This is a genomic window from Bradyrhizobium sp. Ai1a-2, from assembly GCF_000426245.1.
In the GTDB taxonomy this organism is placed as follows: Bacteria; Pseudomonadota; Alphaproteobacteria; order Rhizobiales; family Xanthobacteraceae; genus Bradyrhizobium.
The window spans coordinates 170,468-332,343 of the sequence record NZ_AUEZ01000001.1 but is presented as its reverse complement, the minus strand read 5'-3'; the positions used below and the strand labels follow the sequence as shown (position 1 = coordinate 332,343).

General features: G+C 60.9%; 137 protein-coding genes and 3 pseudogenes (1 of these 140 cut by a window edge). 78 read left to right on the top strand and 62 right to left on the bottom strand.

The window, feature by feature from the left end; all coding sequences use genetic code 11:
- A partial coding sequence (locus tag K288_RS0101515) for a transposase domain-containing protein (protein ID WP_027577984.1) occupies positions 1-248 on the top strand: 248 nt, incomplete at its 5' end.
- A gap of 79 nt (positions 249-327) precedes the next feature.
- Positions 328-960: pseudogene (locus tag K288_RS50305) on the top strand (transposase); the annotation flags it as partial.
- Between the two features lie 120 nt (positions 961-1,080).
- Here the strand turns inward: K288_RS50305 and K288_RS0101500 are convergent.
- From K288_RS0101500 to K288_RS54005, 5 genes are all read right to left on the bottom strand, one after another.
- A complete protein-coding gene (locus tag K288_RS0101500) occupies positions 1,081-1,386 on the bottom strand; it encodes a hypothetical protein (RefSeq protein WP_027577982.1) in 306 nt (101 codons plus the stop codon).
- A 165-nt stretch (positions 1,387-1,551) separates the two neighbouring features.
- A complete protein-coding gene (locus tag K288_RS0101495; protein WP_027577981.1) occupies positions 1,552-3,297 on the bottom strand; it encodes a molybdopterin-dependent oxidoreductase in 1,746 nt (581 codons plus the stop codon).
- A 91-nt stretch (positions 3,298-3,388) separates the two neighbouring features.
- Entirely contained in the window at positions 3,389-4,489 is a 1,101-nt protein-coding gene (locus tag K288_RS0101490) for a heme o synthase (RefSeq protein ID WP_244443015.1), read from the bottom strand.
- 178 nt (positions 4,490-4,667) lie between these two features.
- On the bottom strand, positions 4,668-4,799 hold the full coding sequence (locus tag K288_RS50300; RefSeq protein WP_244443014.1) for a helix-turn-helix domain-containing protein: 132 nt from the start codon (positions 4,797-4,799) through the stop codon (positions 4,668-4,670).
- Between the two features lie 7 nt (positions 4,800-4,806).
- Positions 4,807-5,112 (bottom strand): hypothetical protein, encoded by a 306-nt coding sequence (locus K288_RS54005; RefSeq protein ID WP_027577979.1) that lies wholly within the window; start codon positions 5,110-5,112, stop codon positions 4,807-4,809.
- A gap of 89 nt (positions 5,113-5,201) precedes the next feature.
- Here K288_RS54005 and K288_RS0101480 point away from each other — a divergent pair, with 89 nt between their 5' ends.
- Entirely contained in the window at positions 5,202-5,501 is a 300-nt protein-coding gene (locus K288_RS0101480; RefSeq protein ID WP_027577978.1) for a hypothetical protein, read from the top strand.
- A 391-nt stretch (positions 5,502-5,892) separates the two neighbouring features.
- Here K288_RS0101480 and K288_RS0101475 read toward each other — a convergent pair whose 3' ends face one another.
- From K288_RS0101475 to K288_RS0101455, 5 genes are all read right to left on the bottom strand, one after another.
- Positions 5,893-6,354 (bottom strand): YoaK family protein, encoded by a 462-nt coding sequence (locus K288_RS0101475; protein ID WP_160168909.1) that lies wholly within the window; start codon positions 6,352-6,354, stop codon positions 5,893-5,895.
- 829 nt (positions 6,355-7,183) lie between these two features.
- Positions 7,184-8,767 (bottom strand): efflux transporter outer membrane subunit, encoded by a 1,584-nt coding sequence (locus K288_RS44335; protein ID WP_244443013.1) that lies wholly within the window; start codon positions 8,765-8,767, stop codon positions 7,184-7,186.
- Between the two features lie 206 nt (positions 8,768-8,973).
- A complete protein-coding gene (locus tag K288_RS0101465) occupies positions 8,974-10,275 on the bottom strand; it encodes a biotin/lipoyl-binding protein (protein WP_027577976.1) in 1,302 nt (433 codons plus the stop codon).
- Positions 10,276-10,295: 20 nt separating this feature from the next.
- On the bottom strand, positions 10,296-10,616 hold the full coding sequence (locus K288_RS53445) for a DUF3302 domain-containing protein (RefSeq protein ID WP_160168908.1): 321 nt from the start codon (positions 10,614-10,616) through the stop codon (positions 10,296-10,298).
- Positions 10,617-11,107: 491 nt separating this feature from the next.
- Entirely contained in the window at positions 11,108-11,404 is a 297-nt protein-coding gene (locus tag K288_RS0101455; protein ID WP_027577975.1) for a hypothetical protein, read from the bottom strand.
- Between the two features lie 89 nt (positions 11,405-11,493).
- On the opposite strand from K288_RS0101455, the gene K288_RS0101450 reads away from it, so the two are divergent.
- The 6 genes from K288_RS0101450 (at position 11,494) to K288_RS0101425 (ending at position 21,158) form a co-directional block, all read left to right on the top strand.
- Entirely contained in the window at positions 11,494-12,516 is a 1,023-nt protein-coding gene (locus K288_RS0101450) for a helix-turn-helix domain-containing protein (protein ID WP_027577974.1), read from the top strand.
- A gap of 341 nt (positions 12,517-12,857) precedes the next feature.
- On the top strand, positions 12,858-14,522 hold the full coding sequence (locus tag K288_RS44325) for an arylsulfatase (protein WP_043159155.1): 1,665 nt from the start codon (positions 12,858-12,860) through the stop codon (positions 14,520-14,522).
- Between the two features lie 308 nt (positions 14,523-14,830).
- On the top strand, positions 14,831-16,429 hold the full coding sequence (locus K288_RS0101440) for an arylsulfatase (RefSeq protein WP_043159064.1): 1,599 nt from the start codon (positions 14,831-14,833) through the stop codon (positions 16,427-16,429).
- Positions 16,430-16,664: 235 nt separating this feature from the next.
- On the top strand, positions 16,665-17,264 hold the full coding sequence (locus tag K288_RS0101435) for a hypothetical protein (protein WP_152535337.1): 600 nt from the start codon (positions 16,665-16,667) through the stop codon (positions 17,262-17,264).
- A 222-nt stretch (positions 17,265-17,486) separates the two neighbouring features.
- Positions 17,487-19,286, top strand: a complete 1,800-nt coding sequence (locus tag K288_RS44320) for a PQQ-binding-like beta-propeller repeat protein (protein WP_084799430.1) — start codon at positions 17,487-17,489, stop codon at positions 19,284-19,286.
- Between the two features lie 600 nt (positions 19,287-19,886).
- Complete coding sequence (locus K288_RS0101425; protein ID WP_244443012.1) at positions 19,887-21,158, top strand: complex I NDUFA9 subunit family protein; 1,272 nt, start codon at positions 19,887-19,889, stop codon at positions 21,156-21,158.
- 1,073 nt (positions 21,159-22,231) lie between these two features.
- On the opposite strand, the gene K288_RS44315 is transcribed toward K288_RS0101425, so the two are convergent.
- Positions 22,232-22,468, bottom strand: a complete 237-nt coding sequence (locus K288_RS44315) for a helix-turn-helix domain-containing protein (protein WP_051334285.1) — start codon at positions 22,466-22,468, stop codon at positions 22,232-22,234.
- 263 nt (positions 22,469-22,731) lie between these two features.
- Entirely contained in the window at positions 22,732-23,277 is a 546-nt protein-coding gene (locus K288_RS44310; protein ID WP_051334269.1) for a site-specific integrase, read from the bottom strand.
- Positions 23,278-24,040: 763 nt separating this feature from the next.
- Here K288_RS44310 and K288_RS0101405 point away from each other — a divergent pair.
- Both K288_RS0101405 and K288_RS0101400 read left to right on the top strand, forming a co-directional pair.
- Positions 24,041-24,610, top strand: coding sequence for a GrpB family protein (locus K288_RS0101405; protein ID WP_027577970.1), 570 nt, complete (start codon positions 24,041-24,043; stop codon positions 24,608-24,610).
- A gap of 96 nt (positions 24,611-24,706) precedes the next feature.
- Positions 24,707-26,008 carry a sorbosone dehydrogenase family protein gene (locus tag K288_RS0101400; protein WP_027577969.1) on the top strand — a complete coding sequence of 434 codons (1,302 nt, stop codon included), beginning with the start codon at positions 24,707-24,709 and terminating at the stop codon, positions 26,006-26,008.
- Between the two features lie 7 nt (positions 26,009-26,015).
- Here K288_RS0101400 and K288_RS0101395 read toward each other — a convergent pair whose 3' ends face one another.
- The gene (locus K288_RS0101395; protein ID WP_027577968.1) at positions 26,016-27,302 is read right to left on the bottom strand and encodes an NAD(P)/FAD-dependent oxidoreductase; all 1,287 of its coding nucleotides are present in this window, start codon (positions 27,300-27,302) and stop codon (positions 26,016-26,018) included.
- Positions 27,303-27,312: 10 nt separating this feature from the next.
- Positions 27,313-28,011, bottom strand: coding sequence for a dihydrofolate reductase family protein (locus K288_RS0101390; RefSeq protein WP_027577967.1), 699 nt, complete (start codon positions 28,009-28,011; stop codon positions 27,313-27,315).
- A gap of 790 nt (positions 28,012-28,801) precedes the next feature.
- On the opposite strand from K288_RS0101390, the gene K288_RS0101385 reads away from it, so the two are divergent.
- The 4 genes and pseudogenes from K288_RS0101385 (at position 28,802) to K288_RS44295 (ending at position 34,386) form a co-directional block, all read left to right on the top strand.
- A complete protein-coding gene (locus tag K288_RS0101385) occupies positions 28,802-29,521 on the top strand; it encodes a response regulator (RefSeq protein WP_027577966.1) in 720 nt (239 codons plus the stop codon).
- A complete protein-coding gene (locus tag K288_RS44305) occupies positions 29,518-31,023 on the top strand; it encodes a HAMP domain-containing sensor histidine kinase (RefSeq protein ID WP_051334268.1) in 1,506 nt (501 codons plus the stop codon). The genes K288_RS0101385 and K288_RS44305 overlap by 4 nt, the downstream gene beginning before the upstream one ends.
- 252 nt (positions 31,024-31,275) lie before the next feature.
- Positions 31,276-32,499 (top strand): annotated as a pseudogene (locus K288_RS44300) (ABC transporter substrate-binding protein).
- Between the two features lie 555 nt (positions 32,500-33,054).
- A complete protein-coding gene (locus K288_RS44295; protein ID WP_152535336.1) occupies positions 33,055-34,386 on the top strand; it encodes a sigma 54-interacting transcriptional regulator in 1,332 nt (443 codons plus the stop codon).
- Here K288_RS44295 and K288_RS44290 read toward each other — a convergent pair.
- The 7 genes from K288_RS44290 to K288_RS44260 form a co-directional block, all read right to left on the bottom strand.
- Entirely contained in the window at positions 34,371-35,198 is an 828-nt protein-coding gene (locus K288_RS44290; protein WP_064737281.1) for an amidohydrolase family protein, read from the bottom strand. The genes K288_RS44295 and K288_RS44290 overlap by 16 nt on opposite strands.
- A gap of 71 nt (positions 35,199-35,269) precedes the next feature.
- Complete coding sequence (locus K288_RS54000) at positions 35,270-37,648, bottom strand: OmpA family protein (RefSeq protein WP_027577965.1); 2,379 nt, start codon at positions 37,646-37,648, stop codon at positions 35,270-35,272.
- The gene (locus K288_RS44275) at positions 37,645-38,709 is read right to left on the bottom strand and encodes an aminotransferase class I/II-fold pyridoxal phosphate-dependent enzyme (RefSeq protein WP_051334267.1); all 1,065 of its coding nucleotides are present in this window, start codon (positions 38,707-38,709) and stop codon (positions 37,645-37,647) included. Before K288_RS44275 ends, K288_RS54000 begins: the two co-directional genes overlap by 4 nt.
- A 12-nt stretch (positions 38,710-38,721) precedes the next feature.
- Positions 38,722-40,800: a carboxypeptidase-like regulatory domain-containing protein gene (locus K288_RS44270; protein WP_152535335.1), complete on the bottom strand. Its 2,079-nt coding sequence runs from the start codon at positions 40,798-40,800 to the stop codon at positions 38,722-38,724.
- Positions 40,801-40,821: 21 nt separating this feature from the next.
- Entirely contained in the window at positions 40,822-42,126 is a 1,305-nt protein-coding gene (locus K288_RS0101345; protein ID WP_043159058.1) for a hypothetical protein, read from the bottom strand.
- A gap of 2 nt (positions 42,127-42,128) precedes the next feature.
- A complete protein-coding gene (locus tag K288_RS44265) occupies positions 42,129-42,779 on the bottom strand; it encodes a hypothetical protein (RefSeq protein WP_064737287.1) in 651 nt (216 codons plus the stop codon).
- Positions 42,780-42,837: 58 nt separating this feature from the next.
- Positions 42,838-43,476, bottom strand: coding sequence for a hypothetical protein (locus K288_RS44260; RefSeq protein WP_043159130.1), 639 nt, complete (start codon positions 43,474-43,476; stop codon positions 42,838-42,840).
- Between the two features lie 378 nt (positions 43,477-43,854).
- Between K288_RS44260 and K288_RS0101325 the strand changes: the two genes are divergently transcribed.
- Entirely contained in the window at positions 43,855-44,847 is a 993-nt protein-coding gene (locus K288_RS0101325; protein WP_244443010.1) for a polyphosphate kinase 2 family protein, read from the top strand.
- Between the two features lie 70 nt (positions 44,848-44,917).
- Here the strand turns inward: K288_RS0101325 and K288_RS0101320 are convergent, their stop codons facing one another.
- Complete coding sequence (locus K288_RS0101320; protein ID WP_027577961.1) at positions 44,918-47,671, bottom strand: HAD-IC family P-type ATPase; 2,754 nt, start codon at positions 47,669-47,671, stop codon at positions 44,918-44,920.
- A 488-nt stretch (positions 47,672-48,159) separates the two neighbouring features.
- On the opposite strand from K288_RS0101320, the gene K288_RS0101310 reads away from it, so the two are divergent.
- The 9 genes from K288_RS0101310 to K288_RS0101270 are packed head-to-tail and all read left to right on the top strand — an operon-like array spanning position 48,160 to position 57,936.
- Positions 48,160-49,275 (top strand): efflux RND transporter periplasmic adaptor subunit, encoded by a 1,116-nt coding sequence (locus K288_RS0101310; protein ID WP_152535334.1) that lies wholly within the window; start codon positions 48,160-48,162, stop codon positions 49,273-49,275.
- Positions 49,272-52,355: an efflux RND transporter permease subunit gene (locus tag K288_RS0101305; RefSeq protein ID WP_027577959.1), complete on the top strand. Its 3,084-nt coding sequence runs from the start codon at positions 49,272-49,274 to the stop codon at positions 52,353-52,355. The genes K288_RS0101310 and K288_RS0101305 overlap by 4 nt, the downstream gene beginning before the upstream one ends.
- Positions 52,356-52,386: 31 nt before the next feature.
- A complete protein-coding gene (locus K288_RS0101300; protein WP_027577958.1) occupies positions 52,387-52,905 on the top strand; it encodes a Na+/H+ antiporter subunit E in 519 nt (172 codons plus the stop codon).
- On the top strand, positions 52,898-53,158 hold the full coding sequence (locus K288_RS0101295; RefSeq protein ID WP_027577957.1) for a monovalent cation/H+ antiporter complex subunit F: 261 nt from the start codon (positions 52,898-52,900) through the stop codon (positions 53,156-53,158). The genes K288_RS0101300 and K288_RS0101295 overlap by 8 nt, the downstream gene beginning before the upstream one ends.
- Positions 53,159-53,162: 4 nt before the next feature.
- Complete coding sequence (locus K288_RS0101290) at positions 53,163-53,405, top strand: hydrogenase subunit MbhD domain-containing protein (RefSeq protein ID WP_027577956.1); 243 nt, start codon at positions 53,163-53,165, stop codon at positions 53,403-53,405.
- Positions 53,402-53,740, top strand: coding sequence for a monovalent cation/H(+) antiporter subunit G (gene mnhG / locus K288_RS0101285; RefSeq protein ID WP_027577955.1), 339 nt, complete (start codon positions 53,402-53,404; stop codon positions 53,738-53,740). Before K288_RS0101290 ends, mnhG begins: the two co-directional genes overlap by 4 nt.
- Positions 53,737-54,438 (top strand): hydrogen gas-evolving membrane-bound hydrogenase subunit E, encoded by a 702-nt coding sequence (gene mbhE, locus K288_RS0101280; RefSeq protein ID WP_027577954.1) that lies wholly within the window; start codon positions 53,737-53,739, stop codon positions 54,436-54,438. Before mnhG ends, mbhE begins: the two co-directional genes overlap by 4 nt.
- 25 nt (positions 54,439-54,463) lie before the next feature.
- On the top strand, positions 54,464-54,823 hold the full coding sequence (locus tag K288_RS0101275) for a sodium:proton antiporter (RefSeq protein WP_027577953.1): 360 nt from the start codon (positions 54,464-54,466) through the stop codon (positions 54,821-54,823).
- Positions 54,817-57,936 (top strand): proton-conducting transporter membrane subunit, encoded by a 3,120-nt coding sequence (locus K288_RS0101270; protein WP_027577952.1) that lies wholly within the window; start codon positions 54,817-54,819, stop codon positions 57,934-57,936. Before K288_RS0101275 ends, K288_RS0101270 begins: the two co-directional genes overlap by 7 nt.
- Before the next feature lie 186 nt (positions 57,937-58,122).
- On the opposite strand, the gene K288_RS0101265 is transcribed toward K288_RS0101270, so the two are convergent.
- From K288_RS0101265 to K288_RS44255, 8 genes are all read right to left on the bottom strand, one after another.
- Positions 58,123-58,329 carry a cold-shock protein gene (locus K288_RS0101265; protein ID WP_027577951.1) on the bottom strand — a complete coding sequence of 69 codons (207 nt, stop codon included), beginning with the start codon at positions 58,327-58,329 and terminating at the stop codon, positions 58,123-58,125.
- 145 nt (positions 58,330-58,474) lie between these two features.
- The gene (locus K288_RS0101260; RefSeq protein ID WP_027577950.1) at positions 58,475-58,909 is read right to left on the bottom strand and encodes a hypothetical protein; all 435 of its coding nucleotides are present in this window, start codon (positions 58,907-58,909) and stop codon (positions 58,475-58,477) included.
- An 18-nt stretch (positions 58,910-58,927) separates the two neighbouring features.
- The gene (locus K288_RS0101255) at positions 58,928-59,863 is read right to left on the bottom strand and encodes a DUF2950 domain-containing protein (protein ID WP_027577949.1); all 936 of its coding nucleotides are present in this window, start codon (positions 59,861-59,863) and stop codon (positions 58,928-58,930) included.
- Positions 59,860-61,506, bottom strand: coding sequence for a DUF3300 domain-containing protein (locus tag K288_RS0101250; protein WP_043159128.1), 1,647 nt, complete (start codon positions 61,504-61,506; stop codon positions 59,860-59,862). Before K288_RS0101250 ends, K288_RS0101255 begins: the two co-directional genes overlap by 4 nt.
- A 181-nt stretch (positions 61,507-61,687) precedes the next feature.
- Positions 61,688-63,232: a HAMP domain-containing sensor histidine kinase gene (locus K288_RS0101245; RefSeq protein ID WP_343207711.1), complete on the bottom strand. Its 1,545-nt coding sequence runs from the start codon at positions 63,230-63,232 to the stop codon at positions 61,688-61,690.
- A gap of 612 nt (positions 63,233-63,844) precedes the next feature.
- Positions 63,845-64,237 carry a hypothetical protein gene (locus tag K288_RS0101240; protein ID WP_244443022.1) on the bottom strand — a complete coding sequence of 131 codons (393 nt, stop codon included), beginning with the start codon at positions 64,235-64,237 and terminating at the stop codon, positions 63,845-63,847.
- A 61-nt stretch (positions 64,238-64,298) separates the two neighbouring features.
- Positions 64,299-65,531: a biotin/lipoyl-binding protein gene (locus tag K288_RS0101235; RefSeq protein WP_027577945.1), complete on the bottom strand. Its 1,233-nt coding sequence runs from the start codon at positions 65,529-65,531 to the stop codon at positions 64,299-64,301.
- On the bottom strand, positions 65,524-65,964 hold the full coding sequence (locus tag K288_RS44255; RefSeq protein ID WP_244443021.1) for a hypothetical protein: 441 nt from the start codon (positions 65,962-65,964) through the stop codon (positions 65,524-65,526). The genes K288_RS0101235 and K288_RS44255 overlap by 8 nt, the downstream gene beginning before the upstream one ends.
- Before the next feature lie 169 nt (positions 65,965-66,133).
- Between K288_RS44255 and K288_RS0101225 the strand changes: the two genes are divergently transcribed.
- Positions 66,134-66,589, top strand: a complete 456-nt coding sequence (locus K288_RS0101225; protein WP_027577944.1) for a hypothetical protein — start codon at positions 66,134-66,136, stop codon at positions 66,587-66,589.
- 45 nt (positions 66,590-66,634) lie between these two features.
- The gene (gene ppk2, locus K288_RS0101220) at positions 66,635-67,432 is read left to right on the top strand and encodes a polyphosphate kinase 2 (protein WP_027577943.1); all 798 of its coding nucleotides are present in this window, start codon (positions 66,635-66,637) and stop codon (positions 67,430-67,432) included.
- Between the two features lie 44 nt (positions 67,433-67,476).
- On the opposite strand, the gene K288_RS0101215 is transcribed toward ppk2, so the two are convergent.
- Together K288_RS0101215 and K288_RS0101210 are read right to left on the bottom strand one after the other, a co-directional pair.
- Entirely contained in the window at positions 67,477-67,905 is a 429-nt protein-coding gene (locus K288_RS0101215; RefSeq protein WP_027577942.1) for a hypothetical protein, read from the bottom strand.
- Between the two features lie 142 nt (positions 67,906-68,047).
- On the bottom strand, positions 68,048-69,742 hold the full coding sequence (locus K288_RS0101210) for a SulP family inorganic anion transporter (protein ID WP_027577941.1): 1,695 nt from the start codon (positions 69,740-69,742) through the stop codon (positions 68,048-68,050).
- A gap of 179 nt (positions 69,743-69,921) precedes the next feature.
- Here K288_RS0101210 and K288_RS0101205 point away from each other — a divergent pair, with 179 nt between their 5' ends.
- Positions 69,922-70,776, top strand: coding sequence for a dienelactone hydrolase family protein (locus K288_RS0101205; protein WP_244443008.1), 855 nt, complete (start codon positions 69,922-69,924; stop codon positions 70,774-70,776).
- Between the two features lie 29 nt (positions 70,777-70,805).
- A complete protein-coding gene (locus K288_RS0101200; protein ID WP_201449630.1) occupies positions 70,806-71,411 on the top strand; it encodes an invasion associated locus B family protein in 606 nt (201 codons plus the stop codon).
- Between the two features lie 13 nt (positions 71,412-71,424).
- On the opposite strand, the gene K288_RS0101195 is transcribed toward K288_RS0101200, so the two are convergent.
- Both K288_RS0101195 and K288_RS0101190 read right to left on the bottom strand, forming a co-directional pair.
- Positions 71,425-71,829 carry a response regulator gene (locus K288_RS0101195; RefSeq protein ID WP_051334263.1) on the bottom strand — a complete coding sequence of 135 codons (405 nt, stop codon included), beginning with the start codon at positions 71,827-71,829 and terminating at the stop codon, positions 71,425-71,427.
- Positions 71,830-72,010: 181 nt separating this feature from the next.
- Positions 72,011-72,643, bottom strand: a complete 633-nt coding sequence (locus K288_RS0101190; RefSeq protein WP_043159124.1) for a response regulator — start codon at positions 72,641-72,643, stop codon at positions 72,011-72,013.
- A gap of 235 nt (positions 72,644-72,878) precedes the next feature.
- Between K288_RS0101190 and K288_RS0101185 the strand changes: the two genes are divergently transcribed.
- On the top strand, positions 72,879-73,565 hold the full coding sequence (locus K288_RS0101185; protein ID WP_027577936.1) for a helix-turn-helix domain-containing protein: 687 nt from the start codon (positions 72,879-72,881) through the stop codon (positions 73,563-73,565).
- A gap of 92 nt (positions 73,566-73,657) precedes the next feature.
- Here the strand turns inward: K288_RS0101185 and K288_RS0101180 are convergent, their stop codons facing one another.
- Positions 73,658-74,008: a phasin family protein gene (locus K288_RS0101180; protein ID WP_027577935.1), complete on the bottom strand. Its 351-nt coding sequence runs from the start codon at positions 74,006-74,008 to the stop codon at positions 73,658-73,660.
- A gap of 27 nt (positions 74,009-74,035) precedes the next feature.
- Positions 74,036-74,161 (bottom strand): hypothetical protein, encoded by a 126-nt coding sequence (locus K288_RS55485; protein WP_256378809.1) that lies wholly within the window; start codon positions 74,159-74,161, stop codon positions 74,036-74,038.
- 200 nt (positions 74,162-74,361) lie between these two features.
- On the opposite strand from K288_RS55485, the gene K288_RS53995 reads away from it, so the two are divergent.
- Genes K288_RS53995 through K288_RS0101160 form a run of 3 tightly spaced genes read left to right on the top strand, consistent with a single transcriptional unit; the run spans position 74,362 to position 76,135 of the window.
- Complete coding sequence (locus K288_RS53995) at positions 74,362-75,009, top strand: 3-oxoacid CoA-transferase subunit A (protein WP_027577934.1); 648 nt, start codon at positions 74,362-74,364, stop codon at positions 75,007-75,009.
- Between the two features lie 3 nt (positions 75,010-75,012).
- Complete coding sequence (locus tag K288_RS53990; RefSeq protein WP_027577933.1) at positions 75,013-75,663, top strand: 3-oxoacid CoA-transferase subunit B; 651 nt, start codon at positions 75,013-75,015, stop codon at positions 75,661-75,663.
- Positions 75,664-75,676: 13 nt separating this feature from the next.
- Positions 75,677-76,135: a MaoC family dehydratase gene (locus K288_RS0101160; RefSeq protein WP_027577932.1), complete on the top strand. Its 459-nt coding sequence runs from the start codon at positions 75,677-75,679 to the stop codon at positions 76,133-76,135.
- Positions 76,136-76,168: 33 nt separating this feature from the next.
- Here the strand turns inward: K288_RS0101160 and fabI are convergent, their stop codons facing one another.
- The 5 genes from fabI to K288_RS0101135 all read right to left on the bottom strand — a co-directional run bounded on the left by fabI (position 76,169) and on the right by K288_RS0101135 (position 82,592).
- Positions 76,169-76,960 (bottom strand): enoyl-ACP reductase FabI, encoded by a 792-nt coding sequence (gene fabI / locus K288_RS0101155; RefSeq protein WP_027577931.1) that lies wholly within the window; start codon positions 76,958-76,960, stop codon positions 76,169-76,171.
- The gene (locus tag K288_RS0101150; RefSeq protein ID WP_027577930.1) at positions 76,957-78,171 is read right to left on the bottom strand and encodes an acetate kinase; all 1,215 of its coding nucleotides are present in this window, start codon (positions 78,169-78,171) and stop codon (positions 76,957-76,959) included. The genes fabI and K288_RS0101150 overlap by 4 nt, the downstream gene beginning before the upstream one ends.
- A gap of 5 nt (positions 78,172-78,176) precedes the next feature.
- Positions 78,177-79,139, bottom strand: a complete 963-nt coding sequence (locus K288_RS0101145; protein ID WP_027577929.1) for a phosphate acetyltransferase — start codon at positions 79,137-79,139, stop codon at positions 78,177-78,179.
- Positions 79,140-79,176: 37 nt separating this feature from the next.
- Positions 79,177-81,396, bottom strand: a complete 2,220-nt coding sequence (locus K288_RS0101140; RefSeq protein WP_027577928.1) for a DUF3141 domain-containing protein — start codon at positions 81,394-81,396, stop codon at positions 79,177-79,179.
- A 110-nt stretch (positions 81,397-81,506) separates the two neighbouring features.
- Positions 81,507-82,592, bottom strand: coding sequence for an AI-2E family transporter (locus tag K288_RS0101135; RefSeq protein WP_027577927.1), 1,086 nt, complete (start codon positions 82,590-82,592; stop codon positions 81,507-81,509).
- 774 nt (positions 82,593-83,366) lie between these two features.
- Here K288_RS0101135 and K288_RS0101130 point away from each other — a divergent pair.
- Positions 83,367-83,888 carry a GNAT family N-acetyltransferase gene (locus tag K288_RS0101130; protein ID WP_027577926.1) on the top strand — a complete coding sequence of 174 codons (522 nt, stop codon included), beginning with the start codon at positions 83,367-83,369 and terminating at the stop codon, positions 83,886-83,888.
- Positions 83,889-84,005: 117 nt separating this feature from the next.
- On the opposite strand, the gene K288_RS0101125 is transcribed toward K288_RS0101130, so the two are convergent.
- Together K288_RS0101125 and K288_RS0101115 are read right to left on the bottom strand one after the other, a co-directional pair.
- Positions 84,006-85,628, bottom strand: coding sequence for a GMC family oxidoreductase N-terminal domain-containing protein (locus K288_RS0101125; RefSeq protein WP_084799437.1), 1,623 nt, complete (start codon positions 85,626-85,628; stop codon positions 84,006-84,008).
- A 349-nt stretch (positions 85,629-85,977) separates the two neighbouring features.
- The gene (locus tag K288_RS0101115; protein WP_244443006.1) at positions 85,978-88,743 is read right to left on the bottom strand and encodes a winged helix-turn-helix domain-containing protein; all 2,766 of its coding nucleotides are present in this window, start codon (positions 88,741-88,743) and stop codon (positions 85,978-85,980) included.
- A 361-nt stretch (positions 88,744-89,104) separates the two neighbouring features.
- Between K288_RS0101115 and K288_RS0101110 the strand changes: the two genes are divergently transcribed.
- Both K288_RS0101110 and K288_RS0101105 read left to right on the top strand, forming a co-directional pair.
- The gene (locus K288_RS0101110; RefSeq protein WP_027577923.1) at positions 89,105-90,502 is read left to right on the top strand and encodes a nodulation protein NfeD; all 1,398 of its coding nucleotides are present in this window, start codon (positions 89,105-89,107) and stop codon (positions 90,500-90,502) included.
- Positions 90,499-91,260 carry a slipin family protein gene (locus K288_RS0101105; RefSeq protein WP_027577922.1) on the top strand — a complete coding sequence of 254 codons (762 nt, stop codon included), beginning with the start codon at positions 90,499-90,501 and terminating at the stop codon, positions 91,258-91,260. The genes K288_RS0101110 and K288_RS0101105 overlap by 4 nt, the downstream gene beginning before the upstream one ends.
- 63 nt (positions 91,261-91,323) lie before the next feature.
- Here K288_RS0101105 and K288_RS0101100 read toward each other — a convergent pair whose 3' ends face one another.
- Positions 91,324-92,205, bottom strand: coding sequence for a ferritin family protein (locus K288_RS0101100; RefSeq protein ID WP_027577921.1), 882 nt, complete (start codon positions 92,203-92,205; stop codon positions 91,324-91,326).
- 228 nt (positions 92,206-92,433) lie between these two features.
- Between K288_RS0101100 and K288_RS0101095 the strand changes: the two genes are divergently transcribed.
- The 8 genes from K288_RS0101095 to K288_RS0101060 all read left to right on the top strand — a co-directional run bounded on the left by K288_RS0101095 (position 92,434) and on the right by K288_RS0101060 (position 101,801).
- Entirely contained in the window at positions 92,434-94,659 is a 2,226-nt protein-coding gene (locus K288_RS0101095) for a NosR/NirI family protein (protein ID WP_244443005.1), read from the top strand.
- Entirely contained in the window at positions 94,652-96,598 is a 1,947-nt protein-coding gene (gene nosZ / locus K288_RS0101090) for a TAT-dependent nitrous-oxide reductase (protein WP_027577919.1), read from the top strand. Before K288_RS0101095 ends, nosZ begins: the two co-directional genes overlap by 8 nt.
- A 2-nt stretch (positions 96,599-96,600) precedes the next feature.
- Positions 96,601-97,998, top strand: coding sequence for a nitrous oxide reductase family maturation protein NosD (locus tag K288_RS0101085; protein ID WP_027577918.1), 1,398 nt, complete (start codon positions 96,601-96,603; stop codon positions 97,996-97,998).
- On the top strand, positions 97,995-98,915 hold the full coding sequence (locus K288_RS0101080) for an ABC transporter ATP-binding protein (protein ID WP_027577917.1): 921 nt from the start codon (positions 97,995-97,997) through the stop codon (positions 98,913-98,915). The genes K288_RS0101085 and K288_RS0101080 overlap by 4 nt, the downstream gene beginning before the upstream one ends.
- A complete protein-coding gene (locus K288_RS0101075) occupies positions 98,912-99,745 on the top strand; it encodes an ABC transporter permease subunit (RefSeq protein WP_027577916.1) in 834 nt (277 codons plus the stop codon). The genes K288_RS0101080 and K288_RS0101075 overlap by 4 nt, the downstream gene beginning before the upstream one ends.
- Positions 99,742-100,293 carry a nitrous oxide reductase accessory protein NosL gene (locus K288_RS0101070; protein ID WP_027577915.1) on the top strand — a complete coding sequence of 184 codons (552 nt, stop codon included), beginning with the start codon at positions 99,742-99,744 and terminating at the stop codon, positions 100,291-100,293. The genes K288_RS0101075 and K288_RS0101070 overlap by 4 nt, the downstream gene beginning before the upstream one ends.
- Before the next feature lie 10 nt (positions 100,294-100,303).
- Positions 100,304-101,299, top strand: coding sequence for an FAD:protein FMN transferase (locus tag K288_RS0101065; RefSeq protein WP_027577914.1), 996 nt, complete (start codon positions 100,304-100,306; stop codon positions 101,297-101,299).
- 145 nt (positions 101,300-101,444) lie between these two features.
- Positions 101,445-101,801, top strand: a complete 357-nt coding sequence (locus K288_RS0101060) for a YbaN family protein (RefSeq protein WP_027577913.1) — start codon at positions 101,445-101,447, stop codon at positions 101,799-101,801.
- Positions 101,802-101,892: 91 nt separating this feature from the next.
- Here K288_RS0101060 and K288_RS0101055 read toward each other — a convergent pair whose 3' ends face one another.
- Both K288_RS0101055 and K288_RS0101050 read right to left on the bottom strand, forming a co-directional pair.
- The gene (locus tag K288_RS0101055; RefSeq protein ID WP_027577912.1) at positions 101,893-102,276 is read right to left on the bottom strand and encodes a carboxymuconolactone decarboxylase family protein; all 384 of its coding nucleotides are present in this window, start codon (positions 102,274-102,276) and stop codon (positions 101,893-101,895) included.
- Entirely contained in the window at positions 102,273-103,634 is a 1,362-nt protein-coding gene (locus K288_RS0101050; RefSeq protein WP_027577911.1) for an MmgE/PrpD family protein, read from the bottom strand. The genes K288_RS0101055 and K288_RS0101050 overlap by 4 nt, the downstream gene beginning before the upstream one ends.
- 196 nt (positions 103,635-103,830) lie before the next feature.
- Between K288_RS0101050 and K288_RS0101045 the strand changes: the two genes are divergently transcribed.
- The 10 genes from K288_RS0101045 to K288_RS0101000 all read left to right on the top strand — a co-directional run bounded on the left by K288_RS0101045 (position 103,831) and on the right by K288_RS0101000 (position 114,800).
- On the top strand, positions 103,831-104,724 hold the full coding sequence (locus K288_RS0101045) for an NAD(P)-dependent oxidoreductase (protein ID WP_027577910.1): 894 nt from the start codon (positions 103,831-103,833) through the stop codon (positions 104,722-104,724).
- Complete coding sequence (locus tag K288_RS0101040) at positions 104,697-106,151, top strand: MmgE/PrpD family protein (RefSeq protein WP_244443004.1); 1,455 nt, start codon at positions 104,697-104,699, stop codon at positions 106,149-106,151. Before K288_RS0101045 ends, K288_RS0101040 begins: the two co-directional genes overlap by 28 nt.
- Positions 106,152-106,263: 112 nt before the next feature.
- Positions 106,264-107,199 (top strand): branched-chain amino acid ABC transporter permease, encoded by a 936-nt coding sequence (locus tag K288_RS0101035; protein WP_027577908.1) that lies wholly within the window; start codon positions 106,264-106,266, stop codon positions 107,197-107,199.
- Positions 107,196-108,974, top strand: coding sequence for a branched-chain amino acid ABC transporter ATP-binding protein/permease (locus tag K288_RS0101030; protein WP_043159053.1), 1,779 nt, complete (start codon positions 107,196-107,198; stop codon positions 108,972-108,974). Before K288_RS0101035 ends, K288_RS0101030 begins: the two co-directional genes overlap by 4 nt.
- Complete coding sequence (locus K288_RS0101025; protein ID WP_027577906.1) at positions 108,961-109,668, top strand: ABC transporter ATP-binding protein; 708 nt, start codon at positions 108,961-108,963, stop codon at positions 109,666-109,668. The genes K288_RS0101030 and K288_RS0101025 overlap by 14 nt, the downstream gene beginning before the upstream one ends.
- A gap of 34 nt (positions 109,669-109,702) precedes the next feature.
- On the top strand, positions 109,703-110,938 hold the full coding sequence (locus K288_RS0101020; protein ID WP_027577905.1) for an ABC transporter substrate-binding protein: 1,236 nt from the start codon (positions 109,703-109,705) through the stop codon (positions 110,936-110,938).
- 36 nt (positions 110,939-110,974) lie between these two features.
- Entirely contained in the window at positions 110,975-112,210 is a 1,236-nt protein-coding gene (locus K288_RS0101015; protein WP_027577904.1) for an ABC transporter substrate-binding protein, read from the top strand.
- Between the two features lie 17 nt (positions 112,211-112,227).
- The gene (locus K288_RS0101010; RefSeq protein ID WP_027577903.1) at positions 112,228-112,998 is read left to right on the top strand and encodes an SDR family oxidoreductase; all 771 of its coding nucleotides are present in this window, start codon (positions 112,228-112,230) and stop codon (positions 112,996-112,998) included.
- An 86-nt stretch (positions 112,999-113,084) separates the two neighbouring features.
- A complete protein-coding gene (locus tag K288_RS0101005; RefSeq protein ID WP_027577902.1) occupies positions 113,085-113,798 on the top strand; it encodes a GntR family transcriptional regulator in 714 nt (237 codons plus the stop codon).
- A gap of 27 nt (positions 113,799-113,825) precedes the next feature.
- Positions 113,826-114,800, top strand: a complete 975-nt coding sequence (locus tag K288_RS0101000) for a tripartite tricarboxylate transporter substrate-binding protein (protein WP_027577901.1) — start codon at positions 113,826-113,828, stop codon at positions 114,798-114,800.
- Positions 114,801-114,811: 11 nt separating this feature from the next.
- Here the strand turns inward: K288_RS0101000 and K288_RS0100995 are convergent, their stop codons facing one another.
- On the bottom strand, positions 114,812-115,456 hold the full coding sequence (locus K288_RS0100995; RefSeq protein ID WP_201449629.1) for a GntR family transcriptional regulator: 645 nt from the start codon (positions 115,454-115,456) through the stop codon (positions 114,812-114,814).
- A gap of 121 nt (positions 115,457-115,577) precedes the next feature.
- Here K288_RS0100995 and bioB point away from each other — a divergent pair, with 121 nt between their 5' ends.
- The 4 genes from bioB to K288_RS0100975 are packed head-to-tail and all read left to right on the top strand — an operon-like array spanning position 115,578 to position 119,704.
- Positions 115,578-116,588: a biotin synthase BioB gene (bioB, locus tag K288_RS0100990; RefSeq protein WP_043159051.1), complete on the top strand. Its 1,011-nt coding sequence runs from the start codon at positions 115,578-115,580 to the stop codon at positions 116,586-116,588.
- A 46-nt stretch (positions 116,589-116,634) separates the two neighbouring features.
- Complete coding sequence (locus tag K288_RS0100985; RefSeq protein WP_027577898.1) at positions 116,635-117,789, top strand: 8-amino-7-oxononanoate synthase; 1,155 nt, start codon at positions 116,635-116,637, stop codon at positions 117,787-117,789.
- Positions 117,786-118,418, top strand: coding sequence for a dethiobiotin synthase (bioD, locus tag K288_RS0100980; protein ID WP_027577897.1), 633 nt, complete (start codon positions 117,786-117,788; stop codon positions 118,416-118,418). The genes K288_RS0100985 and bioD overlap by 4 nt, the downstream gene beginning before the upstream one ends.
- Positions 118,415-119,704: an adenosylmethionine--8-amino-7-oxononanoate transaminase gene (locus tag K288_RS0100975; RefSeq protein WP_152535333.1), complete on the top strand. Its 1,290-nt coding sequence runs from the start codon at positions 118,415-118,417 to the stop codon at positions 119,702-119,704. The genes bioD and K288_RS0100975 overlap by 4 nt, the downstream gene beginning before the upstream one ends.
- A 16-nt stretch (positions 119,705-119,720) precedes the next feature.
- Here the strand turns inward: K288_RS0100975 and K288_RS0100970 are convergent, their stop codons facing one another.
- Positions 119,721-121,223: a UbiD family decarboxylase gene (locus K288_RS0100970; RefSeq protein WP_027577895.1), complete on the bottom strand. Its 1,503-nt coding sequence runs from the start codon at positions 121,221-121,223 to the stop codon at positions 119,721-119,723.
- A gap of 100 nt (positions 121,224-121,323) precedes the next feature.
- Here K288_RS0100970 and K288_RS0100965 point away from each other — a divergent pair, with 100 nt between their 5' ends.
- From K288_RS0100965 to K288_RS0100950, 4 genes and pseudogenes are all read left to right on the top strand, one after another.
- Positions 121,324-121,875 (top strand): SCP2 sterol-binding domain-containing protein, encoded by a 552-nt coding sequence (locus tag K288_RS0100965; RefSeq protein WP_152535339.1) that lies wholly within the window; start codon positions 121,324-121,326, stop codon positions 121,873-121,875.
- A 2-nt stretch (positions 121,876-121,877) separates the two neighbouring features.
- On the top strand, positions 121,878-122,855 hold the full coding sequence (locus tag K288_RS0100960) for a peptidase U32 family protein (protein WP_027577893.1): 978 nt from the start codon (positions 121,878-121,880) through the stop codon (positions 122,853-122,855).
- A 56-nt stretch (positions 122,856-122,911) separates the two neighbouring features.
- Positions 122,912-123,859: pseudogene (locus K288_RS44250) on the top strand (U32 family peptidase).
- 18 nt (positions 123,860-123,877) lie between these two features.
- Positions 123,878-124,231 carry a hypothetical protein gene (locus tag K288_RS0100950; RefSeq protein WP_043159049.1) on the top strand — a complete coding sequence of 118 codons (354 nt, stop codon included), beginning with the start codon at positions 123,878-123,880 and terminating at the stop codon, positions 124,229-124,231.
- Between the two features lie 44 nt (positions 124,232-124,275).
- On the opposite strand, the gene K288_RS0100945 is transcribed toward K288_RS0100950, so the two are convergent.
- On the bottom strand, positions 124,276-124,974 hold the full coding sequence (locus K288_RS0100945; RefSeq protein WP_027577891.1) for a Crp/Fnr family transcriptional regulator: 699 nt from the start codon (positions 124,972-124,974) through the stop codon (positions 124,276-124,278).
- A gap of 216 nt (positions 124,975-125,190) precedes the next feature.
- Between K288_RS0100945 and K288_RS0100940 the strand changes: the two genes are divergently transcribed.
- From K288_RS0100940 to K288_RS44240, 6 genes are all read left to right on the top strand, one after another.
- On the top strand, positions 125,191-125,841 hold the full coding sequence (locus K288_RS0100940) for an alternative oxidase (protein WP_027577890.1): 651 nt from the start codon (positions 125,191-125,193) through the stop codon (positions 125,839-125,841).
- 226 nt (positions 125,842-126,067) lie between these two features.
- Positions 126,068-127,462 carry an FAD/NAD(P)-binding protein gene (locus K288_RS44245; RefSeq protein ID WP_043159047.1) on the top strand — a complete coding sequence of 465 codons (1,395 nt, stop codon included), beginning with the start codon at positions 126,068-126,070 and terminating at the stop codon, positions 127,460-127,462.
- Between the two features lie 169 nt (positions 127,463-127,631).
- A complete protein-coding gene (locus K288_RS0100930; protein WP_027577889.1) occupies positions 127,632-128,558 on the top strand; it encodes a lactate dehydrogenase in 927 nt (308 codons plus the stop codon).
- 220 nt (positions 128,559-128,778) lie between these two features.
- The gene (locus K288_RS0100925; protein WP_043159045.1) at positions 128,779-130,086 is read left to right on the top strand and encodes a cytochrome c peroxidase; all 1,308 of its coding nucleotides are present in this window, start codon (positions 128,779-128,781) and stop codon (positions 130,084-130,086) included.
- Between the two features lie 58 nt (positions 130,087-130,144).
- Entirely contained in the window at positions 130,145-130,897 is a 753-nt protein-coding gene (locus K288_RS0100920; RefSeq protein WP_201449628.1) for a phosphate ABC transporter ATP-binding protein, read from the top strand.
- A complete protein-coding gene (locus K288_RS44240; protein ID WP_051334261.1) occupies positions 130,887-131,723 on the top strand; it encodes an ABC transporter permease in 837 nt (278 codons plus the stop codon). The genes K288_RS0100920 and K288_RS44240 overlap by 11 nt, the downstream gene beginning before the upstream one ends.
- 82 nt (positions 131,724-131,805) lie before the next feature.
- Here the strand turns inward: K288_RS44240 and K288_RS0100910 are convergent, their stop codons facing one another.
- On the bottom strand, positions 131,806-132,189 hold the full coding sequence (locus tag K288_RS0100910; protein WP_244443003.1) for a hypothetical protein: 384 nt from the start codon (positions 132,187-132,189) through the stop codon (positions 131,806-131,808).
- Positions 132,190-132,791: 602 nt separating this feature from the next.
- Positions 132,792-134,147: a glycosyltransferase family 4 protein gene (locus tag K288_RS0100905; protein WP_027577885.1), complete on the bottom strand. Its 1,356-nt coding sequence runs from the start codon at positions 134,145-134,147 to the stop codon at positions 132,792-132,794.
- A gap of 900 nt (positions 134,148-135,047) precedes the next feature.
- Between K288_RS0100905 and K288_RS0100900 the strand changes: the two genes are divergently transcribed.
- Positions 135,048-135,920: a hypothetical protein gene (locus K288_RS0100900; protein WP_027577884.1), complete on the top strand. Its 873-nt coding sequence runs from the start codon at positions 135,048-135,050 to the stop codon at positions 135,918-135,920.
- Between the two features lie 113 nt (positions 135,921-136,033).
- Here K288_RS0100900 and K288_RS54600 read toward each other — a convergent pair whose 3' ends face one another.
- Entirely contained in the window at positions 136,034-136,384 is a 351-nt protein-coding gene (locus tag K288_RS54600; RefSeq protein WP_244443002.1) for a hypothetical protein, read from the bottom strand.
- A gap of 144 nt (positions 136,385-136,528) precedes the next feature.
- Here K288_RS54600 and K288_RS0100895 point away from each other — a divergent pair, with 144 nt between their 5' ends.
- Together K288_RS0100895 and K288_RS0100890 are read left to right on the top strand one after the other, a co-directional pair.
- Positions 136,529-138,442 carry a glycosyltransferase gene (locus K288_RS0100895; RefSeq protein WP_244443020.1) on the top strand — a complete coding sequence of 638 codons (1,914 nt, stop codon included), beginning with the start codon at positions 136,529-136,531 and terminating at the stop codon, positions 138,440-138,442.
- Positions 138,439-140,787, top strand: a complete 2,349-nt coding sequence (locus K288_RS0100890; protein WP_043159040.1) for a glycosyltransferase family 2 protein — start codon at positions 138,439-138,441, stop codon at positions 140,785-140,787. The genes K288_RS0100895 and K288_RS0100890 overlap by 4 nt, the downstream gene beginning before the upstream one ends.
- A 76-nt stretch (positions 140,788-140,863) precedes the next feature.
- On the opposite strand, the gene rfbD is transcribed toward K288_RS0100890, so the two are convergent.
- Both rfbD and rfbC read right to left on the bottom strand, forming a co-directional pair.
- On the bottom strand, positions 140,864-141,778 hold the full coding sequence (rfbD, locus tag K288_RS0100885) for a dTDP-4-dehydrorhamnose reductase (protein WP_027577881.1): 915 nt from the start codon (positions 141,776-141,778) through the stop codon (positions 140,864-140,866).
- A complete protein-coding gene (gene rfbC / locus K288_RS0100880) occupies positions 141,778-142,332 on the bottom strand; it encodes a dTDP-4-dehydrorhamnose 3,5-epimerase (protein WP_027577880.1) in 555 nt (184 codons plus the stop codon). Before rfbC ends, rfbD begins: the two co-directional genes overlap by 1 nt.
- 110 nt (positions 142,333-142,442) lie before the next feature.
- On the opposite strand from rfbC, the gene rfbA reads away from it, so the two are divergent.
- The 6 genes from rfbA (at position 142,443) to K288_RS0100850 (ending at position 147,328) form a co-directional block, all read left to right on the top strand.
- Positions 142,443-143,318: a glucose-1-phosphate thymidylyltransferase RfbA gene (rfbA, locus tag K288_RS0100875; protein WP_027577879.1), complete on the top strand. Its 876-nt coding sequence runs from the start codon at positions 142,443-142,445 to the stop codon at positions 143,316-143,318.
- A 25-nt stretch (positions 143,319-143,343) separates the two neighbouring features.
- A complete protein-coding gene (gene rfbB / locus K288_RS0100870; protein ID WP_027577878.1) occupies positions 143,344-144,411 on the top strand; it encodes a dTDP-glucose 4,6-dehydratase in 1,068 nt (355 codons plus the stop codon).
- A 68-nt stretch (positions 144,412-144,479) separates the two neighbouring features.
- Positions 144,480-144,635, top strand: a complete 156-nt coding sequence (locus K288_RS50280; protein ID WP_084799426.1) for a hypothetical protein — start codon at positions 144,480-144,482, stop codon at positions 144,633-144,635.
- A gap of 63 nt (positions 144,636-144,698) precedes the next feature.
- Positions 144,699-145,253, top strand: a complete 555-nt coding sequence (locus K288_RS0100860) for an FkbM family methyltransferase (protein ID WP_152535332.1) — start codon at positions 144,699-144,701, stop codon at positions 145,251-145,253.
- Between the two features lie 90 nt (positions 145,254-145,343).
- A complete protein-coding gene (locus K288_RS0100855; protein ID WP_027577876.1) occupies positions 145,344-146,510 on the top strand; it encodes a hypothetical protein in 1,167 nt (388 codons plus the stop codon).
- Positions 146,507-147,328, top strand: coding sequence for a glycosyltransferase family 2 protein (locus K288_RS0100850; RefSeq protein ID WP_027577875.1), 822 nt, complete (start codon positions 146,507-146,509; stop codon positions 147,326-147,328). Before K288_RS0100855 ends, K288_RS0100850 begins: the two co-directional genes overlap by 4 nt.
- A gap of 160 nt (positions 147,329-147,488) precedes the next feature.
- On the opposite strand, the gene K288_RS0100845 is transcribed toward K288_RS0100850, so the two are convergent.
- The 8 genes from K288_RS0100845 to K288_RS0100805 form a co-directional block, all read right to left on the bottom strand.
- On the bottom strand, positions 147,489-148,589 hold the full coding sequence (locus K288_RS0100845) for a polysaccharide pyruvyl transferase family protein (protein ID WP_152535331.1): 1,101 nt from the start codon (positions 148,587-148,589) through the stop codon (positions 147,489-147,491).
- Between the two features lie 113 nt (positions 148,590-148,702).
- A complete protein-coding gene (locus K288_RS0100835; RefSeq protein ID WP_027577873.1) occupies positions 148,703-149,152 on the bottom strand; it encodes a hypothetical protein in 450 nt (149 codons plus the stop codon).
- A gap of 37 nt (positions 149,153-149,189) precedes the next feature.
- Positions 149,190-153,083, bottom strand: coding sequence for a glycoside hydrolase family 99-like domain-containing protein (locus K288_RS44235; RefSeq protein WP_084799435.1), 3,894 nt, complete (start codon positions 153,081-153,083; stop codon positions 149,190-149,192).
- A gap of 216 nt (positions 153,084-153,299) precedes the next feature.
- Complete coding sequence (locus tag K288_RS0100825; RefSeq protein WP_343207706.1) at positions 153,300-155,240, bottom strand: hypothetical protein; 1,941 nt, start codon at positions 155,238-155,240, stop codon at positions 153,300-153,302.
- Positions 155,241-155,344: 104 nt separating this feature from the next.
- The gene (locus K288_RS0100820; protein ID WP_027577871.1) at positions 155,345-156,694 is read right to left on the bottom strand and encodes an HlyD family type I secretion periplasmic adaptor subunit; all 1,350 of its coding nucleotides are present in this window, start codon (positions 156,692-156,694) and stop codon (positions 155,345-155,347) included.
- On the bottom strand, positions 156,684-158,918 hold the full coding sequence (locus K288_RS0100815; protein WP_027577870.1) for a peptidase domain-containing ABC transporter: 2,235 nt from the start codon (positions 158,916-158,918) through the stop codon (positions 156,684-156,686). Before K288_RS0100815 ends, K288_RS0100820 begins: the two co-directional genes overlap by 11 nt.
- Positions 158,919-159,117: 199 nt before the next feature.
- Positions 159,118-159,723, bottom strand: a complete 606-nt coding sequence (locus K288_RS0100810) for a class I SAM-dependent methyltransferase (protein WP_027577869.1) — start codon at positions 159,721-159,723, stop codon at positions 159,118-159,120.
- A gap of 205 nt (positions 159,724-159,928) precedes the next feature.
- The gene (locus tag K288_RS0100805) at positions 159,929-160,888 is read right to left on the bottom strand and encodes a calcium-binding protein (RefSeq protein ID WP_027577868.1); all 960 of its coding nucleotides are present in this window, start codon (positions 160,886-160,888) and stop codon (positions 159,929-159,931) included.
- A 502-nt stretch (positions 160,889-161,390) separates the two neighbouring features.
- Here K288_RS0100805 and K288_RS0100800 point away from each other — a divergent pair.
- On the top strand, positions 161,391-161,876 hold the 5' portion of the coding sequence (locus tag K288_RS0100800; protein WP_043159032.1) for a ParA family protein. 174 nt of this gene lie beyond the right edge of the window; the window shows 486 of its 660 coding nt (coding positions 1-486); it begins with the start codon at positions 161,391-161,393; the stop codon falls past the right edge of the window.

The window sequence follows — 161,876 nt, the reverse complement described above, 5'->3', positions numbered from 1 at the left end:
ACAACAATCTTCTGGAGCGCGACATCAGGGTTTTTGCAACTGGCAGGAAGAGTTGGTTGTTCAGCGATACCGTGGACGGAGCCAAGGCCAGTGCCGTCGTCTACAGCCTGATGCTGACCTGCCGCGCCTCACGTGTCGAGCCGTTAGCGTGGTTGCGCCACGTCCTCACCGAATTGCCTCAGCGCGCCGGCGACGCCGATATTACCGACCTGCTGCCCTTCAACTTCCACAAAGCCGCCACTGCCTGAACGGACCGGTATCGCCCCGATACTAGGGCAATCCATCAAAACCGCCGGCGTCAACGTGCGGGGAAAATCGCGCTTACAGAAGAATGACTATCGCGATGCAGAAGCGATCGCCGAAGCGGTGCAGCGCCCGACGATGATATTTGTCGCGACCAAGACGGCCGACCAGCTTGATCTTCGAGCCCTGCATCGGGAGGGCAAGCGATTGGTCAGTCAGCGCACCGTCATTATCAATCAGATCCGCGCGTTCCTTCTGGAGCGCGGGATGCGGTGCTCCAAGGGCTGCCTTTCCTGCGGGTCGAGCTGCCAGGCATCCCGGCGAAGCGTACCGACGTGCTCTCGCCTCGCATGTTGCGGATCATCGAGGACTTTCCAGAGACTGGCGCCGGCTGGATGAGCGCATCGAGAACCTGTCCGATGAGATCGAGCCGCTAGGCTCGGACTGGTGCCAAACCAGATATCGGCTGGCGACCGAACGGTCCTCGGCAACATATCGAGGCACGGCAATCGTTATCTACGAACGCTGTTCTTTGAGGCAGCCTGGGTCGTATTGGTCAAAGTCGGGCCCAAGCAATGGGAGCGCTATGGCCTCAAGTCATCGATTGAGGCAGCCAAAAAGCGGCTGCACCACAACGTGCCCGTGATTGCGCTCGCCAACAAGCTCGCCCGCATCGCCTGGGCGGTTCTCCATAAAAAGGGCGTGCCCGCAGCGTGACGATCAGCACACCGAAAACGAGCGCCATAGCGCCGAGCATCTTCTTGCCGTTGCCTGTTCGCTTGCATTGATCCTCACACCAAGCGCGGCGACCCGCGGCGGGATCGCGGAGCTGAGGATTCAGATCAGACGAGAGGCAAAACAGGCTTCAGCGACCTTGTCGATCACCTCGGACTCCAGTTTGCAAGCATTCTGCAGGGTCTCGCGCACGACAGGGAATAGCAAGAAATAGTGCATTCTGTCCGAGATGCCAGTAGCGGTGCCGGCATGATCGGGCCAGCCCATCGCCCGCTGTGCAGTCGCCATATGGTCGATGACCTTGGGCAAACAGCGATCATTGACGGCACCGATCTCCTTGCTCCATTGCCGCAGCGCATCCAACGTGTCCAGCATCGACTTGCGTGCTTCATCGTTCAACGAGATCATGATTCGCTCCGCACTAATTGGCCCCTGTATCTCCCTGCCCGTCCCGCAAGACCGCGCTAGGATGTCGGGTGAACTACCCATTTGCCGGGTCGGAACGACGGTAACACGCGCGCCGGAAGTGGGAGTCGTGCCCGGCTGTGCGGCGGCCTTGTTACATAGCTCGTTTCAGATCGGCATGCGGTGTCCATAAAACTCGTGGTCATCATTGTAACCGCCCTGGCCCGCCCCAAGGTCGGCGTAGTCGTGCACGAACTCGATTGCGGCGAGCCACTTCACCATCCTGAAGCCCAACTCGTTCTCGCAGCGCAGGCGCAATGGCGCGCCGTGCATGACACGAAGCGGCTCGTCGTTCATCTCGTAGGCGAGCAGGGTCAGCTTGTGCCGCAGATTTTTCATCGGGTGGACCTCATAGTAGCGCCCGCCATCGTCGCCGAAGGCCATTGAGTAGAACACGGCGTAGCGAGCCTGCTTCGTCGGCCTCACCAGCTCCACGATGTGACGCATCGGAACGCCGCTCCATTTTGCCACCCCCGACCAGCCCTGGATGCAGAAATGGGTGGTGATCTGGCTCTGCTTCGGCATTGCCTTAAGGTCGGCAAACGAAAATTCCTGCGGATGCTCTACGAGCCCGCCGATGCGCAGGCGATAGTCGGCAAAGCCGCCAGCCAGCATCGCCTTGTATTCGGGAGAATCCGGCAGGAGGTGTTGGTTCGGCCAGTGATGCGGGGAGATGTCCTTTTCCGTGAGCTCGCTGGTGGGATCCCACCGTTCGGCGAGCCCCTTAAGCCCACCGATCACAAACCGACCGGTCTTCTGCACAAGGCGGGCGTGCTTGATGGTGAAGGGCGAGGCCCAGAGCCAAGCTACGATGATTATGGCCATCGCCACGATGAAGTACGGCAAGCCGACCCAATGGGCGCTCTCCACACCGGCAAACATGTGATTGGTGTTCTGCCTGAGCCCGGTGATGAACACAAAGACGCCGTGAACGGCGATGAAGAATACGAACCAGCAAAAGCCCAGAAAGTGGATCGACCGGGCGACCTGGCGGTTAAGCACCCTGCCCAGCCATCCCAACTTGTTGGAGAAAGCCGGCCCCTGCAGCAGCCCCATTGCGATTTGAACCGGAGCGGCGATGAAGAAGGTGAAGAAATAGGTGAGCTGTTGTAGGCCGTTAAAGCGCGACCACGGCTCCGGGGGCGGGAAGTTCAACGACGCGTATTGGATTGCCGTCGACAGCGCGTTAGGAAAGACCTCCCAGGTGAGTGGGACGAGACGCATCCATTGGTCGGTCACGAACAGCAGGACGAAAAAGGCGACGCCGTTGACGGTCCACAGGAAGTTGACCGAGAAGTGCCACCAGCGTGCGAGCCCGATGGAATGGCGCAGGCCCGGGATGCCAAGCCAGCCCGGGAGCGAGACAGCGTCGTCCTTGGCCGTCCACATGCGATACGCCGGTACGGGATGCGAGAACCGGAGCCACTCCGTTCCTGGGGTGCAGTCGCGATTCCAATAAAGCCGCGGGTGATCGGCCAGGATCTGGATGCCAGCGCGCATGATGAAGTACATAAAGAACATGTTCAAGAAGTGCTGCAGGCGCATCCACCCCGGAAAGCCGGGTACGGCGGGCTGCGCTTGGGCGACGCCGGGGTAGCGCCGGATGAAGTCTTCTATCGCAGGGATCTGACGCAGTTCTTGGGCGACGGCGATCAGGATGATGAGCGCCGCAGCTGCGATCGGCACGGCCCACAGGACGTTGATCCAACGATGGCCGATCCGGATATGCGGCACAATAGGCCGGCGCGGCGGTATATAACGGTTCCACTCATCTAATTGGATACGGGCCCCGGCTGGCGTGAGGTCTGCGGCGAGTGGATCGTGCGTCCGGACACTGGCAGGCGCTGTTGCCATACGCTACCTCCCATTCTCGGGCACTCACGGTCGGCGTTGAAGAACAAGCATCAAGGGCCGACATCGAGCGTGCGGGCCAGAAGGAAATGAGTTAACTACTGCGATTGCCGAGGTTGCCGGCTAAAAGCGCCGCGAACAACGCGAACAGGTCGAGAATGGAGAACGAGAAGAGGCGCTGGGCGGCGAGCCGATTCGTCCCCTTACTTCCGTGCAATTGGAAAGCGAGTGCGACGAGGATCGCTCCACAGGTAGCGGCGGCGGTGCCAAAGAGGAGGCCGGCAAAGCCTAGGGCGCACGGCAACAGCGAAATTGGCAGCAGCAGGACACTGTAGATCAGGATCTGCCGTGCTGTTGCAGTCACTCCCGCAACCACCGGCAGCATGGGGACGCCAGCGCGGCGATATTCGTCGGCACGATTGAGCGACAGCGCCCAGAAATGGGGCGGCGTCCACAGCAGTATGATCAGGAACAACATCACCGGCTCGAGCCCGATGCTTTCGGTCACTGCCGCCCAACCAATAACTGGAGGGAGGGCACCCGCAGCGCCGCCGATGACAATGTTTTGTGGCGTCCGCCGCTTCAGCCACATCGTGTAGACGATGACATAGAAGAAGATCGCAAAGGCGAGCAGCGCGGCGGCTTTGATATTGAGCGCAAGAGCAAGGATGGCCACGGCGCTGCAGGAAAGGATAAGTCCGAATACAAGCGCCTCGGCGCGCGAGATCTCCCCGCGGGGAATTGGACGCCTAGCGGTGCGGGCCATCACAGCGTCGATGTCAGCGTCATACCACATATTGAGAACACCGGCCGCGCCAGCTCCTGCGGCGATGGCACCAATTGCAATGGACGCAACCAGCGGGTCGAGGTGACCGGGCGCAATCGCCAGCCCAACAAACGCCGTGAATACCGCAAGCGCCATCACTCGCGGCTTCATGAGTGCAACGAAACCAGGTAGGCGCGCGGCGAAACGCCCCTGCAAGGGAGCCTTCGCGGCCTGAAAGAGACTTGAATGATGATTGAGCAAAAGCAACATCGTGTCCTCCAAGTTCGTCAAAGCCTTGGACGAACAGTCGTCTCGCCATCTCTGCATCCGCATGATCCGCTCCATCGGAATCATGTTTTGGTTGAGATGAGTCATGATCCACACCGATCCAACAATCAGCACGATCTCGTGACCGACCGGGACCTGCATCCACGAGTCTTGCAGGCGTGTCTCATCGGTGGCGGAAAGGCTATCGCGCGTCCATTTGGGGCAACATCAAAATCCCGCAAGGCTTGGAGCGCGCCCCCGCGCTTCCAAAATTTGCGCTAATTCAACGCTTTGGCGCATGCCGTCAGGCGCCAGGAATTATGACAGCCCGAGCCATTCGCTACAGCGCAGCTGTAGGGTGCCTTCGCTTGTAGGTCGCCGAAGGAAGTTCGCAAAACCAGCTTCGATAGTCCCGGGCAAATTGACCGAGGTGCCAGAACCCCCATTTGTTTGCGACATCAGCAATGCTCATTGACGGTTCATGCGCTCCCGACAAATCGTGTCGCGCGGTCATAAGCCGAAACGATCCATGAAAGCTTTATCCAGTGGATGAGGGATCGCCCGTACTGTGCCGCGGTTAGGAGCACGCCGGCTAGTTCAGTCTGCACGAGCTCCGCGGCGAACGGGCCTTTGTCGATCTGCGTAAACGCAATGCGATAGCCGCGTACCTTTTCGACGAGTTGGTCCACATCCTCGGCGTGCACGACCGAGACAAGAGAGGAGTGCCGCCGAGCATCTGTGGCGTTTGCGGAAATTTGATGTGCCAGGTTGGAGAAAAAGGACATCCTCCGCCCCCTACGTTATCGGGCCTGCCTTTTCAAGCTGGCCCGTGTCGGGCAGACCCCGAGCCTGTTGGTCCAATGCCGGCAGCACGATGAGCGACGAGACTCCCAAAACCAGGCTGGAAAAGCTCCGCCTCGAGCAAGACGCCAAATTCGACGCGATTGTCTCATGCTTGAGCCGCGAACTTTATTCGGGGTCGCCTGCCTCGGAAGCGGATCGCGAACACCTGATCGAAGAGGCAGAGCTGCTTACCGATAACTGGGCGGCAGCCGAAAACAACCATCGCCCGTTGGAGCTGAGCACGGCCCTTCAGATTCTTCTCAGCGAGCACCAGGAGATTTGCAAGCAGATAATCAAGATTATCGATTCCGAAGGATCAGAAGAATCGTAGCGACCCATTCGCCCGTGCATGGTGCGTACGGGCGAGACCGTCTGCCGAATCGCCTAGTCTATGCCGGGTCGCAAGGGTGACCCTGACATGGTAGCAGGGCCGGCGCCGGCAACCGTCCTACCGACTTACTCTCTCATCTGACGGCACGCAATCCCGGAAGACCCTGGCCGCTATCGCGACGACCCCGACAGTGATGACGAACGGGAGCACAGGAGCGTAGACCGGCGCATGAATATGGAAAAGCGCGCCGGCTGTGGCGCCAATGATCAGAGAGACAAGCACACCACGCAATCGGCTGTGCTCTTCACTGGTTAGGGGTCTATTGTTGGCCCAATCGCCGACCAGGAAGATGAATGTAGCGGTGGCGGCAGTCGTAAATATGCCCCCGACGTTAAGTCGCCAGCGCCCAGACGGCAAGGAGTACAGGAATAAGGTTGTCGCCGGGCCGACCGCTAGTCGCAAACCAGATAGCTAGGAAACAGAGTTGCGGCAGTAGTGAGATGCCGAGAGCGAATGTCGTCGGTCGCGGCCACACGGCGCCAGTCGCTTGCTCGCCCTCATCCGCCGCGGATTGGTTCGAATGCCTAATAATCCTCGTGGTGAGGTAGACACCGCCCGCGAAACCGGCCATCGACGCCAGGACCGATACGATCCGTGGCGCGTCGGGATGGCCCGCGATTCCCATCCCCAGAAAGGCGACGTTCCCGGTCATAAAAGCCGTGAAGACCTTTCCCAGGGCAAGGAAACTGATTGCGTCCACCGCGCCCGATGAAACCGAGAGTGCGGCGAGTAGCCAGTTACGGACGCTGACGTAGGTGACTTGGCGGTCAACTCTTTCCACTTGCGTGGTCACAGATTCCGTACTCATAAGATTAACCGGGATTCCCCGGATGAGCCCTGAATTTGAGGCGGATAGTAGCGATTTTCTGGGCTGTTCGGAAGTCCCGCCAGCGTTTGTGGCCGCTCGCCGACAATCGGGCGCTGCCGCGATACCGCAGGATGACCGGCTTGAGTATATCTGAATCGCGGCGACCGTTGCCAAGATCAGCGCGTCATCCGGCGAATGCGGGTTAGACTCAACGGTGGCCTTATCTCGGCCGGCGCATTTGACTACTTCCTATTTGCGCTCGCCATGAGCCTTTCAGCTCATGACCCCGGCTGATCTCTAATTCCGGGCCTGCGGTCAAGACTCTCCAAAAACGTCCTTGCCGGGTTCAAGGTTCTCTCCGCAGTAGGGGCATGCCCTCCGCATGATGGCGTAACGTGACGCTGGCGGATCAATGTGTGAAGTGCGCTTGCTTTGCATTGACGTTGCCGGTGAAGCTGGCCGTCAGATTCGCGGAAACTTGCGAATCTGGAATTCTCTCGCGCGCGCCACGTCACTGCCGGCGGAAACCCGGGTCATTGGCGGTGGGCAGATCGGCGGCAATTGTCATCGGCGGCGAATGGGACTTCGACTGGGCGGGCAACAACAACGGCGGTATTGGAGTCGTTATTCAGGGATGATGATCTGACCAAGTCGCCTCCCCGCCTGCCGAAGTCGGACAGGTCTCGGACCCAGCAATCACCCTCGAAATTCCGAAGCCGCATAGTCGAGCGTCGATTACTTACGCCAGACTTCGCTTGCGAAACCTGCCGAACTCGCATAGCGCCTCCTGGGCGCGTCAAGCGTGGAATAGACTTCACCACTCCGGCGGCCGAACTGTTGGCCCAATATCTCCGGGTGACGGAAGACCCGGAGCCGGCGGTTGGGGCGCGCCGGCCGGCGGCAGCAGCTCTCCCCAGTTGGTCCGCGCTCGCATTTGGTCGGCCGTCGCAGCGGTGACGAAGTAACTGTCTTCCCGTATCTGCCATCCGCCCCCCAGCGCGCGGTAGATCGCGGTCGCACCGAGCGCGACATTGGCCGTGGCGGTTGCCACATTGCTCTCCGCCTGAAACAGATTCTGCTCGGCGGTCAGTACCGTCGTGAAATCCGTGGCTCCTTGCTCGTACTGTTCCATCCCGATTCTCAAGGCGCCGCGCGCAGCTTCGGCGCTCTTGCGCAGGTATCCGACCTGAATCCTCGACTGCAGAAAGGTGGAAATGCCGTCGTCCACCTGCTGCTGTGCCTTGAGGACGATGTTTTGATAGTCGACCAGCAGCTGCTGCAGCTTCGCGTCCTGCAGCCGCACGTCGTTGGTGATCTGGCCGTAATTCAAGATGTTCCATTGAAACGACGGGCCGGCGGCATAGGTGATGCCTCGTGAGCTGACGATCTGGCCCAGATTATGACCGTTGGCGGTGCTGGCCGCGCCTCCGAACGTGCCGGTGATGCTGATGGCCGGATAGAGCTGCGCCTCGGCGACGCCGATCTGCGCATTCTGTGCCAGCGCAGCAAGCTCGGCGGCGCGAACGTCCGGCCGACGGCGAAGAAGGTCCGCCGGAATTCCCACCGCGATCGTACGGGGCGGCGCAGGAATCCGGCCACGCCATCGGGTGAGCAGCGCGTTCAAGGAGACAGGCGGGTTTCCGAGCAGCACGCAGAGCGCGTGCTCTCCTTGTTGCAACTGGATGGTCAACAGCGGAATCGCTGCTTGCGTCTGCTCCAGGACGTTGCTCGCCTGAAAGACGTCTCGTTCGGTCGTGCCGCCGCCTTTGTACTTGGCCTGCGCGATCTCTAGGGCTAGCCGCTGCTTATTGATGTTGGAGCGCGCGATCGCGATCAACTGCTCGGTGGTGCGAATGCCGATGTAGGTTGCCGCGACATCGCCCAAGAGCGTGACCAGAACGTCGTCATAGCTCGCGATCGAAGCGAGATAGGCGCCGTCAGCAAATTCAACACCACGCCGGAACTTACCCCAGAAATCCAGCTCCCATGCAGCCTGCGCAGCGAGCGCATCGGTCCAGAATTGAGTGGGGTTGGCATTTGGGAGGGCGGCCGGCGTGGCGGCGCTGGGCTGGCTGTAGATCAACGAACCCGTCCCCTGCTGTACCTGGGGATAGAATGAGCCGATGGCGATACCCAGCGAAGCCCGTGCCTGGAGCACGCGGGTCCCGGCACTCAGCAAAGTGAGATTCTGGTCATAGGCAATCTGGATCAGCTGATTGAGCGTAGGATTGCGGAAGGCCCTCCACCAATCGCGATAGTCCTGATGACCTGACTTGATCGAGCGGCTGTTCGCGGCAAGAAATTTGTCAGTGATCGGGGCCGCAGGCGGAATGAAGTTCGGGCCAACGGCACAGGCTGCCAACGGCACGACCAGCGCCGGCAACAGGACATGGCGCACGGCTCCGCGTCGGGCGAGGTGGAGAGTCCCCATTGGCGCAACCTCCCCGAGTTGCTCGCCAGCCCCGTTTCAAGTTATCAGCTTTGCCAATCGCCCGCGTCACAACCTGCGCAACTTCACGTGCAAAGAAGCGCCCTGCGTCAATTTTGCCACATGCAAATTCGGCAAAACCTGCGCGCAATCAACAGGCGCCGGCTAACTTTTGCTTAGCTCTTGGCCACAGACGGCACGACGTACAACAGCCACTTCTTCATCCGGATTGCGACCTTTGAGATGATGTGGGTCGGCTTGCCCACCTTGGTGTAGATGGCGGCACTACCCCCCGAGCCGATGGACAGATCGCGCGAAACGGCCGGGTCGTCGAAGAGGATCTTGACCGCGAAGGTGCCGGTCGATCCGACCCTCGCCGCTGTCGGGATATCTCCGCTGGTGGTGAACTGCCCGCCACCGGAGGCAGGAATTACGGTGTCCACCTTTCCGGTGAAAAGCCGGCCCGGATATGGATCGAGCACCAGCTCCACGTCGTTTCCGGGTTTCACATTCATCGTCCAGTTCTGAGGAAACACGGCCCCAACAAAGATGCTTGACGTGTCGACGAAGGTCCCGGCCGCGGCGATTGGCACGGACACCAGCATGGTTCCCACCTGCACCTGCCAGTTCACCACGTATCCGTCTGCCGGCGCCAACATCTTGCACTGCGCAAGGTTGAAGCGCGCATCGCCCAGTTGAGCCTCTACAGCTGGTACGCCGCTCTGGGCGACCACCACGGCGAAGGCCGCCTGTCGCGCGGCGGCTTCGGCCTGCTGCAGGCCGGACTGCGCGGCGGCCAATGCGGCCACCGCCTGTTGCTCGGCGGCCTGGGCCTGCGTAACGGCGGCGGCTGCCTGCTGAACGGCGGCATCCGCCTCCTGACGCTGCTGCTTGGTCTCGGCCACCTTGAGCTGACTGATCGCGGCGACGTTCGCTCGTTGAATGTTCAGGGCGATCTGTTCCTGCGTCCTGGCCAACTCGTCGGCCGCCTTCGCCTTGTTGAGATTGGCTTGCGCATTGGCCACGGCCGCCTTGGCTTCATCGACCGCAGCCTGGGCCTGGGCCACTCCATCCTTGGCCTTCGCCACATTTGCATCCGCCGCTTGCGCGCCGGCCTGCGCCTGATCGACATTCGCTTTCGATGCCTTGAGCTGGGCCTCGAGCTGATCCACCGTAAATTGATACGGCGCCGGGTCGATCTCCAGTAGCAAATCGCCTTTCTTCATCGGCTGGTTCGCCTTGGCATACACCGCTTTGACCTGTCCCTTCACATAGGGAACGAGCTGAACGACATACTGGGTCGTCACCAGCTGGCCCGTTAGCGGCGCCGACTGCGTCCACCACACCACCACGCCACCGATCATGAGAATGCCGGCGAGGATCATGCTTGCGATGAGATACGGCGTCGGTTTCAGGTGGAACACCTTGAAGAGCACAAGCACAACGGCAGTATAGACAATGATCAGGAATGCAATCATGGCCGCATTTCCTCGTGGACTCAGAGCTTGCGCATCGGAGGGTGTCGATTGGTGGGGGCCTCGGATTCACTTGCGCCCCACCCATGCTGATCATTTTCGATCCTCGAAGCTTGCGATCCGGATGGATTGACGAAGGCCCAGATCAAGGCCAGCGGCCACAACAAGCCGCCCGTCGCCATGCCGATCCAACTCGTGATGGCGGAGGCCTGTGGATGTTCCCATTTCCGCGCGAGGCGGCCCGGCAATTGCCCCAAACTCACAATAGCGATCACCGCGACCGTGATGAGAACGGCGAACACCACAAATGCGAACGCGTCTAAAATGCCAAACGTGGAATCCATGTCGATCTCCCTTCTCCCGCGACACCGCCCGTAGCGGCCAAACAGCCTTCGGCATGCAACCGAGTTGACTTCTTCCTGCACGTCCCGCGTGCTCGGAACGATGACAGACGCTCTTTGGAGTCCGCGAGCCGCGGCACATCGACTTGCGCAGAAAATCTCCATATCGGCGCGGTCAGCCTCCTCCATCTCAGGACGATGCAAATGAGCCGAAAACGCATAGTTTGGCGGCGCCAGGTCTAGTAAGCTGAAAAAGGGGAGCTGGAATGCGCTCGGACGCATTCGCTGCATGCAAGGGCCCGAGAGGGTTCCCGGTTCCCTGTTGCAAACTATCGATTGTCAAATTCGGACGAACAGTTGGGGGAAGCGGTTCAGTACCGGAAGGCGAATTTAGACATGGTTTGATCTTTGAGGCTATCGAAACTCCGGCGGCCAAGCGGGACGGGTGCGCGGCAACAGAATTCTGCGCACAATTTTCGCCCAGGTGGGCTCTGCTACTCTTCGGATATTCCAGCATCGATAATCTTGATTATCTGCTTGCAAATCTCCTGGTGCTCGCTGAGAAGAATCTGAAGGGCCGTGCTCAGCTCCAACGGGCGATGGTTGTTTTCGGCTGCTGCCCAGTTATCGGTAAGCAGCTCTGCCTCTTCGATCAGGTGTTCGCGATCCGCTTCCGAGGCAGGCGACCCCGAATAAAGTTCGCGGCTCAAGCATGAGACAATCGCGTCGAATTTGGCGTCTTGCTCGAGGCGGAGCTTTTCCAGCCTGGTTTTGGGAGTCTCGTCGCTCATCGTGCTGCCGGCATTGGACCAACAGGCTCGGGGTCTGCCCGACACGGGCCAGTTTGAAAGGGCAGGCCCGATAACGTAGGGGGCGGAGGATGTCCTTTTTCTCCAACCTGGCACATCAAATTTCCGCAAACGCCACAGATGCTCCGCGGCACTCCTCTCTTGTCTCGGTCGTGCACGCCGAGGATGTGGACCAACTGGTCGAAAAGGTCCGCGGCTATCGCATTGCGTTTACGCAGATCGACAAAGGCCCGTTCGCCGCGGAGCTCGTGCAGACTGAACTAGCCGGCGTGCTCCTAACCGCGGCACAGTACGGGCGATCCCTCATCCACACCGGTGAGCCGCCGTCGGGGAAGATAAGCTTCGCGGTGGGGATGTCCCGGCAGCCCGCCCTCTGGAAAGCAGGTGACTTCGGGCCTCATGACCTACTGGTGTGCCCCACATCGAGCGCTGAGATCGATCTTGTCACGCAGGCGGGCTACGGTGTTGCCACCGCCTCCTTCGCGCCGGATCTTGTCAAAGCAACCGCCGACGGTTTGGGATTGCCACCGTTCGCCCACGGAGCGAACAGCTTGGTGATTCCATTGGAGCGGAGTAAGGCCAACATGCTCCGAGCCCTATTCGATGCGGTATTTGGCGACGCGGTGGCGAGGCCACACGGTGATCGAGCTGCTAATTGGTCGGTTACAAAGCAGGAAGATCTCTTACGCATTTTGCTTAGCTGTTCAGGCGACGCCACGTCCAAGACGAAGTCGGTCGGCAATTGCGAGCGGGCCCGCGTCATGAAAGCCGCGATCGCAGCGATCAACGATTGTCCCGGGGAGGTTCTCAGCATTGGCGATCTTTGTCGGATCGCGAGAGCAAGTGAGCGGACGCTGGATAATGCTTTCATGGAGCGTTTCGGCTTATCACCGGCGCTCTACATGAAAGTTCAGCGATTGAACGGCGCGCGACACGATTTGTCGGGAGAGCATGAACCGTCAATGAGCATTGCTGATGTCGCAAACAAATGGGGGTTCTGGCACCTCGGTCAATTTGCCCGGGACTATCGAAGCTGGTTTTGCGAACTTCCTTCGACGACCTACAAGCGAAGGCACCCTACAGCTGCGCCGTAGCGAATGGCTCGGACTGTCATAATTCCTAGCGCCTGAGGCCATGCGCCAAGGTGTTGAATTAGCGCCACGTTTGGAAATGCGGGGGCGCGCTCCAAGCCTTGCGGGATTTTGATGTTGCCCCAAATGGACGCGCGATAGCCTTTCCGCCGCCGATGAGACACGTCTGCAAGTCTCGTCGGATTTCGCCGCATTACCCAGGAGAGCTTCGACACGACTAACCATTCCTGAAAAATGACACGACTAACCATTCCTGAAAAATGGAGGAAGCAGCGATGAAGATGAAACGAAAGTTCTGGCTTAGTCTGCCGGCCGGGGCACTGCTCGGGCTGCTTGCCGCTGCCATGGTGGCGAGCGTGCCGGCGGCCGCGCAGCAGCAGAAACCCAACATTCTCTTCATCATGGGCGACGACATCGGCTGGATGCAGCCGAGCATTTATCATCAGGGACTGATGGTCGGCGAAACGCCGAACATCGACCGCATCGGCCAGGAAGGCGCGAAGTTCATGGACTACGTCGCCATGCAGAGCTGCACCGCCGGGCGCAATGCCTTCTTCACTGGCATGTATCCGCTGCGTACCGGCATGATCCCGCCGCAGCTACCGGGCAGCCCGTCTTACCTGCGGCCCGGCACCCCGGCGATCGCCAAGTTTCTGCTCGATCTCGGCTACACCACCGGCGAGTTCGGCAAGAACCATCTGGGCGACCATGCCGAGGCCTTGCCGACGGCGCACGGCTTCCAGGAATTCTGGGGCTATCTCTATCACCTGGACGCCATGCAGGCGGTCAGCTTCCCTGACATCAACAAGAACCCGACGACCCAGGAAGTTGCTCCGCCCTGCAAGAACACGCCGGTGCCTGACCTGCCCGAGGTCCCCGGCGCGGTGGACCCGAAAACGACCGTCTGTGTGACCCCGCCGCGCCCGGTCATCTGGTGCAAATCCTCCGACGGCACAGGGCAGAACCAGAAATGCAGCGACGAAGGGCCGCTGACGCTCGATCGCTCGAAGACGGTGGATGAGGAAATCTCCGCCAAGGTCATCGACTTCCTCGACCGCAACGATCCCCGCAAGACCAACAAGCCATTCTTCGTCTGGTACAATCCGGCGCGCATGCACGTCACGACCGTATTGTCGGACAAGTATTTGGCCATGCTGGGCGTGGTGGGCGGCAAGGACTGGGGCATCAACGAAGCCGGCATGAAGCAGATGGACGACAACATCGGCTACGTGCTCAAAAAGATCGACGACATGGGGCAGGCTAACAACACCATTGTCGTGTTCACCACCGACAACGGCGCCGAGACGATGACCTTCCCCGATGGTGGCATCACGCCCTTCAAAGGCCAGAAAGGCGAAGCCTGGGAGGGCGGCTTCCGCGCCCCGGCGGTGATCCGCTGGCCCGGCATCATCAAGCCTGGCACGGTCAAGAAAGACCTGTTCGCGTCCCTCGACTGGCTGCCAACGTTTGTCGAGATCGCCGGCGGCCCGAAAGGTGACGGACTGAAGAAGCAGATCGAGGCCGGCCAGTACCCCGGCATCGTCAAGACCACGCTCGATGGCGTCAACCAGATCGACTATCTCTCCGGCAAGTCGGAGAAATCGGCGCGCAACTACTTTTTCTACTACTCGGGATCGACACCGTCGGCGGTCCGCTTCAACAACTGGAAGATGTATTACAAGATAGCGAAAGCCGGGGCTGCCGGCTGGCTCGAGCCGCTGACTGACTGGCACTTCCCCCTGATCCAGAACATCAAGCGTGATCCGTTCGAGCAGAACGTTTCCCCCGAGGACACGAAGTCGCTGCTGTACTTCGGCGGATCACTGGCCGCCCCGAGCACCGCCTTTATGTACGACGGAGGGATGATAATGCCTCTCGGCCAGCTGTTGTGGCTGAAGGAGCTGGAGTCCTACGTGACGTATCCGCCGATGCAGTCGGCTGAAACCTACAACCTGGGTCAGGTCTTGCAGGAGGTCAGGAAGATGCACGAGAGCCATCCGTCTGACTAACCCATCACGATGAACACGGACGTGACCAAGCGGGCGCCTCACGGGGCGTCCGCTCTCCGACAGGTCAGGCAATACATACGCTTGCCCTGTGATCTCTTCGAGAGACGACCAATCTGACTCATGCACTTGGGCAGCGAAAGAAAAGAAAGGAGTTGCTCATGACCATAAGAATCGAACTGGCTGGCCTGTGCTTGCTCGTTTGCTTCTGAGAGAGCGCGAATGATCCCAAGCTCTATTGGACCTGCGGTTCAGGTAGAGCCCGCGATCGGCGAGGCCGACACGTCGAGACTGGTTTGTGAGGACCGATCATGAACAATCTGAAACGCATGCTGCGCAGACTGTTCGTGTCTCTCGCGACAGCAACGGCAATCCTCGGACCAGCCTCTGCGCAGCAGCCGCAGAAGCCCAATATCCTCGCCATCATGGGCGACGACATCGGGTACTGGAACATCAGCGCCTACAACCGCGGCCAGATGGGCTATCGTACGCCAAACATCGATCGCATCGCCAACGAGGGCGCGATATTCACTGACTATTATGGTCAGCAATCCTGCACCGCAGGCCGTGCCGCATTCGTCACCGGCCAGTCGCCGCTGCGCACGGGTCTTTTGAAGGTCGGTCTGCCGGCAGCGAAGGAGGGACTGTCGGACAAGGACCCGACTATTGCCGAACTGCTGAAGCCGCAGGGATATGTGACGGGACAGTTCGGCAAGAATCATCTCGGTGACCGCAACGAATTCCTCCCGACCGTGCACGGCTTTGACGTGTTTTTTGGCAACCTCTATCACTTGAACGCGGAAGAAGAACCTGAAAACCCCGACTATCCGAAAAGCCCGAGCTTCCTGGCGCAATTCGGCCCGCGCGGCGTGCTCAAGTGCGTAGCAACCGCGACCGATACGCCGGGCGACGATCCCCGCTTCGGCCCCTGGGGCAAACAGAAGTGCGAGGACACCGGGCCGCTTACAAAGAAACGCATGGAGACGATCGACGAGGAGCTCGCCAAAGCCAGCACAGATTTCATTGAGGGCGCCAATCGCGACAAGAAGCCGTTCTTTGTCTGGTTCAATCCCACTCGCATGCACATATGGACACGGCTCAAGCCAGAGTCGCAGGGCAAGACGGGACTTGGCCTATATCCGGATGGCATGGTCGAGCATGACGGGCACGTCGGACAGTTGTTGAAGACGCTCGACGACCTTGGCGTCGCCAACGACACCATCGTGATCTACACGACCGACAACGGCGCCGAAACGTTCACTTGGCCCGACGGCGGCACAACCCCCTTCCGGGGTGAGAAGAACACGAATTGGGAGGGCGGCTATCGCGTGCCTGCGATGGTGCGTTGGCCCGGACTCGTCCCTCCGCGCAGCGAAATCAACGATCTTTTCTCCGCCGAGGATTGGGCTACGACGCTGGTCGCAGCTGCCGGCGAGCCCGACATCAAGAACAAGCTGTTGCAGGGCTATGACGCGGCAGGCAAGAACTTCAGGGTTCACCTCGACGGCTACGATCAGCGCGACCTGCTCGCCCGGAAGGGTCCGAACAAGCGCCGCGAGTTCTACTACTGGACCGACGACGGCAATCTCAACGGCCTGCGCTACGGCAATTGGAAGGCGGTGTTCATGGAACAGCGTGCGGAGGGCCTCAATGTCTGGGCCGAGCCGATGACACCACTGCGCCTGCGCAGGATATTCAACATTCGCTCCGATCCGTTCGAGCGGGCGCAGCACGAGTCCGGCGACTACGTGCGCTGGTTCATCGAACACGCTTTCCTGCTGGTGCCAGCGCAGGCGATCGTGGGGCAACACATCGCGAGCTTCCGGGAATTCCCGCCACGCCAGCGGCCCGGCAGCTTTTCGGTCGAGCAGGCCATGGAGAAATTGAGGCTGCCGCCGTCGACCAACTAGCTTTGTCAACCGTTGGGCGGGTGTTGTGCGTCGAGCGGAGGATTGGGAGGCGGACATGAAGACGGCAAGCATGGATGACTTTGGGCGCCAGTTTCAGATCCGCGGTTCGACGCCATTGGCTCTTTTTCCTGATCCCGGGCGTCGTGATGGTAAACGTCGGCCTACATCGCTTCGCATAAAAGAACCGCGCACGAACGCACGGTGCAGCCAGAAGTAAACGACAACGAGAGCAGCCATGCCCATGTCATTCGGAATTCTCAAGCGCTCTCGCATCCGGAAATTTGCACATTTGCGTTCTCTCATCGTGACTTTATGCGAGCGCGGCCGACAACGCATCGGATTCGTGTTCGCGCTCTCTTTGCTCCTTTCCTGCTCGGCCGGGCAAAGCTACAGCGCTGACACTCTCGAATGTCCGGAAATCGGTTCGATCTCCGTTCCCAATCTCATCGGCGACGCTACAGGCGGCGGGCTCTTCACCACCGACAATCGCGTCGATCTCGCCAACGAGATCAACGAGGCGATCAACAGTTTGCAAATCACCGATCCCAATATCTCGTGGCCCGACGTGCAGAACGTCCTGATCGCCGCCTATTGTCGCGTCGTGGCCCGCAAGGGGGGACTTGCCGGAGCCGAAAAATGGGACCGTATGCGACAGTTCGACAATGTCGTGGAACGGCAGATCGCAGCGAACAGGATGCCAGCAGGAACGCTGATCATCGCTAACGTCGCTCTTCCCCCCGACGTCTTTCGCGAGCTCAGGAGGCAGGCTTTTGTCTCCAATCAAACGCCGGCCCAACTGATGACAGCAATTTTGAGTCGGGCAGCAGGGAGGTAGCTGACATTGGACATCTTGCTTTCGCTGAACGCGTTTCAGGGCACGGTGACGACGGGAGAAGATGCGCCCTATAGAGGCGCCGAGTCGGCTGCGACGCGACAAGCGGACTGTCAGTTGAAGCGAAGGGAGAACTCAAAGTCTGGCGATGCTGGCCGCTGACATGGTCTCTGCCCGGGGGGAGGGGCGGATGTGAGGCAAACCGAAAGGCAAAAGGAGACAGAGATGAATCACAGACTCGGACTAGCTGGTATCTTGGTCTTTGCGCTAACCGCTGGCGTCCTGGGCGGAGGGGTCACTCCCTTGCGTGCGGACGAGGAAGGACTCGAGGCGCGTGCCGCCGAGTTGCGCGGCGCAATTCTCACGCTATTTGCGCCTGCGGGTGTCATCGCCACGGAAACGAACTCAAATTACAAGGGCGCTGCTGCGCCCGCGCCTGCGGCCCCTTCCTCGCCTGCCGCCGCGGACTGGCCGAGCTACAACAAAACGCTGACTTCCGAGCGCTTCTCCGACCTCAGCCAGATCAACACAAAGAGCGTCGCCGAGCTCAAGGTCTTATGTACCTATAACACCTGGCGAATAACGAGCTTCGAAACCGGCCTGATCATGGTGGAGGGCGCGCTCATCGGTACCACCGAATTCGATATTTTCTCGATCGACCCCGCGACCTGCGCCGAGAACTGGCGCACGCACGAGGAATATCCGGCCTACATTATTCCGACCAATCGGGGCGCGGCCTACCTCGACGGGAGGTTGTTCCGTGGGACAGACGACGGGCGCGTGCTGGCCTATGACTTCAAAACGGGCAAGCGGCTCTGGGAGACGACGATAGGAGACATTAAAAAGGCCGAAAGCGTGCCTGCGGCACCGATCGCTTGGCAGGGCCTCGTCTTCATTGGCAACGCCGGCGGAGACTTCAAGGGCGCCAAAGGGCATATGTATGCGCTCGACGCCAAGACCGGCAAGATTGTGTGGCAATTCTTCCTCGTGCCCAAGACCGAGGGCGACACGGTTCGCGGGCCTGAGGGCGCCTCGCCGCTCAACACTTCGACTTGGAAAAACGACGTGCCTGGCGTTCCGATCAGCGGTGGCGGAACCTGGACTTCGACGACCTTGGATCCAGCTACCGGGCTCTTGTATGTGCCGGTTGGCAACCCCGCGCCCGACTTCGACAACAGCGTCCGCCAGGGGGACAATCTCTTCACCGGCTCGGTCGTTGTCCTCGACGCCAAGACCGGCGCTTACAAGAACCATTTCCAAGTTACGCCCAGGGATTGGCACGACTGGGACGTCTCCAACCCGCCGATTTTGATCAAGACGAGGGGTGGCAAGAGGCTCATGGCGGTGTCGCCGAAGGACGGACACCTTTACGGCTTTGATCTTGCCGACAACAAGCTGTTGTACCGGATGCCGGTGACGAGAATCGAGAATGCGCAAGAGCCGTTCGCGGTCGACAAAGACGTCCATTTTTGTCCAGGCTCCGGGGGAGGGCAGGAATGGAACAGCCCGGGCTACGACCCGCTGACCAATTTCATCTTCACCGCCGACGTCGACTTCTGCACGACGGTAAGGCTGACGACCAGGGAAAAAATTGCGGCTGCCGCGCTCGCGGAGCCATGGACGGGAGAGAAGTCCTACAATCCGTTCAACGAGTTCGGAAAGTTCTCGCGCCCCGACGGCTACTGGGCGGGATGGCTTTACGCCACCGACGCCGACACAGGGGTGTGGAAGTGGAGGCTGAAGTCAAATTATCCGATCGTGAGCGGCGTGACGCCGACCGCCGGGGGCCTTGTGTTTTTTGGCGACATGGGCGGCAATTTCTATGCAGTTGACGCGGCGACCGGCCAGAAGCTGTGGGGCCAGAAGATTGGCGGCGCGATCGGCGGCGGGGTGATCACGTATTCGGTGAACGGCGCGCAGAAAGTCGCCGTGGCGACCGGCTACGTAGCTCCCGCCTTTCCTGCCGAAATCAGGAGAGCGAAGATCTCGATCCTCGGCATTGAGGGCGAAACCGGAAGCAAATGACGAACGGCGAGGAAGTCTGTTGGCGTTCGCGCTGCTTGCGGTCGTCGCCGGCGCGCGGGACTTTTCGGAGCGATCTTCCGACTCTGTCTCGCGCAGGCGGACCGCCTGCGCGACGTGCTGATTGCACGGATTCACGGCTGGCAGTGTCCGGTTTTTGCTCGTTCTTGTGCATCGTGCTCGCTCCGGAAATGACCGGGAGCGTCTCAATGCTGCTGCCGATGTTGTGCGCGTGCGCGATGGCAATGCTGGTGCCGACACTTGCAACGAGATCCGCCCATCTATGCGTCGCTCCGAGAGCGCGCCTTGCCGCTCGATACACCCGTTGCGAAATCTGGAGGCTCCTGAAGGATCATTTTTTTTGATTGACTCGGGGTTAGGATGGACGTGCCGAGTCACAAGGGACAATTTTCCCACACGGTGACGTCAATGGGCCGTGCTCTAATTGTTCCGCTCGCACGCTCTGTGACAACATGGGCGCGCTAAAAGCTCTTGGGCGTCACGACAACGGACCTTTGAACACCTTGGAGTCCGGAGAGTGCACATGCCCCATTTCGGGTTGGTGGCCCAGAGTCAGTGCACCGCTATCAACAAGGTTGCTCTATGCTGAAACACTTGCTCAATGAAGTCATTGGTCACGTTTCTGGTCTCAGCGATGCGCAACTAGAACAAATTGAGCAGTCGTTGCCGGCGACCAAGGCCCTGATCGACCTTCTCATAAGGGCCCATCCGATCATTGAACAGGGGCAAACGCTCTATGCTGAAGCGCAGCCGCTGATCGACCAAGCTCGGAAAGAGTGGCAAACGGTCGGCCCTGCAGCACAAGTTTTGCTCGATGTGATCTCACATCATCTCAACAAAGGCAGTTCACCGGCAGAGGCCGCTGAGGCTGTGCGCGTGGCGCTCGGCGGGACAACAAAGAACGTCGCACAGGATCGTGGGATGGACGGGGGAATGAACCGCGTGACCGTGTTTGGGGGGACTGGTTTTGTTGGTCGTCGCGTCGTGCGCAATTTGAGCGACTCCAACGCTAGGGTGCGCATAGCCTCACGGCATTCTGCGCGGGCCGAGGGCGACAACGTGGAACAGATCGTCGCCGATGCACATGACGAGCGCTCCGTAGAGGCTGCCGTCGAGGGTGCCGACGGCGTCGTCAACGCGATCAGCCTATACGTCGAGCATGGAGGTGACACATTTCATTCGGTGCACGTCGAAGCCGCGGCCAGAATCGCCAGAGTGGCGCGGCGGGCCGGGACCAAACGGTTTGTGCACCTATCAGGGATAGGCGCTGACCCAGCCTCGTCTTCGCCCTATATTCGCAGTCGCGGCGAAGGAGAAGCGGCCGTGCAAGCCGCATTCCCTGGCGCAGTTATTCTTCGCCCGGGGGTAATTTTCGCGGCGGGCGACGCCTTTCTGTCGACCATTCTTAAACCGCTTCGGACTTTGCCGGCTTATCCGCTATTCGGCGATGGCAGGACGAGGCTTCAGCCGGTGCACGTGGATGACGTCGCTGCGGCGATCGCACAAATCCTGCGGCAAACACAAAGACCTTATCCTCTCTACGAATTGGCCGGTCCGCGCATTTACTCATATGAGGAGCTGTTGCGAACCGTTGCGCGTTCCGCAGGAGTGCGGCCGGTGTTGGTTCGAATACCCTTTGCCTTCTGGGATGCCGTCGCCGGGTTCGCTGAGATCCTGCCGCGCCCGCCGCTCACGCGCAATCAGGTTGAGCTTATGCAGATCGACACCACGGCTTCGGACGGACGGCCGGGATTTGGCCTACTCGGAATTTCGCCGCGATCGCTCGAAGAAGAACTCAAAGCAATGCTCAAGCATACAAACGAGGAACCTCACAGCGCAAACGACGCCGGATAGGGGCTGAGGAGACTTCAAGGTTGACCGGCTGACTCGGTCCCTTGCCTTGGAGCCTCAGGAGCACTCGACGTATGAATGTCTAGTTGCGTGCGTGGGAGAAAACTAATGGTGAAGCTAACTGTTGCAGTGGTCACTGCCTGCGTGCTTCTGTGCCCAAATAATTCTAATGCCGCCGCCAAACGGTGTGTGCTTATTTTGAATGCGAGTTTCTTTAACACCGAAGTGCTACAATGCACTAGGAAAATGACGCGGAGTGTTCACCCTCAGTATTGCTGTCTCGGCTGCAATCGGAGGACTTACTGTGGTGAGGCAATTTGTGTCGGGTGCAATGGAACCACCCGGTGCTGCTGACCCTTAACGTGCTCTTCACACGTCATCGCCGGCCCCAGCCGTTGGCGGTAGCTCGGTCTGCGACCTTCAGGTTATGAGCCCGATAAGCGGGGCGCACACTCGGACGGTCATGGGTTCACTAACATGCTGTGATCTCACAACGGGGGCTCAGAGGGAATTGACGAGAATGGCTCCTGATCTCGCGAACTGAGCCCGAAGCGGATTCGAACCGAAATTGTGAAACGTCGACTTGGTATGCCTGATGGTATTCTCGGTTCTTAGTAACCACAAAACTGCGGTTTATCAGCTGCTTGGTGGTCTTCTAGGATTCCGGCCAGGGACAGCTTGCGGCGCTGGAAGTGCAAGACAATTCCAGCATCTGGTTGGCGGCAAGTGCAGTCGGAATCGAACCGCGGGCGTCGGAGGAATCGAATTGCAACGCAAGAGGCCGATGCCCTCTAGGCATGCGGATCCAGCCGCCTGAAATGGGTAAACCTCGCAAGCGATTTTGTAGGTGACTAGCTAGGGAGCCCCGACGCGATGGTCCATATCCTCCGAACGGAGAGTTGGGCAACCGCACCAGTTTCGCACCAGAAACGGCATGAACGAAGCGCAACGAACGCGATCGAAATCGAACGAAAACATAGGAAATTCAGCGAAGCTGATCGCTATTCTGCCGCTCATAACGATCCGGTAGCAGGTTCGGCTGTGGCCACCCCTTGGCCCTCTACCGACGAGATTGATCATCCATCGGGAGCCGCGCGGCCGCGCCGAACCGCTTCCGCTGCTAGCCGGCGCTCGATGTAGTCGTTGATCGATTTGACTATGATGCGTCGCGATTTGCCTTCGGTATAACTCTGCAACTCGCCCGTGTTGATAAGCTCGTATAGTTTTTTGCGTGAGACTTGGATAGCCCTCATTGCCTGCTTCGGCGACGCTACGAGCGGGGCGTCAAACGTGATAGACACAGCGCTGGACATATATGATGCATCCTGTTGTTCCCGGATGTCTCTGAGCATGCCAGACCGACTTTTCGAGTCAAAGCACTCACGGGACCGTGTGCATTATCGGATGCCGGCTCGCACGACTTCGTGCTCTGTTCGGTCCACAGCCTCGATTTCTTTGGGTAGAGGAGCACGCCTGCTCAGGTGGACGATCAACTACCTCGAAAATCATCTCCAACTCGAGACCGCCGGCAAGGCAGAGCCTTGGATCGGCATCGGCTGAACGCAGGCAGAGTTGTCTAAAATTGACTAACCGGCTTATCGAAGCGGACGACATTTGACCCTTCGAGAAATTGCGCCCAATCGTTCATGAGGATGCGTCGCTTCTCGAGCTTTCGCCCGCGCTGATAGGCTGCCGTGGTCTCTGATTTGTACTTGTGTGCGAGCGCTGCCTCGCGAACACCATCAGGATAGTCTGTGCATTCCTCGGCCCAAGTTGCGAAGGTTGAGCGGAATCCATGGACGGTAACGTGACCGTAGCCAAGGCGGTTCAGTACCGCGAGCATGGCATTCTCTGAAAACGGTCCATCGTCGAGGTTAGGGAAAATCAACGCACCCTCGGAGCTATCACGCATCTTATCGAGGATCGCGAGTGCTGGCTCTGAAAGCGGCACGACATGGTCCTGATGCATCTTCATGCGTTCGCCGGGAATCTTCCACGTCGATGAGGGCCGATCAATCTCGGGCCAGCATGCGTCTACCACCTCGTTGGTGCGGCACGCCGTTAAGATCAGGAAGTAGAGCATCGATGCCGCGATGCCGCCTGCTGACGAGAGATCAGCCATGACGCGCGGTGCCTCGGCGTAAGGTAGCGCCGGATGATGCCGCAGGAGTCGAACCTACGGTAAGGTTCGCAGCGTTCGCCGCCACTGAGAGTACGAAAGCGGCATCGATCGGCTCTCAGACAGTCCGTTTTGCGCGCCCTGATATCCAATTTTACGACGTGCATCGGATCGATATGGATCAGTTGATCTGCGCGCTGTATCTCGTGGCGTGAAGATAACGGACGGAAATAGCGCAGATTTTGGAGATGAACCCGAGGAGCAAACTCGAAAAACATTTTAGAATCAATAAGATATGGCAACTCTGGCGGAGAGAGTGGGAGTCTAACCCACGATTTCGATCATTCCGCGTCGAACAGCTGAGACTGCACGTAAGCACTCGCCCGCCTCCTGCCCTCGGAAATTCAGATCCTGCACATAGCGCCACAAGCCTGCTCACGTTGGCTGTGGTGAGATTTTTTTTGATCTCCCGGTGCACACGTCGTGCACACGCGGCCCTCTAACCATTTGAAAACCTTTAACGCTCGCTCCAATCCATCATGGGGACGACGGAGAGTTTGCATTTACTATCAATCACTTATTTGTCTCATTTGAGTTCAGTCCTAGATGCCGACTTTTGGGAGCTAAGCAGAATCTTCTGCTCGATCAGAGCATTGCCGGTTTTGCCCCGTTGCGGACTTCAGCATGGTCGCACGATAACCCGGTCGTGACGCCTCGGCCGCTACCTCCGTGATACAGCTTCACGTCGAGCAATCAGGGGGAGACGATGGAGAAATATGGAGCCGGTTCGATTGTTGTCGCCGACTATGATCCGAACTGGCCTACGTTGTTCGAGCAAGAAAGAAACAGGATTAGAAAGGCTCTTGGCTCATTCGTTTTGGCCATTGAGCATATGGGCAGCACAGCGGTTCCTGGTCTCCCCTCAAAGCCCATTATCGACCTGCTGGTTGGCGTGCCGAGCCTTGAAGAGGCGAAGGAACGATGCATCGAGCCTATCAAAGAGCTGGGGTATATTTACATACCAGACTACGCATCTTGGCTTCCCGGTGAATTGTTCTTCCGAAAGGGCCCGCCTGGGCCGTGGACTCACCATGTGCACTTGATGGAGCCGTCTCATCCGCGCTGGGAAACGCTTCTGGTCTTCCGCGATTATCTGCGCGCGCATCCTGAAGCCGCGCAAGCCTACGCCAACATCAAGCGCGCCCTCGCCACCTCGTCGATAGACGACATAGCAGCCTACCGGACCGGAAAAAATACGTTCGTCGAAGATACCACCGAAAAGGCGCGTGCATGGCGCGCGCGGATGCAGGATAGTGGAAGCTCCGGCCCCGACTAGGATGGACCACGACGTCTGCACTTCGCCCGACACAGACCTCCGGCGAGGTCCGCTTTCGCGCTGCTGTTCAGGCCATGGCAACAACAGGGAATCTCGATGAATTTTTCCAGCTTCTTTGCGCGCTTCGTCGCGCTGGTCGGCGCTGCTGCGCTTTTGTGGCGTCGGTCGCAAGGGGTGGCGCCCAAGCCGGCATGGGGCAATGATCCGCAGATTCCGTCAGCCAAGTCTCAAGGCGCGATCCCGACGCTCAAGATGCCGACGGCCAGGGGCTGGACCGGCGGGCAAAAGCCGGTGGCGGGACGGGGGCTGAAGGTCAACGCATTTGCGGCCGGCCTGGACCATCCGCGCTGGATCGACGTGCTGCCGAATGGCGACGTGCTCATTGCCGAGGCGACGCAGGTGGCGGGCCCTCCCAGGAGCGTATTCCATTATGCGATGCAGGCGACGATGAGACGAGCCAATGCACTTGGCGTCAGCGCGAACCGTATTACGCTGTTGCGCGATCGTGACGGCGATGGCGTCGCAGAAATACGAGAGACATTCATGGAGAGGCTGAACCAGCCATTCGGCATGGCGCTGGTAGGCAACATGTTCTATGTCGGCAACACCGACGGCGTCGTGGCGTTTCCCTATGCGACGGACGCGAGCCGCATCACCGCCGAGGGGCGCAAACTTGTCGAGTTCAAGCCTGCCGGGCATTGGACGCGAAGCCTGCTGGCGAGCCCCGACGGCAAGAAGCTCTATGTCGGGGTCGGCTCGCTCAGCAACATCGCCGAGAACGGCATGGAGGTCGAGCGAGGGCGCGCCTGCGTCTATGAGCTCGATCTTGCGAGCGGCAACAGCCGCATCTTTGCGAGCGGCCTGCGCAACCCCGTGGGCCTCGCATGGGAGCCGAAGACCGGCGCACTGTGGACGGTCGTCAATGAGCGCGATGGGATCGGCGACGAGACGCCTCCCGATTATCTGACCTCGGTCCGCGACGGCGGTTTCTACGGCTGGCCTTATTGCTATTGGGGGCAGACGGTTGACGATCGTGTCCCGCAGGATCCGGCGTTGGTGGCAACGGCCATCACGCCGGACTACGCGCTTGGCGGGCACACGGCATCGCTGGGTCTATGCTGGTTGCCGGCCGGCACGCTTCCGGGCTTTCCCGATGGCATGGCAATCGGCCAACATGGCTCGTGGAATCGCAGCACGCTGAGCGGCTACAAGGTCGTGTTCGTGCCCTTCGAGAACGGGCGCCCGTCCGGCCCGCCGCGGGACATCTTGAGCGGTTTCCTTGCACCGGATGAGCGGGAATCCTACGGACGACCGGTCGGAGTCACGCTCGGCCCCGACGGTTCTGTTTTGGTGGCGGACGATGTTGGTGATGTGATCTGGCGCGTGACGGGCGAGTGACGCGGCATCAGATCTGATCAGCGGCGATGATGGTCCGCGCCGTCTCCAGGCCGCTGGCCAGCGCCGCCTCCACAGTGCCCATGTCCCGTCCGCGATAGAGCGCCTCGCCGGAGAGGAGCACCGCAGCGCCATCTGAGCTCGTGAGCACCGACTGCGCCTCGCGCGTTCGGGGCGTGGCGTATGAATATGCTCCGCGCGCAAACGGATCGTGCCCCCAGTTGATTGCTCTCGCCGCGACGAGGTCCAGCGTCAGGTTCTTGGGAGAAAGTCCGAACATATCGGCAAGCGAGGCGAGCCCTGTTTCGATCAGTTTGTTTTCGTCGAGGTGAGCCAAGCCTGTCGTGTTCGGACCAGCGACCCAGCCGGTCAGCACGGGACGCTCAGTCGAACACTGCGTCCACCAGACCGGAACCGTCTGGTCGGATAGCAGAAATAACAGGTCGGCCAGGTTCCTCCCCTTGCCGCTTGTCCACCACTGCGTCTTGAAACGAAGCAGGATCTTTATGACACTGCCGAAGCCGATGTTCGCCGCGGCTGCAAACTTCTCACCTACCGCATGCGGAAGCACAATCTCCTGCAGAACAGGAAGAGGTACCGTGAGAATGACCCTGTCGCCGGCGTACTTTTCGCCGTTGGCGCAATGGACCAACGCGCGCCCATCAGCCGCTTCGATCGCCCTGACCGCGGAGTTCAGGTGAATAACGGCGGCTTGCCTCCGGCATTCAGCCGCCAGATAGGCGATCAAGGCACCATAGCCTCCGGCGATGCGGGCCTGCGGGCTCGGCTCTCTGTTCATCCATTCATCGCGAAGCGCCAAGGTGCTCGCCAAGGCCGGATCGGCCGCGTCATAGCCTTCGACCCTCCTCACAATGGAATGCCGCAATCGACTGTGCTCGGGGCCGGCAAAGTGTCGCTCCAGAAAATCGGCGACGGTGACGTCGGTCTTCAAGTCCGCCAGGGCCTGGCCAAGGCGATCAGCACCGAGATCCGGCGCCTCGTCTCGCGAAAACGCGCCGTGCTCCGCATTCCATCGCGTCCCATGAACTGGCACCAGCGAAAGCCCGGCCTCGCGCAACAATGCGTGCGTCACAGGTGCCTCGCCGTGGACGAATTCAGCGCCGCCTTCCGCCGGATATCCGAACTCCTCGGTCGAAAGCGAATAAATGCGCCCGCCACAGCGGTCGCGCGCTTCCAGTATCGTCACCTTCTTGCCCGCGCGTCCCAGCTCGCGGGCGGCCATAAGGCCCGCGGCGCCCGCACCAACGACGATGATATCTGATTGCGGAGTGTCCATGCTGGGAGCGTTAGCGATCCGCGTTCTGGATCCGGTAGCGGAGCCACATCGCGCCGCCTTCCAATTGCTGACTGCTCTCCAGCGTCATCGCCTCGACAGGGGCGCGCTGGTCGGCCTCTTCCTGGGCGGAATCGAACACGCTCGGCGCGCCCTTCGCGCCATCAACGGCCGGACAGAGAACCAGGCTCAACTCCTCAACCAAGCCCGCGCGGAGAAAGGCACCGTTGGTCCCTCCCCCTCCTTCGAGCAGCAGCCGCTTCACGCCGAGTTCACGATTGAGTATTTCCAGCGTGAGCGCCAGGTCGATCTGGGACTTTCCTGCGAAGATATAGGATACTCCCTCGCTGCGCAGACCGGCCAGGTGTGCATCGGACACCGTTTCTGATAGGACAACCACAATCGGATCACCGCCGATGTCCGCCCGGCCCCACGCGATCTTGCCGTGGGCGTCGAGGATCACACCAGGGACACCCGCGTCACGTCGGACGAACCAGGATGTACGCGGGAACGTCTCTTTCGTGGACGCAGGGTATGGCTTGCCCTTGGCGAATTCCTGGCCGGTAACGCGGCCGACGAGCCAGGCGTCGCCGGCAAGTTCGTCGTGCACGCGCTCGAAGAGGTTACCGGCTGCGCCCTTGGGCCGCCACCGGCTCGACAACGTCCGACCGTCCACACTGGAAGCCATGAGGCAGATAACATGCGGTTTCATGTGAACCTTTTCCGGGATTGCGATCGACGTTCAGCCGCCCTTCGGTATTACCAACATAGTCAGTAAACACGGCAGCGATAGGCCGCGAGTGCCCAAAAGCGTTCGCTTGGCCTCATCGAAACGGGCCGAAGTAAAGTCGGTCACCTCCGCACACGAACTTGAGATTCTGCTCGGACCTCAAACAGTCGCTCTCCGTCACAAGGCGCGAAACTGCCATGCTACCTGCGCCATAGGTCAGATCAAGGGGCGCGGCCGAGGTGGACGTATTCCGCAACATGAAGACAAGCAGGCAGCTTATCCGAAATGCGGCTCTCCAAAGGGATAGCCTCCTCCAACTGGCGTGATCTTCGTCGCCCTCGGCTGATGGGCCACTCGAGTTCTCCGGAACTGCCCTGCGAGAAACGGCATCCATCGCATCGCACATGTAGCGCTCCTGCTTCGTTGAACGGGCGCACGATGGGGTCCGGTTGTCGCAGAACTTTGCCGACCGCTACCGACAATTGTCGCGATCTGTCTCAGGAACACTGCATCGCAATGTTCGCGACAGGTTCAAGGCTCCTGCAACTGCTTGTGCCTGGAATGTCTCAACGGAGATGGGAACCCGCCATCGGGACGTTTCAGCTCAGAACAGGGCGGCACTTGTGATCGTGATCTGACGCCACGATGCCGTCGGGGACGCTATGCCGCACGCATCTGATTTCAGTCGATCCTATGCGACCAATACATTCTGTTACACTTTTCCGATGGGTTGGGCGCAGGACTTCGGTATGATGGGGAACGGAGCAACTAGATGGACTGCGCACCGCACATCGCCGTCGTGGATGATCATCGTGACATCCGCGATCTGGTCGGCAAATACTTGATGCAGCATGGCTACCGCATCAGCCTCGCGGAGAGTGCTGTCGCACTTCGCCATTTGCTCGAACGAAGTGCTTTTGACCTCGTGGTTCTTGACATCATGATGCCAGGCGAAGACGGATTGTCCCTCTGTCGCCATCTCCGCAGCACCACCGACCTTCCCGTCATCCTGTTGACTGCCATGGTGGAGCAGACCGATCGGATCGTCGGCCTCGAAATGGGCGCCGATGACTACGTGTGCAAGCCATTCAATCCGCGCGAACTCCTCGCCCGTATCAAGGCGGTGCTTCGCCGAGTCCAAAGCCTGCCGCCACAGAAAGGTCGGCTCGCGACCAAGATCGTACGTTTCGATCGGTGGACCTTTGACGTCAGCCGGCGTGAGCTGGTGGGACATGATGGCGTTGCTGTGCCGCTCAGCACGGCGGAGTTCCGCCTCCTGTGCGCCTTTGTCGATCATCCCGGTCTGGTGCTCAGCCGCAATCAGCTCCTCGACCTGACGGTCGGCCGAGATGCCGATCCGTTCGATCGGAGCATCGACAATCAGGTCAGTCGCTTGCGGAAGAAGATCGAGGCCGACCCGAAGGTACCAGCCTTGATCAAGACTCACTGGGGCGGTGGATACAGCCTCGTCGCAGAGGTCGAACGGCCATGATGGGCTTATGGAAGCGCAGCCTGGCGGCCCGCTTCATCTGTTTCACGCTGCTGTCCCTCGTGTTGTCACAAGCAGTCGTGTTCTTCATTTCCTGGGATGAGCACGGGCAGGCGATTCGGAAGGCCGCCAAGGGCGAGATATTCAGCCGGTGCGCCTCGCTCGCCCGGGTCCTGGAGGCGACGCCTCCGGCGCTTCAGACGGATATCCTGAACGCGAGCAACACCAGTTCAGCGAGATATTGGATATCGACCAGCGGTCTGAAGGATGCCCCCGCATGGCGGGAGGAGGCGTGGGAGCGTCTGGCACAGCCATTGCCGCGCGTATCCTTTCCCGGCCACAGCGCGCCCGAGGTGAAACTGGACTTCGCTCGAAATACTGCCAGCAGTAGCAGCGCCACCTCCTCGCAATGGATCGATCTAAAGCCCGAAGCTTGGCCGCTGTCGCGGCCGGCGAAGTTTCTTTATCTCGATGACGCCACCGGCATGGGTTTGGCCGTTCAGCTGGCGGACGGCGCATGGCTGAACACTGCATTTGCCAAACCCGCGCAAGACGGCTTCTGGACCTCCCAATCCACCGTCACGCTCGGCCTGTCGGCATTATTGCTGTCGATCATTGCAGTATTCGCCGCGCGCGGCATCGCGCAGCCATTGCGTCGTCTCGCCGAAGCGGCCGAAGCCCTTGGTCGCGGTCAGGAGATCGTACCGCTGCCGGAAACCGGCCCCGACGATATCCGACGCACGGCCGAGGCATTCAACCGCATGCAGGCGCGCTTGCATCGCTTCGTCGACGATCGAACCAGAATGCTGGCTGCCATCGGCCATGATCTGCGCACGCCCCTGACCTCGCTTCGTTTGCGCGCAGAATTCGTACCCGATCAGGAAGTGCGGGAGAAAATGCTCTCCACAATTTCAGAGATCCAGACAATGACGGAGGCAACCCTCGCATTCGCCCGCGAGGATGCCACCGCAGAAGCTACGCGTACGGTGGACCTCTCAGCGCTTGTGGAAAGTCTCTGCGACGATCTCGCCGAACTCGGTTACGATGTGTCGTTTTCCGAGGGGGCGAAGATCAGCTACAGCTGCCGACCAGATGCGCTGCGCCGCGCGTGCCGTAACCTCGTCGAAAATGCCGTCCGTTACGGCGAGCGGGCGCGGGTCGCTGTGGAGAGGCGAGCAGATGGCATCGAAATCATCGTCTCGGATGATGGACCCGGTATCCCCGACAGCGCCAAGGAGCAGGTTTTCACGCCTTTCTTTCGGATGGAGAATTCGCGGAACCGCGAAACTGGAGGCGTCGGTCTCGGTCTGTCTATTGCGCGAACGATAGTCCGCCACCACGGCGGAGATATCACATTGATCAATGAGCAGAAGGGGCTGCGCGCGGCCATTAGCCTGCCACCGCAGGATGGCGGACCTTGTCCCGTCAGCACCCGTGTCACGGTCGCAGGAGCAAAAGACAACATCAATGTTCTTGAACCGGCGACCCGCGGCGCTTCTGCTTGAGCAAACTGACCTGGCGAGATGATGCCTTTCGATGCGCTAACATATTAAATCGATGGGCTAACATATTGAACTATCTCGCTTTATCATCTCGCCGGCGAGCAGCAGGCGAACGGGAATTCCGAATGGATAACCATCAGCGCCTCAAAATGCACCAATTAGGATGATCGAATCCTCTTTGGCTCACCTCGCCGACAGATGACTTCCTTCGACCCGGGTCAAGCTCAACACGGTCGATAGATGGAGGCACTGCAGATGAACGTAGCAGGCCGGATGCTGCTCGTTCTCGCGATCGCACTGACATCGCTCAGTGCGATGTCTCTGCAACGTTCCGAAGATTCCTCGACGGACAGCGAAATCCGGATCGGCAACCTCATGCCCTATACCGGGCCGTTGGCGGAATTCGCGGCGATCGGAAAGGCTGAGGCGGCCTATTTCGACATGATCAACGAGCGCGGCGGGATCAACGGCCGCAAGGTGCGCTTCATTTCCCGCGATGACAATTCCGATCCGACAGTCGCACTTGATCTCACGCGCGGATTGGTCGAGCGGGAAAACGTCCTGTTGATGTTCGGCTCATTCGGAACGCCCGGCAACCTCGCGGTGCGGCGCTATCTGAACGAAAGGAAAATTCCCCAGCTGTTCGTGGCCTCCGGCGCCGAGGAATTGAGTGACCCCAAGACATTTCCGTGGACGATGGGCTGGCAGCCATCGTTCCGCGCCGAAGGTCGCGTCTACGCCAACTACATCCAGGCCTTCTATCCGCAGCGCAAAATCGTGGTTCTTTGGCAGAACGATCAGTTCGGCCGCGAGCTCTATAGGGGAATCCAGGACGGGCTCGGCGACTTGACGCGCCTGATCATCGTCGGCGTCGCCTTTGATATTGCGGATGCCCATATCGACGGGCATGTCTCGATCCTGAAGCGATCGGGCGGTGAAATTCTGGTTTTTGCAGGTGTGCCTACCACCGCCTCACAAGTGATCCGTTTGGCTGCGGATTTCAAATGACATCCGGTCTTCCTTCTCAACGATGAGGCTGCCGCAATAGGCACCGCGTTGAAGCCGGCGGGCGTGGAGAACTCCGTCGGCGCGATCTCAGCCTCTTTCCTGAAGGATCCGAGCGATCCGGCGTGGAAGGACGATCCGGCGATCAGGGACTGGCAATCCTTCATGGACAAATATTACCCGACCGGAGACAAGGACAGCAGTGCCGCCCTTTACGGCTACGCCGCGGCTGAGACGCTTGCGCAGGTGCTCAGACAATGTGGTGACGATCTCTCCCGCGAGAACGTGATGCGTCAGGCGGCATCCCTGAAGGATTTTGCATCTTCCGCGCTATTGCCTGGCATCAAGATCAACACCAGCGAGAGCAACTTTCGACCAATCAGGCAGATGCGCTTGATCCAGTTCGACGGCAAGACCTGGCAGCCGATCGGCGATGTGATCGAAACCGCGTTTTCGGATGCCCCGAACAATTAGATCCTGATCTTTTCGGAAAGCCGGCAGCCATTTTCCGGATCATGCTCCGGCACGGGCCGATTGGCCGATCGCATCCACCAGTGCGTTCGCCTTGATACCTGAAGCCCAGCCTTGCTGGCGACAAGACAACAAGACGGGATCCCGCAAAATCCACGCTGGTTGCATTCATCAAAGATACTAAATATAAGTTGCATGCGAATATATGTCGCTAGGGCCGTTGCGCCGTTGCGCCGTTTCGCTGGTTCGCTGGTTCGATTGTCTCGCGAAACTTTGATGTAACTAACTGTTAGATCGGGTGCTTTCTCGCCGTCCCCAGCAAAAGACACCTTCACCCTCACATTGTACGATATTTTGATTGTTAACTTTAGTTGCAGGACGCGGTAACTCCGTTAGTATCGCTGTCTGCATTGAGGCCGCCTCGCCGTCGGCGGACCAAGATTATTTGACGGGGCCATATCGATTATTTGTGCTGCGCGGTCATGTTGGGGAAGCCTCATGCACCGGGAGCCTTGGATATACTTTTGTGGTTCAAAGGACGCGCTCGCCAGGAAGGCCATGCTCGACTGGCTGTCCGATGGCGGGGTGGCAACCCAATCGCTGGATTTTGCTGCGCCGGCAGACGATGGGATCATCTGCTTCTCGCACATTGATGACGAACTCTACGAACTCGTGCGCGAAGTCAGCAGCAACAAGGCAAAGCGCGTGCTGGCGGTTCCCATCGCCGGAGTTCAAATAGACAGCGCGCAAGCCTGGCAGCTGCGGCTGGCGGGAGCGTCGGACGTGCTTCTCCGGTCGTCGGGGCCTGAAATGGCCCAAACGGTCAAAGCGCGTTTCGATCGGTGGCATGTTGTCGATGAATTGATCCAGGCTCCGTCCGTGAAGAAGCTCGTCGGAGAGAGCCCAGCCTGGCAGGCGACGTTGCGCCAGATCGTGGAGGTCGGGCGCTTCACCAATGCCGCGGTGCTGCTGATCGGCGAGAGCGGCACCGGGAAGGAGATGGTCGGCCGGCTCGTTCATGAGCTCGATCCGAGGGCTTCGCGCAACGATCTCGTGACCGTCGACTGCAGCACGCTCGTGCCGGAACTCTCAGGCAGCGAGTTCTTTGGGCACGAACGAGGTGCGTTTACCGGCGCTGTTGGCACCCGTGACGGCGCCTTCGAGGAGGCGAATGGCGGCACCTTGTTCCTTGACGAAGTGGGCGAGCTGTCTCCCGCCATGCAGGCACAGCTTTTGCGAGTCGTTCAGGAAGGGACCTACAAGCGGGTCGGCAGCAACACTTGGCGGCGCAGCGACTTCCGCCTGGTGTCGGCGACCAACAGGGACCTTTTGCAAAGCATTTCGAACGGTCAGTTCCGCCACGACCTGTATCACCGCATTGGCGGATGGATCTTCCGCCTCCCTCCGCTGCGGGAACGGCATGAAGACGTTCTGCCGCTAGCGTGCCATTTCCTGCGTGCCCTGCTGCCCGATCTCTCGGTGGCGGATTTCGACCCTCCGGTGCGGGAATATCTGCTCCAGCGTCCCTATCCCGGCAACGTCCGCGATCTACGCCAGCTGATCGTACGCATCTGCAGCCGGCACGTAGGGCCCGGCCCCATTACGATTGGCGATCTGCCTGACGACGAGCATCCGACGGAGATCCCTTCGAAGGACAACTGGCGGCTTCCGGAATTCGAGCGCTCCATTGCCCATGCCCTCTCGCTTGGAGTCGGCCTGAAGGAGATCAGCCAGGCTGCCGCCGATGCCGCAACGCGTATCGCGGTGGAAAAAGGCAATGGAAGCCTGCGCGATGCAGCACGCCGGCTCGGCGTCACGGACCGCGCATTGCAGATGCGCCGCGCAGCCAAGCGCCATCGGAACGGCGACGGTGGTCAGCTCTCGGAGTGATCGATGCCCCAAGGATCCCGGTACGCGACCTGCAACGGAGCAGCTTCGACGGTGGTCATCTCAGGCAGGGCGGGCCGCTGAGGTCGTCGTCCCGAGATTAGTCTCAGGAAATTGCCGCCGAGCACCAGTTTCAGGTCCGCCGGAGACAGACCGAGCAGCCGCACTTTCTCCAGTTCTACTCCGGGGTGAAGCCAAGGCCCGTCGGATCCGAACAGGATCTTGCGCGCGCCAGCCCTCTGCACCGCCTGCTCAAGCAGCTCGAAGCGCCGCACGCCGGATGTATCGGTGAAAATATTGGGATGCCGCGCCAGGTAATCGATCAGGCTGTGCTGCGCGCGCCAGTCGTCGGAGAAGCTTCCCATGTGCGGGATGATGAATGCGACATCCGGATATTCGGTGGCTACGAGTTCGACGATCGAAACCTCGCCGACCGGATCGTAGAGGATTGGAACCGAAAACGCGCGTGCCACGTCGCAGATTTCGCGTGACAGACGCGCATCGTATCGATGCACCTTGATGCCGACGAATCCGTACTGCTCGATCGCGACCTTGACCATCTGTCCGATGCGTCCGCGGTCGCGGGCGGCGTGAACGAAGGCCAATCCGTAGAACCGGTCTGGCCGGCTTGCCACGATTCGCGCGACCTCACGGTTTGCGATCGCATAGTCGGAGTGGAATGCGGCGAAGATCGCAGTGCGGATGATCCCTGCCCGCTGCGCCCAGCGCAGATACTTTCCGAGCGGCGCCGCCGTATCCCACGGACCGGTCAGCCCATCGCCCTTTCCTGCGTGACAATGGCAATCGATAATCACGGCACGATCCTCGTCGCACTGCAGTCGAGGCGGCCGCCGCGGTGAGCGCCATGCCCATCGCGGCGATCCGATCAAGGTCGCTGCGGCGTGAACGGCATGACGAAGAAGCCTCGAATGGGTCGCCGTGTGCTACCCACAAGCTCCGTTGGCGTCGTTTCGCGGCTGACCGTCTTCACCTCGATCCGGATGTCATTGCGCATCGGGAAGTTCGGATCGTAGATGTGGAGCTCAATCAGTCCCGGTGCTTTCAGGGTCGCGCAGTGGACGAGCACCTGGTGGTTCTCCGTCAGCGAACCCGTCCGGTCAACCAGCACCAGCCCGATCACCACGACCTGTCCGCGCCGAAGCCGCGCGATCACCCGGGCAAGCTCGAGCGTTGTCAGCGCCGCGGTGCTGTTGGGGGCGCCCGAAGTTGGACGCCCCATCCAATCGAAGAACTTCAGCACCGGAGCACCGAAACCTGGCCCGATCGAGGACAGGTTGAGGTTGAGCGAGTCAAGTTGACGCGAGACCAGCTTGGTATGCAGAGCACTTCCTGTTGCCGGAATGCTCGTCGTGGCCGGGATCGGGACGCCGAAGGTGAAATGATCGCCGACCAATGACGACATTCCCCCGCATAACCCGTAACCGCCCGAGCCGATCGGAATGCCGAGCCGGGAAAGCGGTGTTGTGATCGCAGATGGCAGGGCGAATGAGTTGACGAACTTGAGCCCGTGCACGGTCGAGCGGAACCTGCACTGTCGCGGAATGGTGGTCACCCTTGGCCGGGGCGGCGGCGGGGGTCGCACGGGGAATGGGATTTCGACGAAAATCTCGACGCGACGGCTCGCGGCGGCGTTCCCGGCAATCGGTTGCCCCTCCCCCGCGGTTTCGACGCGGATATCGATGCGCCCCGCGAGCACCGGACGTAAGCCTTCGATCGCCTTCTGCAGACCGAGCTTGACCTGCTCGGCGCGCCGACGCCCCAGCGCCAGATTGTAGGCGTCGTCTCCAACGGGATCGGTGTGGCCGACGACGCGCACCTGACGCACCGGCCGTCCCGTGCTCTGCGTCGCCACGATGCATTGGGCAATGCGCTGGAGCAACGCAAGGTGGGGCGGCAGGAGCCTGTCGCGATCAAACTCGAACTTGTCGATCACCTCGGGTAGTTTCAAACCTGGACAGGGGACAGCCCCCGGCGACGGCATCCGAACAGCCGTCTCAAACTCCATGGCGGCCGGAGCCTCGAACTCGAGCGTTTCAAATTCGCCGAAGGGCGATTCCGCTTCCAGTTCTTTCCTGACGGCCATCGCCGTGCAGCGTTGGTTGACGCGATCGGGTGCATTGCGTCCGTTGGCTTCGAAGACGAAGCGCACGATGCAATTAATGCCGCCGAACTTTCCGCGGTCCGCCACATGCTCGGTGACGTAGCGGCCGAAGTAGATGTGGAAAGGCTCATGCATCAGCGTGGCCAACAGCGAGGAGGTCCGGCCAGCTTTCATGTCCCGCCAAAACGCGTTTCCGAGGCAGATCACGTTGCTCCGGCCGGGCACCCGGCTCTCCTGCCCCCAGCTCGAGCAGGCAAAGTCGCTATTGTCGTTGCCGCAATCCGGACAATTCGTCGAATTGATCTGACAGAATAGCTTCAGTCTGCCGCTGGCCAATAGATCTGCCACGCGCTTGCAACGGACCGCGACAACGTCGCCGCGATCTTTGATCTCCGCGGTCTGTTTCAGCCATGTCGGTGTGAACTCAGGCGTCACCCTGAAGATCTTGAGGAACGTCTGTCGCGTCGCGGCCGACCGGCCGCCCTGCTTCAATTTGCTGGCCGCCGTGCGCAGCATCTTGATTGCCGTGTCAATCTGGGCATTGATGATGGCGAGCGCCTGGGCCTTGGTCTTCCCTGCTGTCCGCAACGCTGCCACGCATTCCGCGGCGGGTCCGGAAAAATCCCTCACATACCGGTTTGACGGCACCTCCCCGGTCAGTTCGAATTCGCCGAACTCCCATTCGTTGCCGGTCTCGAAGGCGCTCTCGTACTCGAAGGTCTCTGTGTCCGCGGCCGGCGCGTCGGCTTGCGCGTCGGCGGTGTCAGGTGCGCCGGAGGCGGGTTGATCCTGCGGCTCGTCCATCGCGGGAGCGGCCGGGGGCGGCTCGTCCTGCAGCACGACGGGCGGTTCAGCGTAGGCAATCGATCCGCGCCATGGAATGACAGGGAATGACGGCGGCACGTCCTCATAGGGCGGTCGGCGCCGCCGCCCGAATGGCGGTCTCGGCCAGGACCGCCTTGGCTTGATCGGTGGCCGCGAAGGCCGCCGCCCTCGCACATATCGCGACGGCGCTCTCCCTGCACCCCATCTGCGGCGAGCGTATTCCTGTTCGATTTCGCCTTCAGCAAGCTCCTCTTCGAACTCTTGCGCCGGAAATTCGCCGATCTCCGGGATGGCCTCGAACTCGAAATACGATGTCATGATACCCTCCCCGTCGGTTGATGGGTGGAATAAGCACGCGAGATAGCTCGCGCGATCTGGCTGACTGCGTAGTCGATGTCGGAATGTCGGTGCAGCGCCGTGATGAGAAACGCGACGCGTAGGCTGATGTCGCGGCAATGTCGCATCAGAACGGTCTGGATGCCGGCGTGACGCAAACGCTGGTGCAGGCTTTCCGCCGAAAGGCCCGACGGCCGCACCGTCTGCACCGGAAACAGACCGCCATCGGCGGCGAGGCCGATCGAAGCCAGCCCCGCCTGGAATCGCCGTATCAGTTGCGCCAGACGGTGTCGCAAACGATCGCCCTGCACGCGATTGATCGACAGTGCATGGTCCGCGGCATGCAGGGCCGCGAGCGACGGAGGGCTGCAGTGGATGCGGGTCTGGCTCTGCTCTTCGAATTGCCGGATGACGTCGGCGTTGCCTGCAAGCATCGCCATCGGTGCGCCAAACCCCTTTGCGAGCGAGCTGCCAACAATGACGTCAGGCGACCTGATACCATGCCATCGCAGCGAACCGCCACCCAGCGTTCCAAGCACGCCCAGCGCCTGGGTATCGTCGAGCACGACGTAGCCGCCGCGAGGTTCAACGCATTGCAAGAATTCGCCGATCGGCGCGGGCCGACCGCAGTTCGGACAGAAGCCGTCGGCGACAACGATGGCGCGGTCGTTTGCCCGGAGGTCGCCCTGCAGCAGCGCGCGCAATCCTGCAACGTCATGGTGGGCAAACGTGCGCACGGCCACTCCGCGCGCCGCGACCCGCTCGACGCCCCATTTTGCTACGGCATAAGTACCGCTATCCATGTAGATCCTCACTCGATCTCGTGCGAGCCATCCGAAAAGGTCCCAAAAGAGATGCAGCGTCGAGGCAAGCGGCGTCGCGCGTTCGCAGCCGACAAGCGCCGCGAAATTTCCAGCCGTCGCGACGCTGCCCGGTGGCGGTTCGAGGGCGGCGGGCTTGCCCGTCGTGAGCCCCATCCAGGGCAACAGCGACGGGCTTGGGTGGCGCAGCCCGAGATAGAGCGCCGAAGTGAAGTCGAACATGGCCGCCACATCTCATCGTGTCCGTTGCAGGGCCAGCCGCTTCTGCAGATGGACGGCAGGCATGGTGTAGTCGACGGTATCCGGATTGGTGAGATCAATGCCGGTGGCGGTGCGATAGGCGTGGATGTAGCCCTGGATTTCCGGCCGCCAGTACCGCGCCCAGTTCTTGGCGTGGTTCTCGTCGTTGAGGGCGATCCAGTCGCCGTAACGGACCGACAGCAGGATCTGCTCTCCGAACACCGCGAGATCGTGGAAATGTGTCACGGTGACGTCGGTCCATCCCTGCAGTGTCTTCATGGTGTCAACCTGCGGCATCCACGCCTCGGTATAGGGCACCATCGGCCGGCTCTGCAGGAAGTCGCGCATCTCCGGGCGCGCCAGCATCCATTGCTGCATCAGCATTTCGACGCGTGCGGTCCACGGCAAGTCGCCGAACTGGTTGTGCGCGCCCTGCGCCAGCAGGAGATGAACCTCCTTCAACGCATTGAGCAGCGGGAAGCCGTCGGCGATAACGGTCGTGTCGTTGTCTTCCTTGTAGAAGATGCTGCACAGGTGCAGGAGATTGTGGAATCCCTCCAGGAATTTCGAGCGGCTGTCTGCCGGACGCAGAGCCTGGATGGCCTTCCCCCGCAGCGCGATACCGTATTCATGGTCGTATTCCGCTCCGCGCCGGTTGACCGTCAGCCGGTTCTGCTCGTCCTGAACATAGCCCCAGAGCAGATTGTTCAACGGCCGGAGCGGATCGATCGTCACATGCGCGAGCGGATCACGGTCACCCATGCCGCGGACGTTCTGGAAACGGCGGCTGATGGCATTCATCGACTGCACGAGCATCGCTTCCTCGTGCCAGTATGACCAGATCAGCTCGATCAGGCAGACGCAATCGACGCGTTGCGACAAAACACTGGTGCAGAACACGCTGTTGCCGCTGACATAGCCAGGGAACGCCGTACGCACGATCCGCTCGATATAGGGCAGACGATTGCTGCCAAGGAAATTGGCGAGCATGGATATAACCTGCCCTACCGGAAGCCCGGTGCGCGCGCTTTCCTCCTCGGCCGTCGTCAGCGGATTTCCCCAGGAATCGGCCGTGCGTATTGCGACCCCGCAATTCCACAACAGGAAGATTTCCGTCGCCGTCTTGAGCAGCTCGTAGGCAGCCATGCCGTGCAGCGGGAGTTGCTTGGCGAGTGCCGATTTCTCCCCCAGCAGTTCGACGCCGGGATGGCGCTCGCAAGGATCGGTCGGCACCGCGAGCCCGTTCGGGCCACGGCAAAGGACCTGCTCGATGAAACCCTGATAGCCCTTCAGCCCGCCAACTCCGGTGCCGATGCCTCCGAACGAGATCGCCTTCTCGTGCGTGCGGATCGCCGCCCATAGTCCGAGGTCAGGAGTCGGTATCGAAGCCGAACGCTGCAGCGTGACACCGATCTGGCCACTGATTGGCTGGGTCTTTGCGGGAAGCACCATCACACTTGTTGCAACGGTGATGTTCGGGCTGTTGGCCTCGGCGATATTGGCCCAAAGATCGACCGCCCCGCTGACGCCCGATGTAATCAGCATCATCTCATCGGGAGAGTTCGGAATCGGAATCAGAGTTCCCTGGCTCGCCGCGAACTTAAGCAGGGTCTGTTTCATCAGATCGTGACTATAGTTCGCGCGAAGCTTGATCGGCGTGCCCGCCTCCACGAAGCTGGATGTGTCGAGCTCATTGTCGCGATCGCCGCTTGCTGCCTGGATCGTAGCGGAGAGCTGCAAGCCTACCTCGAGCTGGAGATCCTGCCGCGTTGAACCTCCCGGCTCGACCTGAAATGCATGTCCCTTTGGCTGACGTCCCGTTCGGGTGAACGCCTCACATATCGCCCAATAGTGTCCAGGATCGAGGTTTTCGATGGTGTAGCCCCCCGTCACGTCCGTCTGCGCCGACCTCGGCGGGGCATCCGGTGTTCTCCTGGGTGACGCCTCGAACGGCCCGTAGACATCGACGCGCGCATCGACCACCGGGCCAAGTGTTTTATTTCCGGGGCCGGTATCGGTCACGAAGCCCACCACTCGACCGCGTTCGCTGCTGCTGCTGGTCTCACTCGTCATCTGATCCTCCATCGGTAATCACTAGGCTGCGGCTTTGCGCATGGCAGGAACCGCTGCGCAGAGTTCGGTTGTGTTCACGGTGGCGCGGAGCGCCCAGTAGGTCAGCAATTTCGACAGCAGCGCGGATTCGTCTTCGGCGCTGATGTCGCCGTCGGCACGCGCCTGGCCGATGACGGCGAACACGATTGTCGGCGGTGCGCGATACATTTCCGACGGGTTGGCGCCCCATCGGCGATAGAGCGCTGCGAGCCGTGCCGGCTGCCGTGGCGCAATATCCATCACTTCGAGCAGCGACCGCCCGTACAATGACCTCGGGCGGTGGTGGAGCAGCACCGACACGAACGCCGGCATGCTCTCGACCAATTGCGCGAGCAGTGTCTGCGTCTCGAGCGCAAGCCCAACCGGCGGATAGTATGACTCCCACAGCGCGCCCAAGCGCTGCCACTGCGGATGCGGGTAGAGCGCCTCCCCCATCGCGGCACTGAGCTTGACGCGTATCCACGGCATCGGATGGGGATCGTCGACGTTGAGTCGGAAAACGAAAGGTCTGGGCAGGCTGACCACGCCCATGAGGCCGATGGTCGACGCGACGCCCACGCGAGCCACCGACCAGAAATCGGCGACGATTTCCGAGATCCACCGCTCCCACAATTGCCATGGCAACCGGCTTGCGACCGATCCGCGCTGCAACCCCTTGAGAATCGGCCGGAGCGAGCCGACGAGATCGAGTAGCGCCGCGGCCTGATGTCCGACCTCATGCACCAGCGACGAGGCAATGCCGGTGCCGACCATGCGCTCGCGCGGCACCCGGATGACGGCGACCGGGTTCATACCGCCGCCCGGCAGCCGCGTTCGCGCGCGGCGAATGGCAGCTCCAATGTCGCGATCGACGTAGCAGATCACCGGCGGCGCCGTGTAGTAAGGCGGCAGCTCAAGTGCGTCGGCGGAGACGACGTCGAGACCGCCCAGCCACACCCCGATCTCGTTCTCGCTCCGCTGCGTGATGACATCGGAGAACAGGTCAAACTGCGTCAGCACCACGTTGAACTTCAGCCGAAGCATGGTGAACCGCCGCTGCGCCTCTTCCGGCGTCGCCACGTCGCTGATGGGATGCTGCAGCCAGCCTAGATACTGGCGCAGATTCCGACGAAGCTGGCGGCGTCCGACCACGAGATATTTGTCGATGGCCGATTGGGCAGATGGAAGCAGCGCAGCGGCGGGCAACATCGTTTCCTGCAGCGCGAACGACTTCACCCTGGCGAGCCGCGCCATCAGGGCGCGCGTCTCGTGCAGCAGCATCGCTCGTGTGTAGGGATCGAGTGCCATGCTCACGCACCTTGCAGGATGATCTTGTTGCCGCGCCGGTACCAGACACCGCTGTGGCGGACATGGCCGAGGCGTGGGGCCGCCGACGCCGCAGCTCCTCCGCTCAGCAGGCCAGGGGCGATTGCGCGTGCGGCGGTCACGAGCGCGGATCTGGCGGCCTGCTGCGGGTTGTCACTGCTGGGCGCCGTAACCGCATTCTTGACCGTGTTTGCGGCAAGCTGGACGAATTGCTTTGCGCCTTCGAACTCGCGGTCTTCCTGGTTGACGCCTTCGTACTCTTCGCCGAGCGCGGTGGTCCCAAATGCAGTCAGTCCCTTCGCGATCGCCGGTCCGAGCCGTCCGCCGACGCGCGTGCCGATGGCATCACTGACGACCGGCACAGCCTGCAGCGCCGCGTTTCTCGCCGCCGATTTCAAGATGCCGCCGAGCTGTTGCCCGAGCGGAGATCGGATTGCCGAACCGATGGCCCCGCCCGCCTTGCGGACAAGGTCACCCAGAAAATAGTTGAGCTCCTGCTCGTCGCGAACTTCGAGAAGCTCGCCGGCGAGCTCCATCAGTTCGCCCTCGTTGAATACTTCCTGCAACTCTCCGGCAAACTCGTACTCCTGATACTCCATGCTTGCTTCAAGCTGCGTACGATCGATGTCGTGCATGATATCCTCCGTGCCACGCCTGGACGCGCAGCGCTGGCAACAACCGCCGGTCATTTTGCTAACAATTCTCGACGAGAATCTTGTTCGGACCGATACGGCGCCACCGCCCTGCGCGCGGCCGGCCATATCCCGCATACTGCGGTCGTCCCGTTGCCGAAGCGCCGTCGAGAAGTCCCGGCGCATAGCGCTGTGCCGCCGCTGCGACGGCGGAGCGCGCGACAGCGACCGGGTTTCCGCCAGGAGCGGCGGCGGCGTTGTTCACCGCATCGACGGCGAAGCGCGTGAACTGTTTCGCGGCCTCGAACTCGCGATCTTCCTGGCTCAGGCCCTCAAGCTCCATCTCGAACAGGCCGGAGGCCATCGAACCCAGTTTGCTGCCGATCGATGCGCCGACCGGTCCACCGAAGAACGTGCCCGCGACGCCTCCCGCAATCGGCAATGCCTTCTTCAGCACGCCCTTCAACACTCCGCCAACGGCCTTTCCTGCCGCAGAGCCCGCAAATTGCTTGACCTTCTTGAAGACGTTGCCGAGGAAGCGGTCGAGCTCCTGCTCGTCCCTGACCTCGAGAAGTTCGGCGGCCAGCTCCATCAACTCGCCCTCGCCGATCACTTCGCCTTCCGTCTCGCCGGACCATTCGAACTGCTCCGACTCGAACATTTCCATTTCCGGGTTGTATTCGCTGAGCGGATTCTGCATTTCGTCCTCCATGCGTTGGCCAGCCGTATGCGGGACGCGCATGCGATCGGCATGCGATCTCCGTCGCCAATTCAACAGCACAAGGCGTGCCAACTCATAAGGGTTCGGCTTTTCAAGCATTTATCGATGTGGGAAGATTCCGACGGGCGAAGCTTGCTTCGGTTGGCGACGGCACGGCGGAGCCAATGCCGAAGTTGTCTTCGGCGGTCACCTGACAAGCTGCGCGATACCAACTCAGCCGTCGATGCCGCAACGCAGTGCTGCGCTTGTCCCTTCCGTTGCCCGGCCGCAGCGCATCGTTGCGCTGCATCAATTCTTCGAGGGAGGTTTCCCGGTCTCCGCGGAGGCCGGCGCAGCGGGCATCGTTGCTATGATACAGTGAAAACGTTACGCGCGGTTTCTGACTCAAATCTCGCGCCGTCTGGCCGACCGAGCGAGATTGTCTCTTCACAAATGGGAGGTCCCGCTATGCCGAGAAAAGAGATTCTCGACCAAATCCAGAAATACATCCACCCGTTCCGCGTCACTAACGGCAAGGGCTTTCAATTGAAGGATTTCGACCCCGGCGATACGCGCGGCCTGAAGATGGACAAGGGTGAAGCTGCCGACCTCCTTCAACGCGGCACCCAGTGGCTCGCGGAAGAACAGGACATGCTGTATGCCCAGGATCGCTGGTCGTTGCTGCTCGTCTTCCAGGCCATGGATGCTGCTGGCAAGGACAGCACGATCAAACACGTCATGTCAGGGGTCAATCCGCAAGGCTGTCAGGTCTTCTCGTTCAAGCAGCCTTCGCAAGAAGACCTCGACCACGACTTCATGTGGCGCTACGTCAAGCGTCTGCCTGAGCGCGGGCGGATCGGCATATTCAATCGCTCCTACTACGAGGAAGTCCTGGTTGTGCGCGTGCACGAGGATATCCTGAAGCGGCAGAAATTGCCTCAGCGGTTCATGAGCAAGCGGATCTGGGACGAACGGCTCGCCGACATCGCGCACTTCGAGGACTATTTGACGCGGCAAGGCGTGGTCATCCTCAAGTTTTTCCTGAACGTTTCGCGCGAAGAGCAGAAAAAGCGCTTTATGAAGCGCCTCGACAACGCGGAGAAGAATTGGAAGTTCTCCCCTTCGGACATCCACGAGCGGAAATTCTGGCACGACTACATGCGCTCTTTTGAAGACGCAATCCGGGTCACGGCTTCGGCGCAGGCGCCGTGGTATGTGGTACCGGCCGACAACAGGTGGTTCACACGGCTTGTCGTCGCCGCGGCGATCGTCGAGGCGGTCGAGCAGCTCGATCTTGCATACCCAAAGCTGGGCGCGGAGCAGAAGAAGGAGCTGGCGGCCGCGCGTGCCGAACTTGCGCGTGAAGCCTGACGCCTCTGTCCAAAAGAGACTTGCCGCCGCACATCTCGTCGGTCGCGGCGCGTGCGCGGCAAGCGATTCTTCACGTGCCGGCTTCGGTAGCGACGATAAGCTTCCGCAAGGAACCCGACGAGCGAATGATCAGCTTCTCAGCCTCCACGACGAGGAAGAACACCAAACCGCCTGCCAGCAGCCAGGGCCAGACCCATAGCGGGATAGCTTCGTTGCCGAACATGGCCTGGAACGGTGGTGTGTAGGTGAAGATCAGTTGCAGGATCACCACGGCGATGATGCCGAGCGGCAAGTGCGGGTTGCCCATATGCGCCTTGAAGTCGAACGACGAGTCGAGCAGATAGCGGCTGTTCAAGAGATAGAAGACCTGGCCGATCGTGATGGCATTGACGGCGACCGTCCGCGCCAACCCGTCTGAAGCGCCTTGGGTTTTCATCCAGAAGAACGCCAGCAGGGTGTAGGCAAGGAGCGCCAGGCCAACAAAGACGATCCGCCAAATCCCGAAGCCAGTGACGATCGGGCGATCCACCGCGCGCGGTGGCCGCTGCATCACATCGATCTCGTGCGGCTCGAAGGAGATAACCAGGCCAAGCGCAACCGAAGTCACCATATTGACCCAGAGCACTTGCGGGGCGGTGATCGGCATGGTGAAGCCAAGAAGGATTGCCGACGCAATGACCAGCGCCTGCGCGACGTTGGTCGGCAACAGGAAAAGCATCGCCTTCTCGATATTGTTGTAGACCGTGCGTCCTTCCTTCACTGCCGCCGAGATCGAGGCGAAGTTGTCGTCGGCCAGGATCATCCCGGCGGCCTCCTTCGTTACCTCGGTGCCCTTGATACCCATCGCAACGCCGATGTCGGCTTTCTTGAGAGAGGGCGCGTCGTTTACACCGTCGCCTGTCATCGCCACGATTTGATTATTGGCCTGAATGGCCTTCACCAGGCGCAGCTTGTGTTCGGGGCTTGCGCGCGCGAAGACGTCGACGGTGCGGACGCGTTCCTGCAGCGTCGCGGTGTCCATATCCTCGATCTCGGCGCCGGTGATCGCCGTCTTGCCGTCGCCGAGACCGAGCATCTTGGCGATGGCCGCTGCGGTGATCTTGTGATCGCCCGTGATCATGGTGACCCGGATGCCGCCGCCGTGGCACTCCTTCACAGCATCGATGGCCTCCTTGCGCGGCGGGTCCAGCAGGCCGATCAGGCCGAGCAAGATCAGAGTCCTTGGCAGATCGGCCGCGGTGAGACTTCCAGCCTTCACGTTCGGATTCTCGAGCCAAGCCAGCGCCAGCACCCGTTCGCCTTGAGCCGCAAGTCTGTCTGATTGTTTCAAGAAATGCTCGCGGTCGAGCGTCCCTGGCTGGCCGTCAGCCATCTGTTGACGATCGCAGTGCTCGAGGATCACTTCCGGGGCGCCTTTGACGAGCAGCACCTGCTCGCCGCTCGCAGCTTTGTGGAGCGTCGCCATGAACTTGTGCTCGGATTCGAAGGGAATGGCATCGATACGCGGAGCTGCCGCCTGCTCTGCCTGCCGATCCATACCGAGCTTGGCCGCGAATGGATACAGCGCGCCCTCCGTCGGATCGCCCTCAACCTTCCAGGCGCCTTCCTCCTGAAACAGTTCCGCATCGTTGCAGAGCAGCGAAACTCGCCCCATGAGCGCGAGTACAGGCTCCTTGCCGGCGGGCTCTCCGTCCTTTTTGATCTCCCCCTTCGGCGAATAACCGTCGCCCGTAATTTGATAGGCCGACTCAGCGGTGACGGCGGACACCACCATCATTTCCATGAGCGTCAGCGTGCCCGTCTTGTCCGAGCAAATCCGCGACACCGACCCGAGCGTCTCGACCGCAGGCAATCGCCGGATGATGGCGTTGCGCTGCGCCATGCGCTGCACGCCGATCGCCAGGGTGATCGTGATGAGTGCGGGCAGTCCCTCCGGTATGAGCGATACGGCGACGCCGACGACGGCCTGGAACAACTCCACAAAGTCCATACCCTTCACCCACTTTCCATAGGCGAAGATCAGGACACTGATCACCCCGATCGCCGCGGTGATCGCGTAGCCAAATTTCTTGACCTGGCGCAGCAACGGAGTCTCGAGCGGGCTGACGCTGGCGAGCAGCTGGTTGATGCGGCCGAGTTCGGTCTCGCTGCCGGTCGCGACCACCACCCCGGTCGCCCGGCCAGACGTGACCATGGTGCCGGAAAATGCCATGCTCTCACGATCCCCGACCGTCGCGTTCGCAGGTACTGCATCGACGCCTTTTTCCGCCGGCACCGACTCGCCGGTGAGCGCGGCCTCTTCAGTCCGCAGGTTCTTCGCCTCGATGAGCCGCAGGTCCGCTGGAATCTTGTCACCCGACTCCAGGAGCACGACGTCGCCCGGAACAAGCTGCTCCGCAGCAATCATGCGGGTCTCGCCACCGCGCACCGTCCGCGCCTCCGCGGATAGCATGTTGCGGATGGAATCCAGCGCCTTCTCGGCCCTGCCCTCCTGAATGAACCCAAGCAGCGCGTTGAGAACGACCACGCCAAAGATGATTGCCGCGTCGACCCAGAGGTTCAACATCAACTTGGTGAACCCCGCGGCGAGCAGCACGTAGACCAGGATGTTGTTGAACTGCGCGAGGAACCTGGCAAACGGGCCCTCCTTCCTGCCTTCCGGCAAACGGTTGGGCCCGTATTTCCCGAGGCGGACCGCGGCCTCAGCCGGATCGAGACCTTTCTCCCGGCTGGTGCCAAGTCGCGCCACGATCTCTTGTTGAGATATCGCGTGCCAGGCCACGACGTCGTTGGTCGTGCTCGTCGCATTCGCTGCTGCGCTCATGCTCTTGCTCCAGCACAATCGCATTCAAGTCAATTGGCGCGACGATCATCGCACCGTCCGTCACCAAATACAACGCAACGAACAATTGCGGCATGCGAATCCCAAGCTCACAACCAAGACGCGTCGTTGATTTCCCTTCATGGGATTGGAAAGCTCCACGCCGCGCTGCGAAGCTCATCAATCTTCCAATTAAGACAGCTACAGGCAATTAAGACAGCTACAGGTCAGCATGACTTACCTACCGGCGCTTCTCCAAAAGTCGATCCAGCGCCAGCTCCTCCACACAAGCTGGCTGACTCTCGAAGGTGCGTGGCGCTACGCGTCTGCTTGCATGTCTGCGAGGCTCGCAAGCCCATCCGCTTGAGGATTATTTCGCTCGGCCATATGATCTTCGCAGCGGGGTGTGGACTCTCCACCGGAAGACGCGACGACAACAGCGATCAAAGAATGGCGAGAAGAACCAGGTAAAGCAAACAAGGGAGCAAGCCATGTCTGCGTATGCCGCCCGGTTGAAGAGAATTCGTCGCGTGCGGCAGACCGGAATGATGATTTTGGCTGCTTCCGTATTGCTTGCGGGTTGCGGACGCGAGACAGAAACAGCCGCCCCTGTCGTTCGTCCGGTTCGAACCGTAACCGTTGAAAAGAGCAAAGCCGGAACAACGTTTACGTTTACCGGCAGGATTGAAGCAGAGGACGAGGTTTCGCTTTCGTTCCGAATTGGCGGTCGGCTTCTCGAGAACAACGGCAAGCTCGGAGATCGGGTGGAGCGCGGCCAGGTCGTTGCGCGCCTCGAAACGCAGAACGAGATGAACGGTCTACGGCAGGCGCAAGCGGCCCTCGCAGCCGCCCAGGGGCAATTGGTTCAGGCCCGCAATCAATTCGAACGCCAGCAGACTCTCTTCGCGCAGGGCTGGACCACGAACGTCAACTTCGATCAGGCAAAACAGGCTCAGCAAACCGCTCAATCCCAGGTCGATGCGGCCGAAGCCCAGCTCAAGATCGCGCATGATCTGGTTGGTTTCACCGAGCTCAAGGCTGACGCTCCGGGTGTTCTGACGACAATTGGTCCCGCCGCGGGCGAAGTCGTCCAGTCCGGACAAAGCATCGTCAGGGTTGCCCGCAAGGATGGCCGCGATGCCGTCTTCGACATTCCCGCCCAAGTGATCCGAACAGCCCCGAGCGATCCAGAAATCAACGTCAATCTGACCGACGACCCCACGGTGACCGCGCGAGGTCGCATCCGCGAAGTCGCGCCGCAAGCCAATCCGGCAACACGAACTTTCGAAGTGAAGGTTGGCCTGACCGATCCTCCAGCGGCCATGCGTCTTGGCGCGACCGTGACCGGACGCATGGAAACGGAGGCCGTTCCGATCATTGAAATCCCGGCCACGGCGTTGACGAGGGCAAATCAACAGCCCGCTGTGTGGGTCGTCGATCCAGCCAAGAGTACCGTATCATTACGAAACATCGACGTGCTGCGCTTCAACCAGGCGCTGGTAGCAGTCTCCCAGGGAATCGACACCGGCGAAATCGTGGTCACGGCAGGCGTACAAGCCCTGCACCCGGGCCAGAAGATTCGCATACTCGGGTCGGGGCCGTCATGAGATTCAATCTTTCAGAATGGGCGCTGAATCACCGCTCGTTCGTCGCTTTTCTCATGATAATCGCCGTCCTGGCCGGCGCCGTATCCTATTTCCGTCTTGGGCGCAGCGAGGATCCCACCTTCATCATCAAGACCATGGTTGTTCAGGCCGCGTGGCCTGGAGCAACCATCGAGGATACACTCAAGCAAGTGACAGAGCGGCTCGAGCGCAGGCTGCAGGAAACGCCGCATCTCGACTTCTTGCGCAGCTATACTAAGGCCGGCATCACGACGATTTTCGTCAACTTGAAAGGCAGCGCAAACGCCAAGGAAGTCGCCGACACCTGGTATCAGGTTCGCAAGAACATCGGCGATATCAGGCATACGCTGCCTGCAGGCATCGTCGGGCCCGGCTTCAACGACGATTTCGGCGCGACATTCGGGATCATCTACGGTTTTACGAGCGACGGGTTCACCCATCGTGAACTTCGCGACTACGTTGAAGATATCCGCTCGAAGCTGCTTCTTGTTCGCGACGTCTCGGAGATCGAGCTGCTAGGCGCGCAGGACGAACGGATTTTTGTCGAATTCTCGATGAAGGAGCTTTCCGGCCTTGGCATCGACCGCTCGGCGCTCGTCGCCGCCCTCCAGGCCCAAAACGTTGTACGTCCGGCCGGCACCATCCAAACCGGCGAGGAGAGCCTTTCGCTGCAGGTATCAGGGGCGTTTCGGACGGAGCAAGACGTCGCCAACATCAACTTCGTCGCCGGCGGACGGACGCTCCGCCTGAGTGACATAGCGCAGGTGCGGCGCGGCTATTCCGATCCGCCCCAGCCCATGTTTCGCGTCAACGGGGAGCCGGCGATCGGACTTGCGATCGCCATGCGGGAGGGCGGCGATATTCTCGCCCTCGGGAAAAACATCAAGCAGGCGATCGACCAGATCACCGCGGACCTGCCGATAGGTATCCAGCCAATCCTGGTCGCCGATCAGGCCGTCACGGTTGATGGCGCCATCTCCGAGTTCATGACCTCGTTGTTGCAGGCAATCGCCATCATTCTGGTGATCAGCTTCATCAGTCTCGGGATCCGCCCGGGGCTGATCATAGCGCTATCCATTCCCTTGACGCTCGCCATCGTCTTTCCGATCATGCAGATGGCGAGCATTGACATGCAGCGGATATCGCTCGGCGCCCTGATCATCGCGCTGGCACTGCTCGTCGATGACGCGATGACCACCACCGACGCCACCCTCAACCGGCTGGCTGCGGGCGACGACAAGGTTGAAGCTGCGACATTCGCGTTCCGGACCTACGCGTTCGCCATGCTCGCGGGAACGCTGGTAACCATCGCCGGATTTGTTCCCGTCGGCTTTGCGGCAAGTTCTGCGGGAGAGTACACGTTCTCGCTGTTTGCCGTCGTCAGCATCGCGCTGCTCGTATCCTGGTTTGTGGCCGTCGTCTTCGCGCCGCTTCTCGGCGTCGTCATTCTGAAACCGCCCCGAACATCACAAACCTCGAACCCCAGCAGAATTCTCTCCTGGTATCAAAACTTTCTTAGCGCAGCCATGCGCGCGAAATGGGTGACGATTCTTCTCACCGTGGCGCTCTTCGTTCTGTCCTATCTCGCCCTTCCGCTCATTCCCCGTCAATTCTTTCCGTCTTCCGACCGTCCGGAGCTTCTGGTCGATATCAGCCTGCCGCAGAGTGCGTCGATGTATGCCAGCGAAGCCGCCGCGAAGCGCTTCGATACGACCCTGAAAGGCGATACGGACGTAGCCCGCTGGAGCACCTATGTGGGACGCGGCGCCATTCGCTTCTATCTGCCGCTCAATGTCCAGTTGGCGAACGACTTTTTCACGCAGGTGGTGATCGTCGCTAAGGATGTCGCTGCGCGCGAGCGCCTTCGCGTCAAGCTTGAAAAGTTCCTGGCCAATGAGTTCCCGAGCGCGGTCTCCCGGATCTCTCCGCTCGAACTCGGCCCGCCGGTCGGCTGGCCCGTGCAATATCGCGTGAGTGGCCCCGACATTGACAAGGTGCGCGACATCGCACTGAACCTGGCCCAGATCGTTGCAACCAATCCGCAAGCCCAGCAAGTCAATTTTGACTGGATGGAGCCCGCACGTCAGCTCCGCATCCATGTTGACCAGGACGAGGCGCGACTATTGGGTTTGAGCTCGCAGGCGGTGGCTGGCGTCCTGAATACCGTGATTTCGGGCGCGCCCGTCACTCAGGTCCGCGACGATATCTATCTTGTTGATGTTCTCGTACGCGCGACCGACGAACAGCGCGTCTCGCTGCCGACTCTGAGTACCCTGCAGGTGCCGCTCCCAAACGGCCGCACGGTTCCGCTGAACCAGTTCGCGACATTCGAATACAAGCAGGAATATCCACTGGTTTGGCGGCGCGACCGCGTACCCACGCTGACCGTGCAAGCCGATGTGGCGCCCGGGTCACTTCCGGAAGCCGTGATCAACGCGCTGGCGCCGGCGGTCGATAAGCTGGCAGCAACCCTTCCCCGCACCTATCGCATCGTCGTGGGCGGGACCGTTGAAGAAAGCAAGTCTTCGCAAGCTTCCGTCATGGCCGTCGTTCCGGTCATGCTGTTGCTGATGTTTACTGTCCTCATGGCCCAGCTGCAGAGTTTTCAGCGACTGTTCCTGGTCCTCAGCGTTGCGCCTCTCGGCTTGATCGGCGTTGTCGCGGCGCTGCTCGTGTCGCAAAGGCCGCTCGGCTTCGTCGCCATTCTTGGCATTCTGGCGCTGATCGGCATGATTACCAAGAACGCCGTGATCCTGATCGGCCAAATCGACGCCGAACGCGCAGAGGGAAAGGACGTCTGGTCAGCCGCAATCAATGCCAGCAGTTCGCGCTTCCGCCCGATCATGCTGACCGCGGTATCGACCGTCCTTGGCATGATCCCGATTGCTCCAACGGTGTTCTGGGGACCAATGGCCTTCGCGATCATGGGGGGATTGCTGGTCGCAACGATTCTTACGCTTATCTTCCTTCCTACCTTGTACGTAGCCTGGTTCAGGGGAGTGGAGAAATCAGCCGATCAGCAGAGGCCGGCGGGGACCGGCACTCCGACGATCAGCTCGTAACACTGGATTCTGGCAGTCGGGGTTGCTGACAATGGCGCCAAATCAACCCGCAGCGAAACGACCGAGCGGCTTCCTTTGGCTATCGGTGCTTCTCACATTTATCTGGTTCGCAGCGAACTCGTCCTTCGACGTTAGCGTGCTCGCGACCGGCGCAATCATTTCCGTCGTTCTGGCCTACATGTTCACGCGCAAACCGGGCGCGTGGCGCGACGTCCGCTTATCCCCCGAGCGCCTCTATCACTTCGTTCTCTACACCGGCATCTTTCTGGTCGAGCTGGTCCGTGCGAACATCAACATGATGCGCTACGTCTATGCACCACGCATCAACATCGACCCCGGCATCGTCCGGATCAGAACGGGACTCAAAACTCCGGTCGGACGTCTTGCACTTGCCAGCTCCATAGCGCTGACGCCCGGATCGCTCGTCGTCGACATCGATGGCGACAGCCTCTTCGTTCATTGGCTCGACGTCAAAACAACAGACCCGGACGAAGCGACCCGCGCCATTGCCGGAGCATTCGAAGAGCATCTGGGGAAGACCTTTGGCTGACGCAATCCTCACCGCCTCGGCGATTCTGATCTTTCTTGGTGTCGGGTTCGGCGTGCTACGTCTGATTCTCGGACGGACCACGGTGGACCGCGTTGCGGCGATCGATATGCTGACCGTCGTTTCGATCTCTCTCATTGCGCTTTACGCGCATGTGGCCGGCCGTTCCATCTATCTGGATGTTGCTCTGGTTTACGGTGTTCTGAGTTTTCTGGCTGTCCTGGCGATTGCACGCTATCTCGAGCGAGGTCTTTGACGGCATGCTTGATCTCTTCGTCTACCTGTTGTGCGGCAGCATTGTCGTGAGCGGCATTCTAGCCGTGAGCCTGGACAGTACCCTGGCGGCGGCGATCAGCGGCGGGCTGGCGAGCCTGTTCGCAGCGGTTTGCTACGTCCTGCTGGGCGCGCCGGATGTCGCAATGACGGAGGCGTCGATCGGATCCGGCCTGTCGGTGCTCATTTTCCTCTATGCGATCCGCAGGACAACAGAGAGAGCCCCATGATGGATTTGATCGGAAGCGCTCTGGTCCTGCTCGGTGCAATCTTCCACTTTTCGGCCGGGCTCGGCATGTTGCGCATGCCCGATGTGTATACCCGCATGCAGGCAGGCACGAAAGCCACCACGCTCGGCAACACCCTGGTGCTCGCGGGCCTGGCCATCTATCACCCGGGCTGGGGCTTCAAGCTTTTGATCATCGCCTATTTCGTGCTGATGACGAATCCTGTCTCCTCGCATGCGCTGGCGCGGGCCGCGCACAGCATTCGGATTCCGATGGCCGGCAATACCGGTATAGACGCTCTGCGTGACGCGCAGCAGAAAGCAGGAAGCGGCATATGATCCGGCGGCTCCCTACCATCGTCGCCATTGTCTCGTTCGGGCTTGTCTTTGCAAGTCTCGTCATCGGCTACACCGAGCAGCAGTCGGCGCGGCCCCTGGCGGAAAGCTACATCAGGCTCGTGCCGCAGGAGTTGGGCGCGCCGAATGTCATCACCGGCATATTGCTGACCTACCGCGCGTTTGACACTCTCGGAGAAGTCGCCGTTTTGTTCATGGTGGCCGCGGGCGTCGGCCTCGTGCTCGGCGGGGAACGCCTGCCACAGAGTGGCTCCCTCGCGGATCGCTTTGACGGAGCCCGGCCGTCGTCGGAGATCGTGCAGACTGGCACTCAGATCCTCGTTCCGCTGATTTCCCTCTTCGCGGCCTATATCATCATGAACGGGCACCTGACCGCGGGCGGCGGTTTCCAGGGCGGCGCCGTCATCGCTTCCGGCGTGCTGCTGATGCTGCTGGCCTATCCGCAATACCGGCCCGATCTCGAATTCCTGGGCATCACGGAGTCTGTGGCCGGCGCGTTGTTTGTGTTGACGGGCATTGCGGGGCTGGTCGGCGCGGGCGGCTTCCTGGACAACCGGATCCTCCCGCTTGGGCAGTTCGGCGCCTTCTTCAGCGCTGGTGCGATTCCGGTCCTGTCGGCGCTTCTGGGCATCAAGGTCGGCTGCGAGCTGAGCGTCATTCTCGACCGATTCCGGCCCTGACCCCTCATGCGAAGGAAGCTGTCTGATGATCTCGAGCATCGTTCTGACAACGGGCCTTCTCCTGATCCTGATCGGACTTTGGGGCATGCTCACACACCGCAACATCCTGCGGATCATCATCGGATTTTCCCTGATGGGAACCGGCACCCACATCGTCATCGTTGCAATCGGCTATGTGACTGACGGCACGGCGCCGATCATCGACCGCACACTGAGTTTGTCGGAAGCGGCCTCACGCGCCGTCGACCCGATACCATCTGCACTCGTCGTCACCGCTATCGTCATTGGTATGGCTGTGACCGCCGTTATGCTCGCCTATGCGATCCGGCTCTATGAGTCCAAGAAAACGCTGTCAATCGACGCCTTCACGGAGTCGAAATGGTAGAGAGCCTGCTCCACCCGCTCAACATTTTCATTGTGGGCCTGGGTGGCGGCTTCCTGATTCCTCTCTTCTATCGTCTTGGAAAATCCTGGGTAGCCGCCGCTTTTGTCCTCGCGCTCGCGGCGATGACGCTGATCTCAGGCTACGCGCTGTTCGTCCTTCTGAACGGCGCCGCCCCCATCGAGATCCTGACCGGTGGCGCAAAGCCGCCTTATGCGATCAATCTGCGCATGGGGCTCGCCGAAAGCATCTTCGCCTTCAGCATCAATCTGGTCGCGCTTTTCGGCGCCGCCTATGTCGTGCGCGAAAGGTACGGGACACTGCTGCTATACCTGCTGCTGGTCATGGGCATCCAGGGCATGGTGATGACTCGCGACCTCTTCAATCTGTTCGTGTTCCTGGAGATCGTCTCGATCGCGACCTACGCCTTGCTTGGCCTACGAGACACACCCGCAGCCTTGTCGGCGACGTTCAAGTTTCTCATGGCAACAGTCCTGGCGTCGACCTTCTTCCTGATCGGCACGTTGCTGCTTTATGCCGCCACCGGCATCCTTAACATCGACGAACTGATCGCAAAGCGCGGCTCGATCACGGGCCCGATCGGCTTTGCCGCACTCATCTTCCTGCTGGCGTGCCTGCTGCTCGAGCTGAAGCCCTTCCCTGCGAACGGCTGGGGCCTCGATGTCTATGAGACCGCGCGCAGCGACGTTGCCGCGATGATCTCGGGCGGTGTTTCGGCGGGCGTGTTGTTCGCCTTGCTCAAGTTGCTGCCTTTGTTCGAGGACCAGCTCGAACTCATCGCCGCCCTGGGGGCGATTACGTTCGTCTTCTCAAACCTGATCGGCCTCCAGCAGACGAAAGCGCAGCGCCTTCTCGGCTATTCTTCGATCGGCCAGATGGCGCTGCTGACGATCGCCGCGCCCCTGCTCTACCGACTCAGGGCCGACGACGCGATGCGCTTGGTGGTGGGCGGCCTTTTCATCAATCACCTCTTCGCCAAGGTCGGGCTTTTCTGGTTGGCCGGTTACGTGAGTAAGGAGCGCCTGCAAGACTGGGCGGTCCTCGCCCGACGTCCAGGAGCGATCCTGGTCTTCGGCATACTGATCATCGCCATCTCCGGATTGCCGCCATTCCCGGGATTCTGGGCGAAATGGCAACTCATCATGACCTTGGCAGTCGGCAATCTCTACGTCTGGATCGCCATCGTCCTGATGGGCTCGCTTCTGGAAGCGGCTTACATGTTTCGCTGGTTCAGCCTGGCACTTCACTCTCCCGCCGAGGCAGACGCAGCGCCGCAAAGCCAGGCCGATCTATTTCCAATTTTCGGAATGGCTCTTCTTCTTGTCGTCAGCGGGTACGTCGCCGGCGAGCTTGCGGGCCTTGCAGCTCCGTGGTCGTACATGCCGCTTGTTGCGGGACTGGTATTGTACATGCTCGCTGGCCTGCCGAGCCGCATGCAATGTCTGATCATGCTCGTTCTGGTGTCGGTTGGTGGCACCTGGCTCGTTGTCAGCTTGTCCGGCATCAACTTTCTGTTCGCGACACTCCTTCTCGCTGGCGGCCTCGTCGTGTCGAGCGCCTGCCTCGCCCGCACGGACCCCCGTCCCGGCTTCTATCCGCTGCTGGCAGTCATGCTGCTGTCATTGCCGGCACTGCCGCGCGCCACGACCAGCCTCGAGTTCATTTTCATCTGGGAACTGATCACGCTGTCCTCCTATTTCCTGATCCTGCGAAGGACGGAGGCAGCGTCACATGCACTGCAATATCTTCTGTTCTCGCTCGCCGCGGCCTTCTTCCTGCTGTGCGCATTCGCCGTATTGCAGGCGCAGACCGACAGCGTGTCGCTGTCGGCGCTGCGTGTGGCCGGTCCGGATAGCGCACCGGTCTTTGTGCTGTTGGCGATCGGCCTGCTGATCAAGGCCGGCTCCCTCGGCGTCCATGTCTGGCTACCGGGCGCCTACGCGGAAGCCGATGACGACGTGTCCGCCCTGCTCTCGGCCGTCATCAGCAAGGTGTCAATCTTCGGGCTGCTGGTCGGGACCTACGTCGCGATCCTCTCCGAAGTGAGCTTGAATCTAGCGCTTGTCATGGGATGGATTGGCATGCTGACCACGCTGGCCGGCGCGATGCTTGCGGCGCGCCAGGACGACTTGAAGCGCATGCTGGCCTATTCAAGCATGAGCCAGCTTGGCTATATCGTGGCGGCGATCGCACTGATGAGCCATCTCGGCTGGGTGACGGCACTGTACCTCGTCGCCAACCATCTCCTGGTCAAGGGCACCTTATTCCTGGTCGCTGCCGCGATCATCCTGCGAACGGGGACGCGGCTGATCGTCGAGCTTGGCGGTCTTGCCGGTGTCATGCCCGTCACATTCGCAACGGCCGCGACCGCGATTGTCGCGATGTCCGGTCTGCCGCCGCTCGCCGGCTTTGGCGGCAAATGGCTGCTGCTGAGCGCAATGATGGAGAAGGGCTGGTACGGGCCGGCGGTGATGACCCTGCTGGCGACCTTTGTCGGCTTTGTGTACATGGCCCGCTTCATTCGGGCGATCTTCCTCGGCCCTCGCAAGGCTGCGCATGACGACCTGAGAGAGGCGCCGATCACCCTGCTGATACCGCAGATTCTGCTGATCGCCGGCATTTTCCTGATGTCATTCTTCCCGAAACTGCTGATCGCCCCGATCTCCGAAGCGATCGATCCGCAATTCGCATCGACGCTGGTGTGGCAGGGCATGTCGCTGGAGATGATCTACGGCTATTGGAATCCGGTGCCTGTCATGGCGTTTGCGGTGATCGTGTCTGCGATATTGCTCGGATTGTTCTGGCTGCTGCTACGAAGCGGCTGGTGGGCAGCCATCGCTCACGTCAAAATCGGTGGCACGCAGTCCACCCTCTACGAAGGCTTGAAGACTGTCTTCACGATGCTGACGCCGCCATGGGCCGGAGCGCTCTGGGGCGGACTGGCCACCGCCACCACGGCCTCTGCGGAGCGGATCCGAAGGCTCTACACCGGCAACGGCCAGACTTATAACCTCTACATTCTCTATTACTTTCTCGTTCTGTACGTCGCTGGCGGCGGTGTTCGCCATTTGTGGCCGGCGGGTCAGCTGAACTAGGGACCCAACGATTTTGTGGCCTGTCGAAGCAAATGTGGCGACGGTACGCCTTCGATTGCGACACGGTCCGGCGCGTCAAGAAAAAGCCCGCCAACTTAAGAGCCAGCGGGCCTGACCAGAGTCCAGGACCGAAGTCCTACCGACCTTCACTTAGGATGCCCGGCGTTGGCCTTAGTCCGGTCGCCTTCAACCCAGGCGTAGCTTTTCAGCCGAGGATTTGCCGGAGCGGCCCGTAAATAGCTCGTAGCTGATCTTGCTGCCCTCCGGGAGCGTCGACAGGCCGGCTTTCTCTACGGCCGAGATGTGCACAAAGACGTCCGGACCTCCCGCGTCAGGCTGAATGAACCCATAGCCCTTCGTTGTGTTGAACCACTTCACTGTCCCCATTGCCACTTCACTATCTCCGTCAATAAAAAAGCTAGACTTTTAACACGTACGATTCGTCGGCCAAGCTCGTGGCGCTTTGGTGACAAAAAGTCGGCGGTATAAGGATACAGCGACGACTACCTGCCTTAGACATGAACAAATCATTGCCAACTCACTTCAGCGAAATCCTGATCCCGCTGAGATTGGCGGCGAACTCCATCCCCGCTTTTGGCCCTTTCAGGATGAGGACGACGCCCTTTTCATTTCTCAAGTTGACGCCTCCTGCGCCGCCAACCAGGGCGCCGCCGGCGCCGACCGCGCTATAGGTGCCAGCAAAATCGCTTACGCTAGCTATGCCTGAGGCCCAGCCTTCCAGCCGGCTGACAGATGCGCCGGCGGTCACACCGAGGCTGAGGCCCGAAACCCGGAACGGATAGTTGCGGCCGCGATAGATCAGGACGCCGGTGCCGCCGCCGGCTCCGACCACGAGGCCCGCTTTCGCGAAATTGACCCGGACATAGCCCGGCGCTTGCGCTTGCGATGGCGTCACAGGGAGTGCAAACGCGAACAGCGCGATCACCGCAAGACGAATTGCAAACAGCTCCATTGCAAGGCTTCCGCGTTTTCAGGGATTCGTCGCGTCCACCTTCTTCCACGTCTGGTCCGGATCGAAGAGATAAGTGCGCTTGGCGATGACCGCCGTGCGTTCACCGAGATCCTTCTGATAGACCGTGCCCGCGTGGTTGACCATGAAGGTCATGACACCCGAATTACCATACTCTGCGGGATAGGCGATCAGCCCGAAGCCCCCGATCATCTTGCCCTTGACGACGTAGTTCATGGCACCGCCGGGCGCGTTCGGCCCTTGTCCTTTCAGGATTCGAAAGTAGTAGCCGTGGTAGGGCGCACCGCCCTCCGCACCGGCCTTATAGCCTTCCGCTGCCGCTTGCGCCGCGAGCTCGCCGAGGGGACTCTGGTCGCGATCGTCGCGCCAGAACAGGCCATCTTTCTTGCCTGGCGTGCTGACGATCCGTTGCGCATAGGTCCCGGCGCCTTCGCCAGTCCTATCCTTGTCCGCATATTCGTTCTCGGCGTCGACGAAGGCGAGAGAGGTTTGAATGGCATCGAGCTCGTTGCGCCCGATGCGGCGATACAGGATCTCGAGGCGACCCGCGGCGGAGTCAAACTCCCAGCCGTCCCTGTTGTTGACCAGAGGGATCGGGAAAGGGAAGTCATCCGCGCCCAGGATGAGCGTCGCCTTCTTGTTTCCTTCCGCCTTGATCGAATGCTTGGCTTCGTACGCGGTCAGGAAACGCTCGCGCGTCTCGGCATCGGCGACATCATCGCCTGACGCGATGATGTCCTCGGCGTCCTTGCCCAGGATCTTCAGCATGGCTTTCTTCTCGCCGCTCTTGACCGCGGCAGCCAGCGCGGCCGCAGCGTCCTCCGGCGAAGGATAGGCCTGTTGCGCATGAGCCGATGTGATCGGGAGCGCCAGCACGATGAGGGCGGCGACAGCGGCAGCGGAGCGAACCAACCGGAGCAACTGAACAACGATCATGGTGATGGCTCCGATGCTGCGGGAATCCTTGCGCCGGCGGCAAGCCAGTCGCTGTAGGTCCGGAACTTCAATCCGAGCTTGTCGTAGTAGACCCTGAGGTAGCCGTCGCTGCCGCGCGTGACAGCTTCCGGCATGATGCCCTGCACTTCCTGCGCCATCACGCCGACATAGGACCTGCTGCTGCCGAGATAGCTGAAGCGGTAATAGCCGAGACCGTTGGCGAGATGGCCGAGCAACACGATGTCGTGCTTCAACGCGATATCGGAGCGCCGTCCGCCACCACCGCGGAAGCCCCCGCCGCCTCCGCCACGGAAACCTCCACCACCGCCTCCGCGAAACGCGGCGCCTTGGAAACCACCGCCGCCGCGGCCGGCCATGGCGACTGCGCCTCCGGCCCGTCCAGCAGCGCTTGCCCGGCCGCGAGCGGCCTGCAGATTGGCTGCCTTGCCGGACGACACGTTCCTGAAAGCGGTGTCGCGACCTCCGCCGCCACCACCGCGCGCCGCATCGCGACCACGGTCACCTGCCTTTGCGCGATCACCGCCCCCTTTGGCGCGATCGGCCGCCGCCGGGCGATTGGCCCGATCACCGCCAGGCCGGTCACGAGAGGCGGCGCCGTCGCGACCGCGGTCACCAGCACGATCTCCAACCCGATCACCACCGCCCGGGCGATCCTGTCCCGGGCGCAGCACCTGCTCGCCGCCGCGGCCACGGAAATCCATCCGGTTGGCACTTCCCGCCTTCAGATTGTTGTTGCCGAAGCGCTGCTGAACATTGGCGTTGTTGTATCGCACGCCTTGCCGATGCGCCGCGTTATGCTGCCAATTGTTTCCGACGTTAGTGACCCTGTTGTAGTTGTTGACGTAGAGGTTGCGGTTACCCCAGTTGAATCCGCCGCCCCAATAGTTGCCCCACCGGCCGATCGCCCAGGCGGTCCCGAAGGCGAGGCCCGCTGCGACCACACCGGCGCCGATATAAGATGGATAGCCGAAGTAATAGGGCGGATAGGCCGCATACGGCCAGGTTCCGTAGACCGTGGCCGGATCGTAGTAGGGAACGTAAACCGTATTCGGATCGGTCGGCTCGATGACGATCACCTGCTTGTTGTCCTGCGTCTGCACGCTGACCTTCTGCTGCTTCGTCGTCACCAGCTTGTTGTTCGCCTGGGCCTTGGCACGCAATCGCTGGATCGCGTCCATCACGTCGGGCTGCTGTGCGAGCACGGCATCGCCGAGATCCTTGGTCCAGTCGATCTTGTCGCTCATCATCGAGAGCACCGCCGTCGTGCTGACCAGCGCCTTCACGCTGTCGTCCCAGGACTGCTTGTCGACCGCGTTCTTCAGTGCATCGCCCTTCAGGTCTTTGTGTGAGGCCACCCAGCGATCGGCCTGCACGATCTCCAGCGGATAGGTCGACGCCGCGAGCACGTTCGCCAGCAGGTCGTCAGGATACAGGGCAATCGGTGCGACCAAGGCCTCGAGCTGTTCAGGCTTCAACAGCTGCTCGCTCGGCGCAGGTTGTGGTGGCGTCCCCTGCGGCTGACCGCCCTGGACAGGCGGAGGGTTGGTCGCCTGCGCAAAGGCGGAGACGGGAGCCATCAGAAACAGCGCGAGCGCGAGCAAAATCCTGCCGCAACGAGACATCACAACCTCCATGAGCCTCACATGCTGCAAGCATCAGTTCAGTGCATGCGCGCCTCTTGATCAAGATCAAAGAAACTCGACGCAGCTCACCTGGAAAAGCGACATTGCTGCGACGCGACATGCTCACGCGTGGATACCAGGATCAACACAAACTCGCGCCGTTGCTGGTTCGCGCCGGACCTTAGCCAACAAGTGGCAATTTGATCCGGAACAGCGCCCCACCCGAGCTCCGGTTCTCCACGGTGATCTGGCCATGATGCGCTTCCACGATCGTGCGGGCGATCGCAAGGCCCATGCCCATGCCTTGCGCCTTGGTCGTGAAGAATGGCTCGAAGACATCCTTCAGATGATCGTTGGCGATGCCTGGACCTGAATCGCTGACCAGGATTTCGGCCTGTTCATCAGATATGCCCGTCGCGACGATCACCTCCCGTTTCTCGGTTTGCACCTCGGATACGGCATCGATCGCGTTCATGACCAGATTGAGGACAACCTGCTGAAGCTGAACGGTATCGCCCTTGACGCGCAACGGCATCGAAGCCGGTACATATTTCAACGTCACGGCACGGCCTTCGGCCAAGGCTGACACTATGCCAACGGCCTCCCCAACGGTCTCGTTGAGGTTGATCTGGCTAACCTCAATTGGCACTCTTTTCAGCATGCTGCGAAGGCGGCGTATCACTTCGCTCGCCCGCTGGTCATCGCGCCTGATATCAGCCAGGATTTCCTGTATTTCACCGAGATCGGGCGACGACGATTTCAGCATCAGCTCCGCCGTTTCGGTATTGGTGAGAATGGAGCCGAGCGGTTGGTTCAGCTCATGCGCCAGCGAGGTCGCCAGTTCTCCGGCAGCCGAGTAACGGTTGACGCGTGCCAGCTCCGCCAAGCGCTGCCGCGCTTCGACCTCGGCGAGACGGCGGCGATGACGTTCATGGAGCAAACCACTGATCAAGGCAGCCTGCACGAGAATCACGCTCGCGATCAGCGCGACCTGCCACTGATATCTTTGCCAAAACGTCGGCTCGCGAAACAGAATTTCGCTTCCCGCGGGCAGGCTCCTCTCGCTGATGCCCCAGCGCTGCAGTTCGCGCCAGTCGTATCTCGGAGATGCAAATCCGATCGGCTCGATCTTGATGTCGGCAGGCTTCTCGCCACCAAGGATGCGGATCACGGCATTGACGGTTTTCGCGCTCGACGCGCCGATCGAATGCATCGGGCCGCCGACGGTGTATTGGCCGAAGAAAGCTTCCTGGAAGGAAAAGATCGGGGCGTTCGCGACCTCATGAAGACTGCGCAACGCGAGATCACTTTCATGAGCGATACCTGCCGCGTCGACAGACATCAAACCCCAAAACAGGACGGTGTGCGGCCGAAGGGTCGCCGCCCGCTGCAGGATTTCGTGAAATGGCAGGTCCGCGTACCAGACGAATGCCACCCGGTCTTCGAAGGGCTTCGCTTCCCTCTTTGCTTCCTCGAGCCAGAACTTCTCAAGCGGCGAGGCGCCAATCACGACGGCGATCGTTTGCGTATCCGGCAGGACATGAAGAATGCTGCCGAAAAAGGCTGAGAAATCGTTGTAGACTGAGATGACGGTGTCCTTATCCGTGAGCTCGGCGCCGTTCACGAGCCGCTGTTCGACAGCGGTCAGCACCATGGGTGTCTCAGGGAAGAGCTTCGCGCGAAATCTCTGGACGAATCTGGCCGCAGGCCCGCCGATGCTGATCACTATGTCGGGCGCTGCGCCCTGGTAGAGCGAGCGCAGATAGTCGACGAACGGCGCTTCCGGGACCGGATTGTCGAACCGCGCCGCCAATAGCGTCTGTTCCTGAAGGTCCAGCGGCCACGGCGATTGGCGCTCGAGCTCCGCCCGGATGGTCCGGGCATATTCGCTCCATGGTCGGAAGTCGCGCCCGAAGGAATGCAGCAGCAGCACGCGCTTGGGTTCGCCACGTGGGGCAGCGCTTGCTGGCCCGGGCAGGATGATGACCCAGACCAGCAAACTGGCACAGAGCAGCCACACGGCAAGGACCAGCCTGCGCATGTTGGGCGCAACAATGGGGGCACGTTCGCCCATCCTTCTCCCCGGCAGTCTCAAACGTCCGAACGCTGCATCTCGAGTCGGGCAATTCTAGCGCGAATTATACTGCAGCCAACGGATTACTCTGCCGGGCGACGAGGTCAGCAACGCGTTGTGACCAGATAAGCGCCTGCGGCGCCCACCCCCGCACCCACGGCAACCACCCGGCGCACGGCTCCAACCTGTCAGGTCTTGTCATGCGATGCCCGCGCAATACGACATGGTGCCTTGAATCAAGCGGCGTCTCGCTGGGGCGTCCCGCTATTGGGACCGGCAGCGATAGTACCTGATCTCCATTCCTTCCATGCCCGGAAACAGACGCAAGAGCGTGTCGGCGTCCACTTCCTTGGCGCTGAGCTGAACGCTCGACAGCATGATGTCGCTCGCGCAGGCCGCAATCAGGTTGATGTTCGGCCCATCGACCTTCGTGGCCTTGATCCTGCATCGCACGAACTTACCGATGATCTGATCGCCGTCGACGATGAAGCCGCTGCCGTACACGTCGGAATTGTCCGCAAAAGTGATCTGCCCGCCCTTGCGGGCGAACACCTTGGCGCAATTGTCGGCATCACCGGCCCACGCGCCGGTCAGATCGAACGCGCCCGCATTTGCAGCCAGCGGCAGGGTGAAGACGATCAGCGTCGACACGAGCACGGACAAGCGACGAAATTCCCTCATTTCATTACCCTTTTTGAAACCCGTTGATTGGCAAGTGTCAGTGACCGCTTAGTACCAGGGTCTTGATCGGCAACAGCAGCGCCTGGATCCGCAGCAACAATGCGTGCACCAGTCCTACGCCGTCGACCACGTGCAGCGCGATGCGCCGGCCCGTGCTGGTTTCCTTGTTGGAGATTTCGTCATGATTGCTGGTGTAGGCGTTGACGATGCAGCTGCTGCCCGGCGTGACGCCTTCGAGGCCGCCCTTGAAGAGCGGCTCCATGAACACCAAAACGGTACCTGGCCGCAGTACGTTTTGCGCCTCGAGCAGTTGCTCTCCACCCCGGAACTGACCGGCGGCGATGTAGTCCTGAACCGTGGTGATGACCATCGGAATGATGACCCAGGGTTTTGAGATGCAGGTCGCCTCCGCCACCATTCCCTCTCTCATCACCTGGGCCTCGATCTGACCAAAGCCGGCCTGCAGGACCCGGCGGCCTGCCCCCTCCGGGATAAGGATGCCGGCCGGCCGCATCAGCGGGTTGACGACGTCGCCGACCCGAAGCAGGAACTGCTCCACCCGGCCGTCGACGCCGGCGCGAACGAAAGTCTTGTCCAGATCCACCTGGGCCTGCGCCAGGCTGGCTTCGGCGCTTGCCTTCTCCGCCGGCAAGAGCGTTGAGACCCGAAGGGCCGCAGACTGCTTGACAGCCATCGCGGCATCAATCCCGGCTTGCCGCTGATCGACCATGACTTGGAGTTTCTCAATGTCGCGTTGTGGCACGATGCCGGGGTTGCGGCGCTGCAGCTCGCTCTTCACATCCAATTCGTCCTTGGCCTGCTGATGCGCGCTTTTGGCTTCCTGAATCTGCGCCTCGGCCTTGACGATGTCGGCCTCCGCCGCCACCAGCGCCGCATCGACCTCGGCGACCTTGCGCTTGGCCGTCTCAAGGGCCGCTTCCTGCTTCGAATTGTCCAGCCTGAAGATCACGTCGCCTTTCTTCACCGGAGCACTGAAGCCAAAATTGACCTCCGCGACGCGTCCGGAAGTTTCCGGAAGGATCGGGATCGTCCGGAAGAAGAGCGTGGCGGTGTCGGTAGCAGGATGGAAATAGAAGATCATGGTGATCAGGGCTACCGTGAGCATCAGACAGCTGGTGATGCCCCACCTCAGCTCGAACCAGACCGAGAAGAACGTGATCTCCTTGCCGAAGCGCTTGCCTTGGACGTAGCGCCGGTAGAGATAGTCTGGAAGGATCGTCACAAGTGAGCAGATCAAGAGCTCAAGCATTGCTGGGCTCCCTTGCCTTCGTGGCATCCGGGCCTTTCGTCTCCGACGAGCCGGCTGGAAGTGCCGGATCCGTTTTGGTCTCGGACTTTGCTGCGCCGCCTTCATCCGCCGCGGCACTCGCTATCTTCTCAACCGAGCCGGCAATGCTGCGCAGCGGCGTGCTGAAATCGGGAAGATCGATCATGGCAAGCAACAGCGCCGCGACCCAGAACAGGTGGATGTGCGTGAAAAGCGCCAGCAAGCCGAGAACCGCGACGATCTCGAACTGCAGCTTTTGGGATTTGTGCGCCATCCGTTCAGGCAGGCTGTGCAGGCGCCAATAGAGCGTGCCGACCCAGAGCACGGCGGCTACCAGGAAGACGCCCATGACGACCATCAGCACGTCGACCTCGTTCGGCGGCGTGATGAAAAAAGGCAGATGATGGGGTGCCATTGGATGAAGTTGGTCGCTCAACTGCTTCTCCCGAATAGGAATTAAGCCTTTGACGTTCAGTCTGGATACCCTGTCCGGGGGTCGCTTGATCTGGATCAAAGGTGCGCCCCTGCCCGGCCCTAGCCTTTCGTGAAGGACCAGAGGAAACGCCACTCAGGAGATGTCAGCCATGCCCGCGAACATTGATGACCTGATCCCCAGCGCCAACCAGATCCAGAAGGAGGCTGCCCTCCGCGAGGCGGAAAAGGCGGACGAGTATGTCCGCCGCGCGGCCGCCGCCGAAGCCGAAAAACAGGCCCTGATCGAGCGGCTCAGCCGGCCCTCCGGCAAATCCGAGGAGGAAAAGATCCAGTTGGCATCCACCGTCATCCAGCGCGCCGTGCGGAACGGATTGACCGAAGTCCTGGTGTATCGCTTCCCGAATACGCTGACCACCGACAAGGGCCGCGCCATCAACCAGATGGAAGCGGGCTGGGAAGCCACGCTGACCGGGATTCCCAAGGAGATCTACCAGCTTTGGACCGACTATCTGAAACCGCGCGGCTACCGCATCCGCTATCAGATCATCGATTTTCCCGGCGGTGTGCCCGGCGACATCGGTGTCACCATCGCTTGGGGCGACTAGGCGGCCGGCCAATTCGAGACAATCTGAAGGAGTGGAATCCTGGACATGGCAGACGAGCCCGGCGCGCGGATGAAGCGAAAGGTCTATGAGAAGGAACTGGAGAAGCTCCAGGTCGAGCTATGCCATCTCCAGGAATGGGTGAAAGCGAACCAGGCTCGGGTCATCATCCTGTTCGAAGGCAGGGATGCGGCGGGCAAGGGAGGCACGATCAAGGCGATCACGGAAAAGGTCAGCCCGCGCGTGTTTCGCGTCGTCGCCCTCCCTGCGCCCTCGGATCGCGAAAAGACCCAGATGTTCATCCAGCGCTACATGCAGCATTTCCCTGCTGCGGGCGAGATCGTGATTTTCGATCGGAGCTGGTACAATCGGGCCGGGGTCGAATATGTGATGGGCTTCGTCACCCCCCCGGAGCACAAGCGTTTCCTTGAGCTGTGCCCCGTCATGGAGCAGCACATCATCGAGACCGGCATCATCCTGATCAAGCTGTGGCTCGAGGTCGGGATGGAGGAGCAGGAGCGACGGTTCAGGGCCAGGATCGACGATCCTCTGCGGCAATGGAAGCTGAGCCCGATGGATACGGAATCCTATCGCCGCTGGTACGACTATTCGCGGGCACGCGACCTGATGCTCAAGGCGACCAGTTCCAAACATGCGCCATGGCACATCATCCGCTCCGACGACAAACGCCGGGCGCGGTTGAACTGCATCTCGCATATCCTGGACTTGATCCCGTACAAGCGCATTCGCCGGAACAAGGTCAAGCTGCCAAAACGATCCACCAAAGGGCACTACAACGATCAGACCGGGCTGCGCGGGATGACGTTTGTCGCAGAGCGATACTGAGCGGGCCAAGGCCGCGCGGCAACGCCGCTTGGCCCGCTCCGCAGTCATCTCAACCGTATGGTGACGCCACCGACGGCGGCTGAAACTTCGGCTCCAATCCTCGGTCCGCTGAGCTGCAAGATCACGCCGTTGGCGTTCTGCAACTGAACGCCAGCGGCCCCGGCGGCAACGGCGCCACCGGCGCCGATCGCGCTATAGCTGCCTTCGATGGATTCCGGCCCCCGCAGGTTCAGGGCGCGCCCAACAAACTTGGTGGTCGAGGCTCCGATCGTAAAGCCAACGCTCATGCCAGAGACGGTGAATGGATAGCGCTTGCCGCGGAGTATCAGTACGCCCTCGCCGCCGCCGACGCCGAGGACAAAGCCACCCTTGGTGAAGACAACGGCAACCTGGCCGGTCTCTGCCCGCGACGGCGTACTCAGCCCTGCCAACCCCAACAGCACCAGCAGCGCGATCACCCCAACATGTCTCATGATTTACCTCCAAGAACATTTTTGCCAAGACTGCTTCCGATCGTCGTGAACGACGACGTTCGATCGTGCTGGCTCGCCCCGCCGTCCCTTTTGATCCAAGTCAATGCCGCCGTCTCCGCGGATCTTTTCTGGAGATCCGTGATCATTCGCCGGCCTTGCTCTCGCCAAGCACGCTGTCGAGCGTCCGCATCCAGTTGCGGCTATCGGTTTTTTCCGCGAGCCCGTCCGCCTGCAACAGGTCGCGCAATTGGCCATGAGCGCCGACGATGCAGAACGTCACTCCACGATTTCTCAGTTCATCATGCAGATCATGCAACATGCGGGCCCCGGCCAGATCGATGAAGGGAGATGCGGAGAGATCGCAGGCCACCCCCCTGATATCCGACGATTTTCCGAGCGCAGCCAGGACGGTGTCCAGGATCGGCTCGGCGTTGATGTAGAGCAGCGACGCTTCGGGACGGAATGCGATGACGCCGGACAGCGGCTCTACGCCGTCGTGCCTGGAACTATCCGAATAACGGCCGGTTCCGGGGAGCCGACCGAGGAACGCTACATTCGGCCGCGACGCGCGGGCGAGCAGCAGGAAGATGGATGCGAGGGCCGCAAGCAGGACCCCTTGCAGGATTCCGAGCAGCAGCACCGAAGCAAGCGCGATCGCCGCAGCATAGAAATCGATCCGGCTGATTTTCCACATGCGCAACAGCGCGGGGATGTCGACCAGCCTGTACACGGCCGCAAGAACGATAGCAGCCAACACCGCCTTGGGAAGATTTGTCAGCAGTCCCGTGAAGAACAGCAGGCATAGCGCAAGCGTGACCGAACAGAGCACCAGCGCCAATGGCGTACGGGCTCCCGCCGCGTCGTTCACCGCAGATTGCGACAGGCCACCGGCAACCGGATAGCCGTGGCCGAGCGCCGCCGCGAGGTTGGCCGCACCCAGTCCCAGAAACTCCTGTCGCACATCAAGGCCGTAGCCATGCTTGGCCGCAAAGCTACGCGCCGCGGAAACACCCTCGACATAGGCAAGCAACAGACAGCCGGCCGCGATCGGAAACAGCTCTTCAGGCTCCGACAGTCCGAACGCAGGCATTGCAAACGCTGGCAGTCCTTGCGGGATCGCCCCGGTGATCGGAACGCCCAGCGCCGGCAGGCCAAATATCGATGCCACCAGAATCGATAGTGCGACGACGGCGAGTCCAACCGGCTTACCCGGCAGGACGCGCTCGCCGATCAGCAACAACAGCAGCGAAGCAAGACCGATCGCCAATACGAGCAAGTTGACGTCGCCGAGTTGTCCGGCAAGCCGCACAGTCCGGTCAATGAAATTGTGACCGCCGCCTGCAACACCGAACAGGCTGGGCAGCTGGGTCATCATGATCGTCAGCCCGGCGCCCGCCTTGAATCCCACCAGGATGCTGTCGCTGATCAGGCGTACCAGAAGGCTGAGCTTGAACAGCCAGGCGATCAGGCAAAGCAGCGCCACCGCACAGGCCACCAGGCTCGCGATTTCAGCGTATCGCGCAGGATCGCCCGCGGCCAACGCTCCGACCGAGCCGGCGATCATGAGCGAGATCGCGGATGTCGGACCAACCGCAAGCTGGCGTGAGGAGCCGAGGAGCGCATAGCCGATGCCGCCGAGCAAATAGCCGTAGATGCCGACATGCGGCGGCAGCCCCGCGAGCGCCGCATAGGCCAGAGAGACCGGTATCGCATAGGCGGCGAGCGTAATTCCCGCGATGGCGTCCGAGGAGAGGAAGGAAAGCCGGTAATTGGCAAGCCACTCCATCGGCGGAAAGAACCGCAACCATCCTGGTTGCTGAAATGACGATGGCTTCATGTGACTTGGCCCGTCATGCGACTGAGGCGCTCTAGCGATCGCCGAACGCCTCCGATGAACGGCGGCCTGCAGCCAACCGGGATTGATCTGGATCAAGTGTCGCTCCGGATTCGATCCGTCAAATCGTTTCCTGACAGCGGAGCTCTGATATGGGTCAGGCTTGCTCACGATTCCTGATAATGCTGTTCGTTCTCCTCAGCCAGATCGTGCCGGCGCACCCTGACGATCAGAACGCTCCCGCGCGCATTCAGGAGGAAGTCTGGGCGCTGCCCCTCGTCCTGCCGACCATCGCCTATGTGGTGCGTCCGGTCGGCAATGGTCCCTTTCCACTCGCCATCATGAATCACGGGGTGTCTCTCGATCCCGTGCAGCGCAGCTTCTTTCCGTTGGTCGAATTCCGCGATGCCGCCATGTGGTTCGCGCGACGCGGCTATCTCGTGGTGGTGCCCGTCGGGACGGGCTACGGCGCCTCAGCCATCGACATACCCGAACGCGGACTCTACGGGCCGTTCTTCTCCAAGATCGGCAATTGCACCAATCCAAACTTCCACGATGCCGGCATGGCGGTTGCGCAGCTCGACCTCTGGATCATCGACTACATGGCGGCCGAGAAGAAGATTGTGCCGAAGGATGTCGTCGTGATCGGCCAATCGGCCGGCGGCTGGGCGTCGATTGCACTTTCAAGCGTAAACCCCGCCCAAGTCAGGGCGGTCATCACGTTTGCGGCCGGACGTGGCGGCCGCGTTGGCGGCAAGCCGAACAACAATTGCGCGCCGGACAGACTGGTCGAGGCCACCGCCGAATTCGGCCGCACCTCGCGGGTGCCGATGCTCTGGATCTACATTGAAAACGACACGTTCTTCGGCCCTGCGCTATCGAAACGGATGCACGAGGCGTTCACCGCCGCAGGAGGCAACGCCGAATACCACCTTCTTCCGCCGTTCGGTGACGATGGACATTTCCTGGTCGGCTCGGCCGACTCCGTCCCGATCTGGGCTCCGCTCGTTGGCGCGTTCCTGGACAGGCACAAGTAACGACGTTGACCGGCGTGAGGAGCATGGCCATGACGATGCAGCCTCGTAGACCGTTTCCGATCCTGTTCCTCGGCATCAGCTTGATACTATCCACGATGACGGCAGGCGGGCCGGCGAATGCACAACAGACTGTGCCGGCTGGCGCACAATCCGGGGGAGCCGAAATCGCGCCTCGCGGCCAGCGTGAAGCGCGCGACATCAAGTTTGGCGACTGGGAGAAGGTCTGCTTCAAGCCAGGCGGCGCGAAGATGGTCTGCCGCACCATGCTCAGCGGCACATTCAAGACCGGCCAGACCGCGGTTCGCGTCTATCTGACCGAGCGCGAGGACAACGCCGGCGCGCGGCTACAGCTTTTCCTTCCGGTCGGTCTCTATCTGCCGGCCGGCGCCACTCTTACCGTCGACCAGGGCACAACCTATCGACTTCCTTTCACGTGGTGTCTCACCAACACCTGTATTGCAGGCGACCTCGCAAGTGAGAACCTGTTGCGCGACATGGACACCGGCCAGAAGCTCTTCTTGCAAGTGGTCGACACCAATTTGCTCTCGGTGAGGACGGCACTGCCGCTCGATCGATTTGCGACCGCGCGCAAAGGCGCTCCAGCACGCGTATTCGAACAGGATATTGATGAATGAGGACCAATGAATTCTAGGCGATCGCGGCCGCCATTTTTTCGATCGGCTCGATCAGTGATTTCGCCGCGAACGGCTTGGTGAGGTAAGCGACACATCCCGACTCCGTCGCCGCCGTGCGGTTCGCGTGGCTGTCATTGCCGGTGATATAGATGACGGGCAAGGTGATGCCGTTGTCCAGGAGCCGGCGGCGCAGATCGATGCCGGATTGACCATTCAGATTGATATCCAGGATGATGCAGAAGGCGCCACCGAAATCGCGATGGCCGAGCAGCGCACCGGCAGAATCGAATAGCGTCGTATCAAAGCCGTGCTGCTGCAGCAGGCGCTTGAGGCTCCTGAGCATGGACCGGTCGTCATCTACGACAAGAACAGATCTTCGATTCCGCAAGGTGTTCGCTTCAGCTTTTCGAGGATGCATTCGGCTGTCGTCTGCCGCAATCGGCGGCCTGACCGAGCCGAGTAGCTATGCTGATTTCACACTCGCCTGATAAGGGCTGTCATTAAGATGTGATATTGTCCGTTCGTACAGGTGTTCAGCGGGAACCCGACAGCCTGTTGCGTATTGTTCCCGCAAGGTCACGATAGTTTCGACTTCGAAACTAACGACCTGCATCGTTCTTTGAGTCGAGCACGCCGAGCCGCTCCGCGATCGACACCAATTCGGCGAGCGAGTGCACCTGCATCTTTTCCATCACCTGGTGGCGGTGGGCTTTCACAGTGCGCTCGGTTGTTCCCAATTGATGGGCAATCTGCTTGTTGATCTTGCCGCGCACGATCAGTTCGAAGACCTGTCGCTCGCGCGGCGTCAGCGTCGCAAGGAGGGCGCGATGGGAATCGAGCTTGCTCCGCTGGGTGCTCGCCGCCCCATGACGAGCGATGGCGCGCTCGATCGCATCGATCAGCTGTGCCGAAGACACGGGCTTGGTCAGGAAATCCTCGGCGCCGGCCTTGATTGCGCGCACGGTCGTCGCCGTGTCGGCGTAGCCGGTGAGGAACACGATCGGCAGTGTCGAACCGAGTTCGCTGAGACGATTTTGCAGTTCGGGACCGCTCAGGCCGGGTATGCGCACATCGAGCAGGATGCATCCCAGCCGCCCATTGTCCGGCGGACGATCCAGTAGCTGCTGAGCGGACGGATAGGTTGCGACGTCATAGCCGGCGAGCTTCAGCCGACGTTCGATGGCTGTCCGAAACGACGCATCGTCATCAACCACGTGAACGAGGCCAGGCAATTTTCCCTCCGAGGTGGTCAGGTAGCCGTTCATGGGTGGCTCACACCGCGACGGATAGTCTCCCCGCCGCCGTTGCCGACTTGTCCCATAGTACAATGGTCCTTGAGACAATGATTGGGAATGCTGCCTCCGTCGCAGATCAACTTGACCGAAACTCGACCCGATACCGCATTCTTGCAGCGCAATACTTCAAAACACTAATAAAAATAGCGACGTTCAGGCTAGGAGTTGGGCCATGTTTTCCTATGTCAGCACCAATCCGGCAGTACCCCTACCCAATTTGCTCGGCGAATTCGGCATGGCAAGCGCTTCAAATTCAAGAGTGACCTTAAGCGAATTCACTTACAAAAAAGGGACGGAGATCTACGGCGAGAAAGAACCTGCGGATTACGTCTACCAGGTCAAGTCTGGTGCGGTGCGAAGCTACAAGCTGCTCTCCGACGGCCGCCGCCAGATTGGCGCGTTTCACCTGGTCGGCGATATCTTCGGGTTGGAGAACGGCAGCGAGCATCGCTTCACGGCCGAGGCGATCGTCGACACTGCGGTACGCCTCGTGAAGCGTCGCAGCCTCGAACTCGTCGCCGAGAGCGATGCCATGGTCGCCCGCAACCTGCTCAGCATGACCACAAACAACCTGCAGCATGCTGAGGATCACATGCTCCTGCTCGGCCGCAAGACGTCGCTCGAGCGCGTTGTTGCCTTCCTGCTCGAGATGGACAGGCGCCTTACCGCGGCTGGCGTCATGGCGCTGCCGATGTGCCGCCGTGACATAGCCGACTATCTCGGCCTGACGCTGGAGACGGTCTCTCGTGCCTTGTCCCGGCTGCACGAGCTCGGCATCCTCGGATTCATCGGCAATAATCAGCGTCAGATCATGCTCTTGGACCGGCCGCAGCTCGAGAGTCTCGATTTGCAGAACTGAAACGCCCTCCTGGCGCAGCGATCGTCAGCGCGTGGATCATGATGTTGAGTACGCTGACGGTCGCGAAGTGAAGCCCCAGCCCGCAAAGCAAATCAGCTCTTGGGAGTAAACACGCCCGCTGCCGCCTTCATGGCCGATTCGCCCATGCTCCTCCCCTGGTCCATCAGCGCTCGCATCTGGTCCTGGAAGAACTCGGACTGAATCCTGACTATGTCCGGCACGTCCTTGGCCTGGATCATCCGGTCGCAGAGGTCGAAGGTCGCAGTAGTCTGCCGCCGCATATGATCGCAGAACTGCTTGGCCTGCCCGGCAATCGGGAGCTGTGAGGAGCTCAAGCCCTTCTCAACCATGTCAAAATAGTCCGAATTGGCCTTGCGAACACGGCCGAGATTCTCGGTTAGCATCGCCCGAACGTTGTCCGCTGCCACTTGGGGTTCCGACATCGCATCCTCCTCTTCTGATGAAATCCACTAGGGTGCCGTCCATTTCGCGAGCGCGCCAAACCTAGCTCCGAAATAGCCGTCATAGAGCGCCGCCAATTCGCGATTCATCGAATGCCCGGTGCCGAGCACGATGACGAGCCGACAATCCCTCATAGCCTCCGCCATTGTCCTGAGGTCGGCAAGCGAAATCCATCCGCCCCATTCACCCCAGAGCGCAAGATGCGGGTGCCGGATACTCCGTATCCGTCGCTCCGGCGAATACTCTTGATACAGATCAAAGCGACGCCGCGCGCCGGAGCCAGCATCGCAGCGGTACTGCCTCGCTCGATCGCGCGCTGACCGGAGTGCCAATCATGAAGGCCATTTCCCTCGAGGAAGCCGTTGCGATGATCCCGGCAGGCGCAAGCGTCATGGTCGGCGGCTTCATGGGTGTCGGCACGCCGGAACGCCTGCTCGATGAAGTTGTACGCCAGCACAAGACGGGCCTCGTCCTGATCGCCAATGACGCGGCAACACCCGGAAAGGGCGTCGGCAAGCTGTTCGACGCCGGCCTGGTTTCACGCCTGACGGCAAGTCACATCGGCCTCAATCCGAAAGCCCAGCAGCAGATGCTGGCCAACCAGATCGCCGTCGACCTTATCCCACAGGGAACGTTGGCAGAGCGCATCCGCGCCGGAGGCTGCGGCCTTGGCGGCGTACTCACGCCGACCGGCGTCGGAACAACGGTTGCCGAAGGAAAACGTCAGATCGAGATCGATGGAAAAGCGTTCCTGCTCGAGACTGCGCTGCGGGCCCAATTCGCGCTGGTCCACGCCTTCCTCGCCGACTATCTCGGCAATCTCGCCTATGCTTTGACTGCGCGCAACTTCAACCCTGTCATGGCGATGGCGGCCGATACCGTGATCGTGACCGCCGAGCATATCGTTCCGGTCGGCGTCATCGCGCCCGATCACGTGGTCACACCGGCACCGCTTGTCGACTATCTCATAGCGAACGAGTGAACCATGGATGCACAAGAGATCATCGGCCGCCGCGTGGCACGCGAGCTTCGCACCGGCCACCTCGTGAACCTGGGGATCGGCATTCCGACGCTGGTGGCCAACTACGTGCCATCCGATATCAAGGTGTTCTTCCAGTCTGAGAACGGATTGATCGGCACCGGTCCGATCCCGGAGCAAGGGATGGCCCATCCCCTTCTGACTGATGCAGGTGGACGTCCAATCAGCGCGCTTCCGGGGGCCTGCACCTTCGACAGTGCAATGTCGTTCGGATTGATCCGCGGCGGCCATGTCGACGTGACCGTGCTCGGCGGCCTTCAGGTCGACGCGGAAGGACACCTCGCCAACTGGATGATCCCAGGCAAAATGGTGCCAGGCATGGGTGGCGCGATGGACCTCGTCAGCGGCGCCAAACGCGTCATCGTCGCGATGCAACATGCCGCGAAGGGAAAATCGAAGATCGTCAGCAAATGCACCCTGCCCCTGACATCGTCACGAACAGTCGACCTCGTCGTCACCGACATCGCCGTGATCGGCTTTCCGGACGGCAAGGCGACGTTGATGGAGACCGCTCCCGGCGTCACGGTCGCCGAGGTCATGGCAGTGACGGAGGCCGAACTCGTCATTCCCGACACGGTTCCGGAAATGAAGATCTGACCAGGTAATGAACATGCGGATATTCAGCGACTTCAATGAAATCAAGTCCGCGGTCGGCACCGAGATCGGCGTCAGCGACTGGATCGAGGTCACCCAGGACCGCATCAACCTCTTTGCGGAAGCGACTTGCGACGAGCAGTGGATTCACGTCGATCAGGATCGCGCCAAAAAGGAGTTGCCCGGCGGCACCACCATCGCGCACGGGCTATTGTCGCTCGGGCTTGCGCCACTCTTCATAAGATCGGTAATCGGGTTGAAGGGATTGAGGAACACCCTCAATTATGGAGCGGATCGGATCCGCTACCTGGCGCCGGTGCCGGCGGGCTCACGGCTGCGCGGCCGTGTCACGATCGCCGAAGCCGAGGATGTGCCGCCGGACGGATTGCGTGTGCATTACCACCTGGTGATCGAGATCGAAGGGGGCACACGGCCTGCTTGCGTCGCCGAACTGATCGCGCTGCATTATCGGTGAACGGCTCCCAGCCGCAACAGGAGCCGGGTCCACTCAATCGATGATGTGATAGCCGCCATCGATATACATGACGCTGCCGGTGATCAGCTTTGCGCCGTCGAGCGCCAAAAATGCCGTTGCGTTGCCGACGTCATCGATGCTGACGAGACTGCGGGTCGGCGCCTTCGATTGCGCCTTGTCCATCAGTTCGTCGAATTCGGGAATTCCAGACGCCGCCCGGGTCGCCAGCGGCCCGGGCGAGATCGCGTGCACCCGGATTCCCTTTGGCCCCAGCTCGGCAGCGACATAGCGCACGGCGGCCTCAAGCGCTGCCTTTGCGACTCCCATGACATTGTAGTTCTGCACCACCATCTGGCTGCCGTAATACGTCATCGTGAACAGCGTCCCGCCATCCTTCATCAAGGGTTCGGCCAGATGCGCCATGCGCAGGAAGGACCAGCACGAAATGTCCATCGTCTTCAAAAAGCCATCCCGTCCAACATCCACGACGCGGCCATGCAACGCTTCCTTCGGCGAGAACGCGATCGAGTGCAGCACGAAATCAAGGCGACCCCATTCCTTCTCGATGCGCTCGAACACCTGTTCCATTTGTCCTTCGGTGCTGACGTCCAGCGGCATGAAGATCGGCGCTTCCAACGCCTGCGCCAGCGGCTCGACGTGCTTTTTGGCTCGGTCGTTCAAATAGGTCACGGCGAGATCTGCACCGAGCGCCCGAAATGCCTTGGCGCAGCCCCATGCGATCGATTGATCGTTGGCGATGCCGACAATCAGGCCCTTCTTCCCCTTGAGGGCAACCTTGGTCTCCGGGAACACAGGAATATTCATGACACCCTCTCGCGGTTCGGGCTGGATGATGGGCTGTTGAACAGCACCGCCAAAGTGTGTTGCGCGATCATCAGCTCCTCGTCCGTCGGCACGACGTACACGGGGATGCGGCTGTCGGATCGAGTTATCAGCCGCGCATGGCTGGCATTCGCGGCGGGATCGAGCGCAATGCCAAGCCAGGCCAACTGCTCGACGACGCGGGAGCGAATTCCGGCCGAGTTTTCGCCGATGCCGGCCGTAAACACGAACGCATCCAACCCCTGCAGCGCGGCCGCCAGCATGCCGATGTTGAGACAGATGCGATAGACGAAATACTCGATCGCCGATATCGCGTGCGGATCGTCGCTTGCCTCCAATTGCCGCATATCATTGCTGATGCCAGAGAGACCCTTCAGTCCGCAACTGCGGTAGAGAAAATCCTGGACGTTCGATGCTGACATTCCCTTTTCGGATATGAGGTAGAGCACGACGCCGGGATCGATCTGCCCGGGACGCGTCCCCATCGGCAAGCCGTCAAGTGCGGTGAACCCCATTGTGCTCTCAACGCTGCGTCCACCCTTCAGTGCGCACATTGATGCACCGCTGCCGAGATGAGCGACAATCACCCGTCCTTTTGCGACACCCGGCGCGATCTGGGCCAATGTTCTCGCGATATATTCATAGGACAGGCCGTGGAATCCGTAGCGCCGCACACCCTCGGCATAGAGTTGATAGGGGATGGCATAACAATCGGCCACCGGCGCATGGGTGCGGTGAAAGGCGGTGTCGAAACACGCCACCTGCGGGAGCGCAGGAAAATTCGCGAGCAGCGAACGGATCGGCGCCAGATTGTGGGGCTGATGCAGCGGCGCCAGCGCGACATAGCGCTCCAGGCGCGACACGACGCCATGATCGATCAGTACCGGCCGGTCATAGTCCGGGCCACCATGGACAACGCGATGCCCGACAGCCATCGGAGTGATGCGAAGCTCGTCCCGCAGCCATGCTCCCGCAATAGCCATTGCGGCTGGGACGTCGGAAACGCTTTCGATCGGATAGGCGCGGTCCGCCAGCGGATCGCCGTTTGCGTCGGCCGCGCGCAGGCGCGGACGGCTGCCGATGCCATCGATCTGGCCCTTGATCTGCCGCCGGAGACTCCCCTCACCCTCAATCGTAAAGATCTGGAACTTGACGCTGGAGGAACCCGCATTGACAACAAGGATCGTGTCCATGGCGATCACGCGGCGGCGATTGGAGCAAGTCGGCGCCGCGCGTCGGCATAGAGCGCCGCGACTGCACAGGAGGCCATGCGCGCCCGCGCCGAATCGGCCCGGGAGGTCAGGACGATCGGCACCCGGGCCCCGAGCACGATGCCGGCGCTGTCGGCTTTCGCGAAATAGGCCAGATTCTTTGCCAGCATGTTGCCGGCCTCGAGGTCCGGAACGACCAAGATCTGCGCGCGCCCCGCAACCTCGGACTTTATTCCTTTGATCCTGGCCGCTTCCACATCGATCGCGTTGTCGAAGGCAAGCGGTCCATCAAGCAGGCCGCCGGTGATCTGCCCGCGATCCGCCATCTTGCACAGCGCCGCCGCCTCGATGGTGGACGGAATCTTGGAGGTGACGGTTTCGACCGCAGACAGGATGGCCACCCGCGGCAACGTGCCGAAACCAGCCTGCGTGAAGAGATCGATCGCGTTCTGGATGATATCGCGCTTGTCGTCGAGATCAGGGAAGATATTGATCGCCGCGTCAGTCACAACCAGGGTGTCAGCATAGGCCGGGACATCCATCACGAACACGTGGCTGATACGCCGATCGGTCCGCAAGCCCGTCGCTTTCGCCGTGACGCTGCGCATCAGTTCGTCGGTGTGCAGGCTGCCCTTCATCAGCATCTCGCCTTTGGCGGCGTGGATCAGCTCGACGCCTTTAGCGGCTGCGGCCTCGCTGTGGGGAACATCAATGATCTCGAAACCAGCGATGTCGAGGCCATGCTTGCTTGCGGTATTCTTGATCTTGGCTTCCGGACCGACCAGCAGCGGACGGATGATTCCAGCTTCGGCGCTGTCGAACACGCCGCGCAACGAGGTCTCATCGCAGGGGTGCACCACAATAGTCGGCACCGGCGGCACAGCTTTGGCGGCCGCGATCAACCGATCATATTTGGTGTGGGAACGCAATTCGCCTGAATCTGCGGGCATGATGGTCATGATGCGCTCCGGATTCTTCTAACCGACGTTACGACGCCTTCGCCTTGGGATCGGCGTTGGGATCGAAAGGGGCAACGTTCGAGGATCTGTCTACACCGAACAGCTCAGCCACATGGTGCAGGCGCTTGGCAGTTTCACCCGAAATCTCGGCACTCGCGGCCAGCACATCGCGGATGACGGCGAAGGCCGCGTGGCGCTGTTGGGCATTATCCGGCAGCAACTTCGGAATGGCTGCCAGCGCCCCCTTCTGGTCCAGGCGCAGCATGAAGAATTGCTCGCGCACCAGCATCTTGAAATCCGCCAGCGACAAGTGCGCCCCGCTATCACGCCGGACCTGACGCAGTGCTTCCAGACTTCGCTCATCGACCATTCCCCGCGCCGACCCGACATAGAGCAAGCCGCGAATGGTTGCTTCCCGAAGACCGCCCTCGTCGACCTGGGATTTCAGCTCGGCGATCCGCGCACGCAGCCTTTCGCGGTATTCGACCGACATTTCCTGCCGCCGCGACGGCGCGGACTGCGGATCGATTCCAACCGCCGCTTGAACTGCGGACGAACCGTAGACGGCAAGGAAGATCGCCTCGCTGAGGGCTTCCTGCGAATCGCGCCAACTGTCGAGCGCGTGGACGATTTGCTTGGAGACTTGCTCCTGGAAGGCAAGGAACGGATTGTCTGATGATACCGGCCTGCGATGCTCACTCGCCGCATCTGCCGTCGCTTTCACCGCGGCCATGAAAGGATTGTGGCTGCTGAAAGCCTCATATTGCAGGCGCAGCGGGTGCAGCCGGCGCGTCCAGTCCGCCATCTGCGGCGTCACCATGCCCTTGATCCAGGGTTGGACGAATTTTCGGTAGGCCGCGAGATTGATCTCGGACACGCGCTGGGCGGTGGCGAATCGCCGCTCGTCCTCCGGCGAATTGCCGCCCATGGCGCGGATATCATCAAGCGTGCGCGCCTCGCAGCGCATCACCCACTGGCCGACGGCGAGTTCGGGATTTGCCGTATCGGTGCCTTTTGCCTCGAAGGTCGCTTCATAGAGGCCCGGCGGCAGCACGTCGATCAGATCGATATTGCTGGAAAACTCCGCATGTTCCTTCTTGGCGATGCCGCCGGAAACGAAGATTCCGAGATGGCCGACGCTCTCGTGAACCGTGTAGACGATGGTCTGGCCGTAGGCCCTGATCTCGTCGACATCAGCGTACAGATCGAGGATCCAGTCCAGCGCCTGCTGTGGCGGAGTGATGTTGTCTCCCTTGGAGCAGAACACCACCACCGGCGATTTGATATTGCGCAGGTCGACCGTCTTGCCGTCCGACATCTTGATGCGCCCGGCGGCCAAGTTATTGCCGATGAAGAGCTCATCGACAATGAACTGGATTTCTTCCGCATTCAGGTTGACATGGCCGCCCCACCAGCGCTCGAACTCGAGGTAGCGGTCCGCCTCGGTGTCGACCTTCGAATACACATTATATTGCTTGGTCCACAGCGTGTTCGACGGGTTCTGGTTCTCGAAATTCTGGACCAGCCAGGCGCCGTCAAACTTGCCGGCGCCAAGGTCGCTCGTGAGCGCCGTCAGCCAGCTTCCGCCGAGCAGGCCGCCCGAATAGCGCATCGGATATTTGCCGTGCACTCCAGCCCAATAGGCAAGCGGTGCGCCGGCGACGATGATGGGCCCGAACAGTTCCGGACGCAGCGATGCAAGGATCATCACGGCCCAGCCGGCCTGACAATTGCCGATCACGCAGGGCTTGCCGTCGGCATCGGGGTGGCGCCTGACGACTTCCTCGATGAACAAGGCCTCCGCGCGCGCGATGCGCTCGATGGTCTGGTGCGGCATCGGTTCCGGCAGGAAGCCGATGAAGTAGCAGGGATGGCCGGCCTTCATGGCGACGCCGATCTCGCTATCCGCCTTGAACCCGCCAATTCCCGGACCGTGCCCGGCGCGCGGATCGACCACGATGAATGGTCGCCGCTCGAGATCGATCTCGGTATCCTTCGGCGGTATGATGCGCACCAGCGCATAGTTCACCGGTTCGGAGAGTTTGCGCCCGTCCATGACCAGTTCGGCGGTGTAGTGCAGGACATGCGGTGCCGTCTGAGCGATGTGCTCCTGATACTGGTCGCCGCGCCGGCGCAGGATATCAAGGAACAGCACGCTACGCTGCCCGGCATCGATCATGTATTCTACGGCTGAGGCAATGAGGCCCGACACGGGATCACGCGAAAGCGGTGCCTTGTCCATCGACATGTCCTCCCTGTCGCGCATCGATTGAACGCGCCCCACGACCTCGGACTTTGATCTAGGTCAACGTCGTGAAGCGGAACGAAATGGTCCGCTTTGAGCGGCTTTTGCTGAGGCTAGTGCTCTGATGATTGCGCAAGGCGGGTGCGATCCTGGTTGATCCAGGCCACCGTCAGCTCCCAGGCGACTGACAAAATGACCGGGCCGATAAATAGGCCGACAATTCCGTGCGCGAGCGTTCCTCCGATTACTCCGATGAAGATGACGAGCGTGGGGGTGGTAAGGCCGCGCCCCATCACCAACGGCTTCAAAATATTGTCAAGCAGTCCGACGATCACCAGAAACACGGTCAGCGGCAGCGCCGTCGTGAAGTCCTTGGCGGTCCAGAGCCAGATGATCACGGGAATCAGGACGATCGCCGAACCGATCTGCACGATGCTCAACAGCAGGATCGCGAAGGCCAATAGGCCAGCATTCGGTATACCCGCCAGTTTGAGACCAATGCCGGCCAGCAGCGACTGTACGATAGCGACGCCGATAACGCCTTGAGATACCGCGCGTATCGTTGCCCCCGCCAATTCGAGAAAGTGTTCGCTCTGCTCGGGAACGACGCGGGACAGGAACCCCTTGCTCGCTGCCAGCAGCTGCGGTCCATAGGGAAAGAGAAAGCCGGCCAAAGCAACCGACAGGAGGAATTTGAGCGTTCCGACGCCGGCATTGCCGGCAAGGCCGAGAGCCGTCGTAGCCAGCGGCTTCAGATGGGGAGCGATTTCGCGCAGAACGGCACGGAGGTTGGTCGACGCCTGATCCCAGAGATCGTAGAGCTGCGAGCCGATCAGCGGCCAGTCTTTGATGCGCCCGGGCGGCGAAGGAACCGCCAGCCCCCCCGCACTGAGTTGTCCCGCAATTTCCCTCAGGCCATCCACGGCGCCCAGACCGAGCCACGTCGCCGGCCCGATGACTATCGCGAGGTTGACGGTGGTGAGAATTGCCGCCGCCAGCTTCGGACGCCCGCCCAGCAACTTGGCGAGGCCGCTAAAGACTGGATAGAACGCGACGGCGAGCACCACACTCCAGGTCACGATCGGCACGAAGGGGCGCACAAGGACAAAAGTCCAGTAAATCAGAAAAGCCAGCAATCCAAGCCGGATTGCAAGCTGGATGACGTCCTCCCCGGACAAAAGCTGGCGAAGTGTTCTCAAGGACGCGCCCTCGCTCGAGGCTGCGCGAAAGCGTACCCACCGCGTTCCACATCGCGGCTTGATTTAGATCAAGCATCATGGTCCGGCGCCAGGCTCGGTCGCGCGTATCACTGCGGTGACGTTGAACGCGGCCTGCCCGGAAGCCCGGCACACAACTGTCACGCACCGATAGTTGAACGGCTCGGCACGGTCCCACTGCCCCAGCCCGGCACAATCAGTGCCCTCAGCCGCTCCGTTTTTCACCCGGAGGGGCTTCGCTTTTCCGTCACATTGATCCAAGATCAACGTCGTGCGCTCAGCGCTGCACTTGCCTGTTGAACACATGAGGGGCGAGAGGAAATAGACATGAGAGCGACATTCGCGGTTCTGTTCGCAGCTACATTCGCGAGCATCGGCATGGCCAACGCCGCAGACGGCTGCGGCCCCGGTTGCCATTCGGCGCGCAACGGTGGGTGCGTCGTCGATGGCTGGGAGAGAGGCGCGCGTGTGCGCAATGAGTGTCCAGTCGGAGCTCACCCCCGTCCTCCATGCTACCGATGGTTCGTCTGGAGCCGTCGCGACGGAGCCTGCATCATCAGCCCCAACTAACGGGCGATCCAGATCGGGATGGCCCAAGTCCGTTGCGAGGGCCGGCCTGAGTGAGCCGCGCCTCGCGGCCCACCTAGATTCGTACGACTCTTGAGTGCCGGTGACTGAATGCTGCCGCGTAGCGCGGCTTGATCTAGATCAAACATCCCGATCCCCCGAACGGCAGGTTGCAATGAGAGGCACCGGATGCCGGAACCCGCAACTTATACGGCGCTCGAACGTCTGAACGACGGCAGCCAGATCGAGATCCGATCACTTCGACCGGAGGATGAGGCAGACATGCTCGCCGCGGTCGGACGGGCGAGCGCGCAATCCCTGCAACGCCGCTTCTTCGCGGTGAAGCGCGGCTTCTCGGAGAAGGAGCGCGCCTTCTTCATGGACATTGACTTCAGAAATCATGTCGCGCTTGTCGCACTCCTTGAGGAAGCTGACGGACCGGCGATCGTCGGAGGCGGCCGATATATTGTGTTCGAGCCCGGGCGAGCAGAGATGGCTTTCGTGGTCGTCGATGCCTGGCAAGGACACGGCATCGGCTCGATCCTGATGCGTCACCTCGTCAAGATCGCTCGTGACACCGGGCTGCAAGAATTGACTGCGGAGGTCCTACCTGAAAATGCCGCGATGCTGAGAGTGTTCGGAAAATTCGGCTTCAAGCCGGCCTCGCAGCGAGACCCGCAGACGGTCCATTTGGCACTGAAGCTCAAATAGAGCATGATCCGAAAACGTAGAACCCCGTTTTCCCCTGGCGACAAACGCGAAGCGTTTACGCGGAGATCATGCTCAAACGGATCCCATCAATCAGATCATCCGGTCACTTCTCTCTACTCACGCAGTCCGCGGCAGGCTTACCCGTAGTCCGTACTTGGATTGCAGTATGTGCCCGGCGCGCTCTCCGATGATGATACACGGTGCCATCGTATTTCCGATCGTAACGCGCGGCATGATGGATCCATCGGCGATACGAAGCCTGTCAATTCCATACACGTTGAGTTTGGCATCAACGACGGACATGTCATCACGTCCCATCTTGGCGGTGCATGTCTGATGCCAGTATGTACTGGCGGCATCTCGGATGAAATCTTCCATGTCTTCACCGTTGAGGTCGCCTGGCAGGACTTCTCGCTTCCTAAATGGCCTCATCGCCGCGGAGTTACCGAGCTCTCGACATACGTCGACGCAGGTAATGGCCGCCTTCATGTCATCGGGATGGGACAGGAAGTTTGCCTCAATCTGGAGCGGATCGCCCGGATGCGAACCGGTTAACCGAATCCTCCCTCGGCTCCTTGGCCTCACCAGACCTCCGAACAGCGTAAAGGCGTTGGACGGCGGAGAGAATCTCGCTGCGTTCTCGGCGCTCGTCTTCGCAACAGAGCCAACGCAAACCTGAATGTCGGGATAGTCCAATTCCGAACTGCTTCTGCAGAAGAATGTTGCCTCCACGCCGTTGTTACGACGCGGCAGAGGCTCGTAGGTCTCCCAGACACAATCGAAGCCGACGTGGTCCTGAAAATTCGCTCCAACACCTGGGAGATGCTGCACCAGCGGGATTCCAAACCGTTGGAGCTCGCCCCTGTCTCCGATACCGGATTGCATGAGAATCGTGGGCGTGTGAAACGCGCCGCAGGAGAGGACGATTTCGCAGCCTGCATCAATGCGGCGGATTGCGCCGAGGTGAGAGATTTCTATTCCGGCCGCTCGTTTGCCGTCGAAGACGATACGATTGACAACAGCGTGGGCTAGTACCGTCAGATTCGGCCGATCCATATAAGGAAAGACATATGATCGGAACACAGATTGGCGTTTTCCATTGTGCACCCGTACGTCCATGATGGACGCGCCGGCTTCACCCTCCATCATGCGACCGTTCTGATTCTCGAAAATCGGAATACCCGTCGATCGGCACCCTTCGAGTATTGCCGGCGCTGTCGCGGTGGGGTCTTGTGCCGGCTGAACGAAGACGATACCGCCCGTGCCGCGATATTTCGGATCGGGAGCGCCATGCCAATCCTCAATTCGACGATAGATACCTAGCACCGATTGATAGCTCCAGGCCTCATCTCCAGCCTCGGATGCGAAGAAATCCCAATCGCTCTTATGGCCGCGCGACCAGATCATCGCGTTGACGCTCGATCCGCCACCCAACACCTTCCCCATGGACAAAGGGATGGAACGGCCATTCAGACGGGCATCTGGCTCTGCCTTAAAACCCCAGTCCCGCTCACTTCCAAGATTCGTTGGCCAGGCACCGGCTTCAGTTACGCTTGGATGATCGTCCTCACCGCCAGCCTCGAGCAGAAGAACGCTCACATTTTCGTCTTCGGCGAGACGTCGCGCGACGACCGAGCCTGAAGATCCGGATCCGCACACAATGAAATCATAGTGCTGTCGTAAGTTCGCACCAAGCCGCTGCTGATTCACCCTGACAACCTCTGAAAACTCATTGTTCATGTGCATTACCTCTTTGTCCGGCTGCGGCGCCGCTCCGCAAATGCTCTGCCATGCTTCGATTGTCGTCAGCGTGTTGGACGCGAGCGCTTCTCATGAGGACGCCGCCGTCTATCAATATGATGACCATCAGATCATTTGGTTGCGCAACCGTTTCCGATCCGACTTTTAAGCTACCGTTGTAACCAGTATAATCGGAATGCAGCCGTGACCGATCAATCGGCGCTTCAGCTACGGATCGGCGATGACACCGGGACGCAATCGTCAGAGATGCCGCTCATTCTCAAAATCGTACGATGCAGATAGCGCGCGACGTCGTAGATCTGAACGACGTGGGTCGCAGCGAGGCGGCTCAGTCGCTCGAAAGCTGCGCCATCATTGCTTTTGCGCTTCTCAGGTCCGCTGTCTCGAAACCCTCCGTGAACTTTTCGTACACAGAGGCAAGCGTATGGTGCGCGTCCGCAGGGCGGTCCTGACTGGATCTCAATCGTGCAACACTGATCGCCGTCCTCAGCTCCCAAAACAGCGCGCCCTGGCTACGCGCCACCTGGAGCGACCTGTCGAAGGACTGCTCGGCGGCGACAGCGGAGCGATGTTCGCTGGCGTGGAGCAACAGCTCGCCCTTGATGCGCAGCAGTTCGGCGTGATACCACCGCTCGTCCCTCGCCTCGCAGTGCTCAATCGCCTCATTGACAGCGGCAAGCCCCTGCGCGACGTCACCGGTCTCGCCGAGATAAATTGCCAATTCACCCAGAGGAAGCAGGAAGCGTGGCAGGAATCGCGCTTCGCCGGCCAGTTCGAGCGCTTTTCGCAGCACCGGCAATCCCGTGGCAACGCCGCCGCGCCTTGCCATCACCATGCCCCTGAAGGCGCGCGCCCACAAATTCCATAGCCGGATCGGGTGTCGCTCGGTGTGCTCGATCAGAAGCGCGCAGTAACGTTCCGCCGCATCGAGGTCGCCGGCAAGGAAAGAGATCGGACAGGCGCCCTGCCCCAGCACGCTGCAGAATGTCAGGGCATGGCCGCTAGCTCGGCCTTCCTCGACGTTGTGTTCGACCACGCGCAAGGCCTGGTCGGCAAGCCCCAAGAGCCACAGGATGCGAGCCTGGAAATAGTGCGCCGATACCCGCAGGTCGAAGCGAAAGCGGATCACCTGCGGCTTTGGCGATAGATCCGAAAGGCGCGACAAGGTTCGCGTGATGTGATGATGCGCAAGGTTCTGGTCGCCGAGGTAGTGCAGCGTGGTGGCGAGTAGCCGGTCAGCCATCATCAAGTCGACGGAGTTGCTCGAGCCACCCGCGACCTCGGCAAAGCGGTGCGCGAATTCCAGCGCCTTGCGGAACTGGCCATTGTTGAACTGATCGATGCACAGCCCCCACAGCGCGCGCAGCAAATAATCGGCGTCGCCGAGTTGCTCCGCAAGTTGCAACGCCAAGGCCCAGGCGGGACCGGCCTCCCGCGCCCTGCCGACGCCATACATCAGCGACCAGGCGTGAGCCGCCGACAGTTGCATACGCAGGCGCGATGCGCCGGCGGCGGTGTCATCGATCTTTGCCAGCGCCAACTCCGTGCGCTCACGGCACTCTGCGAGCAGCGACAGTTGCACCCACAGGGGCACCGCGGCCGCGGTCAATGCGACGCCGATCTGCGCATCGCCGCCGGGCGAGAATGCCCAATCAAGGCTGGCACGCACATTGTCGATGTGCCGGCCGTAGTTGGCAAGCCACTCCGCTTGGGGCCTCAACTCGCTTTCGGCTTCAGCATTGGCGAAGAAGCCACGATAATATTGCGCGTGACGGCGCGCGGCGTCGGCAAATTCTCCTGAACCGTGCAGCTTTTCCAGCGCGTAAGCCCGCGTCGTATCCAGCAGGCGGTAGTGCGGCCGGTCGCCGCGAATGTCGGCAACGGCAAGGGATTTTGCCACCAGGTTGGCAAGGTGGTCGGTGACTTCGCCCCTCTCCTGCTCACCAGCGACCGCAATCACCGCGTCAAGCAGGAAGTCTCCGGCGAATATGCCGAGCCGCCGCAAAACCCGCGCCTCCGCCTCCGGGAGCAGGTCATAGCTCCAGTCGAGTGTCGCGCGCAGGGTTTGTTGCCGGGGCAGCGCGGTGCGCCGGCCGGTCGTGAGGAATTTGAATCTGTCGTCCAGAAGCGCCGCGATCTTGGGCGGGCCAAGCATCGCCGCACGTGCCGCGGCAAACTCGATCGCGAGCGGAATGCCGTCCAGCCGGCGGCAAATGGCGGCAATCGCGCCAAGATTCTCCTCGTCGCGCTCGAAGCTCGAACCCTGCGCCCTCGCCCTTGTCATGAACAGTTCGACTGCAGTGTGTTCGAATATCGCGTCCACCGCGAGCAGAGGCTCAGGCGGCACTTCCAGTGCAGGCACGCGAAAGACATGTTCGCCATCGATGCGTAAGGCCTCACGGCTGGTCGCGATAATGGTAGTGTCAGGGCAGCGGCTGACGATCGTCTCCGTCAGCCTGGCTACGGCGCCGATGATATGCTCGCAGTTGTCGAAAACGAGCAGCAATTGCCGGCCGCCGATGGCCTGCGCGATGGCCTCTGCGGAAATCTCTTCGCCTTCCAGTTTGATACCGAGTACGCCGGCAACTGCCGAAGGCACGAGTTCGGGATTTGAAAGCGAGGCCAGTTCGATGAGCAACCGGTCAGCCGTCAAGCCGGCCGGCGGCGATCTGGCCGCCTGCAGCGCCAGCGCCGTCTTGCCGATCCCTCCAGGCCCGACAAGGCTCACAACTCGATAGGCTGACAGCAGCTCCCACAGATGAGAGATCGCGGCCGCGCGACCGATGAGATCGAACGTCGCGGCTGGAATGTTGGTCGACGGCGACAGTTGGGGCGCGACTGGCTGCGCCGGTGCATCGACATGCCGGATCTGCCATGATCCCAGAAGGCGATATCCCCGGCCGACCGTCGTGGCCAGCATGTCGCGATCCTGACCGAAGGCCTTGCGGATCGCCGCAATGTGCACGCGAAGCGCGCCTTCCTCGACGAAGACCCCGCGCCAAACCCGCTTGGTTAAATCATTCTTGGAAACCAGTTCGCCTTCGGCCTGGACCAATTCCGCAATGATTTCAAAGGCCCGTCCCCCCAACGGCACGGGTCCTCCCTGAGAGCGCAATTCCCGTCTGGCAAGATCGATTTCCCATCCCGCGCATGCATAGACGGGGCGCTGGCCTGATCCGGCCGTCATCTAGAGAAGCCCCAAGCAAGTTTCTACGTTTCCACCCAGGCCACCAGCCTATCACCAGTCCGGTCGAAAGAAACAAACCCAGGCGAGAACCAGGTGAGAACTGCGCGGCGTCCGCTTCGTCTGGAGTTTGCCGCGCTCAAACGGTTCAGCCTCTGTGAGAATGGAAGCGAGCGCCGCATCGCGCTGCACAACGACATGCGCGCGTGTGGTCCATGGCCATTGAGGTTCCGGAACGGAACCCCATATTTTCAGCAAGGGAGTTCTTGGCGTGCAGACCGTAAAGGCGGCCTTCGTTGCGGCGATTACAGTCGTCGCTCTGGTTGTCTCCCTCCTTCCCGGTTCAGCGGAGGAGAGCAGTCGTGTTGCACTGACGGTTTCGCTCGATGGTGCGATCGGACCGGCGTCGGCCAGCTACGTGAAGGATGCGCTAGTCAAGGCAGCGGAACGACGCGCCGAAGTCGTCATTCTGCGTCTCAACACACCGGGCGGTCTCACCACCAGCATGCGCGAAATCATCTCGGATGTGCTCGCTTCGCCCGTTCCCGTCATAGGTTACGTCGGCCCCTCCGGAGCCCATGCCGCAAGCGCCGGGACCTACATCCTCTATGCAACCCATATCGCCGCAATGGCGCCGGGCACCAATATCGGTGCCGCGACGCCGGTGCAGATCGGCGGTCCGATCCCGGGTCTGCCGGGCGGTACACCCGACAAGGACGGCAAAGACAAGAAGGATGGCGACCGTCAGGCTGAGCCAAAGGATGCCATGACGGCAAAGGTGACGAACGATGCCGTCGCCTACATCCGCAGCCTCGCCGAACTGCGCGGCCACAATGTCGACTGGGCCGAGAAGGCGGTCCGCGAAGCCGCCACCCTCTCAGCCAACGGCGCGTTGGAGGCACACGTCATCGATCTCATCGCACGTGATCCGGCGGAATTGCTCGCCAAGGTCGATGGTCGCGTCGTCGAGGTTGCAGGTGGCAAGACGCAGCGCCTGGCGACGAAGGATGCCGTCGTAGAGACCATCGATCCCGGATGGACATCCCGCTTCCTGGCGGTCATCACCGATCCAAACGTCGCGTTTGTGCTCCTGATGGTCGGCATCTACGGGCTGATCTTCGAATTCATGTCCCCCGGCGCTGTCGCTCCGGGTGTCGTCGGCACGATCTGCCTCCTCGTCGGCCTGTATGCCCTCAATTTGCTGCCGATCAACTACGCCGGCCTCGCCTTGATGCTGGTCGGAATCGCGCTTCTCACCTTCGAGGCATTCAACCCGACTGTCGTGATCGGCCTCGGAGGGGTCATCGCCTTTGTGCTGGGAGCGGTTATGCTCTTCAGGGTCGAAGCGCCCGGCTACCGACTGTCGTGGCCACTCATCGCCATCGTCGTTGCGATGTTCATCGGCCTTGTTCTCATCGTGCTCGGCTCGCTTCGGCGCGCTCGCCGCGGTCCGGTGCGGGTCGGCGCGCAGGCCATGCGAGGCCTGTCTGCCCAGGTTCTCGATTGGTCCGAGAACGAAGGTCACGTCTTTGCGCACGGCGAGCGATGGCAGGCGCGCGGCGCCGAAACCTTCAAACCGGGCGACATGGTTGAGGTCGCCAATATCGTCGATCTGACGCTGATGGTGCGGCGCGCACCAGCCCCGACCGGCGAAGGAGGTAAATCATGATGCTTGAGTACCTGGTCTATGCAGCGCTGGCGCTGCTCGTCATCATTTTCTTCTCGCAGGCCATTCGCATCCTGCGGGAGTACGAGCGCGGCGTCGTCTTCACGCTCGGCCGTTTCACCGGAGTAAAGGGCCCGGGCTTCATCATCCTCATTCCGGTCGTGCAGCAACTCGTGAAAGTCGATCTCAGGGTGATGGTGCAAGTCGTGCCGCCCCAGGACGTGATTTCGCGCGACAACGTCTCAGTCAAAGTCAACGCCGTCCTCTACTTTCGCATCGTCGATCCCGAGCGCGCGATCATCAAGGTCGGCGATTACATGGCCGCGACCAGCCAGCTCGCACAGACCACCCTGCGCTCGGTGCTCGGCAAGCACGAACTCGACGAGATGCTCGCAGAACGCGACAGGTTAAACGCCGACATCCAGGAAATCCTCGACAAGCAGACCGACGTCTGGGGCATCAAGGTCACTGGAATCGAGATCAAGGATGTCGATCTCAACGAAACCATGGTGCGCGCGATCGCTAAGCAGGCCGAGGCGGAACGGCTGCGGCGCGCCAAAGTGATCAATGCGATGGGCGAGCAGCAGGCCGCAGAAAAGCTCGTCGAAGCCGGCCGGATCCTCGCCCAGGAGCCGCAGGCCATGCAGCTACGCTACTTCGCAGCGTTGCACGACATCGCGGGCGAACGGTCCTCGACCGTGGTGTTTCCGCTCCCGATGAATCTGTTTGACCACCTTGGTCTGCGGAAGGAGTCGGCGTGACTTTGGTCGTTTGCCTGAAGGGGCTACGAACCCGCGATTCAAGCGCGATGAACGTTTCCAAGATCATCGCGCCTTGGCCCCGACAGCAGGCTCCAGGCTGCGCAGCCAGGCAAGCCGGGCGATGGCACGCTCGGCCAGCATCTGCAGGAGCTCGAGACGCGCCGGATCGTCCGAGCGTTCGGCACCGTCCAGATAGGCGTCGGTCAGAGCCTCGGCGATGGTCTGGGCATCAGCTCCCTGCAACGCTGCAGGAAAGGATCCGAATCCGGCGGCACGGGTCGACATCAGTTCGGCCTCTTCGCGAAGCTCGCGAGCGCGGCTCTGCGAACGTCCTAGAATGCGCGCCTCGAGGTCCGCGAGCCGCGCAGCCAGAGCGGATTCCAGCGCGCCGGCATCCACCTGAGCGGCCGCCTCGCCCGCGCGCTCCTTGTGCTCGCGGCGATAGGCGCTGCGGCGTTCCTTGCGCAGGGTCGCCACGTGCGCAAGCTCCTCCCGTGCCATAACTTCGGCGGCCTTCCTGATCTCGGGATCGCCGGTGAACGCCGCGATATAAGACCAGAAGGCAAACGCGCGCTCTTCGTTGCGCACCGCCATCGCCAGGGCGCGATAAGGTGTCGTCAACCGCGACGCCTTGATCTCCGCCATGGTCTCGTCATCGAAAGTTTCCGGCGCATCCCAGCGCACCAGCGCCGGATCAGGTGCCTTGCCACGACGTGACAGCGACCAGCGTGTCACACTATCGACATGCTCCTGCTCGGCGGCCGCAAGCTGCGCGAAGACCGCCGCAAGATCATCCTTGTCCTGCGCCCGCATCTCTTCGGCAAGCTCCGAATAGCGATCGGCCGCCTCCTTCTCCATCGCGTTGGCAAGCGCGAACAGCTCATCCAGCGACTGCAAGGTCCCTGCCGGTTCGTTTTTCAAAAGCAATGCTCGCGTCAGCAGCATGAGCCACCTGCATAGCTGTGTTTGATCCAGAACAAATTCGCGCGTCCCAAATGCGACTAGACAGCCGGTCGGAACAGGAGTCAAATTCCGGTGGTTGGATCGGTGATCCCTTTAGGGTTGTCAGCACCGACGCCCCTTTGTCTCAGTTCAGCGTGTCATCGTCTGCGCCGAGTGGCCGCCCTGGCTATCATCGTTGCAGTCGGCATCGCGCTCTGGACAAACGCGGCCTTGGCAGCGAGCGACCTGGCCACCTATCTGCCAAAAGCCCAACCCGGCGACTTCTTCACAGGTGCGGATCGATTCGGACCGCCGCAGGGCGACCCGCCGATTGTTCCGGTCTATCGCGGCGACCAGCTGCAAGGTTTTGTCTATCTCAACTCGGATTTCGCCAATTCGATCGGTTATTCGGGCAAGCCGATCCACATCCTGGTCGGCATCGATTCCGACGGCATCGTCAGGGGTCTGAAACTCGTCGACCACAAGGAGCCGATCGTCCTTATCGGAATTCCGGAGCCGCGTATCGTCGCCGCCGTGAACAGCCTGATCGGCAAGGATATGAGGCCGATCGCGCAAGGCGCGGAACGGTCGCCGCAGGTCGACATCATCAGCGGCGCGACCGTGACCGTGCTGGTCATGAGCGACAGCATCGTGCGCTCCGCAGTACGACTGATCCGGACCGGACGAATTGGCGGGGGAAGCGCCGTGGCGGTCTCGCCGCCCGCCACCAAGACGCTTGACCTCGGGAAAGGCGAAATTCGTGACTGGGCCAGCCTTGTCGGCGATGGATCGGTGCGGCGGCTGCACCTGACGATCGGCGAGGTCAATGATGCATTCGCGAAGTCAGGAAACACGGCTGCCGCAGAGAACCCTGAAGCAGGCGACGCTAGCGATACCTTCATCGACCTCTATGTCGCGCTCGCCAGCGCCCCGACGATCGGCCGCAGCTTGCTCGGCGATGACGCCTACGAGAGGCTGAAGGAGAGCCTGCAGCCGGGACAGCAGGCGATCATGATTGCCGGCGACGGTGTCTATTCCTTCAAGGGTTCGGCCTATGTGCGCGGCGGCATTTTCGACCGGGTCGAAATCCTGCAGCAAGGCTCCAGCACCCGCTTCCGCGACCGGAATCACACGCGCCTGGGTGCGCTTGCCGCCGACGGCGCACCGGACTTCCGCGAGATCGGATTGTTCATCACGCCGCCCGAATTCACGCTCGACCCGACGCAGCCCTGGGAACTGCAGTTGCTCGTGCAAAGAAACTTCGGCAGCCGCGACAAGGCGTTCCTCACCTTCGATCTCGACTACAATCTGCCCGATCGCTACCTGCGATCCGAACAGCGCGCGGTAACGGCGCCCTCCAGCGCGCCCGAGACGCAGACCCCCTCTCCCGGCTCACAGGTGTCTGCACCAGCGGATGCTGACGAAGAACCGCTATGGATGCGGATCTGGCGCTCTCAGCCAACCTCGATCGCGATCACGGCGATCGCGCTGATCATACTGACCGCTATCTTCTTCTTTCAGAACATCCTGGTGCGACGGCCGATGCTCTACACCTGGGTTCGCCGGGGTTATCTTGCCTTCGTGCTGATCTGGCTCGGCTGGTACGCCAACGCGCAGCTCTCCGTCGTCAACGTCGTGACCTTCACCAACGCGCTGGTGACCGGCTTTCACTGGGAGTTCTTTCTTGCCGCGCCGCTGATCTTCGTTCTCTGGTCCGCAACCGCTGCCGCACTTCTGTTCTGGGGGCGCGGTCCGTTTTGCGGATGGCTGTGCCCTTTCGGCGCGCTGCAGGAGCTCACCAACACAGCCGCGAAATGGCTCAAGGTCCCACAGATCACGGTGCCCTGGGGCCTTCACGAACGTCTATGGCCGATCAAGTACGTCATCTTTCTCGCCCTGTTCGGCCTCTCGCTCTACTCCGTAGCGCTTGCCGAGACCCTCGCGGAAGTCGAGCCATTCAAGACGGCGATCATCCTGAAATTCGCCCGCAGCTGGCCGTTTGTCGCCTATGCGGGCGCCCTGCTCGTCATCGGCCTTTTCATCGAGCGCTTCTTCTGCCGCTACCTCTGCCCGCTCGGCGCTGCGCTCGCGATTCCTGGCCGCATTCGGACCTTCGAATGGCTGCGCCGCTGGAAGGAGTGCGGCTCGCCCTGCCAGCGCTGCGCCAAGGATTGCCCTGTGCAATCGATCCATCCCGAGGGGCACATCAACGTCAACGAATGCATCTACTGCATGCACTGCCAGGAGCTCTACTACGACGATCAGCGCTGCCCGCACATGATCCAGATGCGGCTCAAGCGCGAGAAGTTCCAGGCCATGTCATCACCTTCGATGCGCGCCGGCGGAAGCGGACCGAAGACGGTCATCACGCACGCCGGCAAGCCGGTGCCGGTGCTCGCCACCGCGCAGTCACAAGCTCCAACCAGCCGTTCAGACAAAGGAGACGAACATGGCTAGTGAGAAACATGACGACGACAAGTCGACGACGATCAGCCGTCGTCAGATCGTGGGAACAGCAGCGATCGGCGCTGCCGGCATCGCGGGTGGACTGAGCCTCGGCAGGGGTCTTGCGCCCGAACCGGCGGCGGCACAGACCAAGGCGGCGCCGGCGCGTGCCGGTGGGCTGAAGTCGGAAGTCGCGCCTGGCGAGCTCGACGAATATTACGTGTTTTTCTCGAGCGGCCAGACCGGCGAGCTCCGCATCGTCGGCATGCCCTCGATGCGAGAGTTGATGCGCATTCCCGTGTTCAACCGCTGCAGCGCCACCGGCTGGGGCCAGACCAACGAGAGCCGCAAGATCATGATCGATGGCCTGCTGCCGGAGACTCGCGAGCGGCTCAAGGACCGTCTTGGAATCTGGATGAACGGCGATTGCCACCATCCGCATATGTCGTTCACGGACGGAACCTATGACGGGCGCTACGTCTTCATCAACGACAAGGCCAATACCCGCCTCGCCCGCATTCGCACCGACATCATGAAGTGCGACAAGATCATCGAGCTTCCCAACCAGTACACGATCCACGGCATGCGCGTGCAAAAATATCCTCGCACCGGATATGTGTTCTGCAACGGCGAATACGAGGTACCGCTGCCGAACGATGGCAAGGTGCTGGACGACAAGAGCAAATACTGGTCGATCTTCTCCGCCGTCGACGGCGACACCATGAAGATCGCCTGGCAGGTGATGGTCGACGGCAACCTCGACAATACCGACGCTGACTATCAGGGCAAATATGCGTTCGCGACCTGCTACAATTCCGAGAAGGGCGTGACGCTCGCCGAAATGACCGCAAGCGAGCAGGACTGGGTCACCGTCTTCAACATCAAGCGGATCGAGGAGGCGGTCAAGAAAGGCGACTACAAGGAAATGAACGGCGTGCCCGTGATCGACGGGCGACACGGCTCGCCTTACACACGCTACGTTCCCGTCTCCAACAGCCCGCACGGATTGAACACCGCACCTGATGGGATTCACGTCGTCGCCAACGGCAAGCTGGCCCCGACGGTCAGCGTCATCGACGTCCGCCTGCTCGACCAGCTCTTCGACGACAAGATCAAGCCGCGCGATGTCATCGTCGCCGAGCCCGAACTCGGACTTGGCCCGCTGCACACGGCCTTCGACGGCAGGGGCAATGCCTATACGACCCTGTTTCTCGACAGCCAGGTGTGCAAGTGGAACATCGATCTCGCCAAGCGAGCCTTCAAGGGCGAAAAGGTCAATCCGATCGTCCAGAAGATCGACGTGCAGTACCAGCCGGGCCACAACCATTCCTCGATGGGCGAGACCAAGGAGGCCGACGGAAAATGGCTGCTGTCGCTGAACAAGTTCTCCAAGGACCGCTTCCTCAATGTCGGTCCACTCAAGCCCGAGAACGATCAGCTCATCGACATCTCCGGCGACCGCATGCGCCTCGTCCATGACGGCCCGAGCTTCGCCGAGCCGCATGACGCCGTGATCATTCATCGCTCGAAGCTCGACGGCCGCGTTCTCAGCATCTGGAAGCGCGACGACCCGTTCTTCGAGGACGCGCGCAAGCAGGCGGCCGCGGACGGAGTCAAACTCGAAAGCGACGCCAAAGTCGTCCGCGACGGCAACAAGGTGCGGGTCTACATGTATTCCGCCGCGCCGGCCTACGCGCTTGACAAGTTCGAGGTCAATCAGGGCGACGAGGTGACCGTCTATATCACCAACATCGACGACGTCGAGGACCTGACCCACGGCTTCTGCATCGTCAACTATGGCATCAACATGGAGATCGACCCACAGCAGACGTCGTCGGTGACGTTCGTCGCCGACAAGCCGGGTGTCTACTGGTACTTCTGCACCTGGTTCTGCCACGCCATGCACATGGAAATGCGCGGGCGCATGTTGGTGCATCCGCGAAACGTGTGATGGTGCGGACGACACACCATATGGCGCGGTTCGGGCTGGCGGCGCTTGCCGCCGCCAGCCTTGTCGCGCACGCATCGGCAGCTCAGCTTGCCGTAACGCCGGAGGTCCGTGACCTGCAGGCCGTGCTCGACCAGGCGGCGGAAGGCGATGAAGTGCGCCTCTCCGCCGGCACCTATCGCGGACCGTTGCGGATCGCCCGCCGCATGACGCTTGCCGGCGAAAACGGAGCCGTCGTCGCGGGATCTCGCCAGGGCAGCGTTGTGACTGTCACCGCCCCCGGCACCGTGGTGCGCGGCATTGAAGTACGCGGGTCCGGACGTTCGCTCGAGACGATGGACTCCGGCATTTTTGTCGAGCAGTCCGCGCGCGAGGCTGTCATCGAGGACAACCTTATCGCGGACAATCTGTTCGGCGTCTATGTGCACGGGGCTCCCGATGCCGTGGTTCGCCGCAACCGCATCACCGGCTTGCGCCAGGCACGCGTCAGCGAGGCCGGCAATGGCGTTTCGGTATGGAATGCTCCCGGGGCGAAGGTGATCGACAACGAATTCCGCTATGGGCGCGATGGCATCTTCGTCATCTCGAGCCGCAACAATCTGTTCAGCGGCAACCGCTTCAGCGACCTGCGCTTCGCCGTCCACTACATGTACGCCAATGACGGCGAGATCACGAACAATGTCTCGACCGGGAATACCATCGGCTTCGCGTTCATGTTCTCCAACCGGCTCGTCGTTCGGGACAATGTTTCCGACCACGATCGGGATCGCGGCATCCTGTTCAACGCTGCGAACGGTTCGAAGATCCTTGGCAATGCCGTGATCGGCGGATTGCAGCCGGCCGAGCGCTGGGCGACGTCAGACAGCCGTGCGGCCGAGGAAGGCATTTCGCAGATGGACGCCGGCAGCGCCGCACAGGCAAGCCAGGCCAAGGGGCCGCGCGTCGGCCCGGAAAAATGCGTATTCATCTACAACACCAACAACAGCCGGCTGGAGAACAACTGGTTCGAAGGGTGCGAAATCGGCGTGCATTTCACTGCAGGTTCCGAAGGTAATGCCATCACCGGCAATGCATTCATCAACAATGCCAACCAGGTCAAATATGTCGGCACCCGCTATCTCGACTGGTCGAAAGGCGGGCGCGGCAACTATTGGAGCGACAACCCGGCCTTCGATCTCAATGGCGACGGCATCGCAGACACGGCGTATCGGCCCAACGACCTGATCGACCGGGTGTTGTGGACCGCGCCGGCCGCAAAAGTGCTGATCAACAGTCCCGCCGTGCAGGTGCTCCGGTGGGCGCAGGCGCAATTCCCCGCGCTACTGCCTGGTGGCGTCGTCGACGGCCATCCGCTGATGTCGCCGCCGACACGCCGCAAGCTTGCGGAAGGAATTCGGCCATGACCAGCACGGTACGAATTGCGGAGGTCGGCAAATGGTATGGGCGCATCGATGCAGTGTCCGGCGCCTCGTTCGAGCTCGGCCAAGGCGAAATGGTCGCCCTGATCGGTCACAACGGTGCCGGCAAGACCACGCTGATGAAGCTGATGCTGGGCTTGATTCATCCGACGCACGGCTCGATCCGTGTTCTGGGCGAGAATCCCGCCGCAGGTGAGTTTTCGGCGCGACGCAGGCTCGGCTACCTGCCGGAAAACGTCTCCTTCGATGCCACGCTGACCGGCCGCGAGACGCAGCGCTTTTATGCCAGACTGAAGCAGGAGCCGATCGCAAAGGCAGAGCAACTGCTTGACGTCGTCGGGCTCGGCGCAGCCGCCGACCGGCGCGTCGGAATCTATTCGAAGGGCATGCGCCAGCGCCTTGGCCTGGCACAGGCGCTGATCGGACGGCCACAATTGCTCTTGCTCGACGAGCCGACCACCGGTCTCGATCCGGAACTGCGCCAGACCTTTTATGACGCGATCCAGCGGCTTGCGGCCGAAGGCACCACGGTTCTGCTCTGCTCGCATGCGCTGACCGAGCTCGAGGAACGGGCGGGACGCGTGATCATCATGAACCGCGGGGTCAAGGTCGCCGACGGCTCACTCGATGAGCTGAGGCGGCTGGCGCAGCTACCGACCCGGATCCGGCTCAAAATATCCGACCTTGCTCCCGGCGAGGTACCGGCCTGGCTACCCACATCCGCGCCATGCCGGCGGCTCAACGGCCACGTTATCGAGATCGATGCGCCACCGGAGCAAAAGATCGATCTGTTGCGCCGCCTGACCGCAGCCGGCACTCCGGTTGAGGATCTCGACGTGATGTCGCCGAGCCTCGACGAACTCTACGCGCATTTTCTAAGATCGGCGGAGAGGCCGCGATGAATGCCGTTCTGACCATTACCGCCAAGGAAATCCGCCAGGCCGTGCGCAACCGCTGGGTGCTTGCCGCAACGCTGCTGCTGGCAGCGCTGGCATTGTCGTTGACCTTCCTTGGCAGCGCACCTAGCGGCAGCAATGTGGGCGCGCGTCCTCTCGATGTGATCATCGTCAGTCTTTCGAGCCTTACGATCTTCCTGGTGCCGCTGATTGCGCTCCTGATCTCGCACGATGCCATCGTCGGCGACATGGAACGTGGCACCATGCTCCTGCTCCTGAGCTACCCGGTCGCCCGCTGGCAGGTGCTGGTCGGCAAATTCTGCGGCCACCTCGCCGTGCTCGCCTTCGCGACCTGCTTTGGTTACGGAGCGGCGGTGGCAGCCTTGTTGGCAACGGGCAGCGAAATGGATCGCGAGGGCCTGGCAGCATTCATCGCCATGATCGGTTCCTCCGTGCTGCTGGGAGCGGTGTTCATTGCGATCGGCTACTGGGTCAGCGCGCTGGTGCGCGACCGCGGCACCGCCGCGGGCGTCTGTATCGGCCTGTGGCTGTTGCTCGTGCTGGTCTACGACATGGCCTTGCTTGGCCTCCTCGTCCTGGACAGGGGTCAGAACATGTCGGGCTCCGTTCTCAACACCTTGCTCCTCCTCAATCCGACCGACATCTACAGACTCCTCAATTTGACCGGCTTTGCCAATGTGAGCGCGTTCTCGGGCATGGCAGGGCTTGCCGGCAGCGCGACATTGTCCGTCCGCATCCTCGTGGCGGCGCTCGCGCTGTGGACGCTTATTCCACTGATAGCCGCAAGCCTGTCGTTCTCCCGGAGGGAGCTATGAAGCATATTGCTGTTGTCCATGCGTTGCTTGCGCTGATCCTGCTCGCGGGCTGCAACGAAAAACAGCAGGCCGCGCTGCCGCCACCACATGCGATGACGGCAGAGGCGATCGGCCGCTATTGCGGCATGAACGTGCTTGAGCATCCGGGGCCGAAAGGACAGATCCTGACCGCGAGCCTGATCGAACCGGTCTGGTTCTCCTCGGCACGCGATGCCATCGCCTTCACGATGTTGCCGGACGAGCCCAAGGACATCCAGGCCATCTATGTCTCCGACATGGCGAAAGCGCCGAGCTGGGACAAGCCTGGCGCGGACAATTGGGTCGAGGCGCGCAAGGCGCTGTTCGTGATCGGCAGCCGCATCCAGGGCGGAATGGGCGGCGCCGAGGCCGTGCCGTTCTCTGACCGCGGTGCTGCAGAAAAGTTTGCCGCCGAAAACGGTGGGCGGATCGTTGGCTTCAACGAGGTGCCGCGGGATTACGTGCTGGGATCGAGCGAGACCAGCGCGGCGCCGGATGACAAGGCATCCGCGCCTGGCTCGATAAATTGAGGAGGAGTTCATGGCCGAGACGTTGTCGCGCCGCCGCTTCATCCGTATCAGCGCCGCGGCGGCAGGCCTCTCCCTGGTTCCTTTCGGACGCGGAGCAAAGGCGGACACCAACCTTCACACCTGGCGCGGCACGATGCTCGGCGCCGTCGCCACCATGAAGATCCATCACGAACATCCGCAGGAAGCCGAACGCCTGATCACGGCGGCCTGCGCGGAAGCGCGACGGCTCGAGCGGCTGTTCAGCCTCTATCGAGAAGACTCCGCCCTGGTCGAACTGAACCGGACGGGTGTGCTGGTCGATCCTGCTGCCGAACTCGTGGACCTCCTGGAAATCTCCGTGCGCTACGCCGAGCTGACGAACGGGGCGTTCGATCCGACCGTGCAGCCGCTGTGGCGTCTCTATGCCGATCATTTCTCGCGCGCCCACGCCGATCCCAACGGTCCGGCCCCGGCCGACGTGCAGGCGGCCCTCGCAAATGTGGGCTACCACCGGCTTCACATCAGCCGCGACCGCATTGCGATGCCGCGCGGTGCTGCGATCACCCTGAACGGCATCGCGCAAGGCTATGTCACGGACAGGATCGTCGACCTCCTGCGCGCGCAGGGTATCGCGTGCAGTCTCGTCGACATGGGCGAAAGCCGCGCAATCGGACCGCGTCCGGACGGGCAGCCCTGGGAAATCGGGATTGCGGACCCCGATTCGGTCGGCCTCACCGCAACAGTCATTCCGATCGTCGACCGGGCGGTATCGACATCGGGCAGCTACGGCTTCTGTTTCGATGCCGAGGGTCGCTTCAACCACCTGTTCGACCCGTCGAGTGGTGGCTGCGCCGAACGCTACTGTAGCGTGACCACTGTCGCCGCCGATGCGACCGCCGCCGATGCAATGTCCACCGCCTTCAGCTTCATGATGGAGCCGCGCATTCAGTCCCTGCTTGTGCCTGCGAAGATCGAGCGGGTACACCTCATCGATACGCGCGGACATGCGTCTGATCTGGCCGCGTAACGCACCGGATCCGGCCCTTTCGCCCAGCGGGCTAGCTGCCGGCTCGCTCAAACTGCCGACGTTCTCCGAGTACATCAAGGACCCCAGGGCTATGATAAGCTCGGCGTCCGTCACAAGACCTACTCCTGCATGGTGGTTGCGGCCGATGCGTCGCGTTTATCTCGTTCTCGGTTTTATCTTCGTCGCCACCGGCTTTGTCGGTGCATTTTTGCCGGTGCTCCCGACAACGCCGTTCCTCATTCTTGCGACGACCTGCTTCGCACGATCTTCACCACGGCTCGAAAATTGGCTTCTCTCCCATCCCCGCTTCGGGCCGGCGCTGCGTGCGTGGCATGAGCACGGCGCCATCCCCCTGAGAGCGAAGCTGCTGGCGCTTGCCGGCATGAGCCTCGGATTCCTGCTGTTCTGGATCGGAGCCGCGCCCGGCCCGCTCCTCATGGCAAGCGTCGGAGTGCTCATGCTTGTGGGTCTGGTCTACGTCTTCACCAGACCGTCGCACTGAACTTGAACGCTAAGACGCTTGCGTTGCTTTGCTATCCCAGGATCGCCCGTCGGCCATCGCCCAAGAGGCGGGCCGACGAGCCCCCTGAAGATCACTTCGTCTCGACTTCATTGAACGCATCACGCGCGTTGCGAAACGCGTCGATGCCGGCGGGCACGCCGCAGTAGACGGCGACCTGCAGCAATATTTCCTTGATCTCGTCCTTGGTCAGCCCATTCTTGAGGGCACCCTTGACGTGAAGCCTCAGTTCATGCGGCCGATTGAGCGCGCCGAGCATCGCCAGGTTCACGATCGAGCGGGTTCGACGATCCAGTCCAGGCCGCGTCCACAGCGCACCCCAGCAAAACTCGGTCGACCATTCCGCCATCGTCCGGGTGAATTCGTCGGAGCCCGCGATAGATTTGTTGACGTAGTCCTCGCCGAGCACTTCCTTGCGAACTTTGAGGCCCTTTTCGAACAACTCGCTCTTGCTCATGATCGTCCTTTCAGGTTTGGAGAGCGTTGCATCAATTCGGAGATGTCATCGAGCTCATCGATTTGCCAGACGGCCTCGATAACGCCGTCCGCGTCCCAATCGCTTCCGCCGGTCCGCACGCACGCGCGCAGCTTGGCCTCGATATCGCGATCGGTGAGCGGATCGACCAGACTGCCCCGTGGCGACGTGACGGTCTCAGTGAAGACTTCGCCGGTCACGAGGCGCACACTCACCCGGGCCGCGCCATCGGGCATCGTGTCGTCAAGCTCAGCCGTTACCTTCTGCCGCAATTGCGCGACGTCAGGTCGGAACACCGTCTTGTGCGCAAATTCCGCAATGCCGGCCGCGCCGATCAGTAAGCCGCATGCCGCGCAATGATGGATACTCACGCGCGCATCGCGCTCGTTGTGGACTGGCCGATCGCCGCGCGCCAGCAACAATGCGGAGCCCCGCACCGTCACAGAATCGATGTGATCGGTTCGCTTGCCGATTCGATCGCGAAGACGGAAGCAAGCGTCGACGACGGCATGGAACACGATGCCGGCCGGATAGGGCTTGTAGGTATTTCTTGCGATCTCCCAGGTGTTGCCGAGGCCGCCGAGCAGACGTTCGAGATCAGGTTCGTCGCCCATGGTGCAGGCCCAGCCCAGCGGCCCTTCGATGGCGCGGGGCGCGGCCTCATACCCCTGCTCCGCAAGCAGCGCGGCAAAAAGCCCGTTCCGCGCCGCATTGCCGACGCTCACATTCTTGGCCGCAGTCGGCAGGTTCTCGACATTGCCGGCCGATTGGCTCGCAGCGATCCCGACCGCGCTTGCAATACCATCTACTGGAAGTCCCAGCAGCTTTGCGCAAGCCGCGGCCGCACCGAATATCCCGCAGGTCGAGGTGATATGCCAGCCACGCGCATAGTGCCGCGGCGAGACCGCGTTGCCGATGCGGCACTCGACCTCGACGCCGAGAATGAGTGCCGTCAACACATCGCGTCCCGGCAACCGGCGCGCTTGTCCAAGTGCCAGCACCGGAGCCGCGACCGGCGCAGCCGGATGAATGATGGTTTCGGGATGGGTGTCGTCGAAGTCGAGCAGGTTGGCGGAGATGGCATTGATGAATGACGCGCACAGGGCATCGAGCCGCTCTGAACGGCCGATGATCGTCGACGTCTGAGAACCGCTGAACGGCGACAACGTTCGCAACGCCGTCGTTACCGCCGGATCGTGGGCAGAGCCCAGTGCGGTTGCGAAGAAATTGAGAATTGACCGCTTGGCATGATGCCCCTGCTCCGCAACATCCGCCCATGATGCTGCGGCGATGAATTCGCCGAGCGTCCGGCTGACGCTTGAAACCCTTTCTTGTGGCACCTGAGCGCATTCCTCGTTTTTCCGAAACCTTAAGCCGACCTGCGGCCGACTGTCGACCACAAAATGTTCTGCTTGACAGATTGACTGACAATCCGAACAGTTAGGCCGCGGGAGCAGGAACCGCTGCCTCGACGACGACAAGCGACGATAACAACAAGCGCGTTCGTCCTGGAAACGCGCGGCACGGGAGTGAACGATGGCGGGAGAGACGCTCGGCGTCATTGGCACGGGCCGCATGGGCGGCCCCATGGCAGGGCGATTGATGGACGCAGGCTATTCGCTGGTCGTCTACGACACACAGAGCGAAGCGACGGCGCCACTGGTCAAGCGCGGTGCCCACCTGGCCAAATCGCCCGCCGATGTCGCCTCTCGCGCGGATATCGTGCTGGCCAGCCTACCCACTCCCGACATTGTGAAGGCGGTCGCGCTCGGTCCGGATGGGATCAGCAGCGGAAGCCGCGCGCGAATCGTCATCGATCTGTCGACCACCGGCCCGGGCACGGCCAAGCTCGTGGCAGAGGGCCTGAAAGCAAAAGGCATGACGCTGGTCGACGCGCCCGTCAGTGGCGGCATCAAGGGTGCCGTCAACGGCACGCTGGCGGTGATGGTGTCGTGCCCGCAGACGACCTATGAGACCGTCCAGCCGATCCTGAAGAATTTCGGCAAGCTGTTCTACACCGGCGACAAGCCCGGCGTTGCGCAGACAGCCAAGCTCGCCAACAATCTGATGGCAGCGGCGGCTCTGGTCATCACATCCGAAGCGATGGCGATGGGCGTGAAGGGCGGCGTCAATGCCAAGGTCCTGATCGATATCATCAACGCCAGTAGCGGCCGCAACAGCGCGTCCGAAGACAAATTCCCTCGTTCGGTGCTGCCCGGCAGCTTCGATTTCGGCTTCACCACCGGCCTCTCCTACAAGGACGTCCGGCTGTGCGTCGACGAAGCTGAAGCCATGGGCGTGCCCATGGTGTGTGGTGCCGTGGTGCGGCAAATGCTTGCGATTACCAACGCCAAATATGGCGCCGCATCCGATTTCACCTCGATCGCCAAGGTGGTCGAGGAATGGGCCGGAGTGCAGATGCGCGGCTGATCACAACGCTTCAAGGAGCAGCGATCGCGATGACGATCGGCCCGACCGGATCCGGCAAGGCATCGCTCGCGCGGCAGATGGCGCGATCCGCGCTTGCCGTTGATCTCGGGGATTTCGGCCCCGATGTGATCGCGAAGGCAAAGCTCTGCCTGTTCGATTTCCTGTCCTGCGCCTTCGAAGCAAGCGCTCATCCCTGGAGCCGTCAGGCAGTTACGATCGCGCACGCCACCGGCGACGGCGCAACCATCATCGGTACCTCGCGCCTTGCCTCGGCGGCTGAAGCCGCTTTCGCCAACGCCGTGATGGGACACGGCCTGGTGCGCGAAGACATGCATGCCGCCAGCATATCGCATCATGGCGTCGTGATCTGGCCAACCCTGCTGGCGCTATCGGAGCAGGCGCCGCTGCGTGGCACAACCCTGCTCGCTGCCGCCATCATCGGTTACGAGACCGGCGCACGCATCGGTCGCGCTCTCCTTACGTCCGACCTCGCACGCCTCTACCGCCCGACGGGACTGGTTGCGCCGCTTGGTGCGGCGCTGGCCGGAAGCTATGCGCTCGGACTATCCGAAGACGCCGCGACCAGCGCCATGGCAATCGCCGCCAATACCTCGAGTGGTCTGAACCAGTGGCCGCACACCGGCGCTTCGGACATGTATTTTCATCCTGGCTTCGCTGCGAGCAACGCGATCAAGGCAATAGGCCTCGCCGCAGCCGGCGCATTTGGGTCGGAGACGATCCTCGAAGGCGAAGCCGGCCTGTTCGCCGCCTATCGGCGCGAGACAGCGCCCGTCAGCATCGAACTCTTCGCCGCCGGCGAGTGCGAGATCATGGCCGTCTACAACAAACCGGCACCGGCCTGCAATTTTGCCCAAACCGCAGCACAGGCTGCACTCCGAGCCTCGCACGAACTCGCCAGCATGGATGACGTTGACCGCATCGTCATCCGCGCTCCGGATGCTGCCGTTCGCTATCCCGGATGCGACTCGAAGGGGCCCTACCAAAACGCACTCCAGGCGAAGATGAGCATTCCGTTCAGCGTCGCAGCAACGCTTGCCCGCGGCGAGATCGAGGAAGAGAACTACGCGGCGCTGGACGATCCCGAAATCCTCCATCTCGTTGCAGCAACCAGCCTGCGGAGTGATCCCGGCTTCACCGCCTCCTTCCCCGGCAAGCAAGGCGCGGAAGTGACCGTGCTCCTGCGTGACGGAAGGACGATCAGACACGCTCTGGCCGACGTGGTTCCGGCTACGTCTACAGATATTCGCACTCGCTTTCGAACTGCGGCAACGCGCGTCATCGGCGAAGATCGCGCGCAACGCCTCGAACAATTCGTCGATGGCTGCGAGCAGCTTGGCGATGCCAGCGTGATTGCGGCGCAATGCCGGCTGGAATCGCCGGAGCGGATTTTGTGGTCGGCATCATAGGAAACGCCTGATATTGCGGAGGTGAAATGGCGGACCGGGAGACCAGCGTTGCAGCGACGACAAGGGACTGCCGGCAGACCTGCCCTGTCCCTGCCCCGCGGAGACCTTGCTGATGGAAGGATTTCTGCAAGCGCTCGCCGCAGGTCTGCTCATCGGTGCCGTTTACGGCCTGATGTGCGTCGGGCTTGGCCTGATCTTCGGCGTCATGCGGGTCATCAACTTCGCCCATGGCGATTTCATGATGCTTGGCATGTATGTCGCCTTTTACCTGTTCACCGCCGCTGGCGTCCAGGCCGTCTTCGGCAATGCTGTCGGGCCATTCATTGCGATCCTGCTGGCCGGTCCGGTGCTCGCGCTGTTCGGCTATTTTGTCCACCTTACCCTGATTTCGCATGTGTCGGGTACGCGCACCGCCTCGCTCGAGGGTGAAGGTCACTACGCCCAGCTCATCCTGACGCTCGGCATTGCGCTGATCCTCCAGAACGGCGGCCTTATCATCTTCGGATCGGTGCTGGCTTCGATCCGCACGCCATTGTCGAGTTCGGCCTGGGAACTCGGCCCATTCTTCGACATGAGCATCTTCATCAACAAAGCGCGCGGCATCGACGCGGTCGTCTCGCTGCTGATCATGACGCTGCTGTCGCTGTTGATCGCACGGTCGCGGATCGGCAAATCGCTTCGCGCCGCCGCCGACAATCCGACCGCTGCGACCTATATGGGCATTGACGTCGATCGTGCGCACCGTACCGCCTTCGCGCTCGGCTCCGGCATCACGGCGATAGCAGGCGGCCTGCTCGCCACCAATTACCCGTTCCATCCCTTCGTCGGGCTCGAATACGTCATCGTCATGTACGCCGGCGTCGTTCTCGGCGGCATGGGCAGCATCATCGGCGCCTTCTGGGGTGGCATGACGATCGGGCTGGTCCAGCAGATGTCGACGCTGATCCTGCCGACGCAGTTGCAGAACGCGGCGATCTTTGTCGTGTTCCTCCTCATCATCTTCTTCCGCCCGCAAGGCTTCTTCGGGCGCATGGTCGAGAGGACATGACCGTGCCCCAATTGCGCTCGCTGGTCCCTGCCCTCGTCTTCACGATCGCCTATGCGGCGATCTCGCTCAGCGTCACCAACTCGTACTATCAACTGGTTCTGACGCTGGTGCCGGTGTGGGCGGTGTTCGGGCTGTCCTGGAATCTGCTGAGCGGATACACCGGACTGATCTCGTTCGGGCACGCAGCCTTTTTCGGCATCGGCGCCTATACGACAGCGCTCGGACAAATCTACTTCGATCTGTCGCCGTGGCTTCTGATTCCGGTCGCCGCAATGCTCGGTGGCATTGCCGGGCTGCTGATAGGATTTCCGACTTTTCGCCTGCAAGGCCACTATTTCGCTCTGGCAATGCTGGCGTATCCGCTCGCCATTCTCTACGTGTTCGAGTGGCTCGGCTTCCAGGAGGTCACGCTCCCGATCAAGCGCGACGCCCCGATCGCCTATATGCAATTTGCCGATCCCCGGCTCTACACGTTACTGGCGCTGGCGATCATGCTCGCCACGATCCTGCTGACACGGGTCATCGAGCGTTCCCGCTTCGGCATGGCGCTGCTCGCAATCAAGCAGAACGAGGCCGCGGCCGAAGCCGCGGGCATCAATACGCTGGCCTGGAAACTGCGCGCGATCACGCTCAGCGGTGCGGTCGCCGCCGCCATCGGCGCGTTCTATGCGCAGGTGCTCCTGGTGGTCACCCCGCAGTCGGTGTTCGGGATGCTGGTGTCCGCGCAGGCGCTGACGGTTGCCATGTTCGGCGGCGTCGGCACCGTCTGGGGCCCTGTCATCGGGTCCGTGATCCTGATCCCGTTGGCTGAGACGCTGCACGCCGAAGCCGGCGCGCGTTTCCCCGGCATTCAGGGCGTGATCTTCGGTTTTGCCATCATCTGCGTCATCCTGGTCGCCCCGGAAGGATTGTTCTGGAAATTGCGGGATCTCCTGCGCAAGCGGCTTGCGCCGAAAGCGACCGCAACGCTGGACGAGTCGCATGCCCCGGCAACAACCGTGGCGGCGCCGCGGCCAGCCCGGCAGCGTGCCGCAACCGGCGAAGTTGTGCTCGAGGTGCGGAACCTATCCCGCTCGTTCGGCGGCTTGAAAGCCGTCCAGAACGTCAGCTTCAAACTGCACAAGAACGAAATCCTCGGCATCATCGGCCCGAACGGCGCCGGCAAGACGACGCTGTTCAATCTCCTGAACGGCTTCCTGCGACCGAACCAGGGCGAAGTGTTGATTGACGGCCGCAACATGTCCGGCGAGCGGCCGCACACGATCTGCGAGGCCGGCATCGGCCGCACCTTCCAGGTCATGCGTCCATTCCTGCGCATGTCGATCCTCGACAATGTCGTGGTCGGCGCCTATGTGCGCGCGCGAACGGACGAAGAGGCGCGAAAGCTCGCCGCCGACGCGATCGCGCGCGTCGGCCTCTCCGCGGTGGCAGACCGCATCGCCGGCGAGCTTTCGACCAAGGAACTGCGGCTGATGGAGCTCGCTCGCGCACTCGCGGGCCAGCCGCGCATCCTGTTGCTCGACGAGACGCTTCCAGGCTTGGGCCATGGCGAGGCGGACGAGGTCGTGGCTGTGATCCAGCAGCTTGCCCGCGACGGCATGACGATCGCCATCATCGAGCACACGATGCAGGCGATGGTTCGCCTGGTCGACAGCTTCCTCGTGCTCGACCACGGCGCCGTCATCACCGAGGGCGAGCCGGAGGTGGTCACGCGCGACAACCGGGTGATCGAGGCCTATCTCGGCAAGAAATGGATGGCCCATGCTCCGCATTGAGGGATTGAGCGCTGGCTATTCGGCAAAGCCCGTCCTGAACGGCGTGTCCATCAATGTCGATGCAGGTCAGTTCGTCGCCATCGTCGGACCCAACGGCGCCGGCAAGACCACCCTGTTCAAGACCATTTCCGGCATCCTGAAGCCGAGCGGCGGCGAAATCTCCTTTAACGGTGTCGACCTCCTCGCAGTCCCGCCTGCGCAGCGGGCCCACCTTGGGATCGCGCACGTCCCCGAGGGCCGGCAGGTTTTCCCTTCGCTGACGGTGATGGAGAACCTGGAAATGGGCGCGATGACCGAGAGCGGCCGGCGCGACTGGGCGTCGAACATCGAACGCATCTTCGCGTGGCTACCGGTGCTCGCGGAGCGCCGCGGCCAATTCGCGGGCACCCTGTCCGGCGGCCAGCAGCAGATGCTCGCGATCGGGCGCGGGCTCGCCTCCTCGCCAAAACTGCTGATGCTCGACGAGCCCTCGATGGGGCTTGCGCCATCGACCGCCGATTTCATCTTCGAGCGGCTGATCGAAATCCGCCAGCAGTCCGGCCTGACCATGCTGCTGGTCGAGCAGCGCGTGGCGGAGGCGCTGGAATCCGCCGATCACGGCTATGTCCTCGAAGCCGGACGCGTCGTGCTCGAGGGCAACAACGAAACCCTGCGCACCGACGATCGCGTGCGCAAAGCCTATCTCGGCATGTGACGAGCCAACGAACAATGGGGAGGGAGAAAACAAGATGAACAAGACGACCAAGGGATTGACCCGCCGTACCGTGCTGTCGGCTGCCGCCGCCATCGGCGTTACGCGCGTCGCGCGCGCGCAACAACCGGCTGAGGTCAAGGTCGGCCTGATCGTACCGCTGTCCGGCATCTATACCCGGCCCGGTCAGGTGATGAAGATGGGCGCCGAGATGGGCATCGAGCACATCAATGCGCAGGGCGGCGTCAAGGCGCTCGGCGGCGCAAAGCTGAAGCTGGTCGTGATCGACTGCGGCGACACCACCGAGAAGGCCAAGAACGCAGCGCAGCGCATGGTGGCGCAGGAGCCCGACCTCGTCGCCGCCACCGGCGCCTATCTCTCCTCCTTCACTCTGGCGGTCACTGAGGTCACCGAGCGCGCCGAATTACCGGTGCTGACGTTATCCTATTCGGATCTGCTGACCGACCGCGGCTTCAAATATATCTTCCAGACCGCCGCAACGGCGAGCCGTCAATCCGAACTCGGATTGCCTACGCTGATGAAACTTGCCGAAGCTGCGTCCGGCAAGCGGCCGAAAACCGTAGCGATGTTGATGGACAACACTGCGACCTCGGTCGCGACCGCCAAGGCCCTCAAGGAAAAGCTGCTCGCGCAGGAAGGACTGCAACTCGTCGTCGAGGAGGTCTGGACGCCTCCCTTGTCCGATGCCACTCCCCTGATCCAGAAGGTCCGTTCTGCGAAACCCGACCTCCTGCTGTTCATGCCCAACGCTGTCTCGGACGCGAAGCTCGGGCTCGAAAAGATCAGCGAATTCGGCCTCGGCCAGGGCAAGATTCCGACCGTCTCCTTCAGCATCACCATCGCAGAGCCGGACATGCTGCAAAGCGTCAGCCCCGACGTCGTGCAAGGGATCATGACGATTGTCGCTAATTGGGGGTCGAAGGGTCATGAGGATCTGATCGCGGAGCTCAAGGCCAAATACAAGGAGCCCTGGATGACGCAGAACGTCATCTCGACATATGGCGACATGTGGCTGATGAAGGAAGCACTGGAGAAGGCCGGCAAGGCTGATCGCCAGGCCGTCGCGCAGGCTTTCCGCACCATGGATGCCGGCCCGTCGAAATACTATCCGGGCGGCCAGCTCAAATTCGATGAGAAGGGCCGGCGAGTCGGCGCAGGCGTCGTCATCGTGCAGTGGCAATCGGGCGTGCCGGTCACTGTCTATCCGCCCGAACTCGCGCAGGCGCAGCCGTTCTGGCCGAAGAAATCCTGACGGCAGCCTCGTGGCCATTCGCGGAGGAGAATCGTCATGATAGCGAAGAACCGAACCACAATGACGCGGCGAACGCTGCTTGCGGGCGCCTCCGGCATGCTGATCGCATCCCGCGCCCGGGCGCAGCAGCCCTCCGAGGTGAAGGTAGGCCTTCTGGTGCCGATCTCCGGGCTCTATGCGCGGCCCGGGACAGTGATGCGAGAAGGCGCCGAAATGGCTGTCGATCACATCAATGCCCAAGGCGGCATCAAGGCGCTCGGCGGCGCCAAGCTGAAACTCGTGGTGCTGGATTCCGGCGATACCACGGAAAAGGCCAAGAATGCCGCCCAGCGCATGGTGGCGCAGGAGTCCGATTTGGTTGCCGCGAGCGGCGCCTATCTCTCCTCGTTCACGCTCGCGGTCACCGAAGTGACCGAGCGCGCCAACCTGCCCGTCCTCACGCTCTCCTACTCGGACCTGATCACTGATCGCGGCTTCAAATATGTGTTCCAGACCTCGGCAACCGCGGGCTCGCAGGCTCGTCAGGCGCTGCCGCAGATCATCAGGCTGGCGGAGACGGCTTCCGGCAAGCGGCCGAAGACGGTTGCGATCCTCACTGACAATACTGCGGCTTCCATCGCGTCGGCGAAATCGATGCGCGAAGGCCTCTTGGCGGAAAACCAGTTGCAGCTCATCGTCGACGAGACGTTCACGCCGCCGCTCGCGGATGCGACGTCGCTGGTGCAGAAGATACGCTCGGCAAAACCCGATCTTCTCTTCTTCCTGCCGACCGTGATTTCGGACGCGAAACTGCTGCTGGAAAAGATGAACGAGTTTGGCCTCGGCCAGGGCAAGGTGCCGACCATCTCGTTCGGCATTGCCATAGCCGAACCGGACATGCTGCAGACCGTCAGTCCCGAGCTCCTTCAGGGTGTCCTGACCTGCGTCGCAAGCTGGGGAGCCAAGGGACACGAGGCGCTGATCGCTGAGCTGAAGAGCCGCTACAAGGAACCGTGGATGACGCAGAACGCGATCTCCACCTATGGCGACATGTGGGTCATCAAGGATGCGCTGGAGAAAGCCGGCAAGGCCGATCGCGTCGCCGTCGCTGAAGCCCTGCGCAGCATGGATGCCGGTGCCTCGAAATACTATCCACTGGGCGAGATCAAGTTCGACGAGAAGGGCCGCCGCGTCGGCGCTGGCATGACCATCGTGCAGTGGCAGTCCGGTGTGCCAGTGACGGTGTTCCCGCCGGAGCTCGCGCTGGCGCAGCCGTTCTGGCCGAAGAGCTAATAAGGAATCGCGACACGATGAAGGACAAATGGGCACTCGTGACCGGAGCGACCGCCGGCCTGGGATTGGCGCTGGCGGAAAGCCTTGCCGGTGCGGGAGCCAATATCGTCCTGCATGATCTCGTCGCACCAAACGAATCCGCGGATCGGTTGCGCGCGCGATTCGGCGTCGACGTCATCGCTTTCGGAGCCGACCTGTCACAGCGCACCGCCATCGAGGCCATGCTCGCTGACCTGCTTCGCCGCTGCGGCGCGATCGATATCCTCGTCAACAATGCAGTGGTCCGGCACTTCTCTGATGTCGAGCACTTTCCGCCAGATCAATGGGAGCGCGCGCTCGCGGTCAACGTGTCCGCGCCCTTCCATTTGATCCGCCTCGCGCTGCCCACCATGAAGCAACGCGGCTGGGGCCGCATCATCAACATGGCCTCCATCTATTCGACCCGTGCTGTCGAAGACCGCATCGACTACGTCACCACAAAGACGGCAATCCTCGGCATCACCCGCGCCGTCGCGCTCGAGACCGTGCGCAGCGGAATCACCTGCAACGCGGTCTCCCCGGGGACGCTGCCGACCCCCGCCATCCAGAACAAGATCGCCTCCATTGCGGCGAATGTTGGCGAGACGGTAGACCGCGCGACAGAAAAATATCTCTCGGAGCGCCAGCCCTCCGGCCGGTTCATCGGGATGGAAGCCGTTGGCGCCCTGGTGGTGTTCCTCTGCAGCGCCGCTGCGCAGGACATCACCGGGACCAACCTGCCGATCGATGGAGGTTGGTCGATCGCATGAACAAAGCCGATTTCGAGAGAGCGACAAATGCTGATTCTGCCGGTAAATCGCTGGTGAACCCGCGATAGAACGAAGGCATCTCGCAAATGGACCGACGCGCCGAACTGCAGTCCACGCTTCGCATCGAAGACGTCCCGACCGTCAGGAAGATGGTCGCGCAAAAGCTGCGCGAGGCGATCATGTCCGGCACGCTCAAACCCGGCCAGCGGCTGGTCGAGCGCGAACTCTGCGAGATGATGGGCGTCAGCCGCCCCTCGATCCGGGAGGCGCTGCGGGCTCTAGAGGCAGACGGGCTGGTCAACACGGTCCCCCACCGCGGCCCGGTGGTCAGCAGGATCAGCCTCGAGGAGGCGCGGCAGCTCTATGCCGCCCGTGCGGTGCTGGAGGGATTTGCAGGCCGCGAATGCGCCCGACTGCACGATCCCGAAGTGGTGCGTCGGATCGGCGATGCCTTGACCCGCCTGAAGACCGCGGCCGCGAAACAGGACCTCACAGGGTGTCTCGAGGCCAAGACCGACTTCTACGGCGCGTTGATCGGCGGCTGCCGCAACGCTTTTATCGAACGCATGCTCAGGCCGTTGCATGACCGGATCACGCTGCTGCGGATCACCTCGATGTCGCAGCCGAAACGAATCAACAAAAGCTTGCGCGAGGTCACGGCGATCTGGCGCGCGATCCAGAGCGGCGACGAGGACCTCGCCGAACGCTGCTGCGTCGATCACGTCAAGGCGGCGGCCGTCGCCGCGCTCGACATGATCGAGCAGACATCGGCCAAGGACATGACGCTTCCCGACCCATAGGCGAAGCGCAAAGGGAGAGAATGCGCGATGATGTTTTTGGTACGATCGCTGATCCTGCTTCCGCTGCTGTCGCCATGCGCGACGGCATTCGCACAGGACTATCCCTCCCGCCCGATCACCATGATTGTACCCTTCTCTGCCGGAGGTCCCGGTGACGTGATTGCGCGAATTCTCGGCAGCGCGATGAGCGCGACGCTGAAGCAGTCGATCGTGATCGAGAATGTGGTCGGCGCCGGTGGCACGCTCGGCACCAACCGCGTCGCCAAGGCCGCGCCTGACGGCTACACGCTGCTGCTGATGCATGTCGGTCAAGCAACCGCCCCATCGCTCTACGCCAAACTGCCGTTTGATCCGGTCGGCGACTTCGCCATGATCGGCCTCGTCACCGACGTGCCGATGATCCTGGTCGCACGGCCGAACTTTCCCGCCAAGGATCTGAAGGAATTGGTCGGGCGCATCCGCAGCGACGGCGACAAGATTACATTCGGCAATGTTGGCCTCGGCTCCGCCTCGCAGCTTTGCGGCCTGATGTTCATGAGCACGACCGACACCAGGCTCACATCGGTCTATTACAAGGGCGGCGGACCAGCGCTCAACGACGTCATCGCGGGCCATATCGATGTTTATTGTGATCCGGCGACAGGCCCTACGCCCTATATCCAGTCCGGCACCATCAAGGGCTATGCGATCACCAGCAAGAAGCGCGTCGCGACGCTGCCGGACGTTCCGACTTCGGCGGAAGCCGGAGTTCCCGGGTTCGATGTGACCACCTGGTATGCCCTCTATGCGCCCCGCGGCACGCCAAAGCCGGTGGTCGATATGCTGGTCGGCGCTCTGCAGACGGCCCTCAAGGACCCGCCACTCGTCAGCCGCTTTGCCGAGCTCAGCATGACCCCGGTCGAGACCGAACGCGCAACTCCCGAAGCGCTCGAAGCTTTCCTGAAGGCCGAAATCGACAAATGGGCGCGGATCATCAAGGCCGCGGGAATCGAGCCGCAATAGGACACTTCCGCTCACGCGGCGGGAATTGCGAGGCGCTCTATGGTTTGGATGTGACGGGCGAGCAGACCACAGGCCTGATCGAAATTGCGCGCTCGCAGCGCTTGCAGGATCAAGCGGTGATCCTGACTGGGCCGCGGTCGCCAGCCGGCATGGCGCGCCATTGCGAACACCAAGCGAGAATTTGCAAGCTGCAAGCCGTCGAGGCTGGCGAGCAGTCGCGGCATCGCACATGGCGCCACGAGTGCGTGGTGAAAGGCACGGTTGGCCGCCTCGAAGTCCTGGATCGTCTCGGCGTTGTCTGTCTCAATCAGCGCCAGTTCGATCCGCGCCAAATGAGCTGACGTCAATTTCGGCGCGGCGTTCCGCAAGGCGACGACTTCGAGCGCCGCACGCATCTCGGCAATTTCCTTCACCGAATTGGTATCGAGTGGCGCAACGCGCACGCCGCGACGGGGCACAGCGACGACAAGATGTTGAGCTTCCAGTTGCCGAAACGCCTCACGGACCGGGACGTGGCTTGAACTGAATTCCCGCGCAATGTGGTCCTGACGGAGCGGCGCATCCGGCTGCAATGCGCCGCTGATGATGCGGGCGCCGATTGACTCGGCAATGCGCCCTGCCGTCGTCGTATTCTCGGTATTCTCGTCGGCCATCATAGATTATCTATCATAAAAACAAGTGCATTCGCGCATGGCCTCGGCTAGCCTTCGTCTAAGATCAAGATCATAGATAATTCATCCAATTATCTATGATAAGATCCAAACGAGGGCAAGTCTTATGGTTCATGCCGTGGCAGCGAAAGAGAGCAACAACCGCGACGTCGAAGCGGTCCGCACCGACTGGGACCGCGCAGAGGCCGAAGCGCTCTATGCCCTTCCGTTTCCCGACCTGATCTTTCGGGCCCAGAGCATTCATCGCGAGCATTTCGATCCGAACCATGTCGAAACGGCGAGCCTGCTCAGCATCAAGACAGGCGGCTGCCCGGAAGACTGCGGCTACTGCGCACAAAGCGCACATTACGACACCGGCCTGAAGGCCACCCGCCTGATGGACAAAGCGGATGTGATCGCGACCGCCGAGCGCGCCAAGGACGCCGGCGCCACCCGCTTCTGCATGGCCGCCGCCTGGCGCAATCCGAAAGACCGCGACCTCGAGAAGGTCTGCGATATGGTCAGCGCGGTGAAAGGCCTCGGCATGGAGACCTGCGTCACGCTCGGCATGCTGACGCCCGGTCAGGCCGCGCGGCTCGCTGAAGCCGGGCTCGACTTCTACAATCACAATGTCGACACGTCGCCCGAGTTCTACGACAAGATCATCACCACCCGCACACTGGAGGATCGCATCGATACGCTGGCACATGTGCGCGACGCCGGCATCAAGGTCTGTTGCGGCGGCATCGTCGGCATGGGTGAACGCGTCGATGACCGGCTGGGCATGCTGGTTCTGCTCGCCAATCTGCCCGCTCATCCGGAGAGCGTGCCGATCAACCTCTGGAACGAGGTCAAGGGCGTGCCGGTCAACGACAGCGCGGAGCGGCCCGATCCGATCGCGCTGGTGCGGCTGATCGCGGTCGCGCGCATCCTGATGCCGAAGAGCGTGGTGCGGCTCTCCGCTGGACGGCAATACATGACCGACGAACTGCAGGCACTCTGTTTCCTCGCCGGCGCGAATTCGATCTTCATCGGCGACGTCCTCCTCACCACAAAGAACCCGCAGCGCGATCGTGATGCGAGTTTGCTGCAACGGCTCGGCATGAGATCCCAGCTTGGCCAGAGCCACGTCGCTTAGTCCCCCGTCATCTTGCTCAACTGATTGCTTGTCCGGAGACAAGGCAATGAACGCAATCCATCCGGACAAGACCGTCAGCTATCACACCGCCTTGCAGGCCTTGAAAGGCGATGACCGGCTGCGCGGCCTCAAGCCGCGCGCAGGCATCGATTTCGTGTCGAACGATTATCTGGCCCTGGCGAGCACGCTGCGCATGAGGAACGCCGTCGTGGCCGCACTCGAGGCCGGCACACCGATCGGAAGCGGCGGGTCGCGGCTGCTGCGCGGAAACTGCGACGAGCATGAAAGGCTCGAGGCAGAGGCCGCCCGGTTTTTCGGAGCCGAGACGGCGCTATTTTTCGGCGGCGGATATATGGCAAACTTTGCGCTTCTGACAACATTGCCGCAACGAGGCGACCTGCTCGTCCTCGATTCTCTCGTTCACGCGAGTATTCATGAAGGAGCACGCGCTGGCCGGGCCGAATTTTGCGAAAGCGCCCATAATGACCCGCAGTCGGTTGAAGACAGGATTCGCGACTGGCGGGCAAGAGGCGGAACAGGCCGCGTTTGGATCGTGGTCGAAAGCATCTACAGCATGGATGGCGATTTCGCGCCGCTTGGGGAACTGTTCGCAATCGCAGACCGCCACGATGCTTTCCTGGTCGTGGATGAGGCTCATGCCACAGGCGTCTATGGTGAGCAGGGTCGAGGACTGACCGCCCTCTATGAGGGACGCGAGAACCTGATTGTCATTCATACCTGCGGCAAAGCACTGGGCGCAGCGGGTGCAATCGTCACTTTGACCTGCGTGCTGCGCGACTTCATGGTCAATCGCTGCCGTCCGTTTATTTTCGCTACCGCTCCATCACCCCTGATGGCTGTTGCCGTGCAGGAAGCGCTATCAATCCTGCAGCAGGAACCCGAGCGGCAGCAACGTCTGGCCAGCCTCGTCGCGTTCACGCATCGAGAACTCGCCCTCCGCGGCGGACAAAGTCCGTCGCGTTCGCAGATCGTGCCGTACATCGTTGGCGACAACGCGCGTGCGATGGCTTTGGCGGCGGCGTTGCAGGCCCGGGGCTTCGATATCCGTGGAGTCCGGCCTCCAACCGTCCCGGCAGGCACAGCACGGTTGCGGATCTCCATAACTCTCAACGTCGGTGAGGATGATGTGCAGGCAATGCTCGACGCCTTGTTCGAGGAGACAAGGGGCAAGTCTCTATGAGCGAGCGGATCGTGGTGACTGGCACGGACACCGGGATCGGTAAGACAGTTTTCGCCGCAGGACTGGCCGGCTTTCTTGGCGCCAAATATTGGAAACCCGTTCAAGCGGGTCTCGACGAGGAGACTGACTCCCAGCTCGTCGCGCGGCTGGGCGGCCTCTCCTGCGATCGCATCCCGCCAGAGCGTTACCGTCTTAAGACACCCGCTTCGCCCCATCTTGCCGCCGAGATCGACGGAGTTGGCATCGACACAGAGTTGCTCCACGTGCCCGATACCGGCAAGTGTCCGCTTGTGATCGAGGGTGCGGGCGGCCTGATGGTGCCGCTTACCAGCAGCACACTGTACATTGATATCTTCGCGCGCTGGCAGCTTCCGGTCCTGCTCTGCGCGCGCACCACGCTCGGCACCATCAATCATTCGCTGCTCTCGATCGAAGCACTGCGAAATCGCGGGATTGATATTCTCGGGATCGCGTTCATTGGCGACGAGAACGTCGATACCGAAACCACGATTTGCAGGATCGGACGGACACGGAAGCTTGGACGATTGCCCTGGCTTTCTCCTCTCAGCCGAGAGGCGTTGCGGGCTGCCTTCGAAAGCTCATTCAACCGCGGTGATTTCAAATCGTGATGTACGAGAAGCAATCGCGAATCTGGCATCCATTCACGCAACACGCGCTGCAAGGCGCGATGACAAAGATTGTGCGCGGGGAAGGCGCCTATCTTTATACCGCAGATGACCGTCGTATCATCGATGCCATCGCATCCTGGTGGGTCGTGACCCACGGCCATTGCCATCCGCAAATCGTAAGCGCCATTCAGAAACAGGCAGAGCAGCTCAACCAGATTATCTTCGCCGGCCATACCCACGAACCGGCCGAAGAGGTAGCCGCGCAGCTTCTGAAACTGGCCCCCCGCGGCCTCGATCACGTCTTCTTTTCCGACAGCGGCTCGACCAGTGTGGAGGTCGCACTGAAAATGGCGCTCGGCTACTGGCAGAACCTCGGCGAGCCGCGCTCGCGCATTGTCGTGATGCAGCACTCCTACCACGGGGACACGGTGGGTACGATGTCGGTCGGCGCACGAGGTGTGTTCAACGCGGCATACGAACCATTGCTGTTCGATGTCACCTCCGTGCCGTTTCCGGAGTGCGGTCATGAACAGGTGACGCTTGATGCGCTGGAAGCTGCGTGCCGCCATGAAAACCCGGCAGCCTTTATCGTGGAGCCGCTGATCCTGGGCGCGGGCGGGATGCTGATGTATCCCGCGTGGGTGCTGAGAGAGATGAGGCGGATCTGCGAGGCATCGAATGTCCTGTTCATTGCCGATGAGGTCATGACTGGCTGGGGCCGGACGGGAACATTGTTCGCGTGTGAGCAGGCAGGTGTGTCGCCTGACATCGCCTGCTATTCCAAAGGTCTCACCGGCGGATCGCTTCCGCTCGCGGTGACACTCTGCCGCGCCGATATCTTCGACGCACACTATTCGAAGGATCGCGCGCGCACGTTCTTTCATTCGAGCTCATATACGGCCAACCCGATCGCGTGCGCCGCCGCGAAAGCGAACCTCGATCTTTGGCAAGATCCGGAAGTTCGAGAGCGCATCGCCTCCGTGGCGTCAATGCAGGAAAACGGAATTGAACGATTTCGCGCGGACGCACGCTTCAAGAACGTTCGCCGAATCGGCACCATCACAGCACTTGATTTGGTAGTACTCGACGGCGGCTACCTCGCAGACATTGGTCCGAAGCTCCAGGCCTTTTTCCGCGACCGAAATCTCCTGCTGCGGCCACTCGGCAACACGATCTACGTTATGCCGCCTTATTGCGTTACGGCGACGGACCTCAATGATATCTACGCGGGCATCAGCGATGCTGCCGATGCGCTAGTCCCTGAGAAGCCAGGTCAGATCTCCTGAGAAGATCGGCAAAGGTTTATCCACCCCGACCAAGGTCCGGCCACATGGCGTCGACGCGTGCCACCACGGCTGGATCCATGGCCAGCGCTTCGCCCCATGCCCGCTCCGTTTCGGGCGGCATCTTTGTCGTCGCGTCGATGCCGAGTTTGCCGCCAAGACCCGGTTTTGGCGAAGCGAAGTCGAGGTAATTGATCGGGGTATCGGCAAGCGTGACGAGATCGCGCGAACTGTCGCTTCGCGTTGCAACCGCCCACATTACGGAACGCCAGTCGCGGATATCGATGTCGCCGTCGACGACGATGAGAAATTTGGTATAGGTTAGCTGGGGCAGCATCGACCACAGCCCGAGCATCAGGCGGCGCGCCTGCCCGGGATAGCGCTTGGAAATTGCCGCAACCGCGATCCGGTAAGAACACGCCTCCGGCGGCAGCCAGAGGTCGATGACTTCCGGAAACTGCTGCTGCACCAGCGGCAGGAACAGATGATTGAGCGCCTCGCCGATACGGGACGGCTCATCCGGCGGACGTCCGGTGAAGGTCGAGAGATAGATCGGGTTGCGCCGCCGGGTGAGCGCCGTTACGCGCAACACCGGAAATTCCTCGACGGAATTATAATAGCCGGTGTGGTCGCCATAAGGACCCTCAGGCGCCGTTTCCGTCGCGGACACGAAACCCTCGATGACGATTTCGGCGGTGGCCGGCACGGAAAGCGGCACGGTCACGCAGCGAACCAGATCCAGACGCTGCCCGCGCAGCATGCCAGCCAGCCGCAGTTCGGAAATCGCTTCCGGCGCAGGTAAGACCGCGGCCAGGATCGTCGCAGGATCGGCGCCGATGACAACGGCGACCGGCATGTCCCGGCCAAGCTTTCTCCACTGATCGTGATGACGGGCACCGCCGCGATGCGGCAGCCACCGCATGATGGCGCTGTCGCGGCTCAGCACCTGCATCCGGTAGACCCCCATATTGTCCTGGCCCAAAGCGGCAGGCTCGGGGGGCGCAGTCAGGACCAGCGGCCACGTGATGAGGGGCGCCGGCTCTCCGGGCCAGCAGACCTGCGCCGGCAAGATGCCGAGGTCTATGGCGTCACCGGTTGCGATACATTCCTGCACCGGCGCCGCTGAAATTGTGCGCGGCCGGGTCGCCAGCGCGGCCCGTGCGAGGGGAAGCTTGCGCCAGGCGTCGACCAGGCTTTGCGGTGGCCGGGGCGCGCGCAGCTCGGCCATCAGTTCGCCAAGCTCTCTCAGCCGCTCGGGCCGCAAGCCAAATCCCCAGGCCACACGCTCGATCGTACCGAAAAGGTTGGTCAGCAGCGGCATATCCGAAGGGGCCCCATCCGCCCTGACCGGATGTTCGAACAGAAGGGCTGGTCCCTCCTCGCGAAGAACGCGACGATGGATTTCCGTGATGTCGTGCACCACCGACACCTTCTCGCGAACGCGTCGCAATTGCCCCTTGTTCTCGAGAAACTCCAGGAAGTCGTGCAATTCCTGAAAATGCGGCACGTCGCGACGCAACAAGAAGCTTCTCCTTAAGACAGAAACTCTTATGCCGCAAAATTCCAGGTCTTCTTTGTTCCCGCACAAACAACGCACGCGATCATCGCTCTATTCTGGCAAGATGAATTTTTCGGAAGTGACCCCGCCTGCATCGTCACCTTTGTCGGTGCCTCCATTGCTGGCGCTTGCTGTGCGCCCGTTGCCGCTGCTGCCACTCGAGGCCGTACTGTCGATCGTGCTGCTACGCGTTTGCAGAGAACATCCAAGGATATTCGACAGGCTCGGCGTGCACGCCGGAAAACGATTCGGCATCAAACCGACCGATCTGCCCTTTGCCTTTCTGCTCGCGCCCGCCCCTCCCCGCCCGCGCCTGTCGGTGGTGCGCAATCTGCCAAATGATCTTGACGCTCGGATCTCCAGTCCGTTGGCTGGATTGTTTGGGCTGGTCGAAGGCCGCCTTGACGGCGATGCATTGCTGTTTTCGCGCGACCTTGTGGTGGAAGGTGATGTCGAGGCGGTGCTCGCGCTTCGCAACGCGATCGATGACGCGCAGGTCGATCCCATGGCGGAGATCGCCGGCATGTTCGGGCCGCTGGCCGAGCCATTGAAGCGTGCGTTGCAGGTCGCTCGAACGGTGGTCAGCTCATCAAATCCATCGCACAAAGGGATTTGACGATGGAGCTGATCTGTCCGGCAGGCACACCAGCCGCATTGAAGACCGCGATCGATGCCGGCGCCGATGCGATCTATTGCGGCTTCAACGACGAGACCAATGCACGAAACTTTCCGGGGCTGAATTTCAGCCGCGACGAGCTCTCCGATGCGATCGCCCTTGCACATCGCCGCGGCGTGAAGATTCTGGTCGCCATCAACACGTTCCCCCGCGCGGGAGCCGTCAGTCTCTGGCATCGCGCCGTGGACGATGCAGTCGCGGCAAAGGCCGACGCGTTGATCCTGGCCGATGTCGGCCTGCTGGAATATGCAGCGCGCTGCCATCCTGCCCAACGCCTGCACGTCTCGGTGCAGGCGGCCGCCGCCAACGCGGATGCCATCGGCTTTTACGCCGAGACATTCGGCGCCCGCCGCGTCGTCTTGCCGCGTGTCCTGAGCGTTGCGGAAATAGCCGGCATCGTCCGCGAGGTCAGCTGCGAGACCGAAGTGTTCGTCTTCGGCGGCCTTTGCGTGATGGCCGAAGGCCGCTGCTCGCTGTCATCCTATGCCACCGGACAGTCACCGAACATGCAGGGCGTATGTTCACCAGCAAGCCATGTCGCTTACAACGAGGAGAACGGCAGGACAAAATCGCGCCTCGGCGGATTCACGATCAACAGCTTCGAGATCGGTGAAGCCGCCGGCTATCCGACGCTTTGCAAGGGGCGCTTCACGACCAAACACGGCACCGGCTACATTTTCGAGGATCCCGTGAGCCTTGACGCGGCAACCTTGCTTGCCGGTCTGCGCGACGCCGGCGTTACCGCGCTCAAGATCGAAGGGCGCCAGCGCGGCCGCGCCTATGTCGAGGGCGTCGTGCGGCACTTCCGTCAGGCCCTTAAGGCGCTGGACTCCGGCCTGCCGATCGATGCCGGGCAACTTATGCCATTCACCGAGGGTCAGGCCACAACTGTGGGTGCCTATCGCAAGACCTGGAGGTGAACGTCCCAGGCGTCTTCGTTGAATGACTAAGGAAAACCAACCGGAGGAATGGTTTCATGCAGCTCAGCCTCGGCCCAGTTCTTTATAATTGGGCGCCGGAACGCTGGCGCGACTTCTATTTTCGCATTGCGGATGAGGCGCCGATCGACACCGTCGTGATCGGAGAGATCGTCTGCTCGAAGCGGTCGCCATTCATCGCTCCACATCTGCCTGCGGTCGTTGAGCGGCTCCGCGCCGCCGGAAAGCAGGTTATGCTCGGCTCCCTGATCCTGACCTCGCTGCCGCGCGAACGGCGCCAGATGGCTGAGCTCGTCAATACGGCAGAGTTCCTGGTCGAGGTGAACGATCTGACCTGTCTCAAGCCACTTGTCGGCCGACCGCATGCGATCGGCCCGTTCATCAACATCTACAACGAGGCCAGTGCCGCGTTCCACGCCCAGCGTGGCGCGACACGAATCTGCCTCCCGCCGGAGCTGCCGATGTCGTCGATCGCGGTGATCGCCGCCGCGCTTCCCAGCGTCCTTATCGATATCTTCGCCTTCGGCCGGGTGCCTTTGGCGATCTCTGCCCGCTGCTATCACGCGCGCCTTCACAAGCTGACAAAAGACAATTGCCAGTTCGTCTGCGATCGGGACCCGGATGGACTGATGCTGAAGACGCTGGATGGCGCCGACTTCCTGGCAGTCAACGGCGTCTAGACCCTCTCGTCCACCTGCGTCAACCTGCTGGGCGACGCCGATGCGTTGAGGCAGGCCGGCGTCGGATCATTTCGCCTGTCGCCGCAGGATTGCGACATGGTCGGCGTCGTCAGCGTCTTCCGCGCGGTCCTTGATGGCCGGGAGGATGCGGAAAGCGGAACGCGACGTCTCGCGCAGCTCTATCCGGACGTGCCATTTTCCAACGGGTTTCTCCACGGAGCGGCCGGCTTTCTCTCCGTTGCACCCGATGACCGCCCCGACCGGCAACACAAATTCCGCGAACCGATCAGACCGCACATGCTCTAGCAACCTTTGGGGCCTCATATGGCGATTGCAGCACGGCGCCTACCGCAGGACGGAACCATAGATGTCGTCAACCGGCTGCGGCATGTTCTCACGCAGGTTAATCTGGACTGCAAGTGCCAGGATTCTCTGGCTGGGGCCCTCGAGCGATTTGCGACGCTTGAAAAGCGCCGCTTTTCCCGACGGCAGCTTGTCCAGGCACGCGACTGCAGAAACCAGATCGCAGCGTTTCTATCGCTTCTTTCCGAGCTTGACGGGCTTACCGAGAGCGAATCCGACCGGACCGTGTTCAGGGAGATGGAGCTCGTATTTTCCGAGATCGTCGATTGCGCCTTCGCCGGTGTCTTGGCATTGCGACAAATCGCAACTGAGTAGGCAGTCACGCGCCGCAGCGCAGCGTGAACGTTAGTTTCAGACTGCTATTCTTCTTCGTCCGCGATGGCCACGAGGGCATGCGGCTTGCACAGGACCACGCGGCACCGCCCGCAGCTGACGATGCCCCGCTCCTCCCAGGCGCTAAGGGTTCTGCTGACCGTATGCAGAGTGGTCCCGACCATTTCCGCAAGATCACGGCGCGACAGCGGAAACGCGATCTCGATGCCGCGTGCCGTGCGGCGTCCCGACTGATGCGCCAGGCGAAGAAGGGTATGGCCAATCCGACGCTCGACCCGTTCCGTCGAGAGTTCACGCACACGGATCTGCATCTCGTGATACCGCCGGCCCAACAGCGCGACGGCATTGATGGCAACGACGGGATAGCGCTCCATGATCTGTCTGATGATCGCACTCGTCCAGCCGATCAGATGACTATCGTCCACCGCAGTCACCGTGCCGGGATGGCCATCACTGCCCACAAGTGCCGCGTAGCCTGCGAGCTCTCCCGGACCAATGTAACGGATGATAATCTGCTGGCCGTCCTGGGCCATTTGTGACGCCCGCAACCGGCCCGCGATCACGACAAAAAGGGACGTCGTGCGGTCACCCTGTTGAAACAGGATATCGCCGGCAGCAAGACGCCTTCGTCCCGCCGAAGCTTGAAGGAATCGAAGCGCGTCCGGAGGAGCCCCCTGTAACAGTTCAGTCCGGGCGAAGAAATCGAAATCCGGATAGTAGTCCATGCCGCCGACTTCATGCTGTACATCTGGCGGGTACCTCCGCTGTCACATAGTAGTGGGCGGCAATGCCCTCCAATTTGCGCCAGCGCAAACAGTCAGATCGATTATTCCGGGTAGTCTGGCGCGGTACCAAAGCTTGTCACACAACAGGAAAGCCCCTGCCCACCAACCATAGACAGGGAGACTGATGCCGAGGCGTGCCCCAACACGGGATCGAAAATGCTGCTCGTCAACAAGACGGATCTGTTTCGACATCATGTGCCAAACACCCTGGCTGACCGAATTGCGCTGGGCATCGTCCGTGCCGGCACATCGATGGCTGGCGCCCTCTTTGGCAGTCGATACGGCCACCGTGTCGTTGTGCTCGAGACCGTGGCCGCAGTCCCGCCGATGGTCGCTGCAACGTTGCTACATCTCAAATGCCTGCGCCGGATGCTCGACGATCGCGGCTGGATCCGCACCTTCATGGACGAGGCGGAGAACCAGCGCGTTCATCTGATGTCGTTTATTGCGCTGGCTCAGCCTCGCGCCTCGGAACGCATCATGATCGCCATCGCGCAGGCGGCGTTCTACAATGCTTTTTTCATCCTCTACTTGATATCAGCTCGGACAGCGCATCGCCTGGCCGGATATTTTGCCGAGCAGGCGGTCCGGGGATACTCGGAATATCTCATCCGGCTCGGATCGGATGATCGAGGCAGCGATGCGGCCCCCCCATCGGCCATCGCGTACTGGAATCTGCCACCAGATTCTGACGTCACTGATATGATCCTCGCCATGCGCGAGGATGAGGCCATTCATCGCGACCTGCATCATGCCTTCGCCGACGCGCTGGCGGAAGGTCTGGCATTTCCGCGCAGTAAAGCCTGAGCTCCATTCAAGGTTTGGCGAACCGATCTGCCCCTTGTGTATGTTCAAGCGCCGCGCGACTGGCGAACTATCTCGCGATTTTACATTCGGCGACAAAACCAACTACGTAGCCGCCGGTTCCTGGAAGCAAACCACTCTGCCTGACGGCGTTGGAGAAATCACATTATCTTTTTCTGCGGTCAGACATTTCCGTGCTAGTATTATTTTGATGTGACGGGCAGTTGGCATGAGCCGATCCGCATCGCGGCACGCGATCATCATTGGCGGCGGTGCCAGCGGCGTTCTGCTGGCCTATCAGCTATTGCACCATCCGACTCGTGATTTTCACGTAACGCTGATCGAGCAGCGCCCGGATATCGGGCGTGGCCTCGCCTATCACAGCGGCAACCCCGAGCATCTGCTCAACGTACGGGTCGCCAATATGAGTGCCCTGCCAGACGAGCCGGATCATTTCTGGCGCTGGCTGACCTCGCGTGCCGCGGATGCGCCACTGTGCCCGGATCCCTACTGCTTCGTACCCCGGCGCATCTATGGAGACTATGTCGCGAGCCTTCTCCGACCGTTGATGTCCGATGGGGGCGCCTCTCCCCGGCTTTCGATTGTACAAGGCACCTGCGTCGGCGTCAGCGAAGGGGAGACCGACGTTGTGGCGATGCTCGATGACGGCAGATGCCATATCGGAGATATCATCGTTCTCGCCACCGGGCACGACACCAGATCGAGTTCCCCCGGCTATCTCGATCCCTGGGTGTCCCCATCCAGCGCCGGCATCGCCGCCGACGACGCCGTGCTGATCCTTGGGTCCGGCCTCACCATGGTTGATTATGTCCTGTCGCTTCTCACCGATGGACATCGCGGGCCGATCATCGCGATGTCGCGACGCGGCCTGTTGGCGAAGGCTCATCGCCGCGCAGAACCGATGCGCATCGACGAAGCGGAGGTTCCGTTCGGCGTCGGCCTCAGCCAATTGCTGCGCTGGTTTCGTGGCCGTGTCGAGGCACATGTCGCCGACGGCGGCGACTGGCGCGGTGTCGTCGACGGCATCAGGCCATACACGCAGCGGCTCTGGCGCGAACTTCCGCCCATTTCCAAGCGCCGCTTCCTCGAACACGCACGCGCCTGGTGGGATGTGCATCGCCACCGGATGGCGCCCGAGGTCGAAGCGCGGATTGCACACGCTCTCTACGCCGGCCATTTGACGCTCGTGGCCGGCAAGATAATCGGCATTCAGCCCAATGAAGCGGGCGCCTGGGTCCGCTACCGCCGACGTGGCCAGCGCGAAATCCTCGACCTTCAGGTCGGCGCCATCGTCGATTGCACGGGCATCGTCAAGGATCCACGCGCTACCACCAATCCGGCCGTGCGCAGTCTATTCGACCAAGGCCTGGCGCGCGTCGATCCGCTCTGCATCGGCATCGAGACCAGTGCCGATTGCGCGATCGTCAATCGCGACGGCGTTCCGTCGCGGCGGCTGTTCGCCGTGGGGCCACTCACTCGCGCCGCTTTCTGGGAGATCATTGCGATTCCCGATATCCGCACTCAATGCGCCGCGCTGGCCGCCCAGCTCGCCACGAAAGACGAGGCACGGCCATTCGAGCATATCGGCGCGCGACCACCTTAGCTGGCGACGTCACCCGCACGTCGGACTGTCGTCTGCCTTACGCGTGCGCGCTTTCAAATAAGCACGACGCTTGCGAGGAGCACCGGTGCACTCGCTTTATCGCTCGGCACGCTGCCATTATATTCGAGCGCGGGGGCGTGTGTTCGGTACCGGCGCAGGAGCATAGAGCATGCGGAAAGTCGGAATTGTCGGGGCTGGTGCGGTCGGGGCCGCCTGTGCGATGGCGCTCGGTCTTCGGCGCAGCGCGGACGAAATCGTGCTCGTGAACAGAACACCGGCAAAGAGTGTCGGGATCGCCACCGATATCACCTATGGAGCGGCAATGGGCGACGTGACCGCCGTTCGCAGCGGCGACGTCCCGGACCTGACAGGTTGCTCGGTCGTTCTCCTGACCGCCGGCGTCAACGAAAAGACCGGAGGCGCAACCGACCGGAGCGACAAGGAAGGCAGATTGAAGCTCCTCACCGCCAATGCCAAGATTTACAGGGAACTCGTCCCTGCCATCGTCGCTGCCGCGCCGGACGCCGTGATCATTGTCGTGACCGATCCACCGGACCCGCTCACCGATATCGCCCGCGCCGCCGCCGGGCATGAGCGCGTGTTCGGCACCGGTACGTTCCTTGACAGCCTGCGGTTTAGAACTCATCTCGCCCGTCACTTCGGCGTTGCTCCAACCGCCGTAGATGCCCTCGTCCTCGGAGAACATGGCACTTCGAGCGTCTTTCTCTGGTCCTCCGTCCGAATTGCCGGCAGTCCGGTCGAGACACTTCTCGATCGACCGGCGGAAATGAAAGAACAGATCGAACGGGACGTCCGGCAGGCCAACATCACGATCATTGAGGGGATCGGCGCCAGCCAATACGGCATCGGAATCGTATCCGCACGGATTGCCGAGGCGGTTCTCCGGGATGAGAAGGTCGTTCTTCCGTTGTCGAGCCCCCAAAAAGCATTTGGGGTCAGCCTCTCCCTGCCCTCGGTGATCGGAGCAGCCGGCGTAGAGCGCGTTCTCATGCCGCAGATGAGCCAGCAGGAAGAGGCAGTGCTACGCGCGAGTGCGCGGCATATCGCGGACGCGTCTGCTCGTTTGAAGCAGTAGAACGATCGCTTCCTGACCGTGCATTCGTCCTGGCAAACCTGACGTGCGGATCGGAAATACAAGCGGTCCCAACAAGCCTATTTCAGGGACCGCACCCTGCGAAGGCCGAACGAACGGCAGACCACCCGCAAGGTCGCGCCTCGTTTCCCGCGAGGCCCAAGTTGCTTCTGAATGCACTTGCTTGGAATATATGCTCAGCGCAACAGCAAAGATACATCGGATGCGCGCCACATCGTTCGCGGCCTTGTTGCTCCTGTTGCCTGTTCTGTCGGCGACTGCGGCTTCGACCGTCAGCGGCGAAACCAGCTTTGGACCACCGCCGGCGCTGGATCCAGGCAAGGCGCCCCCACTGCCCAAGCAGGGCCCGCTGGCTGAGCCCCGATCGTCAAATCAAGTCGGCTTTCCCGCGGCGCTGACGGCATCAGCGATCCCACCGGCCAGCCCGCTTACGCCTGCCGCCGTTGCGCTGGGTGAGAAGCTGTTCTTCGACGGCCGGCTATCGGATGACGGCACCGTCGCCTGTGCCACATGTCACGATCCGGCACGCGCCTTCGCCGATGGGCGGCCGGTGTCGATAGGAATCCATGGCCGCGCCGGTCAACGCAATGCTCCAACCGTGCTGAATGCGCTTTATAACAAGACGCAGTTCTGGGATGGCCGGGTCGACACGCTGGAGCAGCAGGCGGCCCTGCCGATCACCAACCCGTTCGAGATGGGTTCGTCCAGTATCGCTGCTGCCGTCTCCAGGATCGCTGGCGACAAGGACTATCAAGCGCAATTCTTGCAGGCCTTCGGCCGGGACGTGAACGATCAGGATATGCTGCGCGCGCTCGCGACCTATGAACGGACACTGGCGTCATTCGATTCTCCGTTTGACCATTTCATCGCCGGAAACGCTGGCGCTATCAGCGACTCGGCCAAACGCGGCTGGGAACTGTTCAATACCAAGGCACGCTGCAACCTCTGCCATGCCTTGGCGGACAACAAACGCGACGTCACCGTCTTCACCGATAACGACTTTCATAACATCGGCATCGGAATCCTCAGGCACCACGTCGGTCCGTTGGCCCAGCAGGCGGAACGCGAGCTCGCGCAAGGGCGCCTGCCGGATGTTGACGCCGCGGCGATCGCAAGCGAGATGTCGGTGCTCGGGCGTTTTCTGATCACGAAACGGCAGAGCGACATCGCCGCATTCAAGACGCCTGACCTGCGCAACATCCTGGTGACGGGACCTTACTTCCACGACGGATCGATGCAGACCTTGTGGGATGTCGTCGATCACTACAATAAGGGTGACGGCCTCGCCGACCCATGGCTCGACGAGGATATCCAACCGCTGGCCATGACAGAGGCCGAGATCGATGACCTGGTCGCGTTTCTTGCTTCGCTGACAAGTTCTCCATACAAGGAAGCCGGTGACCAGGAGTACGCGCGGCAACTCGCGTTATCCAGAGTTGATCGCCCACAGCGGGACACCGCGCGGGCCTTCGGCCCGAAGCCGGCGCAGCCGAAGCCGCCGCCATTTTGATCGGATCACAAGGTAAGCGTACCAGGATCGATCAGCGCACTATGTCGAAAGAGGCCCTGTGACGAACCCTGCTCTATCGAACGATCCCGGCGATGCGATACCGTCCGCCCGAGGCGCGAATCGTCCTCAACCAGCGATCGCGTTGCTGGAAACCCGGCATCTGTCCCGTAGTGTCGGACAGCGGCTGCTCGTCAATGACGTCAGTGTACAAGTGTCGGCAGGTGAGATCTTCGCCGTCGTCGGACCGAGCGGGGCCGGGAAGTCATCGTTCCTGCGGCTGCTCAACCGGCTGGATGAACCCACGGCCGGCACGGTTCTGCTGCAGAACGTCGACTACCGATCAATCGCCCCGCAGGAATTGCGGCGGCGCGTCGGCATGGTCATGCAGACCGCCTTTCTGTTTCCCGGCACAATCTCCGCGAACATCGCTTTCGGACCGCGCCAGCGCGGGGAAGTCATGGCGCCGACGCAGATAGCGACGCTGCTCGAGCGGGTCGGCTTGTCCGGATTTGCCGACCGCGACATTGGCAACCTTTCCGGCGGTGAAGCCCAGCGCGTGGCGCTGGCTCGAACGCTGGCAAATGCCCCCGAGGTCTTGTTGCTCGACGAGCCGACGTCTGCACTCGATGAGGCGTCCGTACGCGGGGTTGAGGAGCTCGTGCTTGGCATCGTCCGGGAACGGCGAATGGCCTGCGTGATCGTCACGCACAACCGTGAGCAAGCCGTCCGCCTCGCAGACAGGACCATGATCATGGAAGCTGGCCGACTCGTCGCCATCGGCCCAACCAGGGAGGTGCTGCATGCTGACTGAGTTGCAGAACAGCGTCGGCAGCGACGTGTTGATGGGCCTCGCCCAAGCTGCCGGTGCCATCGCGCTGTGCGCTGCCGTGGTGGCGCTTTGCCGGTGGCACGCCATCCGCGTGGAGCGCGAGGCCGCCGTGTCGATGGCACGTGGCCTCGTGCAGATGGTTCTCGTTGGAATGGTGCTGGCTGTGTTGCTGCGTGGCAGCTTGCTGATCGGCACTCTCATCCTGTTGATGATGACGGTCGCCGCGGCATTCACGGCGGCTCGCCGGCTCCAGCAAATGGAAGGTGCGTTGCTGCTGTGCTTCTGGGCAATCGTCGCCGGCGCAGGAACCGTGATCGCGGCAATGCTCGCGACCCGGAGCCTTCGTGCCGACATCGCGATTCTCGTGCCGGTCGGCAGCATGATCATCGCCAATGCGATGAATGCATGCGCGCAAGCGGCCGAGCGCTTCCGCGCCGAGATCGTCTCCCATGTCGGCCAGATCGAGGCAGGCCTCACGCTGGGCGCTGAGCCCGCCATTACGGTTGCGCCTTATCTTCAGAGCGCCGTCTATGCGAGCCTTCTGCCTCGGCTCGACATGCTGAAGTCTCTCGGGCTGGTGTGGATTCCCGGAGTCATGGCCGGCATGATGGTCTCCGGCGCCAGTCCGGTCTACGCCGCTATCTACCAATTCGTGGTCGTTGCGATGATCCTGGCTGCGTCGGGGATTACCAGCCTCGTCGCGACCCTTCTCATGCGGTCTCGCGTGTTTACTTCAGCGGCGCAGTTGGCGTTTCGGCCCACGGAAGCGTCAACGTCGGCACGTGTGGCGACGCAGGCCCATCCGTAAGCCGGACCGGCTCGGTCATCGCACACCCTGCGCAAACCGGTTCGGACTCGTCTGCGCGAGTTGGTCGAACTGCTCGATTGCTTCAGCTCATGCTGCCCGGCATGAAGCATCGCGGTTTCGGATGACCATCTTGATAATAGGGCCACACCATCGTCCGACCCGAGAGGTTCGGTCCATCTACGACAGCTTCCTTCGGAACGTCGACCCATTCGCCATCGATGCGAACCCGATAGTGACCATCCTTGCTTTCCCAATCGGCGTCATCGACGCGCTTCGCATCTGTGCCGTCACAGCACGGGCCCTTGCCGCTATGCAAGCTCTCGTACCAATGGTTCAACTCAGGGTGCGACGAATCGTGAGCGCGGGCGGGCTCGAATGCAAAAATTGATAGCATGGCAGCAAGAATAAGAAGCGCTGGCTGCCTACAATCCGTACTCATTCCACGACTAATCTGTGCTGTGATCATCTGATACCCAACTCCAGTATGCTTGTCGCGAAGCTCGCAAATCGCGTGCCACCGGATCATTGATCCAGCACCAATTTTGATCTCCGCTATGATTATTTAACGAGCAGCCCCGATCGCGCTTGGAGTCCCTCGTCGCGATCGAAAATAGCCGCTGCGCAACGATCGGTGACGAACGTTGCGAGCGCCTCCCTATGCTGGCCGCATGATTGTTCTGCTCTGAGTGGAGATATGACTGGCGATGTCCACGTCAATTATATGATTTTTCTCATACCATCACGTTGCCGAGAGTAGTCACACTCATCGCGTCCGATTTCGCTGAGTTGGTCCGCGCGCACGTCGATGTTGCGTAGTCCCTCTCGATCGATTGATCGTTCAGGTCTGGCATCGTCACGCTTATGTCACCGCAAGGACGAACTTCTCGAAATGGATATTTGCCGTTGATAGGCCGAACCGTGCAGCATGCCTGCGCGTGCTCTCATCGATTTCGGACGGCCTGCACGGATAAAGGCGTCGCCATTTTTCGACGCGTCGGAAAATGGACGCCCCGTATATCTGGATATAAAGGGTGCCGCGATATTAAAGGGTGCCGCGCGCCGCTCGGCCTACGAAACGCCAGCGCCCTCTTCGCCTGACATTCCCAATCCGGGCTCGGCGGACGATTTCCGGGAAGCACGCTTGGCGCCTTTCGACAACTCCGACGGCGAGCGCCCCGGCCAAAAGTTCCGCGGTGATGGCACCGAAGGCGCCTTCAAATCGAGAAGGCGACGCATTCGCGGTATGCAGACCTGCTCTGCGTCATAGTGATCGATGACGAAGCGGCGAGCGGCCTGCCTCATCGAGGAAAACTTCGCGGGTTCCCGCAACGCTTCAATCACGCGCCCGGCCAACTCATCGACCGCAAAAAATGGAACCAGCAAACCATTCTCGCCGGAACTGATGACTTCGCGCACCGGCTCCGTATCAGACCCGATCACCAAACAACCGGCGCTCATTGCTTCCAGCGCCGACCAGGACAGCACGAAGGGGTAGGTCAAATAGACATGTGCCGATGATACCTGGAGCGCGGAAATGAATGTCTGATATGGGACGCCTCCCATGAAATGAACGCGCGACAGATCCAACTGATCGCGGACCTCGTCGAGGAAGACCGACTTCCAGGTCTTGCCGGCCGGCGGAGGAAGTCCATACGACAATCCATCCCTGCCGATGATGACGATCTGCGCGTTAGGCCGCCGCCTGAGGATTTCGGGGAGAGCACGCATAAAGACGTGGTAGCCTCTGAGCGGTTCGAGGTTGCGTACGACAAACGTCACAACCTCATCCGACGACCCCACTTCCCGACCATTCGGCAGCATCAGGCGCGCCCGCGGATCTGGCCGCACGCGCGACGTATCAATTCCTTCATGAATCACTTCGATCTTGCTTTGATAATGCGAAGGAAAGGTCGACTGCTGCCAATTGGTAGGCGAGATTCCGAGATCACAATCTGCGAGCGCGAGCAACGTCGTCGCATTCTTCAACTGCAGCCCGATATGACCATCCAATCCGGACACCGGAAATTCCGGATCGAATCCGATGTCTCGTCCTTCGGCGCCGTAAAAGAACTCGCAATAGACGAACAGCCGCGCCTTGGGGAACATCGTGCGCAACGGCAGCGTCTCGCCCCATCCCGGATGGGCCAGAATCATGTCCGGTGCGAAGCCTGACGCCGCCAAAGTCGAAAGACTGTAAAGCACTTGCTCAGCCCGGCGACACTCAAGGTCGAAACGTCTGGCAAAAGGATGAGTTCCGGAAACATCTGCTTCGGGAAGCATATATTTAATCAACTTAACAAAAGGCATCGACTGCGCGCTCGATGCACCAATGGCAACGAGCTCGAATCCGGGTTCATTAGCCAACGCAGCCGACAGATTGCGGTACTGTGCCGGGAAGTTGTTGTGAACGAATAGAATCTTCATCGACGATGTTGTCGCCTGTCTGCTTCAAGCTGTACGATCAATCGAGAACGGGCTGAAGCTTGCGCGTCGTGTTTATAGCAAGATTGTTCTACCGCGAAGGCATCAATCGCTAGTCGTCGAACGATTGTTCGACATCCGCGTTAGCATTGACGAAGTTCCCTATGATTAGAATGCCGCAATTCTGCATCTGTCGAAGAGCTTTCACTCCGTCGTGACATCATCCTGCCCCAAAATTCGTCGATTAGTCGCAACTACGTGCAACTTTTGGTTTTGCCTTGGGCATACGAATGTTGAAACTCAGTGTAGTCTCAGGAATACAAGGGGCAGGCGGGTAGGCAACGCATGAAATTCAAACGACCTCCTTCCGACTGCCAACCGCAAATCCGGCATCTTGATCTGAGCAGTGTCGAGAACATCGCCGACTCCATCGCACTGCTCCGAGATGAAAACGACAGGCTCCGCCGGATGGCGGCATTGTTGAGTGCAGAGACGGAGTACATCCGTCGTTCTCTCTCGCCGTCGGGATCTACGAATTGGCGCTCGTCCTCACGCTTGAGGGCGCTTCCCTAACTTACCTTTGCTGACGCGGCGGGTGTCTTGTCGTGGTAACCAGCTTCGCGCTTTCGCAGTTCGGGTTGGTAGTCACATCATTCTCACCTTGAGCGTCTTGGAAGGTTCTCTCCACTGCGTTTCGGCTCGCCGGAGCACATTTGGCTGCGAGGCTGGATTGAAACGCGAAAAAATGTGAAATGCGATCTACGGTTGCATGACGTTTAGGCCGTTTGCCCGAAGTCCGTTCAGTTCGCGATAACAAACATGTCTAACTTTTGGGCGACCACGTATGATATGTTGGCGAACTGAAGTAGATTACAATTGTTAGGCTCTGTTTCGGGGATGTTAATGAGCGACGCTGAGCAGCAGAAAGTGGTGAATCTCGACCGCGGACTGTTCTTCGTGAACTACAGGAGTGCCGAGGACTCCCTCTCTCCACCTCATGTCACGGTCGCTCCTGCCGAGGGCCACGAAAGACGGATGGAGATCATCCTCCACCCAGACGCGACCGAGCCAACTCTTTGGGAGCCGAATTCCGGCCTGGTGGTCCGCGTCAACATGCCCGGCACTTTGCAGGTCCAAGTCCATCCCATGCGACTTGGAGGATCGCAAGCCGCCGTGGTTCGCATTGAACCGATCCAATCCGGCCGAACCCACCTCGTCGCTGCGCAAACCGAGAATCTGGGCTTGCACGTGAACGCTGCGACGGAGGGCCTGAAGGTGCTTGGCCACGTAGCAGGTCGCGGCGACGTCGTTGTCGGGCCCAACGCGTGGATTGCAGGCCCGACGGCACCGTCCCGTGTGGAAGGCGTGGCCCTGGAATGGCCGGAGAAGCCCGCCGGTCTTGATATCCACTATGCGGTCCAGTTCGCCAACGGTCAGGCGGGGAGCGGCAGAATGGTGCCGCTTGGCGCCTACGCCGGCACACGTGGGCGAGCTCTACCCATTACGGGCGTGGTCCTGGAGTTGAGCGGCACCGACGAATTGGAGTTCGTTGCGGAGGCAGGGTTCTTGAACGCACCGACGTTGCGCGCGGTCGGCAAACGCGTGGTGCTGTCGGGCCCGACCAATCGCGAGCCTCTGGTTGGCATTCGCATCGGCATCGAACGGATCGCAGCCCCGGAGCAGGTCGCAACGCCCGTCAAGCCACGAAAGCCTGCTGGTTCGGGGCGGGTTCGGGTGTTCCGCAGCCGACCGCGCCAAGAGAGTTCGGTCACTTGAAGCGATCCGGACACTGAAGCTTCGGAACGCCGGCAAGCGACCGCAATCGGTCAGGGCACGGTCAAATGGTTCTCGGCACCGTCAACGACGCCACAGCGCTCGTCGGACTTCGGTCACATATAGCGCTTGAGCGCCTGGCGGCGCAGGCGCTGACAGCTCAGGACTTTGTCACAGCGCTCAAATACGCGGATCGACGCTGCCGTGTTGAGCCGCCGCCAGCGGCCCATTGCTTCGTTCTTCGCGCGGAGGCGAACTGGAAGCTTGAACGCAAAGAAGCGGCGCTGGCCGACCTCACAGACGCGCTTCTTGTCGACCCCTCGGATGTCGGGGCCAACCGTCGGATGCTCGCCTGGGCCACGGACGATCGACGGCGGGCCGCTGCTGCAAATCTGATAAGCCGTGACGGCAGTCCAGCCATCCTGCGAGCAGCCATTGCGGAGCTCCGGCGTGCCGGGGATCGGCACTGGGCCGCCTGCTCGGTGTTTGACAATCACGTGACAGGCTGGGTCGCCTGGACCAAGGCGACCACAGTCGAAGCGAGCCTTGCTACTGAAGACGGCACGCTAACGAGCCTGCTCGAGCCCAATTCATTTCATCCCTTGGCCAGCATGGACGTTCAGGCGACCGCCTTTCTCGTGAGGCGGCCACCATCCAGGACACCTCAGACACTGACGCTGAAATGCGACGGAGAGGTCTTCCAGATTCGGCGGCTCGCACCCAACCTGTCTCCGCCGGCAGATGTCCAAGCGGACGCGTCTCGCTCCGCTCGGCCAAGGTCTGGCACCTCCGCCCCCACAGTCATCGTTCCTGTCTATCGTGACGTACAGGCAACGATCGATTGCTTCGAAAGCCTCGTCAAAGCAAGAGATTCTGGTAGGTCACGAAAAGATCCGTTCCGCATTCTGGCGGTCGACGATGCCAGCCCTGAGGCGGAGTTGCGGCACTATCTGCAAGAGCTTGCCGCTGCCAATGCGATCGACCTTGTTGTGAACGCAGTAAATCTCGGTTTCGTGGGAGCGATCAATCGTGCGCTGAAGGAGGTGCCAACGGGCGACGTCGTGCTGCTCAATTCCGACACCATCGCAGCACCTGGCTTTGTCGATCGATTGGCGGCGGTGGCGCGTTCGGCACCCAACATCGGAACGATTACGCCGCTTTCCAACAACGGTGATATCTTCTCGTTCCCGATGCCGAATGATGTCAATCCGATGCCGAGCTATGAGCAAATAGTCGAGATCGATCGGATCGCGGCCATTGCCAACGCCGGCGACGCAATCGACGTGCCAAGCGGCATCGGATTTTGTCTCTATATTACACGCGCCTGTCTCGATGCCGTCGGCGGACTGTCGGAAACGTTCGAGCGCGGCTATCTCGAGGATGTCGATCTCTGCCTTCGCGCGCGTGCTAGAGGCTTTCGCAATGTTTGCGCGCCGTCGGTCTATGTCGGGCATCACGGCTCGAAATCCTTCCAGCTCGAAAAGCGAAGCCTGGTGCTCCGCAATCTGGGCGTTCTAGACCAGCGATTCCCGAACCATCGGAACGAATGCCGCGCGTTTGAGACCGCCGATCCGTTACGACCGGCGCGAGCAGCGCTCGAGCGGGCGCAGCCTTGGTCGTCAGAACCATCCGTGCTGATTGTCGGGAATCAACGCTCCTGCGCGGCCATGGCCGAGGAGCGCGCTCGCCATCTTCGCGAGCATGGCGAGCGCGCCGTTCTACTCTTGCGAGAACGCGATGTTTTTCACCTCAAGGCCGCCGACGGCGCGAGCCCGCAGGCGATTCACTTGAGACTAGGCACGGAAGCGGCCACCGCCGACGCCGCCGAGATCCTTGCGCGGCTGTGTGCAAAACGAGTCGAGATCGTCGAGCCGAATCCATTTCCGGAGCTAATCGATCTGATGCGAACGCTCAACCTTCGGCTCGATTTCTGGCTGGTAAGAGGAGGCATTGGCGAAGCGGATGTCTCGCTTCCCGAGGAGATACCCCTTCTCGTCCCCAACAAGGCAGCCCAGGCTTTTGCGCAGGCTAGGTGGCCCAAACGCAACATCGTCCTCCAGGATTGGCCAACCCGGTCCCTCAACCTGCCGCCGCTTTCAGGCCCGAATAAATCGCTTGTCATCGTTCCATCTGCGCCCTCGCCCGCATCCTTGCGCGTGATGCGAAGGCTGGCGGATCACCTGCAGCGACACGAGCCATCCCGATCGATCGTCATTGCCGGCACGACGTGTGACGATGACCGGCTGATGTCGCACTCTAACGTCTTCATAACGGGCGCGGTTGCAGCCGACGAGCTTGGCGATGTTCTGGCGCCGCATGATCCGGGCTGGCTGCTCACCGATTTCGAGGAACCAATATTCGGCCATCCGCTGATTGAGACCGCAAAGCAAGCCTTGAGACCTGTCGCATATCGCAACTGGTCGGGCGGATTGCCCAAGCCTCGCAAGGGCGATCTTGCCATTCCTGCCAATGTGGACGAGGCAGGACTTGTCGATGCCGTAGTCGACTGGGTCGGACAGTCATGAGCATCGCGCGCGTCACCCGCACAGCATCGGTGGCCAGACCGAAACTGATCAGCCGGCTTGCGCTCGCTCGCGACAGCACGGTGTCGGGCTTTGTATTTGATCCCGAGGCCCCGGAGCGCCGCTTCACCGTCGATATCCTGCTCGATGGTCTGGTCTCGAGAACGACCTACGCCGATTCCCTCGTCCCCGAGCTCTCTCAGCAAGGCCTGGATGGCGCTTGCGGGTTCGCGGTAACCCTCGCGCCGGATCTGCTCCGAACCGCGAGCATCCTCGAGGCGCGCCTGGCCAATCTCGGAAACCCCATCGGCCAACCTATCGACCTTGAGAATCACGGCGCACTTGTCGATCTCCGACCAACCAGCGAATTGCGTTGGCTGGGTGGCCTGCATTTTGAAGGCTGGATCGATAGCGAAATCGCGGCCACACTCGAAGCGATCGTCGATGGAGAAACCGTCGCGCAGGTCCGTGCAACGGCCTGGACGCACATCGGCGACGATGCCAACGGTCATGGATCCCGCAACGCCCGCGCCTTCGATTTCCATGCCCCGCAACGCTTCGCGGACGGACGTGTCCATCGAATCGGACTGCGCAAAGACGACGGCGAACAGGTTCCGGCAACGGCAGTCTTCGTGGCGTTTCCCGACGGCCTTGCCGGAATGATTGACGCGATCGGAGGCCACGGCGCGGAGCGCCTGCGCGGCAAATTGTACGATCAGCTCATTCCGGCCTCGCTTCCCCTCGCCGACTATGCGAATTGGCGCGATCGTTTCCCGTTGCCGGAGCCGCGAGCGAGCCGAATTCAACTTGCGGTTGTTATCGCCGGCACCGCCGGAGCCCAGCAAACGCTCTCCACCCTGGAGGCGCAGAGTCATGAAAACTGGACTGCGGGCGTGATCGACGGTCAGCCGCTTTCCATTGACGGCGACGGCCTCCTGGAGTTTCTCGAAGACGCCGCATCCGATGCGCAGCACATCGTCGTCACCATGGCGGGCATGTCGCTCGAGCAGAGCGCGCTGGCTCGTATCGCAGCCGCATTCGACGCCTATCCGGATGTTACGGCATTGTATGGCGATCTCGACTTCCTCGCTGACGACGGCCGTCTCTGGCCGCTTGCCTTTCCGGCGTTCGATTACGAGAGAATGCTCGAGCAAGGATATTGTGCGCACCTGTTCGCGGTCCGACGAGAAGCGCTGCTAGCGGGTCTTGAGGCGCGTCCCGACAACCTCTATCGTCTGTTCAACTGCCTGCTCGATCAGGCCGGTCCAGAACAGGCGAACATCCTGCACCTGCCGGGAGCGTTGGCGACGCTGCCGAAACTCAATCGGGTAAACGCCGGCTCTCTGCTTTCGGCCGCGAGCAACATGCATCTGCGCGCGCGCGGCATCCGGGCGGAGGCGAGTCAGCAGCAAGGCAATCTCTTTCCCGCAGTTCGAATTATTCGGCCGATCCCGCGCGAACGGGTGACCGTAGTCATCCCGACCCGCGACCGCCTCTCGCTGTTGCGCACCTGCATCGACAGCATTGCGCCCGCGGTCGAACGTTGCCATGCGGATATCCTGGTTGTCGACAACGATAGCGCTGATCCGGAGACGATCGACTATTTCGCAGATCTGCGCGGGCGCGGCTTCCGCACTTTACGGATCGAAGGGCCGTTCAACTTCGCCAGGCTCAACAATCAAGCCGCTGCGATGCTCGATAGCGACGTCCTGTGTCTGCTCAACAACGATATCGAGGCAGGCTCCGACGATTGGCTTGAAGAGATGCTCACGCGGCTGGCCGAGCCGGACGTCGGTGCGGTCGGTGCGCTCTTAACCTGGCCGGGCGGGGTCGTGCAGCATGGCGGCGTCGTATTGGGAATGAACTTCGCGGCGACCCACGCCTATACTGATCGATTCAGCGATGATCCCGGCTTTGTTGATCAGCTACTGGTCGCGCACGAATGCAGTGCGCTGACCGCGGCTTGCCTCGTGACGCGACGAAGCGACTATCTTGCCGTCGGCGGAATGGACGAGGCTCGCTTTGCGGTGGCATTCAATGATGTCGACTATTGCCTGCGCCTGCGCCAGGCCGGCAAGCGCATCGTCTTCACGCCGCACGCGAAGCTGGTCCACGCCGAATCCGCCAGCCGGGGCAAGGACGATCGCGCAGACCGGAGAGATCGATTCGAACGCGAGCTCAGCCTGCTTCGCACGCGCTGGGGCGAGTTGCTCAATGAAGACCCGACCTACAATCCGCAGCTGTCGCGCGATGGGGTTCCCTATAGTGGCCTGGCTTGGCCCCCGGGACCGCGCACCCCCCGGTACAACCTTGTAGCGAGGGCCCGTGACTTGCCGTTGGGATTTTGACGCAGCGGGCCGCGCCCTCAAGGGCTCGGCACGTCGATGGCATCCCAAAAAGACGTGTTGCGGCTGGAGCGGCCACTCACGAGCTTGGCGGCATCCTTTGCAGCGCGACGAAATCATCGAGCTCCGGTGCCAAGGCATCCTGCCAAGTCGGCATCGTCACTCCGAACTGATTTTTCAGGCGCGATAGATCGAGCCGAGAATTATTGGGCCGCTTGGCCTTGGTCGGAAAATCGGCGGTTGCGATCGGAGCGATGGTCTCCACGGCAAGCTCCACGCCGCGCGCCCTGAGGCCGGCGACAATGGCGCTTGCAAAGCCGTGCCAACTGGTCTCGCCAGCGCACACAAGGTTGACCACGCCGCTGTTGCGCAGGAACAGCGCGTTCGAGTCCAACGCGTTTGGAAGCACGATGCCGGCGATCGCGTCAGCAATCGCCCTTGCCGTTGTCGGGGCGCCGATCTGGTCGGCGACGATGCGCAACTCTTTGCGCTCGCCGGCCAGTCGCGCGATCGTGCGCAGGAAGTTGGCTCCCTTGGCAGCATAGACCCAGGACGTGCGCGCGATGAGATGCGGCCCGCCGGCCGCCTGGATCGCGGTGTCGCCGGCCAGCTTGCTGGCGCCGTAGACCGAGAGCGGGTTCGTCGGACTGTCCTCGCGCCACGGCTTGTCGCCGGAGCCGTCGAAGACATAGTCGGTGGAGAAATGCACCAGCGGCACGCGATGGTGTGCCGCCCACTTCGCCATCATCTCTGGCGCCTTGGCGTTGACGAGGAAGGCGAGCTCGCGTTCGTCTTCGGCGCGATCCACCGCAGTATAGGCCGCAGGATTGATGATGAGATCGGGTCGGAAACTGTCGAGCGTTTCAGCCAGCGTATCGGGCTTCGACAGGTCGAACTCCGCGCGTGACGGCGCGATGATCGTGCCGTGGTTTGCCAGCAGTGGCTGCAACGCGCCGCCCACCTGGCCATGGGTACCCGTCAACAAGATCCGCATCAGATTTGCCCATAGACTGGAAGGTTTTGAACGTCGGCGAGCAGCGGCGCCACGGCGTCCTTGGCCGACAATGATGGCTTTTCGACCCCCCACTTGATGCCGATCGCGGGATCGTCCCAGCGGATCGAGACCTCATCCTTGGGGCTGTAAAGATCGTCGCATTTGTAGAAAAAGTCGGCAGTCTCGGAAAGAACGACAAATCCGTGCGCGAAGCCGCGGGGGACCCAGAGCTGTCGCCTGTTCTCTTCGCTCAATTCGACCGCAACGTGGCGTCCAAAATTCGGGCTGCCGACCCGAACGTCGACGGCGACATCCAGCACCTTGCCGCGCAGCGCCGTGACCAGTTTTCCCTGCGTAACGGGATTTTGCAGGTGGAGCCCGCGCAGCACGCCGAAACTCGAGCGTGACATGTTGTCCTGCACGAACGGCCGCGCGATCCCGTGCTCGGCGTAACGAAAGGACTGATAAGTTTCGAGGAAAAAGCCCCGCTGATCGCCGAACAGCTTGGGTTCGACGATGAGGACTTCAGGAAGCTCGGTCTGGATGACATTCATTTTCACAACACTTCGAAATTGCTGACATACAATGTTATCACTGCATTGATAACAACCTTGTGCACATCACATTATATGTTATGTTTTGTGATAGCAAAACGTGAGGGGCTATGAAGGGCATTATCCTTGCCGGCGGGACGGGCTCGCGCCTTTACCCAGTGACGACGGTCGTATCAAAGCAGCTTCTGCCCGTGTTCGACAAGCCGATGATCTATTATCCGCTGTCGACGCTGATGTTGGGCGGAATTCGGGACATTTTGATCATTTCGACGCCGCAAGACAAGCCGCTGTTTCAGCGGCTGCTCGGCGACGGCGGCGAGATCGGCCTGCGCTTTTCCTATGCCACGCAGGAGACGCCCCGTGGGCTTGCGGACGCCTTCATCGTAGGCCGCGATTTCATCGGCTCGGACTCGGTCGCCCTTGTGTTAGGCGATAACATTTTCTACGGGCACGGGTTGCCGGAAATGCTGTCCGCCGCTTCCTCCCGCAACCAGGGCGCGACCGTGTTCGGCTATGTCGTCAACACGCCCGAGCACTATGGGGTCGTCGAACTCGATCACACCGGCCGCGCGCTCTCGATCGAAGAGAAGCCGAAACAGCCAAAGTCCAACGTAGCTGTCACCGGGCTATACTTTTATGACAACAACGTCGTCGAGATCGCCGCTGGTATCAAGCCGTCGGCCCGCGGCGAGATCGAAATCACCGACGTCAACAACGCCTATCTTGAGCGCGGCGATCTCTTTGTCGAGGTGCTCGGCCGCGGCTTCGCCTGGCTCGACACCGGCACGCACTCCTCGCTGGTCGAGGCCAGCCATTTCGTCCAGATCCTCGAGCAGCGCCAGGGTCTGCGCATCGCCTGCCCCGAAGAGATCGCGCTGCGGCAAGGTTACATCTCGCTTCAAGCGTTCGAGAAGGTGGCCGCAAAGACCGCGAAAAGCAGCTACGGCGAATATCTGAAGTCCGTTGCCCGCTCGCTTAACGGCTGATTCCACTGCATGGAGGCGATAGATCATGCGCTTTAAGGGCTCGACTATCTTTGTCACGGGCGGCGCCGGCTTCATCGGCTCAGCCGTGGTCCGTCATCTCCTGCGCGACAGTCACGCCCGGGTGGTCAACATCGACAAGCTCACCTATGCCGCCAATCTCGACTCGTTACCCGGCGCGAAGGAGAACCTGAACTACGCCTTCGAGAAGCAATGTATCTGCGATGGCGCCGGGCTGCGCCGTCTGTTCGAGAAGTATCAGCCCGACGCGGTGATGAACCTCGCGGCCGAGAGCCATGTCGACCGCTCGATCGACGGCCCCGGCGAATTCATCCAGACCAACATCGTCGGCACCTTCACGCTCCTGCAGGAGACGCTGCGCCATTGGCGCACGCTCTCGCCTGAGAAGCGCGAGCAGTTCCGTTTCCTCCACATCTCCACCGACGAAGTGTTCGGCTCGCTCGGCGATGACGGCTTCTTCACGGAAACCACGGCGTACGCGCCGAACTCGCCCTACTCCGCAAGCAAGGCTTCCTCCGACCATCTGGTGCGCGCCTGGCGCGAGACCTACGACCTGCCGACGCTGGTCACCAACTGCTCGAACAATTACGGCCCGTACCATTTCCCGGAGAAGCTGATCCCGCACATGATCATCAAGGGCCTGGCCGGCGAGCCCCTGCCCGTCTATGGCGACGGAAAGAACATTCGCGACTGGCTCTATGTCGAGGATCATGCCAAGGCGCTTACGCTGGTGCTCGCGCGCGGCGTCGTCGGCGAGACCTACAATGTCGGCGGCCGCAACGAGCGCACCAACCTGCATGTGGTCGAAACCATTTGCGATCTCCTCGACGAGATCGCACCGGGCGCGCAAGGCGCCCGCCGCAACCTGATCACCTACGTCGCCGACCGCCCGGGCCACGACCGCCGCTATGCCATCGACGCCTCCAAGCTGGAACGCGACCTCGGCTGGCGCGCCGAAGAAACTTTCGAGACCGGCATCGCCAAGACCGTGCATTGGTACGTCAACCAGCAGCCTTGGTGGCGCGAGATCCTGGCGCGCGGATATCAGGCGAAGCGCGTCGGGTTGAGCAAGTAGCGCAGTGCCCCTCGCGCAACGACACCGCCTCACTCCCGCCGTGATCGGCAAGTTGGATAAATAGCACGATGCGCACAGCGATGATTGGAGCCGGCCACACCGGCTCGGTACCCGGAACCTGCTTCGCCGATCTGCCTCACGACATTAGTCGCATCGACAAGGATGCGGAGAAGATCGGGAAACTGCAGCAGGGTGCGGCTCCGATCTGCAAAACCCACCATTGATCGGCCCATCACGTCGGGCGTAAACGTCGGAAGACATTGATCCAATCTGCGGAGCTCGCGGCGATGGCGCGGAAAGTATATGTCGATCTAGGTGCAAATCACGGGCATACCGTCAGACGATTCAAGGCGGAGAACCCTGCTTTCATCACCTTTGCCTTCGAGCCGACTCCATCATTAGCGGACAAGCTACGACGCGATTTCAAGGCACACGATTCAAATGTACACGTGATGGAATATGCAGCCTGGATCACAGATGGAATAGTGAATTTTTACTTCGGTACGGCCTCAGACCAATCGTCAACCGTTCTAACCGGCAAGAAGAGTTCGCCCAACTGGTCGGTGGATTACGAAGCTCCATATCGAGCGCAGAGCATCGATCTCGACCGATGGCTAAGGGAGAATACATCGGATGATGATCTCCTGGTCCTTAAGATGGACATCGAAGGCGCGGAGTACAAGGTGCTAAAGCGGTTGCTTGATACTGGCATGCTCAAGCGCATCATCGATCTGCGGGTCGAGTGGCACTGGAACCGGTATCCCCTTGAAATCACCGAGCACGAGCACAACGAAATCAGGAACGCGGTCGCTGCCGTTACGAAACTGACAGACTGGGAATGAGGAAATTTGCACACTGATAGGCGTTGTCCGGGCCTAGTTAAACGTAGGCGTGATGGCAAACGTCAAACACTCAAGCCATCGATGACTAGTATGCCAACTGTTCGCACCCAACTCCTCGCATCTGCGGTCTCCCTTCTGATCTTTCTAACCGCTACGATCGCGGTGGCAGACCAGCCCAACGGACCGACCATTCGACCGTCCGGGCCCGAAACGGTAGTGTATAAATGGTCGACGCAGAAGTGCGCTGACGACTTCATTCCCGATTCTCCCGCGCGAGCTTTCAGAAGGCGCGACAATTCGATCGCCCTGATAGCGGCTCACTTCAAGAACCAGTTTCTCGTTGGACGCAGCTTCAACGATCTCAAGCCGAATTGCACAATCTCATCCTTCGGAGCGGAATCACATGACGCGGCCGCTTTCGATACGAGATACTGGATCCAAGCACTTGTTCCCTCGAACGACAGCGTGATTGCACTCGCAAGCCACGAGTTTTCTGGCTACCGTCATCACCAGTGCACGGTCAACTCAGTTAAACCATCCTCGTGTTGGTTCAGCTCGATACTGGCGCTCGTACCTGATGGCGAAAGCCTGCACTTCAACTTTCCCCGCGATCCGAAATCAAAATCCGTAGCAATTCCTCCGAAGAGCTACGATCCAAACCGCGGCAAGCGATACGGCTTCTTTACCACCTCGAATGCAATTGTTAAGGACGGCTTCGCCTATGTCTTCATATGGGCGGAGCTCGATTCAAAGCCTCGCAACTGCCTGTTTCGGGCGCCGCTAAGCGACGTGCTTGGAAACTGGGTGTCATATCGCAACGGTTCGTTCAGTCAGCCTTTCACGGGGCCAGACGACGAGACCAGCGAAACGGCAGAATGCGACGCCATATCTCCTGGCAATATCCTGGGTCAAATCAGGTCGGTAATTAGTGTTGGCAACAACTGGGTTGGCGTCTTCATGCGAAGGACGGCGAGCCCCGACACAACCGGCGTCTACTATTCGAGTTCGACGGACTTGATACATTGGTCTAGTCCAAAGCTCCTCTTGAAGGTCTCGCCTTGGTCGGGTGGAACTGGATGCGGCACCTTCTACGAATATCCGTCGTTGATCGACCATCATAGCAGTTCGCGCTTTTTCGACAGCGCAAACGGACAACTCTATCTATATCTCACGCGCGCAAATTGGACCGACTGCAAGGGCGGACTGAACAGAGATCTGGTCCGGGTACCCCTGGAAATCTTGGAGCAAGGAAGATGAGTATCAAAGCTGCGTGCGTGATGGTGGAAAAGAACGAGGACGACTTGATAGCGCCTTGGCTTTGTTACCACGGCGAGCTGTTCGGACTCGAGCATCTCTATGTATTTGACAATGGGTCTACGAATCCTGGCACTCTTTCGATTTTAGATCGCTACAGCAAGCTTGGAGTGAACGTCAACTACTCCCGGAAGACGCTGGAAGATCACAGATCGCGAAGTATTTGGCTTGGGACTTTCATTAAAGAGCTCGCAAACGATGGCTACGATTTCATCCTTCCGCTCGATTGCGATGAATTTTTCGCGCTGCGCGACGTCGACCAGATTATCCGATGCGACAAATCCTCAATTCTGGCAGAGCTGGAGAAGCTTGCCGGAAAGCATGCAATCTTCCAAGCGTACCATTCCTATCCCAACTTGATAGGCAAGGCGGGCGTCTTCATGAACTGGGCTCAGAAAAAGCACTTCTTCTCGCGCCGATCGTTTAACACGACCGATCATGGATTTCACAACGTGACTGGCGCGGAGGGAGCAACTTTTGAGAACACCGATTTCGCGTACGTACACTACCACTATAAGCCATTCGACATCATGGTCGCCCATTCGAAACAGAAACTCTCAAGGGACTACGACGTCTCCGATATTAGCGCGATACCAGCCACGAACAGGCTCGGCCAGTTCCTGCATATGCCGTCCGACAAGTACAAAGACTTTGTGGCCCAATTCAAAAACCACAAGAAGTACTCCGCACCAGAACTACAAAACATACTATCCAAGGGCGGCCTCAAGTTACCATTCTCGGATTATACCATACCCGACTGAATAACTTGTGCCGCTCCGTCAAAAATTTTCTCCTCGTCCCGGTCATGGTGGTCCTTGCTCCTCACTGAGCGGTGGTCTTCGCAACCACCAGACTCACCATGACCGCTTCAGCCTCCCAGCTTTGCGAACCTCCCGCACGCTACCTTAGAGCAATCGCCCCCTAGGGTTTCACGACAAGCCGATTCAGTTTCAAGAAGTTGCAGTATATTGGATAGAGTTCAGCATAACGCGCGTTAAGCGTTGGCGCGTCGACCATGCCGTAAAGCTCGCCGACATTGATTCTCTTCAAATCCACGATGCTCACATAAGGCATCCCGAGGAATCGACACATGTCTTCCGTACGAGTGTCATGACAGATAACGATAGCGGGAACGCCGCGCTGCAAAGCAATCATGCAACCATGGAAGCGGCTACCGAAGACGAAATCATAGGTTCGAATAGTGCTGAACCAATCGTCCACGTCAAAGAAGACACGGACGTGATCGGCGGCCCAGCTTCGTACGTCGGCTTCGGGAACGTTGCCGGCCAAGAACGACGAAAGTTCTTTCATTGATTCTTCGACATCTTTCGTCGGCTTATCGGCCAATCTGATTTCAGATTGTTCGCTTTGAGCGATGAAGTCTGCCTTCCAGGCGATCCCCGTGCTGTAGATATCTTGCACGAGTGCCCGCATCTTATCCTTGTCGAAGGAGTGAGCGATAACGTCTCGAGACGCATTGATGGAGATGCGTTTGATCTCCTCGAACGGCCGCGGCTTTATGCTGATTCCGCCAGGTCCTCCCATGTAATAGGAGGGACAGCCGGTTACCATTACGTTGTGCACACCACGATGCGCCAGCACCTGCTGTGTGTAGGGACCGCGCACGCCGATACTGACGGCACGCTCCGCGATGACCTTCACGAACCGCTCCGTACCCGGCATCAAGGTTATATTGGGATCGTAGTTGCTGGATTGAGCTCCCAGCCCCACGATTGCCACCGGCAAATCAGCCCGCTCGATATAGTCCGCCATGCCCCCGAGGTCGAACTTCGGAAACAGGAAATTAGCCGCCGCCACGACGATCATATCGAAACGTTCATGCACAACCTTGGGATCAACACGGTGATCCCAGGAAATATCGTCGTATACGATTCGATCGAGCAGACCGCGCGCAATCAGCTGATTGCCGGTATTGCCGCCGGTCTTCGCCAGTTTTGAGAGTGGGTCCTCGCCCAGCTCGGCGGATATGCTCGGAGTTGCTCCAAGCAGGAAAATGTTCACAGCGCTCCTCCGGCAGTGGTATCAGGTCATGGACCGATTTGTATCGGATTCATCTCTGCCAACATTGCGCTTAATTATTGGCATCCGAATAAACTTGGAGCTGCAACAGCAGGTCATCCTATAATTCCTTTGATAGCTGATTTCCATTGGGCTGCCTCGGCTTCATACTCGGCCGCGGGCGACCGCCCTTCTCCGGCGCCGATCGAAAGAAAATGCGCCTCCGCTGATTTTACCCGGCCATCTTTAACTGCCGCCGCAACGTCCGGATATTTGCCAAGATACCACTCTGCGTCCACAATCGGCCCCGCCCCGCGCCGACCTTCAAAATACCCAAATCCGATATAGTGCATGTGCCCACTTTCCAGCTCGCCGCGAGCAACTGCTCTCGCAACGTCAGGATTTTGTCGCAAATAGCTATCTTCGTCGAACTCGGCGGCAGCAACGGCAATCTGAAGCAACAACTTGAAAAGCCCCGAGGGTATTTCAACTCGTCCTCCCTTTTCAAAAGTCGCGTAGTCTATCTTCAGCGTGTTGAGCAACGAAACGGCAGACGGAACGAACATAGATAACCCCAACCTGTACTGGTTTATTCCCAGGACCCTACGCCTTGGCACTTACCTTGGCCGGCGGCTTTGCCGCGGCCCGCTTCGGCTTCTCCGCTTCCTGCGGCCCCCCGAGCAGCTGCGCAGTCACCTCTTCTATGTAGGCGGCCTGCGATTTGATTTCGCGGTCCGTGAAGCCAAACCGCTCGCGGGCGACACGGTGCATGCTATCGATCTCTTCGATGTGCTTCTGTGCCTTTAGCGAATGCGTGACGCTCGCGGCGTGGCGACGGTGGATGTTGAGGGGATCGGCGACGTAAGCGATCTTGGCGCCTCGCGTGCCGAGCGTCTCCAGATAAATGCGCCAGTCACCAGCCATGCGAAGATCACGAAGGTCGCCCCGGCACGCTTCGAGTGCGCGCAGCAACGCCTCGCGGCGCCACAGCACCGAACTGACGTTCAGGATAGTATTTTTGACACCGAGATAGCGGGTCACGAAATCGCGGCCGTCGAACACCTCGGTCCGCGATAATCCGCCGGGCTCGATGGTGGCGTAATAGGGCTTGTAGCTCGCATAAAGATGGGCGCCGTCGGCGTCGATCGATTTCGAGTCCGTGAAGCCGAACGCGATGTCGGGGTCCCCGCTCATCAGCGCGAGAAGGCTCGAGAGGAAGGTGGGCTCGGAAAGATCGTCAGCTTCGGCGATCCAGAGGAACTCGCCCCTCGCCATCTCCGCCGCCTTGGCCCATTGCGCGAATACGGAACCGGAATTCTGCTCATTGATCACGAGTGTGAGATCGCGCTGGCGCTCGTCGGCGAGTTTCATGATGACGGGGATGCTGTCGTCGGAGGAGCAGTCGTCCAGCACGATGATCTCCTCGACCGAATGGTTCTGATCGAAGATGGTGTAAAGCCGCTCCGGGAGACAGTGCGCGTAGTTGTAGTTGGGAACCGCAACCGAGATGGTCGGCAGCGACGGTACGGCAAGCCGGAGCAAATCGCGGACATAGTCTGCGAACGCGAACTTGGTCTGGATGATCTCGGTCATGCGGGCGCGCTCGGCCTCCGATGGCGCCCAGCGCAGGAAGTTCTCCACCGCCTGCGCCATCGCCGGCGCATCGCAATAGGGCACGACGCGACCGACGTTCTCCTTGAGCAGGAAGCCGGGGATGCCGCCGGAGTCCTGGAAGGCAACCACGGGCACGCCAACACTGAGCGCCTCGAGTGCCACCGTCGGGAACGGATCCTCGCGCGAGGTCAGTGCGTAGATGTCAGAAGCGGAATAGAGCGCCTGCATGTCGGAACGAAAGCCGGCGAGATGGAAACGGCCGGTGGCCTCAGCGCGCAGGATTTCAGGCCCCAACCATTCCTGCAGGCCGGGATCGATGCCGCCGACCCAGCAGAAGTGGACGTTCGGGTGCTGGCGCCGAACCAGGTTCCAAACCTGCAGGAACAGATCGAAGCCTTTGCGCAGGTCCGCATAGCCGACCCCGAGCACCATCTTGTCGGTGGGAGCGATGCCAAACTCCTTGCGGACCGAAACGGCTTCGGCCGGCGCCGGCTCGATCTGCTTGTAGCTGCCTTGCGCGCGGATCAGGAAGCGCCCGTCTCCGGCGTCGAGCTTGAGCGCTTCCGCCAGCCGGTCGCGGACGAATTCGGAGGCGAACACGACGTGCTGCGCGCTGCCGATCGCCATGCGCGCGACGTCCTCCAGATTCTTCTCGCGAAGGATCCGCGGCAGTTCGTGCACCAGCGAAATGGTGCGAAAACCCATCTCGGCAAGGAACTTGGTGGCGCGTCCGCTCGCCGTGGTGTTCGCTATCGCAGCCGTGAACCCCTTCTCCCGGAAGTGCCGCAAGGTTGCGGGGATTTCGGCCGCCTGCTTGAGAACGGTGAGCGGGGCCACAGAAGCGTATTCGGCCTCCATGGCACCGCCCTGCAGCAATAGATACTCGACCTCAATGTTGAAGGCGCTCCGCAGCGTCCTGCCGATATTGAGCAACAAATGCTGCGCGCCGCTCGGGAACGCATCGTGCCCAATCAGCAGAATCTTTGGCAGTGAAAGGTCGCGCGTCAGGCCGGTGGCCGCTCGCGCGGTCGCGTTCAGGTAAGCCGATCCGAAGTGCAGATCCGGTTCGAGGTAGGCACCCTCGCACCATTCGTTCCAGGCGTTGACGCAGACGAAGGCTTCGCCGAAGAACGTGTGCTTTTGTGCCCGCTCGACCAGCGTCGATAGCCACGCCTCGTATTTCTGCGGCGTCGATCCCTGGATCACGAGACCGGTGCCCTGGCGGCGTGCGTCATTGTCCCAGCTTGGCACCACGGTCTTGATCAACGGAAAATTCGGGCGCGGCTCCTCGATCGAATATTTGGCGACGTCGTCATAGCTGTAGATCTGGCCCGAATAGGTGTCGTCCAGGACCTTGGCTTCGGAATTGACCAGCGGCACATATTTGGTGAGCTTGTGCGGCGGAAATTCGATCGCGCCATCCATGCCGTTCGGAGTGGGATCGTAATCATCAAAGCTCTGGCTCATGATGATGATCGGATCTTCATTGAACTTCTTCGCGAAGATCGAACGCCAGCGCGCGATCACCTTGGCGGTATCGGGAATCAGGCGCGGGCGATAGATCATCAGGAGCGGCCGGCCCTGGATGCGGATATACCGCTTGTCCTTGAAGTGCCGGTTGAAGTCCGACAACAATCGCTCATCGTCGTCAGCGAGATAGTCCTGCGAGATCAGGACTTCGCCTTCCATGCCGTCCCAGCGCCGCGTCCAGTTCTCGTTCGCCCACATCAGGCAGAACGGCATGTTGATGTCGCGCGTCTTCAGGAACTGCTCGAGCGGCCTTTCCAGCAGGCGTTTGCCGTTGAACCAGTAATAGTAGTAGACAAAGCCATGAATGCCCGCCGCCTGGGCGATTCTCACCTGCTTGCGCATGGTTTCGATGTCGCCCAGCGAGTAGAAACCGAGATCGCGCGGGATCCGTGGCTGGTAGTGATCCTTGAATCGCGGCACGCCACGGGCGATGTTGGTCCACTCGGTGAAGCCGGTGCCCCACCATTTGTCGTTCTCAGGGAACGCGTGAAACTGGGTCAGATAATAGGCCAGGACCTTTGCACGCGGCTTGGCGCTGCCGGGCAAGGGACGCAGTTCCTCGAACTGCGCGCTCGGCTTGGTGAAGCGCTTGATCTCAGCCGGAATGGTGGCTTCGTTTTCCGGCGGCGACGGATAGATGCCGTCCTCGTGGCGATGCTCCAGATAATGCAGCAGCGGATTTTGGTCGATCTTACCCTTGAAGTAGCGCTGGATGTAGAACTTGGTATCGAACTCGGCCGACGGATTGCGCCCTTCCTTGTAGCCGTGGAAGATGAAATGTTCGAACGGATCGACTCCGGCGGTCGCAACGTCCTGGTAGGTCTGTAGATAGTGTTGCGCGTCGAATTCCGGAATCGGGCTGAACGGTCCGACACGGTTCTTCAGATAGTGCGCGAGCGGACTCTCCTTCTCCGGTATGCCGTACTTTTCGCGGTACCAGGCGGGCTGAAAATATGGGCTCGGCCGCCTCCCTTCAGGCTCACCGATTGATGCATAGTGCAGTAGCGGCTGCACATCCACGTCCTTCACGTCGGGATAGGTCGTGACGTACCAGATCGGATCGAAGATCGGATTGGGCTTGCGGCCCTCCTTGTAGCCATAGAGGAAGAAGTGCTCGAATGGATCGGCACCCACAGCGATCACATCCGGGTAGCTCGTCGCGTAGAAGTTTTCATCGAACAGCCCAAGCCCCTTGAGCGTTTGCGCGGCCCCCGTGAGATCGACGGCCACTGCGGCTGGCTTGGGCTCAAGCTCCGGCTGCTTGCCTACAGGCTCCTTCGCGGCCGCGCTGTTTGTCGTTGCAGCGCCTGGTTCGCCTTTGGGTTGAGGCCTTCCGATCGCACTGCGCCTCATCCGAGGCTCCTTTTGACCCGCGTCGCGCGCGAGCTTCGAAAGAAAATCAGCCATCTTCACACATTCACTTCAGCGTTGAGCACTTCACTTCGCAAGCGCGAGACTAGCGCACTCTTTCTGTCTTCGATATGAAAGCAAGCTTCAGTTGTGCTCGAATTGTCGCTGTCGCTTGCCTCCTTTTGCATCTTTCCGCTCCGAAACGGACAGCGTCATTCGTCATCGCTCAGTATCCACCAGCGTCAAGCCGATCGCCTTCAGGCGGCGCACCGCGCCTTCATTGTTCTGCCGCGCTGCCTGCTGATACCAATGCGCCGCCATATCCTTATCTTGCGCAACGCCGGCGCCCGACATCAACGCGTCTCCGAGCGCAATCTGCGCCTCCGCCATCCCCTGCTCCGCCGCTTTCTGAAGCCATTCGGCCGCCTTCTTCGGATCCGCTTCGCGGCCCTGCCCTCTTCCGAGCATCACAGCAAGGTTGTACTGCGCGACAGTGTGTCCCTGCTGCGCGGCCACCTCGTACCAGTTCAAACCCTGAGCGACATCCTGGACGACGCCATTGCCGGTGCAATACATCACAGCAAGCTGGAACTGCGCGGCCGCATTGCCTGAGCGCGCGGCCGTGGCCATCCAGGACGCTGCAGCTTGCGCATCGCTCACGCCGCTGTTCGGATCGGAGTACAGAAGTGCGAGAGTATATTCAGCTTCGACATGCCCGGCCTTGGCCGCGCGCGTGAACCATGGGATCGCGCCTTGAACATTCGAAATTCCGCCGAACTTGCCGATGTGCAGCGCACCGAGTTGGAATGCCGCCGGCGCGTAGCCGGCTTCGGCAGCTTCGGTCAATAACGACTGCACCTCCGCGCGGCGGTCCGCCGAACCATCGTGATGAAGCAAGAAGAGCGCATAGGCCGTCTTGGCGTCAGGATCTCCGCCAACCGCGGCCTTGCTCAGCCATTCTCCCGCCAGCTTTTGATCGCGCGGAACGCCATTGCCTATAGAATACAGCCTGCCGAGCTGCACCTGCGCGGCGCTGATGCCACCCTCCGAAGCACGCTCGAACCACTTGATCGCGGCTTCGGCATTGCGTTCGACGCCGGAGCCGTTGAGATAGAAGATCGCGATGTTGAACGCTGCGGTCGCGTGGCCGTTCTCGGCTGCACGCTCGAACCACTTCGCGGCTTGACGAATATTCGGGGAGACACCCGTTCCGGTCGCGTAAAAGCGACCCATGAAAAACTGCGCCTGCACGTCGCCCCGCTCGGCGGCCTTCTCGTACCAGGTTGCGGCTTCCCGCAGGTCCGGCTCGGCACCCGCTCCGTGCGAATAGAACTCTGCCAGCGCCTGGATGGCTGGAAGGTAGTCCTTTCGCGCCGCCTTGCGCAGCGCGGTTTCGGCCAGGTCGAGATCCTTGGCAATGCCCTTGCCGTTCAAGCGCAGCAGACCGACGTTGTAGAGCGCGATCGCATCGTCGTGCTTTGCCGCATTCTGGAACAGGCGTGCCGCTTCGGCAGGAGCCTCGGGCATCCCCGCCCCCTTCAGGTTCATGAAGGCAAGCGCAACCTCCGCCCTCACATGGTCCTGATCGGCCGCCTTGCGATACCAGATCGCGGCCTGCTCGAGATCGACGGGGACACCCCGGCCCTGATAGTAGACGTCGCCAAGCGCAAATTCAGCCGGCGCACAGTTCTGTTCAGCCGCGGCCCGATACCATCGGAGCGCCGGCTGGAAGTCCTTCGTACAACCCTGCCCTTCGCTATACATGTTGCCGAGGATCGTCTGCGCCTCGGCTTTCCCGCCTTCCGCCGCGGCCGACATCCATCGAAAGGCGGCGTCGACATTTTTCGCGACACTCGTTCCGTGCGGGAATATCAGGTCTTGCACATTTGATGCCCCGTCGCCCAATCGAGCGGCGGAGGACTGGTACCATGTTTCATGCCGATAAGGACCGAGCACCGCGTTGGACCCGTATAGAAAGATCATGCCGAGCTGGAATTGCGCTTCGATGTTGCCGGACTGAGCGGCCCGCTCGAACCAGATCGCGGCATCCGGGACGTTTCTCACCACGCCCTCGCCCTTCGCATAAAGCATTCCGATCCGATAATTCGCCTCGGCCTCGCCGGCCTCCGCCGCGAGCTTCCAGAGCTTGAGCGCCTCCAAATACTGACCGCTCTCGTATGCAGCCTTTCCGCGTTCAAATGGCCCTTCCTGGGACAACGCGGAAGCCGGTCGAATCCACTGAAAGAGCGATCGCGCCGACAGTGTCATGGCTCGCGCATGGCCTCTCGCATGCCCTTGAGCATCCCGCCGAGCAGATACATCGCGACCGATCGGGTGCCGACATTGATGTCCCCCTGAAGGGTCATTCCGGGGATCAGGCGAAAATTGGTCGGCACGTCCTTGAAATTGGTCGAGTCCACCGAGCACCGCGCCTTATAGTAAGTGTAGTCGAGCGGCTTACCATCCTCATCCGTCGTAAATGCGCCCTCGCTGATCCAGCGCACCTTGCCTTCAGCCGTGCCGTGCTCCGCCGCGTTGAAGGCATCGATCTTCATGGTGCATGGATCTCCAGCCCTGACGAAGCCGATATCCCGCGACGTGATCCTGATTTCCGATTCAAGCTTGGTGTCGAGGGGCATGAGCGTGATGAAGGGATCTCCGGGTTTGAGGACCGAGCCGACCGAAAGCTTCGCCATCGTCAGCACCACCGAGGGCTCCGCGGCGGTCCAGCGCACGAGATCCTGGTGCTTCAGCGCCTTGTCATAGGTCGCTCTCCCTTCGTCGAGCTTGTTGCGCGTCGTCACGAGATCCTGGCTCAATTGCGCAAACCACTGCTGCTTGAAGGCGTCGCGATCGGCGATCAGCGATCCCAGCGTATTCTGCGCTTCGATCAGGCTGTTGTGCGTGTTCTCCAGTGTCCGCAGCAGTTCCAGCCGGGTATCCTGCGAGATATACATGTTGAGCTGCGAGCCGGTGCCATGCTCGGCAAGCGTCGTGCGCATGGCCTCGATCTTCTGCAAGACCTCGTCGCGCTGCCGATACCGGGCATCGTCGCCGCGAAGCTTGGCGATCGTCGCCTGGGTCTGGTTGATCTTCGATTCGAAACTATTGACCTGAGCGGTATATTGCGCCATCCGCTGGTCATAGAGCGCCTTCTGCAGCGCCGCGTATTTCTGGAAGTCGGAGTCCGACTTGTTGGCGAAGACGAGCGGCTGCTGGTTCAGCTCGGCCTCATCGCGCGCCACTTGCGTCTCGAGACTCGCGATCTGCAATTTCGCCTGCGTCAGGTCAGCGGACGTGAACGTTGCGTCGAGCGTGGCAAGGAGCCGTCCCGGCTGCACCTGCTCGCCCTCACGTACGTCGATCGTCTTGATGATCGATGGATCCAGCGCCTGCAGAACGCTGATCTGACCGGCCGGCACGATCTTCCCGTTGACGCTGGTGATGACGCGATCGACGCGCGTCAGGCACAAGATCGCGACGATCGAAACCAGGAATGCGGAGAGCACAAACAGGGTGGCCCGCGCAACCAGCGGCTCGGACTCCTCCCGGATCGCATCGGTTTCCGATTGGAATTGGCGAACAGTGGCAAGCGAAGCTTGATTAGGAGACAAGGGTCGGGCTCCGGAAGTTCGGCCTGTCGTTGCGGTTCGCTGGCGCCAAATGCGTGTTCTGCTGGTACCAAAGCGAGCTGTAGATATCGTTGCGCTCCAACAGCTCCTCGTGCCGCCCGATATCGTCGACCACGCCACGGTTAAGCACGAGAATGGCATCCGCCGCGGTCAACGACGACAACCGGTGCGAGATGATGATCAGCGTCCGCCCATTCGCAATTCGCGAAATGTTGGCGTTCACGATGGCCTCGCTGTCTGCGTCGAGCGCGCTGGTCGCTTCGTCGAGGATCAGGATCGGCGGGTTGACGATCAGCGCGCGCGCGATGGCAAGCCGCTGGCGCTGCCCTCCTGACAGATTGGGCGAACCTTCATAAACGTGGGTCTCGTAGCCGCGAGGCAGCTTGTCGATGAACTCCTCTGCGCCCGCCATCCTCGCCGCCTTGACGACGTCATCGAACGTCGCATCAGGCTTGGCCGCAGAGATGTTCTCCCGGATCGTGCCGCTGAACAGGAAGTTCTCCTGCAGCACGACACCGACGTTACGACGCAGATGATCGACATCGTATTCGCGAACGTCGATCCCGTCGATCTTGATCAAGCCGTCATAGTCGGAGTGCAGTCGCTGCAACAATCGCGTGATGGTGGTCTTGCCCGATCCGCTCTTGCCCATCACGCCAAGCGTGGTTCCCCTGGGAACTTCGAAGGAAATGCGGTTCAGCGCCGGCGAGACCGCGCCCTTGTATTTGAAGGTGACGCCGGAAAACTCCACGTTGCCCTCAAGAGGCGAGCGGACGCCGTGTCCGGAGCGCCCTTCCTCGGCAGGCTGGTTGACGAGATTGCCGACAACGGCGACCGCACTTCGCGCCTCGTCATATTGATTGATGAGCTGCGCCATCTGCATCAGCGGACCGGAGACCCGCTGCGACAACATCAGAAAGGCGAACAGCGCACCGATGTAGACGGGATCGTTGCTTACCAGGGCGATATAAGCGCCGAGCGCATAAGAACCGCTCACCGCCAGCCGCTCCAGCGGGCGCACGGCCACCTGGATCGCGTTGCCGGTCATCCCTTCCGCAAGCCGGGCCTTGGCAACGCGCGCGACCAGCACGTCCCACATATGGCGCTGCCGCGCATCGAGCGCGAGCGACTTCACCGTCCGGATGCCGTTTAGCGTCTGAACCAGAAATGCGCCCTGCGCGCCTTCCGCTGCAAGGACGACAGACGACGCCTTGCGGTAGGTCGGCAACATCAAGACGAGCCAAACGACAATCAGTCCGGAGAACGCCAAGACCGTCAACGTCATGATCGGACTGAAGAAGAACATGACAGGCAGGAAGAAGATCAGCGTGGTCGAATCCAGAACCGTACCGAACAATTGCCCCATCAGAAAGGTACGGATGCGAAACACTTCACGGACGTCGCGCGCGACCAGGCCGACAGCGGTCTGCTCGAAATAGTCAATGGGAAGATTGAGAACCTTTTCGAAGACGTATGTAGACAGCTTGACGTCAAGCCGGGTCGTCAGGCGATGGACTAGGAATTGCCTCAAGAAGGCGAACATCGACTCGAAGGCGATGATCATCAGCATCGCGAGACAGAGCACGTAGAAAGTGTTGTATGCTTGGTAGAAGATCACCTTGTCCGATACGAGGCGCCAGAACATGATCGGGCCCAGACCCAGAAAACCAAGGATCAGCGCCGAGATTGCGACGTCCCGGACCATGCGACGCTCGCGGAACAGCAGCGCGGCCACGAGACCGAGACTGAACGGCTGCGACTCGTCGGAGATTTCATAGTTGCGTTTGACCAGAACGACATCCCCGGACCAGATGTCTTCGAAACGCGGTCGATCGATCACAAGCAGCGCGTCTTCCGCTGCATTCGGATCTCTCAATATGATGCGCGTGTTGTTGGCATCCCCTTCGACACGCAACAGCACCATGTGGCTTCCGTTGCGCAATCGGACAATGGCCGGCAGCGCCCTTTTCAGATGCGAAAGCCCGTCCCAATCAAGTTTGACGAGCTTCGACCGCATGCCCGCCTTCTCCGCGCAGCGGATGAGCTGATCAGGTGTCACTTCCAGATCGGTCAGCAGGTTGTCTTTGATAAGCTGCGTCGAGGTGAGATGCAGCCCGTGCTGTCGAGCGACGATGATCAGACACCCGAGCGCGGACGGAGGCACCGGATCCGCATCAGTATTCTGGGCGAGCGCTTGAGTGATCATGAAAGCTTAAGTCCATGTACCTGTTGCGAGCGTCTGTTAAGATTTTTTACGGCATACCGCTGAACGACCAGCGGCGCGTTCTTAGCACTAACATATACAACAAAAACGACAGGAACACTAACATTTAGCGTGATAACGACCGTCTTCGACGGTCAACTGCAGGTTGCATCGGCAGCCGGACCGGAGCTACGACGAGTATCTAGGCCGACGCTTCCTGAAAATTGAAGCCGGTTTCCAGCAAAGTCCTCTGGATGCCCTCGCTGTCGGCCTCGGGCATCAGCGCGAGCGCGCAGACCTCGAAGTTCTCCGTTGTTACCGACACGGTCGAAAAGCCCGCCATCAACAGCAAGTTGCCAAGGCGCTCGGCCGTAAATCCGGTGCGATGAGCCATATAGACGTGCCCCTCCTCGATGGCGCGCGAATGCCCGTAGAGCATGTCGAGCGGCCTGATCGGACCCGCCGGCGAATTGTAGGCGACGGCAGCAATCCCATGCTCGACGATGAACTGGGCGACCGATTCGATATCCGGGCTTGTGATCAGGGCGAACCCACCGGGCTTCAAGACCCGATGGAACTGGCGCAATGTTGGAAAAACCTCGTGCGCGTAGAGATGCTCGAGCACATGCGACGACCAGACCGCATCGAATGATTGCGAATCGAACAAGCCGCCGAGATCAAGGATTGAGCCGAGAACATCCGGCCTGACTTCCGGATCAATGTCGAAGCGCACCTCTTCCCAGCCTTGCTCGCCAACCATTCGAGCAATTCGACGGGCGGGTCCGGGGCCGGAGCCCGCATTAAGCAGGCGCTTGATACTGGCGGACAAGACTGGTTCCTGACGTCGCAATGCTGCGCGGGTGAGAGCAATACGAATTCCAAGCGACGATTATCTTCACCTGATCGATGTGGCCTGACGAAGGCGTAAATCGCATCCGCGGCCTTCTTCGGATCACAAAAGCAAAAGCCCCGCGGAAGCGGGGCTTTCACTAGCATGATCTTCAGCAGCCGAATTAGAGTTTCGGCAGAGTGACGACCTGGTCGTTGAAGTGGAGATCTTCAACTCCGCTGACCGCAACCGTCTGGTTGTCACTGAAGTGCAGCGTATAAGTCGAAGTGCTCGCGTCGACGTCGATCTTGGTGACATCAAAGAAGGAGCGATCCGCAAAGTCGACGGTATCATTACCGTTGCCGCCAATGATCGTATCGTTCCCGGCGTGCGTCGCGACGTGGAAGGTGTCGTTGCCGTTTCCACCCTGCAGCGTCGAGTTTGCACCCGCAGCGCCACCATAGAGCCAGATCTGGTCGTTACCGTTACCACCGTCGAAGTGATCGCCCTGCACACCGACCAAGGTGTCATTGCCAGTACCGCCCGAAAGCGTGCTGTGCCCCGACGTGAAGTCCCTGAGCAGATCGTTGCCCTCGCCGCCAACGAGCGACTGGGCGCCCGTGCCCGCCCTCAGGTAGTCGTTGCCGCTACCGCCATCCAGCGTGTCGTTGCCGCTGCCGCCATAGATGCTGTCATTGCCGGCACCGCCAACGAGCGAGCTGTCACCGTGTCCGCCGGTGATCAGGTCGTTACCGCTGCCGCCATAGACCGTGTCATCGCCGCTGTCATGCAGGTGGATGGTGTCCGAACCCTTGCCCGCCGCAACGAATACGTCGTTGTCGCCACCGGTCACATTGAGTGTTTTGCCACCGGAGTCATCCAGGATGATCCCCTTCAGATTGGGATTCGTCTGGACTGTCGTTGAGGTTGAAACGTCCAGCACCTGGATGGTGGGCGCGACCGGCCCTCCAGGGAACGGACCAGATTGAAACCACCCTCTGGTGCCATCCTCTCCACCATCGTGGAACACACCGCTCTGTTCCAGCGAGTCGATCAATGCTGATCTAACACTCGCCTCGATGTTGTTACCGCTGTGGTGGAGAAATTGACCCAGCTCAGTCTTCGTCAAGTAGGTAACGGCCATGATACCCTCTGGCAAGATTCCGAGATTTCACCGATCAGCTGACACGCGGTCAGCGCCAATGTGCTGCAAGTTGAAGGTGCTACAACTACAACTAGAGCGAAGAGGCCAGCTCGACCGACACAATCCCGCTCAATGTTAGGATGCATCGCGCCGTTTGTTAAGTCATTGTTAGTCGCAGCGCACAATCCAAGTCAAGGACTAAATTCACGTGCGATTAACTCAGATTTGAGCTCTGTGTCACGCCATTGTTAACTGTCGCGTCGGCGATCCGACTCTCGCCCTGAATGACGCTTTTTCGGGCGATTTCGGCACAATCTGTGGCTGCAACCATACGGAATTTGCGGATGAGGCATGCGCGAAAGATCAGGCAGGTCAGGATCGAACGTTTCGAGAGATGCCATGAAGAAGACAATTGTAGATCAATTGTAGACATGCGATAGGTAGTGATATGCAACCGGCTGATTTTGCTTGGAAATGTGAAGATTTGTTAGCATGGCCTCGCATGACCCCTCCCAGACCAGCACGGAGGACCATCACTGTTACCCAGCGAAAAGGTGGGGTTGGCAAGACTACGATTGCGATCTGTATCGCGGCCGAGCTCGCGCGCCGCGGTCATGACGTCGTGCTGGTAGACAGCGATCCGCAGCGATCCGCGTCGCAGTGGGCCGAGCCGGGCAATCTGGAATTCCCCGTTTACGAAATGGCGCTGGAAGGCACCTCGGTATCCGCCTGGGCCCAGGAGGTGCGAAATATCCAGGCCGGTCTCGTGGTGATCGATACTGCACCTAACGCGCGCGAAATGGGTGCGTCGATCGCGCTAGCAAACCTGATCCTGGTCCCCTGCACTCCCTCCGGCCTCGATCTCGACGCGACCGTACAGACGCTTGCCATCATCGATGCGGCGCGCGAGCGTCGGCGCGATGCGATCAAGGTCATTCTGGTTCCTAACCGGCTCGATCGCCGCACTCTTGAGGGCCGACAACTGGTC

Bases quoted from the DNA above. Each gene is read 5' to 3' on its own strand.
- K288_RS44305 (WP_051334268.1), top strand. From the start codon at position 29,518: ATGATGGGCTTATGGAAGCGCAGCCTGGCGGCCCGCTTCATCTGTTTC.
- K288_RS0101100 (WP_027577921.1), bottom strand. From the start codon at position 92,205: ATGCTGCTGACGCGAGCATTGCTTTTGAAAAACGAACCGGCAGGGACC.
- K288_RS0101010 (WP_027577903.1), top strand. From the start codon at position 112,228: ATGAAGGACAAATGGGCACTCGTGACCGGAGCGACCGCCGGCCTGGGA.
- K288_RS0101140 (WP_027577928.1), bottom strand. From the start codon at position 81,396: ATGTCGATGGACAAGGCACCGCTTTCGCGTGATCCCGTGTCGGGCCTC.
- K288_RS44245 (WP_043159047.1), top strand. From the start codon at position 126,068: ATGAGCCGATCCGCATCGCGGCACGCGATCATCATTGGCGGCGGTGCC.
- K288_RS0101305 (WP_027577959.1), top strand. From the start codon at position 49,272: ATGAGATTCAATCTTTCAGAATGGGCGCTGAATCACCGCTCGTTCGTC.
- K288_RS0100905 (WP_027577885.1), bottom strand. From the start codon at position 134,147: ATGAAGATTCTATTCGTTCACAACAACTTCCCGGCACAGTACCGCAAT.
- bioD (WP_027577897.1), top strand. From the start codon at position 117,786: ATGAGCGAGCGGATCGTGGTGACTGGCACGGACACCGGGATCGGTAAG.
- K288_RS44235 (WP_084799435.1), bottom strand. From the start codon at position 153,083: ATGAGGCGCAGTGCGATCGGAAGGCCTCAACCCAAAGGCGAACCAGGC.
- rfbC (WP_027577880.1), bottom strand. From the start codon at position 142,332: ATGAATGTCATCCAGACCGAGCTTCCTGAAGTCCTCATCGTCGAACCC.
- K288_RS0101185 (WP_027577936.1), top strand. From the start codon at position 72,879: ATGTTTTCCTATGTCAGCACCAATCCGGCAGTACCCCTACCCAATTTG.
- K288_RS0101270 (WP_027577952.1), top strand. From the start codon at position 54,817: ATGGTAGAGAGCCTGCTCCACCCGCTCAACATTTTCATTGTGGGCCTG.
- K288_RS0101405 (WP_027577970.1), top strand. From the start codon at position 24,041: ATGGAGAAATATGGAGCCGGTTCGATTGTTGTCGCCGACTATGATCCG.
- K288_RS0101045 (WP_027577910.1), top strand. From the start codon at position 103,831: ATGGCGGGAGAGACGCTCGGCGTCATTGGCACGGGCCGCATGGGCGGC.
- K288_RS0101020 (WP_027577905.1), top strand. From the start codon at position 109,703: ATGAACAAGACGACCAAGGGATTGACCCGCCGTACCGTGCTGTCGGCT.
- K288_RS0101105 (WP_027577922.1), top strand. From the start codon at position 90,499: ATGATGCTTGAGTACCTGGTCTATGCAGCGCTGGCGCTGCTCGTCATC.
- K288_RS0101145 (WP_027577929.1), bottom strand. From the start codon at position 79,139: ATGCCCGCAGATTCAGGCGAATTGCGTTCCCACACCAAATATGATCGG.
- K288_RS0101345 (WP_043159058.1), bottom strand. From the start codon at position 42,126: ATGGCACTCGATCCCTACACACGAGCGATGCTGCTGCACGAGACGCGC.
- K288_RS0101250 (WP_043159128.1), bottom strand. From the start codon at position 61,506: ATGTCTCGTTGCGGCAGGATTTTGCTCGCGCTCGCGCTGTTTCTGATG.
- K288_RS0101450 (WP_027577974.1), top strand. From the start codon at position 11,494: ATGTCCTTTTTCTCCAACCTGGCACATCAAATTTCCGCAAACGCCACA.
- K288_RS0101195 (WP_051334263.1), bottom strand. From the start codon at position 71,829: ATGCATCCTCGAAAAGCTGAAGCGAACACCTTGCGGAATCGAAGATCT.
- K288_RS0100930 (WP_027577889.1), top strand. From the start codon at position 127,632: ATGCGGAAAGTCGGAATTGTCGGGGCTGGTGCGGTCGGGGCCGCCTGT.
- K288_RS0100890 (WP_043159040.1), top strand. From the start codon at position 138,439: ATGAGCATCGCGCGCGTCACCCGCACAGCATCGGTGGCCAGACCGAAA.
- K288_RS44240 (WP_051334261.1), top strand. From the start codon at position 130,887: ATGCTGACTGAGTTGCAGAACAGCGTCGGCAGCGACGTGTTGATGGGC.
- K288_RS0101015 (WP_027577904.1), top strand. From the start codon at position 110,975: ATGATAGCGAAGAACCGAACCACAATGACGCGGCGAACGCTGCTTGCG.
- mbhE (WP_027577954.1), top strand. From the start codon at position 53,737: ATGATCCGGCGGCTCCCTACCATCGTCGCCATTGTCTCGTTCGGGCTT.
- K288_RS0100985 (WP_027577898.1), top strand. From the start codon at position 116,635: ATGAACGCAATCCATCCGGACAAGACCGTCAGCTATCACACCGCCTTG.
- K288_RS0100815 (WP_027577870.1), bottom strand. From the start codon at position 158,918: ATGATCACTCAAGCGCTCGCCCAGAATACTGATGCGGATCCGGTGCCT.
- mnhG (WP_027577955.1), top strand. From the start codon at position 53,402: ATGATGGATTTGATCGGAAGCGCTCTGGTCCTGCTCGGTGCAATCTTC.
- K288_RS0100925 (WP_043159045.1), top strand. From the start codon at position 128,779: ATGCGCGCCACATCGTTCGCGGCCTTGTTGCTCCTGTTGCCTGTTCTG.
- K288_RS0100940 (WP_027577890.1), top strand. From the start codon at position 125,191: ATGCTGCTCGTCAACAAGACGGATCTGTTTCGACATCATGTGCCAAAC.
- K288_RS0101025 (WP_027577906.1), top strand. From the start codon at position 108,961: ATGCTCCGCATTGAGGGATTGAGCGCTGGCTATTCGGCAAAGCCCGTC.
- K288_RS0100945 (WP_027577891.1), bottom strand. From the start codon at position 124,974: ATGGACTACTATCCGGATTTCGATTTCTTCGCCCGGACTGAACTGTTA.
- K288_RS0101310 (WP_152535334.1), top strand. From the start codon at position 48,160: ATGTCTGCGTATGCCGCCCGGTTGAAGAGAATTCGTCGCGTGCGGCAG.
- K288_RS0101465 (WP_027577976.1), bottom strand. From the start codon at position 10,275: ATGATTGCATTCCTGATCATTGTCTATACTGCCGTTGTGCTTGTGCTC.
- K288_RS44325 (WP_043159155.1), top strand. From the start codon at position 12,858: ATGGTGGCGAGCGTGCCGGCGGCCGCGCAGCAGCAGAAACCCAACATT.
- K288_RS0101160 (WP_027577932.1), top strand. From the start codon at position 75,677: ATGCGGATATTCAGCGACTTCAATGAAATCAAGTCCGCGGTCGGCACC.
- K288_RS0101215 (WP_027577942.1), bottom strand. From the start codon at position 67,905: ATGAGACATGTTGGGGTGATCGCGCTGCTGGTGCTGTTGGGGTTGGCA.
- K288_RS0101480 (WP_027577978.1), top strand. From the start codon at position 5,202: ATGAGCGACGAGACTCCCAAAACCAGGCTGGAAAAGCTCCGCCTCGAG.
- K288_RS0101320 (WP_027577961.1), bottom strand. From the start codon at position 47,671: ATGAGCGCAGCAGCGAATGCGACGAGCACGACCAACGACGTCGTGGCC.
- K288_RS0100850 (WP_027577875.1), top strand. From the start codon at position 146,507: ATGAGTATCAAAGCTGCGTGCGTGATGGTGGAAAAGAACGAGGACGAC.
- K288_RS0101235 (WP_027577945.1), bottom strand. From the start codon at position 65,531: ATGCTTGAGCTCTTGATCTGCTCACTTGTGACGATCCTTCCAGACTAT.
- K288_RS0100900 (WP_027577884.1), top strand. From the start codon at position 135,048: ATGAGCGACGCTGAGCAGCAGAAAGTGGTGAATCTCGACCGCGGACTG.
- fabI (WP_027577931.1), bottom strand. From the start codon at position 76,960: ATGAATATTCCTGTGTTCCCGGAGACCAAGGTTGCCCTCAAGGGGAAG.
- nosZ (WP_027577919.1), top strand. From the start codon at position 94,652: ATGGCTAGTGAGAAACATGACGACGACAAGTCGACGACGATCAGCCGT.
- K288_RS0101385 (WP_027577966.1), top strand. From the start codon at position 28,802: ATGGACTGCGCACCGCACATCGCCGTCGTGGATGATCATCGTGACATC.
- K288_RS0101030 (WP_043159053.1), top strand. From the start codon at position 107,196: ATGACCGTGCCCCAATTGCGCTCGCTGGTCCCTGCCCTCGTCTTCACG.
- K288_RS0101080 (WP_027577917.1), top strand. From the start codon at position 97,995: ATGACCAGCACGGTACGAATTGCGGAGGTCGGCAAATGGTATGGGCGC.
- K288_RS54000 (WP_027577965.1), bottom strand. From the start codon at position 37,648: ATGACATCGTATTTCGAGTTCGAGGCCATCCCGGAGATCGGCGAATTT.
- K288_RS0100960 (WP_027577893.1), top strand. From the start codon at position 121,878: ATGGAGCTGATCTGTCCGGCAGGCACACCAGCCGCATTGAAGACCGCG.
- K288_RS53990 (WP_027577933.1), top strand. From the start codon at position 75,013: ATGGATGCACAAGAGATCATCGGCCGCCGCGTGGCACGCGAGCTTCGC.
- K288_RS0101000 (WP_027577901.1), top strand. From the start codon at position 113,826: ATGATGTTTTTGGTACGATCGCTGATCCTGCTTCCGCTGCTGTCGCCA.
- bioB (WP_043159051.1), top strand. From the start codon at position 115,578: ATGGTTCATGCCGTGGCAGCGAAAGAGAGCAACAACCGCGACGTCGAA.
- K288_RS50300 (WP_244443014.1), bottom strand. From the start codon at position 4,799: ATGAGCATTGCTGATGTCGCAAACAAATGGGGGTTCTGGCACCTCGGT.
- K288_RS0101180 (WP_027577935.1), bottom strand. From the start codon at position 74,008: ATGTCGGAACCCCAAGTGGCAGCGGACAACGTTCGGGCGATGCTAACC.
- K288_RS0101290 (WP_027577956.1), top strand. From the start codon at position 53,163: ATGCTTGATCTCTTCGTCTACCTGTTGTGCGGCAGCATTGTCGTGAGC.
- K288_RS0100895 (WP_244443020.1), top strand. From the start codon at position 136,529: ATGGACGTTCAGGCGACCGCCTTTCTCGTGAGGCGGCCACCATCCAGG.
- K288_RS0100855 (WP_027577876.1), top strand. From the start codon at position 145,344: ATGCCAACTGTTCGCACCCAACTCCTCGCATCTGCGGTCTCCCTTCTG.
- K288_RS0101075 (WP_027577916.1), top strand. From the start codon at position 98,912: ATGAATGCCGTTCTGACCATTACCGCCAAGGAAATCCGCCAGGCCGTG.
- K288_RS0101275 (WP_027577953.1), top strand. From the start codon at position 54,464: ATGATCTCGAGCATCGTTCTGACAACGGGCCTTCTCCTGATCCTGATC.
- K288_RS0100860 (WP_152535332.1), top strand. From the start codon at position 144,699: ATGGCGCGGAAAGTATATGTCGATCTAGGTGCAAATCACGGGCATACC.
- K288_RS0101005 (WP_027577902.1), top strand. From the start codon at position 113,085: ATGGACCGACGCGCCGAACTGCAGTCCACGCTTCGCATCGAAGACGTC.
- K288_RS0100950 (WP_043159049.1), top strand. From the start codon at position 123,878: ATGGCGATTGCAGCACGGCGCCTACCGCAGGACGGAACCATAGATGTC.
- K288_RS0101225 (WP_027577944.1), top strand. From the start codon at position 66,134: ATGCCCGCGAACATTGATGACCTGATCCCCAGCGCCAACCAGATCCAG.
- rfbB (WP_027577878.1), top strand. From the start codon at position 143,344: ATGCGCTTTAAGGGCTCGACTATCTTTGTCACGGGCGGCGCCGGCTTC.
- K288_RS0100835 (WP_027577873.1), bottom strand. From the start codon at position 149,152: ATGTTCGTTCCGTCTGCCGTTTCGTTGCTCAACACGCTGAAGATAGAC.
- K288_RS0101440 (WP_043159064.1), top strand. From the start codon at position 14,831: ATGAACAATCTGAAACGCATGCTGCGCAGACTGTTCGTGTCTCTCGCG.
- K288_RS44255 (WP_244443021.1), bottom strand. From the start codon at position 65,964: ATGGCACCCCATCATCTGCCTTTTTTCATCACGCCGCCGAACGAGGTC.
- K288_RS0101205 (WP_244443008.1), top strand. From the start codon at position 69,922: ATGCTGTTCGTTCTCCTCAGCCAGATCGTGCCGGCGCACCCTGACGAT.
- K288_RS0100995 (WP_201449629.1), bottom strand. From the start codon at position 115,456: ATGATGGCCGACGAGAATACCGAGAATACGACGACGGCAGGGCGCATT.
- K288_RS0101070 (WP_027577915.1), top strand. From the start codon at position 99,742: ATGAAGCATATTGCTGTTGTCCATGCGTTGCTTGCGCTGATCCTGCTC.
- K288_RS0101060 (WP_027577913.1), top strand. From the start codon at position 101,445: ATGCGTCGCGTTTATCTCGTTCTCGGTTTTATCTTCGTCGCCACCGGC.
- K288_RS0101255 (WP_027577949.1), bottom strand. From the start codon at position 59,863: ATGATCGTTGTTCAGTTGCTCCGGTTGGTTCGCTCCGCTGCCGCTGTC.
- K288_RS0101210 (WP_027577941.1), bottom strand. From the start codon at position 69,742: ATGAAGCCATCGTCATTTCAGCAACCAGGATGGTTGCGGTTCTTTCCG.
- K288_RS0101260 (WP_027577950.1), bottom strand. From the start codon at position 58,909: ATGGAGCTGTTTGCAATTCGTCTTGCGGTGATCGCGCTGTTCGCGTTT.
- K288_RS44320 (WP_084799430.1), top strand. From the start codon at position 17,487: ATGAATCACAGACTCGGACTAGCTGGTATCTTGGTCTTTGCGCTAACC.
- K288_RS0101500 (WP_027577982.1), bottom strand. From the start codon at position 1,386: ATGATCTCGTTGAACGATGAAGCACGCAAGTCGATGCTGGACACGTTG.
- K288_RS53445 (WP_160168908.1), bottom strand. From the start codon at position 10,616: ATGGATTCCACGTTTGGCATTTTAGACGCGTTCGCATTTGTGGTGTTC.
- K288_RS54005 (WP_027577979.1), bottom strand. From the start codon at position 5,112: ATGTCCTTTTTCTCCAACCTGGCACATCAAATTTCCGCAAACGCCACA.
- K288_RS0101130 (WP_027577926.1), top strand. From the start codon at position 83,367: ATGCCGGAACCCGCAACTTATACGGCGCTCGAACGTCTGAACGACGGC.
- K288_RS0101150 (WP_027577930.1), bottom strand. From the start codon at position 78,171: ATGGACACGATCCTTGTTGTCAATGCGGGTTCCTCCAGCGTCAAGTTC.
- K288_RS0101425 (WP_244443012.1), top strand. From the start codon at position 19,887: ATGCTGAAACACTTGCTCAATGAAGTCATTGGTCACGTTTCTGGTCTC.
- K288_RS0101200 (WP_201449630.1), top strand. From the start codon at position 70,806: ATGACGATGCAGCCTCGTAGACCGTTTCCGATCCTGTTCCTCGGCATC.
- rfbA (WP_027577879.1), top strand. From the start codon at position 142,443: ATGAAGGGCATTATCCTTGCCGGCGGGACGGGCTCGCGCCTTTACCCA.
- K288_RS44310 (WP_051334269.1), bottom strand. From the start codon at position 23,277: ATGGCTGATCTCTCGTCAGCAGGCGGCATCGCGGCATCGATGCTCTAC.
- K288_RS55485 (WP_256378809.1), bottom strand. From the start codon at position 74,161: ATGAGGGATTGTCGGCTCGTCATCGTGCTCGGCACCGGGCATTCGATG.
- K288_RS0101035 (WP_027577908.1), top strand. From the start codon at position 106,264: ATGGAAGGATTTCTGCAAGCGCTCGCCGCAGGTCTGCTCATCGGTGCC.
- K288_RS0101400 (WP_027577969.1), top strand. From the start codon at position 24,707: ATGAATTTTTCCAGCTTCTTTGCGCGCTTCGTCGCGCTGGTCGGCGCT.
- ppk2 (WP_027577943.1), top strand. From the start codon at position 66,635: ATGGCAGACGAGCCCGGCGCGCGGATGAAGCGAAAGGTCTATGAGAAG.
- K288_RS44295 (WP_152535336.1), top strand. From the start codon at position 33,055: ATGCTCGACTGGCTGTCCGATGGCGGGGTGGCAACCCAATCGCTGGAT.
- K288_RS44275 (WP_051334267.1), bottom strand. From the start codon at position 38,709: ATGTTCGACTTCACTTCGGCGCTCTATCTCGGGCTGCGCCACCCAAGC.
- rfbD (WP_027577881.1), bottom strand. From the start codon at position 141,778: ATGCGGATCTTGTTGACGGGTACCCATGGCCAGGTGGGCGGCGCGTTG.
- K288_RS0101395 (WP_027577968.1), bottom strand. From the start codon at position 27,302: ATGGACACTCCGCAATCAGATATCATCGTCGTTGGTGCGGGCGCCGCG.
- K288_RS0101125 (WP_084799437.1), bottom strand. From the start codon at position 85,628: ATGAACAATGAGTTTTCAGAGGTTGTCAGGGTGAATCAGCAGCGGCTT.
- K288_RS0101495 (WP_027577981.1), bottom strand. From the start codon at position 3,297: ATGGCAACAGCGCCTGCCAGTGTCCGGACGCACGATCCACTCGCCGCA.
- K288_RS44260 (WP_043159130.1), bottom strand. From the start codon at position 43,476: ATGCAGAATCCGCTCAGCGAATACAACCCGGAAATGGAAATGTTCGAG.
- K288_RS0101390 (WP_027577967.1), bottom strand. From the start codon at position 28,011: ATGAAACCGCATGTTATCTGCCTCATGGCTTCCAGTGTGGACGGTCGG.
- K288_RS44270 (WP_152535335.1), bottom strand. From the start codon at position 40,800: ATGACGAGTGAGACCAGCAGCAGCAGCGAACGCGGTCGAGTGGTGGGC.
- K288_RS0100805 (WP_027577868.1), bottom strand. From the start codon at position 160,888: ATGGCCGTTACCTACTTGACGAAGACTGAGCTGGGTCAATTTCTCCAC.
- K288_RS0100965 (WP_152535339.1), top strand. From the start codon at position 121,324: ATGAATTTTTCGGAAGTGACCCCGCCTGCATCGTCACCTTTGTCGGTG.
- K288_RS44315 (WP_051334285.1), bottom strand. From the start codon at position 22,468: ATGTCCAGCGCTGTGTCTATCACGTTTGACGCCCCGCTCGTAGCGTCG.
- K288_RS0101490 (WP_244443015.1), bottom strand. From the start codon at position 4,489: ATGCAGGTCCCGGTCGGTCACGAGATCGTGCTGATTGTTGGATCGGTG.
- K288_RS0101055 (WP_027577912.1), bottom strand. From the start codon at position 102,276: ATGAGCAAGAGCGAGTTGTTCGAAAAGGGCCTCAAAGTTCGCAAGGAA.
- K288_RS0101435 (WP_152535337.1), top strand. From the start codon at position 16,665: ATGCCCATGTCATTCGGAATTCTCAAGCGCTCTCGCATCCGGAAATTT.
- K288_RS0101300 (WP_027577958.1), top strand. From the start codon at position 52,387: ATGGCGCCAAATCAACCCGCAGCGAAACGACCGAGCGGCTTCCTTTGG.
- K288_RS44265 (WP_064737287.1), bottom strand. From the start codon at position 42,779: ATGCACGACATCGATCGTACGCAGCTTGAAGCAAGCATGGAGTATCAG.
- K288_RS0101455 (WP_027577975.1), bottom strand. From the start codon at position 11,404: ATGAGCGACGAGACTCCCAAAACCAGGCTGGAAAAGCTCCGCCTCGAG.
- K288_RS0101065 (WP_027577914.1), top strand. From the start codon at position 100,304: ATGGCCGAGACGTTGTCGCGCCGCCGCTTCATCCGTATCAGCGCCGCG.
- K288_RS50280 (WP_084799426.1), top strand. From the start codon at position 144,480: ATGCGCACAGCGATGATTGGAGCCGGCCACACCGGCTCGGTACCCGGA.
- K288_RS0101040 (WP_244443004.1), top strand. From the start codon at position 104,697: ATGGGCCGGAGTGCAGATGCGCGGCTGATCACAACGCTTCAAGGAGCA.
- K288_RS53995 (WP_027577934.1), top strand. From the start codon at position 74,362: ATGAAGGCCATTTCCCTCGAGGAAGCCGTTGCGATGATCCCGGCAGGC.
- K288_RS0100910 (WP_244443003.1), bottom strand. From the start codon at position 132,189: ATGATCACAGCACAGATTAGTCGTGGAATGAGTACGGATTGTAGGCAG.